This window comes from Flavobacterium fryxellicola, assembly GCF_900143245.1.
In the GTDB taxonomy this organism is placed as follows: Bacteria; Bacteroidota; Bacteroidia; order Flavobacteriales; family Flavobacteriaceae; genus Flavobacterium; species Flavobacterium fryxellicola.
Window position 1 is genome coordinate 288,358 of the sequence record NZ_FRDK01000002.1, and the last position, 230,686, is coordinate 519,043.

Genomic DNA, 230,686 nt, shown 5'->3' on the forward strand with positions numbered 1-230,686 from the left:
TTGTTTCATTTGGATTGTTGTATGGCCGACCAGCACTATAGGAATTCGTAAAACCTATTTGTGATTTCCAGTCGTTGATCCAGTATTTAGTAACGATTGATACACTATGATCTGCCACAAAATTAGGGGTGACTTGCATTGGAAAGTTTCTGTAATCACGCTTTGTATCGATATAGGAATAGGAAATCCAATATTCTAAATTCTTGATTGATTTTCCGTCTCGCCAAAACAAATCCAGGCCTTTTGCATAACCGGAACCGCTATTGTCATAAACGGAATTAAATGCAGCAGTTTCCGTGTCAAATTTGACCAAATCACGATAGTCTTTATAATAGGTTTCTGCACGAAAGGTTTTTCCGTTTTTACTGTACTGAAAATTCAAAATGTAATGCGACGCTTTCTCGCTTTCAAACTGATTGCTGTTGGAATATTTGATGTATTCCGCATTTGGAGTTTGCGAAAAATCGCCGTAAGCAAAGGAAAACTGACTGTTTTTAGCCATTTTATAAGCAAATGAAATTCGCGGTGAAACTGCCGTTTCATTCAGTAAATCATTATTGGATGCTCTCACTCCAACTTTTGCAGCCCATTTTTTAGAAAAGAAAATATCCGCTTCGGTATACATTGCAGCGATATTAGCATCATAACCATTCGTAAAAATCGAACCCGTATTTTGATTAAAATCCTCATTGAATTGCGTTACAAAATAATCAGCTCCAAAGGATAATTTCAGTCGGTCCGAAAAACTTTTCCGCAGTTTTAGTTTCAAATGGGCCGCATTTTCAGCGTTTTGTACTTTATCTGCCTCTAAATTTATTTTGTTGTTGCTGTAGCCATAACTCAAGCCCGAAGTAATTTGCCAATTATTGCCAAAAACTCCTTTATAAGACGAATTTAAATAAAAATTATTGTTGATTAGGGCCACTCTAATTTTCTCTGGCGAATTGATATTTTCCTGATTAATATCGAATGTTGAATTATCAAAAGCAGCATACACTTTCAAAATTCCATTGTTGAAGTTATAACGATACACCGTTTCTCCAGATAAGCTTTGAAAAGGACTATTCCAATCTAAGTTTTGCGGAATCAGCGCCTGATAGGGTGCTAAGTTCAGGTAATTTGCATTGACGCTCCAGGAACTTTTTTTCCATTTTTGAGTATTCCCAATACCTAAACCTACTGTCATAAAGGAAATTTCTGTTTTATTTTGGTCTGGAGCATCTTGGGTATTTAATAGTAAAACACTGGAAAGCGCTTCACCATATTCGGCAGAATAACCCCCAGTTGAAAATGATATTCCGCTGAATAAAAAAGGAGAAAATCGACCGCGAGTAGGAACATTATTTGTACTTGCTCCGTAAGGTTGCGCAACCCGAATACCATCTACAAAAGTTTGTGTTTCATTGGCTTCGCCACCACGCACAAACAAGCGACCATCTTCGCCTACCGTTTGCGTTCCCGGCAACGTTTGCAAGGCTGCAATAATATTTCCTGCAGAACCAGCTGTAGTTACTATGTCTAACGGTTTTAGGACAGAAACTCGTGCTTTATCGCCCGCTTCTAATGTTCCTGCAGTGATGACAACTGCATCGAGAGACGTTACGCTTTCTCGCAGTTTGATTGTTTTGTTTTGGAAATTAGCTACGTCAATTACTGTTTTTGAAGTTTCAAAAATCAAGAAACTGACGACCAAAGTTGGATTGCCCGTTGCCAAAGTTGTAAAACTAAATGCACCGGTTTCTGTAGTTGAAGCTCCATCGTATGTCCCTTCGATAAAAACATTAGCACCAAAAACTGGTTTTCCTTTCTCATCAAGTATTTTTCCCGAAATTGTTGTTTGTGCAAAAAGAAGTGCCGAAAATAATAAAAGACTAAGTGTGATTATGGTTTTCATCTTATTGGATTTTTGATAAAGCAAATGTATTTTAGAAACACAGGACGAAAAACTATACTGTACTGAACTGTTGAAATTACAGGATGAGTTGTAATAAATTTATTTATAGATTATATTTACAACATACAATGGTGGTCTACCAGCCGGATTTGCATGAGGGATAGCAGTGAAAATCCTCTCTTGTCTCGTTGTTAAAACGAGACAAGAGAGATTGCAACGGATAGCCCGACCGCAGCTTTTGCGGAGGGCATGCCCAAAAAATAAAAAAATAACTATGGATCTAAAGACAGAAAAAGAGAAAATGATTGCCGGTGCGTATTATTTAGCCGGAGATCCAGTTTTAGTAAAAGACAGACGAAGATCTAAAAACCTGCTCCATAGACTGAACGTTACCGAGTACAGGATCACTAAAAAAGCGCGGGAAATAATCAAAGAACTGATTCCGAATGCAGGTGCAAATTTGTACATCGAACCTCCTTTTTTTTGTGATTATGGTTCCAACATTCATTGCGGAGAGAATGTTTACTTTAACGTAAACTGTGTTGTTTTAGACTGCGCGCCAGTTACTATTGGCTCTAATGTTTTTTTTGCACCGGGAGTTCAATTGTATACTGCCACGCATCCGCTGGACGCAGAACTGCGCAAAACACTTGAAAATGCCTTGCCTATCACCATTGGTGACGATTGCTGGATTGGCGGAAACAGTGTTATTTGTCCTGGAATTACCATTGGAAAAGGCTGCGTGATTGGTGCTGGTTCAGTAGTTACAAAAGACATTCCTGATAACTCATTAGCGGTAGGCAATCCAGCAAAAGTGATTCGGAGATTGAACGTTTAGAGAAAATGCTCAATAAAATAACAGGCACTGAAAACTAAATTTTCCTATCTTTGTTATATCAATTTAAACTTAAACAAATCATAATGAAACACCTTAAAGTATTTTTAGTCTTGGCACTTGTTTTTGTCGCAAACGCTGTTTCGGCACAATCCACTTTTGAAAAGTGGCCTGTCATAAAAGAATTTCACGAAGTAATGTCACAAACTTTTCATCCTGCTGAGGAAGGAAATCTGGCACCAATAAAAGCCCGTTCAGAAGAAATGATGAACAAAGCGGCCATGTTATTGAAATCTAGTATTCCAACAGAATTTAAAACTAATGCCATTCTAGCTTCAGCAGAACGATTACAACTTAAAAGCAAGGCGCTGCACAAGCTGGTTAAAGCTAATGGTTCTGATGCCGCAATAGTGAAATCTATTACGGATTTGCATGATACTTTCCATGAAATTGTTGGACTCTGTTCTGATGCAAAATAACAGTAACTAAAGCCCAATCCAGTGATTGGGCTTTTTTTCAGTAACACCCAAGCTACAACTCATTAAAGTGCATCATATTTCCATTATTTGTGCTGATCATCAAAAATCTAAAGTGTTTTACACCACTGTATTAGGACTGACAATTATTCAGGAAATTTATCGAACCGAAAGGCAGTCATAAAAACTAGATTTAGCACTTAATGGTGAATATGTGATTGAATTGTTTTCATTTCCTAGCCCGCCTCAACGTCTTTCCTCTCCCGAAGCGGCTGGAATGCACCACTTGGCTTTTGAAGTCAATGACATTCAAAAAACACGAGGTTTTTTAGTGAATCAATGTATTACTGCAGAAGTAATTCGGGTTGATGAACACACTCGGAAACGATTTTTATTTAGTGCAGATCCAGATGATTTACCAATAGAGTTTTATGAAAAATAAGGTGTTTTTGTTTTCATAAAACTAAAAAAAATAGCTAAATCGCAAAAGAAAACAGATCAATCCCTTTTCTCAGCCAAATGTGATTTTCTTTATTTATTTTTGTAATCCTTAGATAAATTACCTTTTTAAATGAGCAATTTTAAAAAAATTAAAAAAAACTATCAGTTCATTAAATTTCAAAAATTAATCGTTGTTTCCGTTCTCATCGGTTTTTTGGCTTCGTTTTTAGGAGTGATTTTGAAAAATACAACCGAATATTACGAAGAAATTTTCTTTCACCAAGCAATTGTTCACCCCCTATTTTTTGCTGTTTTCCCTGTTTTTGGCTTGTCAGTCATCTATTTCCTAAGAGAGTATTTATTTAAGAAAAAGGAAAATAAAGGAATCAAAGAAGTTTTTGAAAGCACGAATTCCAATTCAAAGAATTTACCTAGTTATAAAATTCCTTCCCATTTCATTAACGGCTTACTGACCGTAGTTTTTGGAGGCTCAACCGGAATAGAAGTGTCAACAGTTGTTGCCTCTGCCACTATTGGTTCCGTTGCACAAAGAAAACAAGATGTATTTAAAAAATACAAAACAGAATTAATCTGTGCAGGAGTTGCAGCGGGAGTTACAGCTTTGTTTAGCAGTCCAATTGCTGGTATTTTGTTTTCACTTGAAGTAATCTCAAAAAAAGTAACACGGGCTTTTCTATTAACAAACCTCCTGGCCGTTTCAATTGCTTTTGGACTTATCTATTTATTGGACGAAAAACCATTGTTTGCGGTACCTATAATAACGTGGCATCTAAGAGCTTTTCCTTACTTCATCCTTCTCGGAATTATAGCAGGAATAAATTCCGTTTATTTAACGCGCTGTGTTCTACTTTTTAAAAACCAATTTTCGAAAATAAAAGAGCCTTTTTGGAAAATTATTATTGGATCCGTACTACTGAGTATTTCCCTTTCTGCATTTCCGCAGCTTTACGGTGAAGGATATCACGCCATCAAAACTCTTTTTACTAATCCAAATGAGATGGTACTTTCTTCTTCATTACTAGTCACTTTCGTGGGGATTTTAGTTTTAAAACCCATTGTTGCGTCAGTTACCTTAGCTTCAGGAGGCGATGGCGGTGTTTTTGCTCCAAGTCTTTTTATAGGAGCTTTTTTAGGATTGCTACTTGCTTTACTTTTGAATAGGTATTTTAATGCTGCTATAATCCCATTAAACTTCATGATCATTGGGATGGCAGCCGTTCTGAGCGCTAGCATTCATGCTCCTTTTACGGCTATCTTTCTGGTTTGTGGACTAACAAATGATTATACGTTGTTCTTCCCAATTCTAGTCGTTTGTTTGGTCTCAAAATATACGGCAAAAGCAATTTATCCATTCACGGTTTATTCCTATTCTCCCCGTTTTGTACAATAAATAATTATGCGAGTTCACAAAATAAAAAGAAGTTATCGTAAAACGAAATACATTCTCTACAAAGAAACTTTGGTTGATTTTCAGGAGCATTTTTGGGCCTTTCTAGGTTCTTTCATTGGCATTGGAATAATAGCGTATTTGCAATCTCAAACTTTACCCAATCAAGATGTGGTTTATTTAATTGGTTCATTTGGCGCATCCAGTGTCTTGATTTATGGTGTTGTTCAAAGTCCATTGGCACAACCCAGAAACCTTGTTGGCGGCCACTTAGTTTCCGCAATTATAGGAGTCACGGTACAACAACTCCTTCCAGATATTCTTTGGATTACAGCACCGCTGGCTGTTTCGCTTTCCATAGTTTTGATGCAAATAACTAAAACACTACATCCACCGGGAGGAGCAACTGCCTTGATAGCGGTGACAGGCTCTACAGAAATTAAAAATTTAGGTTATTGGTATGCATTATCCCCTGTTTTAAGTGGCGTACTTATTTTGTTAGCTGTTGCTTTAATTTTTAATAACATTCCTCATAATAGGCACTATCCTAATCACAAAAAATACCATCAGTTCCGAAAAAGAATAACAAGCCTACTCCAAACTAAACCAAACCAGTAAAATGGCCTGTGACAGACTGCTTTAGAAGTTGGTAAAGGAAATAAAATTATACTCCTTTCCGTATAAAATCGTTTTTATTAATGACCAAGGCAGCAACGCATACGCAAAAATCTTTTCAACAAATCGAAAATCTGAAATCTAAATCTAAAATTATATTTTACCTTTACCCTTTCAATAAAAACAAAGATTATGGTTTATAAATTTAGAGTGATTCTAGACGCGGAAGAAGATGTTTTTAGAGACATTGCAATACTTGAAGACGATACTTTAGAAGATTTACACAATGCTATTTTCAATTCTTTTGGTTTTGACGGAATGGAAGTGGCTTCTTTTTATACTTGTGATGAAACTTGGAACCAGGAAGAAGAGATTTCTCTTTTTGATACTGGTGATGTTCTTGGAGAACAAAAAATCATGAGTGATTACCCCTTATCTGATATTTTAGATAAGCAAAACACTAAAATTCTTTACGTTTATGACTTCATTAACATGTGGACATTCCTTGTAGAACTAGCTGCAATAGAAGATCAGGTTATTGGCAATACGTATCCTGAAACCATTTTTTCTCATGGTGAAATGCCAGATGAAGCCATGGAAAAAAACTTTGAATCGGATAATGCAGATGATTATCAGAATGAATATGAAGATGGTTTAGACGAAGACGATCTGGATATGTTTGAGGGAGATGATAGTTTTGAAGATTACGGATTTGAGGAAAACTGGAATTAATTTTCAGATTCAGAGTAACAAAGATTCACAGGCTTTTAAAATAAATAGGTATGCTTACATTTAAAGACTTACTAATTTGGTAAAAATCTATGATTTTAGTTCAGGCTATCTACTAGTTAACAAATTCATTTCCAAAAGAAGAAATATACGGTTTAACTTCGCAAATCAGGAGAAGTTCAATATCAATTACAAGTAATATCGCTGAAGGATATGGCAAAGATGGCAACAAAGATTATTTAAAATTTTTGAATAGTGCGATAGCTTCATTATTCGAAATGCAAACACAACTTGAAATATCATTTAATCTAGAATATACAAACGAAATTCAATTAAACAAAATATACGGAGAAAGCAGAGAAATAGAAAGAATGTTAAGTTCATTCACTCGAAAAATAAAAGAGCGAATTTAAAACCTTAATTTCCTAGTCTCTTTGCTCCTTTGAACCTCATAAAAAAACATGATCAACTTATACAACACCCACATCGAAAACTTATCAATTCACAGAGTTGGTAATAAAAGCAGAAATGAAGCATTTTTTTTATCAGAGCAACCTTTTAATTTGAATGATGAAATTGTGCCTTTGATGAAAGAATTTTTCTTCAAACCCTTTAGAGAAAAAGAAGAAAATTATTTCCAATTTGCACATGAAATTGACTTAGACTACAACGATATGTTCAAATATGCAACGGAAGTTTTTGATAATCCAAGTTCCATTCATGAGGTTTCAAAAAAAATAACGACGCACTTATTTGAGCAATCCAATCACCCACACATCAAAAACGGAGAGGTCTATGTTACTTATTTGACCAATGTCAGTATTGATAATAATGTAGTAGACGCTATAGGGATTTTCAAAAGTGAGATTCAAGCTGACTTTTTGCAGTTTGAAGAAAAAGAAACACACTTAGAAATGATTTTGCAACAAGGTGTAAGTTTAAATAAATTAGACAAAGGCTGTTTGATCTTTAACTATAAAAAAGAAGAAGGTTATAAAATACTTACGGTAGACAGCAATCGATATGATGCGAGATACTGGTTAGAACATTTCTTGTCCGTCGATGCTTTTGAAGACGAGAACTTCATCACTAAAAAATATTTAAAATTCTGTCAAAACTTTGCTAAAGACGTTGTTTTTCCAGCAGAGGACAAGAAAGAGGAAGTGATGTTCATGAACCGTTCAGTGAATTATTTTGCTAAAAACGATCAGTTTGAAGAAACTAATTTTTTAAACGAAGTATTAGATAATCCAGACCTCATTCCCGAATTTAAAAATTATAAAATAGACAAAGGAGAAAAATACAGCATTGAGGATGTAACTTCGTTCCCTATTGCCAATGCAGCCGTTTCTGATGCCCGTAAATCAATCAAAAACGTAATTAATTTAGATACACACATCCAAATTAAAATGGACTTCATCAATCCAGAAAGTGCGGAGAAATACGTAGAAAAAGGTTGGGATGAAGAAAAACAAATGTATTATTATCTTGTTTACTTCAATAAAGAAGAGAAATCATAGCCTAAAAAGCATACAATAACGCACTATAAAAAAGATTTAGTCCCCAATTCAACTCTGTAATTGGGGATTTGATATTTACAGATAACGGTTTTGGTGGAATGAATTGAATCTCCTGATTTCTCAATATAATCAGGTGTTTTTTTTATTTTTATATTTTATTGGCAGTAATTACCTTAAGGATCCTTTTGGGTTATGGCAATCAGTAATTTACCCAATATGGTGAACTCATGCTGCAACTATCAAAATTTATCTATCGGAAGGAGTAAGAACTACTACATCAGCAAGTGTTTTAGCAACGGTAACCACATCAATTGTGTGTTTTAAATTATGATAGGTATATAACGAAGAAAGTCTATCTTTGAATAATTTTTTAACAAATACTTCAGCCTGTTCTGTTAGATTCATGGACTTATTTTTATACTAAATTATGAAATTATTTTTAGATAAGTGTTTTATTACCTTCAATAAAGCAGGTTTTATATTTTTTATTGCAGTGTTATTTTTTCAATCGTGCGCAACACATCATGCTCAGTTTGGAAAAAAAAGTAAAAATGTAGTTTCCCAGAACGCAACAGACAGTTCAGCAATTGCGCATACTTTTTATTTAATTGGAGACGCAGGAAATACTAACGCAAAAACCGCAGCAAAAATGCTCGGCGCATTAGAGAACCGAATAAAAAAGGCCGACAAAAATGCTACACTTTTATTTCTTGGCGACAACATATATCCAAATGGATTACCAAATACCGACAGTCCAAATGAACGAATTATTGCGGAAAGCAAATTAACAAACCAATTATTAATATCCAATAACTTTAAGGGACAGACCCTCTTCATTCCCGGAAACCACGATTGGTATAGCGGAATTAAGGGATTAGAACGCCAGGCTAAATTTGTAACGGAGTACCTCAACGATAAGAAATCATTCCTTCCTAGAAAAAGTTGCGGTATTGATGATTTAGAAATCAACAAAAATCTGGTTTTAATCACCATCGACAGCCAATGGTTTTTAGAGGATTGGGACAAAAGCCCTTCAATAAATGATGATTGCACGATCAAAACTAGAGAAGCTTTTTTTGAAGAATTTGAAAACCTTTTGAATAAGAATCAAGAAAAAACAGTAATTCTAGCGCTGCATCACCCGCTAATGAGCAATGGATCACATGGAGGTCAATTTTCACTAGAAAAACAACTTTTCCCATTAGAACAAAAGATTCCGCTTCCAATTTTAGGTTCTGTGATCAATTTTGTTCGAAAAACATCTGGAGCAAGTCCCCAAGATATTCAAAATAAGCAATACGGCCTTTTTATCAAAAGAGTAAAAACACTACTTCAAAATCAGGACAATGTTATTGTAGTATCCGGCCATGATCATAATTTGCAATATATTGAAAAAGATAAGATTAAACAAATTATTAGTGGAGCAGGTTCCAAATCTGAGGCTGCTAAAGCACTCTATCCAAATGATTTTTCCTATGGTCGAAATGGGTATGCTTCTTTGGCAATCTATGAAAATGGGGCAGCAAAAGTTTCTTTTTATGGCCAAGAAAAGAATACGGAAAAACTACTTTTTGAGAAATTGGTATTGGACAAAAAAGAAGATTACAACACAAAAGTATTTCCAGTATCATTTCCCAAAACAACCACTGCTAGTATCTATACTTCAAAACAAACCAAGAAATCAGGGTTTTATAGATTCTTCTTCGGAAACCATTACCGCAAATATTACAGTCTACCAATAGTGGCCAAAACCACTACAATTGATACGCTTTTTGGGGGTTTACAACCAAAACGTAACGGTGGTGAAAATCAATCTCATTCTTTACAACTCATTGACAAAACGGGGAAAGAATATGTGATGCGTGCTATGAAAAAAAGCACAACACGTTTTATCCAATCCGTAGCGTTCAAGAATCAGTACATCCAAGATGAATTTGACGATACGTATGCCGAAAATCTACTTTCTGATTTTTACACGACGGCGCACCCATATACGCCCTTTGCTGTGGGCAATTTAGCCTCAAAAATAGGTGTTGCTCATGCGAATCCCACCTTATATTATATACCAAAACAACGTGCTTTGCAAACTTTTAACGCTGAATTTGGAAACGAATTGTACTTGGTGGAAGAACGTCCAACAGATAGCCAAAAGACAGTAGCAAGTTTTGGTAATCCATTGGCCATCATCAGCACAAAAGAGGTATTGAAAAACATCCACAAAGACGATAATTACACAGTAGATGAAAGTGCGTACATAAAAGCTCGATTATTTGATATGCTTATAGGCGATTGGGATCGTCACGAAGATCAATGGCGCTGGGGAGAATATAAAGTAGGCAAAAAAGTAATTTACAAACCCATTCCGCTAAATCGAGATCAGGCATTTACAAAATATGATGGCGCGTTACTGTTTGTATTGATGAAAAGTGCACCATTACGTCACATGCAATCTTTTGAGGATAAAATGAAAAACGTCAAATTGATGAATAGAGAATCATATCCTTTAGACCTCGCTTTTATAAAAATGGCAGATGAAAAGGAATGGATCAAACAAGCAAAATACATACAAGATAACCTATCAGATGAAGCTATAGAGGCAGCCTTTGACAGTTTACCTGCGGCAGTACAAGATGAGACATTGCAAGACATCAAACGAAAATTAAAACTTCGGAAAAAAGAATTGCAACAGTCGGCCTCCCAATATTATACGGTTTTACAACATACCGTTTTGATTGTTGGCACAGATAAAAAAGACAAGTTTGTAATCCAGAATAAAGGAAGAAACAAACTCGAAATCCAAGTGTTTCGCCTTAAAAATGATGGAGACGAACTCCAATATACTAAAAACTTCAACGCTAAAAACACAAAAAAAATATGGATTTATGGTTTAGATGATGAGGATATTTTTGAAGTAAAAGGAAAATCACAATCAGGAATTAAAATCCGATTGATTGGAGGTCAAAATCAGGACTCCTACATAGTTGAAGATGGAAGAAAAATAAAAATTCATGATTTTAAGTCCAAGACTAATACGTATGCATTAGATGCGAAGAGTAAAATTTTATTATCAGACGACTACGAAACTAGTTTATATGATTATAAAAAACCAAAATATAATGCTTTTTCAGGGCTTCCAAATATTGGATTTAATCCTGATGACGGAATAAAAATAGGCATTGTAGCAGGTTATATTGTTAACGATTTTCATCAGAATCCATACACTCAAAAACACAGCTTAAAAACCAATTATTTCTTTGCTACAAAAGGATATGAAGTTATTTATAATGGTAAATTTCCAAAATTATTTGGCAAATGGGATGCTGATTTCGAGAGCCGCTTCACCAGTCCTAATTTTACGATAAATTACTTCGGTTACGGAAATGAGACTGTAAATGAGGATGATACTTTTGGCATGGATTTCAATCGCGTTCGCATCCGAATGCTAAAAGTAATGCCGTCCATTAAAAGAGTTGGACAATACGGTAGTACCATTCAGTTACAAACCAGTTTTGAAAGAATCACCGTCGAAAAAACTATGAATCGGTTTGTAGATCTTTCCCCAAGTGTAAATCCAGCGGTTTTCCAGAGCCAACAATTTGCTGGAGCAATGCTTAAATACAGTTTTGAAAATTATGATGTGCCTTCTTTTCCCTCCATGGGAATGGGATTTAGTATCGCAGGTACATGGAAAATAAATCTAGAAGATACCAAAAGAAATTTCCCTGCATTAGAAAGCAAGCTTAATTTTAATCACAAAATAGATGCCAACGGTAAGGTAGTATTTGCAACTATACTGAAAGGAAAAGCCGTATTAAATGACAATTTTGAATTTTACCAAGGGACGACTTTAGGAGGTGATTATGATTTAAGAGGCTTCAGAAATGAACGCTTTTTAGGAAACCAATCTTTCTATCAAAGTAGTGATATTCGTTTGAATTTAGGAAAAATAAAAAGGAGCATTATACCTATGTCTTACGGAGTCTTAGGTGGTTTTGATTACGGTAGAGTATGGCAGAAAGGTGAAAATTCAAACAAATGGCACCAGTCATTTGGTGGTGGTTTATGGCTGAACGGACTAAACGTATTAACGGCCCGAATCACTTATTTTAAAAGTGCAGGCGAAGAAGCACGAATTGCTTTTGGTCTAGGATTTGGATTTTAACATTTTAAGACTGACATAATAGACATTTCCTCCACTGCTTTTGGTTCTTTCATCGGCAAGGAATAAGCGGCCATTGTCTTTAAAACAAGCCGCTTCTTTTTGAGAGAAATGATTTAATTCCAGCACTGTTTTAGTGCCATTAAGAAAGTCATCATTTTTAAAATTTTCAAATAAAAATAGTTTATCATGTGTTAAAATAGCTACTTTCTCTTCATTTGGGCTAATGGTTGCACTGGTGATTGCACAACTATTATACGTTGTACATGTTTTAAATTCGCCCATCAAAACCGCTTCTTGAACCCCTGGCGCATTGGGTATTTTATATAAAAATGCTGTTCCGTCAAATCCTTTGCTTCTGTTTTTTGTAAAAAGATAGAAATTATCTTTAAACTCAAAAAAACCTTCTACATCATAAAACATTTCCGATTTCTTGGGTGGAAAATCTTTTTGTTCAGGATAAGTAAAGGAGATTTTGTACACGGGTTTTACGCTTTCGCTTTGCAAGGCGTTTTTATCAATTTTGTAAATACTCAAATCCTTTCTATCATTGTCATTATTTCCAAAATCGCCAATATAGAGATTTCCTTCTTTATCTTTTGTGATGTCTTCCCAATCGACATTATTCGTGTCCTCGATGGTTATGGTTTTCTCGATTTTGCCATTAGAATTTATACCATAAATTGCATTTGGGTTGCCACGGTCTTCTAATATCCATAACAAATTGGTACTAGAAACATACGTTATTCCTGACACCTCTTTTAATTTAGTAGGCAAAGAAAAAAGTGCTGTCAAAGAATTTGATTCTTGCTGACAACCCATCAAAATAAAAGATAAACTCAATAAAAAATATTTTTTCATAGCAGAATAACTTGATCTTAATATCAATATCACAAGGGCTTATTCGAAAGCAGTTAAGAGACTTGATTCCTTTTTATTTGTGTTTAAAAAAAAGACTATTGCACTTTTCAAGTCAGCAGTATGATGTTGTAAATTGAATAGTAGCATGACCTAAAATAATTTTAATTTGTCCAATACAAACAAACCAGTACTTACATTCTTGATTTAAATAAATTAATGCTTTTGAAATTTCGAGTAATAAATTCAAATGCTGCATTCATAATTTCTCCCATAGATTTGGCTTTTTTAAAATTCAAATCATTGGTATAATTGTACAGTTCCATTTGTAATTGATGCAAATGTGATTCGGGTGCAAGTTCGTCATCTCCCATAATTTCTAACAATCTATTGATTCTATTTTCAGCGGAAATAATTCTTTTGGCTAGCACAGAACGCTCCTCATCTTTGTACTGCTCGATAGAACTATTTTGAAGTTTATCTTTTACCAATTTAACCATTGGATAATTTTCTTTAAAAAACTGTGGGCGATACACTTTAAAATTACCTTCGTAACATTGTTGATCAAAATCTATGGCGCGTATTTTATAGACAACTTGGTCAAAATCATGCGTAGGAACAATCACATAATTATAAGAACGCATATCCCCTAGTAACCGAATCATGCACCGCTCATTAAACTTCACAAACTCTTTTGCGATCTGTGACTTTTCCGTTTCTGTACAATCTTTCAATAAGGTTTTAATAAATACATCTCCTGGAATTCCCATGATGTGTTCCTCAATTAAAGTATCTTGGTAAACCAAAAAATTGATTTTATCAGGTGAAAGAATGTGTTCTAATTCCAAACCATAAACACGGGAAGCATCGGCTTTTTTGATATAAAAATGCGTATAATTATCATTAAGGATATTCCTAACTTTTATTCGAAAAGGCTTTGAGTTCCCAAAAGTGCAATAATCAATCGAATCCACATTTAAGAATTTAATAATTCCTAAATTACCATCTGAGTGTAATAGCGAATAGATTTTTTTTAAATTCAAATCAATTTCTTCTCTTTCAAACTCATTATAATACACCCGAATCCATAACGTATCCTCATCGTTTTTATCATAAACCGTTACCGAACCTGAAAATCGCAATAAATCATCATAAAAAATAGAGACTTTCGATATGCGATCAAACCGCTCTAAATACTGCAAAAGAGCGTCATTTATAGGATATGATGGTTTTTTGAAAATCATTACTGGCTCACTCATCTGAAAAAATTTAGAACAAAATTACAACAAATTAAGCTGTTGAGTAGTGCAAGCGTTCAACTAAACCTCTGCGAACTTACTATTGAACCATAAAATTATAGTAAAGAAGATTATTGAAGGTTTAAATAGACCTCCGCGACATCAGTTTTCATAAATTATTGGCGAGAGATCTCTGAAATAGTACAGGTTTTAAGTTTGAATAAAAAAAGATAAAAATAATGTTTATCGTAAAAATATAAAAGTACACGCCGCAGCTTAGGCTGACTTAATTTCCTGCGCTAATTATCCCAAATCAATAATAAAGGAGCAGCTTTTATTATATTTTTTTATTTTAATAAACAACAATTAGGAAAAGCGCCAAGGACTAGATTACGATCACGTATACAGTTTACTACCAGATAAACCGAGATCTTAGATATAATCCCTGTACCGTAAATAAAAACATAAAAGCTGATTTAAAAGCATATTTAACACTACCATCCTGAAAAACGGTTATTTAATGTTAAAAAAAATGGATGACAACATTTATACTTTATATTTGAAAATCCCAAATTACTTAAAAACATTTATAACCTACTAATGACAAATAAACTTGAACTCTACTTCAAGGCTGCGCAATCAGCTAAGATTGGTATATGGAAGATGAATGTGCAGACAGATCACGTTTTTTGGGATGCAGTGACAAAATGCATTCTTGAGGTTCCTGCTGATTTTGACCCTGTTAATGGAAACGGAATTAATTTTTATACCGAAGGAGAAAACAGAGACCGGATTAAAAATCGGATTTATACTGCTATTCATGAAGGAATTTCATTTGAGGATAAATTCCAAATTACTACCGCTAAAAACAATATTAAATATATAGAATGCATTTGTAAAGTAGAAATGATTCAAGGAAAACCTGCTAATTTATTAGGCACTTTTCAGGACATCACTAAGGAACAGAATCTAATTAATCAGCTTCAATTAAATGTAGAGAAATTCTCTTCCATTTTTTCTAGTGCCAATGACTCAATCTTCATTATTGACACTTCTAATGGCATCATAACCGATTGTAATCCGAGATCGTCAGTCCTCACTGGATATCATGTCTTTGAGTTAAAAGGAATCCATTACACAGAATTATTTCCAGAAGAGTTTAGAAAGGAAGCCCGTTTTTTTCTAAAATACAATTTACATAGAAATGACTACACTGTTGATGAAACCTTCATAAAAACCAAGACAGGCGATTCAATTCCGGTAGAAATAGCCTCTGGAAAGAAATTTCAAGTTGATCATATCACCTATTTAGTGTGTTTCATTAGAGACATCAGCGAAAGGAAGAATGCTGAAAACAAAATGAATTTACTATCACTTGCAGCATCTGAGACTACGGACACGATAGTAATTGCTAATCACAAAGGAATCGCAGTATGGGCAAATCAAGCCTATTTAGACCTAACTGGTTTAACAATGATTGAAGTTTTAGGGCAAAAACCAGGATATCTATCTAAAGGTCCTGAAACGGACGCAACTTCCTCATCATTGATGCGAAAAGCGATTGAAAACCAAGAAAGTATAAAAATTACGGTACTTAATTATAACCAGAAAAAAGAAAAATATTGGTTTGAATTGAATATCACGACAGCCTTTGATAATCACAATAATTTCATCAATTTTATTGGTGTAGGACGAAATGTAACTTCCAGAATTGAAAAAGAACTAGAATTGAAAAAACTTTTAGAAGTCACTAGTAATCAGAACAATAAATTATATAACTTTACACATATCGTTTCCCACAATATCCGTTCTCATACCAGTAATTTATCTATGGTAGTAGATGTGATTGAAAATACTGATGATATCCAAGAGAAACTTTCCTATTTTGAATTATTTAAAGAAGGAACGGAAAAACTGTCTGAATCGATTGAATATTTGAATGAAATAATAACAATTCAGCAAAAAACAAATATCGAAAAAAAAGAAATTTGTTTAAAAAACGAAATCGAAAAAACAAAAAAAGCATTAAGGTTAGTTATTAAAGAAAGTAAAATAATTATAACGGACACCATTCCAGAAGATCTTATGGTTACAGCCATACCAGCCTATTTAGATAGTATTTTACTCAACTTAATTACCAATGCTATAAAATACAAATCAACGCAGCGCACTGCTACCTTAGAAATACAGCATGAATTTATTGATAACTACAACATCATAAATTTCAAAGACAATGGATTAGGATTAGATTTAGAAAAAAATGGACATAAAATTTTTGGTATGTATAAAACCTTCCATGGCAATGAAGATGCTAAAGGAATTGGGTTATTTATTACTAAAAATCAACTAGAAGCCATGAATGGCAAAATTGAGGTAGAAAGTGAACTAGATCTAGGTTCGAATTTTAAAATTTATTTAAATGAAAAATAAATTAACATACATCATAGACGATGACAAATTAACCGTGAAACTGATGAGCATTCTTATTTCAAAAAATAAGTTTTGCGAAGAAATTCAATCTTATAATAACGCCCAACATGCGTTAGAGGAGCTAAAAAAAAATGAATTTGACAACGAAATTCTGCCAGATGCCATTTTACTCGACCTCAATATGCCAATGATGGATGGGTGGCAGTTTCTAGACGAGTTTATTGAATTATCATTAAAAAAAGAGATCTGCATTTTTATTATGACTTCATCAATTGACCCTGCTGATATCGAAAAAGCGAAGGAATATCAAATAGTAAAAGACTATATTGAAAAGCCAATCACTGCAAAAAAACTGGATATCCTTTGTAAATTAATCGGAGAAATAAACTAATTCTGATTAAATAGTAACAAAATCGGTTCTTGTTCGTCCTATATAAAAATGTATAAAGATGAACCCCTTGGAAACGATACTTTCAGTCAAAAATCTCAATAAGCGCTATGGCGCACTCCAAGCTTTAAAAAATGTTTCTTTCGAAATAAAAAAAGGCAATGTCTACGGGATATTAGGTCCTAATGGGAGTGGAAAATCAACCACCTTAGGGATTGCCTTAAATGTGGTCAACAAAACTTCTGGTGAATACAGCTGGTTTGGTGGTACCATGGAGACACATCAAGCCCTGAAAAAAGTAGGAGCGATTATCGAAAGACCAAATTTCTACCCCTACATGACCGCTAAGGAAAACTTAGAGTTAGTGTGTAAAATCAAGGGAATTAACTACGCCAAAGTCAATGAAAAGTTAGAATTAGTAGGTTTGACAGATCGTCAAAATAGTAAATTCAGTACTTTTTCATTAGGTATGAAACAACGATTAGCAATCGCTTCTGCGCTACTGAATGATCCTGAAATCTTGATTCTGGACGAACCCACAAATGGACTAGATCCTCAGGGAATTCATCAAATTAGAGATATTATTAAACAAATTGCATCCAAAGGGACAACCATACTGCTCGCTTCACATTTATTAGACGAAGTGGAAAAAGTATGTACCCACGTTTTAGTACTACAAAAAGGAGTGGTTTTATATACTGGTCTAGTCGACGGAATGTCAGCTAATGAAGGATTTTTTGAAGTCGAGGCAGATGACATTCCCAACTTAATGATGGTTATAAATACGCATCCCGCCACTAAAAATATTGTACAGGAGCAAGGAAAGGTTTTGGTTTATTTAAAAGAGAATTTGGAAGCAAAAGAGTTGAATCGTTTCCTTTTTGAAAAAAACATAGTTTTAAATCATTTGGTGAAGCGAAAAAACAGCTTGGAAGAACAATTTTTAGAATTGACACAAAAAAAATAACATCGGTAAAGCTATTTCACGAGCTACATTTAAATCTTATTACAAAACACTAAATCTTAAGCTTTAATTCTTAAGTCTTAATACTCAATTTATGAAACGACTTCTCTCCATAGAACTTCAAAAAATTTGGAAAAACAAAGCCAGTCGGGTTTTGACATTGACCTACTTTATACTTTTAACCTTCATTGCATTAATAGCCTCTATAAAATTTGATTTAGGAATTTTTAAATTTCACCTAGCTGAGATGGGGATTTTTAACTTTCCTTTTATTTGGCATTTCAACACGTACATTGCAGCAATACTAAAACTATTTTTAGCCATCGTAATTGTGTCGATGATGGCAAATGAATACAGTTATGGAACGCTAAAGCAAAATCTGATTGATGGCATGAGCAAAGCGGAATTTATTCAGTCTAAATTTCTAACCGTTGTTTTATTTGCATCAGTATCTACCATTTTTATTTTTATAATGTCACTGATTTTAGGATTTAGTTTTTCATCTTACACGGAATTCAGCATAGTATTTTCTGATTTGGAATACGTGCTTGCCTATTTCGTGAAATTAGTTGGTTTCTTTTCGTTTTGTTTATTTTTAGGAATATTGGTAAAACGTTCCGCCTTTGCGCTAGGATTTTTAATGGTTTGGAATATTATCGAAGGAATTGTAAAAGGTATTTTAACTTTTAAGATTTTTCCAGAAAGCACCACAGCGGCCTCCATTATGCAGTTTTTTCCTTTGGAATCCATGTCGAATTTAATCATTGAACCATTTACACGTTTGTCAGTGGTGAAAAACTTGGGAACACAAATTGGATTAGATAATGTTAAAAAATATGATGTCGAACTATCATCCCTAATAATTGTTTTATGCTGGACCGTGATTTTTATTTTCCTTTCGCATCGATTATTAAAAAATAGAGATTTGTAGTATCTTTATAGCGCTATGATTGGTGTAAAAACAATACTATTTAATCTTTTCATTTGTTGCATTTCAGTTGGTGCAACCGCACAAACTATTACAGTAAATGACTCCTATACAGCGAATCAACTGGTAGAGAATGTTTTAGTAAATAGTTCCTGCGCTATCATTTCAAACTCTGCGGCTGCTGGAGATAACTTTTCTGGCATTCAAAAAAGTTATGCTTATTTTAATGCAGGAACCAGTACTTTTCCCTTTAATGAGGGCGTCCTGCTGAGTACTTGGAGCAGTCAAAATTCGGTAGGTCCATTTATAAGAAACAGAGGCGGTGGAAACTCAGGATGGCTAGGGGATTCCGATTTAGAACAAGCTCTGAATCTAACCCAGACCACTAATGCAACTACTCTAGAATTCGATTTTATTCCGTTGACAAATTTTATCAGTTTCAACTATATCTTTGCTTCTAATGAATACCAAGATTATTTTCCGTGCTTTTATTCCGATGGTTTTGCTTTTCTAATCAAAGAAAAAGGAAGTCCCACACCCTATCAAAATATAGCGGTCCTACCCAATTCTACGATTCCTGTTTCCTCAACAAATGTTCATCCAATGATTCCTCCATTCAATGGATCTGGCGGTTTAATACCCGGATGTTCGGCTGTAAATGAGAATTTTTTTGGAGGGTACAATGGTAGCGCTAGTCCTATTAATTACAGTGGACAAACTACCGTTTTAAATGCCCAAAGTAACGTGATTGCTGGCAAAATTTATCATATAAAATTAGTTATTGCTGATGACGAAAATGCTGATTTTGATTCGGCAGTATTTCTGGAAGCGGGTAGTTTTCTGCCAAAAATTGATTTAGGACCTGATCGGCTGCTAGCCACAAACAATGCTATTTGCTTTGGCGAAAGCTACATTATCGATCCTAAACTACCCTCAAGTTATAACTATAAATGGTTTAAAAACGGAATCGAATTATCCGATACCACACCTACTTATACTGTTACAAGTCCTGGTATTTATAAAGTTGAAGTACTATTGACATCCAGCTGTATTGCAACCGAAGACATAAAAATTGAATCTATTCCAAAAATCGATTTGAGGGACACTACACTTTTGCAATGTGATACTGACACTGACGGAATCGCTATATTTGATTTGACAAAAGTAGATGCCGTTGTAAAAAATAATATACCCAATTTAAGCATGGTAGTCTATTATGAATCTTTGGCTGCTGCCAAAGCACAAATGAATCCAATTAGGCACACAACCGCTTTTCAAAATACGGCACCGAATCAATCCGTATTTGCTAGAGTGACCAATTCTGTGGGATGTGAAAACTTTGCGGAAGTAAAACTACTTATTTCCAATAATACGATCCCGGAACAAAATCCCATCGTAACTTGTGACGGCGATGGTGTTGAAGATGGTTTAACTGAGTTTAATTTAAGTACTCAGGTAAGTGCACAAATCCTGACCGGTTTACCAGCGGGATTGGTCGTTCAATATTATTTGACCGCAACGGATGCTATAGCAACGCAAAACCAACTCTCAACGGTTTTTAAAAATACGATTCCGAATCAACAAACCATTTTTGCTAAGATTTTAAATGGACCCGATTGTTATGCAATTACTCCCATACAACTGGAAGTAAACCCATTTGACCCACCTAATTTTCAAGACGAATCTTTGATTTTATGTGAAGGATCTACCCTTTCTCTTGCAGTTGATAGTGGCTTTTCGAACTATTTGTGGAACACAGGAGCCCGTACTAATAGTATTTTGATTGATGCTCCAGGAACGTATTCTGTAGTAGTTACAAATGAGAAAGGCTGTCAAAAAACCAAAAAATATAAAGTAATACTTTCCGGAATCGCTACGATAACAGGCATAAAGACAAACGATTTTGCTGGCGACAGAAATTCAATTTCAATTGAGTACACAGGGATTGGAGAGTATGAATTTTCAATTGACGGTGATTTTTTTCAAGAAAATACCACTTTTAATGGCATGGTTCCAGGAGAATATTTAGTTTATGCCCGAGATAAGAATGGTTGTGGCACATCATTCCCTTTTGTAGTTTACGTATTGGATTACCCGCGTTATTTCACACCAAATGATGATGGCTACAATGATGTTTGGAAAATTAAAAATTTGGACACACTTCCCAAATCAACATTATATATTTTTGACCGGTACGGAAAGTTACTGAAGCAATGGATCGCATCAAGCAATGGCTGGAATGGAACTTTCAATGGAGCCGCATTACCTGCGGATGATTATTGGTTTAATTTAACTTTTGCAGATGGAAAAATCATAAAAGGACATTTTTCTTTAAAAAGATAATACTAATTTCCCTATTTTTAGTGCATGAAAAAAACTTTACTTATTTTCTTTACTTTTTTATCAATAAGCTGCTTTGCTCAATTTAGTAAAACACATTATATACCACCGTTATCAGGTTCTAATTCGGTTGCTGCACAAGACCAATATCTCTATATTTCTACACCGAGTATTATTCCTGTAAAGGTTAAAATTAACGCTTTAGGAGTTGGTATTACGGAAATCATAGTGTCAAAAAATTCGCCTGTTGAATATAACGTAGGATTTGGAACAAATACCCAACTGCATGTAGACCCTAGTTTATTAAATACTCCGTTATCGAACAAGGGATTTATTATTGAAGCCGAAAATTTAATTTACGTTGCCGCGCGAGTAATAGCAGGTAATTCCAATCAGGCCGGTTCTCTTGTTTCAAAAGGTATATCAGCTATTGGGAATGAGTTTAGGGTGGGTGCTTTTGTCAATACGGGTACAGCCAGTAACGGTACTTTTAGATATACTTTTTTATCAGTCTTAGCAACTGAAAACAATACGGTCGTTGATTTTAGTGGCATAAAAGCGGGAGTAACCTTAATGGGAAATACAACCGTAGGAAACACTCCTCCTAGTGTAACTTTAAATACAGGTCAGAGCTATGTTTTAGCTACGGAAGATATCAGTACCGCTAATAAAGATGGATTAATTGGGGCATTAATAAAATCTAATAAACCCATTGTAATGAATTGCGGTTCTTATGGAGGCACGAATGGAAACAATAGTGGTAATTTAGATTTAGGATTTGATCAAATAGTACCTGCACAAAGAATAGGGAATGAATATATTTTTGTTCGTGGTTTGGGCTTAGATATTTTAGAAAGGCCTTTGCTCGTGGCTCACGAAAATGATACTTTTATTTACCTTAATGGAAGTACAATTCCATTTAATACAACACCTCTAAATGCAGGGCAATACATAATCCTTGATGGTACAAATTATTCTGCTAATCGCAGTTTATATGTAAAAACAAATAAAAATGTCTTTGCATACCAAAGTGTTGGGAGTTCGAATCAGGCCAACCAAGAAATGTTTTTTGTTCCGCCATTAAACTGTTCTACTCCAAATATTGTTGATAATATTCCAATGATAGAACAAATAGGATCTACGTCATTTACCACAAACAGTGGATTAAATATTGTTACTGAAAAAGGAGCAACTATAGAAATTGCGATAAATGGAGTAAAACAACCAGTAGGCGTCCTTCCAAAAGATGTTGTTGGGAATGCGCTGTATGAAACCTACACTAGAACTGGTTTGACTGGAAATATAAGCGTCTTTTCGTCCAAACAAGTCTATGTCTCTTATTTTGGTTCCAACAGCGCAGCTACTTATGGAGGTTATTATTCCGGCTTTGATACAAAACCCGAAATTATAACTGACGAAATTAACATTGGCAGTTCTTCCTGTATTCCTAATGTTACCCTAAAAGTTAGTTCTATTTCTTCGTACGACACCTTCGAATGGTACTTTAATAATAGCGCAATAGCCGATTCAAACAAAAGTTCGTATATTCCTACTAAAGCTGGTTATTATCAAGTAAAGGGTACTATATCTGGTTGTAGTTCTCCTCCTGTTTTATCTGATCTGATTCCTGTAAGCACGTGTGACACAGATATAGATAATGACAGCGTAAACGACAATATTGATATCGACAATGACAATGACGGAATCACCAATTGTACGGAATCTTATGGCAATCAAGATCTTAATACGTCTAATCCTAATGGGGGAAATATAGCGACCGGTCTTTATTCCAATTCATTTGTTGGAAGCATTTCGACGTCGACAGCACCGAGCGCAACTCCTTTTACAGGAAATAACAATGGAAGTTTTATTACGCAAGTACCCGCCGGAAAAGGAAATTTTGTAAGTTACAAAATGACTTTTTCACAACCCATAAGTTTGGGAATGGAATATGTAACTAGCGCCAATGCAACAGATTTATTGAATTCAGATTCTGATTATATTATAAATTCAGATGTCGACAAAACCATAACGGTACTCAACCCAACCAACCAATTATTGATTGATACTAATTATGATGGTATTTATGAAAGCGGCGTGACACGCTATTCATCTTTCGAAATACGATTTCGCTTAAACAGTAGCACTCCTCTGGTGCCGGGAACAGGAACATTCAAGTTTCTTACTTACTTGTCCAACTCCATCAGTTTCACACACAAAAATCTATCTGATAGCAATGCCAACAAATCAACATTAAAGTTTTTTGCTTCCTGTGTTCCAAAAGATTCCGATGGCGATGGCACCCCAGACCAGCTAGACAGTGACAGTGACAATGATGGAATTCCAGATGCGATTGAATCTCAAGCAAACGCCTCGGTTTCATTATCAAATTCTGATACTAATAAAAATGGTTTAGATAATGCTTTTGAACCTGGCTTCATCCCAATCGATACAGATAACGATGGTATACCCGATTATTTAGATTTAGATAGCGATAATGATGGAATTACTGATGCAATTGAAACTGGAAATCTTGGAACAGACACTGATACGGATGGCATCAAGAATTATCGCGATTTAGATAGTGATGGGGATTTATGCTCTGATGTTATTGAAGCAGGATTCATGGATCCAAATGGAGATGGATTATTGGGTTCGATTGCACCACCAACCATCGATATTAAAGGACAAGTAACAAGCGGGGTTGGGTACTCTACCCCAAATGCTGATTACATAACGGACGCTCCGATTGTAATCACAACGCAACCACAAATAAATCCAACTTGTGAATTAGAAAACGCAACAATTACACTAGTTGACAATGGTGGTAATACCTACCAATGGCAAATTTCAACTGATGGAACCACTTGGAATAATATTATTAATAACGTCATATATTCTGGAGCAACAACCAATACTTTAGTAATAACAAGCGTAAAAAATACTATGAACGGATATAAATATCGAGTTCAACTAAATAAAGTTGGGAATAGCTGCGGACTACTTTCATCAGATACTACGCTAACCGTTTATGCTTTACCTGTCCTTACTAATGTGACAATTATTCAATGTGATGATGATTTAGATGCGATAACAACATTCAATCTAACCGTAAAAAACGATGTGATTTCCAGTAATTTTGCGAATGAAGACTTCACTTACTATACCTCTTTTAGTGGCGCTACGACGGCAAATTCATCGGATTTAATCGCAACTCCTTTGTCTTTTAACAACACTACTGCTGGCACCATGAAAGTTTGGGCTAGAGTACTGAATACCGATGGCTGCTTTAGCGTAGCGGAATTAACCTTAAAAGTTTTGGCAACACAAATTCCAAGCACCTTCAAGCGAACGTATATGGAATGTGACGATTTCTTAGATAAAAACGGGAACAATAATTCAAACAATGATAACAGAGATGGAATCAGTTCATTTGACTTTAGCAGTGCTGAAACTGATATAAAAACTTTGTTGCCTGTTGGTAATTACACCGTAACTTTTTACCGTAATCAAGCAGATGCGTTAGCGGAAAACGATGCTATTACAAATATTTCAAACTATAGGAATATTAATTATCAAAACACGCAGGAAATATGGGGTCGAGTAGATAGCGATGTCGATAATGCGTGTTATGGTTTAGGACCCTATGTATCGCTTACCGTTGAAAAACTACCTTTTGCGAATGCGGTTACCGTTCCTAGACAATGCGATGACAATCAAGACGGAATATATACTTTTAACACATCTACCCTAGAATCAGATATATTAAAAGGACAAACTAATGTGACCATCACTTATTTTGACAAAAATAATAATCTGTTGCCTAGTCCTTTTCCGCCAACGTTCACAACGGAATCTCAAACCATAAAAGCAGTAGTAACGAACGCAACCACTTTGAGCTGTTCTGATGCAACGACTATCGTTTTTATCGTGGATGATTTACCTGTAGCTTACCCAATTGCAACCCCTCTAACCACAGTTTGCGATGATGAAGCAGATCCATTAAGGCAAGACGGGAAATATGGATTTGACACCAGTACTTTTCAAAATACAATTTTAGGAGGGCAAACAGGAATGACTGTTACATATTTCGACAAGGATGGGGTTTCCTTACCTAGTCCGCTACCAAATCCATTTTTTAGCAATACGCAGGATATAACTGCTCTAGTAGAAAATACTATAAATGCAAACTGCACTGCTTCGGTAATTTTACCTTTTATTGTAAATCCATTACCACCAATAAATTTAAATTTAGATGGAAGTGAGGATGAATTAGTATGTTCGAATCTCCCCACTTTTTTTGTAACACTTGATGCGGGAATTCAAGATGGTTCGGCTACAACTAATTACACTTACGTTTGGTCTAAAGACGCTGTTGTTTTAAGTGGCCAAACCAATGCTACATTAGATGTTAATGTCGAAGGCAATTATACTGTTGACGTAACTACAACTCTCGGATGCAGCAGAACTAGAAAAATAAAAGTGACAGCATCTGATATTGCAACGATCACAACCATTGATATTGTAGACCTAACAGATAAAAATACAGTAACGGTGAATGTTAGCGGAAAAGGAAAATATGAATATAGTTTAAACGAACCGTCCGGCCCTTTCCAGTCATCTAATGTATTTAATAACATCCCTTCTGGAATTTATGATGTATTTATTAATGACATCAATGGTTGTGGAACGGTTAGTAAAACTATTTCTGTTATTGGTGTTCCAAAATATTTTACACCTAATAATGATGGTTATAATGATTTTTGGAATGTAAAAGGAATTAATGCCAACTTTAATGCCAAGTCTACAATCTATATCTTTGACCGCTACGGAAAGCTTTTGAAACAATTAATACCAACCAGTGAAGGTTGGGACGGAACTTTTACAGGCCAGCCGCTGCCGTCTGATGATTATTGGTACACCATAAAGTTAGAAGATGGAAGACAAACTAAAGGGCATTTCAGCTTGAAGAGGTAAAAATATTTTTTAAATTTTATTAATGACAAAAAAAGTTTTACTACCCTTATTTTTACTTCTTGCATTTGTAAAGAGCTATTCACAAAGTGACTGTAACGATGCCATTATTGTTTGCGGAAATACAAATTTAGATGGACTGACAGTAACCGGTATTGGCACTCAAGAATTATCTGCTTTAAATACTTGCTCAAGTGAGGAGAATAATAGCATTTGGTTAAGAATATCGATAAAAAAAGGCGGTACGCTAGGATTTCATCTCGTACCCGAAAGTACTGATATAAGAGAAGATTTTGATTTTTTTGTTTTTGGACCTAACGAAACATGCGATGCTCTTGGACAAGCCGTCAGGTGTTCTACCACTAATCCAGCATCAACGGGGCAGAATAATAATTATACTGGAATGAATGAAGCAGAGACTGATACCGCAGAAGGCCCTGGCAACAACGGAAATAGTTTTGTAAAATGGCTGACGGTAGCTGATGGAGATTCTTATTTTTTAGTAATAGACCGACCTATAGGCAATAGTAATTTTTCAATTCAATGGACCGGAACTGCAACATTCAATTCTTCGCCTACAAATAATCTACCAACGGGGGAAACCTTAAATATAGTTCAATGCGATAGCGATGGAACAGCCGACTTTTCTACGACATTCGATTTAACTAAAAATACTCCAATTATCATAGGATACCAAACCGGTGTTAATGTGAGTTATCATAAAGATCAAAATGACGCAACAACAAGTGTAAATCCGATACTTAATCCAACATCATTTATAAATTCACAGAATCCGCAACCTCTTTTTGCAAGAATTACGAACACAATAACTGGATGCTTCACCACATCAGAGTTTTATGTTCAAGTGAATGAATATATAAATATTCCCACAACTGAAGTAGTAATTTGTGACGATGCGAAGGACGGAACTGATACCAATGGCAAAGCAACTTTTGATTTAAACAAAGTTACTTCCGAAATTTTAAACACACAAAGTACTAGCGATTACATCTTCAGATATTTCATTTCTCAAGATGATGCTGAAATAGATAGGAATGAACTAGGCCCATTCTTTTACAACACAATCCCTAATCAACAATCCATTTATGTCAAAGCTTTTAGCCCTGTTACTTTGTGTGTAGCCATTAGTAAAATTAATCTAACTGTAACGCCTCTACCTCTAGTAAATAATGTGACAATAGTGCAGTGCGATGAAGATTCTGATGGATTTACAGCCTTTAATTTAACTGTAAAAAACAACGAAATATCGCAGGCAGCCTCTGCAAAATTTACCTATTACACTTCACTTATCGGTGCAGAAATAGGGGATCCTGAAAAATTAATTGCTGACCCTATTGCATTTACAAATACTACTGCAGGAAGCATGCAGGTTTGGACACGTGTTGAAAACACAAACAGTTGCATAAAAATTGCCCAACTTCATTTACTAGTATCGACCACACAAATCCCACCTTCGTTTACTCGCATACTTTCGACCTGTGATGACTTAACAACAATAAATGACGATAGAGACGGAATCGCTACATTTGATTTCAGTAGCATTAGCGCAGATATCATTACCTTCCTTCCCACTGCGGCAACTCCCTATTTCATCCAATATTTCACAAACGAAGCAGATGCTTTAGCCGAAAATAATGCAATACAAAACCCGTCAAAATATAGAAATGAAGGCTATCCAAATGAACAAATTATTTGGGTCCGAGTGGAAAGTACGGCAGACAATACTTGTTACGGTTTAAGTCCTTTACTACAACTAATCGTGAATCCAAAACCAATTATTAAAGATGATCTAGGAGGAAATAAAATAGTTTGTTCAAACCTTCCTGCATTTTTTATAACATTAGAATCTGGAATTCCGAGCGGTTTAGAATCTACAAACTACACTTATACATGGACAAAAAACAACAGTATCTTAAGTGGACAAACGAATTCAACACTTGATGTTAATACTGAAGGTGATTATACGGTTGCAATAATTACCCTTGCAGGATGCACCACAACGAGAAACATAAAAGTTTCAGCATCAGATATAGCAACCATAACAAAGATAGACCTAGTAGACTTGAGTGCTATCAATACAGTAACGATAAACGCAATTGGACGAGGTGAGTACGAATTCAGCTTAGACAACCCAAATGGACCTTTTCAGTTCTCTAATTTTTTCAATAATGTACCTTCTGGAATACATGAAGTTTACATTAATGATAAAAATGGATGTGGAATGGTTAGTAAAACTATTTCTGTTATTGGTGTTCCAAAATATTTTACGCCCAATAATGATGGTTATAATGATTTCTGGAATATTAAAGGAATAAATGCCACTTTTAATACTAATTCAATTATCTATATCTTTGACCGCTATGGAAAACTTATAAAGCAACTACTTCCAGCAAGTCAAGGTTGGGACGGTACTGTCACGGGACAGCCTTTGCCGTCTGATGATTATTGGTACACTATAAAACTAGAGGATGGTAGGGAGGTCAAAGGTCATTTCAGTTTAAAGAGATAAATTAATTTTGGGTACATGGTACGCAAAATAGAAAATGATTACTTTTCATAATGAAGATTAGGCAATTTTTTATGCTAGAGGAAATTCCACTTTTTAGTGTTGCTACTATCGTGCTATCGATTTCAATTTGCATTATGCAGCTCTCTCTGATGATATAAAAACACATCCCGCCATTACTTAAAACCGTTATAAAAAGCCATAAAAAAAACCATTCGAATAAACGAATGGCTTTTTTAAATCTTATAAAAATAGAATTAGATTTTAAATCTCTTTCTATCTGTTTCTGTCAAATAAATTTTACGCAAACGAATAGATTTTGGAGTTACCTCAACATATTCATCTTTTTGAATGTACTCTAAAGCTTCTTCAAGAGAGAAAATGATTGGAGGAATAATCCTTGCTTTTTCATCATTTCCTGATGAACGAACATTAGATTGTTTTTTCTCCTTAGTTACGTTTACACACATATCATCAGCACGCGAGTTTTCTCCAATTACCTGACCTTCATAGATTTCAGTATTTGGTTCAACAAAAAACTTACCTCGATCTTGTAATTTATCGATAGAATAAGGAATCGCTTTTCCTTTTTCCATAGAAATCAATGACCCTTTGTTACGTCCTGCTATCTCTCCTTTGTAAGGCTCATATCCTATGAAACGGTGTGCCATAATAGCCTCACCAGCTGTTGCAGTAAGCAATTGATTACGCAATCCTATAATTCCACGAGATGGAATATTGAATTTTACAATCATACGTTCCCCTTTAGTTTCCATACTTAACATTTCTCCTTTACGCATAGTAACAAACTCTACAGCTCTACCGGAAAGATTCTCTGGTAAGTCGATTGTTAGTTCTTCAATTGGCTCACATTTTTTACCATCAATTTCCTTGATGATTACTTGTGGTTGACCAATTTGTAATTCGTATCCTTCTCTTCTCATTGTTTCAATAAGAACAGACAAGTGCAATACGCCACGACCAAAAACCATAAATTTATCAGCAGAATCAGTTTCACCCATTTTCATGGCTAAATTTTTCTCTAATTCTTTTGTCAATCTATCTCTAATATGACGAGAAGTTACAAATTTTCCTTCTTTACCAAAGAAAGGAGAGTCATTAATAGTAAACAACATGCTCATTGTAGGCTCATCAATAGCAATTGATTTCAAAGCTTCTGGATTTTCAAAATCAGCAATAGTATCTCCAATTTCAAAACCTTCTACTCCAATAATCGCACAAATATCACCCGCAATAACTTCTTGCACTTTCTTACGACCCAAACCTTCAAAAGTGTGAAGTTCTTTAATTCTAGATTTAGTTGTTGAACCATCTCTTTTAACTAGTGAAATTGGCATACCTTCTTTCAATACACCTCTTTCCAAGCGACCAATAGCAATACGACCTGTAAAAGCAGAGAAATCTAAAGATGTAATTAACATCTGTGGAGTTCCTTCAGAAACTTTAGGCGCAGGTACATGTTCAATAACCATATCTAACAAGGCTTCCACATTATCAGTTACGTTTTCCCAGTGGTCAGACATCCAGTTATTTTTAGCTGAACCGTAAACAGTAGGAAAATCTAACTGCCACTCTTCTGCACCTAATTCAAACATTAAGTCAAAAACTTTTTCATGAACTTCTTCAGGAGTACAGTTTTCTTTATCAACTTTATTGATTACCACGCATGGTTTCAAACCAAGGTCTAATGCTTTTTGTAATACAAAACGCGTTTGTGGCATCGGCCCTTCAAAAGCATCTACAAGTAGACAAACGCCATCAGCCATATTCAATACACGCTCTACCTCACCACCAAAATCGGCGTGACCAGGAGTATCAATAATGTTGATTTTTGTTCCTTTGTATACTACAGAAACATTCTTTGAAGTAATAGTAATACCTCTTTCACGCTCTAAGTCGTTGTTATCAAGGATTAAGTCACCTGTGTTTTCGTTATCACGAAATAACTGACAGTGATACATAATTTTATCAACCAAAGTTGTTTTACCGTGATCGACGTGGGCAATAATTGCAATGTTTCTAATAGATTCCATCTGTGATTTTTAATGGGTGCAAAGGTACACTTTATTTTGATATAAAAAATATTTAAGCAATAGTTTACATATTCTTAACCTATTAGACTCCCAAAAATGTCTTAAAATAACCCTTTAAAAATAAGTTATTCATGATGTTTAATAATTCGGCAATAATTATTTACATTTGAGTAATGAAAAGCAAAACCAATCAAGTAATAATCATCTACATTCTTATCGCAATGTTTGTTGCTATTGTTAGTCACAAATTAGTACAACAATATGTTTCTGATGAAAACATTCACTTTTATACTTTTATCAAAGACATTCTATTTGTACTCTTCACTGGTATAATTTTTAAACTTATTCTCTCAAAAAACGACGATCGAAACGTTGCCATATTTGAAAAACTAAAAGATACGAATGACGAAATAAAAGAATCAAATGAAAAATACGACATAGTTGCCAAAGCAACTAGCGATACCATTTGGGATTGGAAGATACAGGAAGACAGCTTTTCTTGGAACAAAGGAATTGAAAGTGTTTTTGGATACAAAGAAGAAGAAGTAGACGACAATTCAAATTGGTGGTTTGATAAAATTCATCCCGAAGACAGCATTAAAATGTCCATCAGACTCTACTCTTTTATCGAACAAAAAACGGAAAACTGGCAGGATCAATACCGCTTTAGATGTGCGGACAACTCATACAAATATGTTCTAGATAAAGGCTTTTTATTAAAAGATGCTACTGGCAAAGCAGTCAGAATGATTGGAGCCATACAAGATATCACCAAACAAAAAGAGGAAGAACAAAGACTTAAATTATTAGAGACCGTAATTACCCAGTCTAAAGATTCTATTATCATTACCGAGGCTGATTCCAGTGATGCCAAAATTCCAAATATTATTTACGTAAATCCTGCTTTTTCGATCATGTCAGGATACGAAGCTGTTGAAATCATAGGCAAATCCCCCGATTTGTTTAACAGCCCAAATTCGGATAGTAATGAACTCAAAAAACTATTAACTGCTATAAAAAATAAGGAAGAATGCCTTATCGAAACGATAAGCTACACTAAAAACAAAGAGGAATATTATGTACGCCTGTCTATGATTCCCATTTACAACTTAGACAATGAACTTTCGCATTGGATTTCAATCCAAAGAGACATAACTGATGAAAAAAAGCAAGAAAGAGAAAAAGAGCAACTCATTAGAGAACTAACGCAAAACAATAAAGACCTAAAGCAATTTTCTTATATTACCTCGCATAATCTCAGAGCACCATTATCAAACTTAATAGGCTTATTGAATTTATTGGAAGACATCCCTATCGAAAACCAAGAATTAAAGGAGATTTTAAGCGGTTTTAATAAATCTACTCATTTACTGAACGACACAATCAACGACCTCGTAAAGGTAATCGTCATAAGAGATAATCCTTCCATTAAAAAAGAGGCCGTCTTATTTAAAGAAATATTTGAAAATATTTTTAGTCAGCTTAGTTTCCAAATTGAATTACATAAGCCAATCATTAAATTCGATTTTGAAAAAGTTCCTATCATTAATATCAATAAAGCCTATATAGAAAGTATATTATTGAATCTTTTGACCAACGCCATAAAATACAAATCCGAGAATAGAAAGCTAAAGATAACAATCACCACTCACGAAATTGACGGTACTGTTGTTTTAGCTTTTAAAGACAATGGCATCGGTATCGACTTGGTTCGCAACAGAGACAAAGTTTTTGGACTTTACCAACGTTTTCATAATTACCCAGACAGCAAAGGACTTGGGTTATATTTGGTTAAATCACAAGTCGAGACGATGGGGGGAACTATCGAAATTGAAAGTGAAGTTAATAAAGGAACTACATTTACATTAACATTTAAAAACAGACAATAATGTTAGATCAAATTTTATGTATTGATGACGATCCTATAACACTTATGCTTTGCAAAAAAGTGATTATTAGATCATCATTTTCTAATGAAATAATCACATCCCAGAATGGCGAAGAAGCACTTAATTTCTTCAATACCATTAAGTATACTAACAACAAAAATAAGCCGATTTCACAACCACAGCTTATTTTTTTAGATTTAAACATGCCCGTAATGGGCGGTTGGGAATTTTTAGATTATTTCAACAGCACGGAATTTGAAGAATTCAACACAATAAAGGTTGTCGTACTTACCTCAACAATTGACCCAGAGGACTTGGAAAAATCCAAGAAATACCCAATGGTCATTGACTTTTTATCGAAACCAATCAGTCAGTCTATGCTAGAATACTTAAAAGACAAATTAAAATAATAATAATAATAATAATAATAATAATAGTTACATACAAAAAAAGCTCTCATAAAATGAGAGCTTTTTTTGTATATAATAAATTGTGTTACTTACAATTTAGAAACAAGTTTCGTTAATTTAGATTTTAAATTAGAAGCTTTGTTGTCATGAATAATATTCTTTTTAGCTAACTTATCAATCATAGAGATCACATTTGACAATTTAGATGTAGCATCTGTTTTATCAGTAGCTATTCTTAATGCTTTAATTGCATTACGAGTAGTCTTGTGTTGGTACCTGTTTAATACTCTTCTCTTTTCGTTAGTTCTGATTCTCTTTAGAGCTGATTTATGATTTGCCATTTTATTGCTTTTTTATCTTTTACTATTTTTTTGTAGTCCGTAAGGGAATCGAACCCCTGTTACCAAGACGAAATCTTGGCGTCCTAACCCCTAGACGAACGGACCATTATCCCCTAAGTTTTATCAATCTAAATTGAATTTTGTAGCCCGTAGCGGAATCGAACCGCTCTTACATGGATGAAAACCATGCGTCCTAACCGATAGACGAACGGGCCTTACTTCCCTCTAAGTTCAGGAAAACTTTAATCTGCAATAAAAATAGTAGCCCGTAGCGGAATCGAACCGCTCTTACATGGATGAAAACCATGCGTCCTAACCGATAGACGAACGGGCCCTGCTTCTCTAATGCGGATGCAAAAATACAACTATTTTTGAGACGCACAATAGCTGATGCAAAAAAAATTATTTTTTTTTAATATGCCTTCGCAAACAGTACCCTTCCAACTGAACTTTCTCCAGTAAAAACACAGCTTCCCGTCGCTTCTGCCCTGTCTAATGGAATACATCTGATGGTCGCTTTAGTCAAGTCTTTAATCTTTTCTTCAGTGGCTGCAGTTCCATCCCAATGTGCTGATACAAAACCTCCTTTAGTATCTAAAACCTCTTTAAACTCATCAAAACTGTTTACCTCAGTAATATGTGTATTTCTATAATCTAATGCTTTTTCGAACAATTCTTTTTGAATTTGCTTCAATAAATCACTGACATAAGTTTCAATTCCATCTTTAGAAACTACTTCTTTAGACAACGTATCTCTTCTTGCAACCTCAAAAGTTCCATTTTCTAGATCTTTTGGACCTACAGCAATTCGTACTGGAACACCTTTCAACTCCCATTCCGCAAATTTAAAACCAGGCTTCTGAGTAGTTCTGTCATCAAATTTTACAGAGATATTTAATTTTCTCAGAGATGCAGTCAAAATATTGACCTCAGCGGATATAAGAGCCAATTGTTCTTCTGTTTTATAAATTGGAACCACCACGACCTGAATAGGCGCTAAACTAGGAGGCAATACCAATCCTTGATCATCTGAATGCGTCATCACTAACGCTCCCATCAAACGAGTAGACACCCCCCAAGAAGTCCCCCAAACATATTCTTGCTTTCCTTCAGCATTTGCAAATTTAACATCAAAGGCTTTAGCAAAATTCTGACCTAAGAAATGTGAAGTTCCCGCCTGTAAAGCTTTCCCGTCTTGCATTAATGCTTCGATACAATACGTTTCCTCTGCTCCCGCAAAGCGCTCTGTTTCTGTCTTTATTCCTTTTATAACTGGAATTGCCATGAAATTCTCGGCAAAATCAGCATAAACATTCATCATTTTTTCTGACTCTTCAATAGCTTCTGCTTTTGTTGCATGAGCTGTATGTCCTTCTTGCCATAAAAACTCTGCTGTTCTCAAAAACAGTCTGGTTCTCATTTCCCATCGCACTACGTTAGCCCACTGATTGATCAACAGTGGTAAATCTCTGTAGGATTGAACCCAACCCTTGTAAGTAGACCAAATAATTGCCTCACTGGTGGGGCGAACAATCAATTCTTCTTCTAATTTTGCATTAGGATCTACCATTAATTTACCAGGTCTGTCTGGATCGTTTTTTAACCTGTAATGGGTAACGATCGCACATTCTTTAGCAAATCCTTCCGCATTTTTTTCTTCGGCTTCAAACATGCTTTTTGGCACAAATAATGGAAAATAGGCATTTTGATGCCCCGTTTCTTTAAACATTCGATCCAACTCCGCTTGCATTTTTTCCCATATCGCGTAACCGTAAGGTTTGATAACCATACAGCCTCTAACTCCTGAATTTTCGGCTAAATCGGCTTTGACAACCAACTCATTATACCATTTTGAATAATCGTCTGCTCTCGTAGTTATGTTCTTACTCATACTGAATAGTTTGGCACAAATTTTGCATTAATAATTTTAAATAAATAGTTCCACAAAACTAACTATTTTTGTACTGTCCAACAATAAAAACTCCATATATATGAAAACTAGTACTCTTTCCTTCCGAAATCCGACAATATACTACTTAGTTGGATTTTTGAGCATTTTGTTTACTTCCTGTGGCTCTTACCAAAATAGCTCTTACTATGATTCTGATGGAATATATGGTAATACTACAAGAAGAGCTGTTGCAGAAGAGACAGAAAATGCTCCCAACAATCAATATAAAGACTATTTTGGGTCTTTACAAAACGACAATCAACCTGTAGAAATTTTTACAGATGTAGACAATTATAATGAGTATAGCATTGAAGACGACTCTCTACAAGACAACGGAAGCTATCCTGGTTGGGGCAGTAATCCTCAAGGCGTAAGCATAAACATCTACGACAACAATTGGGGCATGAACAATTGGGGCATGAATAATTGGGGATGGAACGGTGGTTTTGGCTGGGGAATGAACAACTGGTATGGAAACAACTGGGGATGGAATGGCGGTTTTGGTTGGGGAATGAACAACTGGGGCTGGAATGGCGGTTTTGGTTGGGGCATGAATGCCGGTTTTGGATGGAATAATTGGTATGGAAACAATTGGGGTTGGAACAATTGGCAGGGTAACAATTGGGGATATCCTAATTCCAATCACAATGGCGGTTATTCCTATAATAGAGGCCGAAGAGGTTCTTCCTACAGCACCAATACCAGTGCGGATAGAAATTACAACACCCGAAATTCAGCAAATTACTCTCGAAACCAAGGCAATACCATTAACCGTAGAAACGATTTAAATGGTAGAGGAAATACAAATACTGATTTCCGACGAAATACTACAAACGGATTCAATAGGAACAGTCCAACATTTTCAAGAAATCAAGGACAATCACAAAACAATTCCAATTACAATCCAAGTAGAAGAGGAAGTGGTAACGCGACGCGCAACCAAAACAACAGACCAGAAAGATCCTATACTCCAAGTTCAACAAACGACAACAATTCAAGATCGTATAGCCCAAGCAATAGTGGATCAAGCAGTTCTAGAGGATCTGGTAGCAGCGGAAATTCTGGCGGTGGCGGAAGATCATCCGGAAGAGGCGGCAGAGGTTAACCAAGACGAAGTTCTTTTCTTTTTTATAGTATTAAATTATAACGATCCCATTATATGAAAAAATATATATTTTTAGTAGCATTAGGCTTCTCTGTAAGCGTTACGCAATCACAAGAAATCTCTGATGCTCTTCGCTATTCACAAGATAATTTGAGCGGCACAGCTCGGTTCAGGGCTATGAGTGGTGCGTTTGGAGCATTAGGAGGAGATTTATCTTCCATAAATGTTAATCCAGCAGGTTCTGCCATTTTTTCGAATAATCAAATTGCCATTACCCTCAGTAATTACGACCTTAAAAATAATTCGAATTACTTTGGAACTGCAACGTCCGAAAAAAACAATTCTTTCGATTTAAATCAAGCTGGAGCCGTCTTTGTATTTAACAATAGAGGAAATAGCAATTGGAAAAAAGTTTCACTCGGTATCAATTATGAGAATACTAATAATTTTGACAATGGATTATTTTCAGCAGGAACGAATCCAAACAATTCAATAGCCAATTACTTTTTGAGTTATGCCAACAATTCAAATAATGGAGCCCCGGTCCCTCAAGAATTTGTAAATAGAGTATCTGGCGAAACAATCTCAGATTTATATTCATTTTTAGGAACTAGTCTTCCAAATAATCAATATCAAAATTTAAATGGATTCTCAGCTCAGCAAGCATTTTTAGGATATCAAGGTTTCGTCATTGATGCAGTTGACAGCAATAACAATAATTCTCCATATACCTCTAATGTTCCAGCTGGAGGCAATTATTACCAAGAAAATTCTATCTATAGCACTGGTTATAATGGAAAACTATCTTTTAATGCAGCAACATCGTATAAAGACAAGTTGTATGTAGGACTTAATTTGAATTCTCATTTTACTGACTATCGCAAATCATCCACTTTTTATGAAGATAATAATGCACCAGTAACAGCAGATTATACCGTAAGCAGGCTTAGTTTTGAGAACGATTTATACACGTATGGAACAGGATTCTCGTTCCAAGTAGGAGCCATTGCAAAACTGACGAATGAAGTTCGTGTAGGTCTTGCTTATGAATCATCTACATGGTACAACTTAAATGATGAATTATCTCAAAGACTGGTTGTTGTAAGGAGCGCTTCAAATGCTGACGATATCACTAATGATATAAATCCTCAATACGTTAACAGGTACGAACTTTATAAACTACAAACACCAAGCAAGTTAACTGGAAGTTTTGCTTATGTTTTTGGGAAATCTGGCTTAATAAGCGTTGATTATGCTATGAAGGATTACAGCAATACTAAATTTAAACCTGAAAATGATTCTTATTTTAATAATTTAAACAGTGAAATGAATTCCATTTTAGCTTCTACTGGCGAATTAAGAATAGGAGCTGAATATAAGATTGAGGCTTTAAGTTTAAGAGCAGGATACCGTTACGAACAAAGTCCTTACAAAAATGCTGTAACTTTAGGCGATTTGACTGGCTATTCAGGCGGTCTAGGATACAGTTTTGGCTCAACAAAAGTTGATTTGGCCTACTCGTACGCTAAAAGAAACACACAACAAGGATTTTTTACTCAAGGACTCACTGATGGAGCAAGCATAGACGCTGTTAACAACGCTGTTTCACTAACCTTGCTATTCGAATTGTAAAGCACTAAAATTAGTATAATAAATCCGTTTCGTGATTATGAAACGGATTTTTTTTAGCCCTGATGGCAGTGAAAATCCTCCCGCTTTTTAGCGGGAGATTGCAACGCACAGCAGGAATAGCTCCATAAAAAAACAGAAAGATTTATGGTGCGAAACGAATTAATAGAAACTGAAACAAGTTCAGTTTAAATAAAAATTGTAATTTTGCAAAATTCCCAAATTATAGGGATTCTAATGATATGAGAACGAAGTCTTTAAAAAAGAATAAAATAAACGTGATCACTCTTGGGTGCTCAAAGAATGTATATGACAGCGAGGTACTTATGGGTCAGCTTCGCGCAAGCGGAAAAGACGTTACCCACGAGGCTCCGGAAGCTGAAGAAGGAAATATTATTGTAATAAATACTTGCGGGTTTATTGATAATGCTAAGGCGGAATCCGTGAATATGATTCTGGAGTATGCTGACAAAAAAGAAAGAGGCCTAGTTGATAAAGTATTTGTTACTGGTTGTTTATCAGAGCGTTACCGCCCAGATTTAGAAAAAGAAATCCCTAATGTGGATCAATTTTTTGGCACTACTGAATTGCCCGCTTTACTTAAAGCTTTAGGCGCGGATTACAAGCACGAATTATTAGGTGAACGTTTAACGACAACCCCTAAAAACTATGCTTATTTAAAAATTTCAGAAGGTTGCGATAGACCATGTAGTTTTTGTGCAATCCCATTAATGCGAGGAAAAAATGTTTCCCAAACTATTGAAAAACTAGTAAAAGAATCCGAAGGACTGGCTAAAAATGGCGTAAAAGAATTAATTTTGATAGCTCAGGATTTGACCTATTACGGTTTGGATATTTACAAAAAAAGGGCCCTTGGAGAATTATTAGAGGCGCTAGTTAAGGTAGAAGGAATCGAATGGGTTCGTTTGCATTACGCGTTCCCTACTGGTTTTCCTATGGAAGTATTAGAAATCATGAAGCGAGAGCCTAAAATTTGTAATTATATTGACATTCCATTGCAACACATTTCAGATTCAATTTTGAAATCTATGCGTCGTGGAACCACTCAGGAGAAAACCACAAAATTGCTAAAAAATTTCCGTGAAGCAGTTCCGGGAATGGCAATTCGCACCACTTTAATTGTAGGTTATCCAGGAGAAACACAAGAAGATTTCAATATACTGAAAGAATTTGTTCAAGAAATGAAGTTTGATAGAATGGGTTGCTTTGCCTATTCTCATGAAGAAAATACGCATGCTTACTTGCTTGAAGATGATGTTCCAGACCATGTGAAGCAAGAACGTGCAAATGAAATAATGGAATTACAATCACAAATTTCTTGGGATTTAAACCAAGAAAAAGTAGGACAAGTTTTCAAATGCATCATCGATAGAAAAGAAGGAGGTCATTTTGTAGGGCGTACAGAATTTGATAGTCCTGATGTAGATAACGAAGTCTTAATAGATGCTTCAAAGCATTATGTGAAAACTGGCGAATTTGTTCTAATAAAAATTACAGAAGCAACAGAATTTGATTTATACGGAGAACCCGCTTAAATTTATAATTTTAGATTTAAAACATTAATTATGAAACCACTTCAATCTATTCTCACGGTGCTGTTTATTGCGCTATTATCAAATACTGTTTCCGCACAATTTGGAAATGGTGGATTCAATAATGGTTATGGAAATAATAATGGCGGTAACCGCCGCATGAATAGTTCGATGGATCAAAATAGAGCGCAGGAAAAACCAAAAGAGATTCCTGTTGAAGTTACTGTTGCAAAAATAATCGAACGAATAAAACCCGAACTACTTCTTGATGAACTTCAAGTAGTTGCTCTTTCTAATATTTTGAACGAAAGCATAAGAACGCAAGGCATGCTTATGAAAGCGGAGACTAGCCAAGAACTTAAAATGGAAAACTTGAAAGTTCTTGGAGAGGTTACGGATAGAAAAATAATGGAGTTACTAAATAAGGACCAGAAAGAAAAATTTGTTGCCCTTAATGAGGAGGCCAAAAATCCAAAAAAATCCAAAAAAAAATCCAAGTAACTGCTTATAGCCAATTGTTAAATAAACATACATGAGAAAAATTTTTTATTATCTGATTTTTGCCGGCATTATTACTTCCTGCTCTACCAATCCTTACAAAAAAAGTGAGAAAGTGTATGACGAAAAACTTAAATCATTAAAAGAAACTATTTCAAATAAAGATCCGCATTCTTTACCGGTCATTCCCCATGTAATACTACATATAGATACTTTATACACACAGCAGTTACAGACTTATAAGGATACTATTTTTAAAATGGGTTCTACCCCATTAGAAAACGGAATCAATACCGAATGGATAGGAACTGTAAATTTTAATCTGCGAAAACCCAACTTCATCATTATTCATCATACGGCACAAGATTCTCTTCAACAAACTATAAATACGTTTACAAAAATAGCGACGCAAGTAAGCGCTCATTACTTAATTTCTGACGATGGTAAAGTAATTCAAATGCTAAATGACTATTTAAGAGCTTGGCACGCTGGAAATGGCTCTTGGGGAAAAAATACGGATATCAATTCTACATCAATAGGTATTGAACTAGACAATAATGGATCTGAAGTTTTTTCTGAATTACAGATCAATAGCTTACTGGCTCTTTTAACCAAGTTGAAAAAAGACTACAATATTCCTGCCCAAAATATTATAGGGCACGCTGATATTGCGCCCACACGAAAAAAAGATCCAAGCGCTCTGTTTCCATGGAAAATATTAGCCGAAAAAGGGTTTGGAGTTTGGCCTGATGTTTTTTTAGAGACAGCTCCCGCTAATTTCAATATAGAACAAGGTTTACGAATCATAGGTTATGATACTAAGTATTTGTCCGCTGCAATTATCGCATTCAAGCTACATTTTATTCAAACTGAAGTAAATGATCTTTTAGATGAAAAAACAATAAACACTATTTATTCTATTTATAAAAAGCAATAAATAAGAACCTGACTTAAATCGAAAAGCGGCTTCTAGGCTCTTGAAAACCCTATTTTTAGGTCTGCCAGCTAAAATACAATACCACAAAAAGCTACAGCATTCCTATTAAATAATGTAATGTCAATCACCTATTTTATCATTGACATTTAGAAAATTAATAAACAAAATTAACTATCGATTACGAATTAGATGGTCATCTATTTAATGTAATAGCCTAAATCTAAGCAAGGCTAAATCGAAAGAAATTAGTAAAATTTTATTATGAATTCAAAACTGCGATTATGATTTCAAAATTGGTAGTTTGTGATCAAAAACCTTTTTTGAAAATACAGCTGTAATAGTGGAAAGCGCATAGTTTAACTATTTATTGGAGAGCAATAGCTATTTGTGTCAACGACATTTTCATTACAATGACACCAATACCTTTTCTCTTAGAGGATTAAAAAAGAACGAATTGTAGCAAAAAATTCTTTCATTATTTTGATTTTACTTAGTATACCTTGTAAAAAAAACTGCCAAAATACTTAAAAGCATTCTGGCAGTAAAAAAAAAAAATAGCATTGAAATTAGAATGAATAAGTAGTTGCGAGTAAAGCATAAGCAGTTACTCCTTTTGGAGCAGCATCACTATTTGAAAAGATATCCTTTGAGGCCATATCTACACGAAACTCTGGTATAATAGTTAGATTCCCCACTTTATAATTTAAAGATAAGGTATTACCAACAACACTGGTTCCAGCAAGCAAACCTAATCCTGCGGTAGCCTCTTTAGCATCTAAATATTCCAATCTGTAGGCTAAACTTAAAGATTCTTTGAAAGTTACATTTGCATATCCTACTAAAGAAAACCATTCGCCATCTAACGCCTTATTAAAATCGTTATTAGTCATTGCGTATGTCCCATTAAATCCTAGTGAAAAAACATCACTTACTTTTTTTGTTCCCACAAAGTCAAACTGGGTTTTATTTTCATCTGAAGATGGATTACTACTCCCTGAAGTTACATTAAAGTAAGCACTGCCGCTATCTCCCAAAAATGCTACTTGTCCTAAAAATGTTTTCTGAGAAGAACCCGCTTCAATTGCTGTTTTGAAATCAGTTGGGTTCGAAACACCAGCCATAAAGCTGAACTTTCCTGATGTATATTGTGCTTTTACACCAGTATTAAAAAAAGGTCCATAGGTAAATGCATAAGACATACTGTAATTTTTATTATCGACTGCATCCACTAACTCATATCCAATGTGCGTTCCAAAGCTTCCAGCGGTTACTTTAAATTTATCTGAAAATTCATAAGTAAAATTCAATTGTTTAATCATAAATGTTTCCGGCCCATCATTATACGTAAATTGAGCCGCTCGGTTTCCAAAACCTAAATCTACAAAAACAGATGCTTTACCCATTTTATGAGAAGCCTCAATAGAAGCCATTCCTAATTCAAAGGAGTTATGCGAATTCGTAAAACTCGTTAAACTGTTATCTACTCCAGAAAAATCATACTTGTAATAAGCGTCCGCTGATCCTGCAAAAGTAGTGGCAGGAGCAGGAGTTTTTTCCTGTGCAAATGTTAAGGTAGTTGTTAGTAAAAATACTAAAGTAGCTAGTTGGTTTTTCATCTTTGGTGGTTTTGATTGGTAATAAGTTGGATAATTAATCGGTTCTGGTTCAAATTTTGTAGTTTAAAAACATTCTTAAATCAATAAAATAATTATTTATAATGCCTTTTATACCACAAAATTCTCTTTTTGTTAAAGCGAATTTATTAACTTTTATTCCACTTGGATTACTATTTTTAACTTTTTTATCGAGATTTAAGAAGAATTATCAATAACGAAAAATGAATAAAATTAAATGTTTATTCCCTATTTTTAAGGAACTATTTTAAAAATTCAATAATTCCATTTTATGATCGACCCCTGTTATTTTTACGTTTTCAGCTATTTTTTTATTTTTTAAACGTTAAATACAATATTTAAACACTTAATTTTGACAACGACCCCCTTAAAAACACCTTTTAAATAAAAATAAATATTTTACCAATAAAATAAAAATAACAAATTATTTAATCTAATCTTGTTAAAAATAAAGTTACATCTCATTTTAACAATGCCCAAACCATCGAAATAAAGCATCGAAATAAATAGCGCTTTATTTTTTTTATGAAAATTTTAATTGTGTTTCGTTTCCTTTTTCATTAATTTTAGGAGATGAATCAAATAATGATCAAAACCTGTTTGTTTTTATTATTAGTCACTTTCTCTTTTGTACGGGCAAGTGATGGATTTGATATGCTAGCTGGTGGTAAAAATTTTGATTTTTATGAACAATCGGAAAAGAACGTAGAAGAAAACAATTTGGAAATCCAAAAAAAAATACTTTTCCTAACGACCATCCAAAGTCACCACACTTTAGAATTTGCTGTTTTCGAAAAAATCAGTATTCATTCTACTGATTTGTTTAGCATTAAGGAATATGCCCTGCAAAACAATACTCCACCTCCAAAGCAAGGATAACGAACTCCAGCGTCCATAAAAAAAGGAAATACATGTACAAAAAGCTTTAAAAAAACACCTAGATAAAAACTTATACAATAATGAGAAATATATTCACAATACTCGCACTTTCACTTACGGTATCATTGATGGCACAAACCCATGAGATTACTAAACATAACGGAGAAACAATGCAGGTAAACTTCATTAAAATTGAAAATAATTTAGTTTATTACACCAATGTAGAAAGCACCGAAGAAAAGAAAATTAGCCAATTTGCAATTTCCCAATTACACGAAAAATCAAACAAAGAAGCTAAAACCGTATCCGAAAAAATAATGCCATCTGGAAAGGCCGATTATACGAAAGTCATCGTGTTAAACGCTGCACAAACAGAAGGCTTAAGAGAATCTGATACGATAACCAGCTTTTTAGGAAAAACTAAGGGAGAAACTAATCAATCTTTTAAGGATGGAGCAACAAGAAGATTAAAACAAAATGCGGCCGATAAAGGGTATCCCTTTATTGTGATTCTTTCCACCAAGTCTAAAGATTTAAAAGCGGTTATGTATACGTATTAAGAAAGTGGACGTCCACTTTGCAAGGGGAGATTAAAACCTCATTTAATGTAAACAAATAAAAACGAGAATAGATTTTGTACATACAATTTCTATTCCCGTTTTTTAATTAAATTATCACATTCCCTTCTTAATAAAAAAATGTTATTCGATAACTAATGATTTCATATTCATAAATTCTTTGATTCCAACTGCTCCTAACTCCCTACCATAGCCAGATTTTTTTATTCCCCCAAAAGGAACTCTCGAATCAGAACGGACTAAAGAATTCACAAAGACATTTCCTGCTTCTATTTTTCTTGCTAGTTTATAGGCACGTTCACGGTCTTCAGTCCAGATAGCAGAAGCCAATCCATATCTATGATTATTTGCAATGGCAATCGCATCATTTTCATCTTTGGCTCTAATAACCGCTGCCAATGGACCAAAAGTTTCTTCCTGAAATGCAATTGAATTAACGGATACGAAATCAATCAATGTGGGTTGAAAGTTACAGCTTTCCACCGCTCCTCCTACTATTAATTTTGCTCCTTGTTGTAGTGATTTTTCCAATTGATCTGCTAATGTTTTAGCTAAATCTAATCGAGCCAAAGGTCCCATCTGAATTCCTTCTTGTACTGGATTACCCTGTTTTAATGATTTGATGTTTTGGGCAAAAAGGGATACAAATTCATCAGCTACTTTTTCTGTAACTATAAACCGCTTAGCGCAGATACAAGCCTGCCCCGCATTTAACATTCGGGATTGTGCTGCAACATGAGCGGCTTTCTCCAGATCAGCATCGTTTAATACGATAAAAGCATCTGAACCACCCAACTCCATTACTGTCTTTTTGATGTGTTTTCCCGCCAATGAAGCTACCGAAGAACCTGCACCTTCACTACCTGTCAAAGTAATTCCATGGACAATATTCGCGGCTATTACGCTTTCGACTTGCGGTATTTCAATGCTTATTTGTTGAAAAACACCTTCAGGAAAACCGGCTTCTAAAAAAGCACTTTCAATCGCTTTAGCGCAACCAATTACGTTAGATGAATGTTTTAAAAGGGTAACGTTTCCTGCCATAATTGCTGGTGCGGCAAAACGCAATACTTGCCAAAAAGGATAATTCCATGGCATTATTGCAAAAACAGCTCCTATGGGATCATAAACAGACATACTCCTGAATGGTGTGTTGTAGTATTCATCTTGTAACATTTCCTCAGCATGCTCCGCATAAAAATCACAATTGCCTGCTGATTTCTCTACTTCAGCTATACTTTCAGCTATAATTTTGCCCATCTCATGGGTAATAAGCAATCCTAATGTTTCTTTATTTTCTCTCAAAACAACCGCAAGTCTTTGCATTTTATCTGCTCTTTGCTGAAAAGAAGTTGTTTTCCAATCTTTAAAAGCGCTTTCAGACAATTTAAGTTTGTAATTAAGTTGCGCATTTGTTAACACCTCATGTTCAGCAATCACTTCTTGTGAAAATGGATTTATGGATTTAAACATCATGTCTGTTGTATTTAAAATTCTTTGTAAAGGTAGTTAGGAAGATCTGAAAATGTTTTCAGACTTATACTAAAGGTAATCAATTGCTTTTTAGTATATCTGATTGAAAAGAAATCAGTTTGGCAATTGTAATTCTTTGATATAGAAGAAAGCGCCAGTGCAATCCTTTGGTTTCTCAACGTTTTTTGGTTATTACAAAAATTGACACTTTAGGATTCTCCAAAGCAATTGCGTTAATTTCAGGAATTAATTTCAATAAAAATCGAATCCAACAACTCAAATATTTTTTCTTTATCCAATGGTTTTGTAATGTAATCTACAAAACCAAACTGTATGATTTTCTCCCTATCTTCAAAAGAAGAATAAGCAGTCTGTGCAATTATAGGAAGCTGCGGTTTAATGGCTCTTATTTGTTCGAATGCTTCGAAACCATTTAAAATAGGCATTTTGATATCCATAAAGACCAAACTAATATCGGGATTTTCAAGACAAATATTTACAGCTTCTTGGCCATTATGCGCTCGCAAAACAGTATGCTTTTTAGATTCAATGATTTTCTTTAATAACAAGAAATTAATAGTATCGTCTTCAGCAATTAAAATTATTTCGTTTTCATGATTACCTGAAAACGAAATTGCCTTCTTTTGGATATTTTTATTTATTGTTTGGTCAAACTGCAAGGGTATTGTGAATGTAAAAATAGATCCAAACCCAATTGTTGATTTTACATTTATTTCGCCTCCCAACATTTCGACATACGCTTTAGTAATAGACAAACCAAGGCCTAGCCCAGTAGTATCATTTGTTGAATTATCTTCAATTCTTCTAAAGCGATCAAAGATGATTTTTAAATAATCTTCACTGATTCCAAGACCAGAATCTTCGATCTTAAACTCTAAAAGTTCTTTTTCCTTATTTATTTTATATCCAAAGGAAACGAAACCTTTTTCTGTGAATTTAACGGCATTTGTAATTAAATTCACGATAATCTGTTTCAGTTTCGTTTCATCGGTAATAATAGGACCTTGAAGATTCTCTGGATTTTTTACAATATAAAACTCGATTTCTTTATCTTTAGGAATAGTTATTTTAATGGAGTGATATAGTTCCGCAATACATTTTTCTAAGTCCAAGCCTTTATAATTTGGCGTAATTTGCTTAGCATCAATCTTAGACATTTCAATTAAATCCTCAATAATGTTAACCAAGCTATTTCCACTATTTTTTATGATTTTTAAATAGTCTATTTTCTCCTTTTCTTTCAAATTAGCATCCATTAGTAAATCACTAAAGCCAATTATGGCATTCATCGGAGTTCTAATCTCATGCGACAAATTAGCTAAAAAAGCAGATTTTAAAGTATCACTTTCTTCTGCCTTTTGTTTAGCAATTTCTAATTGTTTCCGTTGATTGCTATTTTCTTCAAAAAGATTCCCAATATAACCAAACTCGCCTTTGGATTTTTTTAAACTCGTTATTGAATTACTGCTGCCGGTTTCTAGGATATTTTTAATTAATTTTAAAGGATCGTATACCCATTTTTTAGTATAATAAATGAAGATCAAAATATTAATGATAGAAGCTATGACCACTATAAAAAGAATTTCTTTCGTTTTACTGTAATTTAAATTAAAAGGTCTTTTAAAAAGCAACTTGCTTACTACTTTATTTTTCCAATCCCTTAAATCTAGCCCAACGGTTACAAAATCATCTTCTGCATTAATTTTTTTATTTGCAATGGCTAAACTAACTTTAGAACTACTAATATCTTCTAGAGACTCAAAAAAGGATGCATCTAAAAGTCGGGCCATAAAAAAATAACCGGAAGGTTTTGTTTTATTCTTTTTTGGATCATTAGAAGAATGTATTGTCGCGCCAAAAACTTCAACAATACCCTCTGGAAGCTTGATATAGAACCTTTTAAATTTAGAGCTATAAAGCGAAGTCATCATCTCCTTAGGAATAAAGTCAAAACTTTTAATCTTAGCTGATCTTGTCTTATTTAATAGTTTGTGATTCAAATCATAAATCCCAATGTAATCTGCTTCATAGGATTGAAATTCATTAGCGATGTATTTATTATACCATTTATTATCTTTTGTTTTGGTGAATTGGACTAACTCATCCCAAAATGTAACATCCATAACTGTGGCAGTTGGTGTTCTAGAGTTCAGTATAAATAAGGATTTTACTTCATTATTGTAGCGACTGTAAGTAGTTTTATAAAAGTGCTGTTCTTCTTGAACGGTGTAAAGGTATAAGGAAGTATAAAGTATAAAAAAGAATACAGTCGCTGAGGCGATCAGCAACAATAGCTTAAAATAGGTATTCAGGTTAATTAATCTCTTCATATTGTAGGCAGATAAAAAAAGAGAAACCAAAAACATCTTACTTGATGTTTTGTAGGATATATCACTTTTTTTGCTGGCGCAAGTTATGTTTTTTTTATGATAAAAAAAAACTGCAACTATTTAAACTCATGAAGTTCATTATTATAACTGGTATTTCGTGATAGTAAACTTTGCAATAAGATTTTTAGCTTACCTGTTGCTACTTTTAAAGTAATCCTTAGGTATTTTCCAACTAATTCTACTGATTTACTTTTTTTGATAGATTCCACTTTGCTTTTATTTATTTAAGGACAAGACGATCTAGGTTAAGTTTCTAGCTTTCTCACCGCAAGTTGTGCAACTAGCATTAAAACACTCCATTAGTAAATTCAGTAGCGCGGTAATCAAATTATTTATCTGGTGTTATTTCAAATGAAATTACCATTACTTTAACCTTCTAATAGACAGATCGTGGTGCGTTCCTAAAAATTTGAAGGAGACTCACTTGCTAACATAATTCGTAATAATTAATAAAAATTTATTTGACAACATCACGAAGTATTTCAAGTTCTCTTTGTCGCAGATTGTATCTCAAAATCCTCTTGGGCACCACGATTTCTTCAATACTTGCAGTTAAGAAGTTATTTTAATCTTTTTTGTTTCGTTTACTTTAAAAGTGCAGCTATAAAAAAACCAGCTGGATTACAGCTGGTTACTCTATTTTTATCCAAAAAATTACAAAGGAATGTTTCCGTGTTTTCTATTCGGAGTGCTACTTTCTTTATTTTCAAGCATGCTAAATGCTTTTATCAATTTGCGGCGGGTATCTTGTGGTAGGATCACCTCATCCACAAAACCACGTTGTGCAGCGGTGTACGGATTTGCAAACAAAGTCGCATATTCTGCTTCTTTTTCTAATAATTTTGCTTCATGATCGTCTGCATCGCTGATTTCTTTTTTGAAAATAATTTCAGAGGCACCTTTGGCCCCCATTACGGCAATTTCAGCAGTTGGCCAAGCAAAATTCATATCGGCACCAATGTGTTTTGAATTCATCACATCATATGCGCCTCCATACGCTTTTCGGGTAATAACCGTTACTCTTGGCACGGTCGCTTCGCTTAAGGCATACAATAATTTAGCGCCATGAACTATAATACCATTCCACTCCTGATCAGTTCCAGGTAAAAAACCTGGCACATCGACCAAAACCAATAAAGGAATATTAAAACAATCACAAAAACGGGTAAATCGTGCCGCTTTTTTTGAACTGTTCACATCCAAACAGCCTGCTAAAACCATAGGTTGATTTGCAATAATCCCAATGCTTTTTCCTCCCAATCGAGCAAAACCCACCAGAATATTTTCAGCATAATTTTTATGAACTTCAAAAAACGAATCTTCGTCAATAATCCCGCCAATAACACTGTGCATGTCATACGGTTTATTAGGATTATCAGGAATTATATTTGATAATTGCTCCCGAATCTCATCTCCTAATTCATAAGGCAAATTGCGGGCTGTTTCTTTATTGCTCTGCGGCAAATAGCTCAACAATCGCTTGAGATCCTCTAAACATTCTACATCATTTGCAGAGGTGCAATGTGCCACACCTGACTTAGTTGAATGCGTACTTGCCCCTCCTAATTCCTCCGAGGTTACCGTTTCATTGGTTACGGTTTTTACCACATTGGGTCCTGTGACAAACATATAACTAGTATCTTCTACCATCATAGTAAAATCAGTCATGGCAGGGGAATAGACCGCTCCACCAGCGCAGGGGCCCATAATAGCTGAAATTTGCGGAATCACTCCTGAAGCTTGAACGTTTCTGTAAAAAATATCGGCATAACCACCTAGAGAACGTACACCTTCCTGAATACGTGCTCCACCAGAGTCGTTCAATCCTATCATTGGTGCTCCCATTTTGACAGCCATATCCATGACTTTACAAATTTTTTCGGCATGAGTTTCTGACAGTGAACCGCCAAAAACCGTGAAATCTTGAGCAAATATGTAAACCAGTCTTCCGTTTATAGTTCCGTATCCTGTGATAACACCGTCACCATAATACAATTCTTTTTCCATTCCAAAATCAGAAGTACGGTGTGTTACTAACATTCCAATTTCTTCAAAAGATCCTTCATCCATTAAGTACTCAACGCGCTCTCTGGCGGTTAATTTTTTATTGGAATGTTGTTTCTCGATTCGTTTTTTACCGCCACCTAAATGTGCTTCGGCAATTTTATCGTTAAGTATTTTTATCTTGTCTTGCATACTGCTTATTTTTAACCACTATTTTAGTAAATTCTTTTTTTGCCACAGATTCACCAGATTCAAACAGATTTTATATTCATTGCTAAAAGAATCTGCTACAATCTTTTTAATCTGTAGCTAATTTTTAATTTAGTAAGCGTACTATTTTTTGATCTTCAATATATTGTTTCAGTGCCACTAATGCTGCGATTTCTGCTTCTTTGGTCCTTTGTTCGATCAATAAATCTGCATTATAATATTTTTTCACAAAATGAGTGTCAAAATTTCCCGAACAAAAGGCTTCATGTTCAAAAACAAACTTCCCGAAAGGCAAAGTAGTTTGTACTCCCTCCACATGATATCCATCAATCGCTTTAATCATCAATTGAATCGCTTCTTCACGAGTTGCTCCGTAAGTGATTAGCTTAGCCAACATGGGATCGTAATAAATAGGAATATCCATGCCTTGTTCAAAACCATTATCGACGCGTATATTTTCTCCCACAGGCAATTCATACACATCCAAGTGACCTACGCTTGGTAAAAAGTCATTTGTAGGATCTTCAGCATAGACTCTTAATTCGACAGCGTGTCCTTTAATTTTCAAATCTTCTTGCTTCATCGGTAATGCTTCGCCCCTTGCCACTCTAATTTGCATTTCTACTAAATCAGTTCCGGTGATCCATTCCGTAACAGGATGTTCTACTTGCAAACGGGTATTCATTTCAAGGAAATAGAAATTATTATTTTCGTCCAATAAAAACTCTACGGTTCCAGCTCCTAAATAATCACATGATTTAGCCACTAAAACAGCCGCTTCTCCCATTTGCTTGCGTAATTCAGGCGAAAGAACGGACGAAGGCGCTTCTTCAATTACTTTTTGATGGCGACGCTGGATGCTGCATTCTCTTTCGAATAAATACAATATATTTCCGTGACTGTCAGCCATAACTTGAATTTCGATATGCCTTGGTGAGGCTACATATTTTTCGATAAAAACAGAACCATCCCCAAAGGCTGCAATTGCTTCACTTATCGCACGATTCATTTGAGATTCAAAATCATTTTCGCTTTCTACCACACGCATTCCTTTTCCACCACCACCGGCTGACGCTTTTATAAGAATAGGAAAACCAATTGCTTTAGCAGCTGCTTTTGCTTTTTCAATATCTGTAATTGCTTCGTCTACACCAGGAACCATAGGGATATTATAGTCTTTAACAGCCTCTTTAGCTGCTAATTTACTCCCCATAACTCGAATAGCTTTGGATTTTGGACCAATAAATATGATGTCATTTTTTTCACACTCTTCAGCAAAATCTGCATTTTCGCTCAAAAATCCATAACCCGGATGAATAGCATCTACATTTAAGGATTTGGCTACCTCAATAATTTTGTGCCCTAACAAATAGGATTGACTCGAAGGTGCTTCTCCAATCCAAACCGCTTCATCGGCAAATTTTACGTGAGGTGCATTTCGATCTACAGTTGAATAAACGGCAACTGTTTTAATGCCCATTTTTTGTGCGGTTTTCATTACCCTGATGGCAATTTCTCCTCTATTGGCAACTAATATTTTTTTCATTTTGATTATTTTAACCACAGATTCGCTATTTTGTAAATCTATTATACTCCCTAGTGTTGGGTAATTCGATTTTTAATCAGCAAATTTGCGGTATTTTTGTTATTCGAATTCAATTAAAAGTTGCCCTTTCTCTACTGCATCTCCCATTGCGATTGAAATAGATTTGATAACACCATCACGTGGGGAAAGGAAACTGTTTTCCATCTTCATGGCTCCAAGAATGATTAGATTATCGTTTTCTTTCACTTCTTGACCCACCACAACACTAATATCCAGAATTAGTCCAGGCATAGGCGCTTTAATGAAGTTTACCTGCTTGGTAAGACCCACCTCAAATCCCATTTCCTTGATGAGCAAGTCGAGGTGATTTGCTATCGTTACGGCATAAGTGTTGTTGTTTACCTTAACGGTATAGCTTTTTTGATTGAAATCAGACGTTAGGATTTCCGCTTTATAAGGGGTGTTTTCATGTAGTATATGGAGTTTATTTGATTCCATACGAACTGCATCTAATTGTGAAATATCCTTCTTTTCAATATCAAAATGAAAATTGTCATTTACATTTACTTTATAACCAATACTCATAAGTACATTTTTTATTGGATGTAAAAATAAGTAAAGAAAACGTTTGCGTACCTTTAAAACAGATGTTTTATGCTAATTAAGTATAGTTTTACTAAAATAAATTTACAAAACCAGTAATCCAAATTCTCTCAAGGTTTTGATTGGTTTTGAATACCAAAATAATTCAAAGTCTTCCAATTGAGTTTCAAAATCGGATTTAATTTCTTGAAAAGTATAAATTTTAGCATTGGAAACGGAAATTTTAAGAAGTATTTCTGTCAACCATTCCCCTTCGTTTTTATTGGTTTGGATACTAAAACTTTCTTTTTTATCATGAAAAGTCAGCGTCATTAATTCCCAAGAATTCCCTTTTTTAGATTTAGTAAAATGTTCTATAAAGGGCTTACCTCCTAACCAAACAATTTTGGCAGTTGGTTTTACATTAAAATCAGCGTCTTCTTGTAAAGCATCAAAAATGAAATCAGGCGAGATTTTAGTTTTTGGAATTTTAAACTCAAACCAATCCTGTAATTCATAGTCAAAACAGATTCCGTGCATGAAATTAAATAAAGATTTCTTAAGTCCAAAACTAAATTTATCGTGATCAATTCCTGTTGCATCTCTATAATTAATGTCATTATTAGCGAAAGTTCCAACCGCTTCGGTTTCCTTTACGACTCCAAATTTCTCTGGATACAAGCCCACTGGACTGTGCGCAGTCATCGCAAATTGATGCCAAAAACCAGATTGTAACACGCCAACTTCAAATAATTGACGTACCATTTCGAGACTGTCTACCGTTTCTTGAATGGTTTGTGTGGGATATCCGTACATTAAATACGCATGAACCATAACGCCAGCTTCGGTAAAATTCCGGGTCACTTTTGCGACTTGTTCGACCGTAACCCCTTTATCTATTAATTTTAATAACCGATCTGAAGCGACTTCGAGACCGCCAGATACAGCGATACAACCGGATGCTTTTAGAAGCAAACATAAATCTTTCGTGAAACTTTTTTCAAATCGAATGTTGGTCCACCACGTCACTGCTACTTTTCTGCGAAGGATTTCCAGAGCCAAGGCACGCATTAGGGCTGGAGGTGCTGCTTCATCAACAAAATGAAATCCGTTCTCACCCGTTTGTGCTATCATTTCCTCTATTCGATCACACAATAGATTCGCAGCAACGGGTTCGTAAATCTTAATATAATCCAAAGAAATATCGCAAAAAGTACATTTTCCCCAATAGCAACCATGCGCCATAGTTAGCTTATTCCACCGACCGTCACTCCACATGCGGTGCATTGGATTCACAATTTCAATAACCGAAATGTATTTATCCAAAAACAAATCAGAATAATCCGGCGTTCCTACTTGTGACTGCTTGTAATCTGGTCTTGCTGAATTATTTTTATAAACTACTTTTCCATCTTCAACAAGAAATGTTCTTTTCCAAGCGTTATAACTTGGATTTTCGCTATTCTCTATTATTTCTTTCAAAGGCACTTCGCCATCATCCAAAGTGATGAAGTCTAAAAACTCAAAAACACGAGGATCGGATAGGGAACGCAATTCGGTATTTGGAAAACCACCACCCATGGAAATTTTAATATTCGGATAATTTTTCTTCACCCATTGCGCAGAACGAAACGCAGCATATAAGTTTCCTGGAAACGGAACTGAAATCAACAACATGGTGGGTTGAATATTCTCTATTTTTTGTTTTAAAATCGAAAGTAAAACCGCATCAATATACGTTAATTCTTGCTGTAAAGCTTCATACAATTCATCAAAAGAATTGGCGCTTCGACCCAAACGTTCCGCATAGCGGCTGAATCCAAAATTAGCATCGACACATTCTACAATAAAATCCGAAATATCTTCAAGGTACAAAGTCGCTAAATGTTTGGCTTTATCCTGTGTTCCCATAGTTCCAAAAGCCCAATCCAGTTCTTCTAGTTGTGCGAATCTCGAAGCTTCAGGCAAGAAATCTTCTTGACAGATTTGCAATGCTAAGGTTGGATTTTTACCTTGCAAAAAAGCAATTACGGAATCAATGGTTTTGATATATTCCTCTTGTAACGCAATTATTCTTTTGGAATTCTCAGAAAGTTCACTTTTATAGTTTACACTTTGAACTTTAAACAAATCGATAAGGCCTTCTTTCGAAAACAATTTCAAAATCACCTCAATCCCCAAATCTGCTTGAACTGATTCGACATTTAACGTATTTAAAAAGCCCTTGATATAGGCAGTGGCTGGATACGGCGTATTCAGTTGCGTAAAAGGAGGCGTGATGAGGAAGAGTTTGGTTTTCAAAAGACATTATTTTGTGCAAAAATAAGGGATATTTAAATAGTTTTTGTCAAAAGAAGCTAGAGACTGCCGTTATCTTTTTAAATAAAAAATAGTAATTTTGTTTTGTAGATATTTAAATACAGCTACAGTCCTTATAATAACTCGAATGAAACAAATATTACTTTCCCTTTTATTATTAATTATTACACCTTCCTTTGCGCAACAAAAAAAGAAATCAATAGGTTTCATTGAAAACAAAGGACAGATTACAGACCAAAACGGAAAACCTAATCCAGCTGTTCAGTTTTTATTAAATACTGCTGGATTAAATGTTCAGATAAAAAAGAATGGATTCTCCTATGACATTTATGAAGTCAAAAAAAAGCCTGCAAAACACCGTATCGAGGGTAGCAATACTTTTTCATCACTAGCAAAAAAAGATAAAAAAGCAACTAATTATACTTTAGAATACGTTTTTCATAGAATTGACATTGACTTTGTCAACTCTAACTCCAACGTAAAATTAATCTCCAATGAAAAATCTGCAGACTATGATACCTATTATAATATCCCAAACAAACCAGAAGGAATAATAGGAGTTCATACATTTAAACAAATCACTTACCAAAATATTTATCCTAATATTGATGTCGTTTTTACAATTCCAGCGGACACTTTAAAACCAGTTGAATATAATTTTGTAATACATCCAAAAGGAAAAATTTCGGATATTCAACTCAAATTTAATGGCGCTAAAACGGAGTTAGTGGATCACAAAATCAAAATGAATGTACGTTTTGGAAAAATGGAAGAAACACTTCCGGCTAGTTGGACTGAAGATGGGATAGCAAAAAAAGAAATAGCTGTTGGTTACAAAAAAATTAAAAAGAATGTTTACGGTTTTGAAACAGAGAATCAAATTACAAATAAAACAGTAATTATTGATCCTGTTCCGGTGCGATTGTGGGGTACTTATTATGCCGGAAACAATAGTGAATACTCAACTGACATATGTAATGACAAAAACAATAATGTTTATTTTTCAGGCTATACAGAAAGTACAACAAATATAGCTACATCAGGATCCTCTCCAGTACCATATTTTTACATTAATGGATTTATAGCAAAATTCGATTCAAATGGAACAAGAATTTGGGGTGTTTATTATTCCACTACTCCAACAACTATTAAAGTAGATTCTAATGAAAATCTGTACTTCACTGGAAAAACTTGGGGGGAAACAAATGTATCAACTCCAGGATCACATCAGCCACTACATGCTGAGTATGACGATGCCTATTTAGTTAAATTAAATTCTTTTGGAATAAGAGAATGGGGAACTTATTATGGAGGCTTTTCATCCGATAAAGGAAATGATATTAGTTTTGACAATGACAACAACGTTTATTTGGTTGGTGTTACAGGCAGTTATGGAAATATTGGAACAAATAATACTCATCAACCTACCCATGCAGTAGGCTATCTTGATGATGATGGTTTCATTGCCAAATTTACTACTCAGGGAGTTAGAGTTTGGGGAACTTACTTTGGTGGAACTAATGGGGATCAAATTCTTTCATCAAATATTTCTGATGATGGTTTTTTATATGTAACTGGTAATACCCGCAGTACTACAGGCATATCAACTTCAAATTCATATCAACCAAATATGATTGGCTATGCCTCTGGTATGATTTCTAAATTTACTTTAGATGGACAAAGAGTTTGGGGCACTTATTTTAGTGGGAATACTAGTGGTACCATTACAAAATCAAAAATAAATAACAATTTCCTATACCTGACAGGCATAACAAATAGTCGTGACAATTTGAATAGTAATGGAACTTTTAATGAAAATTTTATAGACTTACCACTGAATTTTGGTTTCAGCAGTTATATTTCTAAATTTGATATTACTACCCAAAGTCTAGTTTGGGGCACCTATTTTGGAGAATTCGTACAGGATTTAAAAGTTAATTCAAACAATAAAGTTTTCGTTACAGGATGTACAAATCAGGATACAGGTATAGCAACTGCCGGATCATATTCTTCAAGCAGACAGAGACAAGATGCCTATCTAATAAAGTTAAACGAAATCGGACAAAGAGAATGGGGTACTTATTATGGAGGAAATGGTAACGAAGGAATCAATGGAGCAGCGGATGTTAACAATAAAATGTCGTTGGATCAATTGGATAACATCTATTTAGTAGGTAATACAACCAGTACTACAGGAATTTCAACTCCGGGAGCACATCAAGAAAATTACATACTAAATTCAGTAGGTGGGCTAAATAATATATATTTAGCCAAATTTCAAGATTGCCTTTCTTCTCCAGAAATCTCTTCCAATTCCCCAATCTGTATTGGGAATACCATAGAATTAAAAGCATCTGGCGGAACAAATTATGCTTGGACGGGGCCAAATAGCTTTGCTTCTTCTATACAAAATCCAACTATTCTTAACGCAACAACTTTAGACAGCGGGGAATACCGTTGTTTAATTACAGGAACAGGCGGATGCGATGATACCAAAACAGTTGCTGTACTTGTTGGAGACATTCAAGCACCTTTACCCGATCTTGCAACTCTTCCAACAATTAGTGGAGATTGTAATACTCAAATCACAAAAATCCCAACAGCTACAGATGCATGTGCAGGAACGATTTTGGCGACAACGGCAAATTCTTTGACGTATAATTTACCTGGAACATATACCATTGTTTGGAAATTCGATGATGGAAATGGAAACTCCGTAAATCAAAACCAAACGGTTACTATTACCAATCAATCTTTACCAACATCGAATTCTCCCCAAACCTTCTGTATTGAACAAAACGCAACCACAAACGATATAGTCATCTCAGGACAAAACATAAAATGGTATGATACTCAAACAAATGGAAACTCAGTACCAAACGCAACAATTCTTCAAAATGGCACAACTTATTACGCTTCGCAAACCATCAACGGTTGTGAGAGTGAAAGAATTCCAGTTGTTATAAACATCCAAAATACTCTTGCACCAACTGGAACCGCCAACCAAACTTTTTGTAGCAGTCAAAACCCTACTTTAGCAACTATTAGCGCAACAGGAACCGCTATTAAGTGGTATGACGCAGCAATAAACGGAATTCTTTTACCAACAACAACTTTACTTCAAAACGGAATCACGTATTATGCTTCGCAAACAGAAAATAGCTGCGAAAGCACTACTCGCTTGGCTGTACAAAGTACTCTCATCACTACGTTACCTGCTACTAATTATGAGGAATCTCTTTGTGATGATTCCAATGACGGTAAAGAAACCGTGAATTTACCTGCATATAATTCAAATTTAATTGGAACGACTTCCGGTTACACTTTTTCCTATTACTCTACTTTTTCTGGAGCCGAAACTGAAGCAGCAGCAAATAAAATTATGAATACCAATAGCTATCCGCTCAACTTAGGAACAAATGAGATCTACGTCCGCATCAATTCAAATACACCTTGTTATGCCATTGCGGTTTTAAAATTAATAGTAGTTTCTAAACCAATTATCACAATTGCAGATACCGTTCCTATTTGTGAAAATAGTGCAATCACTATTCATGCTAACCCTGGTTACGATTCCTATTTATGGTCTACTGGAGAAACGACTCCTTCAATCATAGTCATCAATCCCGGAAATTATTCGGTTACTGTGACCCAAAACTATGGTACAATTAACTGCTCCAATACTAAAAACTTTGCAGTAAAAAAATCGGCTATTGCTGTTATAACTTCAATAGAAACTAAGGATTGGACAGATAACAGCAACATGATCACTGTTTACACGACTGGTTCTGGGGATTTTGAATATTCAATTGATGGAATACAGTATCAAAATAGCAATGAATTCAGTACTCTTCTTAACGGCAATTATACAGTATTTGTCCGAGATAAAAATGGCTGTGGAATCGCCACTGATGAAGTTTTTTTATTAATGTATCCTAAATTTTTTACTCCAAACGGAGATAGTTATAATGACACGTGGAGTATTCGTTTTTCTGAAAATGAACCCGAATTAACCGCTAAAATCTTTGATCGCTATGGAAAATTAATCAAAACTCTAAATCAAAACCAAACATGGAACGGAACTTATAACAATCAGCAACTTCCCTCAGATGACTATTGGTTTATAGTTACTAGAGCAGATGGAAAAGAGTACAAAGGTCATTTTAGCTTAAAGCGATAAAAGCAAAAAGGGTCGGCTACATTATTTTAGCCCATCTTTTTCGAAGATTTTTTGTTAAAAAGCATGCTCCTGCTTACTAATTACTAGTAACGCAAACAACGAAATACAAGCCGCTAACGTCAAATAGAAACCAACATAAGCTAAACTATAAGTGGATGCTAACCAAATAGCAATCATAGGCGCAAATGCCGCTCCCAAAATACCTGCTAAATTAAAAGTCAAAGAAGCACCAGAATAACGAATAGTAGTAGGAAATAATTCTGATAAGAAAGTACCCAGTGGTCCATAAGTAAACCCCATTAAAGCCATTCCTACACATAAAAAGAAAGTGACCATCACAACACTACCTGAATTAAGAAAATAAGAGAATGTAAAACCAAACAATGCAATTGCTACTGTGGCAATGATCAACATTTTACGACGCCCAATTTTATCGGCAACAACTGCCGAAATGGGAATGAATGCTGCAAAAAACAGTACTGAGAACAACTGAATCAATAAGAAATCCCTTTTTGCAAAACCCAAATCCGATGTCGCCCAACTTAAAGTAAAAACGGTCATCAAGTAAAAAACTAAAAAAGTAGTAATGGCAGCAAAGGTGCCAAAAATAAGTTGGTTTTTATACGATTTAATCAATGTTAAGAAAGGAATTTTCACCTTTTCCTGTTCTTTTTTTGAATTTTCAAAGGAAGGAGTTTCAGTGATCTTAGTTCGGATATAAAAACCAACTACAACCAAAAGCGAACTAGCTAGAAAAGGAATTCGCCAACCGTAATTCATAAAATCTTCATTGCTCAAAGTATCTGTCAAGAGTAAAAATGTCCCACCAGATAACAACAATCCTATTGGAGCGCCAAGTTGTGGAAACATACCGTACCAAGCCCTTTTATTAGGTGGCGCATTTTCAATAGCTAATAAAACCGCTCCACCCCACTCGCCTCCTAAACCAACACCTTGCCCAAATCGACACAACATCAATAACAAAGGAGCAGCAACTCCAATACTGGCATAACTTGGCAAAAAACCAATGGCAACGGTCGAAATTCCCATCGTCAACAAGGCAGCTACTAAAGTGAATTTACGACCAATTTTATCGCCATAATGTCCAAAAAATGCAGAACCTAGCGGACGGGACAGAAAAGCAATTGAAAAAGTGGCTAATGATTGTAAAGTCGCCAAAGTAGTATCTGAAGATGGAAAAAATAACTGTGGAAAAACCAGTACAGCAGCATTAGCATAAATATAAAAATCAAAAAACTCTATCGTAGTACCAATTAAACTGCCAAAAAGAACATGTTTTAATGAGTTTTTGGTGTCAGGCCTTGAATTATCTTTCATAAGATTGTTAAAAATATTTCAATAAAAATGCTACTATTTTTCGAAAGTAACAAATAAATAATTCCAATAATTATTGGTAATTTAGCAACATATAAAACTTTATTATGCCAACCGACTGTATCAGCTATCAGAATTCCGGATATTTTTCAGCTTTGATGAATGATTATTTAGACCAGAAGACCAAATTAACACCTTTATATAACAGATTTCCAACGCTTGATAACTTCGAAGCACAAATTATCGAAAAGCAAACCAACTTTGACAACGCTACCCGAAAAACATTGGTTTCAGTTTTACAAAAACAATATTTAAAGCTTGAAACTTCGGTAAAAACACAACAAAATATTGAGAATTTATCGCATTCAAATGCATTCACCGTTACCACTGGCCATCAATTAAATTTATTTAGTGGACCCCTTTATTTTTTATACAAAATCATTTCGACTATTAATTTAACAACCGAATTAAAAACGAAATATCCCAACAATAATTTTGTTCCCATCTATTGGATGGCAACGGAGGATCATGATTTTGAAGAAATAAATTATTTCAATTTTAAAGGCAAAAAATTTCGTTGGAATAAAGATAGCACAGGTCCCGTTGGACGATTATCTACAAGTGGCTTAGCTGATTTCCTAGAGGTATACAAGCTGGAATTAGGTAGTAGCACGAATGCGGAAACGTTAAAAAAATTATTTAAAGATTCCTATCTTGATCATGACAACCTAGCTGATGCGACTCGATTTTTAGCAAATGCACTTTTTGGCGACCATGGATTGGTTGTTTTAGATGCAGATGATGCGGCTTTAAAACGCCACTTTATTCCTTATGCAAAAGAGGAATTACTACATCAATCTTCCCATAAATTAGTGTTAGAAACTGCCGAAAAATTAAAAGACTATACTGTTCAAGTAAATCCACGAGACATTAATTTGTTTTATATCGAAGATACCCTGCGCGAACGCATTATTATTGAAAATGAAAAATATAAAATAAACCACACTAAAATGGAATTTTCTGAATTGGAAATCGTATCCCTTTTAGAAAATTATCCAGAGAAATTTAGTCCCAATGTGATTATGCGTCCGTTGTATCAGGAAGTCATCCTTCCAAATTTATGTTACATTGGTGGAGGTGGCGAAATTGCCTATTGGCTGGAATTAAAATCCTTTTTTGCAGTTGCAAAAATAACTTTCCCAATCCTTTTACTCCGTAATTCAGTGGTATTAGCAACCGAAAAACAAGCCAAAAAAGCAGACAAACTGGATTTAGATTGGACTGATTTATTTTCAAAACAAGTACATTTAGTAAATAATAGAACTTCCAAATTGTCTGAATTCCCTATTGATTTGGCTACTTTAAAAGAGCAACTGCGGCAGCAATTCGAATCATTGTATGCCATAGCCAATCAAACGGATAATTCCTTCATGGGAGCGGTAAAAGCACAAGAAACTAAGCAAATGAAAGGCCTCGCAAATCTTGAAAAGCGCTTATTAAAGGCGCAAAAAAGAAAATTAAGTGCCGTTTTAGAACGCATCACCGACTTGCAAAACGAACTGTTTCCCAACCAAAGTCTACAAGAACGGCAAACTAATTTTTCCGAATTTTATTTAGAATACGGCGAAAATCTGATTCCAAGATTAATTGAACAACTCAAACCATTAGACAATACATTTGAGAGTATTGTATTTTAACTAGATTATGGCTATTTGAATATCAAATTTGTAATAATAATCAATAAAAAAATACTATTTTTGCACAAAATTTAAAAAAATAAAAAATGGCTACTAATAGAACATTTACAATGATTAAGCCGGATGCTGTTGCTAACGGACACATCGGAAACATACTTGCAATGATTACAACTGCAGGTTTCAAAATCGTTTCTTTGAAATTAACACAATTAACAGTTGCTGACGCTCAAGCTTTTTACGAAGTACACGCTGCAAGACCTTTCTATGGTGAATTAGTTGAATTCATGTCAAGAGGACCAATTGTTGCTGCTATTTTAGAAAAAGACAATGCAGTTGAAGATTTTAGAACTTTAATTGGTGCTACAAACCCAGCGGAAGCTGCTGAAGGAACGATCCGTAAAGCTTACGCAACTTCTATTGGAGAAAATGCTGTTCACGGTTCTGATAGCGATGAAAATGCAGCTATTGAAGGTGCTTTCCATTTTGCTGGAAGAGAGCAATTCTAATTTAAGATTTCAGATTGCTGAACTGAGATTTCAGATTCAATAAAAAATTCCCGTTTCCAAAAGGAACGGGAATTTTTATATATAGCAAAATCGGAAATCAAAAACCGTTCATCAAAAAACTATAATCTTCACCTCAAAACTACATCCTTCACGACATCTCGTCGCAGTTCCTCATTAATCATCGCCACAATTTTAGACTTTCCGTGACTTAATTCTTCGCGTAGAACAGACGAAGTTAGCTCAACATACAAAGTACTTCCTTTCAAAACTACATTGTTAGTATAACTATTTACACCATTCCCCATCAAATTTTTCCAAGCGTCTTTCACATCAATTTGATCCATGCCGGGTTGCAACTTATTCACTTGGATGATTTGTTTTAAAACATCCCCTATACTACTTTGATTATTTAGTCGTTTCGCCATCGCCTAGTAAATTTATTGCTGTCGTTTTCTTGTAGTGATATTCCATTTTTTCTTTGTTCAACAAAATCAATTCTTCCGCTGATATTGAAATTAATTCCTCACTCCACTTCATGTAAGGCGTTGCATAATCCAAAAATACTTTTTCATCAGTAAATCGAACCGTCACCTTCTCATAGGCATCATTCACCAAAAAAGTTCCATCTAATTGCGGCATCACCTTCTTGCGGATTCCCGTATTATTCTCCATTTTAAAATAATCATACACCTCATTCATTCCATACTCTTTGTCCTTCCCAGAATCAAAAATCACCTTCTCCACTTCCCAATAGCCATTTATTTTTGCGATATCTTCCGGCTCTATCTTTTGCTGACAAGCCACAAAAAGAACGGATATAAAAAGTAAGCTACAAATATTTTTCATAATTATTATTATTTTTAGGAGCCATTTCCTGCTGTCCGCTCTATCTTTTTCTTACCATCCTTCCTTCGTCAGAAAGGCAAGAAAAAGGATGCCGCTTCCATCAGGGCTAGGAAACTCCTTTTCATTGCTTTTATCTTACTTACAAAGTTACTGTTATTAAATTCAAAGAAAACATAATTTTCAGAAACACGTTAAACTATTTTCTATATTTTTGGTCTTAAAGGAATTAGAAACAAATAACGAGAAAGATGTCTAAAATAATATTCAGTTTCCTAATCGTATTATTTTACAGTAGCTGTAGTTCTGACGCTGTTGAACCAAATTCCGCTCCTACCGCTACGGAAACACTTTATTTCCCTCCCCTTACCAGTACAACTTGGGAAACCACATCAATTGCCAGTTTAGGATGGAAACAATCCGCTGTGCAGCCGCTATTAGATTTTCTAGAAGTCAAGAATTCCAAATCTTTTATCATTCTTGTCAATGGAAGAATCGTAATGGAAAATTACATCAACGGTCATGATGCCAATGCTTCGTGGTATTGGGCAAGCGCAGGGAAAACGCTAACAGCTACAGTAACAGGAATCGCACAACAAGAAAACCTAATCAACATCAATACTAAAGTTTCCCAATACTTAGGTACAGGTTGGACCAGCTTGCCTTTAGACAAAGAAAACCTGATTACAAACAAACACCTGCTCAGCATGACTTCTGGCTTAGATGACAGCACAGATGATGTTGACCCAGCAAACCTTACATACAAAGCGGATGCAGGAACGCGATGGGCGTATCATAACGTCTATGTAAAATTACAAGGTGTAGTGGCTCAAGCCAGCGGACAAACTTGGACTACGTACTTTAATACCAAACTAAAAGATAAAATAGGAATGGATGGCACCTGGTTTCAACTAGGCAATAATTCGGTTTACAGCAGTACTTCGCGTTCCATGGCGCGTTTTGGACTACTGATGTACGCTAAAGGAAAATGGGAAAACAACACGATATTAAATGAAAATTTCTTTAATGAAGCTACCAATACCTCTCAGACTTTAAATCTGGGATATGGTTATTTATGGTGGCTGAATGGCAAATCAAGTTATCATTTACCACAAAGCCAATTGCAATTCAACGGAAGCATAATACCAAACGCTCCAGCTGATATGTATCTGGCATTAGGGAAAAATGATCAAAAAATCTACATCATTCCCAGCAAAAAAATGGTCGTTATACGAATGGGTGAAGTAGCCAACCCTGACAATCCTACTTTTGCCTTATCTGATTTTGATACCGTTTTATGGCAAAAAATTAGTGCATTATATCAGTAAACTATTTTGCTTTCATTCGTTTCATAAAACCTAAAACAAATAAAACCAGACCAATTACTATTAACAAGTAGTAGAGACCAATGCTTGTATCTCGGATAAGATTTGCCAAAACAAAAGAAAGGATACTCCCTAAGTACAGATACATTGGGGATAATTTTTTGAAAGAAGAGAAATCCATTACTGTGATTTATTTAAAAAAAGAATCCACAAATTCATACTTATTGAACACTTGAAGATCTTCAATTCCTTCCCCTACACCAATATATTTCACTGGAATTTTAAACTGATCTGAAATACCTATTACGACACCCCCTTTTGCAGTTCCGTCTAATTTAGTAACAGCTAAACATGTAACCTCAGTGGCGGCCGTAAATTGCTTGGCTTGTTCAAAAGCATTTTGGCCCGTTGAGCCGTCCAAAACCAGTAGTACATCATGCGGCGCATCACCTACGACCTTTTGCATTACTCTTTTTACTTTGGTTAATTCGTTCATCAAATTAATTTTGTTGTGCAAACGCCCAGCAGTATCAATTATGACAATATCAGCATTTTGAGCAACAGCAGATTGCAATGTATCAAATGCTACTGAAGCGGGATCACTTCCCATATCTTGACGCACAATAGGAACACCTACTCGATCTGCCCAAATTTGTAATTGATCAATCGCCGCGGCACGAAAAGTATCGGCGGCACCAAGAACTACATTGTAACCTGCTTTTTTAAACTGATACGCTAACTTTCCGATTGTAGTTGTTTTACCAACACCATTTACCCCCACAACCATTAGGACATAAGGTTTAGTTTGTGTTGGAATAACAAAATCAGTAGCTTCGCCTGTATTCGTTTCTGATAACAAAGCGGCAATTTCGTCTCGAAGTATTTGATTGAGCTCTTCAACACCAAGATATTTATCTGCGGCAACTCGATTTTCTATTCTGGTAATAATTTTCAGTGTCGTATTCACACCAACATCTGATGCAACAAGGATTTCCTCTAGATTATCTAAAACTTCTTCATCTACTTTTGACTTTCCAGCAACTGCTTTGGTTAACTTCGAAAAGAAATTTGTTTTTGATTTCTCAAGACCTTTATCTAAGGTTTGCTTTGCCTCTTCGCTGAAGCTCGGGTCTTTTTTTTCTGATGAAAATATTCTTTTAAAAAAACTCATTGTATAAAAAGTATTAAGAATGAAGTATTTAAGTCCTAGGAACTAATACCAATTATATTTATTACTATTTTCGAAATCTGTACGGCCTACTACTGAAAGAACAAGCCTGTAAACTCCGAGATGTATTCGGAAGACTGCATGGAATACAATCCGAATAACCCATTTTCTAATGGTAAATATAGAAAATAAAAAAGCTACTTCCGAATGAAAGTAGCTTTTCTATATAATGTTAATTGAATATTATTTCTTTTTCAAGAATTCATCAACTGATTCTGGTGTCATTATAGATTCTACGAATGTATATGCACCTGTTTTAGGAGATTTCACCATTTTGATGGCTTTTGATAATCTCTTAGAAGCTGTCTGTAAGGTTGCTACTGTTTTCTTTGCCATGACTAATAATTATTTAATTTCTTTATGAACAGTTACACGTTTCAAGATTGGATTAAATTTTTTAATCTCTAATCTGTCTGGAGTATTTTTTTTGTTCTTTGTTGTTATGTATCTTGAAGTCCCTGCAACACCTGATGTTTTGTGTTCAGTACATTCTAAAATTACCTGGATTCTATTACCTTTCTTTGCCATCTTGCTATTTTTTTATTTTGGAAGGGATTATTTAATAAATCCTTCTGCCTGCGCTTTTTTCAAAACTGCAGCGATTCCATTTTTATTAATTGTTTTTACCGTAGATGCTGCTACTCTAAGAGTAATCCATCTATCTTCTTCTGGAAGATAAAAACGCTTTTTAACTAAGTTTACAGAAAATTTTCTCTTAGTTTTGTTCATAGCGTGAGAAACGTTATTTCCTACCATCGCTCTTTTACCTGTAAGGTCACAAACTCTTGACATTATACTTATCTTTTATCGTTATTCAAAATCAGGGTGCAAAGAAAAGAAAAATAAACCTATTAACCAACATTATTAACGCACATTTTTTAAAATTTCTTTCTGCAACAGTTCTAAACTTTTAATTACCGCTCTATCTATCACTTTTTCACGGGGTTGACCAAAATTAAATTCTTCAACAATTATTTCGCTTGGCGTAGCCAATGCAATAAAAACCGTCCCAATTTCGGCATTAGAGTCCCCTTTTGATGGTCCTGCATTACCCGTTGTCGCAATTGCATAATCTGTTTTCATCATCTTTTTAATACTCAAAGCCATCGCCGAAACCACTTCACTACTCACCACAGAATGCTCCTTTAAGAGGCTTTGCGGTATACCTAAAACATCAATTTTGACCTCCGTTCCGTAGGAAACTACACTCCCTTTAAAATAACTGGAAGCGCCAGCAATAGAGGTCAAAACCTGTGCGATTTTCCCTCCAGTACAACTTTCAGCTGTTGCTAGTGTTTTATTTTGTTTTGCCAGCATTTTACCCACTACAACCTCCAGCGTCTCATCATCGTCAAAACCCACGATAATATCATTGATTAAAAGATCCAGCGACTTTACATTTTCTGCTAGAGCCGCTTCTAATGTTTCCTTGTTAGTTCCCCGTGCCGAAAGCCGCAAACGAACTCTTCCAGGTGACGGCAAATAGGCCAATTTAATATAGTCTGGAAGATTATTTTCCCAATCTTCTATTCGTTCCGCTACTAGACTTTCGCCTTGACCGTATGTCAGAATAGTTTTATGAATAATATACGGACGCTCGTATTCCCGAATTACTTTTGGTATAATTTCGTGCTCTACTATATATTTCATTTCATAAGGAACTCCGGGAAGCGAAATAAAAACAGTATTCTCTTTTTTCATCCACATTCCAGGAGCTGTCCCCAATTGATTGTGCAAGACCGTACATTTTGAAGGAACCAGTGCTTGATCTCTATTTATTTGGGATGCCGCTCTATTCATAACCCGCTCAATAAGCTCGACTACGTGTTTCTCTACTGCTTTATCAACAATTAGTTCATCATCAAAATAATCACAAAATGTCTTCTTTGTAATATCGTCTTTGGTAGGACCTAAACCACCCGTGATAATCACTAAATCTACTTTATTTTGTAGCGCAGCAAACGTATCTAAAATATGCGTTTTATCATCACTTATCGAAATCATTTCATTGATCTCGACGCCAATTTTATCTAACGATTTGGCTATAAAACCAGAATTAGTATCAACAATTTGACCTATTAAAATTTCGTCACCAATAGTAACTATAGTTGCTTTCATTTATTTTTAAATTCTGAGGTTTTAGTTTTAGAAATTTAAGATTTTATCATCTATAAAAAATACAATAATCAACAGCACTAAAATAATTAGCACTACGTTGAAATACAAACATTTAACTTTTTTTCCAGACGAAAATCGCTAATTCCCAGCGATTCAATACTCCCAACACTATCATTTTCTTTTAAAAGTATTGCCATCCATCTTTGGTCTTTTTTTAACAGAAAATACCTACTACTTTACAAACCAAAAACTGAATCACAATCACAATCAATTTTTCTATTTAATAATTCGCTTTCTAAAAAGATCGCAACCTTAAATAAAATAGAGAGCTTGAAGTGATCTTGAAACTTTACATTTATGCGTTTAGACATTTACATTTACTATTTTCATGCCACTTCAATCAAAAAGAGAAACGTACTAAAGCAGCACATTTCTCTTCTTGTATGAGGAATCCTGCCTTACTAGCAGCGAGGTAATAGTAAAAATCTTCTCTTAATTTCTTTTGAGAGCGATTGTAATAGATAGGCTGACCATGCTGTCTCAATCGTTAAATTTCGATCACGAGCAAATCTTATAAATCAAAGTCTTTTTTGATCTCTTTGATAGCGTCATTTACTTGATTTTTCACACTCTTAAAAGTTTCTTTGATATCTTTCTTTTTTCCCTCGGCTTTGGTCCATGCTTCGATTTGAAGAATCTCTTCAAAAGCCACGTTTAAACCCATTAAATCTAGCGTTGGTTTTATCTTGTGCGCATAAGAATAAGCATGCTTGTGGTCCTTCTTTTTTATTCCTTCTTTGATTTGCAGCAAATCTTCTGGAACTTCAGTAACAAACAACGTTAGAATTTCGTTTACAAATTCTGGATCGTTGTCTGAAAGTGCGTACACTTTTGAAAGGTTGTAATTTATAGCCATTATTTTACTTGTATTCTAAATAGTTGTTGTCCTTCTAAAAATCCTTCTAGTATGTCATCGGGTTTTACTGCTGCAACTCCTTCAGGAGTTCCTGTAAAGATAATATCACCAATTTTTAACGTAAAAAACTGCGAAACATACGAAATCAGCTCGTCAATTTTCCATAACATAAGACCGGAATTACTCATTTGAACGGTCTTACTGTTATTTGTTAATTCAAAAGTAATATTTTCTAATGAACTAAATTGACTTTTAGGCAAAAATTCACCTAGTACTGCTGAACCGTCAAATGCTTTGGCTTTCTCCCAAGGCAACCCTTTAGCCTTTAACTTATCTTGCAAATCGCGGGCGGTAAAATCGATTCCAACACTAATTTCGTCATAATATTTATGAGCAAACTTAGGTTCGATGTATTTACCGACCTTACTAATTTTGACAATAATTTCAATTTCATGATGCACCTCTTGTGAAAATTCAGGTATCACAAATGGATGCTGTTTCAACAAAATAGCCGAATCCGGCTTCATAAAAACCACGGGCTCCGTAGGTCTTTCGTTATGCAATTCTTCGATATGATTGGTGTAATTTCTACCTATGCAAATGATTTTCATTTCGTACTTAATTAAATAATGGAAGGATTCAAAATTAGCTAAATTTATTATTCAGTTTTCGAAGTTTGATAGCGGTCAACACTTTTTTCGTATATAAAGGAAAATCAGCGTTTTGAATCCAACTGAAATAACCGGGCTCTGTTTCCAGAATTTTATCTACTTTAATTCCTTTGTGTTTTCCAAATGCAAAAATCTCTTCATTATCTTTATCAAAAGCAATCATTCCTGCAAAATCAGCAATCTTCTTTCTTGTTGAAAATTCCGAAAGAAGTTTCATGTCATTTTCCAATTCAGGATAGCGATCCAATTGTGCTTTTAGGATTTCATAAGTTGCCATAGTATCCGCCTCCGCAGAATGCGCATTTTCCAATCCTTTATCACAATAAAATTTTAAAGCTGCAGACAACGTTCGTTCTTCCATTTTATGAAAAATAGTCTGAACATCTACTGATACTTTTCCCTTCATATCAAAATCTACTCCAGCACGCAATAATTCCTCCGCCAACAAAGGAATATCAAAACGATCCGAATTAAATCCAGCCAAATCACTGTCTTTTATCATGTTGTAAACTTGCGCAGCCAGCTCATTAAAAGTAGGTTCATTAGCCACTTTTTCATCGGTAATTCCATGAACAGCGGTGGTTTGTGCCGGAATTGGAATCGTTGGATTCACTAACCATGTTTTACTTTCTTTATTTCCGTTTGGAAAAACTTTGAATATTGAGATTTCTACAATTCTATCTTTTCCGATATCAATTCCTGTCGTTTCTAGATCGAAAAAGCAAATTGGTTTATTGAGTTTGAGTTCCATTTTTAATTTTTGTGTGATTACAAATATAGAAATTTGGGTTTAATTTTGTTTCAAGTTTGGGCTTTAAAGTTCTAAAAAATAGCACAACAACAAAAAACCCGACCAATTTATAAAAACGAGTCGGGTCTAAAATGCAATTATTTATTTTTAAACATCTCTGTTTACATCAAAAGCTTCTAAGTACTCCGCTACGCGTTTTACAAAACTACCTCCTAATGCACCATCTACAACGCGATGGTCGTAACTGTGCGATAAGAACATTTTTTGGCGAATGCCTATGAAATCACCTTCCGGAGTTTCAATTACTGCCGGCATTTTACGAATAGCTCCTAATGCTAAAATTCCCACTTGTGGTTGATTTAAAATTGGTGTACCAAAAACACTTCCAAAAGTACCTACGTTCGTGACCGTATAAGTTCCACCTTGCGTATCGTCTGGTTTTAGTTTTCCTGCTTTTGCACGGCCCCCTAAATCATTTACGGCTTTTGCCATTCCCACTAGGTTCAATTGATCTGCATTTTTAATAACAGGAACAATTAAGTTCCCATTAGGCAATGAAGCTGCCATTCCAAGATTGATATTTTTCTTTTTGATAATGAAATCACCATCGACAGAAATATTCATTCCCGGGAAATCTTTTAGTGCTTTTGCAACTGCTTCCATGAAAATTGGTGTATACGTCAACTTCTCCCCTTCTCTTTTTTCAAAAGCATTTTTATTTTTTTCTCTCCATCTCACAATGTTCGTTACATCCACTTCAATAAAGGATTGCACGTGTGCAGATGTTTGTACGGATGCCACCATATAACCCGCAATTAACTTGCGCATTCTATCCATCTCAATGATTTCGTCTCCACCACTTACAGATACTGGAGCCGCTTTTTGAGCAACTGGAGCCGCAACTATTTTTGGAATTACCGCAACCGGAGTGGAAACAGCTGGCTGATTTGATCTGCTTTTTACGTACTCTAAAATATCATTTTTAGTTACTCTTCCTTCTTTGCCAGTTCCTGAAATTGCTTCTAGTTCTGCAACAGAAACTCCTTCTTCTTTGGCTATATTTTTCACTAAAGGCGACAAGAATTTCTCGGAATCAGAAAAGTCTACTGGTCCCGAAGTTTGGGGAGCAACACTTTCTTTAGCTGCATCAACAGTTTTTGCAACTTCAGCTACGAATGCAGCAGGTACCGCTTCCTTAACGATTGGCACTAAGTCGCCGCCTTCAGTTTCAATTATTGCAATGGTCTGCCCTACTTGAACCAAATCATCTTTTCCAAACAATTGTTCGACTAAGATTCCCGAAACTTCGCTTGGCACTTCACTGTCTACCTTATCAGTAGCAATTTCAAGTACCGCTTCATCGGCTTCTACTTTGTCTCCAACTTGTTTTAACCAATTTGTAATGGTTGCTTCTGCAACGCTTTCTCCCATTTTAGGAAGTTTCAATTCAAATCTTGCCATATTGTTAACCTAAAAGGTGATTTTGATTTTCAGTTTGCGAAATTAGTAAATATTTCAATTATAAATTACATTAAATGCAATTTTTTACTCTATTTTAATAACCTCACCTCTTTCGCTACTATTGTTACTTCCTACTAAAAAATTAGCTTTTTTTGGTATAATTTTAAAGGTAAAGCCTTTATTCCTTGAAGATTCAAGAATAGCGATGCTTTCTTTAAATGAAATGAATTCGTTATCCAGAATAATTTCTACTCGGTCTTTATTTTTAATAAAAGACGAATTTACCATTTTTTCTGTTTTTAAATCGTGAAATGACACTTTTTTTTGCAATACAAAGCGGAGTTTGTATGCTAATTTTTCGTTAGCTGAAAATAAAAGATAGGAGTTTGGACTGCTTTTTACTTTGGATTTTCCTTGAAACATTTTAACAAAAGAAAAAAATACGATTCCCATTTTCATAAAAATAGAAAAAAATACGGAGCTAAAACCATCGGAGCCAAAATGCTTTTTATAAAAGAAATTCATCGCCTCTTGAAAACGTTTCATATAGGTCTCATCTTTGATCGTACTTTCGCCTTTATAGTGAATAACAGTCGTTTCATGGAAATAATAATTGAATTTCCCTTTTTTAGAAATCATGTATGATAAATCAATATCATCGGAATACATGAAGCAATCTTCGTCAAACCCGCCAACTTCAAGATACACACTTCTTTTCATAAACATAAAAGCACCCACCAGAATTGCAACTTTTCCAGTTTGATCTTGGTTTAAATGCTGCGCATAATAGCTCCCAAAAAGTTGTGATTTAGAAAATAGGCGGTACAATCCAGTGATTTTGGTAAAAGCCACCCAAGGCGTGGGAAAACCCCGCTTGCTTTCAGGCAGAAAATTTCCAGTTCCATCAATCAGTTTACAACCTATAATTCCTAAATTAGATTGTTTATTAGCAAAAGCCAACACTTTTACAAACGTATCTTCGGCAACAACAGTGTCAGGATTGAGAATGCAAATGTATTCACCGCAAGCTTCAGCAACAGCGCTATTATTTGCTTTCGAGAAACCTACATTTTCCTTATTTTGAATGAGTTTTATTTTTGGAAAACGTTGCCTCATCATTTGGCAACTATCATCCTGCGAATTATTATCGATTACAATAACCTCGCCGTCAAGATCTTCCAATGCACTTTGAACGCTTAAAACACATTGTTCGAGAAAATAGCGCACGTTATAGTTGAGAATAATGACCGATAATTGCATTTTTCAAAGATAGATTTTAAGATGTAAAGCCACAATAATTCGAAAATAAAATACACGCTTTCTATTTATCGTCCAAAATCATCTTGCAATCGAACAATATCATTCTCATCTGAAGGATTTTCAATATCTGTGTGTTGCCAAATTTCAGCTACTATACCCCAAGAATCTAAACCTATTAAACGGTGTCGTTCGCCTTTCTCCAGTTGGATAAAATTTCCTGGTATCAGTTGCTGAATTTTACCTTCTTCGTCATTCAAACTGGTTTTCACCCCTACAACTCCTGAAACTATCTTCCACAACTCTGCCCTGCGAAAGTGATATTGCCAAGACAAACGTTTGTGAGGCGCAACTACCAGAATCTTTGGACTTAACTTATTGGTGATTTTAATTGCTTTCAAATTAAGATTCGGAAAAAATGTAGCGGCAAATTCAGGAGCTTGACTTTCATCAATCACAAAAAAACCTCCCCAAGGTCTCGTCATGTCTTGTTTTTCAATAGTAAAATTTTCTTTTTTCAAAGCTGCTGCAAGTTGTTCAAAAACAGCTTTTTTTTCTAAAGTATCTGGGACATTAAAATTCATTGTCTATTTTTTTTAAAAAAGTAAAAAACAGTTTGTTTGATTTAGATAGTAGCTATGTCAAGTTACTGTAATTAATACAATTGTTTGATTTTGTATTTGTATTTGCATTACTATTTTTTGCGTCTTTTGGGATGCTTACTATCTTATTTTGTCCAAAGTTAAGCATTATTGTGACTTTATTCCTTTTAAAAGACGAGAGAAACAACATTTATTGGTCTTCTTTTACGGTTAATTAGTGTTTCCCTACCACAAATTGTCTTCTTTGATTGTACTTGGCATTTTTTTTAGAAAGCAAATGCGCTGCTTCAAATCCATTTAAGCCAAAATCATTGTTTCTAATTTCATTCTTTAGTCTTTAAAATCGCTTATTTTTGAAAAATGAAAGGAAGTACTAAACCTAATCTACTTAAAGCATTTAAAAACACAATCCTATTATTGTTGCTAATTTTCGTTAGCATTGCGCAAGCTCAAATTTCAGGATGTACGGATCCTCTTTCCAAAAATTATAATCCAAAAGCTACCACAAATGATGGCAGTTGCCACTACGCTTGGGTAAAAATCAAGCCAAAATATTCCGTAAAATTAAATGCAATTCTAAAAGAAACTTCCGGTTTAACACAAAGTGATTCTCTCTTTTGGACAATCAATGACGATACCGATACAGTTCTTTATGGCGTTGACACGATTGGTATTATTAAAAGTAAAATACCGCTCAAAAAAGTATCAAACACAGATTGGGAGGAAATAGCGCAAGACAATAACTATTTTTACATAGGTGATTTTGGAAATAATGCCAGCGGAAACAGAAAGGATCTTCGTGTTTTACGAATCGAGAAGGAAGCACTTTCAAAACCGATTCAGAGGATTGATACCATTTCGTTTTCCTATTCCAATCAAACTAATTTTAATAAAAAACCTGCTAATACTACTGATTTTGACTGCGAAGCTTTTATTGTTTCCGATGACAGTATTTATTTGTTTACGAAGCAATGGAAGCATAAAAAAACCAGTGTATATGCCGTGCCAAAAATTCCAGGTACTTACATTGCCAAGTTGAAAGAGACTTATAACACAAAAGGATTAATTACTGGAGCAACCTATTTACCTAAAAAACAACTACTTGTTTTATCAGGATACAATAGATTTTTATCGCCTTTTATTTACCTTTTATACGATTACAAGACAACTCATTTTTTCTCTGGCAATAAAAGAAAGATCAAAATTGCACTTCCTTTTCATCAAATAGAGGGCATCGCTACGTTAGATGGCCTGCATTTTTATTTGACCAATGAAAATTTTGTCAGAAAACCAGTAGTCGATGTAACACCGCAATTGCACCAACTGGATTTAAGTCCATTTTTAGGTAATTATCATAGTCAATCCGTATGGAAAAGCTCCTTATTCAAACAAACTATTCGCAATTAGTCATTTAATAGTTTACTTTTGCCAAAAATTTAGCCTTGTGAATTACTTATCAGTCGAGAATATATCCAAATCTTTTGGGGAAAGAACACTTTTTGAAAACATTTCTTTTGGAATTAACAAAGACCAAAAAATTGCTTTTATAGCCAAAAACGGTTCGGGGAAAACCACTATTATGAGCATTATTAATGGCTTGGACGAGTCGGATACCGGGCAAGTGGTGTTGCGAAAAGGCATCAAAATGGCTTTCTTGTCGCAAAACAATAATTTACAGGAAGAATTGACTATTGAAGAAAGCATTTTTGCATCGGATAATGAGATCTTGAAAGTTATTGAAGCCTACGAAAAAGCATTAGAAAATCCAGAAGATGAAGAAGCGTATCAAAAAGCTTTTGACGGAATGGACCAACATAATGCGTGGGATTTTGAAACCCAGTACAAACAAATTTTGTTCAAATTAAAGTTGGAAGACTTTAAACTGAAAGTAAAAAATCTTTCTGGTGGTCAGAAAAAACGTTTATCATTAGCTATTATTTTAATCAACCGTCCCGATTTATTAATCTTAGATGAACCTACGAATCACTTAGATTTAGAGATGATTGAATGGCTGGAAACTTATTTTGCCAAAGAAAATATTACGTTGTTTATGGTGACGCACGACCGTTTCTTCTTGGAACGCGTTTGTAACGAAATCATCGAACTCGACAACGGAAAATTATATTCCTACAAAGGAAATTACTCCTATTATTTAGAGAAAAAAGAGGAACGCATCGCTTCCGAAAATTCAAGTGTCGATAAAGCGCAGAATCTTTTTGTGAAGGAATTGGAATGGATGCGCCGTCAGCCCAAAGCGAGAACGACCAAATCAAAATCGCGTCAAGATGATTTTTATGACATCAAGGAAAAAGCACAAAGTCGCCGTCGCGAAAATAAAGTGGAACTTGAAATCAACATGGAACGTATGGGAAGCAAGATTATCGAGCTTCACAAAATCTCCAAAAAATTTGACAACCATGTGATCTTGGATAATTTCAGTTTTGACTTTCAACCGGGAGAACGCATTGGAATTATAGGGAAAAATGGGACAGGAAAATCAACTTTTTTGAATTTATTGACCGGAGGAATTCCGCTTGATGGAGGAAAAGTAGTGATTGGTGAGACAATAAAATTGGGGTATTACACCCAAAGTGGTATTAACCCAAAACCGGGACAACGCGTCATTGATGTCATTAAGGAATACGGAGAATTTATTCCATTGATGAAGGGACGGATGATTTCGGCTTCGCAATTGTTGGAGCGTTTTCTTTTTGATGCCAAGAAACAATATGATTTTGTAGATCGATTGAGTGGTGGTGAATTGAAGCGTTTGTATTTATGTACCGTTTTGATTCAGAATCCGAATTTCTTGATTCTCGATGAGCCTACAAATGATTTGGATATCGTTACCTTAAACGTTTTGGAAAGTTTTCTTTTGGATTACCCTGGATGTTTGGTGGTGGTTTCGCATGACCGTTATTTTATGGATAAAATTGTAGATCACTTATTCATTTTTAGAGGAAAAGGTGTTATTGAAAATTTCCCTGGAAACTATTCTGATTTCAGAGCTTATGAAGACAGCGCTGATGTAGCTCAAAAAGAGGAAAACAAAGCTGAGAAAAAAGACTGGAAGCAAAACAACCCAACAGGAAATTTAACATTCAATGAGCAAAAAGAATATCAGAAACTAGAACGAGAAATCAAGGATCTGGAGCTAGATAAAACTAAAATCGAGCAGTTATTCGCCGATGGAAAAGTAGCAGATGCCGATATTGAAAAGAAAGCCAAAGAACTCGAAAATATCATCAAAAAAATTGAAGACAAAGAAGAAAGATGGTTTGAGCTGAGCGCGAAGATCGAGGGGTAAAAAAGCCCCCTACCCCCCGAAGGGGGAACAGAAAATATAGAATATTCAACCCCAACACTTTTAGCGGTAACGCTGAAAATGTTGGGGTTTGTTTTTTTTTGTAAAAAACTACTTTTAAATTAGTAAGAAAAATTAGAACTAATTAAAAATCTATTTGATGTTTTGTAATTTATTTTATATATTTTTGAGAGCAATAAAGCCTGATCTCTGTATGACCAAGCTAAAATTTCGGGCAGACTGGGCAGATTTTGTAAGACCCTAAATACCATTTACCAGAAACACTCAATAATAATGACAAAAAAACTCGTAATTACCACTGCAATCTTATTTAGTTTACCTACAATTTTAATACTGAATAATTCCTTTTTATTGAAGTAGAGAAAAAATTGAATATGATTTCGGCGGGTAGTTATGCTTATGCAGAAATCTATCAATTAAACTATTCTGTAGAAGAAGTAAAAGATGCTATAGAATAATTTAAAAAGGAACACCCCGAATTCAATATGCCAAAAGTTTCTGTTCGCAATGAAGGAGAATTTGAATTAATTAACAAAGAATCAGAAAATCATTGGTTTTTGATTTAATTATATAACCCGGATCAAAATGTAATTCTGAATATTTCCATACGTGGTACTAGTACTAAAACTAAAATGGCGTTTGTAGTAATAAATAAAGGTTTAGATATTGGAAATTGGAAAGATGTCAATAAAGATTTTTCATATAAAGAAAATGAAAAAATAAAGGAGCATTCCAAACCAAACATCTCACGCCGATTAAAAGAATAGTAGCTAAAAAGAAGTAATGTTTCTACTAACAGACATCTGGAGTGACTGAAGATTTAATGGTATTAGTATTTTAAATCATAATACCTGCTCTTCGAAGTATGCAATAGACCTTGGTTAAGCTGCGCAAATGTCTCTGACTTTGCGCCCATAACAATGAGCAAAACATAAAAAAACACAATTATGAGATGGACAATTTTGTTATCAGCCCTTCTACTATTCGGATGCAATAAAAAGGAAACTGAACACACTACTGATGTAAACGATACTTTAATAAGCATTCCGGAAACGACTAAAGCGGTTAAGGCTGCAAAGCCAGAAATTCTTTTGCCTAAACAATATTCTAATGACCGTTTCAAAGAAGTAACTGTAGAACGGATAGACGAAAATAAATTTCGAGTACGCGGAAAAGGGCAAATCTTTGAGGCTAACTTTAACTGGATTATTGAAGACGGACACGACGAGTTAAAGACGGGGTTTCAAATGACTGATGCGGGAGCTCCCGCGTGGGGCAGCTTTGACTTTACAATTGAAATTCAAAAAAAACGAGAGAATTCGACATTAACCCTAGTTTTATTTGAATCAAGCGCTAAGGACGGCAGTCGTCAACATGAATTGCCGATTCTTCTTTTTTAAGTTTAGCCCGCTTTTCAAAGCTTACAATAGTTCTTGGTTAAGCTGCGTAAATGTCTCTGACTTTGCGCCCACGATAGTAGTCACAAAAAAACCACAGCAAAATCCAATTCTGCTGAGGTTCTTTTAGTCTATAACTTTTTTAATTCCCTTTTAGGGGTTAGGAGCCTGCTACCAGGGAATCGGATTGTAATCTTTCAAAAACTTTCCACACCAATGTTTTCCCGTATTGATTCCGTCAAATAAAGGATCCATCACGCGTGCCGCACCATCGACAATATCTAATGGGGGTTGAAAATCTTCTTCTTCTTGTTTTCTTTTGGCTAACTCCGCTGGATCTTCATCCGTCACCCAACCGGTATCAACCGCATTCATGAAAATTCCGGCTTTCGCCAAATCTCCTGCCGCAGTGTGTGTGAGCATATTTAGAGCCGCTTTAGCCATGTTGGTATGCGGATGCCGGGCTTCTTTAAAAAAACGATGAAACTTACCCTCCATTGCTGAAACGTTGATGATGTGTTTTTTTCCCGTGTTGTCTTTTTTCATCACTTCCGAAAGACGGTTGCACAATACAAAAGGCGCAACAGAGTTAACGAGCTGTACTTCGATCATTTCGGTGGTTTCGATTTGGCCTAGTTTCAACCTCCAACTATTGGTTTTCCGCAAATCGACTTGCTGCAAATCGGCATCAAATTCTCCCTCCGGGAAAACTTCAGTCGCCACCAATGCATTATCAAACGAATACGGAATCTGAGATAACTTGGCGGAAGCCCGCAAACCAATTCCCGGTTCTGGTCCATGCCAAGTCACGGGCATATTTTGATTACAAGAAATTCCTGTAGTCAACACTTTTAATTCCTCCAAACAATTCGTATGATCTAACAATAATTCCTGCGCTTGTTTAGGCAAAGAAGCGATTTGACGTTCTTCGTTTTCCATCAAATGTGCATAAAATCCTGCTGGACGCCGGACCGTTTGAGCCGCATTATTAATCAGTATATCCAATCGTTCGTATTTTTGCTCAATAAAATTGCAAAAGATTTCGACACTTGGAATATGTCTTAAATCCAATCCATGAATTTTTAATCGATCTCCCCAATCCATAAAATCAGGTTCCTTAGAAAAACGCAAAGCAGCATCCACCGGAAAACGAGTCGTTGCAATCACGGTTGCTCCTCCACGCAAAAGCATCAGCGTAATGTGATAGCCTATTTTAAGTCGGGAACCTGTAATAACGGCAACCTGTCCTGTAACGTCAGCAGTTTGAAAACGTTTTGCATAATTAAAATCACCACAATCTGCACACATGGTGTCGTAAAAGTGATGCATTTTAGTGAATGAAGTTTTACATACATAGCAATTTCTGGGAGTTTCCAGTTCTAATTGCTCTTTATTGGTAAGCTCGTGATACGCCAATAATTTTGGGGCTACAAAAACACTTGCTTCACGAGCATACCGAATTCCGGTTTCTTTACGGGCAGTTTTGTCTTGTTTTTCCTTTTTACGTTTGGCTACTAATCGTCCGTCTTTCTTGCGTCGGGAAAGCTCCTCTCGATCGGGTCTAGAAAACTGACCTGCCGCTTTGATTAATGCCATTCTTTGGTCTTTTGGAATCTCAAATATTTGATCTGTGTCACTATTTAATTGCGATAGAACGGCAATGCAGCGGTTAATCTCTTCAGATGTGATTCCTTTATCATCTCCTGTTTCTTCGTTCATCATCTCGTAAAATTGTATAGCTATTGATTTTAAGAGCGCAAATATAGTTTTAAAATTTTTGAGATGATGCTTTCGCAAAAATCAATTTCTGATTATCAGTTTTATGAAAGCTACTTCGCAAAGGTTTTGTTTCCCTAAATTGATGAAAAAATTTTGGCTAAGACACACTAAGAATACACTGAAATTTACAAAGGTTATTTTTTGAATAAAACACTGTGCAAACGAAAAACGCTGTGATTCTTTGTCAATCTTCTGATAACAATAAATCTCTGAAAAACAAAAAACCGCCGTGAAATAAAAATCTCTGTGTATCTTCGCGGTTTCTTTGTGAACCTTTGTGTTATAAATCTATGTTATTCCAAATAAAATCATACCTCATCTTCCTTTGGCATTCTAAAAATGAACATGGGGTGCATTCTCCCTTTGTATTCCATTTGCTTACAAAATGTTTTTATGATAAAAAGGTGAAACCCGTTGATACTATTTTAGAAAACTATCGAAATTCACTTTTGGCAAACAACGATACGATAGAGGTAACGGATTTTGGTGCGGGTTCCAGAGTTTTCAAATCCAATACACGGTCCATTTCCAAAATCGCTAAAACTGCAGGAATCAGTAGCAAACGAGCAGCATTATTATACCGAATTGTACATTATTTGCAACCTGAATCTATTTTAGAAATTGGTACATCATTGGGAATGGCAACTGCTGCACTGTTCTTAGGATCCCAAAATCTCAAAACTAAAGTAAAAGTAATCACTCTTGAAGGCTGCCCTGAAACCGTAAGACAAGCCCAAAACCAATTTAAACAATTTGGTTTTACCACTATAAATTCAATCAAAACCGAATTCAGTAGCTACTTCAATTCCCTTCAGTTTTCGGGTTTCAACTTTGGACTCATTTACTTTGACGGAAATCACTCTAAAAAAGCAACATTGGAGTATTTCGAATTATTACTTTCAACCGTGAGTAACGATACGGTTTGGATATTCGATGACATTCACTGGTCACAAGAAATGGAAGAAGCTTGGGAAATTATTAAAAGTCACCCGCAAGTTACAGTCACTATTGATACATTCCAGTGGGGATTGGTATTTTTTAGAAGAGAACAGCCCAAAGAACATTTTGTGATTCGGGTTTAACCCAAAAAAAAATGACAGCCATTGCTGACTGTCATCCTTAATTGAATTAATTATTCCTTATTCTTTCGCTCTTTTCATTTCTCCTGATTTAGCTCCCATTCTATTCAAAGTATACATTGGGGCAAATTTCACTTTCAAACCAGAAATTTTTCTATTGTCTTCAGCTGAAAGCCCTTCTTTTTCAACAGTATTCTTTCTGCTGTCTAATGCCTCATACATCAATTTTATTTCATCCCAGTCTTCACGTGAGTACTTATCTTTGTTATTTTCAACGGTATGAATAAATTGTTGGTACACATTATGAATGTTTGCTGCATTTACCCAACTAAAATTCATGTCCTCACCCATTTTACCTTCACCAAACAAGGCATTCCTCATTTGCTGCTTATTGTTAGGTGTAGAAACTACTGCAGCTGCTTGTGCTTCCATTTTTTGAGCTTCTACCTTCGCTTTCAGAGCTTCGTATTTTGCTCTACTTGCGTCAAGACGTGCTTGTGCATCAGCATTATCTTTCATGTTAGCAATTGCCGCTTCAGCTTCTCCCGCTCTTAATTGGTATGACGCCTCTATTCCTTCCCAGTTTCCTTCTGCATCTGCTGCTGCAACATTACCTAATGAATCTACATACATTACATAGCTATCCACTTTTTTTTCATCTTGCTCCGCTTTTTCATCTTTACAAGATGTAAATCCAATAGCGATTACCGCTAATCCTAATGCCAATTTTGTATTTTTCATAATTTAAGATTTGATTAATTATTACTAAACAAATGTAAATAAGATTGATCTATATTCAATAAATAACAAAAAATTATATAAAAAATTAACATAATTGTGAAATAAAAAAAATAAAAGTGTGAATTATACAAATAGATACTAGAATTATGTAAAACTTTAAATTCACATTATACTTATCGATAAACTTAAAACTGACCTTAATTTGCCAACTAAAAAAAACAAAATAATAAAGGATCTAAATTTCAGTAGTTGCATACTGTAACAAATTTAAAAAACAACTACTTATTAGTAATTCAAAAGTTTTTGTACTTTTAAAATCTAAATTAATAGTAACCCGCGCACCGTCAAAGGTTAAAAATCATACATTCTAATGGCAAACCCGCTAATAAAAATAACTAACATCAAAAGAGATTTTGTCTTAGGAAATGAAATCGTTTATGTTCTTAAAGGCATTGATTTAGAGATCAACAAAGGAGAATATGTAGCATTAATGGGGCCTTCAGGATCTGGAAAGTCCACCTTAATGAATTTATTAGGGTGCTTAGACACACCTACTTCCGGAACTTATATTTTGAATGGAAAGGATGTAAGCCAGATGAAAGACGATGAATTAGCAGAAATTCGCAACAAAGAAATTGGGTTTGTTTTCCAAACTTTCAACCTTTTACCGAGAACAACTGCATTAGACAACGTGGCTTTACCCATGATCTATGCTGGGTTTTCTAAATCAGATAGAAACAAGCGCGCCTCCGAAGTATTGGATCAAGTAAATCTCTCTGACCGAATGGATCACCAACCCAACCAACTTTCAGGAGGACAACGCCAGCGTGTGGCCATCGCTAGAGCATTGGTTAACAAACCGTCCATCATTCTTGCGGATGAACCTACTGGGAATTTAGATAGTAAAACTTCATTAGAAATAATGAAACTTTTTGGAGACATCCACGCCAATGGAAATACTGTAATTTTGGTTACACATGAGGAGGAAATCGCTGCTTATGCACACCGAATTATACGCTTGAGAGATGGACTAATTGAAAGTGACACTACCAAATAGTTTTTTTCAAGAGCTTTTTCCGGCTGTACGTCACCATTTTTTCTATTACCTACAGCCCACAAAAGGCCAAAGGATTTAGAAAAGGATTTCCAATGCAAACAAAGTTCACTGAATCCCAAATAAAAAAAGGGCATAATGAAGGAATCCTAGCCAAGGAATCTCTATTCTGATTGCGTTTATAATTCAAAATAACACCTCACAAAAATGAAAATCGCTTTACTCACGTGCGAAAAACTTCCCGATTTAAATCCCGAAGACCAAAAAATAATTCCAGCACTCGCCCAACACAATATAGAATCTTCCGCTGTTATTTGGAGCGATAAAAATGTTATTTGGACTGATTTTGACTATTTAATTTTTCGCAATACTTGGGATTATTTCGAGAAGGAAGCCGAATTTAAACTTTGGCTGGACCACATAGAAAAATTAGGAATCAAAACACTGAACCCTATCAAGGTAATTAAGCAAAACATACATAAGTTTTACCTACGGGAAATGCAGCAACAAGGAATTGCAATTTTGCCAACTCTTTTTATAGATAAAACTGACCATCTTGATCTGGCAAAACGAATTCCTTCTCATTGGAAAAAAGCAGTCATAAAACCTGCTTTTTCCGCGGGTTCCTATCTAACAGAAGTTTTTGAAGTAGCAAATAGTCCAGAAATAGACAAGCAATATGCACCGATTGCTTTAGAGAAAGAATTGCTGGTGCAAGAATTCATGCCTCAGATTCAAACATTAGGTGAAACCTCCTTTATCTTTTTCAACAAAAAATTCTCTCATGCAGTGAATAAAAAACCGGTTGATGGCGATTTTAGGGTTCAATCTCTTTTTGGAGGAATCTATACGTTGGTGCATCCAAGTCAAGACTTGATTCTAAAAGCACAAAAAGTAGTCGATACCTTTAAAGAAGATTTACTATATGCTCGCGTAGACGGTATTTTAATTGACCAAGAACTTTACCTCATGGAAGTGGAGTGTATTGAACCCGATCTGTATTTCAATCTAAGTGAAAATTCATTGAACCGATTTATTGCATCAATAGTAAAATTAATAGCCTAAATTTGTTTTTTTAAAATCAAATACCCAGTAGATGAAAGTATATACAAAAACGGGAGACAAAGGAACAACAGCCCTTTTTGGAGGAACTCGTGTCCCAAAAGACCATGCCCGTATCGAAAGTTACGGAACTGTTGACGAATTGAATTCTCACATCGGTTTAATTCGCGATCAGGAAATGCATGCGCATTACAAAGAAATTCTTATTGAAATTCAGGATCGTTTGTTTACGGTAGGAGCTATTCTTGCGACGCCACCTGAAAAAGAAGTGAAGAAAAACGGAGAACTTCGTTTGAAAAAATTAGGAATTATAGAATCTGACATTGAATTATTGGAAAATGAAATAGATGCTATGGAAGAGGCGCTTCCGCCAATGACTCATTTCGTACTTCCAGGTGGACATACCACTGTGTCATATTGTCATATAGCGCGTTGTGTATGCCGCAGAGCAGAGCGTTTAGCAGTCCATTTAAGCCATAATGAACCCGTTGCAGAGGTCGCTATTAAATACCTAAACCGACTTTCTGACTACCTTTTTGTGTTGGCACGAAAGTTGTCTCATGACCTGAACGCCGAAGAAGTGAAATGGATTCCAAGGAAATAAAATTTCAAATTGAGGAGTACCGATATATGATTTCAGAATTATGATTAAAATCAAAAATCGTTAATTTAGAGTCAAAAATCAACAATCAAAACGAACGTTCTTAACTTTTTATTAAAATAAATCATTTTTTACTTGTGTTTTTCAGTAAAAAATTTATTTTTGCACAAAACTAAATAGACAACAGATGTATTGGACATTAGAATTAGCATCCTATCTAAGTGATGCACCATGGCCTGCTAACAAAGATGAACTTATTGACTACGCTATTAGAGCAGGAGCTCCATTAGAAGTAGTAGAAAACCTTCAATCTATAGAGGATGAAGGCGAGATATATGAATCAATGGAAGAAATATGGCCAGATTATCCTACGGACGAAGATTATCTTTGGAATGAGGATGAATATTAAAAAGTAAACCAATAAAAAAGTCTCAAAAGAGGCTTTTTTTTGGTTTAAATTTACAGAATTACACAATTAGAAATAAAATATATTATGAGTTTCATAAACAGTATTATCAAAGTCTTTGTTGGCGATAAGTCACAAAAGGATGTGAAAGCATTACAACCTTATCTTAACAAAATTAAAACTTTTGAAAATCCTTTAATGTCATTATCAAATGATGAACTTAGAGCGCGTACCGCATTTTTCAAAGATAAAATAAAACAAGATCGTTCTGAAAAAGACGCGAAAATTACCGCTCTTAAACAGGAAGTAGAGGGAATTCTTGATATAGATAAAAGAGAAGATCTTTACATCGCTATTGATGCACTGGAGAAAGAAGCCTACGATATATCAGAAAAAACATTGATGGAAATTCTTCCTGAAGCTTTTGCTGTAGTCAAAGAAACAGCAAGACGTTTCAAAGACAACTCACAAATTGTCGTTACGGCAACTCCAAAAGACCGAGAACTATCTGCCACAAAAAGTTATATCACTTTAGACGGAGATACTGCTATTTGGGCTAATTCATGGAGTGCAGCAGGGAAAGAAATTACTTGGGACATGATTCACTACGACGTACAATTAGTTGGCGGAATGGTTTTACATGAAGGAAAAGTAGCCGAAATGCAAACAGGAGAGGGAAAAACATTAGTAGCCACTTTACCACTTTACTTAAATGCATTGACCGGAAATGGGGTTCATTTAGTTACCGTGAATGATTATTTAGCAAAGAGAGACAGTACTTGGAAAGCACCTTTGTTTGAATTTCATGGTATGACAGTAGAGTGTATCGACAATTACCAACCTAATTCTGACGAAAGAAGAAAAGCATACGACGCTGATATTACTTACGGAACGAATAATGAGTTTGGTTTTGACTATTTAAGAGACAATATGGCGCATTCGCCAAATGATTTAGTACAAAGAAAACACAACTATGCCATTGTCGATGAGGTCGATTCGGTTTTAATTGATGATGCTAGAACGCCATTGATTATTTCTGGACCCGTTCCACAAGGTGACCGCCATGAATTCAATGAATTAAAACCAAAAATCGAAAATCTAGTTGCGTTACAACGCCAGCTGGCCAACGGTTTTTTATCTGAAGCTAAAAAATTAATAAAAGAGGGAAATACTAAAGAAGGTGGATTCCAATTGTTAAGAGCGTACAGAGCGTTACCAAAAAACAAAGCATTGATCAAGTTTTTAAGTGAGGAAGGAATTAGACAATTACTTCAAAAAACAGAAAATCAATACATGCAGGATAACAAAAGAGAAATGCACAAGATTGATGAAGCCTTGTATTTTGTTATTGAAGAAAAAAACAATCAAGTTGAATTATCAGACAACGGTATTCAATACTTATCTGGAGATACAGATTCCGATTTTTTTGTTCTTCCAGATATTGGAACTGAAATCGCTGCTATCGAAAAGAAAAAATTAGATAAAGACGCTGAAGCTGAAGAAAAAGAAAAATTGTTTCAAGATTTCGGAATAAAAAGCGAACGCATCCATACCCTGACACAACTTTTGAAAGCGTATGCTTTATTTGAAAAAGATGTAGAATATGTAATCATGGACAATAAAATCATGATTGTTGATGAGCAAACGGGTCGTATTATGGATGGCCGTAGGTATTCTGATGGATTGCATCAAGCCATTGAAGCTAAAGAAAATGTAAAAATCGAAGCGGCTACACAAACGTTCGCAACGGTTACGTTACAAAATTACTTTAGAATGTACAACAAACTGGGAGGAATGACTGGAACTGCAGTAACTGAAGCCGGTGAGTTGTGGCAAATCTATAAGCTAGACGTGGTAGAAATTCCTACGAACAGAGCAATGGCAAGATTAGACAAAGAGGATTTTATTTATAAAACGACTCGTGAAAAATTTAATGCCGTTATTGAAGATGTTACGGAACTATCAAAAGCAGGAAGACCAGTACTTATTGGAACAACCTCTGTGGAGATCTCCGAATTATTAAGCCGAATGTTAAAAATGAGAGGTGTTGCGCACAATGTATTGAATGCAAAAATGCACAAACAAGAAGCTCAAATCGTTGAAGAAGCAGGAAAACCTGGTGTGGTAACAATAGCAACGAATATGGCTGGTCGTGGTACCGATATTAAATTATCTGCTGAAGTAAAAGCCGCTGGTGGATTAGCAATTGTGGGTACAGAACGTCATGATTCCCGTCGTGTTGACCGTCAGTTGCGTGGTCGTGCAGGACGTCAAGGGGATCCTGGAAGTTCACAGTTTTACGTTTCTCTTGAAGACAATTTAATGCGTTTGTTTGGTTCTGAAAGAGTCGCTAAAGTAATGGACAGAATGGGCTTGCAAGAGGGAGAAGTGATTCAACACTCGATGATGACCAAATCGATTGAGCGCGCTCAGAAAAAAGTAGAAGAAAACAATTTTGGTGTTCGTAAGCGATTATTGGAATATGATGATGTAATGAATGCCCAACGTGAAGTAGTGTACAAGCGTCGTCGCCATGCCTTGTTTGGAGAGCGTTTGAAATTAGATATTGCCAACATGCTTTATGATACGTGCGAGTTAATTATTGACCAGAACAAAGCGACCAATAATTTCAAAAACTACGAATTTGAATTGATTCGTTATTTCTCTATTACCTCTCCAGTTACCGAAAGTGAGTTCACAAAATTGAGCGAAATGGAATTGACCGGAAAAGTATACAAAGCAACATTAGAATATTACACCGAAAAAACGGAGCGAAGTGCCAGAGAAGCCTTCCCTATTATAAAAAGTGTTTACGAAGATAAAAACAATCAATTTGAGCGTATCGTAGTTCCGTTTACAGATGGAATAAAATCGCTGAATGTGGTTACTGATTTGAAAATGGCTTACGATTCTCAAGGTGCACAACTTGTTGCTGATTTTGAGAAAAACATCACATTAGCCATTGTTGATGAAGCGTGGAAGAAACACTTGCGCAAAATGGACGAATTGAAACAATCGGTTCAATTAGCGGTTCACGAACAAAAAGATCCATTGCTTATTTACAAACTGGAAGCATTCAATTTGTTTAGAGCTATGATTGACAATGTGAATAAAGAAGTAATTTCATTCCTGTTTAAAGGGGATTTACCTGCTCAAGAAAACCAACAAATTCAGGAAGCAGTTGACGTTGCTCCTCGAGAAGATTACGAGTTGAGTAAAGATGAAATTGTAAGTAGCGAAGCTGCAAATCGCGAAGCTGGCGAAACGCAACAACGACAAATAACCGAAACGATTACGAGAGATATGCCTAAAATCAATCGCAACGATACCGTGAGCATACAAAACGTGGCTAACGGACAAATACAAGAAATGAAATACAAAAAAGCCGAAAGCTTAATCGCCTCAGGACAATGGGTAATGGTGAACTAAGCCCGTTTTATTTTATGACAACCAAAAACTCCACTGCGCAAGTAGTGGAGTTTTTTTATGCAGTTATATTTCTTTTTTTAGGAGCCACTCCCGCCCTACGCTACAAAGCATTTGGTCGCCCACTCTTTTTCTAGGCGCTTGCAGGAGCTTCTTTTAGTCGCTCTGCAACCACCAGAAAAAGCGGTTGGCTACCGGCATGCGTTTTTCGCTGCGGTCAGGGCTATGGATTTTGTGCTACATAACTTGGCTAACGATTACACACACTTTATCACAAAAAAACGTAAAAGAAATAAAAAGTCCATTTGATGATTTGTAAAGAATTATTTATATATTTGATTTTGGCAATAAGTCTTATTCTATCAGACTTATCCACCGGATTTAAGGTATATAAGTCTGATTTTGTCAGACCTATATGCAAGTTACCAGAAAGCAAAATAAACCGCTTAAAATACAACAACTAGAAAATATGTATCAAATTAATACTTTAACTAATAGAATTAAGGGATTAAAGAGAGTTAAGTTCTCTGAACACGGAATTAAAGAACGACAACATTTACAAGAATGGCTTGCTAATGAACCTAAAGTTTTTGGAGGCGAAGATTTGTTAATAATTCAAAAAGAATTTAGTGGATTTAATGACACAAATGAAAGATTAGATTTATTAGCTCTGGATAAATTTGGAAATATAGTTGTAATTGAAAATAAATTAGATGATACAGGCAAAAACGTAACTTGGCAAGCTCTAAAATACGCATCATATTGCGCTACACTCAAGAAAGAAAATATCAAATCTATATTTCAAGATTATCTAAATAAACAGGGCGAAAATGACATTGCAGAAAACGTTTTGGCAGAATTCTACGATTTGGAATATGACGAAATATTACACTTAAATCAAGGGAATACACAAAGAATAATATTTGTTGCCAATGAATATAGAAAAGAAGTTACATCTACCGTTTTTTGGCTTTTAAATTATAAAGTTAAAATACAATGTTTTAAAGTAACTCCATTTGCTCTTGACGAGCAAATGTTTTTGACAATGGAACAAATAATACCACAGAAAGATTCTGAAGATTATATAATTAAAATGGCAGACAAAAATTATGAAGAAATTGCTACTCAAGAAGGTTTAAAAGATAGACATCATTGGAGATTAGAATTTTGGAATAAAATTTTGCCAATGCTAAAAGGAAAAACATCAATATTTCAAAACATTAGTCCAACTAAAGATTATTGGCTACACTCAACTGTGTTAGGTGTAAAATATACTTTAGTTATTACAAAATCATATTGTAGCGTTTTAGTTGAATTTACAAAACCAAATAAAGAAGATAATAAAAAAATGTTTGATGATATTTTTAAATTTAAAGATGAGATTGAGAAAAGTTTTGGCAACGAGTTAACTTGGAATAGGTCTGATAATAAAATTAGTAGTCAAATAGGATTTTACCAAACTGATGTAGATATTTTCAACAAACAAGATTGGGATAAAATGTTGCAGTTTCTATCATATAATATAATAAAACTCGAAGAAGCAACGAGAAATCCACTTTCGAAAATTAGATCAACTCTATAAAGATTGCCTTCTGGTAACACACGCTAAATCGAGATTGCCAAATATGCCGTAGCGAGAACATTACAATTCACGAATAAAATCTATCTTGCCGAAAGTTCTCAGTTCGCTATCAGTGGCATCCTCGTTTAGCGCGCGAACGTTGTAAGTAAGCTAAAAAAAAACAAATGATACACGAATTAATAACCGACATAGCATACGACCGAATAACTGTTGCTCAAGGTTTAACCAGAGCAAAATTGATAGCGAATCAAATTAAAAATGACACTTTTAAAAATTGGCTATCAAAAGAATTGAATGGATATACTAACGATGATAAAATTTTACCTGAATACAGAAAAGTTTGGTCAGAAATAGAACTCACAGCTGAATTCCCTTATGGACAGATAAGAACATTTCCTGTTGTACTTCCAGATCACGAAGACGAAACTATGAAAGATTTGATTTATCATCATCGTTTTATTGAACCAATTTATATAGTAGAACAGAACATAGCGGAAATGGACGGCAGTTCTGGATCTATAAATTTACCAGGCGGAATGGTAAGAATTCTTGCCGGATTTTATGACTCAATCAAAAGACAAGGAGGACAAATTAGAAGTGCGCATAGGACTGTTGGAAAGTCACAATTACAAAACATCGTTCAAGTAACAAAACAAAAACTATTGGACACGTTGCAAGAACTAGAAAACCAGTTTCCGCAAATAGATAAAAACTATATTATGAATGAAGATAATAAGGAAAAGGCTCAAAATATAATTACAAATAATATTTACGGAAACAACAATCCATTTAATGTTGCTGCTGGAGAAAATATTACGCAAGGAAATATTAATCTAACCATAAATGAAGAACAAAAAACAAAATTAAAAGAACTTGGCATCGAGGAAGAGTCATTAAAGGAACTAGAAATAATTGACGTAGAGAATCCAAAAGGAACACTAAAAAGAAAAGAAAAAATAATGGGATGGCTTGGTAAGATAACTGCATCGTTAGCATCTAGAGGTATTTATGATAATATTCCTAAACTGATTGAATTTGTAGGAACATTAACGTAGAAAAGCCTATTTACAACAGATAGGGTTTCGTTGCGTTCGCCACGGCGAACGAACACCCGAGCGACAGCGAACGAACGAAGTAATGAACCCGCGGTTGAATCCTCCGCGGCGGACAGGCTGGAACCGTTTACATGCCGTCAACACTATGGAGTTATCGTAAAGTATTGATATAGAATTTCAAGAGGCAAGTGAGCCTCTTTTTTTTTGCAGTATAAAGTACTGTTTTTTTTAAATCTTTATTGAACTTCGATGTCCATTCAGATAACCATAAAAATAGATTTTAAGAAACAGCTTAGTGTCAAAACTGGGGCGGCCTTCGGATTTTATAATTTGTACCGTAAAACCAAGTGCTTCAAGGGAGATGTTATATGCAAAAGCTTCAATCAAACAAACGGGATTAAACAAGTAGAAATTATCCTCTAAACTGCCTATTTATAACTGTTGACGCGATGTTTCGGATATATGTCGCATCCTTAAATGTACAAATTTTCTCTCTTACATTCAAAATAAAATCTTACATTTGTTAGAAACAAAACGGATTTTTTTTCACAGACTGACGTTATCGGTAACCTTAAACAACACGATACGAAGGGATAAAACCAAATGATTATGAGAATATTTTTTGTGATACTAATAGTCATTCACGGACTGATTCACTTGATGGGTTTTGCAAAAGCATTTGACTTTGGAACTATCACTCAACTATCCAAAGAAATTTCTAAACCATTGGGCGTTCTTTGGCTGACAGCATTTTTGTTATTCCTATTATCAGCGATTTTATTTTTCTTAAAAAAAGAAGAATGGTGGATAATTAGTATAATAGCAGTAATTGTTTCTCAAATACTAATTATTACAGTTTGGCAAGACGCAAAGTTTGGAACAATCGCTAATATTTTAATTGCTGCAGTTGCTGTTTTGACATGGGGAAGCATCAGCTTTGAAAAGAGTTTCGTCAATGATAAAAATGAAAATATAATCCGAACAACTATAATTTCACAAGAAATTTTAACTGAGACAGATATAAAAACATTACCTAAACCTGTGCAACATTACCTAAAATATGTTGGCGTGATGAATAAACCAAAAGTTAAAAATGTAAGAATTGTATTTGAAGGACAGATGAGAGATAAGGGGAAGGACTATTTCCCATTTACCTCTGAACAGTTTAACTTTTTTGACGAACCAACAAGACTTTTCTATATGAAAGCAAAAATTTTTGGTGTATCGGCTCTTGGTTATCATAAATACAGTGATACTAAGGCATCAATGGACATAAGGCTTTTTGGACTTTTCCCAATTGTTAAAAAATCGGGAGACATTATGAACAAAGCTGAAACTGTTACTCTATTTAATGATATGTGTTTACTTGCTCCAGCAACATTAATTGACAAAAGAATACAATGGGAATCAATAAATGACACGTTAGTAAAAGCGACTTTTACAAACAAAAAAATATCTATTACAGCAGCTTTGTACTTTAATCAACAAGGACAATTGGTTGACTTTATTTCAAACGACAGAACATCAATTACAGATATGAAACAATATCCATTTTCAACCCCAGTTTCAGAATACAAAATTATAAATGGATATAATTTAATGTCAAAAGCAGAAGCGGTTTGGGACTACACTGACGGGAAATTTACTTATGGGAAATTTATACTTAAAGAAATTGAATATAACATAAAGTAGAAGAAAGGCAGCCGATAACAGATATGAGTTCGTTGGGCTTGAAAAGCCAAAAATGAATCCCGATCGCGCGGATTTGTAATCCGTGCTCGTTCCAACTGGGTTTTTCTAAATTATTTTAAGCCTTTTTACTGCTATAAATTAACTTTGATCATTTACAAACCATATTATAAAATCCCGCCCGCGCGGATTTGCAATCCGTGCCCATTCCAACAGCGTTTTTCTAAATTATTTTAAGTCTATTTAATGATTCAAATTATATTTGATCATTTATAGACATTTTATAAAACCCCGTTCCATAAAGTATTCCTGATTACACATAAATTTTTCGTAATGCTGCACAAATGCCGCTAGCTTTGCGCATTTTCATGAACTTTTTATTAAAACAAGACGCGATAAAGTGGCTGACTTTTGTTTTGACCCCTATAAAACAAGAGTATTATTCTAAATTTCGATTTTTAATTACGCTGTTAATTTTTTCATCATTATTAGGTGTTTACCAGAGTTCCATTTCACCCCGATAGCGCGGATTTGCAATCCGTGCCCACAACTATAAGACATAATAAAAAGAAGATACTAAATATGATTGCTTCGTTCCTTGCAATGACTCAGTAACCCGATAGCGCGGATTTGCAATCCGTGCCCACAACAATAAACACTTTATCAAAAGAAAATATTAAATGTGATAGCTTCATTCCTGGCAATGACTCAGTAACCCGATAGCGCGGATTTGCAATCCGTGCCCACAACAATAAACACTTTATCAAAAGAAAATATTAAATGTGATAGCTTCGTTCTTTGCAATGACTCCGTAATTCGACAGTGCGGATTTGCAATCCGTGCCCATTACAAATGGATTTGTCACTATTTTCACCGTACTGTTTTCAATTAAAAAAGTGTTTAGCTCAAAGATAATTTCTTAAAGCTAAACACTTTTTTTACCATAAAATAAGTACAGACAGCTACTTATTTTTTAGAGGGATCGATAGTATCGGTTTTAATTTCAAATTGGCGGTTTTGGTACTCTTGGCACATTGGGACCATTTTTTCAGGACAAACGGTACGGAAATTATGTTCTTGTTGCGGAATATTTTCTACCATTTTATCAATCATTTCTTGAGGATCAAACTGGTTTTCGGCCATTTTGGTCGCTGCTTTCTCAATTTCTTTTATTGAGGTAAAATGTTCGTCTTCATTGAACCATTGTTTGTAAGAATCGTACATTCTGTCGTTAAAACCCGTATCAAATGGACCTGGATTGATGGTGGCCACTGTAACTCCAAAAGGTTGTAACTCGTCTCTTAAGCATTGAGCAATTGCTTCAAGAGCGTGTTTCGAAGCATTGTACGGCCCTAAAAATCCACTTGTGGTAAAACCTGCAATTGATGATACAAATATGATTTTACCTTTGCCTTTTTGCACCATTTTTTTGATAAAAGGCTGCGAAAATTCGAGCGTTGAAAATGTATTGGTTTCCATAACCTCTCGCAAGTAATCAACAGGAATTTCAGCTAGTGGTCCTGTGTATCCCATTCCAGCATTATTTACTAAAATGTCAACGTCGTATTTCAAAGCATTTTCACAGTCGAATGCATCACAAATGTCTAGTTTAATTAATTCGATGTTTTGTTTGTAATCGGCCTCTTTGAGTTCTTAGATTAACCGCGACATTTGCTCAAAGGTATGAACCGAAGCAATTACTTTATGTCCTTCTTTTGCTAGGCCAATTGCTGTCTCTTTTCCGAGTCCTGAGCCTGCACCCGTAATTAAAATGGTTTGCTTTTTCATCTTTATTTTTTAAGAATTTTAAGTTGAAATTACCAATTATTACGATAAATATTCCTGATTTTAAAACGGTTTTAACTTTTGCACTATTTTGTGGCAATTTACTTCCTCCCTCCGCAAAGTATTTGCGCTACAGCAAATACTAAGGACTTTGCAGTAAATAATTCCATTTAGTGTTTCCCGTAATGATCTGGTAAGCAAATAATGTAACTTTGAAAGTAATTCAAATGCATAAGATTTTTATTCGAATTATTGCTATATTTGAACATAAATTAAGTCTGATCTTTATCAGAACTATCTCCCGCATTATGGGGTAATCAGTCGCATTTCGTTAGACCAATATAAAAATTACGGGCAAGTTAAAAAACCCTCACAGTAATCAAACACAGACGAGAGAACCTAAACTTTACTATATCTTGACAGCCATTACATAAGAATAAAACAGTTAATTTTGAAACACCAAATTATATGTTTAACCAAAAAGTTGCATTTGTAACTTGAATCCAGCTTACAAAATTAATAGATTATTTGTAAAAATGATAGAAACAATAAACGTATTCGATTTAGAGGGCATTGCAGTTAATTTAATTTCTAAGTATAAAGGAAAGCCTTTATTACTGCTTATTTACAATAACGATTGTCTGGGATGTACTGGTAGAGCTATTCCTTTGGCGTACGACTTTCAGCAAATGTATGAATCCATTCAGGTTATTGGAATCCATTCTGATTTTAAAAATAGAGAGGCCACTAAAGAAAATATCAAAAATATTTTTACTAGCGGAGAGAATCCATTTCCAATATATATAGATAAACATCACCAAGTGTACGACCAATTAAATGCTGAAGGTACTCCTCAATGGTTATTGATTAATAGTAATGGTGAATTGTACCGCTCCATTTTTGGTTCTCAAGAAGGAGCTCAGAGCAGATTGTCATATGCGGTTGAAACACTTGTTGAAAACAACACTTTATAAAATATTTGAATCTTGAAGAAAACAATCTTGATTAATTTAAACAAGAAGATGTCTAATGTATTTAAAATTTAATGCTACTCTGGTACTCGTTTGCAACGAGTGCCTACCTACTTTAAAACACTAGATAAAGCGTTTGTAACGCGACAAACTTAACTGATACACAAAATATTTATTTAAATACGTTTCTCTTAAACGTTGCGCATATTTATCTGACTTTGCGCAATTTTTATAATTAGAGATTATATTAAAAACGTCTTAAAGTGGCTGACCCTCAAAGGTGTTTTAGCAAAAAAAAACCTAAATTTAGTACAAATGGATCGTATCTCTTGTTTGAGTTGTTTTTGAAAAATAAGAAAAAACATCCTTTCTTGTAATCAAAACCAGTTATATTTACATGGAAAGTAAGAACACTATTTAATAACCAAAAAACCTGTTATGAAAGAATACAAAGTAGAAAGTTTAATTTATTACTCTAAATTGACTTTAGATTCAAAGCACATTGCTAATGACTCAAAAAAAGAAATTCAGGAAAAACTAGATGAATATGCAGCAAAAGGATATCGATTCACTACCTCAACATCAACAAATTTTGGTGCCGCAATTTATATTCATTTGTATTTTGAAAAAGATATTTAAGCAAAGTCAGAGAAAAATAATTTCCGCTCCGCATAATCTTCATTTAAAGAATAAACTTGTCGTGTAAGCTGCGCAAATGTCTCTGACTTTGCGCAATTTTCAGGACTTGATAGTATATAAAAAGTCATGAAATGGCTGACTTTTAAGAGTCCGCTGCAATACCAGAACGTTATGCAAAACCAAAACAACTCTTTAAATATGAAAAAAGTATTATTTGCACTTTTACTATTATTTTCATTCAGCGTAAATGCTCAACAAAATATAAATGAAATTAAGAAAGATGCATTACAAATTATTAAGAAAATTAATTTCGAATATAAAAATGGAAGTCTAACCACAGAACAAATCTCTGAACTCTTTTGTAAAAAAATTTATTATTCTGTTTGAGATAGAGGAGACTATGATGATAACTATTTGATTCAAAATCAAAAAATTTTAAAGAAACTGTTACTTTATTAAACTTTCACAAACTAAAAAAAAGCAGAATAACTTTCCATGAAGAGAGTCAAGAATATACATTAAGCTATCAATTAGTCAGGCCTACAGCCAAATTTGAAGGTTCGAGCGCTTTAGTGAGTTTTATAATAGAAAATGGAAAACTTAAATTGTACAGTATTCAAACAATTCCATAAATACAATACAGATCACAGCTAAAGTCTTAGTGCATACGCACCATAAATAATAACACCGTAATAACGCAACCAAATACTCTTTTTGTTATATTTATAAAAACATTTCGCAATGAAAAAAATAGTACTTCTCCTGCTGGTTTCATTCTCGTTCAGTTCTTGCTGGCCAACGACTGATAATCGAGATTTTATAAATGAAAATTACAAACCTATCATTGTAGAACGAAGCGTACTTGAAAACTCCATTGCGTTTCAAAGTTCACAACCCGTAATTAAATCAGGAAAAATATATATAAAAGACGATTTGATGTTTGTAAACGACGTAAACAAAGGATTTCATGTTTACGATTATGCAGATCCGAAAAATCCAATCCGGATGCACTTTATAAAAGCACCGGGTGCCACTGACTTGGCGATTAGAGACAATACCATGTACATCAATCAAGCAGTAGATTTAGTAACGGCAACGTACAATCCTGCAACAAAAAAATTCCTAGTAACGAACAGAAACAGAAATGTTTTTCCACAAAAGCAAGCCCCAAACGGCTTATATGGCTACACCAAAGAAAATGAAATTATAATCGATTGGACTTTAATCAAGTAACACATGAAAAAAATTATATCCTTCGTATTACTAGTATTTATAATAGGTTGCTCCGACAGTGATAGCGCGCAAAACAGCGACATAGGACAAGGAGGATCACTTGCTGTTTTTGCCATAAAAGGGAATTATCTCTACGGCGTTGACCAAATGAAGTTGAATGTATTCTCGTTAATCGATTCCGAAAAACCAGTAAAAGTCAATGAGATTCCAATAGGTTTTGACATAGAAACCCTATTTTCTTTTGGAGATAATCTTTTTATTGGATCTAGAAACGGAATGTTTATTTATTCTATTACAAATCCGGAAAACCCAATCAAATTATCGAGTGTGCAACACTTTACTGCTTGTGATCCTGTCATTGCCAATAGTACACATTCCTATGTAACCTTGAATTCAAATACAACGTGTGGAAATAATATAAACGTATTACAAGTTTATGACACCAAAGATCTAACGAACCCAAAATTAATTCACAGCAGAACACTTACGCAACCAAAAGGAATTGGTTTTTTTACTGCCGATTATTTATTTGTTTGTGATGATGTTATCAAAATATTTAACATTCAAAATCCCGCAGAACCCATCTTAGTGCATAGCATTGATAGAAATTGTTTTGATTTAATAATTAGAAACAACACTTTGTTTGCCATAGGAAATGGCGGTGTGTATCTTTATGAATTGAATCCGAGTAACATAAAAGATATAAAAGTCGTTAGCGAAGTCAAATTTTAATTTTCTAAGAAATACCGCTCTTCAATCCTTTTAATGTCTTTGATGGAATTTTTGGCCCAAGCCAAACGTTTTTCTAAAATTTCATTTTCAGTTAAATGCCAATCGATGTTTGAATTGCGCAAGCGGTTTGTCAAATTTTGAATAATGATTGCCGCAGATACTGAAATATTCAAGCTTTCGGTAAAACCGACCATTGGTATTTTTAGAAAACCATCGGCGCGTTGCAAAATTTCTTCGGATAAACCGTCTCTTTCTGTTCCAAAAAATAAGGCACTTGGTTTCGATATATCAAAATCATCCATCAAACAATCATTCTCGTGAGGTGTAGTGGCAATAATTTGATAGCCTTTACTTTTGAGCGTATCCACACAATTCGTGATACTATCGAAGGTGTTAATATCAACCCATTTTTGGGCTCCCATGGCAATTTCTTTATCGATACTTTTTCCATAGCGTTGCTCAATTACATTTAATTCCTGAATTCCGAAGATTTCACAACTGCGCATTACCGCACTTGTATTGTGCATTTGGAAAATATCTTCGACAGCAATTGTAAAATGCTTGGTTCTGTTTTCCAAAACCTTCAGAAATTTTTCTTTGCGGTTATCCGTTAAAATATTTTCGAGAAAATTAAGGTAATCGATATCAATCATTGGGATTATTTTTTTTTGCAAAAATAGTAAAAAAGAGTAGTTTTATCAATTCAAAAAGCATTTGTCACAGCAGCTAGTACTATCGTATATTTGAAAATGAAGTGCGTTTGTCTACGAAATTTGCGTGAGGGATAGAGGCGGTATCCTTTTTAGGGCTTTTTAGCCCAAAAAAGATAAAGCCGAAAGCCCGGTCGCTTTTGCGAACACGCCCAAATAATAAAAAAATGAAAAAGAAATTAGTGGTTTTGACAGGAGCCGGTATCGATGCGGAAAGTGGCATTAAAACGTTTCGTGATAGCGACGGACTTTGGGAAGGTCATAATGTGCTTGATGTGGCCACACCGGAAGGCTGGCATAAAAACCCAGCTTTAGTGCTTGATTTTTACAATCAAAGGCGCAAACAGCTCAAAGAAGTACAACCAAATCTAGGTCATCAGATTCTCGCTGCATTAGAAAAGGATTTTGAGGTGTACATTATCACACAAAATGTAGACGATTTACACGAGCGCGCCGGAAGTTCTAAGGTGTTGCATCTGCACGGCGAATTATTGAAGGTGCGAAGTACTGCAAATGTAAATTACATTGTGGATTGGAAGGAGGATTTAAATTTTGGCGATTATGATAACAATAACAACCAATTGCGGCCGCACATAGTCTGGTTTGGGGAGGAAGTTCCTGCGCTTGACGAGGCAATAAAAATCACTCAAAGTGCCGATTATTTTGTTGTTATTGGCACTTCATTGCAAGTGTATCCTGCAGCTGGTTTAATCGATTTTACTTCATCTGAGATACCCGTATTTTATATCGATCCAAAACCTATAAGGATCCCAAATCTCCGAAATCCATTGGAAGTCATTCCAGAAGTGGCCTCTGAAGGAATGAAAATACTAAAAAAGAAGCTTCTTGACTTTATTTAAAAACCATTCGTTTTCTATTTTGTTTTGAAAGGTTTATATTTGTGCCTTTCGAACAAACAACTAAACAATGACTACTTTAAACGAATTGAATGCTGTATCTCCAATCGACGGTAGATATAGAAATAAGACCATTTCTCTAGCTCCTTTTTTCTCAGAAGAAGCCTTAATCAAATACCGCGTACTAGTTGAAATAGAATACTTCATTGCTTTGTGCGAAGTGCCTTTACCACAACTGGCAAACGTAAATCCCGATATATTCGAAAGCTTACGTAACATTTATAAAAATTTCTCTACTACAGATGCCCTTTGGATTAAAGAAACGGAGAAAGTAACCAACCACGATGTAAAAGCGGTGGAATATTTTATCAAAGACGCTTTTGAAAAATTAGGATTATCCCAATATAAAGAGTTTATTCACTTTGGACTGACTTCCCAAGACATTAATAATACGGCGATTCCGCTTTCTACAAAAGAAGCTTTCGAGAAAGTCTATATGCCCTCTTTGATTACGTTGACTTCAAAATTGAAAGATTTAAGCGTTGAATGGCGTGATATTCCAATGTTGGCCAGAACTCATGGGCAGCCAGCTTCTCCAACGCGTTTGGGTAAAGAAATTGGTGTTTTTGTAGAACGTTTAGAAGAGCAAATGCGTTTGTTATTTAATATTCCTTTTGCGGCTAAATTTGGTGGCGCCACTGGAAATTACAATGCCCATCACGTGGCGTATCCGCAAATTGATTGGCGAAAATTTGGAGGTCAATTCGTTGAAGAAAACCTAGGTTTACATCACTCCTTCCCCACTACACAAATTGAACATTACGATCATTTTGCTGCCTTTTTTGATGCTTTGAAAAGAATAAATACGATCATTATTGATTTAGACCGAGATATTTGGACGTACGTATCCATGGACTATTTTAAACAAAAAATCAAAGCTGGAGAAATAGGATCTTCGGCTATGCCGCACAAAGTAAACCCTATTGATTTTGAAAATTCAGAAGGAAATTTGGGAATAGCCAATGCGATTTTCGAACATCTTTCTGCTAAATTACCATTATCAAGATTGCAACGTGATTTGACGGATAGTACCGTGCTGAGAAATATTGGAGTTCCAATGGGATATACCTTAATCGCTTTTGAAGCTACTTTGAAAGGATTAAATAAATTATTATTGAATGAGCCCAAATTTCACGAAGATTTAGAGAAAAACTGGGCAGTAGTTGCCGAAGCAATTCAAACCATCTTGCGTCGTGAAGCCTATCCTAATCCGTATGAAGCATTGAAAGGATTGACCAGAACGAATGAAGCCATTGATAAAAAAGCAATTCATGGATTTATTGCTACTCTTGATGTTTCAGATGAAATCAAAGCAGAATTGATGCACATTACGCCAAGTAATTTCTTAGGCATCTAAATTTACATAAACTATTATAAGTGGTCTATTCCCATTGAAAAAGAAAAAAAATTTCTTTTCAATGGGTTTTTTACTTTAAATAACGTAGAAAAGAGCCCTTTTAACATAAATTAAAGAGTAAAAAATAAAGATTTTTTTATATCTTACAAAAATACAAAAAACCTTAAAACACGACTCAACACCGATGAATACCGCGGAAACAGTAGCAAACGTATCGCACCATTTACAGCCCTTAATTAGAGATTTAGGATTAATCTTGATGACAGCAGCAGTTGCCGTTTTATTATTTAGATTAATAAAACAGCCACTTGTTTTGGGGTATCTAATAGCTGGATTTTTAGCTGGCAATCACTTTGATTTTTTCCCTTCTGTAAAAGATATTAAAAGTGTCGAAGTTTGGGCAGAAATTGGAGTAATCTTTCTATTATTTAGTTTGGGACTCGAATTCAGTTTCAAAAAATTGATGAAAGTAGGAGGAACTGCTTCTATCACTGCTGTAACACAAATCATTACTATGGTTTCGCTCGGCTATTTGGTAGGACAATGGATTGGATGGAAATCCATGGATAGCCTCTTTTTAGGAGTCATTTTATCAATATCTTCTACAACTATTATTCTAAAAACGTTTGAAGAACTTGGTGTAAAAACTCAAAAATTCGCCGGAATTGTCGTTGGCTCCCTGATTGTCCAGGATATTGTCGCTATTTTAATGATGGTCTTACTTTCTACAATTGCAGTCAGTCAGCAGTTTTCGGGAAGTGAACTGATTTTATCCGTTTTTAAACTGATTTTTTTCTTAATAATATGGTTTGTTGGAGGCATCTTTTTTATCCCAACTTTACTTAAAAAAGCAAAAAACATATTGACGGACGAAATGTTATTAATCATCTCACTTGCCTTGTGTTTGATGATGGTTATTCTTGCTGCCAATGTTGGTTTTTCTCCTGCGTTAGGCGCTTTTATCATGGGCTCCATCATTGCTGAAACCACTCAGGCAGAACATATCGAACATTTAGTTAAACCTGTAAAAGACCTTTTTGGAGCTGTTTTTTTTGTTTCAGTAGGGATGTTAATTAATCCAGCAACGTTGTATGAATATGCCTTTCCCGTGGCTCTTTTGACATTGGTAGTGCTTTTAGGTCAATCTATTAGTTCAACAATTGGTGCCTTACTCTCTGGACAGCCCTTAAAGCAATCGGTGCAAACTGGAATGAGTTTATCGCAAATTGGAGAATTCTCCTTTATTATCGCCACTCTTGGAATGACATTGAATGTAACTAGTGATTTTCTCTATCCAATTGTCGTGGCAGTTTCAGCAGTGACTGCTTTTACGACCCCATTTATGGTCAAATTCTCTACTCCATTCTCTGAATATCTGGAAAAAAAATTACCCCGAAAATGGATCAAAAAAATTGAACGGTACAGTGCTAATACACAATCGATTAAATTAGTTAGTAATTGGCAAATAGTAGTCCGTGCTTTTTTGACACAAGTCGTGATTCACTCCGTAATTATTGTTGCAGTTACTTTGCTGTCATCCAAATTTATTTTGCCATTAGTAGAAGGATCCCCTTTTGCAAACATATTTGGCGCACTAATTACTTTAGTGATAATTTCGCCCTTTTTATGGGCGCTTTCCTTGCGACGTGTTGCGGTTAAAGAAGTCGCCATCCTAAGAGAGGAACGCAAATACCGTGGACCAATTTTGATGATGATTCTAGTGCGGATGATTTTAGCGCTTTTTTATATTGGCTTTTTATTGAATATCTTTTTCTCACCTATAATAGCTTTTATATCACTGATTGCGGCCGTCGTGATCTACTTTGTCTTTCCGAAAAAATTAAATGCGCAGTACCATAAAATTGAAGACCACTTTCTCAAAAATCTAAATGCCAGAGAAATCAAAAAAGTTATCAGAAGCCGCAGTCATTTGACTCCTTGGGACGGACACATGTCAACATTTGATATTGCTCCAACTTCAAATATTGCAGGTAAAACGCTAAATGAACTGCGAATTAGGGAACAATTAGGTATCAATATTGCCTTTATCAAAAGGGGAGAAATTATGATTAATATCCCCAATAAAAATGAACGTTTATTTCCAGGAGATGAAATTTGTATAATTGGAACAGACAAACAAGTTAAAGAATTTAAATCCTATTTGCATCAAAATGAAATAGAAATTCCTGAAATTTCTGAGACGGACATCATCTTAAAACAACTTGAACTCAAAGGCGATGAATTTATTGGTGCAACGATCCGAGATTCTCAATTGCGGGAAAAAACGAATGCCTTAATTGTAGGAATTGAAAGAAGCGGAAGACGAATTCTTAATCCAGAATCCAATATGATTTTAGAAAAAAATGACATACTTTGGGTCGTGGGAAGCAAAAAACTATTGACCACTTTTTTCAAAAATTAAACAAAAAAAAATGGCTTCATGGATTAATCGCTATTGCCCTATTCGCTGATTAATTCGCAACCAACCGAAGGATGTCTTTAATTAAATCCTGCGAGAATGATTTTTTAATTTGACGGGATTTTCTGTTTGTCCGCTACTACAAATAAAAAAATAGCTTTTCAACCGATTGCTATCAAAAAAACTAAACAATATTTTATATCTTTCAATATTTTTAAAAAGTACAAAAAACACTGTAAACCAGACTTTAAACAGTTATAAATTTCTGAAAAAGAAATAGTTAACAACTAAATTTTATGGCAAAAAATAAAATTTTAATCATATTTTCTCATCCATTGTTCGAAAAATCACACGCGAACAAGGCTTTGGTGGAAAATATTCCCAATTCAGAAAACATCACTTTTCATGATTTATATGAAGAATATCCCAATTTTGATATTGATGTCAAGCACGAACAAGTTCTTCTGAGCCAACACGATATAATTATTTGGCATCATCCAATGTATTGGTACAGTTGCCCGCCATTAATGAAACAATGGATTGATATGGTTTTGGAACACAACTGGGCGTACGGAAAAAAAGGGACAGCGCTGCAGGATAAAATTATCTTTCAGGTCATTACAACTGGAGGCGACAAAGAAAATTATTGCGAAACAGGAAGTGATCGGTATAGTATTGTTGAACTTTTGGAACCGTTTAATCAAACGGCAAAAGTGTGCAACATGATTTACTTGCCTCCTTTTGTGGTCCACGGAACGCACAATATGGCCAAAGAAGATTATGAGAAAAACGGAGTGGTTTATGGTTATTTACTTGACTATTTAGAAAACAGCGACTTGGATTCCGATACCATTTTGCAATACCATTATTTGAACGAATGGTTTGCTACAATACAAGTTTAATATGGATACAAATTTTTTATTACAAGCAATCATTTATTTATCGGCCGCAGTAATTTGCGTTCCTATTGCGAAAAAGCTAGGCTTAAGTTCTATTTTGGGCTACTTATTGGCTGGAATCGTTATTGGCCCCTATGTTTTGGGATTTATTGGTCAGGAAGGTGAGGACATTATGCATTTTGCTGAATTTGGTGTTGTGATGATGCTATTTTTAATTGGTCTGGAACTAGAACCCCGCAAGTTTTGGAAAATGCGAAAATTCATCCTCGGAATGGGATCTTCTCAAGTAATAGGAACTACTGTTCTTTTATTTGTTGGATGTCTTATTTTTATGGATTGGAAATGGGAAACTGCCTTAGCTATTTCGCTAGCACTCGCATTATCCTCAACGGCAATTGTACTGCAAACTTTAAAAGAGAAAGGATTATTAAATACATCGGTAGGCCGTTCCTCATTTGCAGTTTTACTTTTTCAGGATATCGCCGTGATCCCAATATTAGCTTTCTTACCGCTACTTTCAACTGTAAATCTTGAAGCAACAAGTGACGCGCCACAATCCTTAATTACAGGCTTTCCAAGCTGGTTACAAACTCTAATTGTACTGGGGATTATATCGACAATTTATTTTGCCGGTCGTTATGTATTTGTTCCCTTATTGCATATAATTGCAAAAACTAGGTTACAAGAATTATTTACAGCCTCTGCATTGTTACTGGTTGTTGGTGTTTCCTATTCGATGCAATTAGTTGGATTGAGTCCTGCACTTGGTGCTTTTATGGCTGGAGTTGTATTGGCTAACTCGGAATTTCGACATGAATTAGAAGGAGATATTGCGCCATTTAAAGGGTTGCTCTTAGGCCTTTTTTTTCTAGGTGTTGGCGCATCAATAAACTTTCAATTAATTATTGAAAATCCTCTTTTCATTTTTATTTTTGGAGCCATCCTAACTTTTGTGAAATTCGTAGTTTTATTTGTAATTAGTAGATTTCAGAAAAAAAATAGGAATCAAAACCTTTTGTTTGCTTTTGGTTTGAGCCAAGCAGGAGAATTTGGCTTTGTAATCATGAGTTTTTGCATGCAATTAAATATTATCCCTACTGTTTTGGCAAATCAAGTAATGGCAGTGATCGCCATGAGTATGGTTGCTACTCCGTTTTTGCTATTAGTAAATGAACGATTAATTTATCGGTATTCTGGAGTCAAAGAAAAGGGAACCGAAATTAAAAAGGAAAATGATTTTATAGACGAAGACAATCCAGTTATCATTGCTGGTTTTGGCCATTTTGGCAGTACAGTAGGACGTTTGTTAAAAGCTAATAAAGTGAAATCCACTATTCTAGATTATGATTCTGATCGAATTGATTTGTTACGAAAAATGGGTTTCAAAGTGTATTATGGAGATGCAACGCGATTGGAATTGTTGAAAGCTGCTGGTTGTGAAAACGCCAAACTTTTTATTGCAGCGATAGACAATCCATCTGTAAATTTGCAAGTGATTGAAACATTAAAAAAACATTTTCCGCACTTGAAAATCTTGACCCGTGCCCGAAATCGAAATGATGCTTATGAACTAATCGATCATAAAGTCGAGCATATTTACAGAGAAACATTATACAGCGCTGTAAATATGGGTGTTGACGCCTTAGTAGAATTAGGCCATCGCAAGTATTCAGCCACTAGACAAGGACGGCAATTTATAAAATATGACGAAATTACTACTCGTAAATTAGCTGAAAAACGTCATGATAAAATGGCGTACCTCATTACTATTAAAGAAGAAATTGAACTGCAGGAACAATTACTGAAAAGCGATCTTTATTCCCAGATTGCAGCAACAAACCATAGTTGGGATAGCGAACATTTGAAAAACAACCTATCTGAACCCGCCGATTAGCACTTGTTGTACAAAAGAAAAGACATAATTAAAATCCCAAATGGAACTTAATTATGCCTTTTTCTTCAGTTTTTAAGCTATTATTTTACTGGAATCGTTGCTAGAATTTCCAAAACAAATCTCCAAAATTTCTGAGAAGACGAAATGCTCGCTCTTTCGTCTGGAGAGTGCGCCCCGTGAATGGTTGGCCCAAAAGAAATCATATCCATATCTGGATAATTGGTTCCCAGAATTCCACATTCTAATCCAGCGTGACACGCTACCACTTTTGGTTTTTCACCGTTTTGTTTTTCATAAATTGGCACCAAAACATCTAATATCTCCGACTCTGAATTGGGTGTCCATCCGGGATACGATCCTGAAAACTCTACTTCGCAACCCATTAGTTCAAAGGCAGAACGCAAGGCATTAGCCAAATCAAATTTAGAAGTTTCAACCGAAGAACGGGTTAAACATTGTACTGAAAGTTGTCCATCACCTACGATTACTTTAGCAATATTATTAGAGGTTTCTACTAAATCAGCAAAATCAGCGCTCATTCGATACACTCCATTATGAGCAGTATACATGGATCTTACGAAGTAAAACTGAGCAATTGTCGGCATTACTTTAGCAGGAGCTGCATCCATTTTTTCAAAAACAACTTCTAAGCTGGGTTCCGTTGTTTTAAACTCGGTTTTAATTTCGTTAACAATTTGCTGCATATCAAAAACAAATGCTTCGTCATACACTTCTGCAATAATAACCTTGGCCATACTTTCACGTGGGATCGCATTACGCAAACTTCCGCCTTTAATTTCCGAAATTTGTAACCCAAAATTATCAAAACCATCAAACAACAATCGGTTCATGATTTTATTCGCATTACCCAAACCTTTGTGAATATCCATTCCTGAATGTCCGCCTTTCAAACCTTTTACGGTAATGGTGTATCCTACTGAGCCTTCTGGAGTTTCCTCCTCATCATATTCTGCCGTTGCCGTTACATCAATACCTCCTGCACAACCAATATCAATTTCATCATCTTCCTCGGTGTCCATATTCAACAAAATTTGACCTTGTAAAATACCGCCTTTTAAATTTAAGGCTCCAGTCATTCCTGTTTCTTCGTCAATAGTAAACAAAGCTTCGATTGCAGGATGCGGAATATCAGTACTTTCTAATATTGCCATGATAGCTGCAACTCCCAGACCGTTATCAGCACCAAGCGTAGTTCCTCTGGCACGAACCCAGTCACCATCCACATACATATCAATTCCAGTGGTATCAAAATCAAAAACAGTATCCGCATTTTTTTGATGCACCATATCTAAATGCCCTTGAAGCACAATTGCTTTGCGATCTTCCATGCCTGCCGTAGCGGGTTTACGGATAATTACATTGCGAATTTCATCTTCAAAAGTTTCAAATCCAAGGCTTTCGCCAAAGTTTTTTATGAACGCAATTACTCGGTCTTCCTTTTTAGAAGGACGTGGAACGGCATTCAAATCGGCAAACTTATTCCAAAGCGCTTTTGGTTCTAAATTTCTTATTTCTTGACTCATTTATGTTTGTTTGATGTTTAACAATTTAAGATTCCAAAGTTACAAAGTTTAAAATCGTTTTCCTCTTTACAAAGTTAATTATCATTTAAAATTCGCGAAATCATTTGGGCGTGCCACCACCATAAAAAGGGGCTTCCTATTTTTGTAAATACAAAGCCCCTTTCTATAGTGCTGTCAGGTGATACGCACTACTTCGGTAGTTTGCTTCTCCCCTTCACGCGAGAATTGGAAATAGAAAATAATATAAGAAAAAAAGACATAAATAGGAAAATACATATAAATAATGATTACACTTAGCTTTGATTATTTATTGAATTCCTTCGATTCTATCCTGAAAAACATTTACTAATTTATGTCCTTCATTGATTTCGACAACATCATCCCACACTTTAGAAATCGCATCACAGAATTGATTCATTATCATATTTCCAAATCGAATATGAATCACTTTTGGAGGAGGCGAACTCATGATTATTTTATTAGAAAAGTCAGAATCTTTTGATAGTATTTTGAGATTATTTTCTTTTGCATAAATCCATATTTTTTCATTTGACCATTCGTCATTGATGTCTTTTTGATGTATGAATTCATCAATGTTCCAAAGAGAAATATAATAGGGAAGATTTATGTCACACAGGAAACTTGGCATTAGGCGACAGTTTTGATTGTGAAATTTCTTTTCATTAAGTCAGATACAAATTTTAGGCAAGCATAAATATCTTCCTTTTCTAATGATGGATATTGACGTAATATTTCCTCCTGCAATTCGCCAGCACTCAAAAATTCTAAAATAGTCTGCACAGTGATTCGTTTGTTACGAATAATAGGTTTTCCGTTACAAATTTCAGAATCAATAGTAATTCTGTCTGTGATAAATTCCATAAAAATTATTTTACAGTACAAATTTTCATAAAAAGAAATGCTAGTTGTCTATTTATACTAATTTTATAACCAAATTAGAAATAATGCAGCGCAAATACATTCTTCCTTTATTCTTGGTTTTTCAAATAATTGGTTTACAAATCCTCCCCTATTTTCCCTTGCAAGTAGAACACTACTACAGCAAAGGCCTCTACCCGATTATCTCTAATTTTTCCAGAATTGTTTTAGGGAAAATTCCTTTTTCAGTCGGTGATCTCCTTTATTTTATTCTAATTATTCTTGGAATCAAGTGGATTTTTGCAAAAAGAAAAACATGGAGAATCGATTGGAAAAATAATGTTTTAGCGATTTTAAGTTTTCTGTCGGTTTTTTATTTTTGTTTTCATTTACTGTGGGGTTTCAATTATTACCGCCAACCCCTTTTTGAAAAAATGAATATTGAACGCGATTATACCGATGCTGATCTTTTGATTTTTACCAAAAAGTTAATCGCTAGAACAAATGCCGTTCAAATGCAGATTGCAAAGAACGATAGCTTAAAAATCATCGTCCCTTATTCGCAAGAGCAGGTTTTTGAAATGAATCTGAACGGATATAAAACACTTTCAAAACAACATCTATTTTTTGAATACAGCAATCCAAGTAGTAAGAAATCATTATTCAGTTTACCCTTAACTTATATGGGTTTTGGAGGTTACTTGAATCCATTTACGAATGAAGCCCAAGTAAATTATTTGGGCCCTACGTACAGTTTTCCCATGACAACCAATCATGAAATGGCACACCAAATGGGTTTTGCAAGTGAAAGTGAATGTAATTTTATTGGATTTCTAGCATCCATAAAAAATGAGGATTTGTACATTCAATATTCGGGTTATAGTATGGCTTTACGCTATTGCGTAGGCAATTGGCGCGCTCGAGACGAAACTGTTTTCAAAAATTTAATAAAAACAATCCATCCCGGAATTCTAAAAAACTATAAAGAAAGTGATGATTTTTGGAAACAATACGACTCCATAATTGACAAAGGTTTTCATGCCTTTTATGACCAATTCCTCAAAATAAACCAACAAAAGGATGGCTTAGAGAGTTATAACAAGTATGTGAACTTGATGGTGAATTATTATAAAGGCAGGGAGTTCTAGGGTATCTGTTCTCTGTTGTGGGGTTTCGGTTATCTGTTATCTGTTGTGGGTTATCTGTTTTGGGTTTTCGGTTATCTGTTGTGGGTTTTCTGTTTTGGGTTTTCTGTTTTGGGTTTTCGGTTATCTGTTTTGGGGTTTCGGTTATCTGTTGTGGGTTTTCGGTGATCTGTTTTGGGTTTTCGGTTATCTGTTGTGGGTTTTCGATTATCTGTTTTGGGGTTTCGGTTATCTGTTGTGGGTTTTCGGTTAGTGGCTACTTATTTGACGTTATCAGCTTTGCGTTAGTAAATTAATAGTGAGGTTTGGAATTAACTTTTGGTAAGTCATAAAAAGCATTTCTATCCACGACTTCCTTTTCTATACTTCATCACTAGTAAACGTGGTAAAACTTTTCTTTTTATACGGTCTAATAATCAGGCGGCCCTCGCGGTCAAAACGAATGTAATTGTAAACCCAGTTTAAAAAAACTACCGCTTTATTTTTAAATCCAATTAGTGAAAATAAATGTACAAACATCCAAACAAACCAAGCAAAAACACCGCTAAAATGATACTTGGGTAAATCTACTACTGCTTTATTTCTTCCAATGGTAGCCATAGAACCTTTATCATTGTATTCGAACGCTTCCATGGGCTTATTTTGAATTAATTTTACCAGATTTTCCCCCAATAATTCCCCTTGTTGCATGGCCGGTTGAGCCATCATAGGATGTCCTTGCGGATAGGTTTCAGATTCCATCGAGGCAATATCACCCACAGCAAAAATATTTTCATACCCCGCTACTTGATTGAATTCGTTTACTCGGATGCGCTCTACCTTTTCTACTAAAGATCGTGCATCTAATCCGGCTACAATAGCACCTTGTACTCCTGCTGTCCAAATAACAGTTGCGGTTTCAAACGTCAAATCGGAATTGGTAGTAATCGTACGTCCATCGTAGTTCGTAACTCGGACGTTTTTCCAAATTTTCACACCCAAACTAGTAAGAAATTTTTCAGCTGCTTGTGAGGATTTTTCACTCATGGTATTCAGGATACGGTCGCCACTTTGAATCAGATTAATACCCATTCTTGCAATATCAAGATCGGGATAATCTTTTTGTAGAATCGCTTTTTTCATTTCAGCTAAAGCTCCTGAAAGCTCTACCCCTGTTGGTCCTCCACCAACGAGTACAAAATTGATAAGGCTGTTTTGTTCTGCTACATCAGTGGTTAAGACAGCTTGTTCAAAATTTTCCAAAATAAGACTACGTATGTTGAGCGATTGCGGTATGGTTTTCATCGCCATACTGTTGCGCTCAATTTCTTTATTACCAAAATAGTTGGTCTTGGAACCGGTTGCAATCACCAAGTAATCATAACTTAATTCGCCTATCTCAGCGATTACTTTCTGATTTTTAGTGTCGATCTCTTCAACATTGGTCAGTCTAAAATAAACATCATCATACTCCTGAATTACTTTCCGTATTGGGTAGGCGATGGAACCCGCTTCGAGTCCGCCAGTAGCCACTTGGTACAACAAAGGCTGAAAAGTATGGTAATTGTGTTTGTCTAAAAGAACCACCTGAACTTTTTTATTTTTTAGTTTCTTGGCTAATGCAATTCCTGCGAAACCTCCGCCGATGATAACTATTCTGGGTAAAGTTGAATTTGGTATGTTCATTTTTAAAATAGGATGATGAATCACAAAGTTAGTAAAGATTTAAAAAATTAGCTACCAATGATTTACAATTAATAATTGAAGTAAATCAAATGTATAGCCACTAAACATCCAAAAAAAAGTAACAAACAGTTTTATTTGCGAGTATATTATTAGTACTTCAGCTACTTAAACGGAGTGAAAACAAAAAAATAGTAGTCTCATAAAAAAAGACTTTCAGTTGTTGTGGTCTCCTTATCGATACTCGTTTTACTAATTAGCTGTGGTGTAATGTTTGCAGCCAGTACGTACGCAGGTACGCTTGTTGCTAAGGATTGTTCAATGCAGTAATTTATGTAGACGGCGAAAAAATGGGTGACGGACAAGTCACTGCATTATTTCCACGAAATAAAGCCTAAATATGGAATTATAAAGAAGAGGGTTGCGATACTAAAAAACCAACCTTGAATACTGCTCTTAGAATTGGAAACTTTATCTAAAACGTTGTCTCGTTTGGATTATTGGGTCTTGGCGTAGGTTTAGGAACTGGTGCAGGGTAAAAACCAGACCACATCAATAATGCTGCTGTTAAAAAAGTTAGCAATAAAAAATATACTTTTAATGTTGATTATTCGGAACGTAAAAAGCAATCTACTACTATTTAACATGTCAAAAAGTCTTTTATGAAATTCATAAAAGGCTTTTTTTATCCCTTACCCATTTCTCTTCACATTTAAATAAAGCTGAATACTATTACAAGTACACCTTTAGTTTTCATGCTACAATTTTGGAAAATCGCCATTGATAACTCCTAGCTGTCTATTGTAAAATTAGGAATATAATTTTACTATTTGTTTTTGTCAACTGTTGTTCTGAAATACAAAATAGGTAAATTAGCCCCGATGGAAATGGAAATCCTTTTTTTTCTGAATTTTTTCAGAAAAAAAGATTGAAATGTACAGCGGGACGACTCTTTTTTATGAAGTGAAAATTTTTGTGCTCCAAAAAAAAGGAAGCATTGTAACAAAAACCCGTATTGACTTACTAACGTATATACTATGAGTGAAAATCTAGAACAATCTTTTGTAAAGCAGTTGCAGGAAAATCAGAATATAATCCACAAGATATGTAGGTTGTATACTAACGACGATGACGCGCACAAGGATTTGTTTCAGGAAATTACAATTCAGTTGTGGAAGGCTTTTCCAAAATTTAGGGGCGACAGTAAGTTTTCTACCTGGGCGTATCGAGTTGCGCTCAACACAGCGATTACTTTGTACCGAAAAACAAAACGATCCATAAACACAATAGAATTTGAAGGACGCCAACATTTCCTGAATGACGTGGAGTATGATTATGAAGAAGAGGAACAATTAAAACTAATGTATAAAGCAGTTTACCAACTAAATGATATTGAGAAGGCGTTGATCTTTATGTATCTGGAGGACAAAGATTATCACGAAATAGCGGAAACATTGGGAATTAGTGAGGTAAATGCGAGAGTAAAAATGAATAGGATAAAAGGGAAATTAAAAAAAATATTAAATCCATTAGGAATATGAAAGAGCTGGATTTATTAAAGAAAGACTGGCAGAAGGATGATCATTCTTTTGAACAAGTATCAGAAATTGAGATTTATAAAATGATTCATAAAAAATCATCTTCGATTGTGAAGTGGATTTTGATCATCAGTATTTTAGAGGTTTTATTATGGACATGTCTCAGCGTTTGTTTTGATTCAGATGAGTATTTGGAAAAAATTCAACATAGCGAGTTCATTCCTTATTTTGAAGTGTTGACCTATGCTAATTATGCAGTCATATTAGTTTTTATTTATTTATTTTATAAAAATTTTATTCTAATATCTACAACTGCTTCTACCAAACAACTGATGCAGGATATTTTAAAAACACGCAAAACAGTTCAATATTATGTTTGGTACAATTTAGCAATGCTAGTTTTTAGCTTGATAATTGGATTCATCATTGCATTTGTTTACAATCCTGAAATGGAGCTCTTGAAAGACAAAATTGCTGAAAACAACAAGGTAATGGTGATTACAGTAGGTGTTTTATTATTGATCAGTCTTTTATTATTTGGTTTATTCTGGTTGTTTTACAGATTAGTGTACGGGATTCTATTGCGCCGCTTATATGCCAATTACAAGGAATTAAAGAAAATAGATTTATAGACCTTTGTTAATAATGGAGTTGATTTTAAAATTGACTCGCGATACGATTGTAATTCTTTTTTTGACCTCCTACTTCAAATGATCTAGCATTATTTAGTTAAACAACATTGATTCTTACAAACTAATTTAGATTACAAGCTTTAGACTAACAAACCTTACATATATATTGGTTGTGTTTTTGTAATGCTCTATCTTTGCACTCTTAAAATATCAAACAATGATTAAGATTACTTTACCCGACGGGTCAATAAAAGAGTTTGCTCTTGATGCAACACCTATGGATGTTGCTAAAAGCATTAGTGAAGGATTTGCTAGAAATGTGATTTCAGCTTCTTTTGATGGTACAACAATTGAGACCACTACTCCATTGACGACGGACGGAAATCTTATATTGTACACTTGGAATGACGCTGATGGAAAGAAAGCATTTTGGCATTCTACTTCGCACGTGATGGCACAGGTTCTTGAAGAGATGTATCCTGGAATAAAATTAACACTAGGGCCAGCAATCGCAAATGGATTTTATTATGATGTAGATTTTGAAGATCATAAAATTACAGACGCGGATTTCAAGAAAATTGAAGATCGTGTTCTTGAAATTTCAAGAGGAAAACATGAATTTAAATTGCGTCCTGTATCAAAAGCGGATGCTCTGGAATTATATAAAGACAACGTTTATAAAACAGAACTAATTACCAATCTTGAGGACGGAACAATTACGTTTTGTGATCATGACACTTTTACTGATTTATGCCGCGGTGGTCATATTCCAAATACTGGAATTATCAAAGCCATGAAAATTATGAGTGTTGCCGGTGCTTACTGGCGAGGTGATGAAAAAAACAAACAACTAACTCGTGTTTATGGAACCTCATTTCCAAAACAAAAAGACCTTACAGAATATTTAGCATTACTTGAAGAAGCAAAACGCAGAGATCATAGAAAACTAGGGAAGGAACTTGAATTATTTGCTTTTTCAGCAAAAGTGGGACAAGGTTTACCCTTGTGGTTGCCAAAAGGAGCTGCATTGAGAGATCGATTGGAACAGTTCTTGAAAAAAGCACAAAAAAAAGGGGGCTATGAGCAAGTTGTAACACCTCATATTGGTCAAAAAGAATTGTATGTAACATCTGGTCATTATGCAAAGTATGGTGCTGATAGTTTCCAGCCAATAACAACTCCTCATGAAGGAGAAGAATTTCTATTAAAACCGATGAACTGTCCGCATCACTGTGAAATTTATAATGTAAGACCATGGTCCTACAAAGACTTACCAAAGCGTTATGCTGAATTTGGTACAGTTTACAGATACGAACAAAGTGGTGAATTACATGGATTGACTCGGGTACGTGGTTTTACTCAGGATGATGCTCATATATTTTGTACTCCAGATCAATTGGACGAAGAATTTAAAAAAGTAATTGACTTAGTACTGTATGTTTTCGGTTCTTTAGGATTTGAAAATTTCACGGCTCAAATATCACTAAGAGACAAAGAAAATAGAGATAAATACATTGGTACTGATGAAAACTGGGAAAAAGCGGAGCATGCGATTATCAGTGCAGCAGCAGATAAAGGCTTAAGCACGGTTATTGAATATGGCGAAGCTGCTTTCTATGGTCCAAAATTGGACTTCATGGTTAAAGATGCTTTGGGCAGACAATGGCAATTAGGAACTATTCAGGTCGATTATAACCTACCAGAGCGTTTTGATTTAACTTATAAAGGTTCTGACAATGAATTGCATAGACCCGTGATGATTCACAGAGCCCCGTTTGGTTCCATGGAACGATTTATAGCAATATTATTAGAGCACACAGCAGGAAATTTCCCACTGTGGTTGATACCTGAACAGGCTATTATATTGTCTTTGAGCGAGAAATATGAAATATATGCGAAAAAAGTTTTAGATTTGCTAGAAAATCACGAAATTCGCGCCCTGACTGATAACAGAAATGAGACTATAGGCAAGAAAATCAGGGATGCAGAAATGCAAAAAATCCCTTTTATGCTGATAGTTGGTGAAGAAGAGGAGAAAAACGGTACCATTTCTATCCGTCGTCATGGTCAGGAAGGAAAAGGAAATATCAGCGTTACAATAGAAGAATTTGTTGCTATTGTGAATGAAGTAATAAATAAAACATTAAAAGTATTTACAGTTTAACTTAAATTATAAAGTCATAGCAATAAGAAGCAACAGAGGTTACCAACCTCGCGTAGAAAAAAAGGATGCACACAGGATAAATAGTCTTATTCGTGGTGTACAAGAAGTAAGACTTGTAGGTGAAAATATTGAGCCTGGAGTTTTTAAACTATCAGAAGCTTTAAGATTAGCTGACCAGTTTGAATTGGATTTAGTCGAGATTTCGCCTAATGCTGAGCCTCCAGTTTGTAAAATCATGGATTACAAGAAATTTGTTTACGAGCAAAAGAAACGTGATAAAATCCTAAAAGCGAAATCTACACAAGTAGTCGTTAAGGAAATCCGTTTTGGGCCTCAAACAGATGAGCATGATTATGAATTTAAGAGAAAGAATGCTGAAAAATTCTTAAAAGAAGGTGCTAAATTGAAAGCGTTCGTTTTCTTTAAAGGACGTTCGATCATCTATAAAGATCAAGGGCAAATCTTATTATTAAGATTAGCAACAGATTTGGAAGAATTTGGTAAAGTAGAAGCGATGCCAGTTCTAGAAGGAAAGAGAATGATCATGTTCATTGCTCCTAAGAAGAAGAAATAAGTCGAAAAATTCAAAGTCTGAAGTCATAAAGTAAAATCTTTCGACTTTATGACTTAAGACTTTAAGACTGTCAAAATAAGTAAGTAAGAATAAATTAAAACACTAGGAAAAAATGCCTAAAATGAAAACCAAATCTAGCGCCAAGAAACGTTTTAAAGTTACTGGTTCTGGAAAGATTAAAAGAAAGCATGCTTTTAAAAGTCATATCTTGACCAAAAAGTCTAAAAAACGTAAATTAGCATTGACACACTCTGCGCTAGTTCACAAAACAGATATGAAAAGTATCAAACAACAATTAAGAATTATATAATTTAGTACTCAGTGGTCCGTACTTAGTAAGCAGTTTCTAACTGAATACTAAAAGCTGAAAACTGAACACTTTTTTTAAATTCTTTAGGTTAAAACAATTTAAAATAACCTTGGAGTATGGCCATTAAGTGCTTTTGATTGAATTCAAGCCGCCTGCTACAAAAAAAACAATAAAATTATGCCAAGATCGGTAAATTCAGTTGCAAAAAGAGCAAGAAGAAAAAAAATAATGAAGCAAGCCAAAGGTTTCTTTGGTAGACGTAAAAACGTTTGGACAGTTGCTAAGAATGCGGTAGAGAAAGCAATGTGCTACGCTTACCGTGACAGAAAAGTGAATAAAAGAAATTTCCGCGCTTTATGGATTCAACGTATCAACGCTGGAGCCAGATTGGAAGGAATGTCTTATTCTCAATTCATGGGTAAAGTAAAAAAGCATAACATCGAATTGAACCGTAAAGTTCTAGCCGATTTAGCTATGAACCACCCAGTAGCTTTCAAAGCAATACTTAATAAAGTAAAATAAACGTTTTATCAACACAATTTAGATTACTTACTTATCTATATCTGAACTTGTTTCAGATTATAAAACCCATTCGCCAACGCGAATGGGTTTTTTTATTTTATGGCGTGTCCTGCGCAAATGACGCGGAAGATGTCGACGAAAGATTCAAAAAGTAATCTCATTCATTACCTTTATCACCGATTGACAGCTTATCAACTGGCGCTGATGGTGGAGATGAAACAATTGCAATACTATTGCCTAAAAACTAATTATAAGAACAAAATCCTAGTTTATAACCTGCAAATTGCTACTTTCGGAAACAGTTTTGATGTATGTTACATTCCCCAATTTTATCACTCCTACTATCGATTTTTGTCTATTCGTGTCAGAACTATTAAATGTTAAGTCAGCTTCACCTTCTGAAAGTAGCAAAAATAAAAATATTGGTGAGGTACGCAAATTATTAGATGCGGGTGAAGTATTCTTTGCCAATAAAAAATTTGATAGCGCTTTACAATACTATAACCGGTCAAAAATATTTGACGAGATAGAAAAAGACAGTGCATCAGCTGCATATACTTAATCCAGATGGCGCATCCCCAGAAAATTTCTGATGATTCTTTTGGAAGGGCCATAAAGTTCGAAACAAGCAGTATCCTTTCTCCAGCACAATTCTGTGTACGAATCAGCAGCCTTAGACCTTTTTGCAATTTCCTAAAAAGAACTTTATAATTATGTCGACGCCTTATATTACGACAAAAGAGCTCAAACACTAGCTAATGATACTTTGGTAAAAATGACTTTTAAAAATACTATCGCCACTATTAACATCAAAATGGCACAACACAATTCCTCAATTAAGATACTGGAGTCTATAACAACATCAACCATTTCAAAGAGTAATCCGTCTCGAAAAGCCAGATTCTTAGGTACCCTAGGCTACAGCTATTTTAAAACCAAACGCAATTCAGAAGAAATACAATTAATGACACAATCACTAGCCATCAGAAAGAAAAGCAACGATTTCTATGAAGTATTGGACCTAATTTACATTTGGCAGCATATTACCAACAACTAAATAGACAATATGCTATAAAGTATGCCAAAGACGCTTATGAAACAGCTACAACATTAATAGTGGTGATGAAAGAAAGAGATCATTGTCCTTTTTAGTATCCATTACCTCTGTAAAAGGCACCTCTAACGATGCATCTATTAGCATCAGGCTTAATGTTAGTATTATAAAAATTACGAATAATGCCAAAAATGAATTTATAAAAATCAAATACGATAGCGATCAGAATAGAACAGAAAATCTCAATCTAAAAACTCAAAAAGTAGAAGATGCCTTGCAACCGGAACAACAAAAAAACCGAAATTAACAATTATACTTTGCAATAGACGCCATATTTGTGATAGGGCTTTTTGTTAATGTCTATCTTGTTGCCAAAAATAAAAGAGAAAAAATAAAAACCTCCTCCATTACTGAAATCAGAATTATGAAGAAACTTCCTGATGAATTGGCAAACGATCTATATCAGACTATGGCTTTTGCTGAAACACAGCATTTATCCACAGCTAACAATAAAGAAAGCTTACTTGCCAATCTGGAAGCGATACACCAAAACCACAAATATTTCCAAAGAGAACAGCACGATAGAAACCGGTATTTTGTTTATACCGAATCTAAAAGAAATGATGTAAGGATTTAAAACGGATTACATTATTATCCTTCTTAGCGAATTAAATGCTGTCGATTGGTCCATTCTTGAAGAAACTAAAAAAATCACAATCTATCGTATCCATCAAGTGCTATTAATCAACATGAAAAAACAAAATAAGTGTCGCTTAGTTGCTATCGCTTTCAAAAAAATTGAAAATAAATTACAAATAGAGTCCAGTGATAACGGGGTTGGAGTGACTTTTAAAGTAATAAATTTAAAAAATGGACTACACAATGTGGAAAACCGTATTCTGGTTATAAAAGGAACGATTACTTTTGATACTAAATCCAACAAAGGATTTAAAACAAAAATCATATTCCCTATATAACTGACATCATTATGTTTAACAAAGTTTTAGTTGCCGAAGATTTAGACACTATTAGTATCGCAGTAGTTCAAGCGTTAGAAAAGCTTTCAATAACTCATATTCACTGCACAAAATATTGTGATGATGCCTTTTTGAAAATAAAAAAAGCCATTCATGATAATGAGCCATACGACCTACTGATTAGCGATTTATCATTTAAGAGTGATCATCGGGAGGATAAATTGACCTCCGGTGAAGAACTTATAGAAGCGGTAAAAAAAACACAACCCGATATCAAGACCATCATATTTTCTATTGAAGACAAATCTTTCCGAATAAAATCGCTCTTTAATAATTTAGGGATTAATGCTTACGTCTGCAAAGGCAGAGATAGCATTGAGGAACTTCAAACAGCAATTCAACGCATCTATAATAATGAAGAAGTCAAAATTTCAAATGAGTTAGCACTAACTTTAAGAGACAAATCCCTTTTTGAAATTGAATCCTATGATATTTCTCTTTTAAAATCATTATCCAAAGGACTAACTGTAGAGGAAATTTCTATTGAATTTAAAGATTCTGGAATTATTCCCAATGGCAATAGCAGTTTAGAAAAACGCATTAACAAACTAAAAGTTTACTTTAAGGCTAACAATAATGTTCATTTAATAGCCATTACTAAGGATTTAGGTTTAGTTTAAAATCGTTAGAAAACAAGTTATGCAAAGCAGCTACTGTTTTCCTTTTTTTCCATTACTAATTGAGGAAGTTCTACACTGTTGCTTTAAGACTCAATAATTTAGATGGCACAATAAAAAAAGACCTTTACGGCATTCCGTACAGAACTATTTTTAAAAGGTATTAGGTTTACCATTTCAACCCTAAATCAAATACAAATGACACGTTTTAGTACAAAAGACTTAGCATTTTCAGGATATTCCAAAACTGTTGCTACCAACAAAAATCATGAAAGCATTGATTTTGATTATGTCAATAAAACAGATGAAAAGAGTGTCACTGATTTTTGCAATTCGTTTTTAGAAAATTATAATGTTGCTCAAACTAAGGCTAATTTTCAAAAAGTAGAAACATTTTTACAACATCCGTATTTAGAAAACGCTGTTTATAGCGCTCACTTGTCAGATTGGATTGCTAGCAACTGGATAAAAAAAATAATTTAAACAATTATAACTCACGATCTAAAACCCTTGTTTTTATCATATTATATTATTTATACTGAATCGCCCTATTATTTTTTTACTGCATTACGGTTACCCGTAAACTAAACCGTTTTAGTAATACTAATTTTGATGTGTTCCAACATTCTAATAAAAATAGAACATGAAGCAAAACGAAACAAAATCAACCTTGCACTTGTCTAAAATAAGCAAAGAGGAAAGTATACCTGAAAAGTGGACAAATACGGTAAATGATTATGACAATTACATAAAGGAGTATATCAAGCACTATAAAAAAGCACTGAAAGGGAATTCTAATTCCCTAACAAGATATCCTTATTTAAAAGCCAAATCCGAAAGCTTAAGTAAGAGACTGAGTAAAGCACAAAAAAAAGGACTGCTAACGGAAAAGCAATTACAGAAAATCTTGAGAATTCAATTGAAAATAGTTAACGCCTGCTCTGAATAACAAAAATATGAGAAAAATTATTGGTGTAACAGGACTACTATTTATTGCATTATTTACTATTCCAGTAAAAAAAAAATATATCCCCAAAAAGGAAACAAACTATATCAAAACTACTATTAAATTAGATGTACCAGATTTGATTATGGGCAGTACCAATGAAAATGCTGTACTTCAAAATAGAGATAGCAATATAACTGATGTAAGCACTTTTTATCAAACACCAAAATCAGACTTTAGCCAGAACAAGACTCTAACCATTAAAAGCAAGGTATCGTGTAGAAATCAAAAAGGCAAAATGATCTATACCCAAAAACCTGCTAACACCAAACTAGAATAATATTTGTAAGGTAAAATAGGAAAATGAAAAAGACCCTACGTATGAATAAAGCCAAAAAATAGGATTGCATTACCGTTTTTGACTAGTAACCTACTCTTTTCAATACAAACAGATGTGATGATTTTGGGTACAGCATGCATTATTTACTTAGTGTATAACATCTGGAAGAGCGGTTAAAAAATATAGATTTTAAAAAATTTTAAAATGCTTCCAATAAAATCAAAAAACAGCAAAATTAATCAACAATTACAATTCTAAAAATGAATTTAAAGTACACATTCGACGAACTAAGTTTAGAAAAAAATAAACTTATTTTAAGTTCTAGAAAAAAGAGGCAAAAAGCGATCTTATTTTCTGAATTAGATGAAATCTATATTTCGGCGAATAAATTCCCCTCTTTACTTGAGCTTTTACCTTTTTTATTTTTAATCATAATTGCAACTTTGTGCCTTTTATATTTACACCTTGAATTAATGCTTTTTCTTCCACCGCTTTTAATTATCACTTTTATCGTAAAGATGAATGACTATAAAAGTTATGAATTAAAAATACGTTTAAAAAACGGTATTTTCTTTAAAAAGAAAGTACCGCTAAAGCTAAAACATGAAACTTTAGATATTATCAACGATGTTCGCAAGCAAATTTATAACTACCGAATCGACACTTGCAAACAGTAAGTTGCTATTTTTTTGAAAGTAGCTTTTAGCAACCCTGTTTATTTACTTGAGCGGGTTGAAATAATGATCCAACAAATTTTCATTAAAATTAAAGGCTTCAGTTTTTCTTTTTACCAAACAATAAGCGTTAATTTGAATATTATTACCTGTACCATCCCTATTAAATGAAACCGCTCCTTTCCCTCTTGTTTTTCTTAATTTACTTTTCTGGATTCTCGCAAACCAAACTCCTTTCTTGGAACATTCAAAACTTTGGCAAATCAAAAACAGAAGCAAGCATAAACTTCATTGCCAATACAATGAAAAATTATGACCTTATCGCTATACAGGAAGTCGTAGCGGGTTATGGTGGTCCGCAAGCAGTAGCAAGGCTCGCAGACGAACTCAATCGTAAAGGAGCCAAATGGGATTATGTAATTAGTGATCCAACTAGCAGTAGCGCCAATAAAACAGAGCGCTATGCCTTCATATGGAAAACGAGTAAAGTAAAAAAGATAGGTAAAGCGTGGTTAGAAAAAAAATACCATTTGGAAATCGACCGTGAACCTTATTTATGCACTTTTCAATATGACAACAAGCAATTTACGGTAGTTAACTTTCATGCCATCACTCAAAAAAGACAACCTGAAACGGAGATTAAATACTTCAAATTTTTACCAAAGGAATATCCCAACTTAAATATGATTTTTACCGGCGATTTTAATTGCCCTCAATCACATACGGTTTTTATTCCTTTGAAGAAAATGGGGTATCAGTCACTTCTAATTGACCAAAAAACGACATTGAAAAAAGAATGTAAAAAAGACAACTGTCTCGCTTCGGAATTTGACAATATCTATTTCAAATCTTCAAAAATCAATACTCTAAATTCGGGGATTATTCACTTTTACGAGAATTTTACTTCGTTGAAAGAGGCCAGAATAATTTCGGATCATACACCAATTTGGTTTGAATTTTCTTTGAATTAATAGACCACATAAAACCCTTTTTAAATAAAGAGTATTACTGGAAAACTTCAAAATTTTCCCCATCAAAACTGGCAAAAACCATACTAGGATGAGAATCCTGATGCCACATATTTCCGTGATCATCAATCGCAATCGCTCCAGCAAAACCATCATAAGGTTTCAGTTCGCTAAAAGTTTTAGAAAAGGCGTCCTGTAACGAAAAACCATCGGTGACGCGCGTTACAATTTTTGCTGCAGTGGCATTACTAACGATATCTTCACCCACGCCTGTTAAACTTACGCCACAAAATGCATTCGCATAATTCCCTGCTACAGTTGCCGAGTCGGAGATTCTTCCTGGAATTTCAAAACCTTTTCCTCCTGTTGAAGTAGCTACTGCAATTTTATTACTTGAATCTAAAGCCACACAACCTACCGTTCCCGTCCCCTGCGCTTTACACTTTCCCTCATATTCCACTCGACGTTGTGGAATTTCAGTTGAAAAAGCAGGAAAACCATGTAGTCTTGCAAAACGGGTAGCGCCACTTCCACCCAAAACTCTATCATCATATTGCATTAATAATTGAGCAACCTGAACTGGATTTTTAACCTCTTCAATATTAATTACACCACTCATTTTTTGCGTATCGCCATTCATTATGGCGGCACTCATTCTAATTTTTCCATCGCTTTGTATTTGAGAACCTGTTCCCGCATTAAACAACTCATCATTTTCGAGAAGCGATACGGCATACACCACGGTTTCTACAGCTGAATGTGATTTTAAATATTCATAAGAATCTTTTATAATTCGTTCTAATGCAGATTGTTTAGCAACTTTTGTTTCGGGGTTGGTTGATGATTCTGAAAAAAAACCACCATGAATAATTAGCTTCATCATTGATTGAAATTTTTAAAACTGTACTTTTAATTATTATAAATAATGGGAGGATTGAATGTGCATTTTATGCGTTTCAAGGTTATAAGTGTCAAATTTGCTCATGACATGGGTCACTAAATGTGAAATGGATATAGGCTGTCCTAATTCAACTTTTGTCAAATTGGTATCTTTTATCTCACGACCATCAACTAAAATGACCAAGCCAGAACCTATTGCTTCCATTTCTCGATTATTAATAATCAGTACGCCTGTATCTTCCCCAAGACCTATTCCAAGTACTCTAGGATTACCAACAACAGCTTGAAAAAGCCTTCCAATTCTGCCGCGCTGTACGAAATGAGTGTCGATAATTACACCATCTATTAAACCCAATCCGCTAGAGATTTTGACTTCACCCTTCAATAAAGCTTCTGAACTGCTTCCTTGATAAATCATGTGATTGGAAGCTGCCGCAGCTCCAGCCGAGGTTCCAGCATAAATAAATTCCTCATTATGGTACTTATCCAATAAAATGTCATGAAAAGGAGTACCGCCAAGAATGGATGATAGTCGCAACTGATCACCTCCTGTAAACATCACAATATCTGCCGCTTTTAAACGAGCCAAAACTTCTGCATCACCAGCTTGCTCTCGTCTTTCGATTGTAAGTATATCGACGTTTTTAGCATTTAAGTATTCGAATGCTTTCACGTATTCAGGACCAATTTCTTTTGGTATAACTGAAGCAGTCGTGATAATTTCTATCCGTGATTTCTCTTTGTGTTTTGATTCATTTATGATTCTTTTCAAAATACCAGCCTCAAAAAAGTTTAAGTTGCTAGAAGCATTTTTATTTAAATTGGTTTCTGTAAAACTCCCTTTATCTACTGCACCACCTATTATTATAAGTTTTCCTAATATATTCATTTGGTAAAAATAACCAAAAAGATAAAAAAGAGCCTTTGAAGTTGTGTTTTTTTTTTGAATTATTAGCAGCAGATATACTTGCGTAAGATTATATCCTAAATAGTCTTTGCATACTTTACATTCCAATACTATCTAGTTTGCTATGAAATTTAAAGGTATTTAAACCAATAGAAGATTTTACTATTTAGGAATAAGTCCCGAATCTTAGAATTAGTGCAAAAAATAATTAGAGCACGATTAACAGATCACCCCTAACGATTCAATTAATTTTAAAAAATAAATTTTGATTCCTATTCTAAAAAACTTTAATTTAGGAGCAGTGTAGCGCATTTAGATGGATTTAATAGAATGTACTTTACTTTTTTTCGAATCAATATGGGTTGATACTTTGGAATTAATCTTCTAAATTCAACCGTTTTTTATACAAGTAATAATTTTTCCATTTTATGAAAATAATCAAAGTACAAGCCCTTAGTGGCCCGAATATCTGGAGTATTCAAAGAAAAAAGTTAATCCAAATGCGTTTAGATTTGGAAGAAATGGAACAATTTCCAACCAATAAAATTGATGGTTTCAGAGAAAGAATTGAAGCTATGTTCCCTTCAATGATTGAACACCGTTGTTCTGAAGGTTGCCGTGGCGGTTTTTTTTCTAGAGTAGAACGTGGCACCTGGATGGGACATGTAATTGAACATATTGCACTTGAAATTCAATCTCTTGCAGGAATGGAAACGGGTTTTGGAAGAACCAGAGAAACCAAAACTCTTGGAACATACAACGTCGTTTTTAGTTATACCGAAGAAAATGTAGGCCTCTTTGCCGCAGAATCATCTGTTGCCATTGCCGAAGCGCTAATAGCGGGAACAGAATACGATTTGACTGCCGACTTACAGAAAATGCGTGAAATACGAGAACGCGTGCGACTTGGACCCAGCACTGGAAGTATTGTAGAAGAAGCCGTTTCCAGAGACATTCCTTGGATACGTCTTGGAACAAATTCTTTAGTGCAACTTGGATATGGAATTAATCAAATGCGTTTTCAGGCAACAATAACCTGTAAAACCAGCAGTATTGCCGTTGATATTGCTTGTAACAAAGAGCAGACAAAAAAAATGTTAGACATGGCGTCCATTCCCGTTGCCAGTGGTAGCATTTGTACGGACGAAGAAGGATTGGCTGAAACTATAAAAAAAATTGGTTATCCCATTGTATTAAAACCCTTGGATGGTAATCATGGAAAAGGAGCTTCTATAAATGTTACCAATTGGGAAGATGCTGTTTCAGGTTTAGCTTTTGCACAAGTGTACGGCAAACGTGTTATTGTTGAAAAATTCATAACCGGTTTCGACTTTAGAATATTGGTAATCGATAATAAATTAGTTGCTGCCGCAAAAAGAGTTCCCGCGCATGTAATAGGAAATGGAACGGATGCGATTCAGCAATTAATTGATACCACTAATTTAGATCCAAGAAGAGGATATGGACATGAAAATGTATTGACTCAAATTGATGTTGATCGAGATACTGAGGATTTATTGGAAAAGCTAAACTACACCTTAGAATCTATTCCTAGAATTGGTGAAATTGTATTTCTAAAGTCTACTGCCAATTTAAGCACTGGAGGTACTTCTGTGGACGTAACCGACATGATGCACCCGGAAAACATCTTTCTTGCTGAAAGAATTTCAAGAGTAATTGGACTGGATGTTTGTGGAGTCGATATAATGGCCGAAAATCTAACACAACCTTTAAAAGAAAATGGCGGTGTAATACTGGAAGTCAATGCCGCTCCTGGGTTTAGAATGCACCTCGCACCTTCTGAAGGATTACCTAGAAATGTTGCCGCCCCAGTAATTGACATGCTCTATCCACCTGGAAAATCATGTCGAATCCCTATTATTGCTGTTACAGGAACGAATGGTAAAACCACTACTACCCGACTTTTAGCCCACATTGTAAAAAACAATGGGTTCAAAGTAGGATTCACCACATCAGATGGGATATATGTTCAAAACCACATGATGGAAAAAGGAGATACTACAGGACCTCTTAGTGCTGAATATATTTTACGAGATCCAACGGTAGAATTTGCCGTCCTGGAAACAGCCAGAGGCGGAATCCTGCGTTCTGGCTTGGGTTTTAGTCGTTGTGATATTGGAGTTATCACTAATATTCAGGAAGATCATTTAGGTATCAGTGACATCCATACTTTAGACGATTTGGCAAAAGTTAAAGCCACAGTAGTAAAAAGTATCAGGAAAAATGGATGGGCTGTTTTGAACGGAGATGATCCCCATTGCGTAAAATTAGGTAAAGACCTGAGCTGCAATGTCGCTTATTTTAGTTTGAGCGAAGACAGTGAATTCATCAAAAAACTGTGTGCTGAAGGAAAAACCGTTGCCGTATATGAAAACGGATACATTACCATCAAAAAAGGAGAATGGAAAATTCGCATTGAGCGGGCCACTCACGTTCCATTAACTTTAGGTGGAAAGGCAAAATTCATGATCGCTAATGTGCTTGCGGCAACTTTAGCTAGTTATTTATGGGGTTTCAAAACGGAAGACATTAGTTTATCTCTACAAACTTTTATTCCAAGTGCCGCACAAACTCCAGGAAGGATGAATATTTTTGAATTCAAAAAATTTAAAGTCCTCATCGATTTTGCTCACAATGCATCAGGTTACAAAGGTGTTGAAGAATACCTGCAAAGTGTGGATGCGACCAAAAAAATTGGAATCATAGCTGGCGTTGGGGATCGACGTGACGAGGACATCAGAGAATGTGCTAATATTGCAGCCCGCATGTTTGACCACATTATCATCCGACAAGAAAAATACCTGCGAGGAAGAACGGAAGACGAGATTATAGAATTAATTTTAGAAGGAATAAAAAGTTCTGGAAAATCAGTGACTTATGAGATAATTCCCAAAGAGACGGAAGCCATAAAACATGCCATAAATAGTGCTGAGGAAGGAAGTTTCATTACCGCTTTGAGCGACGTAGTTGCCAACGCGATTGAAATCGTCCAAGAATATTTAGACAAAGAAAACGAGCACGGGATTATTTAAAAGAAATCCTTATTACCAATAAAAGCGACTGTAAAAAGTTGCTTTTATTTTTAAAAATAGAATGATAAACTACTATTTAATGCTTTTATTCTGAAACTAGCCTGCTGGCATTTTTGCCAATTTTTATTAGAGGAATATTTCCAACTCAAAAGCGCCACATCTCGCTTCAACCAAAATTAAAAATTCACTATTACTATTTTATTTAGTATCCTACGTTTTCAACTTTTTCTTTCTAGCAGCTGGAAACAGAACATTATTTAAAATCAAGCGATACCCTGGTGAGTTTGCATGCAAATCTAAAACTGTGGGTGGATCGCCAACTTGGTGTTGAAAATCCTCTGGATCGTGTCCTCCATAAAAGGTGAACATGCCTTTCCCTTTTTGACCGTGAATGTATCGTGCCTCACCATTCAGCTCGCAAGTACCCATCAACAGAACATTGGATTTTATCAAAGAAACATCAAATGCTGTAGTTTGTCCCATGAATCCTTTCACCAGCTGGGTGTGATTCTGACACAGCATACTGGGAATTGGGTCCCATTTTGCAGAAAATTCCATTAAAGTAAAATAATCCTTCTCCATTGGTACTCGCCTTTTGGAAGTCATATCAATATCCGAAAATTCATATTGCTCGGGTCTTCTTTCCAAAGTAAACTCTTTGAAGGCAAAAGAATTACCATAGTTCATTTTAGATTGGTAGTTTCCCTCACTCGGGTCTCCATCAAACATGGTTTCACAAATATCAACACCATCAGCCGCTAAAGCAATATCAAAACTATCCGTTGCAGAACACATAGCAAACATAAATCCTCCTCCAATTACAAAATCTCTAATTTTCTTAGCTACAGCCCCTTTTTCCTGCGATACTTTTGCGTAGCCTAATTTCGTAGCCAATGATTCGGCCTCTTTCTTTTGCTCGATGTACCACGGCACGTTTTTATAAGCCCCATAAAACTTGCCATATTGTCCTGTAAAATCTTCGTGATGCAAATGCAACCAATCGTAAAGTAACAGCTGATCGCTCAACACTTCCTCATCATATATAGGGGTAAAAGGAATTTCGGCATAGGTCAAAACTAATGTGACTGCATCATCCCAAGGTTGTTTGCCTTTTGGAGTATAAACTGCAATCTTGGGTGCTTTTTCTAGTACCACAGATTCCATATTTTGCGACGGACTAGCGATTTCATTTAATATCGATATTTGTTCTCCGTCTGAGATAATCTCAAAACTAACCCCTCGAATCTGGCATTCCTTTCGAATTTCCAATGCGTCAGGAAGCAAAAAAGAACCGCCGCGGTAATTAAGTAACCAGCTCGCTTTGTAATTCTTCTCCAAACACCAAAAGGTAATTCCATACGCTTTTAAGTGATTTTGCTGCGTAGTTTCATCCATTGGAACCAAAATAAAAGAAGCTTTAGCCGTTATTACCGATAGAAAAATTAATAGAAATATAATTTTTTTGAACATATTAGAATAGTTTTTGCACATCAAAGATAGAAAGTACGTGCTTCAAATAACCAAAATTTAACTTTTAAATCCACTAACGACATTACTTTAAAAGTAAAAACACGTAAAAATACGCATCGCCAAACTATCTCTAAATTATAAATTTGCAGATATTCCTTAATCATCCACCATGAAATATTTAATAATGAATTCAAACGAAAACAACGACCCGTTTAATCTTATGAATGTATTAAAAAAAATAGGATTTTGTTTTTTAGTAATTCTCATCATCCTCTTTTACACTCTTTGCTACCAACAGCTTAGTCTGTAGTTGATTTAAAAAAAAATATTTTGAAAAATTATTATACTTCTCTGTCACAAGAAATTCTGCTGATTGCAAAATCAGAGGAAGATACAAGTTTGCTGAGAAGACAACTTTTTTATATTCGTCAATCCAAACTAGAGAAGAGTTTAGAAACTGATGATTTGAAAAAGACTTTTTGGATTAATATTTATAATGCTTTTTACCTTATTATTTCAAAAGATACGCCAGACCATAACTCCATCTGTAAATGGAAAAGAATAAAAATTGCGCGTTCTCAATTTTCATTAGATGATATTGAGCATGGTATTTTACGAAAATTAAAATTTAAACTAGGATTTGGATTTCTTACCAATCCATTTTACCCTAATGCTATAAAAGCACTGTCTGTAAACAAGTTAGACTACCGAATTCACTTTGCGTTACGGAGCATTACATTAGAAAACACTTTAATTGACTATTATGATTGTGGGAACATAGAAAAACAACTAAAACAAGTTACACACGATTTCATTCAATCACAAACTCAAATGGATTCAAACTTAAAATTAGTTAAAACATCAAGATTTTTATTGTTGTATTTTCGAGATTTTGGTGGGATGAGCGCTATTAAAAACTTATTAAAAAGGACTTTAAAAAAGGACTTTAAAGGATATACAATACAGTTCAAAAACATAGAAAAAATAGAAAAAATAGAAAAAAATCGGTAATGCATCTTTACGTATTTTTCTATAATAGCACACTAATTTTTAACTCCTACTATTAGAGATTAAAAACCATAATATCATTTTGAACCGCATAGACTACTAATCCTGCTATATTTCTGGACTCCGTTTTCAATAGTAAATTATTCCGATGTCCTTCTACCGTCCTTGGACTTATAAAAAGGGTTTCTGCAATTTCAACCGTACTTTTTTGGGAGCAAATGAGTTTAAGCACATCCATCTCTCGAGTAGTTAGAAAGTTATTATCAAAAATACTTTTTGTTTTTTTTGAGGTCAAGACATCATCTTGGATAATTTTCATGACATCATCGGTGTAATAAAATCCTTTTAAGGCAACCTCATTTATAGTAGTTATCAATTCCAGAGGTGTCGCATTCTTTATTAGATAGGAAACAGCACCGACATCTATCATATTTGCAACGAAAGATTTAGAATTATAACTCGTTAATGCAATAATTTTAAGCTTTGGAAAATCCGCATGTATAATCTTTGTCGCTTCAACACCATTTATTCCTGGCATTTTTAAGTCCATGATTATAATGTCTGGATGCTTGTTTAGATTGTTGTGAAGAAAATTAATTAGCTCTTCTCCATCAGCAGCTTCAAAAATAATAGAAATATTTTTTTCACGACTCAACAGAAATGAAATTCCCTTTCTAAAAAGAATCTCATCATCCACTAGTATTATTTTTATCGTTTTATTCATTTTCAAAAATTAAAAACTACTGCAATTCCTTTGTTTACTGCTGAATCCAAAGTCATTATACCCTTTAAAAAAGCGACTCTACTTTCTATATTTTTCATCCCAAGCCCTTTTTGATTTTCATTTTTTTTCATGTCAAAACCAACGCCATTATCGGTATATTGACAACTTGTTGATCCATTTTTTTCTTCAAAAAGTATAGAAATAGCAGTTGCCTTTCCATGTCGAAGGGAATTATTCATCAGTTCTTGTAAAATTCTGAAAACATGTAAATGTCTGTCGTTATCTTTGAGGTCAAATACGGTTCTCGTCTCATACCGTACTTTGACAACTTTGGAACTACTGAATTCCAAACACAATTCCTCGACCCCAGCATGAAGCCCAAATTTATCTAGAACAGGAGGCAATAAACCATGTGCGATTTTCCTAGAATTATCTAATGCTTTGCTGGTGAGATCAATAATAGTATTCGTAATCTCAACCACTTCATTTTTAGTTAAATTTGGCGTGGTGAGCAAGTGACTATTCAAAGAAACAATATTTAGTTTAGAACTAATATCGTCATGCAAATCTTGTGCAATACGCTTGCGTTCCTCTTCCTGAGTGACAATAACAGCGCTTAAAAGCTCTTTTTGATACTGAATTTCTAAATCTTTTTTCTCTAATTCCTTTTGAATAATTTTCTTTCTGGAAAAATAGAAAAATACGATCAAAACTATTCCCATTAAAAGAAAAGCAGTACAACTATAAATTATAATTTCAATGATTTCGCTTTCTTGTAGTGTGTTCACTTTCATAAAATAGTATTGGTTTCTCTTTTATAATAGTTTTTTTTCCATTCTAATAAAATAAATAACTGATATAATGCATATAATATGACATTCAAAATCCAAATTATTTTATTTACGCCTGAACTCATTTCCCCCATCAAATTTCCAGTCAAAAATAGAGCAGTACTTCCGAACAAATAGATCAGTAGTCCAACAGTGATGTAATAGAACAGTTTCGCTTCGCCTAACATATTATAAAGGTGAATTGTAGCAAATACTATCACTAGAAACGAAGTTATAAATATTTCAAACAAATTGAATTTATAGAGGAGACTGGGATTCAAACTGTATTGAATTGCTAAAGCCGCTAAACCAAATATTAAACCAATTTTTACAATTTTTTTCTGCCTTTCATTGGTTAAAACTGCCAAGAAAAAAAAACTCAAAATAATAAACTGACCTACAAAATAAAGATGCGATAAGAACAAATTATTTGTCTTGTGATACGCTAAAATAGATCCTGCTATTTGTACACAGAAAATAACTCCCAAATACAGAATAAATATTTTATAGGACTTTCCTTGATTTGAAGAAGTTTTTATGAATACTACTAGATTTAGTAGTAAAATAAAATATCCTATATATGCTATAATGTTTAACATGCGCTATTATTGAAACATTGGGCTATTAGGGTCACAAGTACTAGGACATGGTTGAGAAAAATCATAAATATCATCCGCTCCGTTTGTTGCATCAGTTGCGCCAACCCCAATCATATCTACATAAATTCCCGTTTCCGGGTTTAATTTAGTCCCTACAATCATTAGCTTTTCAATACCTTTATCATCTACCCCAATGTAAGCCCTTACGGCATCAACACCCTCTGCTAAAACTTCTAGTAAATCTACTTTTGGAATTAAAAAAGCATTTACGTGATGGTGTCTGTTGTAATTTCCTTCCCGTTTAGACCATCGTTTGGCCCATTTTTGTGCTGTTTTTAAGGGTATGGCATTAATAGGCTTTACTTTTAAAGTAGGGTCTTTTTTCATAGTTTCTTTGAGGTTTGGTCAATTGAAATTTAAAAATCACAAATCGATAGCTAAACTACTGCTTTTTATTGTTTTAAAAAAAATACCGCCACTATAATGCAAAAATTTAAAAGCCTAAGACATCTATTTGAATTAGGCTTTTATATCCTATTTGTAAAAAATAAGATTTAATTACTTTATTTATTTAAAAGGGAACATCACTGTCATCATCCACACCATTAAAATTACTTCCAAAAGCATCATTTGCTGATGGTAAATTTTTTGTAATGAAAGGATTATCATCCTGATTCATACTAGAAGGTAAATCATCATATCCGCCACTGAAATCTTCTAGATTATCAAACTTTCCTAGATGACCAATAAATTTTAATCGAACGTTTTCTATACTACCATTACGGTGTTTAGCAATCATTATTTCTGCTTGACCAGCTGTTGGCGAAGCTTCATCATCATCCCATTCATCAATTTTATAATATTCTGGTCGATACAAGAACGATACAATATCCGCATCTTGCTCAATCGCACCCGATTCACGAAGGTCAGACAGTAATGGTCTCTTACTAGAACCACGGGTTTCCACCGCCCGCGATAATTGAGAAAGGGCAATCACAGGAACATTTAATTCCTTTGCTAATGCTTTTAAGTTTCGGGATATCGTAGAAATCTCTTGCTCTCTATTTCCCCCTCCTTTGCCGTTTCCTCCAGCAGTCATCAATTGCAAATAATCGACAATGATAATTCGGATTCCGTGTTGTGAAACTAAACGTCTGGCTTTAGCTCTTAAATCAAAAATCGACAAAGAAGGCGTGTCATCAATAAACAAGGGTGCTTTCTCTAGGTTTTTTACTTTGGTACTCAATTGCTCCCATTCGTGCTTTTCCAGTTTTCCGGTACGCAATTTTTCCGAAGACAATCCGGTCTCAGAGGAGATTAAACGGGTAATCAACTGAACTGATGCCATCTCCAGAGAGAATAAAGCTACGGGCATTCCATAATCAATAGCCATATTTCTGGCCATAGAAAGTACAAATGCAGTTTTACCCATTGCTGGTCTCGCCGCTATAATAATTAAATCACTAGGTTGCCAACCTGAAGTTATCTTATCTAATTTATCAAAACCGGTTGCTACACCACTCAATCCTTCTTGTCCAGCAATTTCTTCAATTCGTTTCTTTGCTTGTAAAACTAAACTTTGAGCGGTCTCTGAACTTCGTTTTATATTTCCTTGTGTTACTTCATATAATTTTGATTCAGCTCTGTCTAACAAATCAAAAACATCAGTCGTCTCATCATACGAATCTTCAATAATTTCAGTCGAAATCCGAATCAGACTGCGTTGAATGAATTTTTGCAAAATGATTCTAGAGTGAAATTCAATATGCGCGGAAGACGATATCTTTTGTGTTAGCTGAATGAGGTAAAAATCACCGCCTGCCAATTCTAATTTCGCATTTTTCTTGAGTTGGGCAGAAACGGTTAATAAGTCAATAGGCTGGGTTTCTGTAAACAGCTGAACAATAGCCTCAAATATATGTTTGTGTGCTTCTTTATAAAAAGCGTCGGGCTGTAAAATATCAATTACATCATCAACCCCTTTTTTATCAATCATCATGGCACCCAGTACAGCCTCTTCTAAATCGAGAACCTGCGGTTGCAATTTTCCTTTTTCAAGGCTTATTATTGTAGTTTTATCAACCTTAACAGGATTAATATTTCTGAAGTTTTCCATAAAGCGAAAGTAGCGAAAATTAAAAAAAGATGGTCTTTGAGTTGTTACAAATAATTGTTCATAACTAACTATTTTTTGTTTATAACCAAAAAAAATCCGTCTCGTTTGTCAACGAGACGGATTAAATTTCATTTCATAAACATTTATTCCTTGTACTCGCCCATTTTACTGTACTTATCCATTCTTTGGGCAATTAATTGTTCTGTTGATAAGTCTTTCAGCTCATTAAATCCTTTCATAATATATTGCTCTACCGTTTTGAAGGCAGTTTCTCTATCATAATGAGCCCCTCCTAAAGGTTCTGGAATAATATCATCTACTAATTTTTGTTTTTTCATATCGGCAGAGGTCAATTTCAAAGCCTCAGCAGCCTGTTCTTTGTATTCCCAACTTTTCCATAGAATAGAAGAGCATGATTCTGGCGATATAACAGAATACCACGTATTTTCCATCATGTATACTTTGTCTCCAACACCAATTCCCAATGCGCCACCGGAAGCTCCTTCACCGACAATAACAGTAATAATAGGTACTTTTAACCGAATCATTTCAAATATGTTTCTGGCAATAGCTTCTCCTTGACCACGTTCCTCCGCTTCTAACCCTGGATATGCTCCAGGAGTGTCAATTAAGGTCAAAACGGGAATGCCAAATTTCTCTGCCATTTTCATCAATCGCAATGCTTTTCGGTATCCTTCTGGATTTGCCATACCAAAATTACGGAACTGACGCGTTTTAGTATTAAATCCCTTTTGTTGCCCAACAATCATAAACGATTGTCCATCAATTTTTCCTAAACCACCTATCATGGCTTTATCATCTTTAAAACCTCTGTCACCAAAAAGTTCCAGAAAAGTATCCCCGCACAATGCACGAACATGATCCATTGTGTACGGACGACTTGGATGTCTAGACAACTGAACGCGTTGCCAAGCAGTCAAATTCTTATAAATATTTCTTTTGGTCTCTTCTAGTTTTTTGTTGATTTGCTTGCAAGTATTCGTTACATCAACATCTGATTCCTGACCAATAATAAGACATTTGTCTAACTGCTCTTCTAGTTCTTTTATTGGAAGCTCAAAATCTAAATATTCCATAGGATTTTTGCGTTTTTGTTTTTATTTCGAACCGCAAATATAAAATTTTAAATCGTTCGAAAAGGTAAATATTCTATTTATGTGTAAAAATTCACTTTAACAAAGGTGAAGTATCTTCTTTAGTTTTACTCTTCTGATAGTGTTTAATTACACCATTTAGGATTACGGTAAGCACTATAATTAATGCTCCAATGTAAAACTCGAAACTCATTTTTTCTTTTCCCCCAAGGATGAAATACGCTAAAACAATACCGTAAACGGGTTCCAAATTAGTGGTCAACATCACAGTGTACGGAGTCAATTTCTGCATCACTTTTACAGAGGCCGTAAAGGCATAAGCGGTACAAATTGAGGCCAACACCAAAATTAGAATCCAATTGTTAGTTGTCAAAATAAAAAAGTCTGCAGTAAATTTACCTTCGAATAAAAAGTAAATTGAAATGAAGCCCACGCCAGCCAAAAATTCATAGAAGGAAATCACAGAAGGATCATGATCAGCGATCAATTTCCCATTCATCAATGTAAATAAAACGCCTAAGATGATGGATGCCAAAGCATATACCATTCCGTCCAAATAATTTATTTCGACCTTCATAATCAAGGCCAAACCTGCGATGATAATCAATCCAAAGAACACTTCGTACCACAGCACTTTCCGACCATAAAAAAGTGGTTCTAAAATGGAGGCAAAAAAAGCGCCCAGCGAAAAAACAGAAAGTGTAATGGATACATTAGATACATGAATTGCTTTGAAAAATAAGATCCAATGAAGCGCAATAAGCAATCCTACAAAAATTAATTTTAAGAAAGATTTTAAGGGAATTTTAAATGATTTTTTCTTGAAGATCAAAAACAAAGCTAGAAAAATACCGGCAAAAAACATGCGATACCAAACTAAAGCGTCTGCGGTTATAGTTATCAAGGCACCTAAGATGGCGGTAAAACCCCAAATAAAAACAATTAAATGGAGGTTTAAATAACTTTTTAAATTATCGTTTTGCATTTCGTAATAAATATATGGCTAGAATCCCAAAGGCAATGTTAGGCAACCAAACGGCTAACATAGGTGGAATACTCGATTTTTCGGCTAATACTCCAAAAATCTTATCAAAAAAGACAAAGGCGAAAGCAAGCGCAATTCCTATGGCGAGATTCGTTCCCATACCGCCTCTTCTTTTCATCGAAGATACAGCAACAGCAATAATAGTAAGAATAAATGCCGATACTGGAACACTGTATTTTTTATACAAAACCACGAGATATACATTTATGTTAGAAGAGCCTCGTTCTTTTTCTTTTTCAATAAATGCATTCAATTTTCCCAAACTTAACGTTTCCGCAATGTAAACAACAGGTGTTAAATCCTCCAAATCAAAAGTAAAAACGGCGTCTTTTTGCGGTAATTTTTCGATTTTATCATTCAATTCGCCTACCGTCCTTTTAGTATAATCATACATCGTGTAGGTGCTGTCCTTTGGATTCCACTTTATTCTACTGGCTGTAATTTTATGCACCAATTGCTGCTTTTTAAACTTTTCCAATGAAAAATTAAAAGCCGTTTTCGATTCGGTATTAAAACTATTTACATAGATAAATTCATCATCACTAATTTGGCGGTACACATCCGTATTATCACCACGCATAGCTTCTTTTCCACCGCCTTTTAAATAGGTATATCTAAAGTTGTTGAAACCTTCACTGGCTGCAGGAACAACGAAAAAACCCATTAACAAGACAAATACAGAAACGATTGAAGCGCCAATTATATACGGTCTTAAGAAGCGGGTGAATGAAATTCCCGAACTTAAAATAGCAATAATCTCTGTGTCATTTGCCAGTTTAGATGTAAACCAGATTACCGATAAAAATAAAAATATAGGAAAAAGAGAATTTGCAAAATAAACTGTAAAGTTGTAGTAATAGAGTGCAATCTCTAAAAACGGAACTTTATTTTCCAGCATTTTGTTGATCTTCTCTGAAACGTCAACAACAATTCCTATAGGTATAAACAACAATAACATCACGGCAAACGTGGCTAAATATCTTTTTAGGATGTATTTGTCTATTATTGTTAGCATGTTTTGAATTATGAGTTATGAGTTATCGATTATGAGCTATAAGTTACCTCATAATTGATACCTGATAATTATTTTATAGTCTTTGGCTCATATTTTTCACCATCATTTCTTTCCAAGATCTAAAATCTCCGGCTAAGATATGTTTTCTGGCTTCACGAACCAACCACATATAAAAACCAAGATTATGGATTGTAGCAATTTGTTTTCCCAAGTATTCATTAGCTGCAAAAAGGTGTCTTAAATAGGCTTTAGTATATTCTGTATCCACATAAGTGATGGCCATTTCGTCAATAGGCGAAAAATCATCAGCCCATTTTTTATTTTTAATGTTTATCGTTCCATTTGCGGTAAACAACATCCCATTTCTGGCATTTCGAGTTGGCATCACACAGTCAAACATGTCGATTCCCAAGGCAATATTTTCTAGAATATTAATCGGAGTTCCCACGCCCATTAAGTAACGGGGCTTGTCTTCGGGTAAAACTTCACACACCACTTCGGTCATTGCATACATTTCCTCTGCTGGCTCTCCCACTGAAAGTCCGCCAATAGCATTTCCCTGTTGATTGGAGTTCGCAATATATTCTGCGGATTGTCTTCGTAAATCTTTGTACGTACTTCCTTGAACAATGGGAAAAAAAGTTTGGTCGTACCCGTATTTAGTTGGTACTTTTTCCAAATGATTGACACAACGGTCTAACCAGCGGTGGGTCATGTGCATCGAGCGTTGCGCATAACGATAATCACAAGGATATGGGGTACACTCATCAAAAGCCATGATAATATCAGCGCCAATGGTGCGTTGAATTTCCATCACATTCTCTGGTGTAAAAAAGTGGTATGAACCGTCAATATGCGATTTAAACTTTACGCCTTCTTCCTTAATTTTTCGGTTAGCCGAAAGGGAATACACTTGGTATCCGCCAGAATCCGTCAAAATATTACGATCCCAGTTCATGAATTTATGCAATCCACCCGCTTTCTCCAAGATTTCGGTCTGCGGGCGCAAATATAAATGGTACGTGTTTCCCAAGATAATATCCGGGTTTATATCTTCTTTCAATTCCCGTTGATGCACCCCTTTTACAGAGGCTACAGTTCCAACAGGCATAAAAATTGGGGTCTCAATTACCCCATGATCAGTAGTTATGCTTCCCGCTCTTGCTTTAGACAGCGGGTCTTTTTTTAATAAATCAAATTTCATAATAACGTATTTCACCCGATTGTTCGGCTGGCAAAGATAGGTTAATTCGATAATTTGAAAATTAGATAATTACAAAAATAAATTAAGATTTAGAATTTCCTGCTAAAATGGTGTTGGAACACAAAACTTTCCTTTATCTACGAGGGATTGTTAGGTTCAAATCTAAGTGTATAAAGTACTATTAATTACGCTAAAATAATTTGAGGGGTGTGCGTCGTGATTGATTATTCGTTCGGCTTTGCAATTTCCACACCGTCGGGCTCCCCGATAACAATCGGAACACGTCGCACTTCAGCCGCTGAAGAAGCCCCATTAAGCATACCTGTACTGATTCCCAATAAAATAATGGAAACGAAGCTATAGAAAACGACTCTTTTGTTGGAGTTTAGCTTACAATTGGAAAGCTTTATGTCTGTCAAGGAATAAACTAGCCTATTTTCTAGGCATTTCTATGAGAAGCAAACCACACAGCGAGAGGTTATTAAATATAAAAAGAGGTGCTCCATAGGAACACCTCTTTAAATACTATTTTTTTACTTTAACTTATTGTGGTTGTACCACGGTGTTTCCATCAAGAATCACGGCAGTTTGCGCTAAGGCTCTTCCATAAAAAGATGCTCCTGTTCTAAAAGTCACCCCTGTCTTGGACAAGATAATACCTTCAAAATGAGAGGTAGATCCAAAAGTGGCTTGGCCAGCTACTTGCCAGAAGATGTTTGAGGCTTTAGCCCCTCCTTGCAAAATCACTCTTGTTGCAGCACTCATTGCTAGATCACCTGAAATCTGGAAAATCCATACATCATCTGCAGATCCTGAAATGGTTATATTAGATGGTACTGTTACAGCACTAGTCCATTTATAAAGACCTGGAGTCAATGTTTTCCCACCGATATTTCCTGTACCCAATTCAAGAAAATTAGGAGATGGACGTCCGGCTGCATCATTGTAAGCTGTAATCATATTTTCAACCGCTGTGGTAAGATTTGTTGATGTTGGAGAAACCATGTCAGCAGCAAATACTTTTCCTGTAACTTGTGCGGCCTTTGCATAACCGGTAAAATCTGTTAAAGAAAACCCTGTTATATACGATGTCGCTGCAGGACTTAGCCCTAGGTCTCCTGTAATTACAGACGTTGGTACATTAGTGATTGTAGTCTTTGCAAGAATTACATAATTTCCTGCTGAACCAAGACTAACGGCTTTTAAGCCGGCCGCTACGGTAGCGGTAGTCGTAAAGTCCCATTGCTTATTAGCACGAATAGCTATTCCTTCTGCACTTTTTACTCCCGTAGTTACTGTAGCGGTGTAAAGTGTGTTCGCTGCAAGAACAGTTATCGGAACAAACTTTGCAGTTGTACCTGAATATGAAACTGTTCCTAATACTGGAGTTCCTGCTTGTTTTAATGTAAACGTAGTAGTATTAATAGATGACGCATCCATTTGGACACTAAAGTTTACGGAAACAACTTTATTTCTGGCAACGTTTGTATCACTAGTTAACGGACTAGTTAACGCCACAGTAGGAACTGGTGCAGGACTCGATTGGGTATTCTCGTCATCTGAACAACTCGTAAATAATACAACCATTGCAATCGCAGAGGCTGATAGTAGGTTTTTAATTTTCATGTTTATCTGTATTTGTGAAGTTTAAAATTATCACACCACAAATGTAGGGCTGCTTCAAACCATTGATATTACATAACAAGACTGTTAAGTTGTATAATTCGCACTTTACTTTTAGTATCCTAAAATGGTATATTTTTTAAAATAATAGCGATCACTTAGCAGATGGAATATCAGGGAAATTAATTATCTATAAGTTTGCACCTCTTTTCTCAAAGCTTATTTTCGATTCATACCGTCTATGCTCAACTGCTACTCTAATAATACCGTCCAAAAAGACGTTAAAATTCACTAGTATTATTTTCAGCTCCCTAACTATCTAAGATTCGTAAAATAGTTTCGAGCGATCTGCCTCTCTGCTCAATTTGTATTCTCCTTGGTTGGAACCATCACAAAAAATTTTCTGGAAATAAGGCCGTCTTTTTTTAATTCTCTTACGGTTTGGGCAACCATTTTATTAGAAATACCGGAGATTTTCTTTTGCAGTAATCCGGAATGTAAACCGCCATCTAGTAAATGAAATAAAATCAAAGGTTTCCATTTAGTCCCAATTAAACCCAGCATAGAATTAAGACGTCAATAATTTTTTTTGCTTATTTTAAATTTTAATCAATTGACAATCTGTATTTTACTATTTTAAGCAACTATACTACTTTAAAGTAGGTTATTGCTATTGATATAAACATAGCCTAAATTTGCAATGTAATACCGTAACACATGGCTACTCAAACAAAATATCCAAAAGCATTTTCTCATATCGGAATCACAGTTCCTACTATTAAAGAAGCAGTTGAGTTTTACTCAGAGGTAATGGGCTGGTACATTATTATGGAACCGTCTACAGTAAAGAAAGAAAAGGAAACGGCCATTGGTCAAATGTGCATTGACGTTTTTGGCGAAGATTGGGAAGAATTTGAAATTGTACATTTAGCAACTTCAGATGGTACAGGTATCGAATTATTTTCTTTCCCTCACGGAAGTAAAGAAGCACCGGAATTCAATCCTTTCAATACGGGTCTTTTTCATTTTTGCATACACGATCCAAACATTGAAGACCTCATCGCTAAAATTGTATCTTACGGTGGCAAACAAAGAATGCCTATTCGAGAATATTATCCAAATGAGAAACCTTTTAAAATGTGTTACGTACAAGATCCTTTCGGAATTGTTTTCGAAATATACACGCACAGTTATGAACTGACTTATTTTTCTGGAGCCTATTCAAAATAAAACCAATTATATAACAGATACAATTGAACTTCTAAAATTTAACTAAAATGAAAAAAACTTTTAATTTACTAGCCCTTTTTATAGTGTTTGTTTCTTGTAAAGAAGCAGTAAACAATAAAATCGACATTGAAACAACAAAACAAACAAAAAGCAGCACAAACGAAGTTCAGCAAGTGGCTGAATTTAAAGGGCAACAAGTAACAGGTGTGACCGTAAGCACGACAGGACGGATTTTCGTCAACTTTCCTCGATGGAGAAAAGGAGTTGAGTATTCGGTGGTTGAGATCACTAGCGACAATCAAAAAGTAGCTTATCCTAATGAAGAATGGAATTCATGGGAAATTGGGAGCGCAGTTGAAGATCAAAAATTTGTTGGTGTACAATCTGTAGTGTCTTTTGAAAACAAACTCTATGTATTAGACACCCGTAATCCTTTATTTGGAACCGTTTTAGACGCACCGAGACTTTTTGTATTTAATTTAAGTGACAACAAATTAGAGAAGACTTATACCTTGAAAAAAAACAGTTATTATCCTAATTCATATATTAACGATTTGCGCGTTGATAAAAAAAACAACAAAATCTATTGTACGGATTCTGGTAGAGCCGGCTTAATTGTATTGGATATAACTTCTGGAAAATCTGTCAGAGTTTTAGACAATCATTTCTCTACAAAAGCGGAGCAATCCTATTTAACTTTCGACAACAAAAAATGGGTGAATACTATTAATTCTGATGGAATTGCATTAGACACTAAAAATGACTTACTGTACTATCATGCCTTAACGAGCTACAGTTTATATTCTGTACCCACAAAAGTATTAGCCAAAGGAACTACTAAAGAAGTAGAACAATCAGTGAAATTTGTAGCAAAAACAGCAGCCCCTGATGGAATGATTCTGGACAAAAATGGCACTTTATACTTTGCTGATTTGGAAAACAGTAAAATCATGTACCGAAAACAAGACGGGAGTATTCACGTATTAATCGAAGGCGCTACAATAAGATGGGCCGATACCTTTAGCATCTACAACAACTACTTGTATTTTACCAACTCTAGAATTAATGAAGTGACAGGCGATATTTCGAATATGAATTTCACTTTAAATAAAATAGCTTTGGATACTAACTAAAAAAGAGCAAAGTGTCTTGTCGATTCAAGAGTCTTTTAGGTTTTATCAGTAAAAAGACCGCTTTAAATTTCTTTTAAAGCGGTCTTTTTAGAATTTATTTTTATTTGCTTCTAAGTGTGTACTTTAAAACACACCCAGTTTCACCCTTGGCATCCCCACTTCTATTTGCGTATTTATGCTGCTTCTAGGGGCTCTATTCTCGTAGTGTGGTTGGCGATACCCATAGTAGTAATAAGCTGCATTTTGATACCAGTAGTTACTGTGGTTGCAATGAATGTCACATTGATTGTGATGCGCTGCATAATCGTCTTTTTTAGCCTGAAGATATGCGTTGTAGGCTCTTCTATTATTTTTCCTTAATTCCTTTTCATATTGTTTTTGTTCCTTCCAAAAGGCACGCTCTTCGTTTTTACCTTTGACTTTTAACTGTTGCTCGTGCTGAGCGTCCTTTAAACCTCTTTGCTGATAATATGATAATTCATTTTTTGTTTGGACCTTAATATCTTGATTAAGTCCTGATTCCTGGGCATTCAACTTTGGCAAGAAACAAAAAATCATTATTACTACAATGCTTTTAACTGTTTTCATAATTTTTAAATTAGTGTTATTACAATAGTCTTTGATTGATAACTACACTAATAAGACAACTCCAAACTAATTTACCCTACCTCACTACCCATTAATCGTAAAAAATTATTTTATATTGCTTTTCATAAAGTCTATAACCTCATCAAACCTATCGCTCCAAGGATAGAAATATTGCACTACCATAGGAACATGCTTTTTATTCAATCGTATTGGTGTCACATCTGGCTGAAAGGGCTTCATGGCCGATAAAAAACGACTATTCGCTACTTTAATAGAATTATAGGTTTTATCTCCTACATAAATTAAAAAAGGCGGTGTGTTTTTATTTAAAAAATAAATGGGCGAAGCGGCTTTCCATTGCTCGGGATTTGAAGTCCAAGTGGTTAAATAATCGTCTTTCGAGGTGGGCGGATTTCCTTCTAAATAATTTTTCATATCCAATCCAGCTGCATCGTTTAGTATTACACCGGAAATACTTTTGGGATCAATGCCATATTTAGGATTCATAACTGCTAATGCTCCAAGATGTCCACCTGCTGAATGTCCAGTAATGAAGATTTGACTGGGATTACCATTGTACTGACTGATATTCTTTTTAGTCCACTGAATTGCGGACGCAATTTGTAACGCCATATCCTCGTAAGTGGCGTTAGGGCTCAACGTATAATCTGGGATCACAGTAACTACTCCTTTGCGTGCAAAGTTTCTACCTAACAAATCATAGGTTCCTTTTCGACCGCTATTCCAGTTTCCTCCATGTACAAAAATTAACACGGGTACTTGTTTTACACTTGATTTTCGAGGAACAAAAATATTCAACTTTGGCGCTTTCAAGCTACTTTCATTCTGAGATTCTAGATAAGAAACATCAGTATTTTTTTTTGCACCGCAATTTGCTAACAGAAGGGCATTCAATACAACTAGGATAACTACTGGAAAACGCATATTTACTTTTTCACGAATATAAGATTAAAAAAAATACTGGCTGCAACGATTATTTCAAAAAAACCTCCAGACTAGTACAATAAAAATTCTCTTTGCTTGCCCTTTTATTTAAAACAAGATAACTCATAAAAAAGGCTGCCCTATTACAGACAGCCTCCATTACTTTATTTACAAATCGATTAGTTGAATTGTGTTGCCACGTATTCAAGTAAACTCTCATCACTCATTTTATTAGAAGTGCTTTCTGTAGTCTCAACATTTTTATATTGCGCAGTGTCCTTTAAATAGTTAATAAACTGTTCTTGAGCAGTACCCGTTCCTGTTACATGCAATTCATCCACATTTTGCATGTGAGCTGTGATGTTTTTAAATAGTTTGCGAAGCAAATCTCTCTCGGCATTGTTGGCCGCATTTTCGCTGGTGTTGTAACCTTGTCCGTCTACGGTTTCGTGTCCTAGTATTACAAAATCACCCGAGTCTACATTTTCTCTTCCAACAATAGTTGCATGGTGTGTATCCATCCAAACTCCAAACTGTTTTTTACTTTTCTCTGACATAATTAATTGTTTATTTATTAAAAATTTTATTGTTACAAAATTAAAAACAGCACTACTACTATTCCAATTTATCTTATTTTAAAGATACCAAAATTAATCTTAAACAAGATCAATATTAACAAACAATTAATTATTAAACAGCTTTGATTCATCGTTTTTTGTTCTAAAAAAACTTCCCTAATGTGTTTAAATTTATTCCGATTTAGAATAATATCTCGGCTACTAAAGCAGTAAAAATCCATCAAATAAAATTTCTTCTGAACTCCACGATAACGAGCTAATTCATACTATTAAGCACGATTTCAACTTGGGTTTTTGCATTGCCTTTATTGTTTGTACCGTTACTTTCAAAAAACAAACCACTAAATGAGAGTAAGATGCACGAAGGGCTAAAAAAGTATATAGCTAGCAGAACTGTCATTGATGAAGAGGAAATGGACTTGATGTGTTCCTTTTTTACACCTTTGCAAACAAAGCGGAATGAAATCTTGGTTCGTTATCAGGAAATGGGTTAAGAGTATTATTTTGTAAATAGGGGCTGCATTAGACTTTTTACAATTAAGAAAGAAGGAACGGAAACCTCCCGCTTTTTTGCTTTTGAAGGTGGTTTCGGAACGGCTTTACCTAGTTTTATCGATCAGCAACACGCTTTAGAATATTTACAAACTATTGAAAAATCTGCGTTGTTGGTTATTTCAAGAACTGACTTTTATCATCTTGTAGCAACACTACCTGAATTTGCAGTACGCTACAGAGAAATTCTTGAATTAGGTTTTATAATGACTCAAAAACGCATTTATGGTTTTCAGGGCTTTGATGCCTTGGAAAAAGTTAAATGGATTATAACCAACCAACCGCATTTTTTATTACGTGTCTCCAATAAAATGGCCGCTTCGTATTCAGAAATTCCTCCTTCTACTATAAGCAAAATAAAACCGACCCTAAATCAGCTTGCTTATTGTATTTTTGTACCGGTAGGATTTAAATACAACGAGGTCTAATCTCAAAACATAAAAAAATGGAAGTAGCCAAAATAATTAATGAAAAAAGAGGAACTATTGTCGATGTGCGTTCTTATGATGAATTCATGGGTGGTCATGTTGTAGGATCTATTAATATTCCACTGAATGAAATACCCCATAGAATGCAGGAAATACAAGAATTAAAAGCACCATTAGTGGTCTGTTGTGCCTCTGGAAATAGAAGCGGACAAGCACAAGTTTTTCTGACGGCACATGGAATCGAAAGTTACAATGGTGGCTCTTGGCTGGATGTGAATTACCTTCAAGCTCAATCTGAATAACGGAAAAAGTAGGCTAGAAAATTAAACAGTAGCAGTACCAAAGTAAACAATTCTTGTCTTTAAAATTAGCAGTTATTTACAGTACATATTTTGGCCAAACTATCGGTTTGATTACTAATGCACAGTCATCTACGCATACTAGAACTTATTAATCCTTGTACACGCTCTAGGTGTATTCAGGAAATTCAAGTAATTTGGCAAAAAGCATTTAACATGAAAGGGCTGTGCTGTACTGTATGTTAGTGCCAGATGAAGTAATCAGCCATACAAAATTAGAAGACAAAAGGTTCGTTTCAGAACTTTAAATAATACAAATCTTATTTATAATTAGTTAATTAACAGTTATTTAAAGCTTAATATGTTTAATTTTATTGCACTTAAAAGTTAAGTAAACATTGGATAGGAGAACCTATGAATTCGATTGTTTCTCTTGTAAAATTAATCTTAAAAACTACCGTTATGAGAACCGCAATTAGTAAAAACGAAAGTATTAAAGGTACTGCAAAAGGAGAAACCAACTCGACACATGGATTACGAGATTTATTTGAAGTTGGATTAAAAGATATTTACTGGGCGGAAAAAGTATTGACTAAAACCTTACCCAGAATGATGAAAAATGCGTCATCACCAGAACTAGTTAACTCTCTGAAAAATCAGCTGAATGAAACGCAGGAGCATGTAGCTCGCCTCGAGAAAATATTTGAAACCACTGGCGTTGCAGCTACAGCCAAAAAATGTGAAGCCATGGGCGGCATATTGAAAGAAACTAATAGTCTCATTAAACAAACCAATCACGGAGTAGTTCGCGATGCCGGAATTATTGCAGCAGACCAAAAAGTAAAGCATTATGAAATTGCGACGTATGGCACATTGCATGCGTATGCAAAAACATTAGGTGAAAACAAAGTGGCCAGCTTACTAGCGATGAGTCTGGATGAAGAAAAAAAAACAGACGCTGCATTAAGTGAAATTGCGATGTCACAGATCAACAGGCTAGCCCACAAGGCTACTGCAATAACCAACACATAGGAATATGATTTTACAAGCGAATAGAAATTTATAGTTCTTTTAAAAAAAGAGAGCCCGCAATAGGCGGGCTTTCTAATGAATTATAATTTCTCCTTGAAATAAAATCTTGTTTAAAAAAAAGACAGGCGTTATTCAGCCATAGCGGGATAATCGATATATCCTTTCTCAGTATCAGTGTAAAACGTAGTTTGGTCTGGCGTATTTAATGCTGCATCCGCTTCAAATCGAGCCACTAAATCTGGATTAGCAATAAAGGGAACTCCATAAGCTACAAGATCTGCATCTCCGTCTTCAATAACTTTGATTCCCGTTTCCTTTGTAAAACTTTTATTGATAATTAAGGTTCCTTTATAAAAAGGTCTGAAATGCTTAGCCACTTCAGTAACAGCAAAAGGCACATCCGCAACTGGGGTAAAAGGCTCTGTTAAATGTACGTACGCTAATCCATAATCATTCAATCGGTTTACAATATATTCATGCGTTGGAATCGTGTTTTCATCTAGCATCATTCCTTGTGCATTATGCAATGAAGGGTTCAATCGAACGCCAACTTTTGAATAATCAATAACACCTGCCAAAGCATCTAAAATATCAAATAGAATTCGGGATTTATTTTCTATTGAACCACCGTATTCATCCGTACGATGATTGGAATAACCATTAAAAAATTGTTGCAATAAATAGCCATTGGCTGCATGCAATTCTACTCCATCAAAACCTGCCGCAATAGCATTTTTAGCTCCGTTTTTAAAATCTAAAACCGTTTGGTTGATGTCAGCAATCGTCATTTCTTTTGGCACAACCGTATCTACAAAACCATCATTAGTATAGGCTTTCGCATAAGGATTCAGTGCTGAGGGCGCATGCGGCAATTCACCATGATGTAAATCCGGATGCGATAATCGTCCAGTATGCCACAATTGAGCAAAAATTGTTCCTCCTTTATCATGCACCGCTTTGGTAACTAATTTCCAACCTTCGGTTTGCGCTTCGCTATAAATTCCGGGTACATTAATAAAACCCACAGCCTTTGTACTCACAAATGTACCTTCGGTTATCATTAAACCCGCTGTAGCTCTTTGTTCGTAATATAACGCAGTTAATGCAGTAGGAACATTTCCGTGGTTATTGGAACGGCTTCTTGTCATTGGTGCCATTACTATTCGGTTTTTTAAAATGCGGGTTCCCAAAGTATAAGGTTGGAATAAAATTGATTTGCTCATTTGATTTTTTTTTAAAAATTAGTAGTATTTGGCAATAGGATATTGGTTTTCAAACCAATATCTGTAAAAAAAGTTGCCAGAGTTGTCAAAGCTTGGGTGTCATTTCCTTTTATAAGGAGGGTGTCATTTTTTTTACCTACTGATTCGATCTGCTGCATCACTTTCGAAAAAGGAAATAAATACTGTAGATCTGCAACAGCGTTTTCAAAAGTAACCATACTGCTGTGGTTTCCCAAAATAAGTACCGCTTTACCTGTAGCCACATTTCTGATTTTTTCCACCAGATTTACATTTGCTACAGCATCATTTGAAAAAATAATAACATCGGCTTCCCAACTTGCATTAGTGGGACAGTTCATCATTTCTAGATTTGCCTTAGGATTTTCTAAAAGCAACTGCGAATACACTTTTTTGAGCACCCTATTATCAGCATCAAAAAGCAGAACAGCATTAGTTTTGGCTATTTTTTTGGCTAATAAAATACTTTTGGCATCTGAAAATCCAAGTATTACAACTGTTTTTATATTGGACATCACCTTTTATTTACGGCACAAATTTAAGGCTGTAACGCAAAAGTTTCTGTTGATGTACCACAAGAAATTCTATTGATTTAAATCAATTAAAATTAACTCTTAATGCTAATTTGCTTGCGAACTCGACTCAATGTTTCTGGTGTAAGTCCAAGATAAGAAGCAATCATGTGTTGGGGAACTCGTTTGACAATTCCAGGATAAGCATTTCCTAAATTGATGTATTTTTCTTCGGCAGTTTCGGTTAAGGCCGAATTTATTCTGGCTTGATTGGCGATATAGGCATTTTGCAACAGCAAGCGTTGGTATCTTTCGAACATTGGAATTTGATCCATCAAAGCTTCTCTGGCCGCTGTTGTCAGCAAAAGTAATTCAGAATCCTCGAGGGCTTCAATGGTATAAATGGAATGGCTATTGGTCAAAAAACTAGACAAATCAGTAATCCACCAACCTTCGATGGCAAATTGCACAAGATGTTCATTTCCTTTTTCATCTATGTAAAAAGAGCGAAGTATGCCTTTTTCAATAAATGCGTTGTAGATACAAATGTCTCCCTCTAGTAACAGCGTTTGTTTTTTGCGTAACTTTTTTGGAATAAAAAAAGTTTTACACAACTCCATTTCCTCATGGGTTAATATCACTTTTTCCTGAATGCTTTTGAATAATTGTTGAAACATGGTTGCAAGGTACTAAATACTTACTGCTTCATAAAAAAGTAGTACCCTAAAAAATACAATCCTTAATAACTATTGATAAATCTAAAAATGGAACTGGACATAAATCCAATTATCTGATTATCTTTGCGCAGTCTAATTTTAACACACAAATGAAACCGAACACACAACAATTAAACGATTTAACAATCCAAGTCAGAAGAGATATTCTTCGAATGGTACACGCAGTCAACTCAGGTCACCCTGGTGGTTCTTTAGGTTGCACTGAATTTCTTGTAACCTTATATCAAAATATCATGGACCGCAAGGAAGGATTTGATATGGATGGTATGGGAGAAGATCTTTTCTTCCTTTCAAACGGACATATTTCTCCTGTATTTTACAGCGTTTTAGCAAGAAGCGGTTATTTTCCTGTATCGGAATTAGCGACTTTCCGTTTAATCAATTCCAGATTACAAGGTCACCCAACTACTCATGACGGCTTGCCTGGAGTGCGCATTGCATCTGGTTCTCTTGGACAAGGTTTGTCAGTAGGAATTGGCGCTGCACAAGCTAAAAAACTAAATGGTGACAACCATATCATCTATACGCTTCACGGCGATGGTGAATTGCAAGAAGGTCAAAACTGGGAAGCCATCATGTATGCTTCCGCAAAAAAAGTGGACAATCTTATTGCTACAATTGATTTGAATGGCAAACAAATTGACGGATCTACAGATGAGGTTTTACCAATGGGAAGTATCCGAGCTAAGTTTGAAGCTTTTGATTGGGATGTTTTAGAAATTGAAAAAGGAAATGATATCGAAGCGATCATTGCTGGTATGAATGATGCCAAATCAAGAACTGGAAAAGGGAAACCAGTTTGTGTTTTATTACACACTGAAATGGGGAATGGTGTTGATTTTATGATGTACAGTCATGCTTGGCATGGTAAAGCGCCTAATGATACGCAACTTGAAATTGCTTTAGGTCAAAATTATACGACAGCAGAAAGCGATTATTAGGAAGTATTCAGTTGTCATCTCGTTTGCAAACGAGAGACAGTACTTAGTGTTCAGAAGAATACCGCTAAAATCTAAATTAGAAAAATGAAAAAATATACAAATACAGGAAGTAAAGATACGCGCTCGGGTTTTGGAGCGGGAATGACGGAACTAGGTCAAAAAAACGAAAATGTGGTGGCACTTTGTGCTGATTTAATAGGTTCTTTAAAATTTGACGATTTTAAGAAAAACCACCCAGAACGTTTTTTCCAAATCGGTATTGCGGAAGCCAACATGATAGGAATCGCAGCAGGATTAACTATTGGTGGTAAAATTCCATTTACTGGAACTTTCGCTAACTTTTCTACCGGAAGAGTGTACGATCAAATTCGCCAATCTGTAGCATATTCTGAGAAAAACGTAAAAATCTGTGCTTCACACGCTGGATTAACTTTAGGAGAAGATGGTGCAACGCACCAAATCCTCGAAGATATTGGTTTAATGAAAATGTTACCTGGAATGACGGTAATTAATACTTGTGATTACAACCAAACGAAAGCGGCTACATTAGCATTAGCTGATCATCATGGTCCTGCTTATTTGCGTTTTGGTCGTCCGGTTGTGCCTAACTTTATGCCAGCTGACGAACCTTTCGTAATAGGAAAGGCAATTGTTTTAACAGAAGGATCTGATGTAACGATTGTTGCTACCGGGCATTTAGTTTGGGAAGCACTTATTGCAGCTGAAGCATTAGAAGAGCAAGGAATATCTGCCGAAGTAATCAACATTCATACGATCAAACCTTTAGACGAAGAAGCAATTTTGAAATCATTGGAAAAAACAAAGTGCATTGTTACTGCTGAAGAGCATAACATTTTGGGAGGTCTTGGCGAAAGCATTTCTAGAGTTTTGGCTTTAAATAGTCCTTTACCACAAGAATTTGTAGCAGTAAATGACAGTTTTGGAGAATCTGGAACGCCAGAACAATTGATGGATAAATACAAACTGAACAATCAAGCAATTGTTGAAGCTGTAGAAAGAGTAATGAAAAGAAAATAATCTTTTTATTTAATTCCAAAAAAAACCAGTTCGATTTATAAACGAACTGGTTTTTTTATACTTTGAATTTTTCTAATTACATTTCACTAAATGTCTTTTTATCCTTGCTGGATCCGTCGTATTTCCGTCGCAAGCAGGAATGGATGCAAAGGGAATTAAAACACCGTTGGCATCTGTAATTTCTTTTCTGGTACTTACACCATCTCCATCATCATCTGTATCTAAATAATTAGGAATTCCATCTCCATCTGTATCATCAGGATTTGCAACTCCTGTGGCCAAAACGCGCATGTATCCATCACCGTTAACATCTTCGAGATAATTTGGAATACCATCATTATCAGAATCAACTCTGTTAATTTCGTATAATTTTATGCTAAAAACTAGAGGCGCATAAGAAGGAATATTAGCACTTCCTGAATTAAAATATCCTAATCCTGAAGGAATAAAAAGAATTCCAGCACCAAAATTCTCATATGAAACTGTACCGTCAGCATTTGAAGAGTACGTTCCTGTTTTAAATTGAGGGAACGATTCTCCCCATCCAACTATCGTTGAAGTTAGATTAAAAAATTGTTGAGGACTCTTAGCTTCTTCAAAAAAAGTAGGCGTTAGTGTTTCTACTTCAGCAACTTTAGTGCGCCCTAAGTACTCTCCTTTATAAGCAGTCAATACCCTATCTGTATTTGAAGGAGACTGGCCTACTCCTTCTCGCAAAACTACATAGTATAATTTGTAAGTGATATCATGAAGTTTTACTTCTTTACTTAGAAGTTTAGGAAAAGTAGTGCTGTTTAGATAAGACCAAATAGAAGGCTGAGATCCTCCTGTAGGAATTTTTGTGATTTTAGTATCAACGTCCGGCGAAACATCTTCGATATAATAATTTTTTAAATATTCTTCAATATCATTTAAATCAGTAGCATATTGCACAGCATATTCTCTCGGTGGAGTTATTGGTGCTACATCATCCTTCGAGCATGAAAATAAAGTGATAGTTGTAATAAATAGAATAAAATAATACTTAAATTTGTTCATTATAGCTAATTTTTTAAGTGCGCAAGATACAATATTGATTGATTTTTGTAAACTATTTAACTCCGATTTTAGAAAATTTATGAGAATAGATAAATATTTATGGTGTGTACGGTATTACAAAACCAGAAACATGGTTACCGAGGCCTGTAAAAAGAATCATGTAACAGTAAATGGCCTTGTGGCCAAACCCTCTAAGGAAGTTTTTCCTACCGATAAAATCACTTTTAGAAAAGATCAAATTACCCAAATCATTACGGTTTTAGACATTCCTGAAAATCGCGTAAGTGCTAAACTGGTGGATATTTACAGAAGAAATGACACCCCAGCAGAAGCCTATCAACATCTGGAACTTTTGAAATTATCTAAAGAACATTACCGAAAAAATGGAACTGGACGACCTACTAAAAAAGACCGTAGAGACATTGACGAATTTGGAAATGAAATCAAAACTGATGAAGAAGATTAGTTTCAAAAGTGAAGAAGCATAGGTTTAATGTTCGTGCAAGACCTAAATTTTAAAAACATTTGCAAAAGCATCTTGAGACCTTAAATAAGCAAAAAAAAACAAAAAAAATGAGCAAAAATATAATATTAACAAATCAGGAAATAGAACACAAGATAAAAAGAATTGCATACCAAATCTACGAGACCTTTGTGGAGGAAGAAGAAATTGTCATTGCCGGAATTGCTGCTAACGGCTTTATATTTGCAAAAAAAATAGCGCTGGTGCTCGAAACTATTTCGCCAATTAAAGTCTCCCTTTGCGAAGTACAAATTAACAAACAGAATCCTGACCTACCAATTCACACTTCCTTATCAAAAGAGCACTATGCCAACAAAGGCCTTATTCTTGTGGACGATGTATTGAATTCAGGAACCACATTGATCTATGCCGTACGGCACTTTATAGACGTTCCTTTGAAAAAATTTAAAACCGCCGTTCTGGTAGACAGGAATCATAAAAAATACCCTGTAAAGGCTGATTTTAAAGGCATATCACTATCAACATCATTGTTAGAGCACGTTCAAGTGGTTTTTGATGAAGACAATGATAATTACGCGTATTTAAGCTAAAAGGTCCATAATATCCACCACCGTCTGCTGAATTGTTTTGTCATCAACCACCACCTTATAGTGTGCTTGATTATAATAAAAACTTCGTTCAAAAAGATGGATAGCAATAAACTCTTTCATTTCGCCCTCACTTTTATCAGCAATTAGAGGGCGTTTGCTTTTATTAACTGCCAATCTATGAAACAAAGTTTCAATAGAAGCTTTCAGATAAATAGAAACAACACCTTCCCCTTTTAACAATTCATGGTTATTGGCATAACATGGTGTTCCTCCCCCTAAACCAATAATTAACGCTTCAGAAGAATGCAACAATTCGACAAAAATTTCATGTTCCAACTTTCTGAAGTAAATTTCTCCATGCTTTTCAAAAATAGCATTTATCGATAAATTCGTTTTCTCTTCTATCTTTTTATCCAAATCCACAAAAGGAATTTCGATACTTTTTGATAAGGCAGCAGCAATTGTAGACTTACCACACCCCATGTAACCTAATAATATAATTTTTCTCATAGAATAAAACCTTATAAATTAAGGCATTAAGATTTATTGTTTAAAAAAGACAAATTTATAATAAAATTGCTTGGAAAACTCCAAAATAAGTCCTTATATTTGCACCCGCATTCAAGGAAAGAATATGACTCGATAGCTCAGTTGGTAGAGCACATCACTTTTAATGATGGGGTCCTGGGTTCGAGCCCCAGTCGGGTCACAATTTTAGTGATCAACACATAATTTTCTTGAAAGCATTGACTCGATAGCTCAGTTGGTAGAGCACATCACTTTTAATGATGGGGTCCTGGGTTCGAGCCCCAGTCGGGTCACTAAAGGTCGAGTAATTTATTACTTGGCCTTTTATTTTTTTAGGCCACGTGGAGAAACGGTAGACTTGCCAGCTTGAGGGGCTGGTGCTCGCAAGGGCGTGTGGGTTCAAATCCCACCGTGGTCACATTTAGCATTGAATTTGTTGGGTTTACAAAGTATTTGTGCAACCAACGTGCAACCAATTATAAAAACACTCTTTTCAGGGTGTTTTTTTATGCTCAATAATTAAAAAAAAATAATCATCTATCATCTAATGGATTAATTCTTTTACCTAAAACAATTCTTTTATTTTGGTTTTGTCCGTTGTCGTCAATTGTTTCAATTAGTTCAGCTATGGTGTCTATGTTTCCAAGGATAACAATATTTAAACATTGGTTTACTATTTTGATTTTATCGCTTAGGCCTAAATCTGAATTTAAAAAAAATCTTTTAATTCGTCAATATTATTTATTTGAATTTCCATTTTAATACTGATCGTTCAATTCGTTTATCATTTTTTTTACGTCCTGTTCAGTTGTGATCTCAACTATAATAGGATTAAAACCGTTTTCAGGTGTTGTACTTAATTCCGTTGCTTGTAACGTAGGAAGTACAAACTTACTTAACTCTAAAATTACTTTGATTCGTTCAAAGGGTTTAAGTTCTTTTAAACCTCTTTCTAATTGTTCGAGGTTGTTCTCTATTACATATTGAAAACTGCTTCTTATTTCGGCTGTATTTTTGTTTGTTGCTCCTTTTGTTGCCCTCCAAATTTAGTTCCTGTATTGTTTGCCATTTGATTCTAATTTAAACTATTATAGATTAAATAAATGTAAAAAATGTTTTTAATAAATTTTACTTATAATTATATTTGTTACAGTTTTACGCATTGCCTGTGTGATACTATTTGAACAAAAAAAAGGCGTTCCGTTTGATTCGCCTTTTGTTATTTTACTAAAGTCATGTATTTCATTCCTGGAACACCATTTAAGGCTTTTTCTAACGGAATAATAACTGATTTAATCATCAATTCCCCATTGGAACCAGGAAAATCTGCGATAACATTTACTCTTGGTGGCGAAATGGAGGGAAATTGGGTCACTGGCAAATTAGTTAGGGCTAGTGCTCCCAAAAAGACAATTATGAGCGATAGTACTATCGACAACACGGGTCTTTGAATAAATTTATTAAACATTATAGGTATATTTTAATGATTAAACCAAATTGGAAATTATTCGTATCCGTTATAAATTTTCAGTGTTTTTGGGATTCATTATCATCTTTATAAACTAAAATTTTTAAAACGAATCATTTAAATTTACTCAGCTTTTAAGCGCAGATGACTAATAACCTCTTTGGGCGACACATAATCATACTTAATTTTTTCACCGTCTTTTACTTTCTGAACTCCTTCCAAAACTATCTTATTATTAGCCGTAATGCCGCTAGTAATCACATATAAGTCAGGTATTTCCCCAGTAACCGTAATTTCTTTAGATTCTAAAATATTATTTTTATTCAATACAAAAACATACTTCTTGTCCTGTATTTCATAAGTCGCTTTTTGTGGAATCACTATTGAATTTTTAAAAGGGACAATCATTCGCACTGAACCTGTTTCGCCGTGTCTAAGTAATTTGTTAGGATTTGGAAATCGTGCCCTGAAAGCGATGTTTCCAGTGTCATTGTTAAACTCACTTTCAATAACCTCAACATTCCCTTTGGATGGATACAACTCATTGTTGGCTAAAAGCAAGCTGACATTAGTATTTGCTCGATATATTACATTCATTTGATAATCCAAATATTCTGGTTCGGAAACATTAAAATAGGCAAACATTTGACTGTTGTCTGAAAGGATAGTCAACAATTCTCCTTCTTCAATTAAACTTCCTATTTTTTTTGGAATTCGGTCAATTGTTCCGTCAAACGGAGCTCGGATTTCGGTAAATGATAAATGAAGTTGCGCCAATGCTAATTCGGCTCTGGCTTGTTCTAATTTGGCTTACGCCAAAGCTTGCTCATTTTTTGAAACAATATTTTTGTCAACTAGCATTTTTGCGTTTTGCAGTTCTATTTCAGCACCCTTTGCTTCTGCCTTTGCTTTTAGCAATTCTGCTTGGTACATTCCTGGCATAATTCTAAACAAGAGCTGCCCTTTTTTTACAAATTGGCCTTCATCAACATAAATATTTTGTAGATATCCATTTTCTTGCGCCCGGATTTCAATATTTTGGATAGAGCGAATTTGAGAAACATATTGTTTGGTAAACGAAGTATCAATTTTAATCGGATTGGTAACAATAAATTTATCTCCTTCCTCTTTTTCTTCTTTTTTAGTTGTGCAGCTTGAAAGACACAAAAAGGCAATTAAGCCCGTGCAAACGAGTAATTTATTCATGGTGTAAATTTGGAAATTAAGCAATAAATACTTGGAATTAAGAATTTCTAGGGATGTAAAAGGCATCGTTTATAAAATAATTTCAACGATCAAACAATGAATGTATTTTTAACATTTTCACAAAGTTGATTAAATCAAAAAAAGTTTAAACAGAATGCAGTATTTATCAAATTCTTAATACTCGCTGAAGAATGTAAATAGGATTGGATTGTCCACAAGATGGTGAGAAGATTTTACAATTCTTATGGTAGTGGTTTAAAAGCGATTGACAAGAAAAACGCTGGTACCAAACTTGCAGTAAATGATATTTTCCATCAGAAATGGCGGTATTTGTAACTTTGAAACTGTCACTGCTTGAAGATTCTTCTTCTAAATCAAATTCAGCTGTAGTAAGCAAAGTGCCGAAAGGAACAGTTTTTATTGCTTTAACTTGGTTTCTATTTGATAAAAAAGCTTGTAGGTCGCTGGCAGTACCATTGTCATGCGAAGCCGCATGAACAACGTTTCCTCCGCCAAGCAGATGGAAAAATAGGTACAGAAAAAAAATAGCTACTCTCATTTCGAGGCCAAAAGTAATCAAAGTAGCGAAAGAAAAAAACAATTTAAAATATGTTTAACACGTATAAAGTCTCGAAATCGTTTGCAAAAAGGTTACAAGAAAAATGAAATTCAGATTTCACCTGCTTTAAGACAATCCATTGCAATGCCATTTTTTACTATTTTTAAAAATGATTTATTGGGCACTTATTTCAATGGAGTACTCGTAAAACGATCACAGTCAATAAATTTATAAAAATAGGCAGGAGAAAATAAAAATGCTGCCGAAGCAATCAAATCACTTTTTTTTGACCAATACTTTGCTGAAGTAAAAAACTAATGAGATGAAATTGAGCTGAAAGAAGCACCAAAATATCATTTATATCCTTTATAAAGATTTTTCAAGAATATTTGAAAGTAACAAAAATATCAAAACCCCAATACAAACCGTTACCACCACCAATACAAAAGTGCCAATATATAAAAATGTTTTGTTCGTTCTCTCAGCAAATTGTTCAAAATTTTGTCCTTCTTGCGCTATATTTTTCATCTTTGCATCTGTATTAGAATAACGAATATTAAAATATTATTTTTAGCAAAATTACGAGTATAAATAAGCTTCTACAATACCAACTTTTAGTGATTTTTACTATTTGGACCACCTAATTTAAAATAAATTCTATATTTGTTCGTTAACTAACTAGCTAAAAAAAAGATTGTACCTTTATCTAATAGATTCTAGTAAAACAATAAAGAAATTACCCCCAATTACAAACCTTACATTTTTATGAAAAAAGTAGTTCTACTCGTATTATTTTTATTGAGTTCCGCAGCTGGCTGGAGCCAAAATCCAATTGCTTATGATCTGTTTGATAAAGCATTAAAAAAAGCAGAAGGCGGTAACACTAAAGGCGCTATCGATGACTATAGCAAAGCGATTCGGATTGATCCTTTGTTTGCCTCAGCCTATTTAAATAGAGCGCTTTTGAAACAAAAATTAGGTGATATTAAAGGTGCTTTAAACGACGTTAACACCACAATAAAAATAGAACCTAAAAGAAGTGATGCATACACCACAAGAGCTGATATGAACTATAAAGCTAAGGACTACAAGAGCACGATTGAAGATTGCACCATGTCTATTAGTTTAAACGAAAAGGATTATATTGCATATAACCTGAGAGGTCTTTCTAATTTTCATGCACAAAACAAGAAAAATGCTTGTGCCGATTTTACCAAAGCAATCCAATTCGGCAGTCAAAGTGCCGTCAAAAACAAAAAAATGTTTTGTAAATAATTTATTCAAAAATTATCCTATAATAAAAGCGTCTTGAAATTCATCAAGACGCTTTTTCATTGGTAACAAATCCGTTTATTTCAATAACTGCTGCAACGGTTTCAACTGTTCAAGATCAATATTCGATTGTTGCAACACGCTCATCATGGTCATGATACTGGTAGGATTCATATCTGTTCCTAAAACCCGTACTACGGCAAAGCCATTTTCTTTTTTATTCGCAAAAAAAACAAATTCTTCAATATGTTCATCCGTTCCAACGAAACTAACCGAAGCCCCTTCTTTTCCAGAACCAAATTTCATTAATTGTTGGTATTTTTTATCCTTCAAAATTAAATCAACTTTAGCACGTTCCATTTCGAATTCTGCTTTGTTTGTATCTGTCAATTTGAAAGCCAAAACATTCATCTTATCAAAGGATTTCAAAGCATCCGTTTGGGCGATGGATAATTTTGTTTTATCAACATTCAAGATATCGGGAGAAACATCCAAAGCAATAAAATTTTTATTTTCGGTGTTTTCTACAAAATACTTTTGCAATGTGGGTTCCGAGTTGCAGCTGATCAAGAATAAACTGAACAACAGCGCCATTCCATACGTAGCTTTCATCTTATCTTTTTCCTTTAGTTGCTTTCTTCAAATCATCACCTCCAGGAATTCTCATCTTATCAGTAAGAATCGAAATTTCATTTAAATCAAAGTTACCAGTCAAAGACATTAAAACGGTGTCCTCATTTTTAGCGCCTTCAATAAACATGAGCAACTCTCTGATTTGAGAATCGGTAGCACCGGATTTCACTAGAATTTTGATATTTCTACCATTCTCATTCACCCGCATTAATTCTTCTAGACCGGCTGATTTAATGTATTTATCCGCAGCTACTTTCATTTCTCCCTCTACACGCGTGCTTTTAGTGGTAAATACTTTTAAATTATCAAGCTTTTTTATCAATGCAAGATAGTGTTGGGTTTCCTTGTCAGAAGCGTCAACTTTTACTTTACTCATTAAGTCAAACATTTTTTTATTGACAATGATTGAAGTCACATCATCTTGTCCATCGAATTTATCGAAAGCTGCTTGCGCAAAAATTGGACTGCTGATAAATACCAATAACAAGATGATTAAGAACTTTTTACCTGCACTGAAACGTGTGCTTTTTTGGATTTGTTTTGCTGATATGCAAAAACTTGGATTGAGATTGATTGATTTCATTTTATAAAATTATTTAGTGTTAATTAAAATTTTCGTAACGTTTTATACTGTGTTTCTTGTTTTTCAGAGGATTTTAGATACCACTATTTTTATTTTTTGTTTTACGGAACACCTTATTTTTTGCAATTTGATACTCTTCCACATACTGTACACTTTCTATGCCAACATTTACCTTATTGGATAATAGAGCAAGTGCTTTTTGAGTCGCCTTGAAAGCAACTTCAGGATCATCAAACGTTCCTAGTTTCTTATCTTCCTTTAAATCTTGGGTAGTAAAAAAAACATACCCTACTACCCCAATCAAAACTAGGATCGAAGCTGCTACGGACAGCCAAGAACGATGGCTCATTTTTGAAGAATTATGCCGTTGCTGTTTCTCTAAAACTGGTACTGCCTTCTCATATTGTTGCGCCTTAGCCACTCCATAATAACCAAACAATGAGGAGTATTGTTCTAAATGTGATGCAACATCCGAAGACGAAAAATAGTCCTTTAACGCTTTTTCTTCCGCCAAAGTGGTTTCTCCCTCAAAATATTTTTCTAGTAGTATTTCTATTTTATATAATTCCATAATTATGTGTTTTAATAAGGTATTCGCGTATTGTTTTACGTGCTCTGGAAAGTGAAACTCTAATGGCACTCTCCGTCATATCTAGCATTTTGGCTATTTCTTCAAACTCATATTGTTCAATATCTCGCAATTGCACAATCATTCGTTGTTGTTCTGGCAGTTGGCGGATGCTTTTCTCCACCCAATTGAAAGTATCGAGATCTTCCAATTTCTTGTCCAATGCCGGTGCTGAATCCGAGTAATTGGTATGTACTATTTTCAAATTTCCAGCTCTTTTGGACTTTAATTGGTCTAAACAATAATTTTTTGTCATTGTCATGGCAAATGCTTCCACACTACTATAACCGGAAAGGCCTTCTTCTTTGCTCCATAATTTTACCAAAATTTCCTGTGTGGCGTCTTCGGCCTCCTCTGTACTGACCAGCAAACGCTTTGCTAATCTAAAGACTTTGTCCTTGAATGGAGCCACCATTAACACAAACTCATTTTGGTTCATAACAACTTCGGTATTAAACGGGTTATACAATCAAGACGATTCAAAATTATTTTTGCAACATTAAACATAAAATAAAACTAAAGTTAGTATTTTTACGTTAGTATAGTATTAAACCCAATTTATGAGAACCTACTTCAAACTTACGCTTTTATTGTTCATTACTGCTTTTACTTTTCAAAGTTGTCAGGACAACGATGACATTCCACCTCCCGCTAGTTTAGAAATCCAAGATTTTATCTGGAAAGGAATGAATCAATATTATTTATGGCAAGCCGATGTGCCTAATTTAGCGGATGACCGTTTTGCAGACCAAACCGCATTAAATACTTTCTTAAGTGGCTACCCGGTTCCAGAAGATTTATTTGGAGCATTAAAGGTGAGTTCGTCAATAGATAAATTCAGTTGGATCGTAGATGATTATTTAGAACTAGAAGGATCGCTTCAAGGCACTACTAAAAACAACGGTGTCGATTTTGGATTAAGTTACAAACCTGGAAGTTCAACTGAGATCTATGGTTTTGTACGTTATATTATTGCCAATTCTAATGCATCGACTAAAAACATAAAACGTGGGGATTTCTTTACAGCCGTAAATGGAACACAACTCACTCTAAGCAATTACCAATCGCTGTTGTTTGGTTCCAACGAAAATTACATACTAAATCTTGCTGATTATAACGGAACTACTATTGTTGGAAATGGTAAATCAGTGGACTTAGCAAAAACAGTTTTAACTGAAAATCCAATTTTAATTAATAAAGTAATTACCTCAGGTTCTCATAAAATTGGTTATTTAATGTACAATGGTTTTTATGCCAATTTTGATACACAATTAAACGAGGCCTTTGCATCTCTAAAATCTCAGGGAGCTACCGACCTAGTTTTGGATTTGCGCTATAATGGAGGAGGTTCGGTTCAAACTGCCACCCGATTGGCAAGTATGATCACTGGACAGTTTACAGGAAAAGTATTTGCTAAGCAACAATGGAATAAGAAGATCAATGATTATTTCGAAGCTGAAAGCCCGGAGGCTTTGTACAATTACTTTACAGATAAAATAGGTGGTAATGCAATCAACAGTTTAAACTTAACCAAAGTATACATTCTGACCAGTGCTAGTTCCGCATCAGCCAGCGAACTCGTAATCAATGGACTTGAACCACACATCAATGTAATACAAATTGGTGATGTAACTGTGGGAAAAAATGTCGGATCTGTTACTCTTTATGATTCACCAACTTTTGGAGCCGAAAATAGAAATCCAAAACACAGGTATGCCATGCAGCCTATTGTGTTAAAAATTGTGAATTCTGTTGGTTTTGGTGATTATTTCAATGGATTGCAACCTGATTTTTTAGTAAAAGAAACATTAAGTACTTTGGGTGTTCTTGGAGACAGTTCAGAACCATTATTAAGTACCGCTATCGGAAAAATCACAGGAGCATCCCGAATGATGAAACAAAGTCCAGGCAAAGAATTTGACTTTTTTACCGATTCAAAGTCCATATTAGGAATACAAAACCAAATGTATCTTGAGAAAGCTCCAGAAGGACTTTTGAGAGCTTTGGAATAATAAAATAAATATTTTTCATCTTACATAACATAGAGCTGCAAGATTGATTATTGGAATATAGGACAAGTTTGCCACATTTTTGAAGCGTATATTCTTCGATTTTGTGGCAATCTTTTTTAGTAAAGGCTATTTTTGAAATTAAATTTTTACTAATGCTTGTTATCAAACGAAAAAAACAAGACAATAAATATACTTTTTGTAAGTTTATATGGAATAACGCTCCAAACTAAAAACCATATGAAAAAAATTAATTCCGTTATTTTTAGCCTGTGCAGCTCTAGTTTCTTTTGCATTTGTAAAACCTGATACAAAAACAACCAAGCAAATCAATGTGGTTATTGATGCAGAGCACGGTGGCACTGACTTTGGTGCGACCTCAAGTTCTGGTATCGAAAAGCTAATTGTAGAAAAAATTACCAACAAAATAAAATTCTTAAATAAAGATGAAAATGTAGTCGTTCATCTTACCAGAAAAGAAGACAAATACCTATCCTTATCCGATCGTACTGCTATCATTAACAATATCAAACCTGATTTAGTTTTATCCTTACACGTTAATCAAAGTATTAATGTGGCTAAGTCTGGAATGGAATTTTATGTTGCCAATGAATCTGCTGCCAGTGAAAGGTCGGTCATTATAGCCAATGAACTTCGTACTAAATTCATGCAAGACAATGCTTTACAATCATCTGAGGTAAAAAAAGCTCCCTTTTTTATTTTAAAAAAATCTGATGCACCTGCTATTGTAATTGAACTGGGCTATCTTTCTAATTCATCTGATAGAGCCTATTTAATGGATGGCAAAGAACAAGATAAAATTGTAGCTACGATTATCTCGTTTATTTCTGCCTTGAAATAATACCATTAAACGTAAAAAAAGAGAGACTTTCACAGCTGATTGTCTCTCTTTTTCGTTTCCAATTAACACAAAACTTCTATTTAAAATTTTATAATAAGATATTCATTCCTATTTTAAAATTTCTTCCCAAAGTATTATATCCAACATTTTCAACAAAATCAGCATTCAAAATATTACTGATCGCTCCAAAAATGGATAATCTACTTTTTACCAACTCATAGCGAACCGAAGTATTTACCAATTGATAGGAACCCAAAACAATCTTCGTTGTAGCAAAAGTATTTCCGTCAAAAAAAGCATCATTTCTGCTGTCTACATATTGGTAATCTACTCCCAAAAACAAGCGATTATTAATTTGAAAATCCAAAGCTGAATTCACTTTATGTTTAGGAATCAATCGGTCTAAGGCACGATCTACTTGCGTAAAGGTATAATTAGAATTCCAATTGATTTTATCGCTCAAGGCAAAAGATACTTCGGTTTCTACTCCTTTTGCTTTATTTAACCCATCAATATTAATGTAGTTTGAATCAAAAGTAACTGGATTGAAATAAAATCCAATGAAATTGGTTTGTTCGCGGTAGAAAACGACAGCATTCAGCTTTATTTTTTTTGCCAGCAGTTCCGTTTCAAAACCGGCTTCGATAGTGCTATTTTTCTCTGGTGTCAGCGCTGAATTTCCATATTCAGAATACAATTGGTACAAACTTGGAGTCACAAAAGCCGTGCTGTAAGAGGCTAAAACTTTCAAAGGAACCGCCTGAAAGTCATACGATGGATTCACATTATAAACCAATTGGTTCCCGTACTCACTGTGAATATTCAACCGTGCTCCAGCATTCAAATTCAATCCAAAATCCGAGCTAAAAACGCCTGTAATATATGGATCTATCATGTTGAATTGAGTAGCTTCTTTTAAAATCCCCCCAAAAGGAGTCTCACTATTCATATCATGAAATTGATATTGCGCACCTGCCACTATAAAAAAACGCTCCGAAACTTCATATTTATTAAAACCGTCTAGGTTGACACTTCGAGATTCATACTGGGAGAATCCTGGTTTGTTTGAATAGAAATCAAAGTCATTGTACGTACGCACGATTTTATTAAAGCTAGAATTCAGGACAAATTCTCCCTTAGCATATTTGTATTTTGGTACAAATCCAAAGCGAAATTGCTCTGATTCTGTCGTATTCAAATCAGTATCATTTTTACCCGTATTATCAAAAGTAGCATCGTAATCAGCACTTACTTTATCATAATTACCAAAAAAATCAAGTGTTAATTTATCTGAGACTTGGTACCCTAGTTTCGCCAAGTAATTAATTCTGGAAAAGCGATCTTCTTCGTAATCATCTGTTGGATTAACTGGAGCAATCTGTGACATCCCACTGATTTCAGTACTGTTTAAAGACGCAAAATAATTCACTTTTTTTGCCTTACCATTAACTGAAAAACCTTGATTGTAACTTTGCGCACTTGTTTTATCAGTAGCTGCTGTATTATTTGTTCCTGCATTTACATACGCATTTCCTTCCATGGCCTTCTTTCCTGATTTTTTTAATGTGATACTGATAACACCCGTCGCAGCACCAGATCCATATAGCGTACTTGCTGCACCTTTCATAATTTCGATACTTTCCACTTGATCAACAGGAAGTAAACGCAAATCATACTCAAAACTAATTCCTGATGCATCATTTACAGGAATTCCATCAATAAGAATCAATACTTGATTGTTTTTCCCACCACGAATGTAGTATCCTAAATTTTTACCAGCAGCACTTTGGTTCCCATTAATTTCTAAACCAGCTACGGAACTTAGAATGTTCGCAAGGCTTTGTCCCGCTTTGTTTTTTAAATCCTGAGCGGTAATTTTAGTAATTACTTTTCCAGATTTCTCCTTTGCCAAAGCAAATTTAGAGTCGGAAACCACTACTTCTTTCAATTCATCTTGGGAAGATATCCCTTGGTTTTGTTGCGCGAAAGCGCAGGTTGTCATTAATACGCATAACGCACTAATACGAACGATTTTTTTGTTCATTTAGATTAAACATTTAGCAACAGTTAAATTTTTAAAACTGCTACATGACTAAAAAATGGGAGAAAAGCATAGAATTACCCATACCCAAACCTTTTTTCCCGAAAGTTTGATACTCGATGTAATAGGCAGGTCTCCTGGCTTGCGTCTTGTTGTTTACCTTCCCATTCCCCTTGGCGAACAGTGGTTTTGTAGATAACAACAAGCTAAATAGCTTACAGTTGCGGGTACAGCTTAGGATTTATTATTTTAGATTTTAAAGCCGCGACCTCAGATGTGTTACAATCTAAACCGTCGCTATTCAAAACTCAAAATTTTTACCTAATTCCCTTTTAATGTCGTTTTGAAAAAACAAAACAACAACCTCAATACGGATGCAAATATAACTTTATGATTGGAATAAAAGATAAAATATGATTTTTAAAACAGATTAAATATACCTTTGCAATTCTTGACAATCCTTTTATGAAATCCTTTTTTTTTAAAATAACGCTCTTTTTAATTCTGCTCTCCTTTTATGGATGCCAACAAAACAATTCGAATTCTAATGCGACACTAGCCTCTCAAAAAAATGAAATCCAATTTGCCAAAGGATTGGAAATTTACAAATACAAAGGGTATTCTATCGTTATAATAACCAATCCTTGGCCTAATGCCAAAGAAAATTTTACCTATGTTTTACAAGAAAAAAATGGGATTGTTCCGGACAGTTTAAAAAAATTCAACACGATTCAAATTCCGATAAAATCAATAGTTGTAACCTCAACTACACACATTCCAGCGCTTGAAATGTTAGGTGTCGAAACTACATTAATTGGTTTTCCAAATACTGATTATATTTCTTCTGAAAAAACTAGAAAAAGGATTGATTCCGGCAAAGTACGAGAAGTTGGAACAAATGAAACTTTAAATACCGAGGTTCTTATTGACATGGCTCCAGATCTGATTGTGAGTTTTGGTTTAAACAACAGCAACCCGACGCTGGATAACTTACAGAAAAGTGGACTGAAAGTGATGCTAAATGGCGACTGGACAGAACAATCTCCGCTGGGAAAAGCAGAATGGATAAAGTTTTTTGGTGCGTTGTATGGATTAGATTCTAAAGCAAACACTCTTTTTTCAGAAATCGAAAATGAATATAGCACTACTTTGGCTATAGCCAAAAAAGCGACCTCAAGACCGACCGTTCTTAGTGGCGCCATGTTTCAAGATCAATGGTATGTCCCACAAGGAGAAAGTTGGGCGGCTCTATTTTTGAGAGATGCACAATCGAATTATTTATGGAATGACAGCAAAGGAACAGGGAGTTTGACACTACCCTTTGAAACCATTTTAGAAAAAGCACAAAATGCTGAATTCTGGGTTGCTCCAGGTGATTTTTCTTCGTTAAAACAAATGAGTGAAAGTAATCCGCATTACAATGAGTTTGCTTCATTTAAAAATAAAAAAGTATATTCGTACAGCATTAATAAAGGTGCAAAAGGAGGGATTTTATATTTTGAGTGGTCGCCTACTCGCCCCGACTGGGTATTAAAAGATTTGATTAAAATTTTTCATCCGGAACTGCTGCCCAATCACAAACTTTTTTTCTTTCAGAAATTAGAATAAAGTGACTAAAACCAACCGAAACACCGTTCTTTTTATACTCCTAACCCTTGGAGTGGTTCTCTTGTTCGTTATCAACATCAGTTTAGGATCTGTTTCCATTCCGCTAAAAGAAGTTTTTAGTAGTTTGACAGGTGGCCATTCCAGTAAGGAAACCTGGCAATACATCATCATTAATTATCGTTTACCCAAAGCGATTACGGCAGTTCTTGTAGGAATGGGGCTATCGATAAGTGGTTTACTGATGCAAACTTTATTTAGAAATCCCTTAGCAGGACCTTATGTTTTAGGACTAAGTTCTGGAGCTAGTTTAGGTGTCGCTACTGTTATTTTAGGCGCAAGTCTTTTACCTCCATTTATAGCTACACTTATAGTATCACCGTATGGAGTTGTATTGGCATCTAGCCTGGGAAGTTTCACCGTTTTATTGGCAGTATTAGCAGTTTCGCATCGGTTACGTGATACAATGGCCATCTTAATTGTAGGACTGATGTTTGGGAGTTTAACGAGTGCGATAGTTGGAACTTTGACCTATTTTAGTACTGCTGAACAATTACAAAAATTTACTTTTTGGTCTTTGGGAAATCTAGGAAATTTATCTTGGACTTCCATTTCGCTTTTATCCATCTGCGCAGCGATAGGGTTACTTCTCAGTATTTTTAGCATTAAACCGCTAAACTCCTTACTGCTAGGTGAAAATTATGCCAAAAGTTTGGGTTTGAATTATAAAAAATCAAGAGTAATTATTATTTTCGCAACAAGTATTTTGGCGGGAAGCATAACTGCTTTTGCCGGGCCAATAGCCTTTATAGGATTAGCAGTGCCGCATATCGCAAAACTGGTTTTTCAAACTAGCAACCACAACGTTTTATTTTGGAGTACGCTCCTTTTCGGGGCAATTACCATGCTGATTTGCGATAGTATTTCTCAAATGCCAGGTAGCGATATTACTTTACCTATCAACGCCGTCACTTCTATTTTTGGCGCACCTATCGTGATTTGGCTATTAATTAGAAAACGCAAAATGATGTCCTAATGGAAAATAAAATCATATTACAAGCTGCTCAAATTAGCATTGGATATTCTCATAACAAGGAAAAAAATCTTGTTGCTTCAGGTATTGATCTGACCTTGAGGAAAGGAAAATTAATCGCATTAATTGGAGCAAACGGAATTGGTAAATCAACCCTTTTACGGACCATTACTGGTATTCAAAAAACCATTTTAGGAACCGTCTTGCTCAATGGCACCAACATTCATGAATTAGATGCGCTAACATTAGCTCAAAATTTAAGTGTGGTGCTCACGGAAAAATTACCGCCAAGCAATTTGACTGTTTTTGAGTTAATCGCTTTAGGTAGACAACCTTATACCAACTGGATTGGAAAATTAACTGGCGCAGATAGCATCAAAATAAATGAGGCAATGGAACTGACACAAATTAGTCATTTAGCCGCAAAAAAGCATTACGAAATTAGTGATGGACAGTTACAAAAAGTACTGATAGCAAGAGCCTTGGCACAGGACACTCCTTTAATCATTTTGGATGAACCAACAACACATTTGGATTTACTCCACAAAGTTGCTCTTTTTAGATTGCTCAAAAAACTCACTGATGAAACAGAAAAATGCATCCTTTTTTCTACTCATGACATCGATATGGCCATACAATTGAGTGACGAAATGATCATTATGACTCCTGAAGCTGTACTTCAAGATGAACCATGTAATTTCATTTCAAAAGGCAGTTTTAATACGCTATTTAAAGACGAGCATATTGTTTTTGACAATGAAAAAGGAAAGTTTACGATTGTTTAAACCTTTAAACTAATTTGGCGGTTTGCTTCTCCAATAACAAAAGCGACCGAATTAGCGATATTAAAACTTCTAATTAGCGGTGACATAGGAATTGTCAAATGATTTTCAAATTGGTTCAAAACAGCTTCACTTAATCCTTTACTTTCTTTGCCAAAAACCAACCAATCTCCGTCCTGAAAATCAATCTCGAAATATGATTTTTTAGCATGAGAACTCATAAGAAAAACCCGAGATAAGTCAGGAATACTTGCTTTCCATGATGCAACATCCTGATATTCTGTCACATCAAGATGAACCCAATAATCGAGACCGGAACGTTTTAGGTTTTTATCATTAATAACAAACCCAAAAGGATGAATCAAATGCAAACGACTGTGCGTGCCTACGCACAAGCGCCCTATATTCCCCGTATTGTTTGCTATTTCGGGCTCCACTAAAACGATATTTAACATGTAGTATAGATTAATTGGTTATTTGGTTATTTGAAAATCTTCCACTTTTAAAACTTCTCCAGCCTGTAAATCATGAAGATGAACCGTTCCTATTCGGACACGAACCAATCTCAAAGTTGGGAAACCAACAGCAGCAGTCATTTTTCGTACTTGACGAAATTTTCCTTCATTGACCGTTATTGAAGCCCAAGAGGTAGGACCGTGACGTTCATCCCGAATTTTTTTTCCTCTCGCTCCAAAAGCAGGAAGCTCCTGTATCAAGGAAGCTTTACAGGGTTTAGTAACGTATTTAGTTCCATTAAAACCGATTTCAACCCCTTTTTGCAATCGCTCGATGGCTTCTTGATTAATGATTCCATCTACTTGGACATAATATTCTTTATCGACTCTTTTACTGCGAATGATTTCACTCATCATGCCATCCGTTGTCAGCAACAATAATCCTTCGGAATCCTCATCAAGGCGCCCGATAGCCATTGTTCCTGTTGGAAAATCATATAATTCTCCTAGCAGTTTCTTTTTTCTTTTTAATTCATAAATAAACTGACTCAAATACCCGTACGGTTTATGAATGATAAAATGAGAATGAGGCATTGTGTTGATTTATTAGTGCATGCAAAGATAGTTTTGTTTTTGTTGGATTTAAAAGTGACTGGCTACATTTATTGCGATAAACCAAAAGCAATGTTAAATAGTTCAAACATCTCATATTAATGACGTACTATTATAAACAATAAGACTAATAACTAAAAAGAAAGATCATGGAAAATAATGATTTAGGTTCAAAAAAGACGAATAATAAGCAGCAGATAAACGACCAAACTGGTAGCGAAAGGACGCTTAACGAAAACAATACAACCGCGCCAAACCTGAAAGAAGAAATAGAAATTGATGCTAATGGTAATGAAAAAGTTGTTCAAAGAGCGCGCAATGTTGATGGGTCTATTGCTGCTACTCCCGCAACCGATGAAAGAACATGGAACGAAAATGAAAGTTTAAGTCGGGGCGTTTCCACAGAAAAAGAAGCGATGAGGACGGTCGAGAATGAAGACCTCAACTCGGACATTACTGCCCACAGATACCCCGCTTCACATCCAGATAATAAAGAAGACCGAGGAAATATTAAACTGGACGAATAACTATTTTTTCGACTTTTAAAAGCCAATAAGGAACTTTCCTTATTGGCTTTTTTTGTCGCTGTTAATAGACAATCCAGCAAAAAAATTGCTTTAAAAAGCAAAAAAAAAGTTTTTAATTACAATCTAAAATTGCTTAATTTATAATATTCTCTTAACGTTAGAAATATTATTTTTGCTGCTTAATTCAATTGTAAACCTATGAAACACAATTACCATTTACGCCATTTAATGGCTTTTTTAAGTTTTTTTTATTGCTTATCAACAACCGTTTTTGCACAAGGAACGGCACCTACACCACAAGACTTACCATTTTCACAAAATTTCTCTACTTTAGATGCAGCCGCGACTACTTATCCTGCTGGATTTCAAGGATGGACAGCCAGCACAGCTACAGGAAGCTCCTTTAACACTGCCGCTGCATTACTAGCTGATCGTGCTTTAGTCGCCAGTAGCACAGCTGCTACCAGTAGTGGAAATTTCCATAATTACAATGGAAAAATTGGATTTTTAAACACTGGTTCCTTAGATTTAACGATTGGGTTTGCATTCAAAACTCTTGGTAAATCCGGAATTGCAGTAGAATATGATGCCATGGTAATTCGGAATCCTTATAATGGCACATCGAATTCTCGTATAAACGAATTAGTACTGCAATATCGAGTTGGTACAGCCGATGCGTTTATTACTTTATTACCAACGGTCTATGCGAGCGGAACAACAGCACAAACATCCGGAACAGCAGAAGTTAATAGTCAAAAAATAAAAGTAGTTTTACCATCGGATTGTGATAATAAAGAGGTCATTCAAATTCGTTGGATTTCAAGACAAGTATCTGGAGGCGGTTCTCGTCCCTCGTTTGCCATTGATAACATAAGTGTATTTAATGATGTAGCTCCGCCTGTAAATGCAGACGGATTCCCAAAAATAACCAACATCTTATCTGATGGATTTGATTTTTCATCCAAATTAAATGAGACTGGAAAAACGTATTTCGTGATCTTGCCATCAGGAAGTACTGCTCCAAGCGCTGCTCAGATAAAAGCAGGAACAAACGCCTCAGATTCACCGGCATTAAAAGCAGCGGTACTTGTAATTTTAGATGCTACAGTTGTCTATTCAAAAAACAGTACTGGATTAACTCTAGGAACGGATTATGTTGTCTATTCCATATCTGAAGATGCCATCGGCAACATTCAATCTGAAAGCAACAAACTGGACGTTACCACTTCTAGCGTGGTCGTTCCTTCCTTGTCAACTACTAAAACTGCCTTAGATTTTAGTTTTGTAGAGCAAAACTTCAGCTCACTTGCATTAAGTTACCAACTTCAGGCGCTTAATCTCAGTGGAGCAGTAACAGTTAACGCATCCCAAAACTTTACAATTTCTAAAAATGAGACTACTGGTTTTCAATCGACAATAGTTTTTGCTGCAGAAGATTTCAATACTACAACCACACCTTTGGTTTATGTCAAATTTACACCCACTTCCACCGGCCTTTTTTCAGGACAAATCACTCATGAATCAAACGGTGCGTCTTCCAAAGAAGTCACAGTATCAGGAACAGGAATTAATCCGTACATCCAAGATTTTAATGATGCAAATGTCCTAACAAACAGTGGCTGGACGGAATATAGCGTAACTGGCGACAAGATTAAGTGGGTGAGCACCACCACACGTTTTAACAGTTCGCCTGCTGCGGTACAAATAAATGGATATTCAGAAACAGGAGCCAGTAAAGATTGGTTAATTTCCCCTAATTTACGTTTGGATACATTTGACAAATTCCCTTTGTTATCTTTCTATTCTCGCAAATTTTTCTCTGGCACACCGCTTAAACTAATGATTTCTTTAGATTATGATGGTAAAAGCAACCCAGAAACCGCAACTTGGACGCCTCTAGAAGGAGATTTTCCTACCACGACAGGAACTTTTAAACAGTCGCAATACATCAACTTAGATGCCTACAAATCCAATCATACTTTTATAGCTTGGGTTTACGAAACTACAAATTCTGGTGGTACGGATACTGCTGAATGGACCGTTGATGATGTAAAAATTACTAACGAAACAACATTTATAGCCTCAAATCCTACTTTAAATTTTGGAGAAGTAAATCCCAATACCGCCTCCCCTAGCCAATCTTTTCGCTTTATGGCCGGCGGTTATGGCGACATCACAATCACCGCTCCTGTAGATTACCAGTTATCAGTAGACAACAATACTTTCCTATCAAGTGTGGTGATTTCAAGTGCTGATGCGGTCGCGGGTAAAACAATTTATGCTCGTTTTTTCCCTTCTTCCAAAGCATTGAGTATTTCAGGTCCTTTAACTGTTACAGGAACAGGACTTAACCAAGAGATAGGGTTTTTTAATGGATCTTCATTACCTAAAACAGAAACCTTTGATATCGTAACATACAACTTAGAATTCTTTGGAAGCAATGTAATTGGTTCAACAGGAACTGAGTTTGGTCCAACAGACGATGCGTTGCAAATTGAAAATGCAGCGAAAGTCATGAATACTTTAAATGCTGACGTTTATGCCGTTCAAGAGGTTTCAGACGATGCCGCATTGGATCTTTTAATCCAAAAAATAAGCATTAACGGAAAAACTTTTGACAAAACAATTTCTCCAGCTTGGTCCTACTCCTTTAATGCCCCAGAGGCGAATTTCCCTGCTCAAAAATTAGTCGTACTTTATAACACTCAAACAGCAACAGTAAAAAAGACACGAGTGATGTTCAGCAAACTTTTTGATGAAATTCGTGCAGGAAGCAAAACTTTACCCAATTATCCTGGAGGTGTCAGCGCAAGCTTCTTCTCGTCAGGCCGTTTGCCTTATATGGTCGAAATTGAAACAAATATAGGCGGCGTAAAAAAAGATATAAAAATTATTGACATCCATGCTAGAGCCAATAGCGGTAGTGACATAGCAAGGTACAACATGAGAAAATATGATGCTGAGCTATTGAAAGACAGTTTAGACGTTAATTACCCAGATGCCAATTTGATAATTTTAGGAGATTATAACGATGATGTTGATGAGTCCGTTATTGCAGGAAACCCTTCATCCTACCAGAAAATGGTGGAAGACAATGTACGCTACAATCCTTTAACTTTAGAAATAAGCAAAGCAGGAGCTTTTACTTACCTGTCCTCTGGAGGTTTCTTGGATCATATTATCATATCAAACGAATTAACGAATGATTATGTACCCAATTCAACTTTAGTTTACGATCCTCGTTTGGACATAGCAAATTATGTAAATACTACTTCTGATCATGGTCCGGTTATCGCCCGTTTTGCATTAAAAGTGGATACAACTTTAGCTATCAATGACTTGATTACAACAAAAGGATTGTCTGTAATGGTCTATCCAAATCCCGCTTCAGAGTCATTCAATATTGTTATTAATTCAGAAAACAGTCAAGACTTAAGTCTAAACATTTATGATATTCTTGGAAGATCAATGGGAGCTCCAACTCAATTAAAAGGATCAATTGGCGAAAACACTACAAGAATAAATAGTACTAAGTTACCTGTAGGGATTTACATGTACACCCTTTCTAATGGAAACAAGATTGTATTTAAAGGGAAAATAGTTAAAAAATAAAAAACCTTTTTAAACATTCCAAAAGCCAGATTTCAAAAAAGAAATCTGGCTTTTTTTTTAAGACAATTCAAGTCAATACCTTACTGAAATAAAACCCACGACAGGATTGCTATCAAAAAGGCACTATTATTTATAAAACTAGCCGACAGAAACTTATTTTTTCAAAATATCAATCCTTCAAAAACTTACACTACTATTTTGATTTCTCAAAAGAAACTAGAAAACTTTTGTTTATTTTTACACTGTTGCAAAAAGAAATTTTATGTTAAATACACTTCCCTTATTACTCATTTTCATCGTGGCTCTTGGTATTGGAGTGTATATTGGAAAACTCCTATTTGTTACCCGATTCCAACTGGAAAAAAGTAGCTTGGAAGAGAAATTAATTGCTTTAAATTCTCAATTCAACCAGCAGAAAGAGCAATTAGTGATTGATAAAATCCGTTTCGAAAAACAAATGGAAGCCCAAATTGTTGCTAAAGAACTTATACGAACTGAAAAAGACAGCTTAGCAATTCAGCTTACTAAAAAAGAAGTAGATTTCGAAAATCTCTGGGAGCGCAACAAAGAACAAAAAGAAGAAGTCGAAAAACTACAAGAAAAATTCACCCTGGAATTTGAGAATTTAGCCAACAAAATATTGGAGGAAAAATCGAATAAATTTACTGAGCAGAATAAAGAAAATATGAAAAATATCTTGACTCCGTTGCAAGATAAAATTCAATTATTTGAAAAAAAGGTCGAAGACACCCACAAAGAAAGTATTGATTATCATGCAGCCTTACGCCAACAAATTCTTGGATTACGAGAAATGAATATCCAAATGAGTAAGGAAACCACCAACTTGACCAAAGCGCTCAAAGGCGACAGCAAGATGCAGGGAAACTGGGGCGAATTGGTTTTAGAACGCGTTTTAGAAAAATCAGGATTGGAAAAAGGACGCGAATATGAAGTACAACAAGCCTTCACCACCCAAGACGGAAATCGCGTTTTTCCCGACGTGGTAATCAACTTGCCTGATGGCAAAAAAATGATTGTGGACTCAAAAGTTTCGCTGACCGCTTATGAAAAATACATCAATGAAGAAGATGATATTCTGAAAATTCGCTATCTAAAAGAGCACGTCCATTCCATTAAGCGCCATGTAGAGCAGCTGGGTACTAAAAATTATCATGATTTGTACCAAATAGAAAGTCCTGATTTTGTACTGTTATTCATCCCCATTGAACCCGCATTTGCCATGGCCCTAAATGAAGATCCGAGTTTGTACAGCAAAGCATTCGAAAAAAATATTGTTATTGTAACTCCCGCCACTTTATTAGCTACCTTACGAACTATTGATAGCATGTGGGCGAATCAAAAACAGCAAGAAAATGCTCTAGAAATAGCGCGTCAAGCGGGAGCATTGTATGATAAATTTGAAGGTTTTGTAACAGACTTGATCAAAATTGGCAAAAAAATAGACGAGAGCAAAACAGAATACAGCAGCGCCATGAACAAACTTGTGGAAGGAAAAGGAAACTTAATTGTAAGTGTCGAAAAAATAAAAAAAATGGGAGCAAAAGCAAAGAAAGCACTTCCCGAAAACATATTAAACCTAGCTCATAAAGACGAAAATCAATTATTAAATTAAATAAAAAATGAGAAAATTTTTAATGATCACCACTGCGATACTACTACTATTTATTGTAGGTTATTTTACTTTTTTATACAACGCTACCTACAGTGAAGGCGTTCGTTCAGGCGAATTAATCAAGGTAAGCAACAAAGGAGTTGCTTTCAAAACATGGGAAGGAGAAATTAGCCAAGGAATTTCCGGTGCTCAGATATTTTCTTTTTCAGTACTCGATAGCGAAGAAAAAGTAATCTTAGATTTACAAGAAATGGAAGGCCAATATGTTCAGGTAACATATGTAGAACGGTACCGAACATTTCCGTGGTGGGGCGATACGCGCTATTTTATTACAGACGTGAAAAAAGTAAATTCCCCTTTTAAAATAAAATAAATGAATCGGACCTTTAAAACTGTGGCCTCCTCAGACATTAGCATTTCAGAATTGATGTTGCCCAATTACACCAACTTTAGCGGTAAGATTCATGGAGGATATATTTTATCTTTAATGGATCAAATTGCATTTGCCTGTGCTTCAAAATTCTCAGGAAATTACTGCGTTACCGCCTCGGTAGATACTGTCAATTTCCTAAAACCAATTGAAGTGGGCGAACTCGTAAAGATGAAAGCCAGCGTAAACTATGTGGGTAAAAGCTCGATGATTATAGGCATCCGCGTTGAGGCCGAAAACATTCAAACTGGAAAAATCAAACATTGTAACTCCTCTTATTTTACAATGGTTGCAAAAGACAGCACGGGTAAGAGCGTATCAGTTCCCGGTCTAATCCTCTCCAACAGCACTGATGTACGCCGTTTTTATAACTGCATTAAACAGATGTCCCTAAAAAAAGAAAAAGACCTTCACGAGGAAGAGTTCGATTATACGTCTAAAGAAGCACTAGAAAATTTAAAAAATTACAACATACAGTTGGAATTCTAATTATATAATAGGTTAGACAACATTAGTAAGAGTGTACATTGAAGTGTTTTTAAGGTCATCAAGTAGTTACAACTTTTCAATATGCGACCCTTTTTGTGTTTACTCGTGTCAATACTGTCTTTTGATGCTAATTTCTGTAGCGTTACTACAGTTCTAGAATAACACGCTCCGCTCGTTCCTGCCAGTAACCGCTTGAACAAAATCAGGCGACGGAACTCCAAATGCATGATACACGTAGGATTCCCTCATTATTTGCTACTTAAAAACAACAATTAAACTCTTTTTTAAAATATAAATTACCGCACTTTCTGATCAAAAAATTAGTGAAAAATAAACTGATGCTCCTAATTTTCAAGGATTAAAAACTTTTATATATTCTATTTTTTTCATAACTTTAAGTAATCCTATTAATAATAAGATTATGTCTAAAATTGTATAGTATCAAGCCGATGTAGTAAAAAATAGTATCTCCCGCATGCGCTAGGGCGCATGTATTGAAAAAAGACTCGGTATAATTTAATTCATAAAATGTTATGAAAAAAATTACCTCAATAGCGCTACTCTTTATTGCACTTGCAATTAACGCACAAGAAAAATTGGTTTCATACGTAGGCATCACAAATTTTGAGGCTTCAGTACCTTTATTTGAGGAGGTGAAAGCAATTAACGAAAAAACTACCTGTATTTTGATTACTAAAACAGGCGACATCGCATGTTGGAGTAACGTCAAAGATTTTAAATTCAAAAGAAATTTGATGGAAGAGCATTTCAATAAAAATTATATGGAAAGCAACCGGTATCCAAAAGCCGTCTTTAAAGGTACTATTGAAAAATTTGATTTAAACAATCTAACCTCGGAATCTCGTCCCTATCAAATCAATGGCAAAATAACCATACGTGGCCGTACTAAAAAAATAACAATCACAGGAACGCTAAAAAGGCTGGACAATGGTATTGAACTCCAATGCGAATTCCCCTTAAACACGGATGACTTCAGAATCGCAATTCCCTTTATCGTGCGTAGCAAAATATCCAAAAACGTAAACACTCAAATTATTTGTTTGCTAAAATAATTCTACTTTGCTATACAGTCCCGCAATGCCTCGTCTAAATTTTTAAACTTAAATTTAAAACCAGCTTGTTCTATTTTATCAGAGGAAATTCTCCTTCCTGTCAATACAATTACGGCCATTTCTCCCATCACAAACTTCAAAACAAATGCAGGGACGTTGGGTAACCAAATGGAATAGCCAAAAATATAAGCCAATGTTTTAGAAAATATGGTATTTGTAGTATTGTCGTTTATTGCGGCGTTGTAAGGGCCAACCATTTCAGTATTTTTAATCGCTTCTAAATACATAGTACACAAATCGTCAACATGAATCCATGGCATATATTGGGAACCAGATCCCAATGCTGAACCCAATCTGTATTTGAAGAGCGGAATAAGTTTCTTCAAGAAACCATCATTTTTTCCTAAGACTAATCCCGTTCGGATTTTAACGGTGCGTATATTTAAATTTTCAATAAAATCTATCGACTCTTCCCATTTTTGGCAGGTGTATCCTAAAAAATCATTAGCTGGAACGGTCTCTTCTGTGCAGATTTCTTTCCCGTTTACTGCTCCATAAATCCCAACCGCTGAGGCAGAAACAAATGCGTCAAGCTTTTTGTAATGCTTTTTTAGAACTGAATATAATAGTTGAGATGATTTTTCCCTACTATCAATGATGGCCGCTTTTCGTTTAGCGCTCCATCTTTTCTCTGCAATATTTTCACCAGCCAGATGAATGATATAATCGGCTTTTAAAACTGCATCCTCCTCAATTGTGCTGTTCGCAACATCCCACTTATAGTAGAAAATATCTCCCTTATTTTTCTTTTCGGTTCTACTCAAGATAGAAACTGAATATCCTTTAGTAAGTAACAACGTCGTTAAATGTCTACCGATAAATCCCGAACCGCCGCTGATTAAAACATTTTTTTTCATAATAGTGTAAAGCTAATGATTTATAATGATATAAAATTATATTAAATTTTGTTTAACTTTATTAAAATATCGTTAAACATTCACTACCTTTATACTCTAATTAGAAATACAGAAAAAATGGCTACTAAAAAAACAATAATAACTAAGGACAAAATAGTTTCAATGTACATGAATTATGTACTTGAGTATAATGAGAAACCAAAATCAGTATATCATTTTACAAAAATAAATGATTTTTCGGAAACAGAATTTTATGCCTTTTTTGGTACTATTGAAAGTATTGAGAAAGAAATTTTTAAAATGTTCCTAGAAAAAACAGTTGAGTTGCTTAGTAAAAACAAAGATTACGAGACGTATGACATGAAAAGTAAATTACTGAGTTTTTACTTCACTTTCTTCGAAATACTAACTGCCAACAGAAGTTATGTTGTGATGACCTTGAAAGAAAACAACAATCAATTGAAAAAACTGATGCAACTTTCTGGACTTAGAAACAGTTTCAAAAACTATCTGGCTGAAATTATTTCTGATGACTTTAGAACACAACAAGAAAAACTTCAAAATTTCCAAGAAAAAGCATTTCAAGAAACTTCTTGGATACAGCTTTTATTAGCATTAAAGTTCTGGCTCGATGATTCTTCTCCTGCTTTCGAGAAAACAGATATTTATATCGAAAAGTCGGTGAAAGCAACTTTCGAACTAATGAACGTTGCGCCTTTGGACAGTTTAATCGACTTTGGAAAATTTATTTTCAAAGAAAAAATATACAACAAATAATGAAAACCATAGACTACATTCCCACTTCAAAAATTGAAAGAGCAACAAAACTAGTGCAAACAGGTGCAAAAGTTGGAGTTAACTATTTAAAATATTACGGCGAAAAAATGGTCAATTCAGATTTGACTCGTGATAAATTAAATGAAGATAATGCAGAGGATATTTACGATGGACTGAAAAGTCTAAAAGGAAGCGCTCTGAAAGTGGCACAAATGCTAAGCATGGACAAAAGTTTTCTGCCGCAAGCTTATGTCGAAAAATTTTCGCTTTCCCAATTTTCTGTTCCGCCGTTATCAGCTCCTTTAGTATTAAAAACGTTTAAGACAAATTTTGGCAAAACACCATTTGAAATATTTGATGAATTCAACTCCACCTCTCTGAACGCAGCCAGTATTGGACAAGTGCACGTTGCCTTTAAAGACGGTAAAAAGTTAGCGGTAAAAATTCAATATCCTGGTGTCGCCAACAGTATTTCATCTGATTTAGCGATGGTCAAGCCTATTGCTATCAGAATGTTTAACCTTCAAGGCAAGGATTCCGATAAATATTTCAAGGAAGTAGAAGATAAATTGATTGAGGAAACGAATTATCTCTTGGAATTAAAACAAAGCCAAGAAGTAGTCGCCGCTTGTAAAAAAATTGAAAATTTAGTCTTTCCAGAGTATTATCCCAAGTTTTCATCAGACAAAATCATTACGATGGACTGGATGACTGGACTTCACCTTTCTGAGTTTACTAAGAAAAATACGGACCAAAAAGTAGCTGACAAAGTGGGTCAGGCCTTATGGGATTTCTATATGTACCAAATTCATATTCTGAGAAAAGTACATGCTGACCCCCATCCTGGAAATTTCTTGGTAAACGATAGAGACGAATTAGTGGCATTGGATTTTGGCTGTATGAAGCAGATTCCAACGGACTTTTACACCCCTTATTTTGAGTTGATTGATAAAAAAGTAATTAACGACCCTAAAATATTTAATGCTAAATTATTTGACTTAGAAATTTTGCGAGTGGATGATTCTAAAGAAGAGGTAACCTATTTCACCGAATTGTTCCATGATTTATTGTCCTTATTTACGAAGCCTTTTCAAGCAAAAACATTCGATTTCTCAGATGAAACTTTTTTTGAAAGTATTGCGCAATTGGGAGAACGATTTTCGAAAGACACGAATCTAAGAAAAATGAATGGAAATAGAGGATCTAAGCACTTTATTTACATGAATCGAACCTTTTTTGGCTTATACAATTTGATGTTTGATTTAAAAGCAAAAATTGTCGTCAATGAATATAAAAAATACAACTAGTGAAAAAGGAAAATCTGCCTTCCAAAATATGCTTGGTGTGCAACCGGCCTTTTAACTGGCGGAAAAAATGGGAAAAAGTATGGGACGAAGTCAAATATTGTAGCGAAAAATGCAAAAAAAACAAAAAGGTTTAGTCTGGTTTAGAAATGATTTAAGAGTTACTGATAATGAGTCTTTAACTACTGCCATTGCCGAAAATAAAGTTGTCATTGCGGTGTATTGTTTTGATCCAAGACATTTTATGGAGGCCAATTACGGTATTAAAAAAACAGAAAAATTCCGAGCTAAATTTTTAATTGAATCAGTGACCGAATTAAGGACAAATTTAAAAAAACTGAACATACCGCTTTTAGTTTATTACCAAAAGCCAGAAGATACAGTTCCAGAGCTTTGTATTAAAAACGAGATTACTTCTATTTATTTCCAAGAAGAATGGACGAGTGAGGAAGCGGACATTTTAGCAAAAATAAAAGTGGAAATTTCAAATTTTGTAGCGTTTAAGGGCACTTATAATCAATTTTTATTTCATCCTGAAGATGTTCCCTTTGAGATACAATTGATTCCAAATGTTTTTACACAATTCAGAAATCAATGCGAAAAATGGGCAAAAGTCAAAACGGAATTTGTTGTGAAGCCAATGCCAAAGGAAAATTGGAAAGCCAATGAAACTGAAATCCCTTCGATGGAAACATTAGGTTTTAGTGATTTTAATTTAGATAGCAGATCCGCTTTTCCATTTCGAGGAGGTGAAGACGAAGTAACAAAAAGATTGCAGTATTATTTTTGGGAGACAAAAAAAATCAGTGTCTACAAGCTGACCCGCAACGGATTAATTGGGGCAGATTTTAGTTCGAAATTTTCACCTTGGCTGGCAAATGGCTGTATCTCTGCAAAAACAATCTATTGGGAGATTGTTAACTATGAACAACAAATAGGAAAAAATGACTCGACTTACTGGTTAATTTTCGAATTGATATGGAGGGACTACTTTAAATATATTTCATTAAAAAATGGGAATTCTATTTTTAAAATTGGAGGAATTCTAAACAAAAGTTACGAATGGAAAAAAAATACGGCAGACATTGAGAATTGGATAAATGGAACTACTGCAGCTCCCTTTGTAAATGCAAATATGATCGAATTAAAGCAAACAGGCTGGATGAGCAATCGTGGAAGACAAAATGTAGCTTCTTATTTCGCTAAAGAGCTTCTGCTAGACTGGCGTATCGGTGCCGCGTATTTTGAATCGATGCTTATAGATTACGATGTTCACAGCAACTACGGCAATTGGATGTATGTTTCTGGAGTTGGCAACGATCCTAGAAACAGGAAATTCAATATTGAGTTACAAGCCAGTAATTACGATGGACAATCAAAATTCCAGAACTTATGGTTGCAACAACAATTATTTTAGAAAAATAAAATGAGTACTAGTAAAAAAAATATTAATGTAGTTTGGTTTAAAAGAGACCTTCGTTTACAAGATAACGAGGCACTTTTTAATGCGATAAGCACAGGCAAGCCAACATTGCTACTTTATGTATTCGAAAAGTCTCTAGAAAATGATTCACATTACAGCTCGCGACACTGGAATTTCATCAAGCAATCCTTAGTAGATCTTAATAAACAACTAAAACCATCTAATACACATATTTTAACAATATCGTCAGAAGTGCTTCATGTCTTCAATATCTTAGAGGAAGTCTATAAAATAGACACTGTTTTTTCGCATCAGGAAACAGGGTTGAAAATTACCTATGAAAGAGACAAAATATTTAAAAGATTTTGTAAAAACAATCAAATCAACTGGGTTGAAAACACAAATAACGGAATTTTTAGAGGATTAAAAAACAGAACTAATTGGGTTTCTAAATGGGAAGATTACATGAATCAACCTCCATATATTTTTGATGCTAACCCTAAAAATTACCTAAGTTCTGAATCAATTGAAGAACTTGAAAAAACATTAGAAAAAACAAATCTAGAAACTATTCCAGATAGTATTTTCCAAAAAGGAGGCACTACTATGGCTGGCAAATATTTACAGACCTTTTTTGATGAGCGCTACCATAATTACAGCTCTCATATTTCAAAACCTTTACTGGCGAGAAAAAGTTGCAGCAGATTATCACCGTACATTGCGTGGGGAAATTTATCTTCTAGACAAGTGTTGCAAAAGGCTGCTACTTTTAGACTGGTTTGCAACGACAAAAAACAAATTGATTCGTTTGTATCCCGCCTTACTTGGCAAGCACATTTCATACAAAAATTTGAAATGGAAGAAATCATGGAGTTTGAAAGCGTCAATAAAGGATTTCATTCTTTGCAAAAGAAAATCAATGAAAATTATATTGAAGCATGGAAAACAGGACAAACTGGGTTCCCATTAATTGACGCTTGCATGCGTTGCTTAAATGAAACAGGCTATCTAAACTTTAGGATGCGCGCCATGCTGGTTTCCTTTTTCACCCATAATTTATGGCAGCCATGGCAGGAGGCTACACAACACTTATCCCAAATGTTTTTGGATTTTGAACCTGGGATACATTTTCCGCAGTTGCAAATGCAGGCTGGTGAAACCGGTATCAATATGTTACGAATATACAATCCAATCAAGAATAGCTACGAGCACGATGCTGATGGTGAATTTATAAAAAAATGGGTTCCAGAATTGCGGAATTTACCCCGTGCTTTTGTGCATGAACCTTATAAAATGACTTATTTAGATCAGAAATTTAACGATTTTGAAATGGGTGTGAATTACCCAAAACCAATTGTAAACATAGAAAGAACAAGAAAATTTGCTAGTGATTTTTTATGGCAAATGAAGAAAAATCCTTTAGTAAAAGAGGAAAGTTCAAGAATTTTAAAACTTCATACCATGGCTGACATTGGCGACAGCGAATAATACCGATAGCATTTAGCAATTAATCACAACATTAAAAAAATACAATACCGTGACTACTAACAAAGACCTTACTGATTTAGAAAAAGATAGAATTATCGAAATGGCTTGGGAGGATCGAACCACGTTTGATGCTATTTTATTGCAATTTGGATTAAAAGAACAAGAAGTAATTGCCTTAATGCGCACCGAGATGAAACCCTCCAGTTTTAGAATGTGGCGCGAAAGAGTCCAAGGTCGTAAAACAAAACACGAAAAGCGAAGAGACTTTAAGGAAGGACGTTTTAAGTGCACGATGCAGCGACAAATTAACAACAATAAGATTTCTAAAAGATAACTTCGTAAAGCAAAAAAAAAAAACCTGAATAAATTTAAATAACTAATTGAACAATATATGAAAAACATAGTAATCATTGGTGGTAGTAAAGGAATTGGCAATGCCATTTTGTTGCAGCAATTAGAGACAAATATAGTCTACAACATCAGCAGAAATGCGCCCGAAATTACGCATTCAAATCTAAAACATTTTTCTGTGGATGTTTTACAAGATGCGCTACCAGAAATAGAGGCTATCGATACGCTGATCTATTGTCCGGGTTCCATAAATTTGAAACCTATAGGAAGTCTGAGCATTGAGGACTTCAGAAATGATTTTGAAATAAATGTAATTGGAGCTGTAAAATCCATTCAGAAATACCTACCCGTGTTAAAGAAAGGAACAAATCCATCCATTATTCTATTCAGCACCGTCGCAGCTAAATTAGGCATGCCGTTTCATGCTAGTATTGCTACAGCAAAAGCGGGAGTGGAAGGATTAGTAAAATCGTTAGGCGCAGAGTTAGCTTCGGTAGTGCGGATCAATGCCATTGCTCCCACGATTACTGAAACCTCCCTTTCGGCTAACATCTTGAGAAATGATCGCATGAAAGAAAACATGATTGAGCGCCACCCAATGAAGGGGTATTTGAAACCAGAGGAAGTAGCAAATATGGCAAACTTCTTGATTTCGGAAAATGCAAAATCAATTTCAGGTCAAGTATTCGAGATGGATTACGGAATAGTGACTTTTAAAATATAATCAAATATAATTTTTTTACCAATAAGAAATTAAGACTAGTACGTTAGCACGCTTACTTTTTGTTAATCATCGAATGGTTTAAATAAAAAATGCTGCAGGAAGCATTCAGAAAATAAAATAATTAGCCCAATATAAAATTGAAATAAAGAATACGATGATAAAAGAACTTAAAAGCTACGAGAAAATAGAACAGTACGACACGGAAGTAACGGCATCACTAGCAGATAATTATAAAACTATAATTGACAATCTAGGAGAAGATGTTACGCGCGAAGGTTTAGAAAAAACACCTGAAAGAGTAGCAAAAGCGATGCAATATTTGACACATGGTTACGGATTAGACCCTTTAGAAATACTACAATCAGCTATGTTTACTGAGGACCACAAACAAATGATTGTAGTGAAAGATATTGAAGTATATTCGATGTGCGAACACCACATGCTACCCTTTTTTGGAAAGGCACATGTAGCTTATATCCCAAATGGGAAAATTGTAGGTTTGAGCAAGATTCCAAGAATCGTGGATGCTTTTGCTAGAAGGATGCAAGTACAGGAACGGCTAACAGACCAAATTAAGGATTGTATCCAAGAAGCATTAAATCCGCTAGGTGTAGCCGTTGTCATTGAAGCGCAGCACATGTGTATGCAAATGCGTGGTATTCAAAAACAAAACTCCGTTACAACAACATCTTCTTTTACAGGAGCTTTTGAAAAAGACAAAACTAGAAAAGAATTTATCAGTTTAATTTCTAATAAATTCAGTTAATTGTAGTTAAAATAAGTTTTGGTACACTAATAGCAACGACTAAATCAAGCTTAAAAAAATGCCGTAAAATAAGCAACCATTTAAGACTATAATAGTCCTAAGATTGCGATTTACCGATAAAAAACAAAATCATGAAAATTCTCTTAACAGGCGCAACAGGTTATATTGGGAAGCGACTTCTACCGCTCTTGGTAGGTGAAGGGCACGACGTAATTTGTTGCGTGAGAGACAAAAACAGGTTCTATTGCCCAATCGAATTGCAAGACAAAGTGACGGTCATTGAAGTTGATTTTCTTCAGCAGGAGACCTTATCTGCGATTCCAGAACAAATTGATGCGGCTTATTATCTTATTCATTCCATGTCAGGATCTGCTACAAATTTTGATGAATTAGAAAGTATTTCAGCTCGGAATTTTGTGCAAAGACTGAATCAAACTCAAGCCAAACAAGTTATTTATTTGAGCGGGATTGTGAACGATAAATCACTATCCAAACACTTGTCTTCGAGGAAAAAAGTAGAAGAAATTTTAAACACGGGTGCTTATGCTACTACAACGCTAAGAGCTGGAATTATTGTAGGGTCAGGCAGTGCATCGTTTGAAATCATTCGGGATTTAGTAAATAAACTTCCCATTATGATTACACCAAAATGGCTCAATACTAAATGCCAACCCATTGCTATTCCAGATGTTCTTGATTTTTTATTTAAAGCATTACTTAATCCAATTACGTACAATCAGAGTTTTGACATTGGAGGCCCCGATATTTTAACGTATAAAGAAATGCTTTTAGGCTTTGCGGAAGCTAAAAAATTAAAGCGATGGATTTTTACCGTTCCCGTAATGACGCCAAAATTATCTTCCTACTGGTTGTATTTTGTAACCTCAACCTCGTATAGATTAGCCTCAGCTTTAGTTAGCAGCATGAAAGTAGAAGTGGTTTGCAATGATACTAGAATTAATGATTTGTTACATGTTACACCAATGACCTACAAACAAGCACTTTCCCGTGCTCTAATAAAAGTAGACGAAGACAAGGTAGCTTCTAGTTGGAAAGATTCGCTTATCAGCGGACGCTTTAGCAGTAATATGTCGGATTATTTGAAGGTACCAAAAAAAGATTGCTTTATCGACCGACGTAAAATGGAAATTATAGATCGCGATTTTACGATACAAAGAATTTGGTCCATTGGAGGCGATACAGGTTGGTATTACGGTGATTGGCTTTGGGATTTACGTGGCTTTATTGATAAATTATATGGTGGCGTAGGATCTCGAAGAGGAAGAACAAACCGCCACGATATCCATTCTGGCGATGCCTTAGATTTTTGGCGCGTTTTGTATGCCAACAAAGAAGAAGGGAAATTAATCCTTTTTGCCGAAATGAAACTGCCAGGTGAGGCTTGGCTTGAGTTCAAAATAATCAACAACACTTTGTATCAATCCGCTACTTTCAGACCAAGCGGGATGTGGGGAAAATTATATTGGTATTCTGTTTTGCCTTTCCATGGTTTTATATTTAAAGGCATGCTGAATAAATTAATTCAGTAATTTTTTAAATTAATAACTATTATTACTTATTCGTTCCAAGTTATTTTATAAACCCATACGCCGATTCATTAAAAGTTTATTATTTAAAAACCCTGTAATGTATTGGACGTATGGATTTTGGTGTTTTTATTTAACGATTCCTTCTTTATAAGTGGCAATGGCTCTATCTCTGGCCATAGCATGATCAACCATCGGTTTGCCATATCCTAAATCGAATTCTTTAATCCATTTCCGAATGTAGATACCTTTCTCATCGAACTTTTTTTGTTGAATTTCCGGATTGAAAACTCTAAAATAAGGTGCGGCATCGCAGCCAGTTCCAGCTGCCCATTGCCAGTTTCCTACATTAGCTGACAAATCATAATCCAATAATTTTTCAGCAAAATAGGCTTCGCCCCACTGCCACTGAATCAACAAATGCTTGCACAGAAAACTAGCTACAACCATGCGGACTCTATTGTGCATATACCCCGTTTCATTGAGCTGACGCATCCCAGCATCTACCATGGGATACCCGGTAGTTCCGCTGCACCAGCGCTTGAAATCGGCTTCATCATTGCGCCACTGAATACCATCATACGATGCTTTGAAGTTTTGAGTAACGACCTTTGGAAAGCTAAATAAAATTTGCATAAAAAATTCTCTCCAGATCAGTTCACTCAAAAAAACGTCATTTTTATGAAATGCCCAATTAACTAATTTTCTCGCACTTACAGTGCCAAAACGCAAATGCGGAGAAAGATAAGAGGTTTTATCCACAGCGGGAAAATCTCTAATATCATGATAATTAGCGATAAAAGTAAGGTTGTGATGTTTCACTTTTATCGTGCTTTCTTCAAACCCAATTTGATCTAAAGTAGGAAAAACAAAAGTCCCTTTATAAAATTTAGAAAAAGTATCCGTGGCATCATATTCGCGAACCGGAGCCATCGATTTGTATTTTTCTAGCCATTTATTTTTAAAGGGGGTATAAACTGTATAGGGTAGCCCGTCCGCTTTTGTGATTTCTTTTTCTTCAAAAATTACTTGATCTTTAAAAGAATGCGTGATGGTGTTGCTATTTTCTAACAGTTCACAAATCGCAGCATCACGTTGCGTGGCATACGGTTCGTAATCCTTATTAAAAAAAACTTCTTTGACATCGAATTCCTCTAACAGCCCGTTCCAAATGGCTATAGTTTTCCCTTTTTTCACTAAAAGAGCACTATTAAAGTCCTGAAGCTGTCTGTTTATTTTCTTAAGATTATCATAAATGAACCCAACTCTTGCATCATTTTTAGGTAAACTATCTAGAATAGCATCATCAAAAATAAAAACTGGAATGACAGGGTATTTGGAATTCAAAGCATGGAATAGCCCCACATTATCCTCCAAGCGCAAATCGCGTCTAAACCAAAAAATAGAAACTTCTTGCTTGCTCATTATTTTGAATTAAACATTTCATCCACTTTTGTAACACGGTATTCGAAAATGGATTTCAATTTATTTTTAACGACCAATGTGTTCATGATTCGGCCTAAAAAGCCAAGTGGCAATCCGTAATGTACCACATCTGTCATTTTAGTTCCGGTGGGAGTAGCTTCAAAGAAATGCTTGTGGTGCCAAAAACTGTAGGGACCAAATTTTTGCTCGTCTATGAAATAACTATTTTCCTTTACTTGAGTAATTAGTGTCATCCAAGATAAAGTTATTCCAAGAAGTGGCGTTACTTTATATTGAATGATTTGTCCTGGATACATCGATTTTTGATCAAAATCCGTGATTTGAAAACCCATTCCTTCCGGTGTAATTTTTTGAAGATTTTTTGGATTAGAAAAAAAAGCCCAGCATTCTTCAACAGTTGCATTAACGTGTTGCACTGTTTCTTGTTTGTATATTTTCATGATTGGTGTTTTAGAGATAATTAGTGTCTTACGGACAAGCTTGCGTGAGGGACAGCAGTGGAGCTCTTTATTATACAGACTATCAAGGCAGTATAAAAAAAGCGGGAACGGATTGCCCGACCCCGCTGTAACGCTAGTGAAAGTGGGGACACGCCCCAATTAAACTTAAATTTTATAGTATTTAAAAGGAACAAATAGCATTCCGAAACATTCTCCGTGTGCTTTGCCCAAATGTTTGTGGTGTACTTTATGTGCTTTACGTAAGCCGATTAAATACTTATTATTAGTGCGCTTGAACCATTTGAAGCGTTGGTGAATTAATACATCGTGAATCATGAAATAACACAACCCATAAAACATAATTCCTAGCCCAATGAAGAGTTTATAATTCAATCCCCCTTCGACTCCATAATAAAAAAGCGCAATACTTGGAGCAGCAAAAATTAAAAAAAAGATGTCATTTCGTTCAAAAATATTTGCGTATTTAGGTTGGTGGTGATCCGCATGAAAATACCACATAGAGCCGTGCATTACGTATTTATGCGTGCACCAAGTAACACATTCCATTATTAAAAAAGTACCTAGACAAATCAAAAAAAATATCATTTTATTCTGTATTTAAGTATAACAATCCTTTAAAATAAGTTGTAAATTAAACTAACTTTAATTTATAAGAAACAAAAGACTTAGCTAATAAGCCCGCTTTTGTGTAGTTAGAAACTCGGATTCTGGCATTTCCTATTTCGTGGCAAGGAGTGTTTTCTAACTTTTTTAATAGTTTTTTATAGTACACAAAAGCGGTGTACACACCAAATTTAGCTTCTATTGGAAGCTTTACAATTCCTTCGTAAGCCACTCTGAAATCCTCTTGAATTTCATTAATGATTGCTGTTTTGGCATTTTCATCAAACGAATTCAAATCGACTCCAGGAAAATAATTACGGTTCAATACTAAATTATCATCCTTCAAATCACGTAAAAAATTTACTTTTTGAAAAGCGGATCCTAATCGCATGGCTTCGTCTTTCAGTTGCTCATATCTTTTATTGTCTCCCGCTACAAAAACTTTAAGACACATTAAACCAACCACATCAGCGGAACCGTAGATGTACGCATCATATTCGGCTTTGCTATGATAATCCGATTTTATCAAATCCAATTTCATGCTTTTTAAAAAAGCTTGAATCAAATCATCAGTGATATTATATTCTTTCACTGTTTGTTGAAAGGAGTTCAAGATTGGATTCAAACTAATTCCTCTATCAAAAGCTCTGTAATAATCCTCTTCAAACTCTGTGATAAGACTCTGTTTATCGTAACCATGAAAGGTATCCACAATTTCATCCGCAAAACGAACAAAACCATAAATGCTATAAATGGCATCTCTTATGCTAGGCGACAACATATACACCGCCAGCGAGAAAGAGGTACTATAGCTTTTTGTAACTAACTTGCTACACTTAAAAGACACATCATCGAATAATTCCTTCATACTATTGTTATGAAAATTGCTTATTAATTAATTCCGACACTAATTTTCCAGAAATTAATGCTGGTGGAACGCCAGGTCCAGGTACAGTCAATTGACCTGTAAAATATAAATTTTTAACCTTTTTACTCTTTAACTTTGGTCTTAAAAATGCAGTCTGCAATAAGGTATTTGCCATTCCATAAGCATTCCCTTTGTACGAATTATATTCAGACACAAAATCATTTTTACAAAACGATTGTTTAAATATAATATTATTTTTTACGCTTTGCTGTGTTAAAGTTTCAAAACGATCCATTATTTTATCAAAGTAGACTTCTCTTAACTCTTCAGTATCATTGATTCCAGGAGCTAAAGGCACGAGAAAAAACGCAGATTCCATTCCTTCCGGAGCAGCGGTTTCATCTGTTATCGATGGAAAATTAGCATAAAACAAAGGTTCTTTTGGCCATTGGGGTTCATCGTAAATGTCTTTGGCATGTTGATAAAAATCGACATCAAAAAACAACGCATGATGCGAAATATTTTCTATTTTCTTATCAAAACCTACATAAAACAATAACGACGAAGGGGCAAAAACTCGGCTATCCCAATATTTTTCCGAATACGCACGATATTCTTGATCCAATAAAGTCTCCGTGTGATGGTAATCAGCACCGCTTAAAATCAAATCTGAAGTTATGACTGCGCCATTGACTTTAATTGCTACAGCGGTTTTATTTTCAACAATAATCTTTTCAATATTGGCGTTGGTTTCAAATGTAACACCCAATTCTATGGCTAAACTTTCCATAGCTCGCACTACATCAAACATTCCTGTTTTTGGGTGCCAAGTTCCAAGCCCAAAGTCGGCATAGTTCATAAAACTGTAAAACGAAGGTGTGTCAGAAGGTTTAGCTCCCAGGAACAAAACTGGAAATTCCAGAATTTGAATCAGCCTTTCATTTTTGAATTTTTTTCGAACATCTTTACTTATATTACTAAAAAACTGCCCTACTTTCATCGCAGTCTCTACTGTAACTAATTCCAGTGGCGAAACTCCGGGACGATAGACTAAATCTTTGATGGCAATATCATAATTGGTTTTGGCTTCAGCCATAAAATCACTTAGCAATGCACCACTTCCTTTTTCAATAGCCTCGAAAGCTAGTGTAATATCCGCTAAATTATCTGCTATAGTTATAAAATCATCGACTCCATAATACACCCTATAGGCAGGAGACAACTTTATAAGCTCGTAATAATCAGTAGTTTTTTTGTTAAAATCAGCAAAAAACCGATCGAATACATCGGGCATCCAGTACCAACTCGGCCCCATGTCAAAGGTAAAACCCTCTTTTTTTAGCTGTCGTGCTCTTCCTCCTATTGTCGCATTCTTCTCATAGACAGTAACATTGTGGCCACTTTTTGCTAAATAGCAAGATGCTGCCAAAGCTGAGAATCCAGAACCTATTATTGTAATCTTTTTTATTTTTTTCATTTGTTTAGCAAATATACGAATTGTTTAAACAAAACGATTATATCCAATCAACTAATTCAGTGATTGAATTAAAAGTTGTTATTCGTTCCGGTAATTGTTCTTTTTTAATAAACTCAACCATGCGCCCAATATACCATAATTCAGTGGTTTCATCTAGTAATTCCTCGGACATTTTTTGAAGGTACCCATCCAGCATATCTCGCTCTGGCTGTACAGTTAGATACGAGACAAAAACAATAGAATCAAAATGATTTTTCAAATCTTTCAGATTTTCAATAGGCATACTTTCCCCTAAATAAATGGTTTTATACCCATGTAACAAAATCTCATAATTGAGATACATAAGACCCAATTCGTGAATTTCATTCATAGGAAGAGATAAAACGAAGACTTTATCTAGTTTTGTTTGTTTTAAAATTTGAAGCTTTTCAGTATTGATTAATAATTTTTGTTTAATTAAGTAGCTGATAAAATGTTCGTGAGCTGGAGTTATCGTATCTGATTGCCACAACAACCCTAATTCATTCATCAACGGTATAAAAACTTGGTGAAATATTTCCTTAAATGATTTTTCAGCAATTAACCAATTGTAGGTATTGAAGAAAAGCTCTTGATCAAAATTCATCATTGCCATTTTAAACTCACTGATAGCATGGCTTTTGGCTGTTTTACTCGAAATTATTTCGCGAACTAAAGACGGTATTTTATCTTGAGGATATGTTGCTATTTTTGAAATTTTATAGCCATAATCATGTAATAGTGTAATATTTAAAAGTTTCTGTAAGCTGGCCAAATCGTACAAACGAATGTTAGTATCCGTACGCATGGGCTGCAGAATATCATATCGTTTCTCCCATATTCGTATTGTATGCGCTTTTATACCTGAAAGGTTTTCAAGATCTTTAATACTGAATACATTTTTTACATTGTTCATCGTTTATCGAAATTTAATGAACAAATGTAAAATAAATTTAATTATAAACTTGTATCATCTTACTTAAACTTTCGTACTGCATGAAATATTTTTGTAAATGCTTGTCAATAATTAAATTTAAATAGTAGTACTGCACTACCCTTAAATGGCGCTTAGTTAGAAAATGTAGGCTAATTTTTTCTTTTTAAACCAGCAATCAAGAGCGTTGATTTGACTCCCAATTCAACCAAAACTAATCTTTTACCTTATAAATTATTAATTAACAACTGTTTAACTTCAATCCAATAGCGATTCACAATTAAAAGATGTGGCACCAAAAAATAGTTTGTAATGAAGCTACTTTTAAGAATTGCAAATAAAAGTTAGTACACACAAAAAGATGCATCCAAATTTTCGAAACTTTTAATAAACTAAACTGATAAGTAAAAGCCTATACTTTTACTTATCAGTTCTCAAAATAATTGCTACTCGTTTTTAAATTATTTTTTTTAATTTTTTTTAACGGTAAAACTTTCTTCATTGTAAGCCGTTATAAAATAAACACCTTGAGAGTAAGCACTCAAATCCAGATTAAGATTTTGTGAATTTGTTTTAATTTCTTGTAATAAAGCACCTAAAATACTGTATATTTTAACTCCAGTCATTGGTTTACCAGCTTGAATGGTTACCCTATTTGAAACAGGATTAGGATAGATCGTAAATGCTGATGAAGCTAAAAATGATTGATTAGACAAAGCATCGCTACTAGTAGCAACCCAACTTGAAGCTAAGTTATTGTCTACTGTAGTGCTAATCAAGTCCAGATAGCTACCGCCGTCATAAGGTATGGTTGGCCAAGGTGCTGAATCAAAATATTCTACGGAATCAATTGTATTTTCATCTGCATCAGCCAGAGCAATTTTTTACGATTTATTTGAGAGATTTCTCGTGAACTGACCAAAAGGATCTATACCATATTTACTTTGAAAAGTAGCCGTATTGCTCGTTAAAAAAATGGTTTTATTTGCACCAACAGTTGAATTATAAGGAAACTGAAAGGTGAGCCCTAACTGTCTAAAATATACACCAGAAAGATTTTTCAGGAGTTGGCAGTTTTTACAAACTTTTCAAACAAGTAGAAGATGAGGAAGTACTATAGATATCGAGCACCAGCAATCAAAATGTATAATCAACCCAATCTATCGTGTAGCGTACTAAAATAGAGGTACAAAAAAACAAAAGCAGAAATTGTATTGCGCTCAGGAGTGCTAGAAGAAGCTATAATTTTCCCCATCAAAACGGCATAAATTTTTGATTGATCTCATTATCGTGGAAGGAGCAGAAACAATAGCGTAGCAACACCGATTCAAAAAAGACGCGATCTTTAACAGTAGACTATGTGTCTACCGCGCAAGATTGCTTGCGAAAACAGCTTCATAAGTGCAAGTTCTAATACTAATGACTCCTGTTTTTTTTTATATTTGACAGTAAGAAAAAAAAAAAACTAAATGGCTGATAAAAAAATAATTGACAACCATCCTTATATCCATTATAACAAAACCGTTCTTTCTGAGCAAGAAATGATGGAACGTTCCCTTTCTTTTTATGAAATGATGGACAGTAGGCGTTCTGTAAGGGAGTTTTCAGACCGATCAGTTCCCAAGGCAGTAATTGAAAACCTGATAAAAACGGCTTCAACTGCTCCTTCTGGAGCGCACAAGCAACCTTGGACTTTTTGTGTGATTGAAAATCCCGAAATTAAAAAACAGATCCGTATCGCTGCGGAGCAGGAAGAACTTCAAAGCTATGAATCTCGTATGTCAAGTGACTGGTTGGAAGACCTAAAACCGTTAGGGACAGATTGGCGCAAACCATTTTTAGAAACTGCCCCTTACCTCATCGTCGTTTTTAAACGCATCTATGAATTGGATCCTGACGGTAACAAGAAAAACAACTATTATGTTCAGGAAAGCGTAGGTATAGCCGTTGGTTTTTTATTATCAGCAATCCATAACGCGGGTTTAGTCTCGTTAACCCACACTCCTAGTCCAATGAATTTCTTGACCAAAACTCTAAAACGACCCATCAATGAAAAACCTTTTTTACTGATTCCCGTTGGTTATCCTGCAGAAGACTGCTGGGTTCCGGACATAAAAAGAAAAGACCTCGCAGCCATTTCTATTTTCTATTAATTAGAACAAAAGTGTACCTTTATATAAAAACTAGGACAATGAAAAAACTAACCAAAGAAGATATCACTCAGGAAATATTTGATTTATATGATGACTATGCTCATAATAAAATTGAAAGGAGACAGTTTGTTGAAAAGTTATCTTTATTTGCAATAGGAACACTCACACTTCCTTCACTTCTCAGCTTTATGACACCCAATTATATCGATTCTATTTTGATAAAACCCGATGATCCTAGGTTGAAATCTGAATTTATAACCTACAATTCTCCCAAAGGTGGCGGCACAATCAAAGGACTTTTGTCCCAACCCACAGGAAGTGAGAAGCAAGTACCGGGAATCATCGTGGTGCATGAAAACCGCGGACTCAACCCATACATAGAAGATGTAGGACGCAGAGCAGCTGTGGAAGGATTTATAACTTTGGCGCCTGATGCCTTATCGCCATTGGGCGGCTATCCCGGAAATGATGATGCGGGTCGCGAATTACAAAAAAAACGTACCCGAGAAGAAATGCTTGAAGACTTCATTGCGGCCTACGAGTACCTAAAATCCCATAAAGATTGTACTGGGCATATTGGAGTGGTAGGTTTTTGTTTTGGTGGTTGGATTGCCAATATGATGGCGGTAAAAGTACCAACATTATTAGCGGCAGTTCCGTATTATGGCGGACAGCCCACTGCTGACGAAGCCGCAAAAATAAACACACCGCTATTACTGCATTATGCTGGCTTAGATACCCGAGTGAATGAAGGTTGGCCGGCTTTTGAAGCTATCCTAATAAAGAACAAAGTAAAAAATACTGCCTATATTTATCCAGAAGTGAATCATGGCTTTCACAACAACACCACGCCGCGATATGACGAAGCTGCCGCTACCCTATCTTGGACACGAACCATTAATTTTTTTACAGAAAATCTAAATAAAAAGTAGATTATGGCATCAGGAATTTTTGCGCTACTGGATGATATCGCAGCACTTATGGATGATGTTGCCATGATGAGCAAAATAGCCACTAAAAAAACAGCTGGAATATTAGGAGATGATTTGGCTGTCAATGCTGAAAAAGCATCCGGTTTTGTGTCTTCAAGAGAAATTCCTGTATTGTGGGCTATCACCAAAGGCTCTTTATTAAATAAATTAATAATCGTACCCCTTGCCCTTCTATTAAGTTACTTTATACCATGGTTGATCACCGTCGTACTTATATTTGGTGCTTTTTATCTCGCTTATGAAGGAGCTGAAAAAATATACGAATATGTAATTCCTCACCAACGTACAGTGGATAGAGTCGAAAACACAATGCTAAGCGATGAAGATATAGTAACTTTGGAAAAAGGAAAAATAAAAGCAGCCATAATAACGGACTTTATACTATCGATTGAAATTGTGATTATCGCCCTAGGCAGTGTAATAGGAAAACCAATTTTGACCCAAATTATTGTAGTTTCTTTTATCGCAATTATAGCGACAGTTGGAGTATATGGTATCGTGACGCTTATCGTACGAATGGATGACTTAGGAATGTTACTAACAGCTAATAAAAGCAAAACATCTAAATTTATTGGTAAGCAGTTGATACGACTACTACCGCTCGTCATTAAAAGCTTGGCTTTTATAGGTACCATTGCATTAATTTTGGTCGCAGGAGGAATATTTGTGCATAAAATTGACCAACTGCATTATTTTCTGCAAGACCTGCCCTCTTTGGTGAGAGAATTCAGTGCTGGACTAATGGGCGGAATCATAGCATTATTGGTCGTCAAAGGATTTAAATTTATTTGGGGGAAGTTAAAACAAAGTATTAAAAAAAAAGACTCTACAACTAATGGTTAATATAGAACGTATCAATTACCTCAGTCCTCGCTATCCTTTAGAAACCGATTTAAGAAATCGCATTTTACTGCGTCCCATTGGTATTCCAGACCATGCTTGGGAAATGCACGATGAAAAAGCATGGCATTTTGTGGCTATTGAAAGTGATACTGTTATTGGTTGTGTGGTCTTGAATCCCCTTAATCCCGAAAAAACCAAAACACAACTGATGCAAATGGCCGTTGAGACTGCCCAACAAGGGAAAGGCATTGGGAAATTATTAGTGCAGGAACTGCTTTCTTTTTGTGAAACTACTGGAATCAAAGAAGTAGTTTGCCATGCGCGAGAAAATGCCGTCCCTTTTTACTTGAAACTTGGTTTTGAAATATATGACGAACCTTTTATGGAGGTGGGCATGTCCCATTATCACATGAAAATACGTCTTGTAGATGAAAACTACTAATACCAAAATACAAAAACAGTAGAAAAGTTTAAATTTATGCTAACTTCCTAAAACAACAAATCAATTGTAATCTATAATTGAGATGCATATTCAGAAAATGCAAAAGCCCCAAACGGGGCTTTTCCAACATATAAACTCAAAATTATTTACTCAAATACATTTTTCTTCTGGAATACAATTCGTAGAACTGATCGTCTTTCAAGTCATCAATTAACAAGATGCTTTCTCCTGTTGATTTCATTTCTAAAGAAAAAAAGATGAATTAATCAAACCTAAAATCAATTACCTTTGTATGCATGAGTAAAAATATTTACATTATTGCCGGTTGTAATGGAGCAGGAAAAACAACTGCTTCTTTTACTATTTTACCCGAAATTTTAAATTGCAAAGAATTTGTAAATGCTGATGAAATACTTTATCACTTGCGAGTGCAGGTATTTATATTTTAGGAGCAATTTGAGATGGATTATTTTTTTCAGTGCTTAAAATACTTACACGAGAGGAATCAAACAAGAAAATTAGTTAAACAATAATTATGAGCATAGAGGAAAGAAACAATTCAGAGGAAGTGGAGAAAGCAACCGCTGTAGCAGAATCAAGAATAACGTTTGCTGATAAACTTATTACTTTTTTTAACAATAATAAAGCAGCAACAATTTTAACCATAGTGTTGTTGGTTGTTTTTATTTGGTTTACCATTAAAATTGGCACAAACGAGAAAAACTTCAACAATGAAAAAAAGCAACTGATCACGCAACACGAAAGTACAATTGACAGCCTGAACATTAAACATCTGAAGTTTGCAACAGAAGTTTTTTCTTGGTCAGTGAGAAGTGAATTATTAAGAAACAACACCGAGAATTTAAACCAACTTTTAACAGTTTTTGTAAAAGAATCTGGTGCAGACTTAATTCAATTAATTAACCCGGAAAATAAAATGGTTTTGTTATCATCTGACAAAAAATTTGAAGGAAGTCCATTCCAAGGCAATTTAGATTCTGAAATAAATGAATCGGTTGTTTTGAAAGAAAAAGGAAATATAAAAATCGTAACACCTGTTATGGGGTTTAATAAAATGATAGGAATTTTGGTGGTACAAATCGATAGAGAAAAATAAATCATATAGATTAGACTAAATTTAACCTGGCTATTGTCAGAAAGTTTGGTTCGAAGAGTAATAATAAATGTAAAATAATAAAAATGAAAATAAACAAAAACTTAATAATTAGTTCAAGTCTTGCTAATCAGAATGAACTGATAGGAAATCTAGATGAGCGTATCAACGCACTGAATACAGATGCCACTAGTCAGGAAAACTCCGACAGCCAAAGCGAACATCATTCAGCTGGCACACTTGAATTAGTAGATGCATTAAACAGTGAACTTGCCTTTGCCGTTAAGGAAACGGAGTATTTAAAAACATTAGATTCTTCATCTGAAAATACACATATTTCATCCGGTGCAGTTGTAATTACTGACCAATTAATTTTTTTTATTGGAATTTCAAGCGAAAAGATTGAAATCGATGGTAATGAAATAATTAGTATATCTACAAAAGCTCCAATATATGCCTCTATGAAAGGATTAAAAAAAGGAGAAACCTTTACGTACAATGAAATGAGTTATGAAATCAAAGACATCTATTAGATAAAGAATTAAACTTTCTTACTCTAATGGGTGCAAAATTTCCCAACAAAAAAGTTACGATAGTAAATTTTTCTTTAGACTTGACAGAAAACTAAGAAATTACTAGTGAAATAATTCATTCTCATTTAGTTACAACTTTGCTGAAAGAAACGTAGTAAAAGAACCTTACGCTGCTGATACGGAAACCATAAACGTTTTCCGAATCCAGCAGCGTTTATTATGTGGTATTTAACAAAAATAAATAGTGCTAGATGACCTCAGCAGATTAGATAAGAAAAGAAGTTTTTTTTTCAATTTCAAACAGGTAATAAAAAAAATTTGAATAAGAAATACTGACATTTCAAACCTGATTGTACTTCATCAGTAGCTATTTACTCAACCTATAATTTTAATAACGTGGACAAATCGATTCAAATTTATAATGACTTAGTAGCTTATTTTCAATTAAATTACCTCAACTTAGGGATAACTCTTTTGTTTTTGATTCTTGGTTTTGTTGTGGCAAATTTTGTTAAAAGCAGAGTCAAATTACGGTTGGTTAAAAAATCCCCCAATCAAATTACAGCTAATTTCACATCGCAAATTGTTGGATTCATTTTAAAATCTATTGTGTTGTTTTCAACAATGTATTTGCTTGGGCTAGATTCGTTTACCAATAAACTATTGGCAGGTGCAGGTCTTTTAACATTTGTCATTGGTTTTGCCTTAAAAGATATAGGCGAAAATTTTTTAGCAGGAATTATTTTGGCTTTTAAAAGTCCTTATAGATTAGATGATTTGATTGAAGTCAATGGAATTATGGGACATGTAAAAGACATTAGCATAAGAGAAACTTTACTTAAGACACCAGATGGCAAAGATGTATTTTTACCCAACTCAATTATTCTTAAAAACCCTTTATTCAATTATACTTTGGATGGATTTTTACGCTACGAGTTTGAAGTAGGAATCGCTTATGAAAATAATCCTACGGAGGCCATAAAATTAATTTTAGAAACAGTAAAAAAAGTAAGCGGCGTTTTGAAAGAAAATAAAATGCCTATAATTGCTATTAATGAATTGTCGACCAATACCATTAACATCAACATTAAGTTTTGGATAAATACATTTGAATCCACAAGTCGTTCCGTACACAATAATATACGCTCCCAAGTGATGAATGATGTTCTTGAAGCACTAATTAACAATGGCTTTGGTTTACCTGCAAATATTGTGGAAATAAAAAATTATGATCAGTCAAAATCTTTTTTCATAAACTCTGCATCATCTGGAAATAAATAGTTGTTGAATGACTAAACATTGTAAAGGGAAGTACTCTAAAAATTCTGAAGAGTAGAAAATAGATGCTATCAAATAAAAATGATTATGACTTTAAAAGAATAATTACAAAAACTGGCAACAGAAAAAAACACCCAGACCGCTCTGATATGTCACAATCGTTAGCGCAGTTTTTCAAACTGTACCCCCAGTTGAGCCACTAACCACAGGTGCGAGCGTCCCACTCGTATTTTAGATAAAAAGCACCAAACGGGGCTTTTTCATCTATAACAAATTCAAGTTTTATTTACTCAAATACATTTTTCTTCTGGAGTACAATTCGTAAAACTGATCGTCTTTCAAATCATCAACAAGCTAGATCCTTTCTCCTACTGATTTCATTTCTAAAGAAAAAAATATGAATTAATCAAACCTAAAATCAATTACCTTTGTATGCATGAGTAAGAATCTTTACATTATTGCCGGTTGTAACGGAGCAGGAAAAACAACTGCTTCTTTTACTATTTTACCCGAAATTTTAAATTGTAAAGAGTTTGTAGATGCTGATGAAATTGCTAAAGGCTTATCTCCGTTTCAGCCTGAAAAAGTATCGTTTGAAGCGAGAAGAATAATGATTAAACGAATCAACGAACTTCTAGAAACAAATCAAACATTTGCTTTTGAAACTACTTTGGCTACTAAAAGTTATAAAGCAAAGATTGTCAAAGCGAAGAAAGAAAACTATTGTGTAACCCTTTTATTTTTTTGGTTAGAAACCGTTGACTTAGCAATCGAAAGAGTAAAAACTCGAGTTAGTGAAGGTGGACATAATATAGAAACCGAAGTCATAAAACGTAGATATAATAATGGTATTAAAAATCTTTTCGAAATATATCTCGAAATTGCTGATGAAGTTCTTATTTTTGATAATTCATTTGGAGAACCAGAATTAATTGCTGAAAAATCTTTTGACCCTGAGATAAAAATTTTAAGTACCATAAAATTCAATAACTTAAAAAAAAATTGGAATGAAAGAATATAAAAGATCGCTAAACCAACAAAAAATCGTTGACGGCATGAGCAAAGTATACGAAAAACTAATCGAGTTCAAAAAGAAATCAAATAGTGAACTGGTTATTCTCAGGGATAACAAAATAGTTAGAGTTAAACCTTAAACACCACAAAAAAAGCCCCAAACGGGGCTTTTTATCTATAACAAATTTAAGTTTTTATTTACTCAAATACATTTTTCTTCTGGAATACAATTCGTAGAACTGATCGTCTTTCAAGTCATCAATAAACAAAATGCTTTCTCCTGTCGATTTCATTTCAGGTCCTAATGCTTTGTTTACATTGTGGAACTTGCTGAAAGAGAACACCGGTTGCTTGATCGCGTATCCTTTTAATTGTGGATTAAAAGTAAAATCGGTTACTTTATTGTGACCTAACATTACTTTAGTTGCATAATTCACATACGGTTCACCGTACGCTTTCGCAATAAACGGCACCGTACGGGACGCTCTAGGATTCGCTTCTATTATATATACAACATCATCTTTTATAGCAAACTGAATGTTGATTAAACCAACCGTTCGCAATGCTAAAGCAATATTCTTGGTATGATCTTTTATTTGTTGCATTACAAATTCACCTAAATTAAACGGTGGTAACGTCGCATTACTGTCACCCGAATGAACGCCGCAAGGTTCGATGTGTTCCATAATTCCTATAATGTACACATTTTCTCCATCGCAAATCGCATCGGCTTCGGCTTCAATAGCACCATCAAGATAGTGGTCTAAAAGTAATTTATTCCCTGGAATCGTTTTCAATAAATTGATTACGTGCTCTTCCAGTTCCTGTTTGTTGATTACAATTTTCATTCCCTGACCACCCAACACATACGACGGACGAATCAATAACGGAAAATCCAACGTATCCGCCAAAGCAGAAGCTTCATCTGCCGTTTCTGCAATTCCAAATTGTGGGAAAGGAATTTTCAGTTCGGTTAGTAATTCAGAGAAACGCCCCCTGTCTTCGGCTAAATCTAACGCATCAAAGCTTGTACCTATAATTTTTATTCCATATTTGGACAATTTCTCCGCTAATTTCAAAGCCGTTTGTCCGCCTAGTTGTACAATAACACCTTCTGGCTTTTCATGCTGGATAATATCGTAAATGTGTTCCCAGAAAACGGGTTCGAAATATAATTTATCGGCAGTATCAAAATCCGTCGAAACTGTCTCTGGATTACAATTGATCATGATGGTTTCATAGCCACACTCTTTGGCGGCAAGCACACCATGCACACAAGAATAATCAAATTCTATTCCTTGTCCAATTCTATTTGGGCCTGACCCTAGAACTATTATTTTCTTTTTATCAGTAACAATACTTTCGTTGTCCACATAACGTTCTCCATTCGCTTTTTCAATTTCGGCTTCAAAAGTCGAATAATAGTAAGGCGTTTTTGCTTTAAATTCGGCCGCACAAGTATCTACTAATTTAAATACACGATTGATATTCATTGCAGTACGCAAGCTGTGTACTTGACTTTCAAGACAACCCATCATGTGTGCAATTTGTCTGTCGGCAAAACCTTTTTGTTTCGCTTCCAGCAAAAGTTCTCTTGGCAAAGTATCCACTTTATAGTTTGAAATCTCTTTTTCTAACGTATAAAGTTCTTCGTATTGTTTCAAGAACCACATATCGATTTTAGTGATTTCATGAATGCGACTCAATGGAATTCCAAGAGCAATGGCATCATAAATCACAAAAACACGATCCCAACTGGCAAAAGTCAGTTTCTCAATAATTTGTTCGTAGTTAGTATATCCTTTTCCGTCCGCTCCTAAACCATTTCTTTTGATTTCCAATGATTGAGTCGCTTTGTGCAACGCTTCTTGGAACGAGCGTCCAATTCCCATTACTTCCCCTACGGATTTCATTTGAAGTCCTAAAGTTCTGTCAGCGCCTTCGAATTTATCAAAGTTCCAACGGGGTATTTTTACAATCACATAATCCAAAGTCGGTTCAAATAAAGCCGAAGTCGATTTGGTGATTTGGTTTTGCAATTCATCTAAATTGTACCCTAAAGCTAATTTCGAAGCAATTTTTGCAATAGGATAACCCGTTGCTTTTGATGCCAAAGCGGATGAACGAGACACACGAGGATTGATTTCAATCGCTACAATGTCTTCTTTATCGTCAGGCGAAACGGCAAACTGCACATTACAACCTCCTGCAAAATTTCCGATGCTTCGCATCATCACGATAGCATAATCACGCATCCTTTGAAAAGTGCGATCCGATAATGTCATCGCTGGAGCAACCGTAATGGAATCTCCCGTATGAATTCCCATTGGATCCATATTTTCGATCGAACAGATAATCACAACATTGTCGTTTTTATCTCTCAAAAGTTCCAACTCATATTCTTTCCAACCCATTAAAGCTTTATCAATCAAAACCTCATGAATAGGCGATGCTTCTAAACCTCTAGTTAAAAGTTCATTAAAATCTTCTTTTTTATAGACAATCGCAGCTCCAGTACCACCAAGAGTAAACGAAGGACGAATCACTAATGGGAACCCAAATTCCTGTGCTATTTCTTTTCCTCTAAGGTAGGAAGTACATATTTCAGCTGGCGCAGATGGAACACCTATTTTTTGTAGCAATTGTTTGAACTGCTCTCTGTCTTCGGTAATATTAATCGCGTTCACGTCTACACCAATTAATTTCACACCAAAATCAGCCCAGATTCCTTTTTCATCGGCTTCTAAACACAAGTTCAAAGCCGTTTGTCCGCCCATTGTAGGCAAAACAGCATCGATTTGAGGATGTGCTTTTAGGATTTCGATAATCGATTTAGTAGTTAAGGGTTTCAAGTAGATATGATCGGCCATGGATGGGTCGGTCATAATGGTTGCCGGATTGGAATTGATTAGGATAACTTCAATTCCTTCTTCACGGATAGAACGAGCAGCTTGTGATCCCGCATAATCAAATTCACATGCTTGACCAATAACAATAGGACCTGAACCTATTATTAAAACTGATTTTATGGATGTATCTTTTGGCATTGTATAAGTAGTATTGTGTTGTGTAGTTGTTATTTCAAAAGACTAAAGTTATGGAACTCAAATCTTTTACTTGTAAATCTCCCTCTTTTTTTAACGAATAGGTATAAAAAAAGGCGATACTAAAAAAAGTAACGCCTTATTTATGTTTATACAAACATTATTTTTTGTGTCTTGGTTCGCAAGAAACAGTCAATTTATGTCTTCCTTTAGCTCTTCTTCTAGCAAGAACTTTTCTTCCATTCGCAGAAGCCATTCTGTCCATAAATCCGTGCTTATTTCTTCTTTTTCTTTTCGATGGTTGAAACGTTCTTTTGCTCATTGCTTTGTATCTTTAAAATCTTATTTATATGTCTTCTTATTTCGAATAACCGTTATTCTAAAACCGAGTGCAAATATACAAAGACTTTTTTTTCTCACAAGCAGTTTTGTAAAAATATTTTCAATTCATTTTACTATATTTGTGATCTTAAAATAAACACACTATGTTTCACAGAAATATTAAACTTATTATCGCCGGACTTATTATCCTTACTGGCATTTGGCAATTTACAGAAAGTAATATTGGTAACGGAATATTCCTTCTACTATTAAGTGCAATTCCTATTTTCCTTTACTTCAAAAATGAATTCATCTTATTGGCTTTCTTAAAACTTAGAAAACAGGATTTTGAAGGCGCTAAAAAATGGTTGGCTTACATCAAAAAACCAGAAACTGCTTTAATACAAAAACAACAAGGCTATTTTAATTACCTACACGGAATCATGCTTTCGCAAACAAATATCAACCAAGCAGAGAAATATTTCAAGAAAGCGATCGAACTTGGTTTATCAATGGATATGGACTTGGCTGTAGCCAAATTAAACCTAGCCGGTGTTGCCATGACTCGTCGTCGTAAACTGGAAGCGACTTCCCTACTGAATGAAGCTAAAAAATTAGACAAACAAAACATGTTGAAAGATCAAATTACAATGATGAAAGATCAGATGAAAAAGATATAATTTTTTTTTCACTTCTAAAAAAGGGCCAAATGATACACATTTGGCCCTTTTTTAGTTTTAACGATTAGTATCCTTTTAAAGGAATTTCTATTTGATAAGTTTTACCCGTCTCATTGATTAACTTCGTTTCCCTAAGCCAAGGATTGTGTATTTTTAAAATTTTATAATTGATCCCTTGACTTTTAGCAAAACCAGCCAAATCCGTAATCGAACTGTCAATTGTAATTTTTCGAGTTGGCAAAGATTCATATAAATCCTCGGGAGCAATAGCAAAACCATATTTTACGGGATTTTGCATAATTTCTTTTAAGGCTAAAATCCTGAATACATAGCGAGCCGTTTCTTCCGTAAGCAACAAATCATAGTAATTAGTCACTTTTTGAATATCAATTTGTCTATTCACACCCGTCATTCCTCCGTTATAGGAAGCTGCAGCCAAAGTCCAGCTTCCAAATTTTGCTTTGGCATTCAACAAATAACTGCAAGCCGCTTGCGTCGATTTTTCAAGATCATAGCGCTGATCCACATTTTCATTGACTTCCATTCCGCGTTCTTTGGCCGTATCTGGCATGAATTGCCAGACACCTCTCGCTCCTGCTGGTGAAACTGCATTCACCAATCCACTTTCTATAACAGCCAAATATTTAAAATCATCCGGAATACCATTCTTCTTTAAAATAGGCTCCATTACAGGAAAAGCACGATTTGCTCTTTTTATAGCCAAAATAGTGGAAGCATGCAAATTTACATTTATAAGCAACTCCCGATCCATACGCTCTTTAACATCGGATATTTTCAATGGTGTTTCTTCACCGGCAAAATCGAATTTTACAGGAAAATTGGTTGAGATTTCTTTAATAACATCTTTTTCCTCTGTCGGATTTTTAGCGGCAAAAATAAATATACCACTCGCAAAAATCACGGTAAGTATTATGGCAACTTTGTTAATCGATTTCATCTTTTCTTTTTTATGCCTTTTATATCCTTATAAAAGGGCGTTTACTTCTATTCTGTCCCTAATAACCTATGCTCGATTATTATTTAAAACTTAAACTATTGATTGTCTTATCACAACTTGACTTTCGATTTCCTGCAAGCTCTCTTTTTGACCTTGTAGGCATCAATCTAAATAATTATATACCTACAAGGTTTTGAAAACCTTGCAGGAAAATCACAACTTATATAAAATCAAAAAAATTAATAATCGCACTCAGCTTACTATAATGGATGGTAGATTTTCATTCAACCACCTGTATTTATTTAAAATCATAATGTGCGTTCCTCCTTTAACTACGATGCAATTCTTAATATATTTTATAGGAAAAACATCATCAGCATCGCCATGAATGTGAATTACAGTTTCATCGATGGCAGTTCTGTCCCATAAAACGACCTGTTCTACTGCCCAATTTAAGTAGCGAATATCGCGAACGGAAAGAAATTTTTGATATAGTTTTAATCTTTGATTCACCTTATTCCCAAAAGAAAATTTAGCCAGAGTTTCGATATTGGCAATTAAACGCAATGGGATTAACTTGTAGGCTTTGGTCGTTTTAGCCATCTTCAATCTTCGTGGAAATTCTGCATTGCTTCTTACACTTGAAACAATAATAACCTTTCTGGCAGCACTATATTTAGCCATTTCTTGAACCAAAATACCTCCAAATGAAACTCCAATTAAAACCGGATTTTCATGTTTGATCTTAGTAGAAATCCGCTTTGCATAATTCGTCAAGGATTCATTGTCCAGTGGAATTTCCCACTCTAATAAGTGTATTTCAAATGTTTCTTTTGGAAGGACGATCCGCTCAAAAATAGCTGCACTTGCCGCCAAACCAGGCATCAAATAAACATGGATTTTACTCATAATTGTTTTAACGATTTTATAACAACATACCGCGTTTTTATAGCGAATTTTGTATAAAATTAATTTTTTTATCGGTAACGCTCCCATTATATACTTTATATTATCAATAATTTATGACGACGCAACTCTTTGAATCAAATACCAGAGGCAAGGCTGATTTTGGTTGGCTCAACGCCAATTTCTCGTTTTCATTTGGAATTGTAATACTCTTGAGCGACAACAATTTGGCCTGTCACGTATTTTAAATGATGATACTATAGCGGGCGGAAGAGGTTTTGGCAGTCATGCGCACGCCAAAATGGAAATCATACCAATCCCTCTTGAAGGTGGTTTGAAGCATCGCAACAGTATGGGAACCGAAGGAATTATTCGCTTTGGGGAAGTTCAAGTGATGAGTGCTGGTTCCGGAATAACACATTCTGAAATGAATGCCAGTCCGAAAGAAGAGGCAAAAACATTACAACTCTAAGTATTTTCTGATACAGAAAACGGGACGCCAAGATACGACCAGAAATCATTTGATATTGAAAATCAAATTAATACCTTTGTAGACATTGTTTCGCCAAAGGATCAAATTGATGGCAATGCGCTTTGGGTTTACCAGAAAACCTTTTTCCAATTGGGAATTTTCGATAGCGACACCCGTTCGACCTACACGGTCCGAATTCCTGAAAATGGTGTTTATTTGTTTTTAATCGAAGGCGAAATAGAAATTGATAACCAATTTTGAAGGCAAGAGATGCCATGGGAATAACTAATTTTGACTCATTTAAAATCAAAGTTATTTCCAGATCAAAAATACTTTTGGTAGAGGTACCAATGAATTAAAGTTAATTATTATGGATTCAGTAATCCCCATGGAAATCACAGACAATACTTTTGCAAGACAATTTGAAACTACAGTGGAAGAAGGGTTAGTTTCGGTTGAATATTCATTCCAAGAGAAGAAAATATTTTTAACTAAAATAAATGCTCCAGAATCATTCGAAAATGAAGAATTCATCTCTAGTTTCCTAAAAAACATTATGGAAATTGCTATGGAACGAAAATTCAAAGTCGTGCCTATCTTACCTAAAATTGTGGTGTTTTTCAAAAAAAATCCAATTTATAAAGAGTTGCTTCCGCCGGGAATTAGGTTGTAATAAAAATGAGGCTGTATCCTAGAATACAGCCTCATTTTTAATTTATTAGAGATATTCACAAACTATTTCTCGATCTCTTTCATGCTATCCATTTTCTTGTGTGCCAAGAAACCAGTGATGTCTTCAAAATGTTCCACTACTCGTTTGTTTCCAAATTCAAACACTTTTGTCGCCAGTCCGTCAAGGAAATCTCTATCGTGAGAAACTAAGATTAATGTTCCGTCAAAATCCCGTAACGCATCTTTAATAATGTCTTTAGTTTTCATATCCAAGTGATTCGAAGGTTCATCCAGAATCAATAAATTCACAGGTTCCAATAATAATTTAATCATTGCTAAACGGGTTTTCTCTCCACCGGAAAGCACTTTTACTTTTTTGGTCACATCATCACCTTGAAACATGAAAGCGCCTAAAATATCTTTTATTTTTGTTCGAACGTCTCCAACAGCAATATCATCAATCGTTTCAAAAATAGTGGCGTTTTCATTTAATAAAGAGGCTTGATTTTGCGCAAAATAACCAATTTGTGCATTATGACCAATTTCTAAACTACCACCATTAATTTCAATCTCTTTCATGATCGCTTTAATCATCGTCGATTTTCCTTCTCCATTTTTTCCTACGAAAGCTACTTTTTCTCCTCTTTCAATAACAATATTAGCATCTTTGAAAACAACATGATCTCCATAAGCTTTTGACAAGTCCTTTACAATCACCGGATATTGTCCCGAACGTACTGCCGGCGGAAATTTTAATTTTAATGCCGAGGTATCAACCTCATCTACCTGGACTATAACCAACTTCTCTAACATTTTTACTCGAGATTGAACGGCATCCGTTTTAGAAAATGTTCCTTTGAAACGATCAATAAAAGTTCGATTGTCTGCAATCATGCGTTGTTGTTCATCGTATGCTTTTTGTTGATGAATACGTCTGTCTTTTCGCAATTCTAAATAATGAGAATACTTTGCTTTATAGTCATAGATTCGTCCCATTGTTACCTCAATCGTTCTGTTGGTAATATTATCTACAAAAGTTTTGTCGTGCGAAATCACCACAACTGCTTTGGCCGAATTAATTAAGAAATCTTCCAACCATTGGATACTTTCAATATCCATGTGATTAGTAGGCTCATCTAGCAAAATTAGATCTGGTTTCTGTAGAAGGATTTTGGCCAACTCAATTCGCATTCTCCAACCTCCTGAAAACTCAGAAGTCTGTCTGGTAAAATCTTCCCGAACAAAACCCAAACCTACTAATATTTTCTCTACTTCAGCTTCGTAATTTACTTCCTCAATCGCATAGAATTTCTCACTTAAATCAGAAACCCTTTCGATCAATTTCATATAGGCATCACTTTCATAATCGGTACGAATGGTCAATTGGTCATTAATCTCATCAATCTCCGCTTTCATTCCGAAAATTTCTCCAAAGGCCTTCGACGTTTCTTCCATCACCGTAGCACCGTCTGTAGTCAATAAATGCTGAGGTAAATAGGCCACAACCGCGTCTTTTGGCGCCGAAATATTTCCTGTTGAAGGTTTGCTTTGTCCTGCAATTATTTTTAGAAGCGTTGATTTACCTGCTCCATTTTTGCCCATAAGGGCAATTTTATCATTTTCATTAATAGCAAAAGAAACGTCGCTAAAAAGGGTAGTTCCACCAAACTGCACTGAGATATCGTTAACTGTGATCATTGAATTGTTGATTTGTAGATTCGGCTGTTCGATACACTGAAAACCGATTTGTTTTAAAAGGTGCAAAGATAGATTAATTAAGTAATTGGTTTACTAAAAAATAAGAGCTTCCGGAAAACAGAATGAAATCTGATTTCTAGAAGCTCTTAAAATGATCCGTATACAAAAGGACTACTCTTCTTTCTTTTTATTTATCGTATTCCAAATATGGGCATTTGACACCCCAATATCTTCTGGATGAAAAACAGGGTCAATTCCTGCTTTTCGTTGTTTTTCGTAATCCTTTAAGGCTAACAATGCTGGCTTTTGTAAAAGAAGAATGGCAATAATATTGAACCAAGCCATTAATCCCACTCCTAAATCACCAATATTCCAAGCTAATTTTGCTTGATTGATAGAGCCATACATAATCACTACCATCATAAACACTTTCAGTAAATGAGAAAAAATAGGAGATTTAAAATTCCTAGTCAAATACGAAATGTTTGTCTCAGCTATGTAGTAATAAGCTAATAGGGTAGTAAAAGCAAAGAAAAACAGTGCAATTGCAACAAAATAAGATCCAAAACCAGGCAAAACACTATCCATTGCTGTTTGTGTAAATCCGGGACCAGCCGAAACATTTTGTGCTCCTTGATACAAATAGTTGGTGGCTCCATCGGGACCTAACACTGGATTCAGCACATTATATTTTCCGGTAATCAGTAACATAAATCCAGTAGCGGAACATACCAATAAAGTATCAATATAAACCGAAAATGACTGAACCAACCCTTGCTTAGTAGGATGCGAAACATTTGCCGCAGCAGCAATATGGGGCGCTGTACCCTGACCCGCTTCATTCGAGTAAATGCCTCGTTTTACACCCCACTGGATAGCTAATCCAAAAACTGCTCCAAATCCAGCTTCCATATTAAAAGCACTTTTAAAAACTAAGGCGATAACACCGGGAAGTTTATCAATATCAATTGCGATGATTACCAAAACAATTACAATATAAGCAATCGCCATTATGGGAACGACAAATTCGGTAAATTTCGCGATTCTTTTTACACCACCAAAAACGATAGCGCCAAATATTAAAGCCACCACTACGCCTGATTTCCAAGTATCAATTTCAAATGCATTCTGTATTCCGTCTGCAACCGAATTGGCTTGAACACCCGGTAATAGGACCCCTGCAGAAACAATAGAAACTACCGCAAATAAGACACCAAACCATTTCACACCTAAACCTCTCTCGATATAAAATGCAGGTCCTCCGCGAAATTCCCCCAAATGTTTTTCCTTATAAATCTGGGCTAATGTAGCCTCTACAAAAGCGGTACTTGCTCCAAAAAAAGCAACCATCCACATCCAAAATAAGGCTCCAGGCCCTCCAAAAGCTATTGCAGTAGCCACGCCTGCAATGTTTCCCGTACCGACTCTGCCTGCCAAAGACATAGATAAAGCTTGAAAAGAAGAAACTCCAGATTCGGAACTCTTACCGTCAAACAATAACCGAAACATCTCTTTAACATGACGTATCTGTAAAAAGCGCGTTCTACAAGAAAAATAAAACCCGGTCCCTAAACACAAAATAATTAATGCATTACTCCACACAATACCATTTAACATCCCAATAATCTCTTCCATAAATCTTTTATATTTAATAATCTAAACTGAGTAAATCGTACTTGTTTTCTAATTATTTTTATAAAAATAAAACATTAAGCCTCAAAAAACTAACTCCGAAGCACTTAAAAGCCTTTTGAAAAAAAATAGTTTAAGAATCAATCCTTGATAAATTAAAAATTAGAGTATAATAAAAGTATTATTTTATAGTTTTGTATTTGAAATACAGGCCTTTGATTAATCAAAAAACTTCAAAAGAAAACTATCGAATTCCAAAGTTGTTCATTTTTTCGAGAATGGTTTAGACCCGCATAGTGAGAGTATGCCGGTAAAATGCAATTATAGGAGTTCGAGAAACTATTTTAAAAACGGAACCATGAATAAAAAACTAACTTTACTTCTTTTATGCAGTTTCCATTTTATTGTTGCACAAGGCAACCAAGAAATTGTAAAGAAAGCATACGAAATACAAACAAAATGGGGTTTTAAAGCTAAAAATAAAAACATTATAACTTTAATTGATTTTTCAAAATCAATAGAGGAAGCAAGACTTTATGTTGTTGATTTAAAAAATAGTAAAATACTACTCGAAAGCAATGTAGACCATGGTTCAGGCTCAGGCACAGGACTAACACCTAATTTATTTAGTAATATAGAAGGAAGCAACGCAACTTCCCTAGGCTGCTATGTTACTTTGCAAACGTACAAAGGCACTTGGGGTTATTCGTTGCGATTGAATGGCCTAGAGGATGACAAAAACTCAAATGCTTTAAAAAGAAACATCGTTGTCCATTCCTCAAAAAGAATGTATAGTAAATTCAGCTTAGGGTGCTTTTCTGTTCCAGACAAGAATGCTAATATGCTCATTGACTTAATAAAAAATGGCTCCCTTGTTTATGCGTATCAATAAAAAACATAAAAAGCCTCGATTACAAGGCTTTTTAAGTAATTTCAATATCTTTAAATAAAGACTAAAGCTGGAATACAAGTTGATTTAAAAGAGAATCACCCTTGAGTATCAAAAAAACTACTCTTTCCTCCATTTTTTAGTTTCCTCAAAAACATGTTCTAAAATGGCAGCCTCTCTTTCATCAAACTCAACATTTCTGCGGCTCATGACTAATCGTGCGGTTTCAAAAGCTTTTTTGGTGATGTAAGTCGTAAAACCTGAAGCACCACCCCAAGAAAAACTAGGCACAAAATTGCGCGGAAATCCACTGCCAAAAATATTAGCGCTTACTCCCACTACCGTTCCCGTATTGAACATTGTATTAATTCCACATTTACTGTGATCTCCCATCATCAAGCCACAAAACTGAAGTCCTGTTTTTGCAAATCCTTCGGTTTCATAACTCCACAATTTCACTTCTTCGTAGTTATTTTTTAGATTCGAATTGTTACTATCGGCCCCTATGTTACACCATTCCCCAAGAACAGAATTCCCAAGAAATCCGTCATGACCTTTATTAGCGTAGCCAAACAAAACCGAATTATTAACTTCACCGCCGATTCTGGAATGCGGACCAACTGTTGTTGCTCCATACACCTTAGAAGCCATTTTTACTTGCGCATTTTCGCATAAGGCAAAAGGACCTCTAATAACAGATCCCTCCATAATTTCAGAATCTCTACCGATATAGATAGGACCCGTCGACGCATTTAAAGTAACAAATTCTAACTTTGCTCCTTCTTCTATGAAAATGTTTTCAGGAGCAATTACGTTGACACTTTTTGGAATGGGCTGTGATCTTCTATCCTCTATTAAATATTCAAAATCTTCTCGAATTGCCGCATCATTCTTAGCAAAAATATCCCAAGTATTTTGAACTGTCAAACAGTCCTCGTCGTATTCTACAATCTCATAAGTATCAAAATCTACCTCTTCCTGATCTTCATTGGTATAAAAAGCAATCACTTCCTCTCCCTTAAAAATAGCTTGATTTGGTTCTAGATTACTCACCATTTCGACCAAAACATCGTTCGGAAGAAACGAAGCATTTATCATTACATTCGTTTCTAATTCCACCATTGGAAATTTCTCCGACAAATATTCTTCTGTTAATGTAGTTGTGGTAGATCCCAAACGCATTTCCCATTTTTGACGAATCGTCATAATCCCAATCAAAATATCAGCAACCGGGCGAGTAAACGTAAAAGGCAACAAGGCATTTCTAGCCGGGCCGTCAAAAAGTATGTAATTCATAAAAACTGTTTATTTATTGATTCGGTAATTTGTTGATTAAAAATGTGTTCAAACCACTTGCTTTTGTTGTATCGAGTTCAAAGTTACAAAGTTTTGAATAGCAATAAAAATAAAAGGTTCTACAAGAAATTATGTGGAAGTTGAAAACATTAATTTTTATAATCATTTTTATACCATAAAGGCATTACGAAAATTATGGTTTTTATAAACTTAATGAAACTAAATAACTTAATGGTACAAATTTAAGTCTCTCTTGTTCATACTAAACCTATAGGAACCAAAAAAAGCCCCGCGAATTGCGAGGCTTTATGTATTTTAAAAACAAGCTTTTATTATTTAGCGTGTTTAGCGTATTTAGTTTTAAATTTATCAATACGTCCTGCAGTATCGATAAGTTTAGATTTACCTGTGTAAAAAGGGTGAGACGTTCTAGAGATCTCCATTTTTACAACTGGGTATTCAACACCATCAACTGTTAATGTTTCTCTTGTATCTGCAGTAGATTTAGTGATAAAAACTTCGTCATTTGACATGTCTTTAAAAGCAACTAATCTGTAATTTTCTGGGTGAATTCCTTTTTTCATCTTGTTAATCTTTTTTTATTTGTTAATTATAAGTTGTCTTGAAGCTTTTCTTCTAACAGAAAAGGTATAAACGCCTCATAACTTTTTGTTTTACACTATTATTTTGAGTCTGCAAATTTACAATTATTTTTCAATAAACAAATCTTTGAAACACTTTTTTTATATAATTGTAAAAACCGATTTTTAGCTCTGAATATATTGGGAATTGCTATATTTGTCGCCTAATTCTAAAACAACCAAAATGATCAACGAAATTATTAAAAAGAATGGAATAACCTTTGGAGTAACAATCGGAATTGTTTCTGCATTAATTACAGCAACAATATACGCTATTGATTTAAATTTGTTCACTTCGTGGTGGATTGGCGTTTTAAGTATTTTAACCTATCTTGTTTTGGGAATTGTCTTGCTTTCTAAAACAAAAAGAGAACTGAACGGTGTTTTCTCTTTCAAAGATGCTTTTACGACGTACTTCATAGCCATACTAATAGGTATATTGATTTCTACTCTTTTTAATATTCTTTTATTTAATTTCATTGATCCTTCAGCTAAAGATACTTTAAATGACTTAATGATTAAGTACACTGTAAATATGATGCAGAAGTTTGGAACACCAGCATCAGCCATCAATGAAGCCATAGCTAAATTAAAAGAAAACAGTCCTTATTCTACTGTAGAATTACTTAAAGGTTCTGTTTTTAGTATTGTTTTTAGTTCAATTTTTGGTTTAATTTTGGCGGCATTCTTTAAAAGCAAATCCACACAAGAATAAAAATTAATGAACTTATCCATACTCATACCGCTTCTTAACGAAGAGGAATCGCTTAGTGAACTCTACAATTGGATCATCAAAGTGATGCAATCTCATAATTATACCTACGAAATCATTTTTCTAGATGACGGAAGTACGGATAATTCATGGACTATTATTGAAGGATTTGCCGTTGAAAACTCAAATGTAAAAGGCGTTCGGTTCATGAAAAATTTTGGAAAATCACAAGCATTGCATGCCGGTTTTGCAAAAGCCCAAGGTGATGTCATCATTACCATGGATGCCGATTTACAAGACAGTCCAGAGGAAATTCCAGGGTTGTACGATATGATTACCAATGGGAAGTACGATTTAGTTTCCGGTTGGAAAAAGAAACGCTATGACTCTGTGGTGGCAAAAAACCTGCCTTCTAAATTGTTTAATTGGGCTGCGAGAAAAACATCTGGCGTGGAATTGAATGATTTTAATTGTGGATTGAAAGCCTACAAAAATATTGTTGTGAAAAACATAGAAGTATCAGGTGAAATGCACCGATACATTCCGGTTTTGGCTAAAAATGCCGGTTTTGGAAAAATCGGTGAAAAAGTAGTACAACATCAAGCTAGAAAATATGGTGAGACTAAATTTGGAATGGAACGTTTCATCAATGGCTTCTTGGATTTAATTACTATTTGGTTTCTTTCTCGTTTTGGAAAAAGACCGATGCACCTTTTTGGCGCCATGGGATCATTGATGTTCATCATTGGATTTTTGCTTGCGGGATATATTGGCGTTTCAAAATTGTACCACATGTATACGGACATGCGTTATAGTCTGGTAACGAATAATCCTTGGTTTTTTATTGCATTGACCACGATGATTTTAGGAACACAACTTTTTTTGGCTGGATTTCTAGGTGAAATCATTTTGCGCACCAAAAATAATGAAGAGCGTTACAAAGTGTCGAGTGAAGTTAATTTTTTATAATTTAGACTTCTTTCTAAAAGAATATGGATACATAGTAATAGCTGTGTATGGAAATCGAAGTCATTAAAAATAAAATATTTGAAATTCGAGGTTTAAAAGTAATACTAGATTTTGATTTGGCATTACTTTATAATGTTGAAACAAAACGATTGAAAGAAGCTGTCAGAAGAAATGCAAATCGATTCCCCGAAGATTTCATGTTTGAGATTAGAAATAGAGTTCAATAGTTTGAGGTCGCAAATTGCGTCCTCAAACAGAGGAGGAAATCGCTACTCGCACTTTGCCTCTACAGAACAAGGAATTGCAATGCTTTCAAGTGTACAAAATAGTGAAAAAGCAATCGCTATAAACATTTCGATTATTCGAGCGTTTGTAACTTAGAGACAATTTCCATGGCTTATACCGAATTAAAAGATAGAATTATAGAAAATGAAAATCAGTTTCCAGATATTTATAAAGCCTTGAATTACCTAGTTGACAAAGATGCTGATGCAAAGATCAATAACGAAAGAAATAAAATTGGTTACAAAAAATAAGTTTCTTTGACACACACTAGCCCTGATAGCAGTGAAAATCCTTTTATGCTGGCGTTCAGCATAAAAGATTGTAACGCATAGCAGGATTAAGCTCCTAAAAAAAACAATTGGATTTAAATTTAAACTCCGAATTTAGAAACTAAAAAAATAAAGCATGGAAATCAAACAAAACATTTTAGATGCAGTAAATGAGTGGTTAACACCAACATTTGATACCGCTACACAGGAAGCGATCAAGGAATTGATGACAACTTCTCCTGCAGAACTGGAAGAAAGTTTTTATAAAAATCTTGAATTTGGAACCGGCGGAATGCGCGGTATTATGGGCGTGGGAAACAACCGCATCAACAAATATACACTTGGAAAAAGCACGCAAGGACTTTCAGATTATATGCACATTGCCTTTCCTAACCAACCTTTAAAAGCCGTTATTGCTTATGATTGTCGTCATAATAGCGATACTTTGGCCAAATTGGTAGCGGATGTTTTTACTGCTAATGGTGTTGAAGTATATTTATTTTCGGAGATGAGACCTACTCCAGAATTGTCCTTCGCTGTGAAACATTTGGGTTGTCAGTGCGGCATTGTTCTTACGGCATCACACAATCCACCTGAATATAACGGATACAAAGTATACTGGCAAGATGGTGGACAAATCGTACCGCCAGAAGACGAAGGAATCATCAATGTTATTGAAAATTTAAATTACAATCAGATTAAATTTAGTGCAAATGAAAATTTGATTCATTACATTGATACAGAAATTGATGAAGCTTTTATCAAATCTACAATTGAGAATGCGAGTTTTGGTACTTCGGCTGAAGCCAAAAAGAACCTGAATATTGTTTTTACCTCTTTGCATGGTACTTCTATAAAATTAGTGCCTGATACTTTTTCACTTGCAGGATATCCTAACGTGAACATTGTGGAAGAACAACGAGTGCCCAATGGGGACTTCCCGACCGTTAAATCTCCAAATCCTGAAGAGCCAGAGGCGTTGACAATAGCTTTGGCCTTGGCAGACAAAACCAATTCGGATATAGTTATTGGGACAGATCCTGATTGTGATCGTTTAGGAGTTGCGGTTAGAAATAACGAAGGACAAATGACTTTGTTGAACGGAAATCAAACTATGATTTTGATGACTGCCTTTTTACTGGAACAATGGAAAAAAGCGGGCAAAATTAACGGAAAACAATTTGTAGGTTCTACCATAGTCTCGACCCCGATGATGATGGAACTGGCAACAAACTACGATGTGGAATGCAAAGTGGGATTGACCGGTTTTAAATGGATTGCCAAGATGATCAAAGACTTTCCCGAACTAGAATTCATTGGTGGTGGCGAAGAAAGTTTTGGATACATGGTTGGTGATGCCGTACGTGATAAGGATGCTGTTGCGGCTACTTTATTGATTTGCGAATTAGCGGCTCAAGCCAAAGCAAAAGGAAGTACGGTTTATAAAGAACTCCTTAAATTATATGTAGATAACGGATTTTACAAAGAACATTTGGTTTCATTGACTAAAAAAGGAATGGAAGGTTTACAAGAAATCAATCAGATGATGATTGACATGAGAGAAAATCCATTGAAAGAAATCAACGGGCAACGCGTCATTATGCTGGAAGATTACCAATCTTCAATCGCTAAAAACTTGTTGGATGGAACCGAATCAACAATGGTCATTCCAAAATCGAATGTATTGATTTATTACACCGAAGACGGCTCAAAAATATGTGCTAGACCTAGTGGAACGGAGCCAAAAATAAAATTCTACATCAGTGTCAATACCGAATTGGAGTCTGTTGAAGATTTTGATGAAGTAGAAGCGATTTTGAATGAAAAAATTAAAAATATTATTCTTGCAATGCAATTGAACTAATGGACAAAAGCTTATTAAAACTAATTCCTTATACAAAACCTTATAAATCGCACATCATTTGGAATGTGATTTATAATATTTTGTACGCTTTATTTAGCACCATTTCGATGCTAACACTACTTCCTGTGCTAGAAGTGCTTTTTGGCAAAACAAAAGCCGTACTTATAAGACCAATATATACAGGAATAGGTAACATTAAACAATATGGTACTGATTATATGTATTATCAAATTTCTACATTGACTCAAGGCAACAGCATACAAGTAGCCTTATTATTTGTAGTTTCAATGGTAATAACGACCTTTTTATTCAAAAACTTATTCAACTATTTAGCCTCACATCACATTATGCACCTTAAGAATGGTGTGTTACGGGATTTGCGAAAGTCAATGTATGATAAGATTATAGAATTACCCATTTCTTATTATTCGGAGAAAAGAAAAGGGGATATTATGGCGCGCATGCTGGGTGATGTCAATGAAGTACAAAACTCCTTTTTCTCTATTTTAGAGCTAGTTGTAAAAGAGCCGCTAACCATTATTTTCGCATTAGTTACCATGTTTATCCTGAGCGTAAAATTGACCTTATTTGTTCTGATTTTCCTACCACTTTCTGGCTGGATAATTTCGAAATTAGCTAAAAATCTTAGAGCTAAATCTCTAGAAGCTCAAAAAGAAAGTGGATTCTTGATTTCAATTGTCGATGAAACATTAGGAGGATTAAAAGTAATCAAGAGTTATAATGCCGAACCTAATTTCAAAAGCAGATTCAATGATTCGGTTACACGCTTATTGAATTTAACAAACAGTATAGGAAGTAAAAATAATTTAGCTACACCACTGAGCGAATTTCTAGGTATAACAACAATTGCTATGCTACTTTTTTATGGTGGTAGTTTAGTTTTAATAGACAAAACACTAGAGGGATCTGCTTTTATTGTATACTTAACCTTGGCTTTTAATATTCTTACTCCCGCCAAAGCGATCTCTAAAGCTTCTTATGCTGTGAAAAATGGTTTAGCAGCAGCAGAACGTGTTTTTGAAGTTTTAGAAGTGGAGAACGAAATCACCTCGAAGGAAAATGCCATTCAAAAAAATACGTTTGAGTCGGACATCACCATTAAAAACATCAACTTTAAATACGAAGACGAAAATGTGCTAAAAAACTTTTCACTTCAAGTTAAAAAAGGACAAACGGTTGCACTTGTGGGACAATCCGGAAGTGGAAAAAGTACGATTGCTAATTTATTGACTCGTTTTTATGATGTCAATGAAGGAACAATAGCTATTGACGGAACGAATATACAAGATCTAGACTTGCAGTCACTTCGTGGATTAATGGGATTGGTTACACAAGATAGTATTTTATTTAATGACACTATAAAAGCAAATATTTCATTAGGAAAATTAGACGCTACGGATGATCAAATTATTGAGGCATTGAAAATTGCCAATGCTTATGAATTTGTAAAAGACTTACCAAAAGGAATTCATACTAATATTGGCGATAGCGGAAACAAGCTTTCTGGTGGTCAGAAACAACGTTTGTCTATTGCGCGTGCAGTTTTGAAAAATCCTCCCATTATGATTTTGGATGAAGCGACATCAGCACTAGATACCGAAAGCGAAAAATTTGTTCAAATTGCCTTAGAAAACATGATGCAAAACAGAACCTCGATTGTGATTGCACACCGTTTATCTACAATTCAAAAAGCGGATGTTATTGTTGTAATGCAAAAAGGTAAAATCGTAGAGCAAGGAAACCACGAAGAACTAATCGCTTTAAATGGTGTGTACAATAAATTAGTCACGCTGCAGTCTTTTGAGTAGCAATGAGATTTAGGAAGTAGTATTATTTTTTAAAGTTAAAATCAAAAAAATGTACATCAAAAATCCCACTATAAAACTCCCTGAAAATCCAAACACCGTTGTTTGGAAATACCTTGACTTATCTAAGTTTCTTGATTTATTAATGTCTGAAAAGCTGTTTATGTCACGATCAGATAAATTTGAAGATCAATATGAAGGGACCTTTAGCGAACCTACTTTTGAGGAGATAAAAAAACTTGCAGTTGACAAACCTGACTTTTTAAACTATTATAAAACACACCGGGAAAAAGTAGCTGTCAGCAGCTGGCATATTAATGAATATGAATCCTTTGCCATGTGGCAAATATTCACACAAAACAGTGAAGGTTTAGCCATTCAATCTACGATTGGACGTTTGCAGGAAGCCTTAGCTCCGGAAGTAAATTTCAATCAATATATTGGCCAAGTAAATTACATTGATTACAAAAAAGAGCACATTCCGTTTGATGATTTATTTTTTCCCTTTTTATTCAAGCGGAAAAGTTTTCAATATGAAGGTGAAGTACGCATCCTTACTGATATTGGTGAAAGCGAAATTAAAATTAATGAAGGACTCAAAATCAATGTAGACATCAATGTATTAATCGAAAAAATATACATTCATCCCAAATCAGAAAACTGGTATAAAAACCTTGTCATTCAATTAGTCAAACAATTAGGTTTTGATTTCACTATTGAAAAATCAGACCTAGAAAGTGATATTTTGATTTAAAATAAGCGTTTCTAAACCGGCTCGTAACCAATTATTTTCCATTCTTTATTTGACAAATCGATGTAGTAATAGTTAACGACATCATTTTTATCAAATTCACCATTTTTATTAGTATCCTCAACAGTTCTAAAATACAATCGGTTTTTAGAACCAATCAATTTCCAATCGATTAATTCTTGAAAATCAGAGGACATCTTAGTGAATCGATCACCGCTAATATCGCTTAAATACAATGCTTTAATATCGCTTGTGTCTAATTTCCCATCCTTATTCGTATCCATATCAACCATGGTGTACACCATAATTTGGTTATTGGTCTTATCCGCAACCGACTTCAAATAGGTTGCTGTTTGAATCAAAACAGGTCTTTCGGTCAATTTTCTAATAGAATCTGAATCTACCTTTTGAAATTTTATATTCTGTAAAAAACCGGTGATTTCATATTCGCCGTAGTTTGATATAGTGAAACTCAAATCATTCACACTAGAAGAACCATATCTGGACTTTACTCCTCGTTCCCGAATACTTAAGTCTGCAATAGGATGAAGCAGGTAATCCGTACCCTCCATTTGAAGCGGCAAATCGGCAATTTGTATTTGGGTAGAATCAGCTTTGCTTAATTCTTTTGCTCTATTTGTGCCATCATACGTAACTTTTGGTTTTTCAACTTCCTCTTTACAACTTGTTAAAAGTAAAATTGCAATTCCTATTATTGTGATATGTATTTTTTTCATGTTGTTGTACTATTAAAATTCAAATGTAATCATTTTTAAAAATGGTAACGCCATTCGGTGCTTGATTTAACTAATTAAAATTGGACCCTACTTTCGCTAGTATTCCCGTTTACAATTTCGCTGTCAATTTTACATTAAAAACTCTGGTGGTCATGTAATTAGGAATTGCATATTGATTTTTCGAATATACATCCCGAACCCAAGTATTGGTAATCGCATTTTGATTGTCAAAAAGATTAAAAATTTCTAAGCCTATTGCCAACTCTCTAAAATCTTTCAACCAACCCGATTGTTTTTTTGTAGTGGTATTATCTATAAAAACTTTAGAAAAACCAACATCCACACGGCGGTAATCATTCAATCGGTTTTGGTATAAATATGGATCGGCATACGATGGAGAACCTCCGGGCAATCCCGTATTGTAAACTAAATTCAAATATAATTTTATACTGGGAATATTTGGCATATAGTCTTGGAACAAAAGGCCAAATTTTAATCTTTGATCCGTAGGTCGTGCGATAAATCCTTTTTCATTACTATTTTCTTCTGTTTTCAAATAACCAAAACTAAACCACGATTCTGTTCCTGGAACAAATTCTCCGTTCAAGCGAACATCTACTCCTTGGGCATAAGCTGTTGCGTTGTTATTTGCAGCGTATCGAATCCGAACATTGTCAATTGTATACGTATTTACATTTGTTAGCGTTTTATAATACAGCTCTGAAACGAGTTTAAAAGGGCGATTCCACATTTTGAAACTATAGTCGTTCCCAAAAACAACATGAACCGATTGCTGCGCTTTAGTATCCGGTTGTACAATTCCATCAGCGTTTCTCAATTCTCTGTAAAATGGTGGCTGGTGGTATAATCCTCCTGAAAGTCTAAAGACCATATCTTTCTCCCAATCCGGCTTTATGGCAAATTGCACTCTGGGGCTGAAAGTCGTTTGCGATTTCCCGACAATAGTTGACCCTAAAACTTCCCAATTGTGCATTCTGACGCCAGCATTATACCAGACTTCACTAGTCCCAATATTCGATTTCAAACTCCACTGACCATAACCTGAGAATCTATTGATAGAATTAAAATTAGTCGCTCGGATATTTTGATAGGGAACAAGTGGTCCGGTATAAGGCGAATACGGCTGCTTATTTTTTGGCAAATCTATAATTGGCGGATTTAATGAAAAACCCGCTGAATCAATCACCTCCCACTCTATTATTCGATCCCGAATGGATTCTCGTGTGTATTTTATTCCCCACTCCAATTGGCTTTCTTTCCAATCGTGAAATCCTTTAATCTCCGTATTTACTATTAAGGCGTCCAAATCATTACGAGCATGACTCAGCTGAGACCCAATTCCCCTGGTAAAAGCAACTTCACCAAAAGTTTCAGAACCAATAATACTGGCATCCACTTCACCAAGACGGTATTGCGCAAAAATATCAAAATATTCTTGCTCTACGGTATGAAAAACAGACCCTATAAACTTCAAGGTAAAATTATCTGAGACGTTGAATGTTGTTTTTAAAGCTCCAAAATAAGTGTCGTATTTATCCTTTTCTTGACCTTCATAAAAAACAGTCAGCGCCATAGGATTGTCTATAGTTCCAAATTTAGTCTGTCTCGTTAGGGGCTGATATTGGTATTTATTTTGAGAAATATTCCCCAGAAAACTCCATTGCCATTTAGCCGAGGCTTGATAATTGATGTTGGTTTGAACATCTGCAAATGAAGGCGTAAAATTCGTCTGAGTCTCTTGGCTTTTCACTAAAAGGCTGTTGTTTCGGTATCGAACTCCCGTAACAGCTGACCATTTTTTATCTTTGGAAACCGCATCAACCGAAAGGCTTCCGCCAAGAAAACTTGCTTCAACGCTTGCGCCAAATTGAATCGGTTTTCTGTAGGTAATATCTAATGCCGAAGATAATTTATCGCCAAACTTAGCTTGAAAACCACCTGCGGAAAAAGCAACATTTTGAACTAAATCGGTATTGGTAAAACTTAAGCCTTCTTGTTGTCCTGAACGGATCAAGAACGGACGATACACTTCGATTTCATTAACATAGACCAAATTTTCGTCATAATTTCCACCGCGCACCGCATACTGTGTACTCAATTCATTATTGGAGTTTACTCCTGGCAAGGTTTTTAAAATATTTTCAATTCCAGCATTAGCACCCGGAATTTTTCGAAGCATCTCCGGTTCAATCGTAGTGATCCCTTGAACCAACTTTCTAGTATTTGCCGTAACGATAACTTCCCCCATTTGTTCATTTTGGTCACTCATCACGGGGTTGAACTCTTTTTCTTCATTAGCATCCAAAAAAAAAGTAATCGTAATTTTCTTCAAAGAAACATGCGTAAAAACAACCGTTACATTTTGGTTTGCAGGAACTTTTAGATCGTAAAATCCGTTTTTATTCGACTGTGTGCCGATACTGGAATAGGAGACATTTACGTTTTCTACCGGCTGATTGTTTTTGTCTAAAATAACTCCCTTAATCCGAGCCGTTTGGGCAGAAAGACTGAGGCCAAATAAGAAAAAAAACAATACAAAAACTAATTTATTCGCGTTCAAAGGGTTTGATTTTTATTATTTTTGACTTCTAAAAAAACGAGTTTCAAAGGTAGTTGAATTTCCTACATTATCAACCACAACCACTTTTAAATCATTACCACCATCAGACGCTATTCCATCGCTAAAAAAATGCGTTAATTTCTTGGTTTTATGATCATATTCAAATAATACCCACTTACCATTTAAATAGCCGTTATACGATTTTATACCAGAACCTGCATCATTAATAGCGAGCTGAATTGTTTTTTGATCACTGATCCATTTTCCTTCAATTGGTGTTGCAATACTTATTTTTGGTGCTGTCGTATCGACAATCAAAGCATATTTTCCCAAGATTTTAACCTTCGTTGTAAAAAGACCGTCTTTGCGATACGTTGGATTGTAATTTATTTTATTTCCTTCGATTCTACCAATGAACGTTTTCTCTCTTAGCGCTTCCGAAGATTTTGTGTCTTCAATTGAAATTGTAAAATTAGAGTGCGCCGGAACAGTATCATCATGTAAAAAAAGCGTGTCATTTTTTACATCAAAATTCATTGCAAAATCTTCGTAAAAAGTTCCTGCAGGAAAGAAAACAGACATATTCTCCAGAGAAAAATTACTGTCTTTATTTGCTTTGACTAAATAATTAGATTGTATTGGCTCTGGACTAATAACGGTAGGCAATAGATCATATTGAATTGGAATAGAAATTGTTTTTAGGTTGCCAAAATAATCCGACACTTCTACTCGGTAAAGAGACGCCAAATTAGGAGCGATTTGCAAAACCCCTTTATTTTCATCAGCATGGATAATACTTAAGTTAGAAGGAGCTTTCATAAAAAGTTTCAGAACCCGTTGTTGCATTTTCTTGTATTTCGAATAGTCAATTAGCGCATTGATGTAGCGCATTTCGTCAAATGAATAGGTATTGAACTCAAATCCAAAGTTTGGTTTCCCATTATAAAAGGACTGTACTTTATACACCCCATTATTATTAAAGGAGACATCATCACTATCATAAGCAGAAATACCAAAACCGATGGCACCATTTGCTACCACTTTATCAGCCAAGTAGGTCCCGTCTTTTTGCAAGGAAACATTCAACAACAAAGGCCGTTTAGAACGGTTCACTGTAGTTTTTGAATCTAGGGGATACACATAAACACCGGAAACAGTTGGTTTTTTAGTATCTCTTAAAAATTTATTATAACCAAAAAGCATTGGATTAATAACAAATTCTGTTTTAGAATCTCGAAATTCAAAATGCAAATGCGGCCCCTCAGAAGAGCCTGTGTTTCCAGAAAAGGCAATGACATCGCCCTTTTTTACCACCATTTCATCGGGCTTAAAAAACATTTCAATTTCAAATGATTGCTCTTTATAGTGGGTTTTCTTAATAAAGCTTTCTATTTCACCATTTGCTACTTTTAAATGACCATAAACGGATGTATACCCATTAGGATGATTAATGTAAATAGTTTTTCCATTACCAAAGGTAGAAATCTTAATCCTTGATACATAACCATCCGCAACTGCAAATACTTTCAATCCTTCTTTTTGCTGCGTTCTTAAATCAAATCCAGCATGAAAATGATTGGGTCTCAACTCTCCAAAATTACCAGACAATTGCATTGGAATATCCAACGGCGGTCTGAAATAATCTTTTGGATAGTCAACTTGTGCCAAAATAGCAGAACTGAAAAATAAAAAAAATATCGAAAATCTCATGGTTTACATTTTTGCTAAGGTAAAAAAAAGTATTTAAAACTTCCATAGAAAATGACTTCATAACCATTTGTGACGCTGGGATTTAATTAATTTAATGCAAAAAAAATAATAAAATATTGCAAAATTAAAAAGGAATACTAACTTTGTATGATTATGTAATGAATAGAATAGATAATGAGTGCAATTGCAGAAATTATTGATACTCTTGAAAATAAAGTCGAAAAACTTTTTGTGAAAATGAAAGGTTTAGAGAAAAACAATCAGGATTTGAAAGACGAATTAACAAAAACTGCATCCATAATACAAACTCAATCAAAAGAGATTGAAGCGCTAAAAACGCAGTATGAAGCACTCAAAGTAGCAAATACATTACTAGGCAGTGACGAAGATAAAAGAGATACGAAGCTTAAAATAAATTCATTAATTCGCGAAATTGATTACTGTATAGCACAGCTATCCGATTAATAAAAGATATGGACGAAAAGCTTAAAATTAAAATATCAATAGCAGACCGGGTTTACCCCTTAACGGTAGATCTCTCTCAGGAAGAAGGGCTAAGAAGTGCTTCAAAAAAAATTGATAAGATGATAAAGCAATTTGAAGAAAATTATGCGGTTCGAGACAAACAAGATGTATTGGCCATGTGTGCCTTGCAATTTGCCTCACAAACAGAACAAAAACAAATTGACAATACCATTGATGGAGAAGCGACCATTGAAAGAATTAAAAAAATCAACGCGGTTTTAGATCAATATCTCGACAAATAAACGTTCTTTACAAAAACTAAGATACTGCCTACATTAGTTCTTATTTGGTAAACTCAACACTAACAATTTAGAATGAGCAAATCATCACTACTAAAGCATGCCACGCTTCGGCGAGGAAACTTGAACAGTGAGTTAGCTCAAAACTTGTCTTTTCGAGTTTATTCAATCACTCTAATGTAGGCTTTTTTATATATAAATTTTAACAAACATGGACAACATATTAACGATTATTATTACAGGAATTATAGGGATTGCAGCGGGTTTTGGTATCGCCAAATTGATAGAAAAAAGCAACATTTCCAACTTAATTAAAAATTCTAAAAAAGAAGCTGCTTCGATTTTGAAAGATGCAAATCTCGAAGCCGAAAACATAAAGAAAGATAAAATTCTTCAAGCAAAAGAGAAATTTATTGAATTAAAATCAGAACATGAACAAGTTATTTTATCACGTGATAAAAAGGTTGCTGAAATAGAAAAAAGAGTTCGTGACAAAGAATCTCAAATCTCAAATGAATTATCAAAAGCTAAAAAAGTTAATGATGATTTTGAATCTAAAACTACAGAATACACTTCTAAAATTGAGAATCTAGACAAAAAACAAGCTGAAGTTGAAAAATTGCATAAAAGTCAATTGCAACAATTAGAAGTAATCTCTGGATTATCCGCTGAAGAAGCGAAGAATCAATTAGTAGAAGGACTTAAAGCAGAAGCTAAAACAAAAGCGATGTCTCACATCCAAGATACCATTGAAGAGGCAAAACTGACCGCACAACAAGAGGCTAAAAAAATAATCATAAACACAATCCAAAGAGTGGGCACCGAAGAAGCAGTAGAAAACTGCGTTTCTGTGTTCAACATAGAATCTGATGATGTAAAAGGTAGAATCATTGGCCGTGAAGGTAGAAACATACGTGCACTAGAGGCCGCAACTGGCGTAGAAATCATTGTAGATGACACACCGGAAGCCATTATACTTTCTTGTTTTGATCCTGTACGTAGAGAAATTGCACGTTTGGCATTGCATAAATTAGTGACCGATGGAAGAATTCATCCAGCCCGTATCGAGGAAGTAGTTGCTAAAACTGCTAAACAAATTGACGATGAAATTATCGAAGTGGGAAAACGTACCGTTATTGATTTAGGAATTCACGGTTTACACCCTGAATTGATTAAAGTGGTAGGACGCATGAAATACCGTTCTTCTTATGGTCAGAATTTATTGCAACACTCTCGTGAAGTTTCTAAACTTTGCGGAATAATGGCAGCTGAACTAGGCTTAAATGTAAAACTAGCCAAACGTGCTGGTTTATTACACGATATAGGTAAAGTACCCGATGCTGAAAGTGATTTACCACATGCCTTATTAGGAATGCAATGGGCGGAGAAATACGGTGAAAAAGAAGAGGTTTGTAACGCCATTGGAGCGCATCACGATGAAATTGAAATGAAATCATTATTATCGCCAATCATTCAGGTTTGTGATGCCATTTCAGGAGCAAGACCAGGAGCAAGAAGACAAGTATTGGATTCTTACATTCAACGTTTGAAAGATCTTGAAGAAGTAGCTTACGGATTTAGCGGTGTGAAAAATGCGTACGCAATTCAAGCCGGTAGAGAGCTTCGTGTCATCGTAGAAAGTGAAAAAGTTTCGGATGAAAACGCTGCTAGCTTATCGTTTGATATATCACAAAAAATCCAAACCGAAATGACTTATCCAGGTCAAGTTAAAGTAACCGTTATCCGCGAGACAAGAGCTGTGAATATTGCAAAGTAATAGCCTCGCCTTTCCAAAGGAGAAATAAAAAAAAGACCTATTGAATTTCGATTCATTAGGTCTTTTTTTTTGTCTTATCATTGCTATCAACGGTAGCATTTTCTGTCTTTACTTTTGTACCTGATCAAAAATTCTTTCTAGGATGAAATGAATGCAGTACTTCCGTCAAAAACTTTCGATCAAGATGTACATAAATCTCTGTTGTTGTTATCGATTCGTGGCCTAACATTAACTGAATAGAGCGCAAATCAGCACCATTTTCTAGAAGATGTGTTGCAAAAGAATGCCGCAAAGTATGCGGACTGATTGTTTTATTTAAATCTATTTTTACCGCTAAATTTTTAATAATGGTAAAAATCATAGCTCTGGTCAACTGCCTCCCGCGTCGATTTAAAAACAACGTATCTTCAAATCCTTTTTGGATCCCAACATGGTTTCTAATGGTTTCGCGATATATTTGAATGTAGTTTTGGGTGATTTCACTACTAGGAACAAAACGTTGTTTGTTCCCCTTTCCTGTGATTTTAATAAAACCTTCTTCAAAAAATAAATCGGATATTTTTAATGCAACCAGTTCAGATACTCTTAAGCCACAACCATAAAGAGTTTCGAGTATGGCGCGGTTTCGTTCCCCTTCATTTGTGGTCAAATCAATTGCTTCTATAAGTCTGTCGATTTCATCTACGGCTAAAACATCAGGCAGTTTCCGACCTGTTTTAGGCGCTTCAATACGTTCTAAAGGATTATCCTTTCGATACTCTTCAAAAATTAAATAACTGAAAAAACTTTTTAATCCTGAAATAATTCTAGCTTGTGAACGTGGATTAACTTCCTTTGAAATGCTATAAATAAATTGTTGCACCATTTCCTCGCCTATGGTAACTGGCGAAATTACAATTCCATTTTCATCCAAAAAGAGAAGCAAACGATCTACATCAAACGTATAATTTACGATGGTATTCTTTGACAAACCCCGTTCAATTTTTAAATAGGCTTGATAACTATTAATGTATGTACTCCAATTCATGGCTACAAAGTAACTCTTTTTGAGCTAAAAAAAACCACTGCTAAGAGTGGTTTTTAAACAATTTAAACTTGAAAAACTATTTTCCCCATTTACCGCCACCTACATAAAATCCTAGATGAATCCCAACATAGGAATTTGCTACAGTACCTCTATCATTACCATTTACATCTTGTAAAGTAGATTCTGGCACTAAATTATATTCTAATCCCATTCTAAACTTTCCCCACTCAAAACCACCACGAACTAATCCTCCCATTTTACCGGTTGCATCTACGGTAAAATCATTATTACTATCCGTATCATCCAACTCTACATTTGCAATACTGTAATAACCCGCACCAGCACCTAAATAAGGAACAAAAGATTTTCCTGCGCTGTTGAAATAATAATCATAAGTAGCAACATACGAACCATTAGCAGCCACTTTTGCACTAGTAGTGGCACCCGAATCATTTATATCGCGAACAATCGCAGCTACTCCTATACGTAAACCAACATTCATATTATCTTTAATATTGTATTTTGGCTCCAATGATAGCAAAATTCCTCCACCGCCGTTTGTTGGCACAGCACCTAAATCTAAGCCAACTCTAAAACCACCTTCATTTTGTGCGTTTCCGCTTAGACAAAACAAACCAATACATACTGATAAAATAACTTTTTTCATTTTTTAAATTTTTAATTAATAGGACTATAAAATTATACTAATTTTATAGTAATACACTTCCTACCATTACAAGTT

General features: G+C 34.9%; 211 protein-coding genes, 6 tRNA genes, 6 pseudogenes and 1 riboswitch (1 of these 224 cut by a window edge). Of the genes and pseudogenes, 130 read left to right on the forward strand and 93 right to left on the reverse strand.

Annotated features, from left to right (window positions below; all coding sequences use genetic code 11):
- Nucleotides 1–1,894: the 5' portion of a TonB-dependent receptor gene (locus BUA03_RS04945; RefSeq protein ID WP_066078180.1), read on the reverse strand. The gene continues 266 nt to the left of window position 1, outside the view; 1,894 of the gene's 2,160 nt are visible here — the first part of the coding sequence; the start codon lies at nucleotides 1,892–1,894; its stop codon lies beyond the left edge, outside the window.
- 274 nt (nucleotides 1,895–2,168) lie between these two features.
- Between BUA03_RS04945 and BUA03_RS04950 the strand changes: the two genes are divergently transcribed.
- From BUA03_RS04950 to BUA03_RS04985, 8 genes and pseudogenes are all read left to right on the forward strand, one after another.
- A complete protein-coding gene (locus tag BUA03_RS04950; protein WP_066078178.1) occupies nucleotides 2,169–2,732 on the forward strand; it encodes a sugar O-acetyltransferase in 564 nt (187 codons plus the stop codon).
- 83 nt (nucleotides 2,733–2,815) lie between these two features.
- On the forward strand, nucleotides 2,816–3,208 hold the full coding sequence (locus BUA03_RS04955) for a hypothetical protein (protein WP_066078175.1): 393 nt from the start codon (nucleotides 2,816–2,818) through the stop codon (nucleotides 3,206–3,208).
- A 61-nt stretch (nucleotides 3,209–3,269) separates the two neighbouring features.
- Nucleotides 3,270–3,647 (forward strand): annotated as a pseudogene (gloA2, locus tag BUA03_RS04960) (SMU1112c/YaeR family gloxylase I-like metalloprotein).
- Nucleotides 3,648–3,776: 129 nt separating this feature from the next.
- On the forward strand, nucleotides 3,777–5,057 hold the full coding sequence (locus BUA03_RS04965) for a chloride channel protein (protein ID WP_066078171.1): 1,281 nt from the start codon (nucleotides 3,777–3,779) through the stop codon (nucleotides 5,055–5,057).
- A 6-nt stretch (nucleotides 5,058–5,063) separates the two neighbouring features.
- Nucleotides 5,064–5,672: an HPP family protein gene (locus BUA03_RS04970; RefSeq protein ID WP_066078168.1), complete on the forward strand. Its 609-nt coding sequence runs from the start codon at nucleotides 5,064–5,066 to the stop codon at nucleotides 5,670–5,672.
- 189 nt (nucleotides 5,673–5,861) lie between these two features.
- The gene (locus tag BUA03_RS04975) at nucleotides 5,862–6,401 is read left to right on the forward strand and encodes an IS1096 element passenger TnpR family protein (protein ID WP_066078165.1); all 540 of its coding nucleotides are present in this window, start codon (nucleotides 5,862–5,864) and stop codon (nucleotides 6,399–6,401) included.
- Nucleotides 6,402–6,529: 128 nt separating this feature from the next.
- Nucleotides 6,530–6,811, forward strand: a pseudogene (locus tag BUA03_RS04980) (four helix bundle protein); the annotation flags it as partial.
- 48 nt (nucleotides 6,812–6,859) lie between these two features.
- Nucleotides 6,860–7,918, forward strand: a complete 1,059-nt coding sequence (locus BUA03_RS04985; RefSeq protein ID WP_066078161.1) for a nucleoid-associated protein — start codon at nucleotides 6,860–6,862, stop codon at nucleotides 7,916–7,918.
- A gap of 246 nt (nucleotides 7,919–8,164) precedes the next feature.
- Here BUA03_RS04985 and BUA03_RS16630 read toward each other — a convergent pair whose 3' ends face one another.
- Nucleotides 8,165–8,323 carry a hypothetical protein gene (locus BUA03_RS16630; protein ID WP_157492193.1) on the reverse strand — a complete coding sequence of 53 codons (159 nt, stop codon included), beginning with the start codon at nucleotides 8,321–8,323 and terminating at the stop codon, nucleotides 8,165–8,167.
- Between the two features lie 22 nt (nucleotides 8,324–8,345).
- Here BUA03_RS16630 and BUA03_RS04990 point away from each other — a divergent pair, with 22 nt between their 5' ends.
- Nucleotides 8,346–12,080: a metallophosphoesterase gene (locus tag BUA03_RS04990; RefSeq protein WP_066078157.1), complete on the forward strand. Its 3,735-nt coding sequence runs from the start codon at nucleotides 8,346–8,348 to the stop codon at nucleotides 12,078–12,080.
- On the opposite strand, the gene BUA03_RS04995 is transcribed toward BUA03_RS04990, so the two are convergent.
- Nucleotides 12,063–12,938 carry an esterase-like activity of phytase family protein gene (locus BUA03_RS04995; RefSeq protein WP_066078154.1) on the reverse strand — a complete coding sequence of 292 codons (876 nt, stop codon included), beginning with the start codon at nucleotides 12,936–12,938 and terminating at the stop codon, nucleotides 12,063–12,065. The genes BUA03_RS04990 and BUA03_RS04995 overlap by 18 nt on opposite strands.
- Before the next feature lie 191 nt (nucleotides 12,939–13,129).
- On the reverse strand, nucleotides 13,130–14,194 hold the full coding sequence (locus tag BUA03_RS05000) for a hypothetical protein (protein ID WP_066078152.1): 1,065 nt from the start codon (nucleotides 14,192–14,194) through the stop codon (nucleotides 13,130–13,132).
- Nucleotides 14,195–14,773: 579 nt separating this feature from the next.
- Here BUA03_RS05000 and BUA03_RS05005 point away from each other — a divergent pair.
- The 7 genes from BUA03_RS05005 to BUA03_RS05035 all read left to right on the forward strand — a co-directional run bounded on the left by BUA03_RS05005 (nucleotide 14,774) and on the right by BUA03_RS05035 (nucleotide 28,727).
- Nucleotides 14,774–16,603, forward strand: coding sequence for a PAS domain-containing sensor histidine kinase (locus BUA03_RS05005; protein ID WP_066078149.1), 1,830 nt, complete (start codon nucleotides 14,774–14,776; stop codon nucleotides 16,601–16,603).
- Nucleotides 16,593–16,994 (forward strand): response regulator, encoded by a 402-nt coding sequence (locus tag BUA03_RS05010; RefSeq protein WP_066078147.1) that lies wholly within the window; start codon nucleotides 16,593–16,595, stop codon nucleotides 16,992–16,994. Before BUA03_RS05005 ends, BUA03_RS05010 begins: the two co-directional genes overlap by 11 nt.
- Before the next feature lie 67 nt (nucleotides 16,995–17,061).
- Entirely contained in the window at nucleotides 17,062–17,958 is an 897-nt protein-coding gene (locus tag BUA03_RS05015) for an ABC transporter ATP-binding protein (RefSeq protein ID WP_066078885.1), read from the forward strand.
- A 91-nt stretch (nucleotides 17,959–18,049) separates the two neighbouring features.
- Nucleotides 18,050–18,886, forward strand: coding sequence for an ABC transporter permease (locus tag BUA03_RS05020; RefSeq protein WP_066078144.1), 837 nt, complete (start codon nucleotides 18,050–18,052; stop codon nucleotides 18,884–18,886).
- Nucleotides 18,887–18,901: 15 nt separating this feature from the next.
- The gene (locus BUA03_RS05025; RefSeq protein WP_066078140.1) at nucleotides 18,902–21,226 is read left to right on the forward strand and encodes a T9SS type B sorting domain-containing protein; all 2,325 of its coding nucleotides are present in this window, start codon (nucleotides 18,902–18,904) and stop codon (nucleotides 21,224–21,226) included.
- A 24-nt stretch (nucleotides 21,227–21,250) separates the two neighbouring features.
- On the forward strand, nucleotides 21,251–26,200 hold the full coding sequence (locus tag BUA03_RS05030) for a T9SS type B sorting domain-containing protein (RefSeq protein WP_066078137.1): 4,950 nt from the start codon (nucleotides 21,251–21,253) through the stop codon (nucleotides 26,198–26,200).
- Between the two features lie 22 nt (nucleotides 26,201–26,222).
- Nucleotides 26,223–28,727: a T9SS type B sorting domain-containing protein gene (locus BUA03_RS05035; protein WP_066078134.1), complete on the forward strand. Its 2,505-nt coding sequence runs from the start codon at nucleotides 26,223–26,225 to the stop codon at nucleotides 28,725–28,727.
- A 254-nt stretch (nucleotides 28,728–28,981) separates the two neighbouring features.
- On the opposite strand, the gene typA is transcribed toward BUA03_RS05035, so the two are convergent.
- Entirely contained in the window at nucleotides 28,982–30,778 is a 1,797-nt protein-coding gene (gene typA, locus BUA03_RS05040) for a translational GTPase TypA (protein WP_066078130.1), read from the reverse strand.
- Nucleotides 30,779–30,951: 173 nt separating this feature from the next.
- On the opposite strand from typA, the gene BUA03_RS05045 reads away from it, so the two are divergent.
- The gene (locus BUA03_RS05045) at nucleotides 30,952–32,667 is read left to right on the forward strand and encodes a PAS domain-containing sensor histidine kinase (protein ID WP_066078128.1); all 1,716 of its coding nucleotides are present in this window, start codon (nucleotides 30,952–30,954) and stop codon (nucleotides 32,665–32,667) included.
- Nucleotides 32,667–33,077, forward strand: a complete 411-nt coding sequence (locus BUA03_RS05050) for a response regulator (protein WP_066078125.1) — start codon at nucleotides 32,667–32,669, stop codon at nucleotides 33,075–33,077. The genes BUA03_RS05045 and BUA03_RS05050 overlap by 1 nt, the downstream gene beginning before the upstream one ends.
- 89 nt (nucleotides 33,078–33,166) lie before the next feature.
- Here the strand turns inward: BUA03_RS05050 and rpsT are convergent, their stop codons facing one another.
- The 5 genes from rpsT to proS all read right to left on the reverse strand — a co-directional run bounded on the left by rpsT (nucleotide 33,167) and on the right by proS (nucleotide 35,309).
- Nucleotides 33,167–33,418, reverse strand: coding sequence for a 30S ribosomal protein S20 (gene rpsT / locus BUA03_RS05055; protein ID WP_066078122.1), 252 nt, complete (start codon nucleotides 33,416–33,418; stop codon nucleotides 33,167–33,169).
- A gap of 33 nt (nucleotides 33,419–33,451) precedes the next feature.
- Nucleotides 33,452–33,523 (reverse strand) — tRNA-Glu (locus tag BUA03_RS05060).
- A 38-nt stretch (nucleotides 33,524–33,561) separates the two neighbouring features.
- Nucleotides 33,562–33,633: transfer RNA gene (locus tag BUA03_RS05065), tRNA-Glu, on the reverse strand.
- 47 nt (nucleotides 33,634–33,680) lie between these two features.
- A tRNA-Glu gene (locus BUA03_RS05070) sits at nucleotides 33,681–33,752 on the reverse strand.
- Nucleotides 33,753–33,830: 78 nt separating this feature from the next.
- Entirely contained in the window at nucleotides 33,831–35,309 is a 1,479-nt protein-coding gene (proS, locus tag BUA03_RS05075) for a proline--tRNA ligase (RefSeq protein ID WP_066078118.1), read from the reverse strand.
- A 100-nt stretch (nucleotides 35,310–35,409) separates the two neighbouring features.
- Between proS and BUA03_RS05080 the strand changes: the two genes are divergently transcribed.
- The 5 genes from BUA03_RS05080 (at nucleotide 35,410) to BUA03_RS05100 (ending at nucleotide 41,091) form a co-directional block, all read left to right on the forward strand.
- Complete coding sequence (locus BUA03_RS05080; RefSeq protein WP_066078115.1) at nucleotides 35,410–36,474, forward strand: hypothetical protein; 1,065 nt, start codon at nucleotides 35,410–35,412, stop codon at nucleotides 36,472–36,474.
- Between the two features lie 54 nt (nucleotides 36,475–36,528).
- Nucleotides 36,529–38,106 carry an OmpP1/FadL family transporter gene (locus tag BUA03_RS05085; RefSeq protein WP_066078112.1) on the forward strand — a complete coding sequence of 526 codons (1,578 nt, stop codon included), beginning with the start codon at nucleotides 36,529–36,531 and terminating at the stop codon, nucleotides 38,104–38,106.
- A 239-nt stretch (nucleotides 38,107–38,345) separates the two neighbouring features.
- A complete protein-coding gene (gene rimO / locus BUA03_RS05090) occupies nucleotides 38,346–39,659 on the forward strand; it encodes a 30S ribosomal protein S12 methylthiotransferase RimO (RefSeq protein ID WP_066078110.1) in 1,314 nt (437 codons plus the stop codon).
- Between the two features lie 30 nt (nucleotides 39,660–39,689).
- A complete protein-coding gene (locus tag BUA03_RS05095) occupies nucleotides 39,690–40,157 on the forward strand; it encodes a hypothetical protein (protein WP_066078107.1) in 468 nt (155 codons plus the stop codon).
- Nucleotides 40,158–40,188: 31 nt separating this feature from the next.
- Complete coding sequence (locus BUA03_RS05100; protein WP_066078104.1) at nucleotides 40,189–41,091, forward strand: N-acetylmuramoyl-L-alanine amidase; 903 nt, start codon at nucleotides 40,189–40,191, stop codon at nucleotides 41,089–41,091.
- Between the two features lie 566 nt (nucleotides 41,092–41,657).
- On the opposite strand, the gene BUA03_RS05105 is transcribed toward BUA03_RS05100, so the two are convergent.
- Nucleotides 41,658–42,707 (reverse strand): outer membrane beta-barrel protein, encoded by a 1,050-nt coding sequence (locus BUA03_RS05105; RefSeq protein ID WP_066078101.1) that lies wholly within the window; start codon nucleotides 42,705–42,707, stop codon nucleotides 41,658–41,660.
- A gap of 591 nt (nucleotides 42,708–43,298) precedes the next feature.
- Between BUA03_RS05105 and BUA03_RS05110 the strand changes: the two genes are divergently transcribed.
- Both BUA03_RS05110 and BUA03_RS05115 read left to right on the forward strand, forming a co-directional pair.
- A complete protein-coding gene (locus BUA03_RS05110; protein WP_066078098.1) occupies nucleotides 43,299–43,604 on the forward strand; it encodes a hypothetical protein in 306 nt (101 codons plus the stop codon).
- Nucleotides 43,605–43,684: 80 nt separating this feature from the next.
- A complete protein-coding gene (locus BUA03_RS05115; protein WP_066078095.1) occupies nucleotides 43,685–44,164 on the forward strand; it encodes a hypothetical protein in 480 nt (159 codons plus the stop codon).
- Between the two features lie 141 nt (nucleotides 44,165–44,305).
- Here the strand turns inward: BUA03_RS05115 and BUA03_RS05120 are convergent, their stop codons facing one another.
- From BUA03_RS05120 to BUA03_RS05145, 6 genes are all read right to left on the reverse strand, one after another.
- The gene (locus BUA03_RS05120) at nucleotides 44,306–45,658 is read right to left on the reverse strand and encodes an NAD-dependent succinate-semialdehyde dehydrogenase (RefSeq protein WP_066078093.1); all 1,353 of its coding nucleotides are present in this window, start codon (nucleotides 45,656–45,658) and stop codon (nucleotides 44,306–44,308) included.
- A 236-nt stretch (nucleotides 45,659–45,894) separates the two neighbouring features.
- Nucleotides 45,895–48,006: a response regulator gene (locus BUA03_RS05125; protein WP_066078087.1), complete on the reverse strand. Its 2,112-nt coding sequence runs from the start codon at nucleotides 48,004–48,006 to the stop codon at nucleotides 45,895–45,897.
- Nucleotides 48,007–48,720: 714 nt separating this feature from the next.
- A complete protein-coding gene (locus tag BUA03_RS05130; RefSeq protein ID WP_066078084.1) occupies nucleotides 48,721–50,262 on the reverse strand; it encodes an acyl-CoA carboxylase subunit beta in 1,542 nt (513 codons plus the stop codon).
- A 124-nt stretch (nucleotides 50,263–50,386) separates the two neighbouring features.
- Nucleotides 50,387–51,826, reverse strand: a complete 1,440-nt coding sequence (accC, locus tag BUA03_RS05135; protein WP_066078082.1) for an acetyl-CoA carboxylase biotin carboxylase subunit — start codon at nucleotides 51,824–51,826, stop codon at nucleotides 50,387–50,389.
- Nucleotides 51,827–51,925: 99 nt separating this feature from the next.
- Nucleotides 51,926–52,411 carry an acyl-CoA carboxylase biotin carboxyl carrier protein subunit gene (locus tag BUA03_RS05140; protein WP_066078079.1) on the reverse strand — a complete coding sequence of 162 codons (486 nt, stop codon included), beginning with the start codon at nucleotides 52,409–52,411 and terminating at the stop codon, nucleotides 51,926–51,928.
- A gap of 102 nt (nucleotides 52,412–52,513) precedes the next feature.
- A complete protein-coding gene (locus BUA03_RS05145; protein ID WP_066078075.1) occupies nucleotides 52,514–54,709 on the reverse strand; it encodes a B12-binding domain-containing radical SAM protein in 2,196 nt (731 codons plus the stop codon).
- Nucleotides 54,710–54,854: 145 nt separating this feature from the next.
- Here BUA03_RS05145 and BUA03_RS05150 point away from each other — a divergent pair, with 145 nt between their 5' ends.
- Entirely contained in the window at nucleotides 54,855–58,907 is a 4,053-nt protein-coding gene (locus BUA03_RS05150; protein WP_066078071.1) for a DUF7948 domain-containing protein, read from the forward strand.
- A gap of 54 nt (nucleotides 58,908–58,961) precedes the next feature.
- Here the strand turns inward: BUA03_RS05150 and BUA03_RS05155 are convergent, their stop codons facing one another.
- Nucleotides 58,962–60,245 (reverse strand): MFS transporter, encoded by a 1,284-nt coding sequence (locus BUA03_RS05155; protein ID WP_066078069.1) that lies wholly within the window; start codon nucleotides 60,243–60,245, stop codon nucleotides 58,962–58,964.
- A gap of 104 nt (nucleotides 60,246–60,349) precedes the next feature.
- Here BUA03_RS05155 and bshC point away from each other — a divergent pair, with 104 nt between their 5' ends.
- Both bshC and BUA03_RS05165 read left to right on the forward strand, forming a co-directional pair.
- Nucleotides 60,350–61,939: a bacillithiol biosynthesis cysteine-adding enzyme BshC gene (gene bshC, locus BUA03_RS05160; RefSeq protein WP_066078063.1), complete on the forward strand. Its 1,590-nt coding sequence runs from the start codon at nucleotides 60,350–60,352 to the stop codon at nucleotides 61,937–61,939.
- A gap of 86 nt (nucleotides 61,940–62,025) precedes the next feature.
- Nucleotides 62,026–62,445, forward strand: a complete 420-nt coding sequence (locus BUA03_RS05165; RefSeq protein ID WP_039109514.1) for a nucleoside-diphosphate kinase — start codon at nucleotides 62,026–62,028, stop codon at nucleotides 62,443–62,445.
- A 128-nt stretch (nucleotides 62,446–62,573) separates the two neighbouring features.
- On the opposite strand, the gene BUA03_RS05170 is transcribed toward BUA03_RS05165, so the two are convergent.
- Both BUA03_RS05170 and BUA03_RS05175 read right to left on the reverse strand, forming a co-directional pair.
- A complete protein-coding gene (locus BUA03_RS05170; protein ID WP_066078060.1) occupies nucleotides 62,574–62,870 on the reverse strand; it encodes a DciA family protein in 297 nt (98 codons plus the stop codon).
- Nucleotides 62,851–63,291, reverse strand: a complete 441-nt coding sequence (locus BUA03_RS05175) for a hypothetical protein (RefSeq protein ID WP_066078058.1) — start codon at nucleotides 63,289–63,291, stop codon at nucleotides 62,851–62,853. The genes BUA03_RS05170 and BUA03_RS05175 overlap by 20 nt, the downstream gene beginning before the upstream one ends.
- A gap of 248 nt (nucleotides 63,292–63,539) precedes the next feature.
- On the opposite strand from BUA03_RS05175, the gene BUA03_RS05180 reads away from it, so the two are divergent.
- A complete protein-coding gene (locus BUA03_RS05180; protein ID WP_066078055.1) occupies nucleotides 63,540–64,616 on the forward strand; it encodes a serine hydrolase domain-containing protein in 1,077 nt (358 codons plus the stop codon).
- Between the two features lie 187 nt (nucleotides 64,617–64,803).
- Here the strand turns inward: BUA03_RS05180 and ftsY are convergent, their stop codons facing one another.
- The 11 genes from ftsY to BUA03_RS05235 all read right to left on the reverse strand — a co-directional run bounded on the left by ftsY (nucleotide 64,804) and on the right by BUA03_RS05235 (nucleotide 73,599).
- Nucleotides 64,804–65,784, reverse strand: coding sequence for a signal recognition particle-docking protein FtsY (gene ftsY, locus BUA03_RS05185; protein ID WP_066078051.1), 981 nt, complete (start codon nucleotides 65,782–65,784; stop codon nucleotides 64,804–64,806).
- Between the two features lie 240 nt (nucleotides 65,785–66,024).
- Nucleotides 66,025–66,177: a DUF4295 domain-containing protein gene (locus BUA03_RS05190; protein ID WP_072675716.1), complete on the reverse strand. Its 153-nt coding sequence runs from the start codon at nucleotides 66,175–66,177 to the stop codon at nucleotides 66,025–66,027.
- 9 nt (nucleotides 66,178–66,186) lie between these two features.
- Nucleotides 66,187–66,369 (reverse strand): 50S ribosomal protein L33, encoded by a 183-nt coding sequence (gene rpmG, locus BUA03_RS05195; RefSeq protein ID WP_017495179.1) that lies wholly within the window; start codon nucleotides 66,367–66,369, stop codon nucleotides 66,187–66,189.
- 27 nt (nucleotides 66,370–66,396) lie between these two features.
- On the reverse strand, nucleotides 66,397–66,633 hold the full coding sequence (gene rpmB / locus BUA03_RS05200; RefSeq protein WP_066078045.1) for a 50S ribosomal protein L28: 237 nt from the start codon (nucleotides 66,631–66,633) through the stop codon (nucleotides 66,397–66,399).
- 72 nt (nucleotides 66,634–66,705) lie between these two features.
- The gene (locus BUA03_RS05205) at nucleotides 66,706–67,959 is read right to left on the reverse strand and encodes a CinA family nicotinamide mononucleotide deamidase-related protein (RefSeq protein WP_066078043.1); all 1,254 of its coding nucleotides are present in this window, start codon (nucleotides 67,957–67,959) and stop codon (nucleotides 66,706–66,708) included.
- A 571-nt stretch (nucleotides 67,960–68,530) separates the two neighbouring features.
- Nucleotides 68,531–68,875 (reverse strand): Hpt domain-containing protein, encoded by a 345-nt coding sequence (locus tag BUA03_RS05210; RefSeq protein WP_066078040.1) that lies wholly within the window; start codon nucleotides 68,873–68,875, stop codon nucleotides 68,531–68,533.
- Entirely contained in the window at nucleotides 68,875–69,486 is a 612-nt protein-coding gene (locus BUA03_RS05215; protein WP_066078038.1) for a fumarylacetoacetate hydrolase family protein, read from the reverse strand. The genes BUA03_RS05210 and BUA03_RS05215 overlap by 1 nt, the downstream gene beginning before the upstream one ends.
- Before the next feature lie 34 nt (nucleotides 69,487–69,520).
- Entirely contained in the window at nucleotides 69,521–70,297 is a 777-nt protein-coding gene (locus BUA03_RS05220) for a 3'-5' exonuclease (RefSeq protein WP_066078036.1), read from the reverse strand.
- A gap of 147 nt (nucleotides 70,298–70,444) precedes the next feature.
- On the reverse strand, nucleotides 70,445–71,758 hold the full coding sequence (locus BUA03_RS05225; RefSeq protein WP_066078033.1) for a dihydrolipoamide acetyltransferase family protein: 1,314 nt from the start codon (nucleotides 71,756–71,758) through the stop codon (nucleotides 70,445–70,447).
- Between the two features lie 84 nt (nucleotides 71,759–71,842).
- Nucleotides 71,843–73,018, reverse strand: a complete 1,176-nt coding sequence (locus tag BUA03_RS05230) for a glycosyltransferase family 2 protein (protein ID WP_066078028.1) — start codon at nucleotides 73,016–73,018, stop codon at nucleotides 71,843–71,845.
- 65 nt (nucleotides 73,019–73,083) lie between these two features.
- Nucleotides 73,084–73,599 carry a cupin domain-containing protein gene (locus BUA03_RS05235; protein ID WP_066078025.1) on the reverse strand — a complete coding sequence of 172 codons (516 nt, stop codon included), beginning with the start codon at nucleotides 73,597–73,599 and terminating at the stop codon, nucleotides 73,084–73,086.
- A gap of 378 nt (nucleotides 73,600–73,977) precedes the next feature.
- Here BUA03_RS05235 and BUA03_RS05240 point away from each other — a divergent pair, with 378 nt between their 5' ends.
- From BUA03_RS05240 to BUA03_RS05250, 4 genes are all read left to right on the forward strand, one after another.
- Nucleotides 73,978–75,024 (forward strand): T9SS C-terminal target domain-containing protein, encoded by a 1,047-nt coding sequence (locus BUA03_RS05240; protein WP_245792562.1) that lies wholly within the window; start codon nucleotides 73,978–73,980, stop codon nucleotides 75,022–75,024.
- A gap of 37 nt (nucleotides 75,025–75,061) precedes the next feature.
- On the forward strand, nucleotides 75,062–76,924 hold the full coding sequence (gene abc-f / locus BUA03_RS05245) for a ribosomal protection-like ABC-F family protein (protein ID WP_066078022.1): 1,863 nt from the start codon (nucleotides 75,062–75,064) through the stop codon (nucleotides 76,922–76,924).
- A 650-nt stretch (nucleotides 76,925–77,574) separates the two neighbouring features.
- Nucleotides 77,575–77,709 carry a hypothetical protein gene (locus tag BUA03_RS17055; RefSeq protein WP_262489199.1) on the forward strand — a complete coding sequence of 45 codons (135 nt, stop codon included), beginning with the start codon at nucleotides 77,575–77,577 and terminating at the stop codon, nucleotides 77,707–77,709.
- A 180-nt stretch (nucleotides 77,710–77,889) separates the two neighbouring features.
- Nucleotides 77,890–78,342 carry a Gmad2 immunoglobulin-like domain-containing protein gene (locus BUA03_RS05250; RefSeq protein WP_066078016.1) on the forward strand — a complete coding sequence of 151 codons (453 nt, stop codon included), beginning with the start codon at nucleotides 77,890–77,892 and terminating at the stop codon, nucleotides 78,340–78,342.
- A gap of 168 nt (nucleotides 78,343–78,510) precedes the next feature.
- Here the strand turns inward: BUA03_RS05250 and BUA03_RS05255 are convergent, their stop codons facing one another.
- On the reverse strand, nucleotides 78,511–80,058 hold the full coding sequence (locus BUA03_RS05255; RefSeq protein WP_139255615.1) for an SDR family NAD(P)-dependent oxidoreductase: 1,548 nt from the start codon (nucleotides 80,056–80,058) through the stop codon (nucleotides 78,511–78,513).
- A 350-nt stretch (nucleotides 80,059–80,408) separates the two neighbouring features.
- On the opposite strand from BUA03_RS05255, the gene BUA03_RS05260 reads away from it, so the two are divergent.
- Complete coding sequence (locus tag BUA03_RS05260) at nucleotides 80,409–81,200, forward strand: O-methyltransferase (RefSeq protein ID WP_066078005.1); 792 nt, start codon at nucleotides 80,409–80,411, stop codon at nucleotides 81,198–81,200.
- Nucleotides 81,201–81,257: 57 nt separating this feature from the next.
- Here the strand turns inward: BUA03_RS05260 and BUA03_RS05265 are convergent, their stop codons facing one another.
- Nucleotides 81,258–81,938, reverse strand: a complete 681-nt coding sequence (locus BUA03_RS05265; RefSeq protein ID WP_066078002.1) for a DUF6565 domain-containing protein — start codon at nucleotides 81,936–81,938, stop codon at nucleotides 81,258–81,260.
- Between the two features lie 370 nt (nucleotides 81,939–82,308).
- Here BUA03_RS05265 and BUA03_RS05270 point away from each other — a divergent pair, with 370 nt between their 5' ends.
- From BUA03_RS05270 to BUA03_RS05305, 8 genes are all read left to right on the forward strand, one after another.
- Nucleotides 82,309–82,995: an ABC transporter ATP-binding protein gene (locus tag BUA03_RS05270; protein WP_066077997.1), complete on the forward strand. Its 687-nt coding sequence runs from the start codon at nucleotides 82,309–82,311 to the stop codon at nucleotides 82,993–82,995.
- A gap of 204 nt (nucleotides 82,996–83,199) precedes the next feature.
- A complete protein-coding gene (locus tag BUA03_RS05275; protein WP_066077994.1) occupies nucleotides 83,200–84,057 on the forward strand; it encodes an ATP-grasp domain-containing protein in 858 nt (285 codons plus the stop codon).
- Nucleotides 84,058–84,088: 31 nt separating this feature from the next.
- Nucleotides 84,089–84,658, forward strand: a complete 570-nt coding sequence (locus BUA03_RS05280; protein WP_066077988.1) for a cob(I)yrinic acid a,c-diamide adenosyltransferase — start codon at nucleotides 84,089–84,091, stop codon at nucleotides 84,656–84,658.
- A gap of 184 nt (nucleotides 84,659–84,842) precedes the next feature.
- Nucleotides 84,843–85,064, forward strand: coding sequence for a DUF2795 domain-containing protein (locus BUA03_RS05285; RefSeq protein WP_007138072.1), 222 nt, complete (start codon nucleotides 84,843–84,845; stop codon nucleotides 85,062–85,064).
- Nucleotides 85,065–85,148: 84 nt separating this feature from the next.
- Complete coding sequence (secA, locus tag BUA03_RS05290; protein WP_066077986.1) at nucleotides 85,149–88,490, forward strand: preprotein translocase subunit SecA; 3,342 nt, start codon at nucleotides 85,149–85,151, stop codon at nucleotides 88,488–88,490.
- Nucleotides 88,491–88,902: 412 nt separating this feature from the next.
- Nucleotides 88,903–90,069: a DUF4268 domain-containing protein gene (locus BUA03_RS05295; RefSeq protein WP_082854293.1), complete on the forward strand. Its 1,167-nt coding sequence runs from the start codon at nucleotides 88,903–88,905 to the stop codon at nucleotides 90,067–90,069.
- Between the two features lie 164 nt (nucleotides 90,070–90,233).
- The gene (locus BUA03_RS05300) at nucleotides 90,234–91,124 is read left to right on the forward strand and encodes an AbiTii domain-containing protein (RefSeq protein WP_066077984.1); all 891 of its coding nucleotides are present in this window, start codon (nucleotides 90,234–90,236) and stop codon (nucleotides 91,122–91,124) included.
- A gap of 609 nt (nucleotides 91,125–91,733) precedes the next feature.
- Entirely contained in the window at nucleotides 91,734–92,816 is a 1,083-nt protein-coding gene (locus tag BUA03_RS05305) for a DUF6544 family protein (RefSeq protein WP_066078876.1), read from the forward strand.
- Between the two features lie 963 nt (nucleotides 92,817–93,779).
- On the opposite strand, the pseudogene BUA03_RS05310 reads toward BUA03_RS05305, so the two are convergent.
- A pseudogene (locus BUA03_RS05310) lies at nucleotides 93,780–94,601 on the reverse strand (SDR family oxidoreductase).
- 533 nt (nucleotides 94,602–95,134) lie between these two features.
- Between BUA03_RS05310 and BUA03_RS05315 the strand changes: the two are divergent.
- From BUA03_RS05315 to BUA03_RS05335, 5 genes are all read left to right on the forward strand, one after another.
- Complete coding sequence (locus BUA03_RS05315) at nucleotides 95,135–95,572, forward strand: TlpA family protein disulfide reductase (protein WP_066078874.1); 438 nt, start codon at nucleotides 95,135–95,137, stop codon at nucleotides 95,570–95,572.
- A 435-nt stretch (nucleotides 95,573–96,007) separates the two neighbouring features.
- A complete protein-coding gene (locus tag BUA03_RS05320) occupies nucleotides 96,008–96,208 on the forward strand; it encodes a DUF4177 domain-containing protein (RefSeq protein ID WP_066077981.1) in 201 nt (66 codons plus the stop codon).
- Nucleotides 96,209–96,406: 198 nt separating this feature from the next.
- The gene (locus tag BUA03_RS05325) at nucleotides 96,407–96,595 is read left to right on the forward strand and encodes a hypothetical protein (protein ID WP_139255607.1); all 189 of its coding nucleotides are present in this window, start codon (nucleotides 96,407–96,409) and stop codon (nucleotides 96,593–96,595) included.
- A gap of 354 nt (nucleotides 96,596–96,949) precedes the next feature.
- Nucleotides 96,950–97,441 (forward strand): hypothetical protein, encoded by a 492-nt coding sequence (locus tag BUA03_RS05330; protein ID WP_066077974.1) that lies wholly within the window; start codon nucleotides 96,950–96,952, stop codon nucleotides 97,439–97,441.
- 3 nt (nucleotides 97,442–97,444) lie between these two features.
- Nucleotides 97,445–98,173 carry an LVIVD repeat-containing protein gene (locus BUA03_RS05335; RefSeq protein WP_066077970.1) on the forward strand — a complete coding sequence of 243 codons (729 nt, stop codon included), beginning with the start codon at nucleotides 97,445–97,447 and terminating at the stop codon, nucleotides 98,171–98,173.
- Here the strand turns inward: BUA03_RS05335 and BUA03_RS05340 are convergent.
- On the reverse strand, nucleotides 98,170–98,826 hold the full coding sequence (locus BUA03_RS05340; RefSeq protein ID WP_066077967.1) for a TrmH family RNA methyltransferase: 657 nt from the start codon (nucleotides 98,824–98,826) through the stop codon (nucleotides 98,170–98,172). The genes BUA03_RS05335 and BUA03_RS05340 overlap by 4 nt on opposite strands.
- A 224-nt stretch (nucleotides 98,827–99,050) precedes the next feature.
- Between BUA03_RS05340 and BUA03_RS05345 the strand changes: the two genes are divergently transcribed.
- From BUA03_RS05345 to BUA03_RS05365, 5 genes are all read left to right on the forward strand, one after another.
- The gene (locus tag BUA03_RS05345) at nucleotides 99,051–99,743 is read left to right on the forward strand and encodes an SIR2 family NAD-dependent protein deacylase (RefSeq protein ID WP_066077964.1); all 693 of its coding nucleotides are present in this window, start codon (nucleotides 99,051–99,053) and stop codon (nucleotides 99,741–99,743) included.
- 67 nt (nucleotides 99,744–99,810) lie between these two features.
- Entirely contained in the window at nucleotides 99,811–101,157 is a 1,347-nt protein-coding gene (gene purB / locus BUA03_RS05350; protein ID WP_066077958.1) for an adenylosuccinate lyase, read from the forward strand.
- 184 nt (nucleotides 101,158–101,341) lie between these two features.
- Nucleotides 101,342–103,579: a cation:proton antiporter domain-containing protein gene (locus BUA03_RS05355; protein WP_066077955.1), complete on the forward strand. Its 2,238-nt coding sequence runs from the start codon at nucleotides 101,342–101,344 to the stop codon at nucleotides 103,577–103,579.
- A 293-nt stretch (nucleotides 103,580–103,872) separates the two neighbouring features.
- A complete protein-coding gene (locus tag BUA03_RS05360; protein ID WP_066077952.1) occupies nucleotides 103,873–104,478 on the forward strand; it encodes an NAD(P)H-dependent oxidoreductase in 606 nt (201 codons plus the stop codon).
- A gap of 1 nt (nucleotide 104,479) precedes the next feature.
- Nucleotides 104,480–106,369, forward strand: coding sequence for a monovalent cation:proton antiporter-2 (CPA2) family protein (locus tag BUA03_RS05365; protein WP_066077949.1), 1,890 nt, complete (start codon nucleotides 104,480–104,482; stop codon nucleotides 106,367–106,369).
- Between the two features lie 80 nt (nucleotides 106,370–106,449).
- On the opposite strand, the gene BUA03_RS05370 is transcribed toward BUA03_RS05365, so the two are convergent.
- The 3 genes from BUA03_RS05370 to BUA03_RS05380 all read right to left on the reverse strand — a co-directional run bounded on the left by BUA03_RS05370 (nucleotide 106,450) and on the right by BUA03_RS05380 (nucleotide 108,795).
- Nucleotides 106,450–107,913, reverse strand: a complete 1,464-nt coding sequence (locus BUA03_RS05370; protein ID WP_066077946.1) for an aminoacyl-histidine dipeptidase — start codon at nucleotides 107,911–107,913, stop codon at nucleotides 106,450–106,452.
- Between the two features lie 307 nt (nucleotides 107,914–108,220).
- Nucleotides 108,221–108,562 carry a DUF5615 family PIN-like protein gene (locus BUA03_RS05375; protein WP_066077943.1) on the reverse strand — a complete coding sequence of 114 codons (342 nt, stop codon included), beginning with the start codon at nucleotides 108,560–108,562 and terminating at the stop codon, nucleotides 108,221–108,223.
- Nucleotides 108,562–108,795, reverse strand: a complete 234-nt coding sequence (locus BUA03_RS05380; protein WP_066077940.1) for a DUF433 domain-containing protein — start codon at nucleotides 108,793–108,795, stop codon at nucleotides 108,562–108,564. The genes BUA03_RS05375 and BUA03_RS05380 overlap by 1 nt, the downstream gene beginning before the upstream one ends.
- A gap of 83 nt (nucleotides 108,796–108,878) precedes the next feature.
- Between BUA03_RS05380 and BUA03_RS05385 the strand changes: the two genes are divergently transcribed.
- Nucleotides 108,879–109,940 (forward strand): DUF3810 domain-containing protein, encoded by a 1,062-nt coding sequence (locus tag BUA03_RS05385; RefSeq protein ID WP_066078872.1) that lies wholly within the window; start codon nucleotides 108,879–108,881, stop codon nucleotides 109,938–109,940.
- Between the two features lie 357 nt (nucleotides 109,941–110,297).
- Here BUA03_RS05385 and BUA03_RS05395 read toward each other — a convergent pair whose 3' ends face one another.
- The gene (locus BUA03_RS05395; protein WP_066077937.1) at nucleotides 110,298–111,602 is read right to left on the reverse strand and encodes an NAD(P)/FAD-dependent oxidoreductase; all 1,305 of its coding nucleotides are present in this window, start codon (nucleotides 111,600–111,602) and stop codon (nucleotides 110,298–110,300) included.
- A 1,034-nt stretch (nucleotides 111,603–112,636) separates the two neighbouring features.
- Here BUA03_RS05395 and BUA03_RS05405 point away from each other — a divergent pair.
- From BUA03_RS05405 to BUA03_RS05485, 17 genes are all read left to right on the forward strand, one after another.
- Nucleotides 112,637–113,140, forward strand: a complete 504-nt coding sequence (locus BUA03_RS05405) for an RNA polymerase sigma factor (RefSeq protein WP_066077934.1) — start codon at nucleotides 112,637–112,639, stop codon at nucleotides 113,138–113,140.
- A complete protein-coding gene (locus BUA03_RS05410; RefSeq protein WP_066077931.1) occupies nucleotides 113,137–113,769 on the forward strand; it encodes a hypothetical protein in 633 nt (210 codons plus the stop codon). Before BUA03_RS05405 ends, BUA03_RS05410 begins: the two co-directional genes overlap by 4 nt.
- A gap of 217 nt (nucleotides 113,770–113,986) precedes the next feature.
- Nucleotides 113,987–115,933: a threonine--tRNA ligase gene (gene thrS, locus BUA03_RS05415; protein WP_066077928.1), complete on the forward strand. Its 1,947-nt coding sequence runs from the start codon at nucleotides 113,987–113,989 to the stop codon at nucleotides 115,931–115,933.
- A gap of 16 nt (nucleotides 115,934–115,949) precedes the next feature.
- The gene (gene infC, locus BUA03_RS05420) at nucleotides 115,950–116,507 is read left to right on the forward strand and encodes a translation initiation factor IF-3 (RefSeq protein WP_370273076.1); all 558 of its coding nucleotides are present in this window, start codon (nucleotides 115,950–115,952) and stop codon (nucleotides 116,505–116,507) included.
- Between the two features lie 112 nt (nucleotides 116,508–116,619).
- A complete protein-coding gene (rpmI, locus tag BUA03_RS05425) occupies nucleotides 116,620–116,817 on the forward strand; it encodes a 50S ribosomal protein L35 (protein ID WP_022827375.1) in 198 nt (65 codons plus the stop codon).
- A 177-nt stretch (nucleotides 116,818–116,994) separates the two neighbouring features.
- Nucleotides 116,995–117,339: a 50S ribosomal protein L20 gene (gene rplT / locus BUA03_RS05430; protein ID WP_066077922.1), complete on the forward strand. Its 345-nt coding sequence runs from the start codon at nucleotides 116,995–116,997 to the stop codon at nucleotides 117,337–117,339.
- Nucleotides 117,340–117,700: 361 nt separating this feature from the next.
- Entirely contained in the window at nucleotides 117,701–117,901 is a 201-nt protein-coding gene (locus tag BUA03_RS05435; protein ID WP_139255608.1) for a hypothetical protein, read from the forward strand.
- Nucleotides 117,902–118,114: 213 nt separating this feature from the next.
- Complete coding sequence (locus tag BUA03_RS05440) at nucleotides 118,115–118,396, forward strand: hypothetical protein (protein WP_066077918.1); 282 nt, start codon at nucleotides 118,115–118,117, stop codon at nucleotides 118,394–118,396.
- Between the two features lie 82 nt (nucleotides 118,397–118,478).
- Nucleotides 118,479–118,700, forward strand: coding sequence for a hypothetical protein (locus BUA03_RS05445; protein ID WP_066077916.1), 222 nt, complete (start codon nucleotides 118,479–118,481; stop codon nucleotides 118,698–118,700).
- 117 nt (nucleotides 118,701–118,817) lie between these two features.
- Nucleotides 118,818–119,030, forward strand: coding sequence for a hypothetical protein (locus tag BUA03_RS05450; protein ID WP_139255609.1), 213 nt, complete (start codon nucleotides 118,818–118,820; stop codon nucleotides 119,028–119,030).
- A gap of 112 nt (nucleotides 119,031–119,142) precedes the next feature.
- A complete protein-coding gene (locus BUA03_RS05455) occupies nucleotides 119,143–119,370 on the forward strand; it encodes a sensor histidine kinase (protein ID WP_066077912.1) in 228 nt (75 codons plus the stop codon).
- Between the two features lie 11 nt (nucleotides 119,371–119,381).
- On the forward strand, nucleotides 119,382–120,050 hold the full coding sequence (locus BUA03_RS05460) for a DNA-binding transcriptional response regulator (RefSeq protein WP_066077910.1): 669 nt from the start codon (nucleotides 119,382–119,384) through the stop codon (nucleotides 120,048–120,050).
- A 195-nt stretch (nucleotides 120,051–120,245) separates the two neighbouring features.
- Nucleotides 120,246–120,530, forward strand: coding sequence for a hypothetical protein (locus tag BUA03_RS05465; RefSeq protein ID WP_066077909.1), 285 nt, complete (start codon nucleotides 120,246–120,248; stop codon nucleotides 120,528–120,530).
- 160 nt (nucleotides 120,531–120,690) lie between these two features.
- The gene (locus BUA03_RS05470) at nucleotides 120,691–120,996 is read left to right on the forward strand and encodes a hypothetical protein (protein ID WP_066077907.1); all 306 of its coding nucleotides are present in this window, start codon (nucleotides 120,691–120,693) and stop codon (nucleotides 120,994–120,996) included.
- Nucleotides 120,997–121,003: 7 nt separating this feature from the next.
- Nucleotides 121,004–121,333, forward strand: a complete 330-nt coding sequence (locus tag BUA03_RS05475) for a hypothetical protein (protein WP_066077906.1) — start codon at nucleotides 121,004–121,006, stop codon at nucleotides 121,331–121,333.
- Between the two features lie 260 nt (nucleotides 121,334–121,593).
- On the forward strand, nucleotides 121,594–122,010 hold the full coding sequence (locus tag BUA03_RS05480) for a hypothetical protein (protein WP_066077904.1): 417 nt from the start codon (nucleotides 121,594–121,596) through the stop codon (nucleotides 122,008–122,010).
- Nucleotides 122,011–122,174: 164 nt separating this feature from the next.
- Nucleotides 122,175–122,978 (forward strand): endonuclease/exonuclease/phosphatase family protein, encoded by an 804-nt coding sequence (locus BUA03_RS05485; RefSeq protein ID WP_066077902.1) that lies wholly within the window; start codon nucleotides 122,175–122,177, stop codon nucleotides 122,976–122,978.
- 34 nt (nucleotides 122,979–123,012) lie between these two features.
- Here the strand turns inward: BUA03_RS05485 and BUA03_RS05490 are convergent, their stop codons facing one another.
- Entirely contained in the window at nucleotides 123,013–123,855 is an 843-nt protein-coding gene (locus tag BUA03_RS05490) for an isoaspartyl peptidase/L-asparaginase (RefSeq protein WP_066077900.1), read from the reverse strand.
- Nucleotides 123,856–123,891: 36 nt separating this feature from the next.
- Nucleotides 123,892–124,764 (reverse strand): cyanophycinase, encoded by an 873-nt coding sequence (locus BUA03_RS05495; protein WP_066077898.1) that lies wholly within the window; start codon nucleotides 124,762–124,764, stop codon nucleotides 123,892–123,894.
- Between the two features lie 446 nt (nucleotides 124,765–125,210).
- Between BUA03_RS05495 and cphA the strand changes: the two genes are divergently transcribed.
- Nucleotides 125,211–127,835 carry a cyanophycin synthetase gene (cphA, locus tag BUA03_RS05500; RefSeq protein WP_066077896.1) on the forward strand — a complete coding sequence of 875 codons (2,625 nt, stop codon included), beginning with the start codon at nucleotides 125,211–125,213 and terminating at the stop codon, nucleotides 127,833–127,835.
- Between the two features lie 210 nt (nucleotides 127,836–128,045).
- Here the strand turns inward: cphA and BUA03_RS05505 are convergent, their stop codons facing one another.
- On the reverse strand, nucleotides 128,046–129,305 hold the full coding sequence (locus tag BUA03_RS05505; protein WP_066078869.1) for an asparagine synthetase B: 1,260 nt from the start codon (nucleotides 129,303–129,305) through the stop codon (nucleotides 128,046–128,048).
- Between the two features lie 330 nt (nucleotides 129,306–129,635).
- On the opposite strand from BUA03_RS05505, the gene BUA03_RS05510 reads away from it, so the two are divergent.
- A complete protein-coding gene (locus BUA03_RS05510) occupies nucleotides 129,636–130,316 on the forward strand; it encodes a DUF547 domain-containing protein (protein WP_066077894.1) in 681 nt (226 codons plus the stop codon).
- A 52-nt stretch (nucleotides 130,317–130,368) separates the two neighbouring features.
- Here the strand turns inward: BUA03_RS05510 and BUA03_RS05515 are convergent, their stop codons facing one another.
- The 11 genes from BUA03_RS05515 to BUA03_RS05565 all read right to left on the reverse strand — a co-directional run bounded on the left by BUA03_RS05515 (nucleotide 130,369) and on the right by BUA03_RS05565 (nucleotide 141,115).
- Entirely contained in the window at nucleotides 130,369–131,037 is a 669-nt protein-coding gene (locus BUA03_RS05515; RefSeq protein ID WP_066077892.1) for a response regulator transcription factor, read from the reverse strand.
- Nucleotides 131,038–131,039: 2 nt separating this feature from the next.
- Complete coding sequence (locus BUA03_RS05520; protein ID WP_066077890.1) at nucleotides 131,040–131,831, reverse strand: sensor histidine kinase; 792 nt, start codon at nucleotides 131,829–131,831, stop codon at nucleotides 131,040–131,042.
- On the reverse strand, nucleotides 131,828–132,466 hold the full coding sequence (locus BUA03_RS05525) for a hypothetical protein (RefSeq protein WP_072675718.1): 639 nt from the start codon (nucleotides 132,464–132,466) through the stop codon (nucleotides 131,828–131,830). The genes BUA03_RS05520 and BUA03_RS05525 overlap by 4 nt, the downstream gene beginning before the upstream one ends.
- 6 nt (nucleotides 132,467–132,472) lie before the next feature.
- Nucleotides 132,473–132,853, reverse strand: a complete 381-nt coding sequence (locus BUA03_RS05530; RefSeq protein ID WP_066077888.1) for a hypothetical protein — start codon at nucleotides 132,851–132,853, stop codon at nucleotides 132,473–132,475.
- A 184-nt stretch (nucleotides 132,854–133,037) separates the two neighbouring features.
- On the reverse strand, nucleotides 133,038–134,582 hold the full coding sequence (gene dnaB / locus BUA03_RS05535) for a replicative DNA helicase (protein WP_066077886.1): 1,545 nt from the start codon (nucleotides 134,580–134,582) through the stop codon (nucleotides 133,038–133,040).
- A 143-nt stretch (nucleotides 134,583–134,725) separates the two neighbouring features.
- A complete protein-coding gene (locus BUA03_RS05540; protein WP_066077883.1) occupies nucleotides 134,726–135,679 on the reverse strand; it encodes an acetyl-CoA carboxylase carboxyltransferase subunit alpha in 954 nt (317 codons plus the stop codon).
- Nucleotides 135,680–135,770: 91 nt separating this feature from the next.
- Nucleotides 135,771–136,682 (reverse strand): DMT family transporter, encoded by a 912-nt coding sequence (locus BUA03_RS05545; protein WP_066077882.1) that lies wholly within the window; start codon nucleotides 136,680–136,682, stop codon nucleotides 135,771–135,773.
- Entirely contained in the window at nucleotides 136,669–137,757 is a 1,089-nt protein-coding gene (locus tag BUA03_RS05550) for an LptF/LptG family permease (protein WP_066077880.1), read from the reverse strand. Before BUA03_RS05550 ends, BUA03_RS05545 begins: the two co-directional genes overlap by 14 nt.
- A 73-nt stretch (nucleotides 137,758–137,830) precedes the next feature.
- The gene (gene tgt / locus BUA03_RS05555; protein WP_066077878.1) at nucleotides 137,831–138,961 is read right to left on the reverse strand and encodes a tRNA guanosine(34) transglycosylase Tgt; all 1,131 of its coding nucleotides are present in this window, start codon (nucleotides 138,959–138,961) and stop codon (nucleotides 137,831–137,833) included.
- 543 nt (nucleotides 138,962–139,504) lie between these two features.
- The gene (locus tag BUA03_RS05560) at nucleotides 139,505–140,587 is read right to left on the reverse strand and encodes an ice-binding family protein (RefSeq protein WP_066077877.1); all 1,083 of its coding nucleotides are present in this window, start codon (nucleotides 140,585–140,587) and stop codon (nucleotides 139,505–139,507) included.
- A gap of 357 nt (nucleotides 140,588–140,944) precedes the next feature.
- Nucleotides 140,945–141,115 (reverse strand): winged helix-turn-helix transcriptional regulator, encoded by a 171-nt coding sequence (locus tag BUA03_RS05565; protein ID WP_317041089.1) that lies wholly within the window; start codon nucleotides 141,113–141,115, stop codon nucleotides 140,945–140,947.
- A gap of 186 nt (nucleotides 141,116–141,301) precedes the next feature.
- Between BUA03_RS05565 and BUA03_RS05570 the strand changes: the two genes are divergently transcribed.
- Nucleotides 141,302–141,814, forward strand: a complete 513-nt coding sequence (locus BUA03_RS05570; protein WP_066077875.1) for a VOC family protein — start codon at nucleotides 141,302–141,304, stop codon at nucleotides 141,812–141,814.
- Between the two features lie 47 nt (nucleotides 141,815–141,861).
- Entirely contained in the window at nucleotides 141,862–142,947 is a 1,086-nt protein-coding gene (locus BUA03_RS05575; protein ID WP_066077874.1) for an L-dopachrome tautomerase-related protein, read from the forward strand.
- Nucleotides 142,948–143,070: 123 nt separating this feature from the next.
- Here the strand turns inward: BUA03_RS05575 and BUA03_RS05580 are convergent, their stop codons facing one another.
- The 3 genes from BUA03_RS05580 to BUA03_RS05590 form a co-directional block, all read right to left on the reverse strand.
- The gene (locus BUA03_RS05580) at nucleotides 143,071–143,535 is read right to left on the reverse strand and encodes a hypothetical protein (RefSeq protein ID WP_066077872.1); all 465 of its coding nucleotides are present in this window, start codon (nucleotides 143,533–143,535) and stop codon (nucleotides 143,071–143,073) included.
- Nucleotides 143,536–143,640: 105 nt separating this feature from the next.
- On the reverse strand, nucleotides 143,641–144,480 hold the full coding sequence (locus BUA03_RS05585; protein WP_066077870.1) for an alpha/beta hydrolase: 840 nt from the start codon (nucleotides 144,478–144,480) through the stop codon (nucleotides 143,641–143,643).
- Nucleotides 144,481–144,659: 179 nt separating this feature from the next.
- On the reverse strand, nucleotides 144,660–145,037 hold the full coding sequence (locus tag BUA03_RS05590; protein ID WP_066077868.1) for a hypothetical protein: 378 nt from the start codon (nucleotides 145,035–145,037) through the stop codon (nucleotides 144,660–144,662).
- 377 nt (nucleotides 145,038–145,414) lie between these two features.
- Between BUA03_RS05590 and BUA03_RS16865 the strand changes: the two genes are divergently transcribed.
- The 4 genes from BUA03_RS16865 to BUA03_RS05610 all read left to right on the forward strand — a co-directional run bounded on the left by BUA03_RS16865 (nucleotide 145,415) and on the right by BUA03_RS05610 (nucleotide 147,369).
- Nucleotides 145,415–145,552: a hypothetical protein gene (locus BUA03_RS16865; protein WP_245792563.1), complete on the forward strand. Its 138-nt coding sequence runs from the start codon at nucleotides 145,415–145,417 to the stop codon at nucleotides 145,550–145,552.
- Between the two features lie 171 nt (nucleotides 145,553–145,723).
- The gene (locus BUA03_RS16870) at nucleotides 145,724–146,038 is read left to right on the forward strand and encodes a cyclic nucleotide-binding domain-containing protein (protein WP_072675719.1); all 315 of its coding nucleotides are present in this window, start codon (nucleotides 145,724–145,726) and stop codon (nucleotides 146,036–146,038) included.
- A 17-nt stretch (nucleotides 146,039–146,055) separates the two neighbouring features.
- Complete coding sequence (locus tag BUA03_RS05605; protein ID WP_066077863.1) at nucleotides 146,056–146,340, forward strand: rhodanese-like domain-containing protein; 285 nt, start codon at nucleotides 146,056–146,058, stop codon at nucleotides 146,338–146,340.
- 459 nt (nucleotides 146,341–146,799) lie between these two features.
- Nucleotides 146,800–147,369, forward strand: coding sequence for a YciE/YciF ferroxidase family protein (locus tag BUA03_RS05610; RefSeq protein ID WP_066078863.1), 570 nt, complete (start codon nucleotides 146,800–146,802; stop codon nucleotides 147,367–147,369).
- A gap of 128 nt (nucleotides 147,370–147,497) precedes the next feature.
- On the opposite strand, the gene BUA03_RS05615 is transcribed toward BUA03_RS05610, so the two are convergent.
- The 3 genes from BUA03_RS05615 to BUA03_RS05625 form a co-directional block, all read right to left on the reverse strand.
- On the reverse strand, nucleotides 147,498–148,592 hold the full coding sequence (locus tag BUA03_RS05615) for an alkene reductase (RefSeq protein ID WP_066077861.1): 1,095 nt from the start codon (nucleotides 148,590–148,592) through the stop codon (nucleotides 147,498–147,500).
- Between the two features lie 11 nt (nucleotides 148,593–148,603).
- Nucleotides 148,604–149,125, reverse strand: a complete 522-nt coding sequence (locus BUA03_RS05620) for a hypothetical protein (protein WP_066077859.1) — start codon at nucleotides 149,123–149,125, stop codon at nucleotides 148,604–148,606.
- 92 nt (nucleotides 149,126–149,217) lie between these two features.
- Nucleotides 149,218–149,799 carry a Crp/Fnr family transcriptional regulator gene (locus BUA03_RS05625; RefSeq protein ID WP_066077857.1) on the reverse strand — a complete coding sequence of 194 codons (582 nt, stop codon included), beginning with the start codon at nucleotides 149,797–149,799 and terminating at the stop codon, nucleotides 149,218–149,220.
- 149 nt (nucleotides 149,800–149,948) lie between these two features.
- Between BUA03_RS05625 and BUA03_RS05630 the strand changes: the two genes are divergently transcribed.
- Together BUA03_RS05630 and BUA03_RS05635 are read left to right on the forward strand one after the other, a co-directional pair.
- Nucleotides 149,949–150,800, forward strand: coding sequence for a transketolase (locus BUA03_RS05630; protein ID WP_066077854.1), 852 nt, complete (start codon nucleotides 149,949–149,951; stop codon nucleotides 150,798–150,800).
- 84 nt (nucleotides 150,801–150,884) lie between these two features.
- Nucleotides 150,885–151,838, forward strand: a complete 954-nt coding sequence (locus BUA03_RS05635; RefSeq protein ID WP_066077852.1) for a transketolase family protein — start codon at nucleotides 150,885–150,887, stop codon at nucleotides 151,836–151,838.
- A 72-nt stretch (nucleotides 151,839–151,910) separates the two neighbouring features.
- Here the strand turns inward: BUA03_RS05635 and BUA03_RS05640 are convergent, their stop codons facing one another.
- Nucleotides 151,911–152,876, reverse strand: coding sequence for a BamM family beta-barrel-assembly machinery protein (locus BUA03_RS05640; RefSeq protein WP_066077851.1), 966 nt, complete (start codon nucleotides 152,874–152,876; stop codon nucleotides 151,911–151,913).
- Nucleotides 152,877–152,955: 79 nt separating this feature from the next.
- Between BUA03_RS05640 and BUA03_RS05645 the strand changes: the two genes are divergently transcribed.
- Together BUA03_RS05645 and BUA03_RS05650 are read left to right on the forward strand one after the other, a co-directional pair.
- Nucleotides 152,956–153,342 (forward strand): RNA-binding S4 domain-containing protein, encoded by a 387-nt coding sequence (locus tag BUA03_RS05645; RefSeq protein WP_066078861.1) that lies wholly within the window; start codon nucleotides 152,956–152,958, stop codon nucleotides 153,340–153,342.
- 107 nt (nucleotides 153,343–153,449) lie between these two features.
- Entirely contained in the window at nucleotides 153,450–153,950 is a 501-nt protein-coding gene (locus BUA03_RS05650) for a phosphoribosyltransferase domain-containing protein (protein ID WP_066078858.1), read from the forward strand.
- On the opposite strand, the gene BUA03_RS05655 is transcribed toward BUA03_RS05650, so the two are convergent.
- On the reverse strand, nucleotides 153,942–154,460 hold the full coding sequence (locus tag BUA03_RS05655) for a shikimate kinase (protein ID WP_066077848.1): 519 nt from the start codon (nucleotides 154,458–154,460) through the stop codon (nucleotides 153,942–153,944). The two genes, BUA03_RS05650 and BUA03_RS05655, sit on opposite strands and share 9 nt — an antisense overlap.
- Nucleotides 154,461–154,586: 126 nt before the next feature.
- Here BUA03_RS05655 and BUA03_RS05660 point away from each other — a divergent pair.
- The 3 genes from BUA03_RS05660 to BUA03_RS05670 all read left to right on the forward strand — a co-directional run bounded on the left by BUA03_RS05660 (nucleotide 154,587) and on the right by BUA03_RS05670 (nucleotide 154,896).
- Nucleotides 154,587–154,659 (forward strand) — tRNA-Lys (locus tag BUA03_RS05660).
- Between the two features lie 39 nt (nucleotides 154,660–154,698).
- Nucleotides 154,699–154,771: transfer RNA gene (locus BUA03_RS05665), tRNA-Lys, on the forward strand.
- Between the two features lie 42 nt (nucleotides 154,772–154,813).
- Nucleotides 154,814–154,896, forward strand: a tRNA-Leu gene (locus BUA03_RS05670).
- An 813-nt stretch (nucleotides 154,897–155,709) separates the two neighbouring features.
- Here BUA03_RS05670 and BUA03_RS05675 read toward each other — a convergent pair.
- The 4 genes and pseudogenes from BUA03_RS05675 to BUA03_RS16635 form a co-directional block, all read right to left on the reverse strand.
- Nucleotides 155,710–155,946, reverse strand: a pseudogene (locus BUA03_RS05675) (efflux RND transporter permease subunit); the annotation flags it as partial.
- Between the two features lie 123 nt (nucleotides 155,947–156,069).
- Nucleotides 156,070–157,152 (reverse strand): annotated as a pseudogene (locus tag BUA03_RS05680) (efflux RND transporter periplasmic adaptor subunit).
- A gap of 166 nt (nucleotides 157,153–157,318) precedes the next feature.
- Nucleotides 157,319–157,753, reverse strand: a complete 435-nt coding sequence (locus tag BUA03_RS05685; RefSeq protein ID WP_082854290.1) for a hypothetical protein — start codon at nucleotides 157,751–157,753, stop codon at nucleotides 157,319–157,321.
- Between the two features lie 324 nt (nucleotides 157,754–158,077).
- The gene (locus BUA03_RS16635) at nucleotides 158,078–158,239 is read right to left on the reverse strand and encodes a hypothetical protein (protein ID WP_157492192.1); all 162 of its coding nucleotides are present in this window, start codon (nucleotides 158,237–158,239) and stop codon (nucleotides 158,078–158,080) included.
- A gap of 237 nt (nucleotides 158,240–158,476) precedes the next feature.
- Between BUA03_RS16635 and BUA03_RS05690 the strand changes: the two genes are divergently transcribed.
- On the forward strand, nucleotides 158,477–158,986 hold the full coding sequence (locus BUA03_RS05690) for a tetratricopeptide repeat protein (protein ID WP_245792564.1): 510 nt from the start codon (nucleotides 158,477–158,479) through the stop codon (nucleotides 158,984–158,986).
- 75 nt (nucleotides 158,987–159,061) lie between these two features.
- Here the strand turns inward: BUA03_RS05690 and BUA03_RS05695 are convergent, their stop codons facing one another.
- The 4 genes from BUA03_RS05695 to BUA03_RS05710 form a co-directional block, all read right to left on the reverse strand.
- Complete coding sequence (locus tag BUA03_RS05695) at nucleotides 159,062–159,595, reverse strand: DUF4252 domain-containing protein (RefSeq protein ID WP_066077845.1); 534 nt, start codon at nucleotides 159,593–159,595, stop codon at nucleotides 159,062–159,064.
- Nucleotide 159,596: 1 nt separating this feature from the next.
- Nucleotides 159,597–160,199, reverse strand: coding sequence for a DUF4252 domain-containing protein (locus tag BUA03_RS05700; RefSeq protein WP_082854289.1), 603 nt, complete (start codon nucleotides 160,197–160,199; stop codon nucleotides 159,597–159,599).
- A 73-nt stretch (nucleotides 160,200–160,272) separates the two neighbouring features.
- Nucleotides 160,273–160,770, reverse strand: a complete 498-nt coding sequence (locus tag BUA03_RS05705; protein ID WP_066077844.1) for a hypothetical protein — start codon at nucleotides 160,768–160,770, stop codon at nucleotides 160,273–160,275.
- Complete coding sequence (locus BUA03_RS05710; RefSeq protein WP_066077842.1) at nucleotides 160,757–161,266, reverse strand: RNA polymerase sigma factor; 510 nt, start codon at nucleotides 161,264–161,266, stop codon at nucleotides 160,757–160,759. The genes BUA03_RS05705 and BUA03_RS05710 overlap by 14 nt, the downstream gene beginning before the upstream one ends.
- Before the next feature lie 121 nt (nucleotides 161,267–161,387).
- On the opposite strand from BUA03_RS05710, the gene BUA03_RS05715 reads away from it, so the two are divergent.
- Both BUA03_RS05715 and BUA03_RS05720 read left to right on the forward strand, forming a co-directional pair.
- Nucleotides 161,388–162,839 carry a S41 family peptidase gene (locus BUA03_RS05715; protein WP_066077839.1) on the forward strand — a complete coding sequence of 484 codons (1,452 nt, stop codon included), beginning with the start codon at nucleotides 161,388–161,390 and terminating at the stop codon, nucleotides 162,837–162,839.
- A gap of 331 nt (nucleotides 162,840–163,170) precedes the next feature.
- Entirely contained in the window at nucleotides 163,171–163,698 is a 528-nt protein-coding gene (locus BUA03_RS05720; protein ID WP_066077836.1) for an N-acetylmuramoyl-L-alanine amidase family protein, read from the forward strand.
- A gap of 88 nt (nucleotides 163,699–163,786) precedes the next feature.
- On the opposite strand, the gene BUA03_RS05725 is transcribed toward BUA03_RS05720, so the two are convergent.
- Nucleotides 163,787–165,742 carry a TonB-dependent receptor plug domain-containing protein gene (locus BUA03_RS05725; RefSeq protein WP_066077835.1) on the reverse strand — a complete coding sequence of 652 codons (1,956 nt, stop codon included), beginning with the start codon at nucleotides 165,740–165,742 and terminating at the stop codon, nucleotides 163,787–163,789.
- A gap of 106 nt (nucleotides 165,743–165,848) precedes the next feature.
- A riboswitch (cobalamin riboswitch) is annotated at nucleotides 165,849–166,122 on the reverse strand.
- An 82-nt stretch (nucleotides 166,123–166,204) separates the two neighbouring features.
- Here BUA03_RS05725 and BUA03_RS05730 point away from each other — a divergent pair.
- The 3 genes from BUA03_RS05730 to BUA03_RS05740 are packed head-to-tail and all read left to right on the forward strand — an operon-like array spanning nucleotide 166,205 to nucleotide 169,162.
- Entirely contained in the window at nucleotides 166,205–167,347 is a 1,143-nt protein-coding gene (locus tag BUA03_RS05730; protein ID WP_066077834.1) for an ABC transporter substrate-binding protein, read from the forward strand.
- A 1-nt stretch (nucleotide 167,348) separates the two neighbouring features.
- Nucleotides 167,349–168,380 (forward strand): FecCD family ABC transporter permease, encoded by a 1,032-nt coding sequence (locus BUA03_RS05735; protein ID WP_066077832.1) that lies wholly within the window; start codon nucleotides 167,349–167,351, stop codon nucleotides 168,378–168,380.
- Nucleotides 168,380–169,162 carry an ABC transporter ATP-binding protein gene (locus BUA03_RS05740; RefSeq protein WP_066077830.1) on the forward strand — a complete coding sequence of 261 codons (783 nt, stop codon included), beginning with the start codon at nucleotides 168,380–168,382 and terminating at the stop codon, nucleotides 169,160–169,162. The genes BUA03_RS05735 and BUA03_RS05740 overlap by 1 nt, the downstream gene beginning before the upstream one ends.
- Here BUA03_RS05740 and BUA03_RS05745 read toward each other — a convergent pair.
- Entirely contained in the window at nucleotides 169,159–169,614 is a 456-nt protein-coding gene (locus BUA03_RS05745; protein ID WP_066077829.1) for a tRNA (cytidine(34)-2'-O)-methyltransferase, read from the reverse strand. The two genes, BUA03_RS05740 and BUA03_RS05745, sit on opposite strands and share 4 nt — an antisense overlap.
- 18 nt (nucleotides 169,615–169,632) lie before the next feature.
- Nucleotides 169,633–170,208, reverse strand: a complete 576-nt coding sequence (locus tag BUA03_RS05750; RefSeq protein WP_066077828.1) for a pseudouridine synthase — start codon at nucleotides 170,206–170,208, stop codon at nucleotides 169,633–169,635.
- Between the two features lie 167 nt (nucleotides 170,209–170,375).
- Between BUA03_RS05750 and BUA03_RS05755 the strand changes: the two genes are divergently transcribed.
- The 6 genes from BUA03_RS05755 (at nucleotide 170,376) to BUA03_RS05780 (ending at nucleotide 177,990) form a co-directional block, all read left to right on the forward strand.
- The gene (locus BUA03_RS05755; protein ID WP_066077826.1) at nucleotides 170,376–170,753 is read left to right on the forward strand and encodes a hypothetical protein; all 378 of its coding nucleotides are present in this window, start codon (nucleotides 170,376–170,378) and stop codon (nucleotides 170,751–170,753) included.
- 198 nt (nucleotides 170,754–170,951) lie between these two features.
- Nucleotides 170,952–174,365 carry a T9SS-dependent choice-of-anchor J family protein gene (locus BUA03_RS05760; RefSeq protein ID WP_066077824.1) on the forward strand — a complete coding sequence of 1,138 codons (3,414 nt, stop codon included), beginning with the start codon at nucleotides 170,952–170,954 and terminating at the stop codon, nucleotides 174,363–174,365.
- A gap of 262 nt (nucleotides 174,366–174,627) precedes the next feature.
- The gene (gene rmuC / locus BUA03_RS05765) at nucleotides 174,628–175,998 is read left to right on the forward strand and encodes a DNA recombination protein RmuC (RefSeq protein ID WP_066077823.1); all 1,371 of its coding nucleotides are present in this window, start codon (nucleotides 174,628–174,630) and stop codon (nucleotides 175,996–175,998) included.
- A gap of 7 nt (nucleotides 175,999–176,005) precedes the next feature.
- Nucleotides 176,006–176,371, forward strand: a complete 366-nt coding sequence (locus tag BUA03_RS05770) for a 6-phosphogluconate dehydrogenase (RefSeq protein WP_066077820.1) — start codon at nucleotides 176,006–176,008, stop codon at nucleotides 176,369–176,371.
- Nucleotides 176,372–176,917: an acyl-CoA thioesterase gene (locus BUA03_RS05775; protein WP_066077816.1), complete on the forward strand. Its 546-nt coding sequence runs from the start codon at nucleotides 176,372–176,374 to the stop codon at nucleotides 176,915–176,917. It begins immediately after the preceding gene.
- Between the two features lie 533 nt (nucleotides 176,918–177,450).
- Nucleotides 177,451–177,990 (forward strand): YceI family protein, encoded by a 540-nt coding sequence (locus BUA03_RS05780; protein ID WP_066077814.1) that lies wholly within the window; start codon nucleotides 177,451–177,453, stop codon nucleotides 177,988–177,990.
- Between the two features lie 2 nt (nucleotides 177,991–177,992).
- Here the strand turns inward: BUA03_RS05780 and BUA03_RS05785 are convergent, their stop codons facing one another.
- Nucleotides 177,993–178,907, reverse strand: a complete 915-nt coding sequence (locus tag BUA03_RS05785; protein ID WP_066077811.1) for a TIGR01777 family oxidoreductase — start codon at nucleotides 178,905–178,907, stop codon at nucleotides 177,993–177,995.
- Nucleotides 178,908–179,024: 117 nt separating this feature from the next.
- Here BUA03_RS05785 and BUA03_RS05790 point away from each other — a divergent pair, with 117 nt between their 5' ends.
- The 9 genes from BUA03_RS05790 to BUA03_RS05830 all read left to right on the forward strand — a co-directional run bounded on the left by BUA03_RS05790 (nucleotide 179,025) and on the right by BUA03_RS05830 (nucleotide 187,290).
- The gene (locus tag BUA03_RS05790) at nucleotides 179,025–179,684 is read left to right on the forward strand and encodes a TetR family transcriptional regulator C-terminal domain-containing protein (RefSeq protein WP_066077809.1); all 660 of its coding nucleotides are present in this window, start codon (nucleotides 179,025–179,027) and stop codon (nucleotides 179,682–179,684) included.
- Nucleotides 179,684–180,991: an ABC1 kinase family protein gene (locus tag BUA03_RS05795; protein ID WP_066077807.1), complete on the forward strand. Its 1,308-nt coding sequence runs from the start codon at nucleotides 179,684–179,686 to the stop codon at nucleotides 180,989–180,991. The genes BUA03_RS05790 and BUA03_RS05795 overlap by 1 nt, the downstream gene beginning before the upstream one ends.
- Nucleotides 180,991–181,125: a DUF2256 domain-containing protein gene (locus BUA03_RS05800; protein WP_072675720.1), complete on the forward strand. Its 135-nt coding sequence runs from the start codon at nucleotides 180,991–180,993 to the stop codon at nucleotides 181,123–181,125. Before BUA03_RS05795 ends, BUA03_RS05800 begins: the two co-directional genes overlap by 1 nt.
- The gene (locus tag BUA03_RS05805) at nucleotides 181,101–182,405 is read left to right on the forward strand and encodes a DASH family cryptochrome (protein WP_066077805.1); all 1,305 of its coding nucleotides are present in this window, start codon (nucleotides 181,101–181,103) and stop codon (nucleotides 182,403–182,405) included. Before BUA03_RS05800 ends, BUA03_RS05805 begins: the two co-directional genes overlap by 25 nt.
- Before the next feature lie 9 nt (nucleotides 182,406–182,414).
- On the forward strand, nucleotides 182,415–183,899 hold the full coding sequence (locus BUA03_RS05810; RefSeq protein ID WP_066077803.1) for a cryptochrome/deoxyribodipyrimidine photo-lyase family protein: 1,485 nt from the start codon (nucleotides 182,415–182,417) through the stop codon (nucleotides 183,897–183,899).
- Between the two features lie 49 nt (nucleotides 183,900–183,948).
- Nucleotides 183,949–184,233, forward strand: coding sequence for a TIGR03643 family protein (locus BUA03_RS05815; protein ID WP_072675721.1), 285 nt, complete (start codon nucleotides 183,949–183,951; stop codon nucleotides 184,231–184,233).
- A 57-nt stretch (nucleotides 184,234–184,290) separates the two neighbouring features.
- Nucleotides 184,291–184,974 (forward strand): SDR family NAD(P)-dependent oxidoreductase, encoded by a 684-nt coding sequence (locus BUA03_RS05820; protein ID WP_066077801.1) that lies wholly within the window; start codon nucleotides 184,291–184,293, stop codon nucleotides 184,972–184,974.
- A gap of 154 nt (nucleotides 184,975–185,128) precedes the next feature.
- Nucleotides 185,129–185,740 carry a GTP cyclohydrolase I FolE gene (gene folE / locus BUA03_RS05825; protein ID WP_066077800.1) on the forward strand — a complete coding sequence of 204 codons (612 nt, stop codon included), beginning with the start codon at nucleotides 185,129–185,131 and terminating at the stop codon, nucleotides 185,738–185,740.
- A gap of 131 nt (nucleotides 185,741–185,871) precedes the next feature.
- Nucleotides 185,872–187,290, forward strand: coding sequence for an SDR family oxidoreductase (locus tag BUA03_RS05830; RefSeq protein ID WP_066077798.1), 1,419 nt, complete (start codon nucleotides 185,872–185,874; stop codon nucleotides 187,288–187,290).
- Between the two features lie 126 nt (nucleotides 187,291–187,416).
- Here BUA03_RS05830 and BUA03_RS05835 read toward each other — a convergent pair whose 3' ends face one another.
- The 7 genes from BUA03_RS05835 to BUA03_RS05865 all read right to left on the reverse strand — a co-directional run bounded on the left by BUA03_RS05835 (nucleotide 187,417) and on the right by BUA03_RS05865 (nucleotide 193,873).
- On the reverse strand, nucleotides 187,417–188,712 hold the full coding sequence (locus tag BUA03_RS05835) for a cryptochrome/photolyase family protein (protein WP_066077796.1): 1,296 nt from the start codon (nucleotides 188,710–188,712) through the stop codon (nucleotides 187,417–187,419).
- Nucleotides 188,712–189,173 carry an SRPBCC family protein gene (locus BUA03_RS05840; protein WP_066077795.1) on the reverse strand — a complete coding sequence of 154 codons (462 nt, stop codon included), beginning with the start codon at nucleotides 189,171–189,173 and terminating at the stop codon, nucleotides 188,712–188,714. The genes BUA03_RS05835 and BUA03_RS05840 overlap by 1 nt, the downstream gene beginning before the upstream one ends.
- Nucleotides 189,174–189,338: 165 nt before the next feature.
- Nucleotides 189,339–189,779: a sterol desaturase family protein gene (locus tag BUA03_RS05845; protein WP_066077793.1), complete on the reverse strand. Its 441-nt coding sequence runs from the start codon at nucleotides 189,777–189,779 to the stop codon at nucleotides 189,339–189,341.
- A gap of 46 nt (nucleotides 189,780–189,825) precedes the next feature.
- A complete protein-coding gene (locus tag BUA03_RS05850; protein ID WP_066077791.1) occupies nucleotides 189,826–190,665 on the reverse strand; it encodes a phytoene/squalene synthase family protein in 840 nt (279 codons plus the stop codon).
- Nucleotides 190,666–190,672: 7 nt separating this feature from the next.
- Nucleotides 190,673–192,142, reverse strand: coding sequence for a phytoene desaturase family protein (locus BUA03_RS05855; RefSeq protein WP_066077789.1), 1,470 nt, complete (start codon nucleotides 192,140–192,142; stop codon nucleotides 190,673–190,675).
- 37 nt (nucleotides 192,143–192,179) lie between these two features.
- Complete coding sequence (locus tag BUA03_RS05860; protein ID WP_066077788.1) at nucleotides 192,180–193,076, reverse strand: MerR family transcriptional regulator; 897 nt, start codon at nucleotides 193,074–193,076, stop codon at nucleotides 192,180–192,182.
- Nucleotides 193,077–193,564: 488 nt separating this feature from the next.
- Complete coding sequence (locus tag BUA03_RS05865) at nucleotides 193,565–193,873, reverse strand: T9SS type A sorting domain-containing protein (protein ID WP_066077786.1); 309 nt, start codon at nucleotides 193,871–193,873, stop codon at nucleotides 193,565–193,567.
- 690 nt (nucleotides 193,874–194,563) lie between these two features.
- Here BUA03_RS05865 and BUA03_RS05870 point away from each other — a divergent pair.
- The 9 genes and pseudogenes from BUA03_RS05870 (at nucleotide 194,564) to BUA03_RS05910 (ending at nucleotide 201,470) form a co-directional block, all read left to right on the forward strand.
- Nucleotides 194,564–195,247, forward strand: coding sequence for a nitroreductase family protein (locus BUA03_RS05870; protein ID WP_066077783.1), 684 nt, complete (start codon nucleotides 194,564–194,566; stop codon nucleotides 195,245–195,247).
- A 38-nt stretch (nucleotides 195,248–195,285) separates the two neighbouring features.
- Nucleotides 195,286–196,179, forward strand: coding sequence for a dienelactone hydrolase family protein (locus BUA03_RS05875; RefSeq protein ID WP_066077781.1), 894 nt, complete (start codon nucleotides 195,286–195,288; stop codon nucleotides 196,177–196,179).
- Nucleotides 196,180–196,182: 3 nt separating this feature from the next.
- Nucleotides 196,183–197,082: a DUF808 domain-containing protein gene (locus BUA03_RS05880; RefSeq protein WP_066077780.1), complete on the forward strand. Its 900-nt coding sequence runs from the start codon at nucleotides 196,183–196,185 to the stop codon at nucleotides 197,080–197,082.
- Nucleotides 197,075–197,524: a GNAT family N-acetyltransferase gene (locus BUA03_RS05885; RefSeq protein ID WP_066077779.1), complete on the forward strand. Its 450-nt coding sequence runs from the start codon at nucleotides 197,075–197,077 to the stop codon at nucleotides 197,522–197,524. Before BUA03_RS05880 ends, BUA03_RS05885 begins: the two co-directional genes overlap by 8 nt.
- A gap of 296 nt (nucleotides 197,525–197,820) precedes the next feature.
- Nucleotides 197,821–197,937 (forward strand): annotated as a pseudogene (locus BUA03_RS05890) (zeta toxin); the annotation flags it as partial.
- Between the two features lie 122 nt (nucleotides 197,938–198,059).
- Nucleotides 198,060–198,641 (forward strand): hypothetical protein, encoded by a 582-nt coding sequence (locus BUA03_RS05895; protein ID WP_066077777.1) that lies wholly within the window; start codon nucleotides 198,060–198,062, stop codon nucleotides 198,639–198,641.
- A gap of 83 nt (nucleotides 198,642–198,724) precedes the next feature.
- Entirely contained in the window at nucleotides 198,725–199,171 is a 447-nt protein-coding gene (locus tag BUA03_RS05900) for a hypothetical protein (RefSeq protein ID WP_066077775.1), read from the forward strand.
- Between the two features lie 396 nt (nucleotides 199,172–199,567).
- Complete coding sequence (locus BUA03_RS05905; protein WP_066077773.1) at nucleotides 199,568–200,452, forward strand: mechanosensitive ion channel family protein; 885 nt, start codon at nucleotides 199,568–199,570, stop codon at nucleotides 200,450–200,452.
- 433 nt (nucleotides 200,453–200,885) lie between these two features.
- Complete coding sequence (locus BUA03_RS05910; protein WP_066077771.1) at nucleotides 200,886–201,470, forward strand: ATPase; 585 nt, start codon at nucleotides 200,886–200,888, stop codon at nucleotides 201,468–201,470.
- 187 nt (nucleotides 201,471–201,657) lie between these two features.
- On the opposite strand, the gene carB is transcribed toward BUA03_RS05910, so the two are convergent.
- Entirely contained in the window at nucleotides 201,658–204,510 is a 2,853-nt protein-coding gene (gene carB, locus BUA03_RS05915; protein WP_066077769.1) for a carbamoyl-phosphate synthase large subunit, read from the reverse strand.
- 157 nt (nucleotides 204,511–204,667) lie between these two features.
- Nucleotides 204,668–204,829 carry a 50S ribosomal protein L34 gene (gene rpmH, locus BUA03_RS05920; protein ID WP_007136275.1) on the reverse strand — a complete coding sequence of 54 codons (162 nt, stop codon included), beginning with the start codon at nucleotides 204,827–204,829 and terminating at the stop codon, nucleotides 204,668–204,670.
- Nucleotides 204,830–204,992: 163 nt separating this feature from the next.
- On the opposite strand from rpmH, the gene BUA03_RS05925 reads away from it, so the two are divergent.
- Nucleotides 204,993–205,508, forward strand: a complete 516-nt coding sequence (locus BUA03_RS05925) for a hypothetical protein (RefSeq protein WP_066077768.1) — start codon at nucleotides 204,993–204,995, stop codon at nucleotides 205,506–205,508.
- Between the two features lie 64 nt (nucleotides 205,509–205,572).
- Here the strand turns inward: BUA03_RS05925 and BUA03_RS05930 are convergent, their stop codons facing one another.
- Entirely contained in the window at nucleotides 205,573–206,466 is an 894-nt protein-coding gene (locus BUA03_RS05930) for a lytic transglycosylase domain-containing protein (protein WP_066077767.1), read from the reverse strand.
- 252 nt (nucleotides 206,467–206,718) lie between these two features.
- A complete protein-coding gene (locus BUA03_RS05935) occupies nucleotides 206,719–207,375 on the reverse strand; it encodes an alpha/beta hydrolase (protein WP_066078848.1) in 657 nt (218 codons plus the stop codon).
- 163 nt (nucleotides 207,376–207,538) lie between these two features.
- On the opposite strand from BUA03_RS05935, the gene BUA03_RS16875 reads away from it, so the two are divergent.
- The 3 genes from BUA03_RS16875 (at nucleotide 207,539) to BUA03_RS05945 (ending at nucleotide 208,517) form a co-directional block, all read left to right on the forward strand.
- Nucleotides 207,539–207,844: a pirin family protein gene (locus BUA03_RS16875; RefSeq protein WP_245792565.1), complete on the forward strand. Its 306-nt coding sequence runs from the start codon at nucleotides 207,539–207,541 to the stop codon at nucleotides 207,842–207,844.
- Nucleotides 207,845–207,949: 105 nt separating this feature from the next.
- Entirely contained in the window at nucleotides 207,950–208,105 is a 156-nt protein-coding gene (locus BUA03_RS16880) for a pirin family protein (protein WP_245792571.1), read from the forward strand.
- Nucleotides 208,106–208,232: 127 nt separating this feature from the next.
- Nucleotides 208,233–208,517 carry a GNAT family N-acetyltransferase gene (locus BUA03_RS05945; protein ID WP_066078846.1) on the forward strand — a complete coding sequence of 95 codons (285 nt, stop codon included), beginning with the start codon at nucleotides 208,233–208,235 and terminating at the stop codon, nucleotides 208,515–208,517.
- A gap of 62 nt (nucleotides 208,518–208,579) precedes the next feature.
- On the opposite strand, the gene BUA03_RS05950 is transcribed toward BUA03_RS05945, so the two are convergent.
- Both BUA03_RS05950 and BUA03_RS05955 read right to left on the reverse strand, forming a co-directional pair.
- Nucleotides 208,580–210,214, reverse strand: coding sequence for an ABC-F family ATP-binding cassette domain-containing protein (locus tag BUA03_RS05950; protein ID WP_066078844.1), 1,635 nt, complete (start codon nucleotides 210,212–210,214; stop codon nucleotides 208,580–208,582).
- 171 nt (nucleotides 210,215–210,385) lie between these two features.
- Nucleotides 210,386–211,849: an alanine/glycine:cation symporter family protein gene (locus BUA03_RS05955; RefSeq protein WP_066077765.1), complete on the reverse strand. Its 1,464-nt coding sequence runs from the start codon at nucleotides 211,847–211,849 to the stop codon at nucleotides 210,386–210,388.
- Nucleotides 211,850–212,204: 355 nt separating this feature from the next.
- Here BUA03_RS05955 and BUA03_RS05960 point away from each other — a divergent pair, with 355 nt between their 5' ends.
- Nucleotides 212,205–212,738, forward strand: a complete 534-nt coding sequence (locus tag BUA03_RS05960) for a murein L,D-transpeptidase catalytic domain-containing protein (protein WP_169807434.1) — start codon at nucleotides 212,205–212,207, stop codon at nucleotides 212,736–212,738.
- Between the two features lie 117 nt (nucleotides 212,739–212,855).
- On the opposite strand, the gene BUA03_RS05965 is transcribed toward BUA03_RS05960, so the two are convergent.
- On the reverse strand, nucleotides 212,856–214,031 hold the full coding sequence (locus tag BUA03_RS05965; RefSeq protein ID WP_066077762.1) for a GlmU family protein: 1,176 nt from the start codon (nucleotides 214,029–214,031) through the stop codon (nucleotides 212,856–212,858).
- Between the two features lie 332 nt (nucleotides 214,032–214,363).
- On the reverse strand, nucleotides 214,364–214,615 hold the full coding sequence (locus tag BUA03_RS05970) for a type B 50S ribosomal protein L31 (RefSeq protein WP_066077760.1): 252 nt from the start codon (nucleotides 214,613–214,615) through the stop codon (nucleotides 214,364–214,366).
- A gap of 241 nt (nucleotides 214,616–214,856) precedes the next feature.
- Here BUA03_RS05970 and BUA03_RS05975 point away from each other — a divergent pair, with 241 nt between their 5' ends.
- From BUA03_RS05975 to BUA03_RS06000, 7 genes are all read left to right on the forward strand, one after another.
- Entirely contained in the window at nucleotides 214,857–215,387 is a 531-nt protein-coding gene (locus tag BUA03_RS05975; RefSeq protein WP_066077758.1) for a DUF4199 domain-containing protein, read from the forward strand.
- A gap of 6 nt (nucleotides 215,388–215,393) precedes the next feature.
- Nucleotides 215,394–216,353 (forward strand): glycosyltransferase family 2 protein, encoded by a 960-nt coding sequence (locus BUA03_RS05980; RefSeq protein ID WP_066077756.1) that lies wholly within the window; start codon nucleotides 215,394–215,396, stop codon nucleotides 216,351–216,353.
- 47 nt (nucleotides 216,354–216,400) lie between these two features.
- Complete coding sequence (locus BUA03_RS16885) at nucleotides 216,401–216,580, forward strand: ORF6N domain-containing protein (RefSeq protein ID WP_245792566.1); 180 nt, start codon at nucleotides 216,401–216,403, stop codon at nucleotides 216,578–216,580.
- 165 nt (nucleotides 216,581–216,745) lie between these two features.
- The gene (locus BUA03_RS16890; RefSeq protein WP_157492191.1) at nucleotides 216,746–216,889 is read left to right on the forward strand and encodes a hypothetical protein; all 144 of its coding nucleotides are present in this window, start codon (nucleotides 216,746–216,748) and stop codon (nucleotides 216,887–216,889) included.
- A gap of 154 nt (nucleotides 216,890–217,043) precedes the next feature.
- Nucleotides 217,044–218,771 carry a phospho-sugar mutase gene (locus BUA03_RS05990; RefSeq protein WP_066077754.1) on the forward strand — a complete coding sequence of 576 codons (1,728 nt, stop codon included), beginning with the start codon at nucleotides 217,044–217,046 and terminating at the stop codon, nucleotides 218,769–218,771.
- Nucleotides 218,771–220,600, forward strand: coding sequence for an ABC transporter ATP-binding protein (locus tag BUA03_RS05995; RefSeq protein ID WP_066077753.1), 1,830 nt, complete (start codon nucleotides 218,771–218,773; stop codon nucleotides 220,598–220,600). Before BUA03_RS05990 ends, BUA03_RS05995 begins: the two co-directional genes overlap by 1 nt.
- A gap of 49 nt (nucleotides 220,601–220,649) precedes the next feature.
- Entirely contained in the window at nucleotides 220,650–221,351 is a 702-nt protein-coding gene (locus BUA03_RS06000) for a hypothetical protein (RefSeq protein WP_066077752.1), read from the forward strand.
- Between the two features lie 11 nt (nucleotides 221,352–221,362).
- Here BUA03_RS06000 and BUA03_RS06005 read toward each other — a convergent pair whose 3' ends face one another.
- From BUA03_RS06005 to BUA03_RS06015, 3 genes are all read right to left on the reverse strand, one after another.
- Entirely contained in the window at nucleotides 221,363–222,085 is a 723-nt protein-coding gene (locus BUA03_RS06005; RefSeq protein WP_066077750.1) for a hypothetical protein, read from the reverse strand.
- Between the two features lie 109 nt (nucleotides 222,086–222,194).
- Nucleotides 222,195–224,666, reverse strand: coding sequence for a TonB-dependent receptor (locus BUA03_RS06010; RefSeq protein WP_066077748.1), 2,472 nt, complete (start codon nucleotides 224,664–224,666; stop codon nucleotides 222,195–222,197).
- Nucleotides 224,667–224,681: 15 nt separating this feature from the next.
- Entirely contained in the window at nucleotides 224,682–226,376 is a 1,695-nt protein-coding gene (locus BUA03_RS06015; RefSeq protein WP_066077747.1) for a M23 family metallopeptidase, read from the reverse strand.
- 174 nt (nucleotides 226,377–226,550) lie between these two features.
- On the opposite strand from BUA03_RS06015, the gene BUA03_RS06020 reads away from it, so the two are divergent.
- From BUA03_RS06020 to rny, 3 genes are all read left to right on the forward strand, one after another.
- A complete protein-coding gene (locus BUA03_RS06020; protein WP_066077745.1) occupies nucleotides 226,551–226,841 on the forward strand; it encodes a hypothetical protein in 291 nt (96 codons plus the stop codon).
- A gap of 8 nt (nucleotides 226,842–226,849) precedes the next feature.
- A complete protein-coding gene (locus tag BUA03_RS06025) occupies nucleotides 226,850–227,143 on the forward strand; it encodes a cell division protein ZapA (protein ID WP_066077743.1) in 294 nt (97 codons plus the stop codon).
- 208 nt (nucleotides 227,144–227,351) lie between these two features.
- Complete coding sequence (rny, locus tag BUA03_RS06030; RefSeq protein ID WP_066077741.1) at nucleotides 227,352–228,917, forward strand: ribonuclease Y; 1,566 nt, start codon at nucleotides 227,352–227,354, stop codon at nucleotides 228,915–228,917.
- 124 nt (nucleotides 228,918–229,041) lie between these two features.
- Here rny and BUA03_RS06035 read toward each other — a convergent pair whose 3' ends face one another.
- Both BUA03_RS06035 and BUA03_RS06040 read right to left on the reverse strand, forming a co-directional pair.
- A complete protein-coding gene (locus BUA03_RS06035; RefSeq protein ID WP_066077739.1) occupies nucleotides 229,042–229,944 on the reverse strand; it encodes a site-specific tyrosine recombinase in 903 nt (300 codons plus the stop codon).
- 76 nt (nucleotides 229,945–230,020) lie between these two features.
- Nucleotides 230,021–230,611, reverse strand: coding sequence for a porin family protein (locus BUA03_RS06040; protein WP_066077737.1), 591 nt, complete (start codon nucleotides 230,609–230,611; stop codon nucleotides 230,021–230,023).
- Nucleotides 230,612–230,686: the final 75 nt, after the last annotated feature.

Bases quoted from the DNA above. Each gene is read 5' to 3' on its own strand.
- BUA03_RS04950 (WP_066078178.1), top strand. From the start codon at position 2,169: ATGGATCTAAAGACAGAAAAAGAGAAAATGATTGCCGGTGCGTATTAT.
- BUA03_RS04955 (WP_066078175.1), top strand. From the start codon at position 2,816: ATGAAACACCTTAAAGTATTTTTAGTCTTGGCACTTGTTTTTGTCGCA.
- BUA03_RS04965 (WP_066078171.1), top strand. From the start codon at position 3,777: ATGAGCAATTTTAAAAAAATTAAAAAAAACTATCAGTTCATTAAATTT.
- BUA03_RS04970 (WP_066078168.1), top strand. From the start codon at position 5,064: ATGCGAGTTCACAAAATAAAAAGAAGTTATCGTAAAACGAAATACATT.
- BUA03_RS04975 (WP_066078165.1), top strand. From the start codon at position 5,862: ATGGTTTATAAATTTAGAGTGATTCTAGACGCGGAAGAAGATGTTTTT.
- BUA03_RS04985 (WP_066078161.1), top strand. From the start codon at position 6,860: ATGATCAACTTATACAACACCCACATCGAAAACTTATCAATTCACAGA.
- BUA03_RS16630 (WP_157492193.1), bottom strand. From the start codon at position 8,323: ATGAATCTAACAGAACAGGCTGAAGTATTTGTTAAAAAATTATTCAAA.
- BUA03_RS04990 (WP_066078157.1), top strand. From the start codon at position 8,346: ATGAAATTATTTTTAGATAAGTGTTTTATTACCTTCAATAAAGCAGGT.
- BUA03_RS04995 (WP_066078154.1), bottom strand. From the start codon at position 12,938: ATGAAAAAATATTTTTTATTGAGTTTATCTTTTATTTTGATGGGTTGT.
- BUA03_RS05000 (WP_066078152.1), bottom strand. From the start codon at position 14,194: ATGAGTGAGCCAGTAATGATTTTCAAAAAACCATCATATCCTATAAAT.
- BUA03_RS05005 (WP_066078149.1), top strand. From the start codon at position 14,774: ATGACAAATAAACTTGAACTCTACTTCAAGGCTGCGCAATCAGCTAAG.
- BUA03_RS05010 (WP_066078147.1), top strand. From the start codon at position 16,593: ATGAAAAATAAATTAACATACATCATAGACGATGACAAATTAACCGTG.
- BUA03_RS05020 (WP_066078144.1), top strand. From the start codon at position 18,050: ATGAAACGACTTCTCTCCATAGAACTTCAAAAAATTTGGAAAAACAAA.
- BUA03_RS05025 (WP_066078140.1), top strand. From the start codon at position 18,902: ATGATTGGTGTAAAAACAATACTATTTAATCTTTTCATTTGTTGCATT.
- BUA03_RS05030 (WP_066078137.1), top strand. From the start codon at position 21,251: ATGAAAAAAACTTTACTTATTTTCTTTACTTTTTTATCAATAAGCTGC.
- BUA03_RS05035 (WP_066078134.1), top strand. From the start codon at position 26,223: ATGACAAAAAAAGTTTTACTACCCTTATTTTTACTTCTTGCATTTGTA.
- typA (WP_066078130.1), bottom strand. From the start codon at position 30,778: ATGGAATCTATTAGAAACATTGCAATTATTGCCCACGTCGATCACGGT.
- BUA03_RS05045 (WP_066078128.1), top strand. From the start codon at position 30,952: ATGAAAAGCAAAACCAATCAAGTAATAATCATCTACATTCTTATCGCA.
- BUA03_RS05050 (WP_066078125.1), top strand. From the start codon at position 32,667: ATGTTAGATCAAATTTTATGTATTGATGACGATCCTATAACACTTATG.
- rpsT (WP_066078122.1), bottom strand. From the start codon at position 33,418: ATGGCAAATCATAAATCAGCTCTAAAGAGAATCAGAACTAACGAAAAG.
- proS (WP_066078118.1), bottom strand. From the start codon at position 35,309: ATGAGTAAGAACATAACTACGAGAGCAGACGATTATTCAAAATGGTAT.
- BUA03_RS05080 (WP_066078115.1), top strand. From the start codon at position 35,410: ATGAAAACTAGTACTCTTTCCTTCCGAAATCCGACAATATACTACTTA.
- BUA03_RS05085 (WP_066078112.1), top strand. From the start codon at position 36,529: ATGAAAAAATATATATTTTTAGTAGCATTAGGCTTCTCTGTAAGCGTT.
- rimO (WP_066078110.1), top strand. From the start codon at position 38,346: ATGAGAACGAAGTCTTTAAAAAAGAATAAAATAAACGTGATCACTCTT.
- BUA03_RS05095 (WP_066078107.1), top strand. From the start codon at position 39,690: ATGAAACCACTTCAATCTATTCTCACGGTGCTGTTTATTGCGCTATTA.
- BUA03_RS05100 (WP_066078104.1), top strand. From the start codon at position 40,189: ATGAGAAAAATTTTTTATTATCTGATTTTTGCCGGCATTATTACTTCC.
- BUA03_RS05105 (WP_066078101.1), bottom strand. From the start codon at position 42,707: ATGAAAAACCAACTAGCTACTTTAGTATTTTTACTAACAACTACCTTA.
- BUA03_RS05110 (WP_066078098.1), top strand. From the start codon at position 43,299: ATGAATCAAATAATGATCAAAACCTGTTTGTTTTTATTATTAGTCACT.
- BUA03_RS05115 (WP_066078095.1), top strand. From the start codon at position 43,685: ATGAGAAATATATTCACAATACTCGCACTTTCACTTACGGTATCATTG.
- BUA03_RS05120 (WP_066078093.1), bottom strand. From the start codon at position 45,658: ATGATGTTTAAATCCATAAATCCATTTTCACAAGAAGTGATTGCTGAA.
- BUA03_RS05125 (WP_066078087.1), bottom strand. From the start codon at position 48,006: ATGAAGAGATTAATTAACCTGAATACCTATTTTAAGCTATTGTTGCTG.
- BUA03_RS05130 (WP_066078084.1), bottom strand. From the start codon at position 50,262: ATGCAAGACAAGATAAAAATACTTAACGATAAAATTGCCGAAGCACAT.
- accC (WP_066078082.1), bottom strand. From the start codon at position 51,826: ATGAAAAAAATATTAGTTGCCAATAGAGGAGAAATTGCCATCAGGGTA.
- BUA03_RS05140 (WP_066078079.1), bottom strand. From the start codon at position 52,411: ATGAGTATTGGTTATAAAGTAAATGTAAATGACAATTTTCATTTTGAT.
- BUA03_RS05150 (WP_066078071.1), top strand. From the start codon at position 54,855: ATGAAACAAATATTACTTTCCCTTTTATTATTAATTATTACACCTTCC.
- BUA03_RS05155 (WP_066078069.1), bottom strand. From the start codon at position 60,245: ATGAAAGATAATTCAAGGCCTGACACCAAAAACTCATTAAAACATGTT.
- bshC (WP_066078063.1), top strand. From the start codon at position 60,350: ATGCCAACCGACTGTATCAGCTATCAGAATTCCGGATATTTTTCAGCT.
- BUA03_RS05165 (WP_039109514.1), top strand. From the start codon at position 62,026: ATGGCTACTAATAGAACATTTACAATGATTAAGCCGGATGCTGTTGCT.
- BUA03_RS05170 (WP_066078060.1), bottom strand. From the start codon at position 62,870: ATGGCGAAACGACTAAATAATCAAAGTAGTATAGGGGATGTTTTAAAA.
- BUA03_RS05175 (WP_066078058.1), bottom strand. From the start codon at position 63,291: ATGAAAAATATTTGTAGCTTACTTTTTATATCCGTTCTTTTTGTGGCT.
- BUA03_RS05180 (WP_066078055.1), top strand. From the start codon at position 63,540: ATGTCTAAAATAATATTCAGTTTCCTAATCGTATTATTTTACAGTAGC.
- ftsY (WP_066078051.1), bottom strand. From the start codon at position 65,784: ATGAGTTTTTTTAAAAGAATATTTTCATCAGAAAAAAAAGACCCGAGC.
- BUA03_RS05190 (WP_072675716.1), bottom strand. From the start codon at position 66,177: ATGGCAAAGAAAACAGTAGCAACCTTACAGACAGCTTCTAAGAGATTA.
- rpmG (WP_017495179.1), bottom strand. From the start codon at position 66,369: ATGGCAAAGAAAGGTAATAGAATCCAGGTAATTTTAGAATGTACTGAA.
- rpmB (WP_066078045.1), bottom strand. From the start codon at position 66,633: ATGTCAAGAGTTTGTGACCTTACAGGTAAAAGAGCGATGGTAGGAAAT.
- BUA03_RS05205 (WP_066078043.1), bottom strand. From the start codon at position 67,959: ATGAAAGCAACTATAGTTACTATTGGTGACGAAATTTTAATAGGTCAA.
- BUA03_RS05210 (WP_066078040.1), bottom strand. From the start codon at position 68,875: ATGGCTATAAATTACAACCTTTCAAAAGTGTACGCACTTTCAGACAAC.
- BUA03_RS05215 (WP_066078038.1), bottom strand. From the start codon at position 69,486: ATGAAAATCATTTGCATAGGTAGAAATTACACCAATCATATCGAAGAA.
- BUA03_RS05220 (WP_066078036.1), bottom strand. From the start codon at position 70,297: ATGGAACTCAAACTCAATAAACCAATTTGCTTTTTCGATCTAGAAACG.
- BUA03_RS05225 (WP_066078033.1), bottom strand. From the start codon at position 71,758: ATGGCAAGATTTGAATTGAAACTTCCTAAAATGGGAGAAAGCGTTGCA.
- BUA03_RS05230 (WP_066078028.1), bottom strand. From the start codon at position 73,018: ATGCAATTATCGGTCATTATTCTCAACTATAACGTGCGCTATTTTCTC.
- BUA03_RS05235 (WP_066078025.1), bottom strand. From the start codon at position 73,599: ATGAATTTTAATGTCCCAGATACTTTAGAAAAAAAAGCTGTTTTTGAA.
- BUA03_RS05240 (WP_245792562.1), top strand. From the start codon at position 73,978: ATGAAAGGAAGTACTAAACCTAATCTACTTAAAGCATTTAAAAACACA.
- BUA03_RS17055 (WP_262489199.1), top strand. From the start codon at position 77,575: ATGGCGTTTGTAGTAATAAATAAAGGTTTAGATATTGGAAATTGGAAA.
- BUA03_RS05250 (WP_066078016.1), top strand. From the start codon at position 77,890: ATGAGATGGACAATTTTGTTATCAGCCCTTCTACTATTCGGATGCAAT.
- BUA03_RS05255 (WP_139255615.1), bottom strand. From the start codon at position 80,058: ATGAACGAAGAAACAGGAGATGATAAAGGAATCACATCTGAAGAGATT.
- BUA03_RS05260 (WP_066078005.1), top strand. From the start codon at position 80,409: ATGTTATTCCAAATAAAATCATACCTCATCTTCCTTTGGCATTCTAAA.
- BUA03_RS05265 (WP_066078002.1), bottom strand. From the start codon at position 81,938: ATGAAAAATACAAAATTGGCATTAGGATTAGCGGTAATCGCTATTGGA.
- BUA03_RS05270 (WP_066077997.1), top strand. From the start codon at position 82,309: ATGGCAAACCCGCTAATAAAAATAACTAACATCAAAAGAGATTTTGTC.
- BUA03_RS05275 (WP_066077994.1), top strand. From the start codon at position 83,200: ATGAAAATCGCTTTACTCACGTGCGAAAAACTTCCCGATTTAAATCCC.
- BUA03_RS05280 (WP_066077988.1), top strand. From the start codon at position 84,089: ATGAAAGTATATACAAAAACGGGAGACAAAGGAACAACAGCCCTTTTT.
- BUA03_RS05285 (WP_007138072.1), top strand. From the start codon at position 84,843: ATGTATTGGACATTAGAATTAGCATCCTATCTAAGTGATGCACCATGG.
- secA (WP_066077986.1), top strand. From the start codon at position 85,149: ATGAGTTTCATAAACAGTATTATCAAAGTCTTTGTTGGCGATAAGTCA.
- BUA03_RS05295 (WP_082854293.1), top strand. From the start codon at position 88,903: ATGCAAGTTACCAGAAAGCAAAATAAACCGCTTAAAATACAACAACTA.
- BUA03_RS05300 (WP_066077984.1), top strand. From the start codon at position 90,234: ATGATACACGAATTAATAACCGACATAGCATACGACCGAATAACTGTT.
- BUA03_RS05305 (WP_066078876.1), top strand. From the start codon at position 91,734: ATGAGAATATTTTTTGTGATACTAATAGTCATTCACGGACTGATTCAC.
- BUA03_RS05315 (WP_066078874.1), top strand. From the start codon at position 95,135: ATGATAGAAACAATAAACGTATTCGATTTAGAGGGCATTGCAGTTAAT.
- BUA03_RS05320 (WP_066077981.1), top strand. From the start codon at position 96,008: ATGAAAGAATACAAAGTAGAAAGTTTAATTTATTACTCTAAATTGACT.
- BUA03_RS05325 (WP_139255607.1), top strand. From the start codon at position 96,407: ATGAAAAAAGTATTATTTGCACTTTTACTATTATTTTCATTCAGCGTA.
- BUA03_RS05330 (WP_066077974.1), top strand. From the start codon at position 96,950: ATGAAAAAAATAGTACTTCTCCTGCTGGTTTCATTCTCGTTCAGTTCT.
- BUA03_RS05335 (WP_066077970.1), top strand. From the start codon at position 97,445: ATGAAAAAAATTATATCCTTCGTATTACTAGTATTTATAATAGGTTGC.
- BUA03_RS05340 (WP_066077967.1), bottom strand. From the start codon at position 98,826: ATGATTGATATCGATTACCTTAATTTTCTCGAAAATATTTTAACGGAT.
- BUA03_RS05345 (WP_066077964.1), top strand. From the start codon at position 99,051: ATGAAAAAGAAATTAGTGGTTTTGACAGGAGCCGGTATCGATGCGGAA.
- purB (WP_066077958.1), top strand. From the start codon at position 99,811: ATGACTACTTTAAACGAATTGAATGCTGTATCTCCAATCGACGGTAGA.
- BUA03_RS05355 (WP_066077955.1), top strand. From the start codon at position 101,342: ATGAATACCGCGGAAACAGTAGCAAACGTATCGCACCATTTACAGCCC.
- BUA03_RS05360 (WP_066077952.1), top strand. From the start codon at position 103,873: ATGGCAAAAAATAAAATTTTAATCATATTTTCTCATCCATTGTTCGAA.
- BUA03_RS05365 (WP_066077949.1), top strand. From the start codon at position 104,480: ATGGATACAAATTTTTTATTACAAGCAATCATTTATTTATCGGCCGCA.
- BUA03_RS05370 (WP_066077946.1), bottom strand. From the start codon at position 107,913: ATGAGTCAAGAAATAAGAAATTTAGAACCAAAAGCGCTTTGGAATAAG.
- BUA03_RS05375 (WP_066077943.1), bottom strand. From the start codon at position 108,562: ATGCCAAGTTTCCTGTGTGACATAAATCTTCCCTATTATATTTCTCTT.
- BUA03_RS05380 (WP_066077940.1), bottom strand. From the start codon at position 108,795: ATGGAATTTATCACAGACAGAATTACTATTGATTCTGAAATTTGTAAC.
- BUA03_RS05385 (WP_066078872.1), top strand. From the start codon at position 108,879: ATGCAGCGCAAATACATTCTTCCTTTATTCTTGGTTTTTCAAATAATT.
- BUA03_RS05395 (WP_066077937.1), bottom strand. From the start codon at position 111,602: ATGAACATACCAAATTCAACTTTACCCAGAATAGTTATCATCGGCGGA.
- BUA03_RS05405 (WP_066077934.1), top strand. From the start codon at position 112,637: ATGAGTGAAAATCTAGAACAATCTTTTGTAAAGCAGTTGCAGGAAAAT.
- BUA03_RS05410 (WP_066077931.1), top strand. From the start codon at position 113,137: ATGAAAGAGCTGGATTTATTAAAGAAAGACTGGCAGAAGGATGATCAT.
- thrS (WP_066077928.1), top strand. From the start codon at position 113,987: ATGATTAAGATTACTTTACCCGACGGGTCAATAAAAGAGTTTGCTCTT.
- rpmI (WP_022827375.1), top strand. From the start codon at position 116,620: ATGCCTAAAATGAAAACCAAATCTAGCGCCAAGAAACGTTTTAAAGTT.
- rplT (WP_066077922.1), top strand. From the start codon at position 116,995: ATGCCAAGATCGGTAAATTCAGTTGCAAAAAGAGCAAGAAGAAAAAAA.
- BUA03_RS05440 (WP_066077918.1), top strand. From the start codon at position 118,115: ATGACTTTTAAAAATACTATCGCCACTATTAACATCAAAATGGCACAA.
- BUA03_RS05450 (WP_139255609.1), top strand. From the start codon at position 118,818: ATGAAGAAACTTCCTGATGAATTGGCAAACGATCTATATCAGACTATG.
- BUA03_RS05455 (WP_066077912.1), top strand. From the start codon at position 119,143: ATGAAAAAACAAAATAAGTGTCGCTTAGTTGCTATCGCTTTCAAAAAA.
- BUA03_RS05460 (WP_066077910.1), top strand. From the start codon at position 119,382: ATGTTTAACAAAGTTTTAGTTGCCGAAGATTTAGACACTATTAGTATC.
- BUA03_RS05465 (WP_066077909.1), top strand. From the start codon at position 120,246: ATGACACGTTTTAGTACAAAAGACTTAGCATTTTCAGGATATTCCAAA.
- BUA03_RS05470 (WP_066077907.1), top strand. From the start codon at position 120,691: ATGAAGCAAAACGAAACAAAATCAACCTTGCACTTGTCTAAAATAAGC.
- BUA03_RS05475 (WP_066077906.1), top strand. From the start codon at position 121,004: ATGAGAAAAATTATTGGTGTAACAGGACTACTATTTATTGCATTATTT.
- BUA03_RS05480 (WP_066077904.1), top strand. From the start codon at position 121,594: ATGAATTTAAAGTACACATTCGACGAACTAAGTTTAGAAAAAAATAAA.
- BUA03_RS05485 (WP_066077902.1), top strand. From the start codon at position 122,175: ATGAAACCGCTCCTTTCCCTCTTGTTTTTCTTAATTTACTTTTCTGGA.
- BUA03_RS05490 (WP_066077900.1), bottom strand. From the start codon at position 123,855: ATGAAGCTAATTATTCATGGTGGTTTTTTTTCAGAATCATCAACCAAC.
- BUA03_RS05495 (WP_066077898.1), bottom strand. From the start codon at position 124,764: ATGAATATATTAGGAAAACTTATAATAATAGGTGGTGCAGTAGATAAA.
- cphA (WP_066077896.1), top strand. From the start codon at position 125,211: ATGAAAATAATCAAAGTACAAGCCCTTAGTGGCCCGAATATCTGGAGT.
- BUA03_RS05505 (WP_066078869.1), bottom strand. From the start codon at position 129,305: ATGTTCAAAAAAATTATATTTCTATTAATTTTTCTATCGGTAATAACG.
- BUA03_RS05515 (WP_066077892.1), bottom strand. From the start codon at position 131,037: ATGAATAAAACGATAAAAATAATACTAGTGGATGATGAGATTCTTTTT.
- BUA03_RS05520 (WP_066077890.1), bottom strand. From the start codon at position 131,831: ATGAAAGTGAACACACTACAAGAAAGCGAAATCATTGAAATTATAATT.
- BUA03_RS05525 (WP_072675718.1), bottom strand. From the start codon at position 132,466: ATGTTAAACATTATAGCATATATAGGATATTTTATTTTACTACTAAAT.
- BUA03_RS05530 (WP_066077888.1), bottom strand. From the start codon at position 132,853: ATGAAAAAAGACCCTACTTTAAAAGTAAAGCCTATTAATGCCATACCC.
- dnaB (WP_066077886.1), bottom strand. From the start codon at position 134,582: ATGGAAAACTTCAGAAATATTAATCCTGTTAAGGTTGATAAAACTACA.
- BUA03_RS05540 (WP_066077883.1), bottom strand. From the start codon at position 135,679: ATGGAATATTTAGATTTTGAGCTTCCAATAAAAGAACTAGAAGAGCAG.
- BUA03_RS05545 (WP_066077882.1), bottom strand. From the start codon at position 136,682: ATGCAAAACGATAATTTAAAAAGTTATTTAAACCTCCATTTAATTGTT.
- BUA03_RS05550 (WP_066077880.1), bottom strand. From the start codon at position 137,757: ATGCTAACAATAATAGACAAATACATCCTAAAAAGATATTTAGCCACG.
- tgt (WP_066077878.1), bottom strand. From the start codon at position 138,961: ATGAAATTTGATTTATTAAAAAAAGACCCGCTGTCTAAAGCAAGAGCG.
- BUA03_RS05560 (WP_066077877.1), bottom strand. From the start codon at position 140,587: ATGAAAATTAAAAACCTACTATCAGCCTCTGCGATTGCAATGGTTGTA.
- BUA03_RS05570 (WP_066077875.1), top strand. From the start codon at position 141,302: ATGGCTACTCAAACAAAATATCCAAAAGCATTTTCTCATATCGGAATC.
- BUA03_RS05575 (WP_066077874.1), top strand. From the start codon at position 141,862: ATGAAAAAAACTTTTAATTTACTAGCCCTTTTTATAGTGTTTGTTTCT.
- BUA03_RS05580 (WP_066077872.1), bottom strand. From the start codon at position 143,535: ATGAAAACAGTTAAAAGCATTGTAGTAATAATGATTTTTTGTTTCTTG.
- BUA03_RS05585 (WP_066077870.1), bottom strand. From the start codon at position 144,480: ATGCGTTTTCCAGTAGTTATCCTAGTTGTATTGAATGCCCTTCTGTTA.
- BUA03_RS05590 (WP_066077868.1), bottom strand. From the start codon at position 145,037: ATGTCAGAGAAAAGTAAAAAACAGTTTGGAGTTTGGATGGATACACAC.
- BUA03_RS16865 (WP_245792563.1), top strand. From the start codon at position 145,415: ATGCACGAAGGGCTAAAAAAGTATATAGCTAGCAGAACTGTCATTGAT.
- BUA03_RS05605 (WP_066077863.1), top strand. From the start codon at position 146,056: ATGGAAGTAGCCAAAATAATTAATGAAAAAAGAGGAACTATTGTCGAT.
- BUA03_RS05610 (WP_066078863.1), top strand. From the start codon at position 146,800: ATGAGAACCGCAATTAGTAAAAACGAAAGTATTAAAGGTACTGCAAAA.
- BUA03_RS05615 (WP_066077861.1), bottom strand. From the start codon at position 148,592: ATGAGCAAATCAATTTTATTCCAACCTTATACTTTGGGAACCCGCATT.
- BUA03_RS05620 (WP_066077859.1), bottom strand. From the start codon at position 149,125: ATGTCCAATATAAAAACAGTTGTAATACTTGGATTTTCAGATGCCAAA.
- BUA03_RS05625 (WP_066077857.1), bottom strand. From the start codon at position 149,799: ATGTTTCAACAATTATTCAAAAGCATTCAGGAAAAAGTGATATTAACC.
- BUA03_RS05630 (WP_066077854.1), top strand. From the start codon at position 149,949: ATGAAACCGAACACACAACAATTAAACGATTTAACAATCCAAGTCAGA.
- BUA03_RS05635 (WP_066077852.1), top strand. From the start codon at position 150,885: ATGAAAAAATATACAAATACAGGAAGTAAAGATACGCGCTCGGGTTTT.
- BUA03_RS05640 (WP_066077851.1), bottom strand. From the start codon at position 152,876: ATGAACAAATTTAAGTATTATTTTATTCTATTTATTACAACTATCACT.
- BUA03_RS05645 (WP_066078861.1), top strand. From the start codon at position 152,956: ATGAGAATAGATAAATATTTATGGTGTGTACGGTATTACAAAACCAGA.
- BUA03_RS05650 (WP_066078858.1), top strand. From the start codon at position 153,450: ATGAGCAAAAATATAATATTAACAAATCAGGAAATAGAACACAAGATA.
- BUA03_RS05655 (WP_066077848.1), bottom strand. From the start codon at position 154,460: ATGAGAAAAATTATATTATTAGGTTACATGGGGTGTGGTAAGTCTACA.
- BUA03_RS16635 (WP_157492192.1), bottom strand. From the start codon at position 158,239: ATGAAAAATATAGCGCAAGAAGGACAAAATTTTGAACAATTTGCTGAG.
- BUA03_RS05690 (WP_245792564.1), top strand. From the start codon at position 158,477: ATGAAAAAAGTAGTTCTACTCGTATTATTTTTATTGAGTTCCGCAGCT.
- BUA03_RS05695 (WP_066077845.1), bottom strand. From the start codon at position 159,595: ATGAAAGCTACGTATGGAATGGCGCTGTTGTTCAGTTTATTCTTGATC.
- BUA03_RS05700 (WP_082854289.1), bottom strand. From the start codon at position 160,199: ATGAAATCAATCAATCTCAATCCAAGTTTTTGCATATCAGCAAAACAA.
- BUA03_RS05705 (WP_066077844.1), bottom strand. From the start codon at position 160,770: ATGGAATTATATAAAATAGAAATACTACTAGAAAAATATTTTGAGGGA.
- BUA03_RS05710 (WP_066077842.1), bottom strand. From the start codon at position 161,266: ATGAACCAAAATGAGTTTGTGTTAATGGTGGCTCCATTCAAGGACAAA.
- BUA03_RS05715 (WP_066077839.1), top strand. From the start codon at position 161,388: ATGAGAACCTACTTCAAACTTACGCTTTTATTGTTCATTACTGCTTTT.
- BUA03_RS05725 (WP_066077835.1), bottom strand. From the start codon at position 165,742: ATGAACAAAAAAATCGTTCGTATTAGTGCGTTATGCGTATTAATGACA.
- BUA03_RS05730 (WP_066077834.1), top strand. From the start codon at position 166,205: ATGAAATCCTTTTTTTTTAAAATAACGCTCTTTTTAATTCTGCTCTCC.
- BUA03_RS05740 (WP_066077830.1), top strand. From the start codon at position 168,380: ATGGAAAATAAAATCATATTACAAGCTGCTCAAATTAGCATTGGATAT.
- BUA03_RS05745 (WP_066077829.1), bottom strand. From the start codon at position 169,614: ATGTTAAATATCGTTTTAGTGGAGCCCGAAATAGCAAACAATACGGGG.
- BUA03_RS05750 (WP_066077828.1), bottom strand. From the start codon at position 170,208: ATGCCTCATTCTCATTTTATCATTCATAAACCGTACGGGTATTTGAGT.
- BUA03_RS05755 (WP_066077826.1), top strand. From the start codon at position 170,376: ATGGAAAATAATGATTTAGGTTCAAAAAAGACGAATAATAAGCAGCAG.
- BUA03_RS05760 (WP_066077824.1), top strand. From the start codon at position 170,952: ATGAAACACAATTACCATTTACGCCATTTAATGGCTTTTTTAAGTTTT.
- rmuC (WP_066077823.1), top strand. From the start codon at position 174,628: ATGTTAAATACACTTCCCTTATTACTCATTTTCATCGTGGCTCTTGGT.
- BUA03_RS05770 (WP_066077820.1), top strand. From the start codon at position 176,006: ATGAGAAAATTTTTAATGATCACCACTGCGATACTACTACTATTTATT.
- BUA03_RS05775 (WP_066077816.1), top strand. From the start codon at position 176,372: ATGAATCGGACCTTTAAAACTGTGGCCTCCTCAGACATTAGCATTTCA.
- BUA03_RS05780 (WP_066077814.1), top strand. From the start codon at position 177,451: ATGAAAAAAATTACCTCAATAGCGCTACTCTTTATTGCACTTGCAATT.
- BUA03_RS05785 (WP_066077811.1), bottom strand. From the start codon at position 178,907: ATGAAAAAAAATGTTTTAATCAGCGGCGGTTCGGGATTTATCGGTAGA.
- BUA03_RS05790 (WP_066077809.1), top strand. From the start codon at position 179,025: ATGGCTACTAAAAAAACAATAATAACTAAGGACAAAATAGTTTCAATG.
- BUA03_RS05795 (WP_066077807.1), top strand. From the start codon at position 179,684: ATGAAAACCATAGACTACATTCCCACTTCAAAAATTGAAAGAGCAACA.
- BUA03_RS05805 (WP_066077805.1), top strand. From the start codon at position 181,101: ATGCAAAAAAAACAAAAAGGTTTAGTCTGGTTTAGAAATGATTTAAGA.
- BUA03_RS05810 (WP_066077803.1), top strand. From the start codon at position 182,415: ATGAGTACTAGTAAAAAAAATATTAATGTAGTTTGGTTTAAAAGAGAC.
- BUA03_RS05820 (WP_066077801.1), top strand. From the start codon at position 184,291: ATGAAAAACATAGTAATCATTGGTGGTAGTAAAGGAATTGGCAATGCC.
- folE (WP_066077800.1), top strand. From the start codon at position 185,129: ATGATAAAAGAACTTAAAAGCTACGAGAAAATAGAACAGTACGACACG.
- BUA03_RS05830 (WP_066077798.1), top strand. From the start codon at position 185,872: ATGAAAATTCTCTTAACAGGCGCAACAGGTTATATTGGGAAGCGACTT.
- BUA03_RS05835 (WP_066077796.1), bottom strand. From the start codon at position 188,712: ATGAGCAAGCAAGAAGTTTCTATTTTTTGGTTTAGACGCGATTTGCGC.
- BUA03_RS05840 (WP_066077795.1), bottom strand. From the start codon at position 189,173: ATGAAAATATACAAACAAGAAACAGTGCAACACGTTAATGCAACTGTT.
- BUA03_RS05845 (WP_066077793.1), bottom strand. From the start codon at position 189,779: ATGATATTTTTTTTGATTTGTCTAGGTACTTTTTTAATAATGGAATGT.
- BUA03_RS05850 (WP_066077791.1), bottom strand. From the start codon at position 190,665: ATGAAGGAATTATTCGATGATGTGTCTTTTAAGTGTAGCAAGTTAGTT.
- BUA03_RS05855 (WP_066077789.1), bottom strand. From the start codon at position 192,142: ATGAAAAAAATAAAAAAGATTACAATAATAGGTTCTGGATTCTCAGCT.
- BUA03_RS05860 (WP_066077788.1), bottom strand. From the start codon at position 193,076: ATGAACAATGTAAAAAATGTATTCAGTATTAAAGATCTTGAAAACCTT.
- BUA03_RS05870 (WP_066077783.1), top strand. From the start codon at position 194,564: ATGGCTGATAAAAAAATAATTGACAACCATCCTTATATCCATTATAAC.
- BUA03_RS05875 (WP_066077781.1), top strand. From the start codon at position 195,286: ATGAAAAAACTAACCAAAGAAGATATCACTCAGGAAATATTTGATTTA.
- BUA03_RS05880 (WP_066077780.1), top strand. From the start codon at position 196,183: ATGGCATCAGGAATTTTTGCGCTACTGGATGATATCGCAGCACTTATG.
- BUA03_RS05885 (WP_066077779.1), top strand. From the start codon at position 197,075: ATGGTTAATATAGAACGTATCAATTACCTCAGTCCTCGCTATCCTTTA.
- BUA03_RS05895 (WP_066077777.1), top strand. From the start codon at position 198,060: ATGAGCATAGAGGAAAGAAACAATTCAGAGGAAGTGGAGAAAGCAACC.
- BUA03_RS05900 (WP_066077775.1), top strand. From the start codon at position 198,725: ATGAAAATAAACAAAAACTTAATAATTAGTTCAAGTCTTGCTAATCAG.
- BUA03_RS05910 (WP_066077771.1), top strand. From the start codon at position 200,886: ATGAGTAAGAATCTTTACATTATTGCCGGTTGTAACGGAGCAGGAAAA.
- carB (WP_066077769.1), bottom strand. From the start codon at position 204,510: ATGCCAAAAGATACATCCATAAAATCAGTTTTAATAATAGGTTCAGGT.
- rpmH (WP_007136275.1), bottom strand. From the start codon at position 204,829: ATGAGCAAAAGAACGTTTCAACCATCGAAAAGAAAAAGAAGAAATAAG.
- BUA03_RS05925 (WP_066077768.1), top strand. From the start codon at position 204,993: ATGTTTCACAGAAATATTAAACTTATTATCGCCGGACTTATTATCCTT.
- BUA03_RS05930 (WP_066077767.1), bottom strand. From the start codon at position 206,466: ATGAAATCGATTAACAAAGTTGCCATAATACTTACCGTGATTTTTGCG.
- BUA03_RS05935 (WP_066078848.1), bottom strand. From the start codon at position 207,375: ATGAGTAAAATCCATGTTTATTTGATGCCTGGTTTGGCGGCAAGTGCA.
- BUA03_RS05945 (WP_066078846.1), top strand. From the start codon at position 208,233: ATGGAAATCACAGACAATACTTTTGCAAGACAATTTGAAACTACAGTG.
- BUA03_RS05950 (WP_066078844.1), bottom strand. From the start codon at position 210,214: ATGATCACAGTTAACGATATCTCAGTGCAGTTTGGTGGAACTACCCTT.
- BUA03_RS05955 (WP_066077765.1), bottom strand. From the start codon at position 211,849: ATGGAAGAGATTATTGGGATGTTAAATGGTATTGTGTGGAGTAATGCA.
- BUA03_RS05960 (WP_169807434.1), top strand. From the start codon at position 212,205: ATGAATAAAAAACTAACTTTACTTCTTTTATGCAGTTTCCATTTTATT.
- BUA03_RS05965 (WP_066077762.1), bottom strand. From the start codon at position 214,031: ATGAATTACATACTTTTTGACGGCCCGGCTAGAAATGCCTTGTTGCCT.
- BUA03_RS05970 (WP_066077760.1), bottom strand. From the start codon at position 214,615: ATGAAAAAAGGAATTCACCCAGAAAATTACAGATTAGTTGCTTTTAAA.
- BUA03_RS05975 (WP_066077758.1), top strand. From the start codon at position 214,857: ATGATCAACGAAATTATTAAAAAGAATGGAATAACCTTTGGAGTAACA.
- BUA03_RS05980 (WP_066077756.1), top strand. From the start codon at position 215,394: ATGAACTTATCCATACTCATACCGCTTCTTAACGAAGAGGAATCGCTT.
- BUA03_RS16885 (WP_245792566.1), top strand. From the start codon at position 216,401: ATGGAAATCGAAGTCATTAAAAATAAAATATTTGAAATTCGAGGTTTA.
- BUA03_RS16890 (WP_157492191.1), top strand. From the start codon at position 216,746: ATGGCTTATACCGAATTAAAAGATAGAATTATAGAAAATGAAAATCAG.
- BUA03_RS05990 (WP_066077754.1), top strand. From the start codon at position 217,044: ATGGAAATCAAACAAAACATTTTAGATGCAGTAAATGAGTGGTTAACA.
- BUA03_RS05995 (WP_066077753.1), top strand. From the start codon at position 218,771: ATGGACAAAAGCTTATTAAAACTAATTCCTTATACAAAACCTTATAAA.
- BUA03_RS06000 (WP_066077752.1), top strand. From the start codon at position 220,650: ATGTACATCAAAAATCCCACTATAAAACTCCCTGAAAATCCAAACACC.
- BUA03_RS06005 (WP_066077750.1), bottom strand. From the start codon at position 222,085: ATGAAAAAAATACATATCACAATAATAGGAATTGCAATTTTACTTTTA.
- BUA03_RS06015 (WP_066077747.1), bottom strand. From the start codon at position 226,376: ATGAGATTTTCGATATTTTTTTTATTTTTCAGTTCTGCTATTTTGGCA.
- BUA03_RS06020 (WP_066077745.1), top strand. From the start codon at position 226,551: ATGAGTGCAATTGCAGAAATTATTGATACTCTTGAAAATAAAGTCGAA.
- BUA03_RS06025 (WP_066077743.1), top strand. From the start codon at position 226,850: ATGGACGAAAAGCTTAAAATTAAAATATCAATAGCAGACCGGGTTTAC.
- rny (WP_066077741.1), top strand. From the start codon at position 227,352: ATGGACAACATATTAACGATTATTATTACAGGAATTATAGGGATTGCA.
- BUA03_RS06035 (WP_066077739.1), bottom strand. From the start codon at position 229,944: ATGAATTGGAGTACATACATTAATAGTTATCAAGCCTATTTAAAAATT.
- BUA03_RS06040 (WP_066077737.1), bottom strand. From the start codon at position 230,611: ATGAAAAAAGTTATTTTATCAGTATGTATTGGTTTGTTTTGTCTAAGC.